Origin of the sequence: Rhizobium sp. NZLR10 (assembly GCF_019685125.1) — a bacterium.
In the GTDB taxonomy this organism is placed as follows: domain Bacteria; phylum Pseudomonadota; class Alphaproteobacteria; order Rhizobiales; family Rhizobiaceae; genus Rhizobium.
In genome coordinates this window covers 1-163,751 of the sequence record NZ_JABDWE010000019.1, presented here as the reverse complement: position 1 = coordinate 163,751, position 163,751 = coordinate 1, and the positions used below count along the sequence as shown (strand labels likewise).

At 59.7% G+C, this 163,751-nt stretch carries 144 protein-coding genes, 27 pseudogenes and 2 other annotated features; of the genes and pseudogenes, 78 read left to right on the top strand and 93 right to left on the bottom strand.

Translation table 11 applies throughout. From position 1 onward, the window contains the following. Positions 1 to 216: pseudogene (locus tag HJB82_RS25460) on the bottom strand (DUF6030 family protein); the annotation flags it as partial. Positions 217 to 322: 106 nt separating this feature from the next. Between HJB82_RS25460 and HJB82_RS31795 the strand changes: the two are divergent. From HJB82_RS31795 to HJB82_RS25440, 5 genes and pseudogenes are all read left to right on the top strand, one after another. After that, positions 323 to 464: pseudogene (locus HJB82_RS31795) on the top strand (methyltransferase domain-containing protein); the annotation flags it as partial. A gap of 266 nt (positions 465 to 730) precedes the next feature. Continuing rightward, a complete protein-coding gene (locus tag HJB82_RS25455; protein ID WP_221117517.1) occupies positions 731 to 1,156 on the top strand; it encodes a helix-turn-helix domain-containing protein in 426 nt (141 codons plus the stop codon). A gap of 233 nt (positions 1,157 to 1,389) precedes the next feature. Then, the gene (locus HJB82_RS25450) at positions 1,390 to 2,613 is read left to right on the top strand and encodes a YcaO-like family protein (RefSeq protein WP_207581443.1); all 1,224 of its coding nucleotides are present in this window, start codon (positions 1,390 to 1,392) and stop codon (positions 2,611 to 2,613) included. Beyond that, the gene (locus HJB82_RS25445; RefSeq protein WP_207581442.1) at positions 2,610 to 3,317 is read left to right on the top strand and encodes a TfuA-like protein; all 708 of its coding nucleotides are present in this window, start codon (positions 2,610 to 2,612) and stop codon (positions 3,315 to 3,317) included. The genes HJB82_RS25450 and HJB82_RS25445 overlap by 4 nt, the downstream gene beginning before the upstream one ends. A gap of 101 nt (positions 3,318 to 3,418) precedes the next feature. Beyond that, the gene (locus HJB82_RS25440; RefSeq protein ID WP_207581441.1) at positions 3,419 to 3,667 is read left to right on the top strand and encodes a hypothetical protein; all 249 of its coding nucleotides are present in this window, start codon (positions 3,419 to 3,421) and stop codon (positions 3,665 to 3,667) included. Positions 3,668 to 4,036: 369 nt separating this feature from the next. Here HJB82_RS25440 and HJB82_RS25435 read toward each other — a convergent pair whose 3' ends face one another. Continuing rightward, the gene (locus tag HJB82_RS25435; protein ID WP_007630845.1) at positions 4,037 to 4,243 is read right to left on the bottom strand and encodes a hypothetical protein; all 207 of its coding nucleotides are present in this window, start codon (positions 4,241 to 4,243) and stop codon (positions 4,037 to 4,039) included. A gap of 1,265 nt (positions 4,244 to 5,508) precedes the next feature. On the opposite strand from HJB82_RS25435, the gene HJB82_RS25430 reads away from it, so the two are divergent. Beyond that, positions 5,509 to 5,661, top strand: coding sequence for a hypothetical protein (locus HJB82_RS25430; protein WP_207581439.1), 153 nt, complete (start codon positions 5,509 to 5,511; stop codon positions 5,659 to 5,661). A 232-nt stretch (positions 5,662 to 5,893) separates the two neighbouring features. Continuing rightward, complete coding sequence (locus HJB82_RS25425; RefSeq protein WP_207581438.1) at positions 5,894 to 6,943, top strand: glycosyltransferase family A protein; 1,050 nt, start codon at positions 5,894 to 5,896, stop codon at positions 6,941 to 6,943. On the opposite strand, the gene HJB82_RS25420 is transcribed toward HJB82_RS25425, so the two are convergent. Further along, entirely contained in the window at positions 6,932 to 9,982 is a 3,051-nt protein-coding gene (locus HJB82_RS25420; protein ID WP_221141852.1) for a trifunctional glycosyltransferase/class I SAM-dependent methyltransferase/polysaccharide deacetylase, read from the bottom strand. The genes HJB82_RS25425 and HJB82_RS25420 overlap by 12 nt on opposite strands. 115 nt (positions 9,983 to 10,097) lie before the next feature. On the opposite strand from HJB82_RS25420, the gene HJB82_RS25415 reads away from it, so the two are divergent. From HJB82_RS25415 to HJB82_RS25400, 4 genes are read left to right on the top strand one after another with little or no spacing between them, the layout of a single operon-like run. After that, a complete protein-coding gene (locus HJB82_RS25415) occupies positions 10,098 to 10,946 on the top strand; it encodes an ABC transporter permease (RefSeq protein ID WP_221141851.1) in 849 nt (282 codons plus the stop codon). Next, positions 10,943 to 12,244 carry an ABC transporter ATP-binding protein gene (locus tag HJB82_RS25410; RefSeq protein ID WP_207581435.1) on the top strand — a complete coding sequence of 434 codons (1,302 nt, stop codon included), beginning with the start codon at positions 10,943 to 10,945 and terminating at the stop codon, positions 12,242 to 12,244. The genes HJB82_RS25415 and HJB82_RS25410 overlap by 4 nt, the downstream gene beginning before the upstream one ends. After that, on the top strand, positions 12,244 to 13,428 hold the full coding sequence (locus HJB82_RS25405) for a glycosyltransferase family 2 protein (protein ID WP_221141850.1): 1,185 nt from the start codon (positions 12,244 to 12,246) through the stop codon (positions 13,426 to 13,428). The genes HJB82_RS25410 and HJB82_RS25405 overlap by 1 nt, the downstream gene beginning before the upstream one ends. Beyond that, a complete protein-coding gene (locus tag HJB82_RS25400) occupies positions 13,421 to 14,788 on the top strand; it encodes a glycosyltransferase (protein WP_221141849.1) in 1,368 nt (455 codons plus the stop codon). Before HJB82_RS25405 ends, HJB82_RS25400 begins: the two co-directional genes overlap by 8 nt. Before the next feature lie 99 nt (positions 14,789 to 14,887). Here HJB82_RS25400 and HJB82_RS31790 read toward each other — a convergent pair. The 3 genes and pseudogenes from HJB82_RS31790 to ampC all read right to left on the bottom strand — a co-directional run. Further along, a pseudogene (locus tag HJB82_RS31790) lies at positions 14,888 to 15,165 on the bottom strand (glycosyl transferase); the annotation flags it as partial. Positions 15,166 to 15,196: 31 nt separating this feature from the next. Continuing rightward, complete coding sequence (locus HJB82_RS25390) at positions 15,197 to 16,153, bottom strand: NAD-dependent epimerase/dehydratase family protein (RefSeq protein WP_207581431.1); 957 nt, start codon at positions 16,151 to 16,153, stop codon at positions 15,197 to 15,199. A gap of 337 nt (positions 16,154 to 16,490) precedes the next feature. Continuing rightward, a complete protein-coding gene (gene ampC / locus HJB82_RS25385; protein WP_221141847.1) occupies positions 16,491 to 17,645 on the bottom strand; it encodes a class C beta-lactamase in 1,155 nt (384 codons plus the stop codon). Between the two features lie 190 nt (positions 17,646 to 17,835). On the opposite strand from ampC, the gene HJB82_RS25380 reads away from it, so the two are divergent. Further along, positions 17,836 to 18,714 (top strand): LysR family transcriptional regulator, encoded by an 879-nt coding sequence (locus tag HJB82_RS25380; protein ID WP_207581429.1) that lies wholly within the window; start codon positions 17,836 to 17,838, stop codon positions 18,712 to 18,714. A gap of 59 nt (positions 18,715 to 18,773) precedes the next feature. On the opposite strand, the gene HJB82_RS25375 is transcribed toward HJB82_RS25380, so the two are convergent. Together HJB82_RS25375 and HJB82_RS25370 are read right to left on the bottom strand one after the other, a co-directional pair. Next, complete coding sequence (locus HJB82_RS25375) at positions 18,774 to 19,763, bottom strand: substrate-binding domain-containing protein (protein WP_221117507.1); 990 nt, start codon at positions 19,761 to 19,763, stop codon at positions 18,774 to 18,776. Positions 19,764 to 19,811: 48 nt separating this feature from the next. Further along, positions 19,812 to 20,792, bottom strand: coding sequence for an NAD(P)-dependent oxidoreductase (locus HJB82_RS25370; RefSeq protein ID WP_221117506.1), 981 nt, complete (start codon positions 20,790 to 20,792; stop codon positions 19,812 to 19,814). Positions 20,793 to 20,872: 80 nt separating this feature from the next. Here HJB82_RS25370 and HJB82_RS25365 point away from each other — a divergent pair. The 8 genes and pseudogenes from HJB82_RS25365 to HJB82_RS25330 all read left to right on the top strand — a co-directional run bounded on the left by HJB82_RS25365 (position 20,873) and on the right by HJB82_RS25330 (position 27,647). Further along, a pseudogene (locus HJB82_RS25365) lies at positions 20,873 to 21,792 on the top strand (ATP-binding cassette domain-containing protein). Between the two features lie 68 nt (positions 21,793 to 21,860). Further along, positions 21,861 to 22,859: an ABC transporter permease gene (locus tag HJB82_RS25360; protein ID WP_207581426.1), complete on the top strand. Its 999-nt coding sequence runs from the start codon at positions 21,861 to 21,863 to the stop codon at positions 22,857 to 22,859. A gap of 341 nt (positions 22,860 to 23,200) precedes the next feature. Then, positions 23,201 to 23,392 carry a periplasmic nitrate reductase, NapE protein gene (napE, locus tag HJB82_RS25355; RefSeq protein ID WP_207581425.1) on the top strand — a complete coding sequence of 64 codons (192 nt, stop codon included), beginning with the start codon at positions 23,201 to 23,203 and terminating at the stop codon, positions 23,390 to 23,392. Positions 23,393 to 23,400: 8 nt separating this feature from the next. Next, positions 23,401 to 23,715 (top strand): 4Fe-4S dicluster domain-containing protein, encoded by a 315-nt coding sequence (locus HJB82_RS25350; protein WP_221141845.1) that lies wholly within the window; start codon positions 23,401 to 23,403, stop codon positions 23,713 to 23,715. Then, positions 23,708 to 23,965, top strand: coding sequence for a chaperone NapD (locus tag HJB82_RS25345; protein ID WP_221117503.1), 258 nt, complete (start codon positions 23,708 to 23,710; stop codon positions 23,963 to 23,965). Before HJB82_RS25350 ends, HJB82_RS25345 begins: the two co-directional genes overlap by 8 nt. Next, the gene (gene napA / locus HJB82_RS25340) at positions 23,966 to 26,473 is read left to right on the top strand and encodes a periplasmic nitrate reductase subunit alpha (protein WP_221117502.1); all 2,508 of its coding nucleotides are present in this window, start codon (positions 23,966 to 23,968) and stop codon (positions 26,471 to 26,473) included. Continuing rightward, positions 26,440 to 26,943 carry a nitrate reductase cytochrome c-type subunit gene (locus tag HJB82_RS25335; protein WP_221117501.1) on the top strand — a complete coding sequence of 168 codons (504 nt, stop codon included), beginning with the start codon at positions 26,440 to 26,442 and terminating at the stop codon, positions 26,941 to 26,943. Before napA ends, HJB82_RS25335 begins: the two co-directional genes overlap by 34 nt. 8 nt (positions 26,944 to 26,951) lie before the next feature. Further along, the gene (locus tag HJB82_RS25330; RefSeq protein ID WP_311044414.1) at positions 26,952 to 27,647 is read left to right on the top strand and encodes a NapC/NirT family cytochrome c; all 696 of its coding nucleotides are present in this window, start codon (positions 26,952 to 26,954) and stop codon (positions 27,645 to 27,647) included. A gap of 42 nt (positions 27,648 to 27,689) precedes the next feature. On the opposite strand, the gene HJB82_RS25325 is transcribed toward HJB82_RS25330, so the two are convergent. Together HJB82_RS25325 and HJB82_RS25320 are read right to left on the bottom strand one after the other, a co-directional pair. Beyond that, a complete protein-coding gene (locus tag HJB82_RS25325; protein ID WP_221117500.1) occupies positions 27,690 to 28,013 on the bottom strand; it encodes a hypothetical protein in 324 nt (107 codons plus the stop codon). A gap of 312 nt (positions 28,014 to 28,325) precedes the next feature. Continuing rightward, a complete protein-coding gene (locus HJB82_RS25320) occupies positions 28,326 to 30,308 on the bottom strand; it encodes an acyltransferase family protein (protein WP_221141843.1) in 1,983 nt (660 codons plus the stop codon). Positions 30,309 to 30,718: 410 nt separating this feature from the next. Here HJB82_RS25320 and HJB82_RS25315 point away from each other — a divergent pair, with 410 nt between their 5' ends. After that, positions 30,719 to 31,657, top strand: a complete 939-nt coding sequence (locus HJB82_RS25315; protein ID WP_221117498.1) for a sialate O-acetylesterase — start codon at positions 30,719 to 30,721, stop codon at positions 31,655 to 31,657. 243 nt (positions 31,658 to 31,900) lie between these two features. On the opposite strand, the gene HJB82_RS25310 is transcribed toward HJB82_RS25315, so the two are convergent. Beyond that, positions 31,901 to 33,274 carry a DUF882 domain-containing protein gene (locus HJB82_RS25310; RefSeq protein WP_221141841.1) on the bottom strand — a complete coding sequence of 458 codons (1,374 nt, stop codon included), beginning with the start codon at positions 33,272 to 33,274 and terminating at the stop codon, positions 31,901 to 31,903. A 123-nt stretch (positions 33,275 to 33,397) separates the two neighbouring features. Between HJB82_RS25310 and HJB82_RS31785 the strand changes: the two are divergent. Then, positions 33,398 to 33,669: pseudogene (locus HJB82_RS31785) on the top strand (hypothetical protein); the annotation flags it as partial. A gap of 125 nt (positions 33,670 to 33,794) precedes the next feature. Here the strand turns inward: HJB82_RS31785 and HJB82_RS25305 are convergent. Next, positions 33,795 to 35,591, bottom strand: a complete 1,797-nt coding sequence (locus tag HJB82_RS25305) for an adenylate/guanylate cyclase domain-containing protein (protein WP_221141839.1) — start codon at positions 35,589 to 35,591, stop codon at positions 33,795 to 33,797. A 167-nt stretch (positions 35,592 to 35,758) separates the two neighbouring features. Here HJB82_RS25305 and HJB82_RS25300 point away from each other — a divergent pair, with 167 nt between their 5' ends. After that, entirely contained in the window at positions 35,759 to 37,186 is a 1,428-nt protein-coding gene (locus HJB82_RS25300; protein ID WP_221131302.1) for an ISNCY family transposase, read from the top strand. A gap of 218 nt (positions 37,187 to 37,404) precedes the next feature. Here HJB82_RS25300 and rsgA read toward each other — a convergent pair. Together rsgA and HJB82_RS25290 are read right to left on the bottom strand one after the other, a co-directional pair. Further along, positions 37,405 to 38,187 (bottom strand): annotated as a pseudogene (rsgA, locus tag HJB82_RS25295) (ribosome small subunit-dependent GTPase A); the annotation flags it as partial. A 206-nt stretch (positions 38,188 to 38,393) separates the two neighbouring features. Beyond that, positions 38,394 to 39,260 carry an AraC family transcriptional regulator gene (locus tag HJB82_RS25290; RefSeq protein WP_221141837.1) on the bottom strand — a complete coding sequence of 289 codons (867 nt, stop codon included), beginning with the start codon at positions 39,258 to 39,260 and terminating at the stop codon, positions 38,394 to 38,396. A 191-nt stretch (positions 39,261 to 39,451) separates the two neighbouring features. Here HJB82_RS25290 and HJB82_RS25285 point away from each other — a divergent pair, with 191 nt between their 5' ends. The 5 genes from HJB82_RS25285 (at position 39,452) to hpaR (ending at position 45,358) form a co-directional block, all read left to right on the top strand. Continuing rightward, positions 39,452 to 40,621: a substrate-binding domain-containing protein gene (locus tag HJB82_RS25285; RefSeq protein WP_207584421.1), complete on the top strand. Its 1,170-nt coding sequence runs from the start codon at positions 39,452 to 39,454 to the stop codon at positions 40,619 to 40,621. A gap of 29 nt (positions 40,622 to 40,650) precedes the next feature. Next, positions 40,651 to 42,213, top strand: coding sequence for a sugar ABC transporter ATP-binding protein (locus HJB82_RS25280; RefSeq protein WP_259669685.1), 1,563 nt, complete (start codon positions 40,651 to 40,653; stop codon positions 42,211 to 42,213). Then, positions 42,210 to 43,214 carry an ABC transporter permease gene (locus tag HJB82_RS25275; RefSeq protein ID WP_207584423.1) on the top strand — a complete coding sequence of 335 codons (1,005 nt, stop codon included), beginning with the start codon at positions 42,210 to 42,212 and terminating at the stop codon, positions 43,212 to 43,214. Before HJB82_RS25280 ends, HJB82_RS25275 begins: the two co-directional genes overlap by 4 nt. A gap of 31 nt (positions 43,215 to 43,245) precedes the next feature. Then, positions 43,246 to 44,673 carry an arabinose isomerase gene (locus HJB82_RS25270; RefSeq protein WP_207584424.1) on the top strand — a complete coding sequence of 476 codons (1,428 nt, stop codon included), beginning with the start codon at positions 43,246 to 43,248 and terminating at the stop codon, positions 44,671 to 44,673. A gap of 175 nt (positions 44,674 to 44,848) precedes the next feature. Then, positions 44,849 to 45,358 carry a homoprotocatechuate degradation operon regulator HpaR gene (gene hpaR, locus HJB82_RS25265; RefSeq protein WP_207584425.1) on the top strand — a complete coding sequence of 170 codons (510 nt, stop codon included), beginning with the start codon at positions 44,849 to 44,851 and terminating at the stop codon, positions 45,356 to 45,358. 116 nt (positions 45,359 to 45,474) lie between these two features. On the opposite strand, the pseudogene HJB82_RS32080 reads toward hpaR, so the two are convergent. The 15 genes and pseudogenes from HJB82_RS32080 to HJB82_RS25190 all read right to left on the bottom strand — a co-directional run. Next, positions 45,475 to 45,639 (bottom strand): annotated as a pseudogene (locus tag HJB82_RS32080) (IS5/IS1182 family transposase); the annotation flags it as partial. Further along, positions 45,623 to 45,955 (bottom strand): annotated as a pseudogene (locus tag HJB82_RS25255) (SDR family NAD(P)-dependent oxidoreductase); the annotation flags it as partial. The pseudogenes HJB82_RS25255 and HJB82_RS32080, both read right to left, overlap by 17 nt. Positions 45,956 to 46,082: 127 nt before the next feature. Continuing rightward, positions 46,083 to 46,889, bottom strand: coding sequence for a 4-hydroxy-2-oxoheptanedioate aldolase (gene hpaI / locus HJB82_RS25250; protein ID WP_221131299.1), 807 nt, complete (start codon positions 46,887 to 46,889; stop codon positions 46,083 to 46,085). Positions 46,890 to 46,900: 11 nt separating this feature from the next. Then, complete coding sequence (gene hpaH / locus HJB82_RS25245; RefSeq protein ID WP_207584427.1) at positions 46,901 to 47,704, bottom strand: 2-oxo-hept-4-ene-1,7-dioate hydratase; 804 nt, start codon at positions 47,702 to 47,704, stop codon at positions 46,901 to 46,903. Position 47,705: 1 nt separating this feature from the next. Beyond that, complete coding sequence (locus HJB82_RS25240) at positions 47,706 to 48,575, bottom strand: fumarylacetoacetate hydrolase family protein (protein ID WP_207584428.1); 870 nt, start codon at positions 48,573 to 48,575, stop codon at positions 47,706 to 47,708. 27 nt (positions 48,576 to 48,602) lie between these two features. After that, entirely contained in the window at positions 48,603 to 50,057 is a 1,455-nt protein-coding gene (gene gabD, locus HJB82_RS25235; RefSeq protein WP_221117644.1) for an NADP-dependent succinate-semialdehyde dehydrogenase, read from the bottom strand. Between the two features lie 70 nt (positions 50,058 to 50,127). After that, positions 50,128 to 51,108 (bottom strand): 3,4-dihydroxyphenylacetate 2,3-dioxygenase, encoded by a 981-nt coding sequence (gene hpaD / locus HJB82_RS25230; RefSeq protein WP_207584430.1) that lies wholly within the window; start codon positions 51,106 to 51,108, stop codon positions 50,128 to 50,130. 34 nt (positions 51,109 to 51,142) lie between these two features. Further along, positions 51,143 to 52,660 carry a 5-carboxymethyl-2-hydroxymuconate semialdehyde dehydrogenase gene (hpaE, locus tag HJB82_RS25225; protein WP_221131298.1) on the bottom strand — a complete coding sequence of 506 codons (1,518 nt, stop codon included), beginning with the start codon at positions 52,658 to 52,660 and terminating at the stop codon, positions 51,143 to 51,145. Between the two features lie 44 nt (positions 52,661 to 52,704). Next, the gene (locus HJB82_RS25220) at positions 52,705 to 53,091 is read right to left on the bottom strand and encodes a 5-carboxymethyl-2-hydroxymuconate Delta-isomerase (RefSeq protein WP_221131297.1); all 387 of its coding nucleotides are present in this window, start codon (positions 53,089 to 53,091) and stop codon (positions 52,705 to 52,707) included. Between the two features lie 53 nt (positions 53,092 to 53,144). Further along, positions 53,145 to 54,164: a homoserine kinase gene (locus tag HJB82_RS25215; RefSeq protein WP_207584433.1), complete on the bottom strand. Its 1,020-nt coding sequence runs from the start codon at positions 54,162 to 54,164 to the stop codon at positions 53,145 to 53,147. A gap of 7 nt (positions 54,165 to 54,171) precedes the next feature. After that, positions 54,172 to 55,455 carry an aspartate aminotransferase family protein gene (locus tag HJB82_RS25210; protein ID WP_221131296.1) on the bottom strand — a complete coding sequence of 428 codons (1,284 nt, stop codon included), beginning with the start codon at positions 55,453 to 55,455 and terminating at the stop codon, positions 54,172 to 54,174. Positions 55,456 to 55,457: 2 nt separating this feature from the next. Continuing rightward, entirely contained in the window at positions 55,458 to 56,813 is a 1,356-nt protein-coding gene (locus tag HJB82_RS25205) for an aspartate aminotransferase family protein (protein WP_221131295.1), read from the bottom strand. Between the two features lie 16 nt (positions 56,814 to 56,829). Further along, positions 56,830 to 57,480 (bottom strand): HAD family hydrolase, encoded by a 651-nt coding sequence (locus HJB82_RS25200; RefSeq protein WP_221131294.1) that lies wholly within the window; start codon positions 57,478 to 57,480, stop codon positions 56,830 to 56,832. After that, a complete protein-coding gene (locus tag HJB82_RS25195; protein WP_221131293.1) occupies positions 57,477 to 58,730 on the bottom strand; it encodes a Tm-1-like ATP-binding domain-containing protein in 1,254 nt (417 codons plus the stop codon). Before HJB82_RS25195 ends, HJB82_RS25200 begins: the two co-directional genes overlap by 4 nt. Then, positions 58,727 to 59,515 (bottom strand): IclR family transcriptional regulator, encoded by a 789-nt coding sequence (locus HJB82_RS25190; protein ID WP_221117653.1) that lies wholly within the window; start codon positions 59,513 to 59,515, stop codon positions 58,727 to 58,729. The genes HJB82_RS25195 and HJB82_RS25190 overlap by 4 nt, the downstream gene beginning before the upstream one ends. Positions 59,516 to 59,834: 319 nt before the next feature. On the opposite strand from HJB82_RS25190, the gene HJB82_RS25185 reads away from it, so the two are divergent. The 3 genes from HJB82_RS25185 (at position 59,835) to HJB82_RS25175 (ending at position 63,403) form a co-directional block, all read left to right on the top strand. After that, complete coding sequence (locus HJB82_RS25185; RefSeq protein WP_221117654.1) at positions 59,835 to 61,286, top strand: APC family permease; 1,452 nt, start codon at positions 59,835 to 59,837, stop codon at positions 61,284 to 61,286. 105 nt (positions 61,287 to 61,391) lie between these two features. Further along, on the top strand, positions 61,392 to 62,870 hold the full coding sequence (locus HJB82_RS25180; protein WP_221141835.1) for an aldehyde dehydrogenase: 1,479 nt from the start codon (positions 61,392 to 61,394) through the stop codon (positions 62,868 to 62,870). A gap of 38 nt (positions 62,871 to 62,908) precedes the next feature. Further along, positions 62,909 to 63,403: a cytochrome P450 gene (locus tag HJB82_RS25175; RefSeq protein ID WP_221131291.1), complete on the top strand. Its 495-nt coding sequence runs from the start codon at positions 62,909 to 62,911 to the stop codon at positions 63,401 to 63,403. A 191-nt stretch (positions 63,404 to 63,594) separates the two neighbouring features. Here HJB82_RS25175 and HJB82_RS25170 read toward each other — a convergent pair whose 3' ends face one another. Continuing rightward, a complete protein-coding gene (locus HJB82_RS25170; protein WP_207584442.1) occupies positions 63,595 to 64,107 on the bottom strand; it encodes a flavin reductase in 513 nt (170 codons plus the stop codon). A 10-nt stretch (positions 64,108 to 64,117) separates the two neighbouring features. Continuing rightward, complete coding sequence (locus tag HJB82_RS25165; RefSeq protein WP_207584443.1) at positions 64,118 to 65,680, bottom strand: 4-hydroxyphenylacetate 3-hydroxylase N-terminal domain-containing protein; 1,563 nt, start codon at positions 65,678 to 65,680, stop codon at positions 64,118 to 64,120. A 95-nt stretch (positions 65,681 to 65,775) separates the two neighbouring features. Here HJB82_RS25165 and HJB82_RS25160 point away from each other — a divergent pair, with 95 nt between their 5' ends. Then, positions 65,776 to 66,663, top strand: coding sequence for a helix-turn-helix domain-containing protein (locus HJB82_RS25160; protein WP_207584444.1), 888 nt, complete (start codon positions 65,776 to 65,778; stop codon positions 66,661 to 66,663). 175 nt (positions 66,664 to 66,838) lie between these two features. On the opposite strand, the gene HJB82_RS25155 is transcribed toward HJB82_RS25160, so the two are convergent. The 3 genes from HJB82_RS25155 to HJB82_RS25145 form a co-directional block, all read right to left on the bottom strand. Continuing rightward, positions 66,839 to 67,237 carry an NmrA family NAD(P)-binding protein gene (locus tag HJB82_RS25155; RefSeq protein ID WP_221166554.1) on the bottom strand — a complete coding sequence of 133 codons (399 nt, stop codon included), beginning with the start codon at positions 67,235 to 67,237 and terminating at the stop codon, positions 66,839 to 66,841. Continuing rightward, the gene (locus HJB82_RS25150) at positions 67,234 to 67,437 is read right to left on the bottom strand and encodes an NmrA family NAD(P)-binding protein (protein WP_207584446.1); all 204 of its coding nucleotides are present in this window, start codon (positions 67,435 to 67,437) and stop codon (positions 67,234 to 67,236) included. The genes HJB82_RS25155 and HJB82_RS25150 overlap by 4 nt, the downstream gene beginning before the upstream one ends. 107 nt (positions 67,438 to 67,544) lie before the next feature. Beyond that, a complete protein-coding gene (locus HJB82_RS25145; RefSeq protein ID WP_259674005.1) occupies positions 67,545 to 67,847 on the bottom strand; it encodes a hypothetical protein in 303 nt (100 codons plus the stop codon). Between HJB82_RS25145 and HJB82_RS25140 the strand changes: the two genes are divergently transcribed. Beyond that, positions 67,846 to 68,529 carry an IS6 family transposase gene (locus HJB82_RS25140; RefSeq protein WP_221141833.1) on the top strand — a complete coding sequence of 228 codons (684 nt, stop codon included), beginning with the start codon at positions 67,846 to 67,848 and terminating at the stop codon, positions 68,527 to 68,529. The genes HJB82_RS25145 and HJB82_RS25140 overlap by 2 nt on opposite strands. 62 nt (positions 68,530 to 68,591) lie before the next feature. Here the strand turns inward: HJB82_RS25140 and HJB82_RS25135 are convergent, their stop codons facing one another. Both HJB82_RS25135 and HJB82_RS25130 read right to left on the bottom strand, forming a co-directional pair. Next, on the bottom strand, positions 68,592 to 69,014 hold the full coding sequence (locus HJB82_RS25135; protein ID WP_221117901.1) for an ISAs1 family transposase: 423 nt from the start codon (positions 69,012 to 69,014) through the stop codon (positions 68,592 to 68,594). Then, the gene (locus tag HJB82_RS25130; protein WP_221141832.1) at positions 69,001 to 69,519 is read right to left on the bottom strand and encodes an ISAs1 family transposase; all 519 of its coding nucleotides are present in this window, start codon (positions 69,517 to 69,519) and stop codon (positions 69,001 to 69,003) included. The genes HJB82_RS25135 and HJB82_RS25130 overlap by 14 nt, the downstream gene beginning before the upstream one ends. Before the next feature lie 201 nt (positions 69,520 to 69,720). Between HJB82_RS25130 and HJB82_RS25125 the strand changes: the two genes are divergently transcribed. Then, positions 69,721 to 70,545 carry a MipA/OmpV family protein gene (locus HJB82_RS25125; RefSeq protein ID WP_221117898.1) on the top strand — a complete coding sequence of 275 codons (825 nt, stop codon included), beginning with the start codon at positions 69,721 to 69,723 and terminating at the stop codon, positions 70,543 to 70,545. On the opposite strand, the gene HJB82_RS25120 is transcribed toward HJB82_RS25125, so the two are convergent. The 11 genes from HJB82_RS25120 to HJB82_RS25070 all read right to left on the bottom strand — a co-directional run bounded on the left by HJB82_RS25120 (position 70,486) and on the right by HJB82_RS25070 (position 80,701). Continuing rightward, positions 70,486 to 71,823 (bottom strand): cyclopropane-fatty-acyl-phospholipid synthase family protein, encoded by a 1,338-nt coding sequence (locus HJB82_RS25120; protein WP_221117897.1) that lies wholly within the window; start codon positions 71,821 to 71,823, stop codon positions 70,486 to 70,488. The genes HJB82_RS25125 and HJB82_RS25120 overlap by 60 nt on opposite strands. Continuing rightward, entirely contained in the window at positions 71,823 to 72,251 is a 429-nt protein-coding gene (locus HJB82_RS25115) for an EamA family transporter (protein ID WP_221117896.1), read from the bottom strand. The genes HJB82_RS25120 and HJB82_RS25115 overlap by 1 nt, the downstream gene beginning before the upstream one ends. Next, positions 72,251 to 73,396, bottom strand: a complete 1,146-nt coding sequence (locus HJB82_RS25110; protein WP_221117895.1) for a GNAT family N-acetyltransferase — start codon at positions 73,394 to 73,396, stop codon at positions 72,251 to 72,253. Before HJB82_RS25110 ends, HJB82_RS25115 begins: the two co-directional genes overlap by 1 nt. After that, entirely contained in the window at positions 73,377 to 74,189 is an 813-nt protein-coding gene (locus tag HJB82_RS25105) for a carboxylesterase (RefSeq protein WP_221117894.1), read from the bottom strand. Before HJB82_RS25105 ends, HJB82_RS25110 begins: the two co-directional genes overlap by 20 nt. Continuing rightward, entirely contained in the window at positions 74,179 to 75,051 is an 873-nt protein-coding gene (locus tag HJB82_RS25100) for a fatty acid desaturase (protein WP_221117893.1), read from the bottom strand. The genes HJB82_RS25105 and HJB82_RS25100 overlap by 11 nt, the downstream gene beginning before the upstream one ends. Beyond that, a complete protein-coding gene (locus tag HJB82_RS25095) occupies positions 75,048 to 75,401 on the bottom strand; it encodes an EamA family transporter (protein ID WP_221117892.1) in 354 nt (117 codons plus the stop codon). The genes HJB82_RS25100 and HJB82_RS25095 overlap by 4 nt, the downstream gene beginning before the upstream one ends. Beyond that, positions 75,398 to 76,351: an arginase gene (locus HJB82_RS25090; RefSeq protein ID WP_221117891.1), complete on the bottom strand. Its 954-nt coding sequence runs from the start codon at positions 76,349 to 76,351 to the stop codon at positions 75,398 to 75,400. The genes HJB82_RS25095 and HJB82_RS25090 overlap by 4 nt, the downstream gene beginning before the upstream one ends. Before the next feature lie 4 nt (positions 76,352 to 76,355). Next, positions 76,356 to 77,777, bottom strand: a complete 1,422-nt coding sequence (locus HJB82_RS25085; protein WP_221117900.1) for an aspartate aminotransferase family protein — start codon at positions 77,775 to 77,777, stop codon at positions 76,356 to 76,358. Between the two features lie 20 nt (positions 77,778 to 77,797). Then, the gene (locus HJB82_RS25080; RefSeq protein ID WP_221117890.1) at positions 77,798 to 78,481 is read right to left on the bottom strand and encodes an MtnX-like HAD-IB family phosphatase; all 684 of its coding nucleotides are present in this window, start codon (positions 78,479 to 78,481) and stop codon (positions 77,798 to 77,800) included. Positions 78,482 to 78,671: 190 nt separating this feature from the next. Further along, positions 78,672 to 80,048: a HAMP domain-containing sensor histidine kinase gene (locus tag HJB82_RS25075; protein WP_221117889.1), complete on the bottom strand. Its 1,377-nt coding sequence runs from the start codon at positions 80,046 to 80,048 to the stop codon at positions 78,672 to 78,674. Further along, positions 80,045 to 80,701, bottom strand: coding sequence for a response regulator transcription factor (locus HJB82_RS25070; RefSeq protein WP_221132993.1), 657 nt, complete (start codon positions 80,699 to 80,701; stop codon positions 80,045 to 80,047). Before HJB82_RS25070 ends, HJB82_RS25075 begins: the two co-directional genes overlap by 4 nt. Before the next feature lie 536 nt (positions 80,702 to 81,237). Here HJB82_RS25070 and HJB82_RS25065 point away from each other — a divergent pair. From HJB82_RS25065 to HJB82_RS25050, 4 genes are all read left to right on the top strand, one after another. Continuing rightward, a complete protein-coding gene (locus tag HJB82_RS25065; protein ID WP_221132994.1) occupies positions 81,238 to 81,990 on the top strand; it encodes a COG4280 domain-containing protein in 753 nt (250 codons plus the stop codon). Then, positions 81,987 to 82,208, top strand: a complete 222-nt coding sequence (locus HJB82_RS25060) for a hypothetical protein (RefSeq protein WP_221132995.1) — start codon at positions 81,987 to 81,989, stop codon at positions 82,206 to 82,208. Before HJB82_RS25065 ends, HJB82_RS25060 begins: the two co-directional genes overlap by 4 nt. Before the next feature lie 137 nt (positions 82,209 to 82,345). Further along, positions 82,346 to 83,014 carry a response regulator gene (locus HJB82_RS25055; RefSeq protein WP_221132996.1) on the top strand — a complete coding sequence of 223 codons (669 nt, stop codon included), beginning with the start codon at positions 82,346 to 82,348 and terminating at the stop codon, positions 83,012 to 83,014. Then, complete coding sequence (locus tag HJB82_RS25050) at positions 83,004 to 84,425, top strand: sensor histidine kinase (RefSeq protein ID WP_221141829.1); 1,422 nt, start codon at positions 83,004 to 83,006, stop codon at positions 84,423 to 84,425. Before HJB82_RS25055 ends, HJB82_RS25050 begins: the two co-directional genes overlap by 11 nt. Before the next feature lie 75 nt (positions 84,426 to 84,500). On the opposite strand, the gene HJB82_RS25045 is transcribed toward HJB82_RS25050, so the two are convergent. The 5 genes and pseudogenes from HJB82_RS25045 to HJB82_RS31780 form a co-directional block, all read right to left on the bottom strand. Next, the gene (locus tag HJB82_RS25045; protein ID WP_207584464.1) at positions 84,501 to 85,382 is read right to left on the bottom strand and encodes an ABC transporter permease; all 882 of its coding nucleotides are present in this window, start codon (positions 85,380 to 85,382) and stop codon (positions 84,501 to 84,503) included. 10 nt (positions 85,383 to 85,392) lie between these two features. Then, entirely contained in the window at positions 85,393 to 86,211 is an 819-nt protein-coding gene (locus HJB82_RS25040; protein WP_207584465.1) for an ABC transporter ATP-binding protein, read from the bottom strand. Positions 86,212 to 86,305: 94 nt separating this feature from the next. Then, entirely contained in the window at positions 86,306 to 87,319 is a 1,014-nt protein-coding gene (locus HJB82_RS25035) for an ABC transporter substrate-binding protein (RefSeq protein ID WP_207584466.1), read from the bottom strand. Between the two features lie 293 nt (positions 87,320 to 87,612). Beyond that, positions 87,613 to 88,122, bottom strand: a complete 510-nt coding sequence (locus HJB82_RS25030) for a cell wall metabolism sensor histidine kinase WalK (protein WP_259669690.1) — start codon at positions 88,120 to 88,122, stop codon at positions 87,613 to 87,615. Then, positions 88,111 to 88,278: pseudogene (locus tag HJB82_RS31780) on the bottom strand (histidine kinase dimerization/phospho-acceptor domain-containing protein); the annotation flags it as partial. The gene HJB82_RS25030 and the pseudogene HJB82_RS31780, both read right to left, overlap by 12 nt. A gap of 69 nt (positions 88,279 to 88,347) precedes the next feature. Between HJB82_RS31780 and HJB82_RS25025 the strand changes: the two are divergent. The 15 genes and pseudogenes from HJB82_RS25025 to HJB82_RS31760 all read left to right on the top strand — a co-directional run. After that, positions 88,348 to 88,953: a hypothetical protein gene (locus HJB82_RS25025; protein ID WP_246762811.1), complete on the top strand. Its 606-nt coding sequence runs from the start codon at positions 88,348 to 88,350 to the stop codon at positions 88,951 to 88,953. A gap of 4 nt (positions 88,954 to 88,957) precedes the next feature. Beyond that, complete coding sequence (locus HJB82_RS25020; RefSeq protein ID WP_207584467.1) at positions 88,958 to 89,620, top strand: ABC transporter ATP-binding protein; 663 nt, start codon at positions 88,958 to 88,960, stop codon at positions 89,618 to 89,620. Continuing rightward, positions 89,613 to 90,296 (top strand): ABC transporter ATP-binding protein, encoded by a 684-nt coding sequence (locus HJB82_RS25015; RefSeq protein ID WP_221141828.1) that lies wholly within the window; start codon positions 89,613 to 89,615, stop codon positions 90,294 to 90,296. Before HJB82_RS25020 ends, HJB82_RS25015 begins: the two co-directional genes overlap by 8 nt. Further along, a complete protein-coding gene (locus tag HJB82_RS25010) occupies positions 90,278 to 92,932 on the top strand; it encodes an FtsX-like permease family protein (protein WP_221141827.1) in 2,655 nt (884 codons plus the stop codon). The genes HJB82_RS25015 and HJB82_RS25010 overlap by 19 nt, the downstream gene beginning before the upstream one ends. 83 nt (positions 92,933 to 93,015) lie before the next feature. Continuing rightward, positions 93,016 to 93,255: a DUF1344 domain-containing protein gene (locus HJB82_RS25005; RefSeq protein ID WP_259674004.1), complete on the top strand. Its 240-nt coding sequence runs from the start codon at positions 93,016 to 93,018 to the stop codon at positions 93,253 to 93,255. 242 nt (positions 93,256 to 93,497) lie between these two features. After that, positions 93,498 to 93,887, top strand: a complete 390-nt coding sequence (locus HJB82_RS25000) for a hypothetical protein (protein WP_221141825.1) — start codon at positions 93,498 to 93,500, stop codon at positions 93,885 to 93,887. A 96-nt stretch (positions 93,888 to 93,983) separates the two neighbouring features. Continuing rightward, on the top strand, positions 93,984 to 94,829 hold the full coding sequence (locus HJB82_RS24995; RefSeq protein WP_221141824.1) for a hypothetical protein: 846 nt from the start codon (positions 93,984 to 93,986) through the stop codon (positions 94,827 to 94,829). Positions 94,830 to 95,005: 176 nt separating this feature from the next. Then, on the top strand, positions 95,006 to 95,557 hold the full coding sequence (locus HJB82_RS24990; protein ID WP_207584473.1) for a phosphatase PAP2 family protein: 552 nt from the start codon (positions 95,006 to 95,008) through the stop codon (positions 95,555 to 95,557). 10 nt (positions 95,558 to 95,567) lie between these two features. Beyond that, entirely contained in the window at positions 95,568 to 97,370 is a 1,803-nt protein-coding gene (locus tag HJB82_RS24985; protein WP_221141823.1) for a bifunctional DedA family/phosphatase PAP2 family protein, read from the top strand. Positions 97,371 to 98,058: 688 nt separating this feature from the next. Beyond that, positions 98,059 to 98,634 carry a dihydrofolate reductase family protein gene (locus HJB82_RS24980; RefSeq protein ID WP_221141821.1) on the top strand — a complete coding sequence of 192 codons (576 nt, stop codon included), beginning with the start codon at positions 98,059 to 98,061 and terminating at the stop codon, positions 98,632 to 98,634. 1,042 nt (positions 98,635 to 99,676) lie between these two features. Further along, positions 99,677 to 99,823, top strand: a complete 147-nt coding sequence (locus HJB82_RS24975) for a DUF1127 domain-containing protein (RefSeq protein ID WP_080753481.1) — start codon at positions 99,677 to 99,679, stop codon at positions 99,821 to 99,823. A gap of 847 nt (positions 99,824 to 100,670) precedes the next feature. Continuing rightward, a pseudogene (locus HJB82_RS31765) lies at positions 100,671 to 100,898 on the top strand (ISL3 family transposase); the annotation flags it as partial. 240 nt (positions 100,899 to 101,138) lie between these two features. Further along, positions 101,139 to 101,435 carry a co-chaperone GroES gene (gene groES / locus HJB82_RS24970; protein ID WP_207584475.1) on the top strand — a complete coding sequence of 99 codons (297 nt, stop codon included), beginning with the start codon at positions 101,139 to 101,141 and terminating at the stop codon, positions 101,433 to 101,435. A 65-nt stretch (positions 101,436 to 101,500) separates the two neighbouring features. After that, the gene (gene groL / locus HJB82_RS24965) at positions 101,501 to 103,144 is read left to right on the top strand and encodes a chaperonin GroEL (RefSeq protein WP_207584476.1); all 1,644 of its coding nucleotides are present in this window, start codon (positions 101,501 to 101,503) and stop codon (positions 103,142 to 103,144) included. Between the two features lie 322 nt (positions 103,145 to 103,466). After that, positions 103,467 to 104,132 (top strand): annotated as a pseudogene (locus HJB82_RS31760) (LysR substrate-binding domain-containing protein); the annotation flags it as partial. Here HJB82_RS31760 and HJB82_RS24950 read toward each other — a convergent pair. The 3 genes from HJB82_RS24950 to HJB82_RS24940 all read right to left on the bottom strand — a co-directional run bounded on the left by HJB82_RS24950 (position 104,110) and on the right by HJB82_RS24940 (position 105,751). Beyond that, a complete protein-coding gene (locus tag HJB82_RS24950; protein WP_207584479.1) occupies positions 104,110 to 104,718 on the bottom strand; it encodes a J domain-containing protein in 609 nt (202 codons plus the stop codon). The pseudogene HJB82_RS31760 and the gene HJB82_RS24950 overlap by 23 nt on opposite strands. Positions 104,719 to 104,886: 168 nt before the next feature. Next, positions 104,887 to 105,477, bottom strand: coding sequence for an SOS response-associated peptidase family protein (locus HJB82_RS24945; protein WP_221141817.1), 591 nt, complete (start codon positions 105,475 to 105,477; stop codon positions 104,887 to 104,889). Next, positions 105,467 to 105,751 (bottom strand): hypothetical protein, encoded by a 285-nt coding sequence (locus HJB82_RS24940; RefSeq protein ID WP_246762817.1) that lies wholly within the window; start codon positions 105,749 to 105,751, stop codon positions 105,467 to 105,469. The genes HJB82_RS24945 and HJB82_RS24940 overlap by 11 nt, the downstream gene beginning before the upstream one ends. Positions 105,752 to 105,794: 43 nt before the next feature. Here HJB82_RS24940 and HJB82_RS24935 point away from each other — a divergent pair, with 43 nt between their 5' ends. Continuing rightward, positions 105,795 to 106,289 carry an SOS response-associated peptidase family protein gene (locus HJB82_RS24935; RefSeq protein ID WP_221133012.1) on the top strand — a complete coding sequence of 165 codons (495 nt, stop codon included), beginning with the start codon at positions 105,795 to 105,797 and terminating at the stop codon, positions 106,287 to 106,289. On the opposite strand, the gene dinB is transcribed toward HJB82_RS24935, so the two are convergent. Continuing rightward, positions 106,286 to 107,374, bottom strand: a complete 1,089-nt coding sequence (dinB, locus tag HJB82_RS24930) for a DNA polymerase IV (protein WP_221141815.1) — start codon at positions 107,372 to 107,374, stop codon at positions 106,286 to 106,288. The two genes, HJB82_RS24935 and dinB, sit on opposite strands and share 4 nt — an antisense overlap. A gap of 228 nt (positions 107,375 to 107,602) precedes the next feature. Here dinB and HJB82_RS24925 point away from each other — a divergent pair, with 228 nt between their 5' ends. Continuing rightward, a complete protein-coding gene (locus HJB82_RS24925) occupies positions 107,603 to 107,830 on the top strand; it encodes a hypothetical protein (RefSeq protein WP_221141813.1) in 228 nt (75 codons plus the stop codon). 565 nt (positions 107,831 to 108,395) lie between these two features. Here HJB82_RS24925 and HJB82_RS24920 read toward each other — a convergent pair. The 3 pseudogenes from HJB82_RS24920 to HJB82_RS24910 form a co-directional block, all read right to left on the bottom strand. Then, a pseudogene (locus tag HJB82_RS24920) lies at positions 108,396 to 108,698 on the bottom strand (integrase core domain-containing protein); the annotation flags it as partial. A 4-nt stretch (positions 108,699 to 108,702) separates the two neighbouring features. Then, positions 108,703 to 109,527: pseudogene (locus tag HJB82_RS24915) on the bottom strand (IS30 family transposase); the annotation flags it as partial. Beyond that, a pseudogene (locus HJB82_RS24910) lies at positions 109,504 to 110,459 on the bottom strand (IS3 family transposase); the annotation flags it as partial. The pseudogenes HJB82_RS24910 and HJB82_RS24915, both read right to left, overlap by 24 nt. Further along, positions 110,062 to 110,178, bottom strand: a sequence feature (AL1L pseudoknot). It overlaps the preceding pseudogene by 117 nt. Before the next feature lie 317 nt (positions 110,460 to 110,776). Between HJB82_RS24910 and HJB82_RS24905 the strand changes: the two are divergent. Then, a pseudogene (locus HJB82_RS24905) lies at positions 110,777 to 111,025 on the top strand (methyltransferase); the annotation flags it as partial. A gap of 586 nt (positions 111,026 to 111,611) precedes the next feature. Here HJB82_RS24905 and HJB82_RS24900 read toward each other — a convergent pair. Continuing rightward, positions 111,612 to 112,363 (bottom strand): annotated as a pseudogene (locus HJB82_RS24900) (IS6 family transposase). A 463-nt stretch (positions 112,364 to 112,826) separates the two neighbouring features. Between HJB82_RS24900 and zwf the strand changes: the two are divergent. The 4 genes and pseudogenes from zwf to HJB82_RS24880 all read left to right on the top strand — a co-directional run. Next, the gene (gene zwf, locus HJB82_RS24895; protein ID WP_221141811.1) at positions 112,827 to 114,293 is read left to right on the top strand and encodes a glucose-6-phosphate dehydrogenase; all 1,467 of its coding nucleotides are present in this window, start codon (positions 112,827 to 112,829) and stop codon (positions 114,291 to 114,293) included. Between the two features lie 37 nt (positions 114,294 to 114,330). Then, positions 114,331 to 114,552: a hypothetical protein gene (locus tag HJB82_RS24890; RefSeq protein WP_221141856.1), complete on the top strand. Its 222-nt coding sequence runs from the start codon at positions 114,331 to 114,333 to the stop codon at positions 114,550 to 114,552. Further along, positions 114,512 to 115,225 (top strand): annotated as a pseudogene (locus HJB82_RS24885) (ISL3 family transposase); the annotation flags it as partial. The gene HJB82_RS24890 and the pseudogene HJB82_RS24885, both read left to right, overlap by 41 nt. Positions 115,226 to 115,241: 16 nt before the next feature. After that, positions 115,242 to 115,627, top strand: a pseudogene (locus HJB82_RS24880) (IS6 family transposase); the annotation flags it as partial. A 382-nt stretch (positions 115,628 to 116,009) separates the two neighbouring features. Here HJB82_RS24880 and HJB82_RS24875 read toward each other — a convergent pair. Beyond that, positions 116,010 to 116,609: a peptidoglycan-binding protein gene (locus HJB82_RS24875; protein ID WP_221141809.1), complete on the bottom strand. Its 600-nt coding sequence runs from the start codon at positions 116,607 to 116,609 to the stop codon at positions 116,010 to 116,012. Between the two features lie 156 nt (positions 116,610 to 116,765). On the opposite strand from HJB82_RS24875, the gene HJB82_RS24870 reads away from it, so the two are divergent. Genes HJB82_RS24870 through HJB82_RS24855 form a run of 4 tightly spaced genes read left to right on the top strand, consistent with a single transcriptional unit; the run spans position 116,766 to position 117,898 of the window. Continuing rightward, positions 116,766 to 116,999, top strand: a complete 234-nt coding sequence (locus tag HJB82_RS24870) for a hypothetical protein (RefSeq protein WP_207584490.1) — start codon at positions 116,766 to 116,768, stop codon at positions 116,997 to 116,999. Further along, on the top strand, positions 116,999 to 117,181 hold the full coding sequence (locus HJB82_RS24865; RefSeq protein ID WP_207585203.1) for a hypothetical protein: 183 nt from the start codon (positions 116,999 to 117,001) through the stop codon (positions 117,179 to 117,181). Before HJB82_RS24870 ends, HJB82_RS24865 begins: the two co-directional genes overlap by 1 nt. 37 nt (positions 117,182 to 117,218) lie before the next feature. Then, positions 117,219 to 117,473 (top strand): type II toxin-antitoxin system Phd/YefM family antitoxin, encoded by a 255-nt coding sequence (locus tag HJB82_RS24860; RefSeq protein ID WP_207584491.1) that lies wholly within the window; start codon positions 117,219 to 117,221, stop codon positions 117,471 to 117,473. Beyond that, positions 117,473 to 117,898, top strand: a complete 426-nt coding sequence (locus HJB82_RS24855; protein ID WP_207584492.1) for a type II toxin-antitoxin system VapC family toxin — start codon at positions 117,473 to 117,475, stop codon at positions 117,896 to 117,898. Before HJB82_RS24860 ends, HJB82_RS24855 begins: the two co-directional genes overlap by 1 nt. A 109-nt stretch (positions 117,899 to 118,007) precedes the next feature. Here the strand turns inward: HJB82_RS24855 and HJB82_RS24850 are convergent. From HJB82_RS24850 to HJB82_RS24835, 4 genes and pseudogenes are all read right to left on the bottom strand, one after another. Further along, positions 118,008 to 118,217: pseudogene (locus HJB82_RS24850) on the bottom strand (cysteine hydrolase family protein); the annotation flags it as partial. Between the two features lie 25 nt (positions 118,218 to 118,242). After that, positions 118,243 to 119,097 (bottom strand): transglutaminase family protein, encoded by an 855-nt coding sequence (locus tag HJB82_RS24845; RefSeq protein WP_221133013.1) that lies wholly within the window; start codon positions 119,095 to 119,097, stop codon positions 118,243 to 118,245. 16 nt (positions 119,098 to 119,113) lie between these two features. Next, positions 119,114 to 119,557: a response regulator gene (locus HJB82_RS24840; protein ID WP_311044413.1), complete on the bottom strand. Its 444-nt coding sequence runs from the start codon at positions 119,555 to 119,557 to the stop codon at positions 119,114 to 119,116. 273 nt (positions 119,558 to 119,830) lie between these two features. Further along, on the bottom strand, positions 119,831 to 120,448 hold the full coding sequence (locus HJB82_RS24835) for a TetR/AcrR family transcriptional regulator (protein ID WP_221141807.1): 618 nt from the start codon (positions 120,446 to 120,448) through the stop codon (positions 119,831 to 119,833). An 89-nt stretch (positions 120,449 to 120,537) separates the two neighbouring features. Between HJB82_RS24835 and HJB82_RS24830 the strand changes: the two genes are divergently transcribed. The 3 genes and pseudogenes from HJB82_RS24830 to HJB82_RS24820 form a co-directional block, all read left to right on the top strand. Beyond that, on the top strand, positions 120,538 to 121,311 hold the full coding sequence (locus tag HJB82_RS24830) for an SDR family oxidoreductase (RefSeq protein ID WP_207584495.1): 774 nt from the start codon (positions 120,538 to 120,540) through the stop codon (positions 121,309 to 121,311). Positions 121,312 to 122,531: 1,220 nt separating this feature from the next. Continuing rightward, positions 122,532 to 122,820: pseudogene (locus HJB82_RS24825) on the top strand (hypothetical protein); the annotation flags it as partial. Continuing rightward, positions 122,807 to 123,388: pseudogene (locus HJB82_RS24820) on the top strand (zinc-binding dehydrogenase); the annotation flags it as partial. The pseudogenes HJB82_RS24825 and HJB82_RS24820, both read left to right, overlap by 14 nt. A 96-nt stretch (positions 123,389 to 123,484) precedes the next feature. Here HJB82_RS24820 and HJB82_RS24815 read toward each other — a convergent pair. Together HJB82_RS24815 and HJB82_RS24810 are read right to left on the bottom strand one after the other, a co-directional pair. After that, positions 123,485 to 123,630, bottom strand: a pseudogene (locus HJB82_RS24815) (IS630 family transposase); the annotation flags it as partial. Positions 123,631 to 124,140: 510 nt separating this feature from the next. Next, positions 124,141 to 124,536 (bottom strand): annotated as a pseudogene (locus HJB82_RS24810) (DUF4010 domain-containing protein); the annotation flags it as partial. Between HJB82_RS24810 and HJB82_RS24805 the strand changes: the two are divergent. Further along, positions 124,534 to 126,087, top strand: a pseudogene (locus HJB82_RS24805) (heavy metal translocating P-type ATPase); the annotation flags it as partial. The pseudogenes HJB82_RS24810 and HJB82_RS24805 sit on opposite strands and share 3 nt — an antisense overlap. Here HJB82_RS24805 and HJB82_RS24800 read toward each other — a convergent pair. Further along, positions 126,084 to 126,908 (bottom strand): universal stress protein, encoded by an 825-nt coding sequence (locus tag HJB82_RS24800; protein WP_221141803.1) that lies wholly within the window; start codon positions 126,906 to 126,908, stop codon positions 126,084 to 126,086. The pseudogene HJB82_RS24805 and the gene HJB82_RS24800 overlap by 4 nt on opposite strands. 111 nt (positions 126,909 to 127,019) lie before the next feature. Here HJB82_RS24800 and HJB82_RS24795 point away from each other — a divergent pair, with 111 nt between their 5' ends. After that, on the top strand, positions 127,020 to 127,478 hold the full coding sequence (locus HJB82_RS24795; RefSeq protein WP_221117176.1) for a pyridoxamine 5'-phosphate oxidase family protein: 459 nt from the start codon (positions 127,020 to 127,022) through the stop codon (positions 127,476 to 127,478). A 395-nt stretch (positions 127,479 to 127,873) separates the two neighbouring features. Continuing rightward, positions 127,874 to 128,068, top strand: a pseudogene (locus tag HJB82_RS24790) (IS66 family transposase); the annotation flags it as partial. A 62-nt stretch (positions 128,069 to 128,130) separates the two neighbouring features. Here HJB82_RS24790 and HJB82_RS24785 read toward each other — a convergent pair. The 6 genes from HJB82_RS24785 to HJB82_RS24760 all read right to left on the bottom strand — a co-directional run bounded on the left by HJB82_RS24785 (position 128,131) and on the right by HJB82_RS24760 (position 133,078). Continuing rightward, positions 128,131 to 129,447, bottom strand: a complete 1,317-nt coding sequence (locus tag HJB82_RS24785; RefSeq protein ID WP_221141801.1) for an ATP-binding protein — start codon at positions 129,445 to 129,447, stop codon at positions 128,131 to 128,133. After that, complete coding sequence (locus tag HJB82_RS24780; protein ID WP_221117177.1) at positions 129,444 to 130,031, bottom strand: response regulator transcription factor; 588 nt, start codon at positions 130,029 to 130,031, stop codon at positions 129,444 to 129,446. The genes HJB82_RS24785 and HJB82_RS24780 overlap by 4 nt, the downstream gene beginning before the upstream one ends. Then, a complete protein-coding gene (locus tag HJB82_RS24775; RefSeq protein ID WP_221117178.1) occupies positions 130,028 to 130,594 on the bottom strand; it encodes a cytochrome b/b6 domain-containing protein in 567 nt (188 codons plus the stop codon). The genes HJB82_RS24780 and HJB82_RS24775 overlap by 4 nt, the downstream gene beginning before the upstream one ends. Positions 130,595 to 130,597: 3 nt before the next feature. After that, positions 130,598 to 130,864, bottom strand: coding sequence for a PepSY domain-containing protein (locus HJB82_RS24770; protein ID WP_207585185.1), 267 nt, complete (start codon positions 130,862 to 130,864; stop codon positions 130,598 to 130,600). Between the two features lie 349 nt (positions 130,865 to 131,213). Further along, on the bottom strand, positions 131,214 to 131,522 hold the full coding sequence (locus HJB82_RS24765; protein ID WP_221133017.1) for a hypothetical protein: 309 nt from the start codon (positions 131,520 to 131,522) through the stop codon (positions 131,214 to 131,216). A gap of 324 nt (positions 131,523 to 131,846) precedes the next feature. Further along, a protein-coding gene (locus tag HJB82_RS24760; protein ID WP_259674002.1) for an IS3 family transposase occupies positions 131,847 to 133,078 on the bottom strand; the annotation gives its coding sequence in 2 pieces (ribosomal slippage) (positions 131,847 to 132,787 and positions 132,787 to 133,078; 1,233 coding nt in all). After that, positions 132,678 to 132,794, bottom strand: a sequence feature (AL1L pseudoknot). It overlaps the preceding gene by 117 nt. A 148-nt stretch (positions 133,079 to 133,226) precedes the next feature. Here HJB82_RS24760 and HJB82_RS32075 point away from each other — a divergent pair. The 3 genes and pseudogenes from HJB82_RS32075 to HJB82_RS32070 all read left to right on the top strand — a co-directional run. Continuing rightward, positions 133,227 to 133,643 (top strand): Ref family recombination enhancement nuclease, encoded by a 417-nt coding sequence (locus HJB82_RS32075; protein WP_409201854.1) that lies wholly within the window; start codon positions 133,227 to 133,229, stop codon positions 133,641 to 133,643. Between the two features lie 417 nt (positions 133,644 to 134,060). Continuing rightward, positions 134,061 to 137,087: a glycoside hydrolase family 38 C-terminal domain-containing protein gene (locus tag HJB82_RS24750; protein ID WP_221133018.1), complete on the top strand. Its 3,027-nt coding sequence runs from the start codon at positions 134,061 to 134,063 to the stop codon at positions 137,085 to 137,087. A 51-nt stretch (positions 137,088 to 137,138) separates the two neighbouring features. Continuing rightward, a pseudogene (locus HJB82_RS32070) lies at positions 137,139 to 137,280 on the top strand (hydrolase); the annotation flags it as partial. 6 nt (positions 137,281 to 137,286) lie between these two features. Here the strand turns inward: HJB82_RS32070 and HJB82_RS24745 are convergent. Further along, a complete protein-coding gene (locus tag HJB82_RS24745; RefSeq protein ID WP_207584509.1) occupies positions 137,287 to 137,925 on the bottom strand; it encodes a TetR/AcrR family transcriptional regulator in 639 nt (212 codons plus the stop codon). 148 nt (positions 137,926 to 138,073) lie between these two features. Between HJB82_RS24745 and HJB82_RS24740 the strand changes: the two genes are divergently transcribed. Beyond that, positions 138,074 to 140,536 carry a beta-glucosidase gene (locus HJB82_RS24740; protein WP_221141797.1) on the top strand — a complete coding sequence of 821 codons (2,463 nt, stop codon included), beginning with the start codon at positions 138,074 to 138,076 and terminating at the stop codon, positions 140,534 to 140,536. Positions 140,537 to 140,631: 95 nt separating this feature from the next. Here HJB82_RS24740 and HJB82_RS24735 read toward each other — a convergent pair whose 3' ends face one another. The 9 genes from HJB82_RS24735 to HJB82_RS24695 all read right to left on the bottom strand — a co-directional run bounded on the left by HJB82_RS24735 (position 140,632) and on the right by HJB82_RS24695 (position 150,253). Beyond that, positions 140,632 to 141,168, bottom strand: a complete 537-nt coding sequence (locus tag HJB82_RS24735) for an OmpA family protein (RefSeq protein ID WP_207584511.1) — start codon at positions 141,166 to 141,168, stop codon at positions 140,632 to 140,634. Between the two features lie 14 nt (positions 141,169 to 141,182). Then, positions 141,183 to 141,857, bottom strand: a complete 675-nt coding sequence (locus HJB82_RS24730) for a L,D-transpeptidase (protein ID WP_207585187.1) — start codon at positions 141,855 to 141,857, stop codon at positions 141,183 to 141,185. A gap of 221 nt (positions 141,858 to 142,078) precedes the next feature. Further along, positions 142,079 to 143,080 carry an ABC transporter ATP-binding protein gene (locus HJB82_RS24725; protein WP_207584512.1) on the bottom strand — a complete coding sequence of 334 codons (1,002 nt, stop codon included), beginning with the start codon at positions 143,078 to 143,080 and terminating at the stop codon, positions 142,079 to 142,081. Further along, entirely contained in the window at positions 143,077 to 144,054 is a 978-nt protein-coding gene (locus HJB82_RS24720; RefSeq protein WP_207584513.1) for an ABC transporter ATP-binding protein, read from the bottom strand. Before HJB82_RS24720 ends, HJB82_RS24725 begins: the two co-directional genes overlap by 4 nt. Continuing rightward, positions 144,051 to 144,965 (bottom strand): ABC transporter permease, encoded by a 915-nt coding sequence (locus HJB82_RS24715; RefSeq protein WP_221141795.1) that lies wholly within the window; start codon positions 144,963 to 144,965, stop codon positions 144,051 to 144,053. The genes HJB82_RS24720 and HJB82_RS24715 overlap by 4 nt, the downstream gene beginning before the upstream one ends. A 4-nt stretch (positions 144,966 to 144,969) precedes the next feature. Further along, on the bottom strand, positions 144,970 to 145,944 hold the full coding sequence (locus HJB82_RS24710) for an ABC transporter permease (protein WP_065282810.1): 975 nt from the start codon (positions 145,942 to 145,944) through the stop codon (positions 144,970 to 144,972). Between the two features lie 124 nt (positions 145,945 to 146,068). Then, positions 146,069 to 147,679, bottom strand: coding sequence for a gamma-glutamyltransferase (gene ggt / locus HJB82_RS24705; protein ID WP_221141793.1), 1,611 nt, complete (start codon positions 147,677 to 147,679; stop codon positions 146,069 to 146,071). Beyond that, on the bottom strand, positions 147,676 to 148,530 hold the full coding sequence (locus HJB82_RS24700; RefSeq protein WP_221117186.1) for an alpha/beta hydrolase: 855 nt from the start codon (positions 148,528 to 148,530) through the stop codon (positions 147,676 to 147,678). Before HJB82_RS24700 ends, ggt begins: the two co-directional genes overlap by 4 nt. 148 nt (positions 148,531 to 148,678) lie before the next feature. Next, entirely contained in the window at positions 148,679 to 150,253 is a 1,575-nt protein-coding gene (locus tag HJB82_RS24695; protein ID WP_221117187.1) for an ABC transporter substrate-binding protein, read from the bottom strand. A 193-nt stretch (positions 150,254 to 150,446) separates the two neighbouring features. Here HJB82_RS24695 and HJB82_RS24690 point away from each other — a divergent pair, with 193 nt between their 5' ends. Beyond that, a complete protein-coding gene (locus HJB82_RS24690; RefSeq protein WP_221117188.1) occupies positions 150,447 to 151,211 on the top strand; it encodes an IclR family transcriptional regulator in 765 nt (254 codons plus the stop codon). A 47-nt stretch (positions 151,212 to 151,258) separates the two neighbouring features. Here the strand turns inward: HJB82_RS24690 and HJB82_RS24685 are convergent, their stop codons facing one another. The 9 genes and pseudogenes from HJB82_RS24685 to HJB82_RS31755 all read right to left on the bottom strand — a co-directional run. After that, positions 151,259 to 152,194: a dihydrodipicolinate synthase family protein gene (locus HJB82_RS24685; RefSeq protein ID WP_221117189.1), complete on the bottom strand. Its 936-nt coding sequence runs from the start codon at positions 152,192 to 152,194 to the stop codon at positions 151,259 to 151,261. A gap of 24 nt (positions 152,195 to 152,218) precedes the next feature. Next, positions 152,219 to 153,172: an ABC transporter ATP-binding protein gene (locus HJB82_RS24680; protein WP_221141791.1), complete on the bottom strand. Its 954-nt coding sequence runs from the start codon at positions 153,170 to 153,172 to the stop codon at positions 152,219 to 152,221. After that, entirely contained in the window at positions 153,173 to 154,189 is a 1,017-nt protein-coding gene (locus tag HJB82_RS24675) for an ABC transporter ATP-binding protein (protein ID WP_221141789.1), read from the bottom strand. It lies immediately after the preceding gene. 8 nt (positions 154,190 to 154,197) lie between these two features. Then, the gene (locus HJB82_RS24670) at positions 154,198 to 155,115 is read right to left on the bottom strand and encodes a dihydrodipicolinate synthase family protein (RefSeq protein ID WP_221141786.1); all 918 of its coding nucleotides are present in this window, start codon (positions 155,113 to 155,115) and stop codon (positions 154,198 to 154,200) included. Between the two features lie 18 nt (positions 155,116 to 155,133). After that, complete coding sequence (locus HJB82_RS24665) at positions 155,134 to 156,012, bottom strand: ABC transporter permease (protein ID WP_207584522.1); 879 nt, start codon at positions 156,010 to 156,012, stop codon at positions 155,134 to 155,136. A gap of 2 nt (positions 156,013 to 156,014) precedes the next feature. After that, positions 156,015 to 156,974: an ABC transporter permease gene (locus tag HJB82_RS24660; RefSeq protein ID WP_207584523.1), complete on the bottom strand. Its 960-nt coding sequence runs from the start codon at positions 156,972 to 156,974 to the stop codon at positions 156,015 to 156,017. Positions 156,975 to 157,039: 65 nt separating this feature from the next. After that, positions 157,040 to 158,638, bottom strand: a complete 1,599-nt coding sequence (locus HJB82_RS24655) for an ABC transporter substrate-binding protein (protein WP_221141785.1) — start codon at positions 158,636 to 158,638, stop codon at positions 157,040 to 157,042. Further along, positions 158,622 to 159,365, bottom strand: a complete 744-nt coding sequence (locus tag HJB82_RS24650) for a FadR/GntR family transcriptional regulator (RefSeq protein WP_207584525.1) — start codon at positions 159,363 to 159,365, stop codon at positions 158,622 to 158,624. Before HJB82_RS24650 ends, HJB82_RS24655 begins: the two co-directional genes overlap by 17 nt. A gap of 452 nt (positions 159,366 to 159,817) precedes the next feature. Beyond that, positions 159,818 to 159,907: pseudogene (locus tag HJB82_RS31755) on the bottom strand (phosphopantetheinyl transferase); the annotation flags it as partial. A 65-nt stretch (positions 159,908 to 159,972) separates the two neighbouring features. On the opposite strand from HJB82_RS31755, the gene HJB82_RS24645 reads away from it, so the two are divergent. The 3 genes from HJB82_RS24645 (at position 159,973) to HJB82_RS24635 (ending at position 163,627) form a co-directional block, all read left to right on the top strand. Continuing rightward, positions 159,973 to 160,733 (top strand): IS5 family transposase gene (locus HJB82_RS24645; protein ID WP_221141783.1). Its coding sequence is split into 2 segments (ribosomal slippage): positions 159,973 to 160,300 and positions 160,300 to 160,733, totalling 762 coding nucleotides; the frame shifts between segments, so codons are not numbered across the junction. Between the two features lie 589 nt (positions 160,734 to 161,322). Further along, the gene (locus tag HJB82_RS24640; RefSeq protein WP_221141781.1) at positions 161,323 to 163,200 is read left to right on the top strand and encodes a methyl-accepting chemotaxis protein; all 1,878 of its coding nucleotides are present in this window, start codon (positions 161,323 to 161,325) and stop codon (positions 163,198 to 163,200) included. Positions 163,201 to 163,390: 190 nt separating this feature from the next. After that, positions 163,391 to 163,627, top strand: coding sequence for a hypothetical protein (locus tag HJB82_RS24635; RefSeq protein ID WP_221141779.1), 237 nt, complete (start codon positions 163,391 to 163,393; stop codon positions 163,625 to 163,627). The last annotated feature ends 124 nt before the right edge of the window (positions 163,628 to 163,751 follow it).

Sequence of the window (163,751 nt, the reverse complement as noted above, 5' to 3'; positions counted from 1 at the left end):
GGGCAGGGGTTTGGGGGGAGGCGGCTTAACGTCAGCAGGAAAGAGATCGAAGCCAAAGTAATGGCCCACCGTCTTCAAGTGTTTCATATCGTTGGAAAGAAGCACCGTTCCCATGACCAGCGAGAGGGAAATCGTCAGCAGCAACCAGAAGACCACGGGAATCGTCCGTTTTCCCACCGGCAGTTTCGCATTTGCGGGCGATGAATTCTCAGGCAAGCTTGTCTTCTCCGGTGCGAGAAGGGTTTCGATCGGGCTGTCTAAATCCAGCAGTATACATTTATCCGTTAAATATCTTTGGCTTCGTGTCGGCAATTGGACGCCTTTGGGATGTGGTACTGGCGGGCAGCCGCTGCTCCCGCGGACAAGGGTTATTATGTCGTCGGCGTCGATCTTCCGGCGATGGTATTGCCAAGGCCAATATCAACTATCCCAACCTCCCGCGGAATATCGGCTCGGCCTATGACGCTCGTCGCTCAAAAGCCTCTTTAGAGACGGCGTCGAAGTGGCGCCGATTTCGAACAGCATTCGTCAATTTCGAGGGGTGCGGCAGAGCGAGAGAGCGCTTTATGCAGCCTCTCCAGGGCATCCGCTGCAATAATCCACAGGTTGTTTTTTTACTGTGTGCAGTGCTGAAAAAAAGTCCTTACCAAATATTTACTTTTAGTTGCATTTTTGCTTAAACTCTCCATTATACAGCTGGGCGTGCTGATGAGGTGGGAGACTTATTCACATGAAGGCTAAATCCCCGAATTCGATCGACGTCTATGTTGGCAACCGCGTGAGGATCCGGCGAAAGACGCTCGGGATGACCCAGCATGGTCTGGCCGAACTTCTGGGCATTACCTTCCAGCAGATCCAGAAATACGAAAAAGGCACGAACCGAATAGGCGCCAGCCGTCTTCAGCGCATATCCGAGATTCTTCGCGTGCCCATCGGCTTTTTCTTCGAGAACGGCGGTTCTGGACCGATCGAAGGCGAGACTAGCGAATTGAACAAGTTTTTGTCCTCGAAGGAGGGGCTGGCGCTCAACAAGGCATTCATCGCCATCGAGGATCCGAATATCAGGCAAAAACTGGTGGCATTGGCCAAAAGTCTGGCGGTCGCGGGATTCTCTGAGATCGACGGTGAGTTGCATGATCCGGTTGTAAACGGCTAAGGACGGATCGTGCTTCATCTGCAGGCATTCGGCGATCTGCGGTTGATCGAGACGAGTGGCGACTTGGTTCGCTACCGGATCAAAGGGCTGTTGACGACAGCCTGTATTTTTGCCAGCCATTATAGGCATACCTGGCGAGGCAGGCGCCGTCGTTCGTCGGCGCAGGTGCCTTCGGCTACGTCGATGGCTGAGGCGGTGTCCTGACACACCGCGCCCACTATTCCGACAGGATCATGTCGCCGGGGGAAACTCTTTCCCGCGTCGAACCTCTTTTGGCCAGATTCGGCATTACCAGGGTTGCACGACATACCGGATTGGACGACATCGGAATCCCTGTCTGGTGCGCATATACCCCGAATTCGCGGTCGATCGTGATTGCGCAGGGAAAGGGCCTGACCGATCTGGACGCCAAGGTATCCACTGTCATGGAAGCCCTCGAACGGGCGGTCGCCGGCGAGCCGTTCGTCAAGCTCGTTCACGGTTCCTCTTCTCGCTTGCAGGCGATGGGCTGCGAGGTCGACAGGTTGAGCTGCCTGACCGCCGTCCATAAACCCGATCTCGGGCCGGACGACGAGACGGAATGGGTTGCCGGCGTCAATATCCTCAGCGGCGGCGAGATCCACATTCCCTTCGAAGCGGTGGTGCTCGACCGGACGCGTAATGCGCGATACTGGATGTCGTCGGATGGCTTGGCTTCGGGAAACAATGCCGAGGAGGCAATCTTTCATGGCGTACTGGAGCGTATCGAGCGCGACGCCCATGTGTTGTGGCAGGTCGGCGGGGAAGCCGATCTTTATGCCCGCTGCGTCGATCCCCGCGGTTTTGGGGATGGCGCCCTCAACGGGCTGATCGACAAAATCGAAGCATCGGGATTGGCGCTCAGGCTGTTCGATATTACCAGCGACATCGCAATCCCCTGCTTCACCGCCATGCTGGGCCCCGGGGAGCTTGTTCCGGCCCCCAGGCATCTTCACGTCAGGAGTGATCTTCGCGGTGGCAGGGATCTTCGCCGTAAGAGGGACATTCGCCTTGTCGAGGTAACCGGCGGCACCGGGGCGCATCCGTTCCCGGTGCGCGCGGCCATTCGCGCGGTGACGGAAGCCGTGCAATCCCGGCTGACCCATATTAGCGGCGCCAGGGACGATATTTCGCCTGCAACTTTCTCGAGATCCCTCCCGCCGCTGATGCGGCGAGCCTTCGATGCGGTTGCCGCACCGCCTGCCACCCTCCATCGTGACGGTGCGGCAGGCCAGCAACAGGATCTGACGCATCTGCTGCAACATGTGCTTGACGCGCTGCGCAGCAGAGGGATTGCTTCGGTCATCACAGTGCGCCTCAGCGACGACACGCTTCCCTTCAGCGTCGTCAAAGTCGTTATCCCTGAACTCGAAAATCCAGAGGGGGAACGCGCCCGGCGATTTGGGACTAGGGCACTGGCCAAGGCGATAGGGCTTTGAAGATCATTTTCGCAGGTCCCAGTCTTCCCGATGCGGCGTTGCTTGCCGGCGAGGCGATCCGCGTCCTGTCGCCTGCCATGCAAGGCGATGTCCTGGCTCAGGTGGAGCAGGGCGCCAATGTCATCGGCTTGATCGACGGCTGCTTCGAATATGCCGCACCGGTTTGGCACAAGGAAATTCTCCATGCTCTCTCGCTTGGCGTGGCCGTCCTTGGGGCAGCAAGCATGGGCGCCTTGCGGGCCGCGGAATGTCATCCGTTTGGGATGATCGGGATTGGCCGCATTTTCGAGGACTATCGCTCCGGCCGGCTGGTCGACGATGCCGCCGTCGCACTCATCCACGCGCCGAGCGCACTGAGCAGCAAGCCACTGACGATCCCGCTTGTCAATGTCAGCGCCACGCTCGATGCGATGGAGGATCGCGGGCTGTTGGCAGCCGGGTTGCGCCAAAAGCTCGAAGATGCCGCAAGCGCGATCTTTTTCAAGAAGCGGACCTGGCGGGCGATCGTCGAGCAATGTGCTGACATGGCCGAGCCCGGCCGTCCGCAACTGCTGGCGGCCCTTGCTTCGAATTCCGTCGATCAAAAACGTATCGACGCGCTGGAATTGCTGAAGGCCGTGCAGGACGCCCGCGACATTCGCTCGAATGCCGATCTGCCTTGGACACTGCATGAGACCTCATTCCGGACTCGACCTGCACCGTGAATCGAAGGCGGCAATGTCACCGGGGGTTGTGTCACGCTTTTTTCACGGGCTGGATCACGTCAGCGCGCGTATCATTCCTTCAATTGAAGGGAGAAATGCACATGGGCGTGACATTGGCTGCCAAGAGAGACGCAGACCGCGCGGCGGAAGACGGTCCCGACGAACTCATCGCGCTGGCGCGAATGATCGCCTATGCACGGCAGGTCGCTCAGGATGTCAAACTGCAGCTCGCGACGAACTGCCTCGATCTGGCGCTCGAGGCCGTGAAGCAGGAGGTGGGGGAGGGGTTGACCAAGGAATTGGCCGAATTGAGTTCGCCGGTCCCGCAAGTAAGCGTGAGATGTCATTAACGCGTCGATCACGCGACTTCACACCTTCGAACCCACGCATAACCGCGAAAATCAACATCGATTTTCGCGGTTATGCGTATGTGAGCACTCGTCGATCGAAGCAGAGCCCTTCGATCCCGTCGCGGGGGAAATAGCGGATTGAAGCCGAACCCGCGCGTTGGCAATCGACCAATTGCGGCTAAGAGAAAGCCCGGCTAGTTGCAGGTCGCTGATGGTCGGCGCGTTAGGATTTGCCGGTTCCCGTCACATGGGTAGTTTCAAGCGAACGACAAACGATCTTCTTGACGTTGCTTCCGGGTAGGGAAGCGGCGCGAATTCGCGTTTACATGTCTACTGCGCGACCGGCCGATCGAGGGCCGGTCCCTGATCTCAATGGGTCAGATTGCGCTTCTGGGCCAGCAGTAAAATGTAATCGTCGGCAATGTCTGCGATGGCCATCGCGACTTCCGCCGGATCGCACCCCTCGACCCTCGTATTTGCAATGAACTGATAAACCGCCTTCTCGATCTGCTTCCGGCAGATCATCACGCGTTCATCGTAACCAAATTCCGGAATATGCGATGCCATATCACTCATCAGGTCGGCTCCCTCACTACTTACAGTGACCATGACACAAATTACAAGTTGAGCAAGCAAATGCTTTATGAAGGGTTAATTCCCTCTCGAGGTGCGGCCATTTCGACACAGGTTTGGCATACCATCAGACCTTCCGGCGTGTTGAAACGAGACGGGTCTAGGGATGCCGGGCGTGTCGTGTCGAAAGGATCCCGCACGAGGCCGACGCATCGGCCTGGCACCGGTATCTCAATCAGCTGTGCCGGAATCCCTGCACCGGATTGCGAAATCAACGGATCGGTTGTTGCCGGCTTGAGCGGCGCAATTGTTCCGTGTCGTGCTGTGTAACCGCCTGATTCTGCGATATATTGAACCATCGTACATCTCCGCTGCCTTCATCCGGCGGTCCTAAACTGCACCGGCACCTCTCGGGCGCGTCATCATCTCCATGACCGTCAGGGCCGTCAATTGTGATCCTGCCGTCGGTATGCCCGGCAGGTTGTCGGGCGGCTGCGGGGGAACGGTTTCGGTCGATTTTCTGCTCTCTGGGAAACCGAAACCGAGGCCGACGGATAAAACAAACTGCGACTGGTCATCGTAGTTATCAAGTAAATTTTTATCAAAAGGTTAAATAATAAGTTTCAGACAGAGGTTGTATTTAAGCATCAATCAAAAGGCGAATAAAATTCTAAAATGCAATAATCGCATGGCATATCTATTAATAGTCTCAATAATTTTATTAGTTTCTATCATGCGCCTATGTCGACCATGTTACATGATCGGATTGAGGAAGTTACGTTCATGCGTAAATAATTCGGTTACCGACAGAAAGTATAGCTTCTGATGCGGGTTGACGAGCGACGCACCTGCCATCCTCATTCGAAAATGTGAGGTTGTCTCATTGAGCGTATCTCTTCCGCGCGACATCACTGTCCGATGCAATATTTTGCGATGCCGACATAGAGGCAACAGCAATCGCTTGCGACAATCTTCCGCAAGCAAAGTTGAGGACCCGTCGGGGTGGGTGACGGGTCCTCCGGTAGGAAACGCTTGCACAGTGCGTAGGTATGATTGCAGTTAAATTCGATCTTGTCCAAGATTATTATTGGGGTTATTATAATTTATGTAAATTATTACTTTAGCTATGGTTCTCCGGCGTAGTATCCTTCAAGGGTCGCCGAATGGAGAGCTCACTCCGACGAGCATTTTCAACCATCTATAATTTTTAGGACCAGGCGGCGACTGTGTCTTAGCTGCGCGCGGTCGGGCGGCCGCAGCCGGCGAGAATGCCGATCAAGCAATTGAGCATACCGTTCGATCCACCGCAGATGCGAGGCCTGAGCGATGCGAAACGGAGTACCGTTGTCGCCAAGCTGGCAAACCTTCTGATGGCCGCGGCCGGCGTCGCGGCGAAGGAGGCGAGCAATGACGAGCAATAATCTCCTTCCCGCCACGGTGCTGAAGCGCAAGGCGGGATGGATACAGATCAGCTTCCTCATAGGTAGATGGTGACCGTCTTTTTGGCGGCGCGCGTCGCTTTTGCACCGGCAATCTGTCGACTACGAACAGCTGCTGGCTAGAAATATCTTGTCGAATAACCATTACTCCATCTATTGAAACTCAAACGTCCATCTTGGTGTAACTTCTTTGCGATCGTGTGGAGTTGAGAGCTTGAAGAAATCGGCAAGAAGTGAAGCAACTGTTGCTGTTGTAATCCCGGCCTACAACGCGGAACGAACTCTGGCTGAAACAATCAACAGCGTTCGCAATCAAACGCATCATGCGCTCGATATCGTCGTGGTGGACGACGGTTCCAAGGACGATACCCTGGCCATTGCGCAAGAAATCGTTAAAATTGATCCGCGCGTGCGAGTATTGAAGCAAAGAAATTCAGGCGTCGCTGCTGCTCGAAATGCGGGTTGGCGCTCTACCCCTGCCGACCTAGTGGCATTCCTAGATGCTGATGACCTTTGGTCACCTGATAAAATTGAGCGACAATTGGTGGCATTGGAGACAGGCGGCCCACAAGTCGGGCTAGTCTACACTTGGTATGCGATGATCGACCATAAGAATTACGTCATTTACCGGAGCAATGAGATTTCCGTCGAGGGAGATGTGCTCGACGAAGTACTTGCCAAAAACTTCATTGGAAATGGAAGCTCGCCACTCGTACGGCGGAATGTCCTCGAGGCGACCGGAGGATTTGACTCCTCACTCCAACAGCGCGAGGCGCAGGGATGTGAAGATTATTTCTTCTACTGCCTGGCCGCTGAACTCTCGCATTTTGTAGTGGTGCCGGATCATCTTGTCGGCTATCGCCAAACCCCCGACAACATGTCAGCCAATCTGACGCGAATGCTTCGGTCCTGGATTCTGGTCGCGGATGAAATGCTAACGAGACACCCGGAAAAGGGTTTTGCAATCCGGGCCGGCCTACGCCGCTGTGGCCGGTGGCTCGCCCAGAGGGCTGTTGAACAAGGCCAATATCGCGCGCTCATCGGACTTGTGGCTACCATGTCGCGACATAACAAGCCAATTGCCGCCGAGATGCTTGTGGTTGACGCGAGATCAAAGGCAATGACGAGCCTCAAAAAAAAGGCCCGATCATGGCTGAAGCAGGAACCTAATTTCTCTCCAAATCCCAATCATCGCTTTGCTCTAGGAACAAAGTACGATGCGGGTTGGACGGTGGACCCCCCCATTCTTGTCTCAGCCAAATAGCAGATTTGCGAACTCTGACTGGGTGATCCCGCGAAAAACCTCCTGTCTTTTCAATGCGAGCTTATCGGCATCCGCCCGCACCGTGCCGCCGACGCAGCTTAACCCGATCCGGTAACCACATTGTTCGGCTATGTCCCGGATAGCGGGGTCGAAGTCGCCGTACGGATAAGCGACCGCCAGCACTTCTCGACCTAGGCGTTTTTCAAGCATAGCTTTGGAGCCAGCAAGCTCTCGCAATAGGCTCTCCGGTGCCAGGGCAGGTAAACGCACGTGCCGGACACCGTGGGCGCCCAGCGTCACGTCGCTGTTCGCGACTGCCGCAAGTTCCTCCCAAGTTAGCAGTGGAGCCGGCGATCCATAGGCCGAATCCCATATTGCGGAGCCGCCGACCCTATCGGTTGGGACAAAGAGTGAGGATGGGAAGCCGTATCGATGTAGCAGTGGGAGGGCATGCGTCATGAAATCGCGCGTAGCGTCGTCGAAGGTCAGGACTAATGTCTTTTCTGGCGGTTTGGCACCTTCATCGAAACAAGCAAGCAGCCGGTCCAAAGTCATCCCGCGCCATCCGGCGTCGCGCAGGAAGGCCAGTTGAGTTTCGAAGGCCTCCGGAGATTGGCGGTATCGAGCAAGCTGTTCCACACCGTCGTCCGAAATCTGATGATACATCAAGATCGGGACATCGTTCCAGTCGGCGGCCGCTTCCACAACTTGCCCCCCTCTCCAGCGTACTTGGCTAGCGACCTGAAGAGGCAAAGGCTGCGCCGTGTTTACTTCCACGCGTGTCGGCTCAAGGAAACCCCCGTGCTCCACCTTCTCGAACCTTTGGATTCTATAGAGCGGACTCTTGGCTTCGACCGAGAGAGTTAAATCCGGATGCTGGTCAAACATCTCACCTATGCCGACCGCACCGAATTCATGCGGCCACCCAAATCCTGTCTCATGCGGCATATCAATCAGGAGGTTGGCGTGGGCAGTAACGAACCAACCACCAGTGCGAAGACTGCCCGCAATCTTATCGACTATCTGCTGGAGTTTTTCTCTGTTCTCGAAATAGTACAGAACTTCACTGCAGACAATGAGATCGTAAGGCCCTTCTAGCTCGTCGCTCAAAAGATCCAACTGCCGATAGGTTACCGCGGAATCATGGTCCTGAAGCGAGGCCGCTCGAGCGACTGCCGACGCCGAAATGTCGGTCGCCAGCAGGTTGTCGACGCGGGAGGCCAACATCCGTGTAAAGGTTCCTTCCGCGCAGGCCAGCTCAAGGCCGTTTGAAAAGCGCCGATCGTCCAACAACGAGAGTGTTTGAAGATATTTCACAGTCTCATAGTTGTTTCGGTAGTCCCAAGGGTCGACCTGGGAAAACAGCTCCTCCCAGTACGCCTCCGTATCGTATCTCGGCACCTCATCGCCCGCTGGGCCGGTTTTTTTCGACGGCGTCTCCTTGGACATCTGCGTTGAGGCTGCAACCGCCCGCTGGGTTTCCTCTTCAACGATTCGATCGAATTCAGCGCGCCCGGTATGCGCCATGCCTGATATCGAGTCGACACGTGTTGGTGTCGGCTCCTTCTTGCTCCACCAACCCGTTACTGTCTTGGCTTCGGCCCAATTTGATATTTTCGCCATGAGCTTCAGCACCTGTTGAGCTACTCCGCTGTAGCTTGGCGCTGCCATGCTGGCGGAGGCGGCGCGCCCGTCATCCTGATCAGGAAGATTGACGAAGCCATCTTCTGCCAACAAAACCGCTGTTGGGTGCTTCAGATCGTCGAACTCCGGGCCGAACATCGTCCGAAGTCGACTTCGTATAGCATCCGCTTCGATTGCTCCGAAGACAACAAACTCCAGTTGCCCCAGCAGCGTCGAAGCTCGCCAGATGCAACAGCGCAACCGCTCAATGCCGGGCAAGATAAGGTCGACGATAGGTCGATCCAAATCAATTGGCTGTATCCTTGTTGTTCCGATCGTGGCGGGCACGTTGGTCGGCAGCTGGTCAGCGACCTTTCGCTCCAGTGAACGAATCAACAGGGACCCAAAAGCTTCTTGGGGACCATGCCGGTTAAGCCAAGCCTCTAGGTCCGGAAGCTTGCCCTGGATCTTCGACCAAAGTCCGGGCCAAATCGGCTCGTCGGGGAAGGCGCCGACCACAATCCCGTCTATCATTATTGCGCTGAGCGCGTAGGCGTCGGCGTCAGGTGGGATAGGCTCTGCCACCCGCTCAAGCAGTTCACCAGGATTGTCGCCCTGACCTATTGAGGCGCCGACAAGCCAGATCGCGAGATACCAGCACGCCGTTCCCAACGCAGCTTTTGTTATTCCCTGGGCGAGCGCCGGCACCGGATAGGCGATGCGCGGATCGGAATGGTGGCCGCGCCGGATCACCTTAAGACCAAAATCGAGATGCTTAACCCTGTTTGACGACAGCGAACCGGCCTCTACGCTAACGTCAGCCATCAGGCCTTCGACCGGCGCAAATTCGGCGCCCACTCGAGCGAGGCGCTGCCACAGGTCCCAGTCCTCGCACATTGTCATCTCTGGATCGAAGCCGCCGAGTTCTGCAAGTCGGGACCGGCGAAGCAAGGCGGCGTGGATCGCGAAGGGGCAATAGCGCGCTGCGTCGGCAAACGGATTGTCCATTTTTACTGCCGGGTGAGACTGCCACCAGGGAGCACCATTTTTCAGACGGCGCCAACCGCAATGCAGAATGTCGGCCTGCGGCGACGTTCGTGTGTGATTCAGCATGGTTTCGAGATGGAAGGGTGCCAGCGCGTCGTCTGAGTCGAGAAAGACGACCCAGTCGCCTTTCGCCTGTGCCAGTCCCGCATTGCGAGCAGCTGAAACGCCGCGCTGCTCCTGCCGCAGCACACGGAAGCGCGTATCCCGAGCCGCGAAACGGTCCGCGATCTCAGCGGTCTGATCGGTTGAACCATCATCAATGATGAAGCATTCCCAGTCGGCATGACTTTGCGCTATCAGGCTTTCCAAAGTCGAAGAAATCGTTGTTTCCGCTCCATGCGCCGGTGTAATGATGGAAACCATCGGCATAATTGTTGCTTCCTACGATAACGATCACGCTAGTGTACCGGGTCAGTTCGCGAGTATGATGATCTTTACTACTTTGAGGCAAGGTGTATTTAACCGGTGGCAGAAGTGAGCCGAAATGCCTGAACATCTCAAGGATGATGCGCTTGATCGCGCGAAGCGACGGGACCAATGCTGGCGTCGTGATCAGTGGAAGCCCTTGATCCACGTCTGTCTGCAATGGAACGATTTGCTGTTAGAACTTCTGGCACGCGATCTGAAGATGAGATATCAACGGTCCGCAATTGGCCTCGGCTGGTCTTTGATGCGGCCATTGAGCCAGCTGCTGGTTTTTTCGCTGATCTTTCGTAAGGTCCTGCCCCTAGATATTCCCCATTACACCACTTTCGTCTTTTCCGGCGTGTTGGCCTGGGGTTGGCTCAGCACTGCGGTGCCCGCAGCGACGACTTCCATAACCGGCAGCAGCGAACTGGTGCGCCGGCCGGGCTTTCCGATCGGGATACTTCCTGTTGTCGCAGTCATCACACAGGCAGTTCACCTTCTGCTCGCTCTGCCACTCCTATTCATCATCTCGTTTATCGAGACCGGGGCCCCGACTTTGAGCGTCGTCGCACTTCCACTCGTCTTCCTTGCGCAGGCGCTGTTCATGATGGGCCTGTCCTATCTTGTTGCGGTTGCGCATGTCCACTTCCGGGATACTCAACATTTGGTAGGCGTAGTTTTGATGCTGGGTTTCTACCTGACACCCGTGTTCTACAGCCCACTCAAGGCGAGTGAGCCGATGGCGTTAATTCACACCTGGAACCCGATGGCCTGGATTCTCGAGGGGTACCGCGCCATTTTCGTCGAACACGCGTGGCCTCCCGTTGATATCTATTGGAAGACTGCGCTGATTTCTTTGCCGATGCTATTTGCTGGCATTTGGCTGGTCGAGCGTGGCAGCGCACGCCTAGTGGACGACCTATGAGACAAGGCGCCATCACCGTCCACGATGTCGGCAAGCGCTACCGTGCGCAAGGGGGTGCACGCTCTACCACCCTGAAGGGTTACCTTTTGTCCGGACGGTCCGTGGTACAGTCGACAAGCTTTTGGGGCCTGCGCCACATCAGCTTCGCGGTTGCGCCAGGGCAAGCTGTCGGCGTGGTCGGGCTAAACGGGGCCGGGAAGTCCACTTTGCTGCGTCTGATCGGCGGTGTTGGTCGTCCGGACGAAGGGCAGATCAAGGTGATGGGTCGAATTGGCGCCTTGCTCGACATCGGGGCGGGCCTGACCGACGATTTGACGGGGCGCGAGAACATCTTCCTGCTGGGTGTTATCGCGGGAATGCGGCGGACCGAGGTTGCCGAGCGGTTTGACGAGATTGTAGCCTTCGCCGAGCTGGAGGCGGCCGTTGAGAATCCGGTTCGCAGTTATAGCACCGGGATGCGTATGCGCCTGGCATTCGCCGTGGCAGTTCATGTGCGCCCGGACATCTTGCTTATCGATGAGGCCCTCGCCGTAGGCGACCAAGCCTTCCAGCAGAAGTGCATTGCAAGAGTGAAGGAGATACTGAAGGACGGCGCCACTATCTTTTTCGTGTCACACGACGTCTCGCAGGTAAGAGAAATCTGCGATCACGTGCTGTTCCTGAGAGGCGGACGCGTCGTGGGCTACGGACCAATCGACGAAATGCTCCCGCTTTATACCTCGGCTGTCGAGGCGAAGGTCGCCAGCGTTCCGCACGAACCGTTCGCCGTTACAAAACTGCCCGTCGAACTTGTGCCGCAGGTCAGCCGGTTCGGCAATGGCGAACTCCAGATCACAGCCGTAGTGTTGCTGAACGAGCAAAGCACGCCGACAAGTACCATCGTTGCGGGCGACCGGCTGTCGATTTCACTGACCTATGTTGGCGCCACCAGAGATCGCAACGCCGTTATCGTCATCGGCATCTACGCGGCGGACGATACGTGCTGCTTCGAGACCGACAGCAAGTTGGCCGAATTCGCCCCTGTCGTAGACACGGACACGGTGCGCATCGAAACATCACTCAATCGTATCGACCTGGCGCCCGGCGACTATCGCGTTACGGTGGGCCTTTTTTCGGCAGACTGGCAGCAGGTTTACGATTATCACGCCGAAGTCTATCCTCTCGCCGTGACCGGCCCCGGCCCAAGAAAGGGTATGCTGAATCCTCCGACACAGTGGGAGCAGGTGCAGTCGCGCCCCACCGCGACCTCGCCGGACCACGGCTCATTGGGTCAGCGCAGCTTGGATCGGAACTCCTGATGCGCCTTGCGGTTCGAGACATCGACATTCTTGACCTTCCGCCAGATTTTGAACCGACCGATGACTATCAGGGTGCACTTGTGCTGATCCGGGTCGCCGGTCGTCCGTGCGGCCAAGCTGTGATCGCCTTCGACACCGATGGCTGCAAGACGCCAATTAAAGACCGGATTCTGTCTGCGGCCAGTTCGTCGGTGTTCGAGGCTTGGCTGAGGCATCGGCTGGCCCTCCCTGACCCGTCGCCGACTCCACGTCAGCTGCCGAAAGCTTCCGTGGTGATCTGCACGCGCGATCGTACCGAAGATCTGGAGCGCTGCCTCACCGGGCTTTTGGCTATGCCCGATAAGGCCGATATTCTCGTCGTCGACAATGCCCCATCGAACGAGGCCACGCGCGATTTAGTCGGGCGCTTCGACACTGTGAGATATCTGCGCGAACCGCGTCCTGGTCTTGACGTCGCGCGCAATACTGCCCTTCGCAACACAGAAGCAGACGTCGTCGCCTTCATCGACGACGATGCGGTCCCCGACCCGCTATGGCTTAGAACCTTGCTTCGCAATTTCGAGGACCCCCTCGTGCTGGCCGTAACCGGCCTTACCATGGCGGCAGAGCTGGAAACGGACTCGCAGATCGCCTTTCAGCATTTTGGCGGTTTTTGCCGTGGTTTCAGGCGTCAGGTCTATGATGCCTATAACCTGGACCCATTCATGGGATGGCATGCGGGTGCCGGTGTCAACATGGCGTTGCGCCGAACGATCGTTGATGCGGTGGGGTGGTTCGACGAGGCTCTTGACGCTGGAACGCTCAGTCTGGCTGGTGGTGACACAGACATGTTCCGGCGTGTGCTCGAAGCCGGATATCGGATCATCTACGATCCCGAGGCTCTGAACTGGCACCGCCATCGTCGCTCAAGCAAGGAACTGCAGCAGCAGATGTATGGCTACGAGGTTGCATCGTTCGCCATCTTGACGAAGGCCCTCCTGTTCGAGGGAAACCCGCGTGCGCTCCCTCGCATGGTTCGTTCGTATCTCAGGCTTCTTCGGCGGTTGTTTCAACCTCGACGGGGACACCAATTCAGCCTGCCTTACAACGACGCCTTAACGCAGGTCAGAGGTGCTGTGAACGGCCCGGTCCGTTATCTGAGGGCGCGGGCGCGAGCAGGGGAGGCAGGGCATAAGCGTGGTTGACATCAGCGTTATCATACCAACGCATAATCGTGCTGCCATGCTGAGATCGCTTTTAAGCAAGCTCGACGCTCAGCGAGATGGGACCCCAGCCTTCGAAGTCCTGGTTGTGGCGGACGGGTGTGAGGACGACACGTCGACAATGCTCTCGTCGCTTCGTACCCGCGTTCCGCTTCGTACCCTGACGTTGCCGGGCGTCGGTCCGGCACTCGCCCGCAATGCGGGGTCGCAGGTCGCGAGCGGCCGTTTATTGATCTTCCTTGATGACGACATTCAGCCCGGGGAAAACTTCGTTCGGGCGCACGTCGTTGAACATCAGCGTCACCCTGGGGGCGTAGTGATAGGCCCCTACCCGCCACTTCCGCACATTGCAAAGGATCGCTTCCGCCTCAGCGCGCGCGCATGGTGGACGAGGCACTTCGAGCGCGTGTCCCGCCCTGGACATCAGTTCGCCTTTACCGATGTGCTGACAGGAAACCTTTCGCTGGATGCAGACCTATTTCACGCAATGGGCGGGCTCGATCCTCAATTCGCCCGTGCACGAGAAGACTTCGAATTTGGTCTGCGTCTGATCAAAAAAGGGGTTCCAATTCGTTTTGCTCCTGACGCATTGGGCTATCATCTCGAACATCAAACGACGACACTCACCGGAAAGATGGTGCGCAGGCATCAAGAGGGACGCTCCGATGCCTTGATGGCTCGTAAGCACCCCGACATACAGCGGCTGCTGGCGATTCATCGGTTCGCCGGACGAAAAGGGCGGAAGAGGCGCCTGCAAAGGACTATCGCTACCCGCGCCGGTTCTGTCCTTGACCCCCTCGTCAAGGCTGGCCCCGGCGTCCTCCAAATGTTGGAAAAGGCTGGCCTTCGCAGGCTCTATGAGAAGGTAGAGCGACAGTGCAGTGGATATCATTATCTTCGCGGCGCCGCGGAAGTGTTGGGTGAGGATTGGCGGCTTCCGACGGATCCGACAGCTTCCACTGACGAAATCGACGTGCTCGAGATCAATCTGGACCAGGGCCTTGAGGCAGCCGAAGCTATGTTGGCGGAACGCCGACCCCTCGCTGCTCGTATCGTGAATGGGACGGTACATGTCGGCGATATGTGTCACCGGATCGGCACCGAACCGTGGGACGCACGGCATTTCCGTCCGTGGCTGAACCGCCAGGCGATACATAGATATCTTCCTGTGGCGCTTGCCGAATGGCAGGGTCAGCCGATCAACGTCCCCCCGAATTTGTCTGACTTCACATTGAACACTCTCAATAACCCCAGTTTCCACGCGCATATGATCGAACAGCACCTCCAGTGGATGCAGGCGAAACTGCGTTCAGCACTCTATGACAATACGAGTAAATCGTAGCGGCCGACGCTGCTGCAGCCGACCGCCAGGTTCAGACGCCCCACCGCGCCCATGCCGATGTGCCCGCCGCGGGGGCAGTTCCGGCTGTCGCGGAGAAAGTACATGACGCGCATGCTCGATGGTCTCAGGTCGCACGACACGCTCGGCCAGGGCCGCGGCCGTCTCGGGCCTTTCGATATAGGCTTGTCCTACGGGAAGACCATCCGACAGAAAGACCACCAACCCATCAAAGATCAGGGGCGAAACGGCATCGAGGCGAGAGGTGGCGAGATCGAGATAATGAATCGGTAGGGGAAACTTATATCCTTCAGATCGGACGGAATTGGTTCTCGCACCGTCACCATCTCAATCAAACCGTGAATATACGCCACCTGCACTCAGTACGCGAGTCTCGAAAGCTGATATGGTTTATTCTGCAGCCTGCGCCTTCATTTGGTCCCTGAACCAGTCGAGCGTCATCGCCACGCCCTGTTCATAGGTGATTTTGCACGACCACTCGGGCATGACATAATGCGCGTTGGTCAGGTCCGGCCGTCTGTTCGTGGGGTCCTGCGGCGGTGACGGCTCGAAGACGATCGGCACGCCGCCGACCAGCTTGGAAATATATTGCGCGACTTCGAGAACCGAGATCTCGCGATCATTGCCGACGTTCAAAGGTCCCTTATAGTCGGTTTCATTGATCCAGAAATAGCGTGCGAAACCATCGACGACGTCATCGACATAGCCCCAGCTGCGCGACTGCTTGCCGTCGCCGAATACAGTAATCGGCCGGCCCGCCAGCGCCTGGGTGATGAAGTTGGAGACGGCGCGGCCGTCATCGGGCCGGGTGCGGGGACCGTATGTGTTGAAGGGACGCACGACCTTGAGGTCGAGCCCCTGGGTACGCTGCATTTCAAACAGCAGCGATTCCGTGCAGCGCTTGCTCTCGTCGTAGGACGAGCGTGGTCCGGTGCAGTCCACCTGGCCCTTGTAGGTCTCCGGCTGCGGCGACACCAGCGGGTCGCCATAAACTTCGGACGTCGAGGTGAAGCCGAAACGCCCGCCCTTCTTCAAGAGCTCCAGCAGCCGAAATGCCCCGAGAAGATTGGCGGAAATCGTCCTCTTCGGTTCCTTCATATACCATGGCGGCGATGCCGGGGAGGCCAGATGGTAGATTTCATCGAATTTTTCAGAACTGCGCAGCGTCTCGACGTCCGACTTCACGAAGTGAAAACGGGGATCCCTGATGTGGGCGATATTGTCGAAAAGTCCGGTCCAGAGGTTGTCAACAACAACCAGCTTCTGGACGTCGGATCTAAGTAAAAGCCGGTCGCACAAATGCGATCCGATAAATCCAGCTCCGCCAGATATCAATACGCTTTTCATTGCATTGCGCCTCGTGACTTTGAGAATGTGGTTTGTTTATTAGCATCACCTTTAAGGCGTGGCAATTCATTAGAAGTATTCTAGAAAATACTCCCTTATTAATCTTAATTATTCATATGTCTTACTTAAAGTAGTGTCGCCGGATTCGGCATCGGAACGACTGCGGGCGCGGCGCGTCGTCGATCGCACCAGTTTGTATCACGAGGGCGTCGGTCCGGCATCGGGCTAAAGTCTGACCCGGTTTTCGGAAGCAACGAAGCAGAATTCAAGTGATGCCGTTTGCCGTTGACGCCCCCCGGTCCGGCGTGCACTCACGCCGGCCAGGCCTGTTTTCCGATCAGTCGGCCGAGAGCGCGGTCAATATCTGATAGGCTGCAGCGACACGATCCTCGTTGGGGTAGTTCTTATTGGCCAGGATGACGATGCCGAGCCGCTGTCTGGGGATGAAGGCGAGATAGGCGCCGAAGCCATTGGTCGAGCCGGTCTTGTTGATCCACACATCGTCGCGCGGTTGCATCGCTGGCCGCAGTTCCGAAACCGGCATGGTCTTCAGCATCGCGGGCGAATTGCCCTCCAACAAGTCGTTCAAACTTATGGGATAGGCATATTGCTCCCAGATGAGATCCTGGGTCATCACTCCTGCTTTGAAATATCCGATGTGGGTGTTGGTGATCGCCTGCTGCAGTTTTTCGTCGAGCTTGACCATGCCCATATTGGCGCCGACAAAGCGGATCACGTCGCCTGCGGTCGATTTGACGCCATAGGCTTCGGATGAGAGAACGGCCGGCGTCATCCGGGCCGGCTCGCCGCTGCGCTTATAGCCTTGAGCATAGTCGGCCAGCCGCGCTTTCGGCACATCGATATAGGTGCTTTTCAATCCGAGCGCGGCAAACAGCTTGCCCTCCATCAACGCCGTAAAATCGCCGTGCATGGCTTTCGCCACGATATAGCCGAGCATGCCGATGCTGGGATTGGCATAACTTCTCTCAGTCCCAGCCGCATAGGAGGGCTGCCAGGCTTCGAGATATCCGAGCAGCTGTTTTTCGGTTTTGATCTCATCGGGAAGCTGCAGGGGAAATCCGCCCGCCGTGTGGGTGCCGAGATTCATCAGGGCGATATCGCCGAACGGCTTTCCCTTCATCGCCGGCAGAAATTTGCCGACCTTGTCCGACAGCGAGAGTTGTCCGCTTGCTTCGGCGTAGGATGCCAGCGTCACCGTGAAGGTCTTGCTGATCGATCCGAGTTCGAACAGCGTGGTCGGCGCCACCGGCCTGCCGGTGTCCTTGGATTCGACGCCATAGGTGAAGATGTGGTCCCGGCCGTCGGCAGTGATGGCGACGGCAACGCCGGGGATGGCGTATTTTTCCATAATCGGCGTGATCGCGGCATCCGTGATCGCCTTCAACTTGGTCTCGTCGGCGGCAAAAACACTTGTGGCAGCGCAGGCCGAGAGCAAGACGGCCGATAAAATTCTTATCCCAACGCTTTTCATAACCATCATCCTCCAAATCGAAATGGCAACCAAAACAAGCGCAAAAGCGCATGGGGAGGACGTTTACTCGCGCTATTTTCCAATCACAAATGATGATATCTCGCAGCAGCCACAAGAAAATCTAATGCATGTCGCCCGGAAGTGGGCGGCGGTTCCGGGAGAACGACATGCATCAAAACAAAGGGCTCAAATGGTTCGGCAATTCCTCCCCTTGAACGGCCTGCGCGCCTTTGAAGCCTCTGCACGGCATCTGAGCTTCACCCGCGCCGCGATCGAGCTCTGCGTCACCCAGGCGGCCGTCAGCCAGCAGGTCAAAGGGCTCGAGACCCGATTGGGCGTGGCGCTGTTCCAGCGTCTTCCCCGCGGCTTGAAAATCACTGCGGAAGGCGAGGCGCTGCTGCCGACGGTGACGGCCTCCTTCGACCAGATGGCGACGACGCTGGACAGGATCGAAGCCGGGCAGGTGCGCGAATTGCTGTTTCTCGGCGTTGTCGGGACATTTGCGGTCGGCTGGCTGCTGCCGAGGCTCTCGGATTTCCAGCGCCGGCATCCCTTTATCGATCTCCGCATGTCCACCAACAATAACCGCGTCGATCCGGCCGCCGAAGGGCTGGATTTCGCCATCCGCTTCGGCAGCGGTTCATGGCACGGAACGCAGGCGCAACGCCTGTTCGAAGCGCCGCTCTCGCCTCTCTGCATCCCCAAACTGGCGGAACATCTGCAATCGCCTGAGGATCTTGCCGGGGCGGTGCTGCTGCGCAGTTACCGGACGGATGAATGGAGCACCTGGTTTCAGGCCGCCGGCGTTCCCCCCACAGCGCAGGTCCATGCCGGCATCGTCTTCGATTCCTCCGTCGGCATGATGGAGGCGGCCCTTCAGGGGCTCGGAGTCGCGCTCGCGCCGCCATCGATGTTCACAAGGCACCTCTCCTCAGGCGCGATCGTCCAGCCCTTCGCCACCGCCATATCGCTCGGCAGCTATTGGCTGACGCGCCTGCAATCGCGGCCGGTCACGGCGGCCATGCAGGCATTCTCGGATTGGATCGGTGCGCAGCTGAGCGCTGCATAAACATCGGAGCGCCCACGGACGTGGGCGCTCCGAGCCGCATCAATTTTGGAATGCCAAGATCACTTTTGAATGCAAGTGTCGACGGTGTCCTTGGTGCATTCGTCAAGGCCGGTAAACACCGGATCCTCGACCTTCTTACCGGATATCATGTTCATCATCACGGTTGGCGCCTTGTAGCCCATTTCGAACGGCCGCTGGCCGACGAGCGCGGTGACCAGGCCTTCCTTGGCGATCGCCACCTCGTCGCCGATCGTGTCGGCGGCGCCGATGACGAATTCGTTCTTGCCGATCTTGTCGGCCAGCGGCTTGAACAGGTCGCGGTAGGGCTGCGGTGCGCCAAACAGCGGCCAGCCGCCCATGATGCCGAAGGCATCGAGGTCGGTATTGGCGGCGAGAATGTCGGTCATCGCCTGAACGCCCTTGGCGCCATCGTCATTGGTGAAGACCGGGCAGCCGGCAACTTCCGTCCAGCCGCCTTCGCCCTTCAAGGCCGCGAGACCCTTCTTTCCGCTCAGCGTATCGCGCATGCCCTGGGCGCGGCGCAGGATGTTGTCGGCGCCGGGATTGCCTTCGATCGTGCAGATCTTGCCGCCCTTCGGCTTGGCCTTCTTGATGTATTCGCCGATCTTGGCGCCCATCAGATAGTTGTCGGTGCCGAGATAGGTCTTGCGGAGAGCGGCGTCATCTGCCGAAAGATCGGCATCGAGCGTCATCACGGGAACGCTCGGATTGGCCGTCTTCAGCGTCTGGGCGATCAGCTTGGCGTTCGACGGCGAGATGGCGATGGCGGCGGTATCGGCTTTGCCAAGCATATCCTGGACGATCTGCGCTTCGCCGGCTTCATCGGAGGTCGATGCCGGGCCGGTGTAGAAGCATTCATATTCGGCGGATGCGTTTTCCTTGTTCCACTTCTGGCAACCCTGGTTGATCGCCTCGAAGAACGGGTTGTCGAGGCCTTTGACGACGATAACCAGCTGCTTCTTGGCGGCCAGGGCCTGTCCGGCCGTCAGCGCCAGGACTGCAGCTGTAAGCAATAATGCCTTCCTCATAGCTTCCTCCCATTGAAAAAGACGGACGCTTCTGCACCCGCCGCGTCATCAACCTGGATACCAGACGACCCGAGGCTCCTCCTTCGATCGCTGGTATTCCCAAGCCGAATTGATAAGCTTTTCCAGATCGTAGACGGGGTTCCAGTCCAGCAGATATCTGGCCTTGCTATTGTCCATCCAGTTCGAGTGAAACTGGCTTTCGATATTGACCGAGCCGAGCCCGCGCGTGCGGGCGAGATAAGCGGCAACCTCGCCATAATCGACGGGCCGATCCATCGAGATGTTGAAAAGCTGCCCCTTGGCGCGCGGATTGTCGATTGCCGCGAGGATCGCCGAGACGAGATCGTCGACATGGACGAAATTGCGTTTCAGCGGCCGGCCATCGGCGTCGCGCAGCAGCGGCACCGTGCCATCGCGGAAATAACGCTCGGCATCGGCTGCCGGCACCAGCGTCTTCCAGTCCGGCCCGCCGAAGACATCCTCGCCGAAGGACAGCGTGAACTTGAAATCGTCCTTCTCCATGATCCACGGCGCGCGCAGACAGCAGGTGTTGATGCCGTATTGGATGGCGAATTGCTCGAGCATTACCTCTTCCAGCACCTTGGACAGCGCGTAACAGCCGGGATAGGCGCGATGCGGCGTCTTTTCGGTCACCGGCCCGTCATGGCGATAGAAGAAATGCCCGATGCCGGCATCGCCGCCGATGAGGATGAACTGCTTTGCCGTGGGGCTGGCGCGGAACGCCTCGAGCAGCCAGAACAGGCCCTTGACGGTGATATCCATCACATCGGCGGGGATTTCCTTGCAGGTGGCGAGATGCACGACATGGGTGACGCCGTCCATCGCCGCTGCAACGACATCGCTATCGGCGATCGAGCCCTTGATCACACTGACCCGGCCGGTTTCACCAAGCACACGATTATGGCAAAGCGCGCGAATGCGTGCGTTGGAAAATTGTGGCTCGTCAAGCAGCCCAGTAATAAAGCGCCGCCCGACCTTGCCCGTAGCCCCGGTGACAAGGATCAGCATACTTCTCTCCCCCAGTAACAGCTAATATCTATGCGTTTCCGGCGTCAATCTGTATTTATCGTACAAAATAGATTTTTGTGATGAGGGGACGTTTTAGCGGACTATTGATTGACGATTCCTGGCGCTTTTGCATTAATGAGCGCAATCGCTTTTCCGGGAGGAGATCGGCTGAGCGAGATCGTAGGCGTCTGACTGGCAACCGGGTATCGGCAACCGGCGGCGAAGGCAGGCCTGCAGTTAAGGGGAGGGTAGTCGGCTGGTCGCGGTTCTCGAGCTCACCAATATTTCAAAACATTTCGGCGCCATCCAGGCGGTCAACGACGTGTCGTTCGCGCTCGAAGCCGGCCAGGTCGTCGGCCTGATGGGCGATAACGGCGCCGGCAAGAGCACGCTGGTCAAGATGATCGCCGGCAACTTTCGGCCGAGCGAGGGCATCATGCGTCTCGAGGGCCGGGAGATCGTCATGCATCGCCCGATCGAGGCGCGCCAGCACGGCATCGAGATCGTGCACCAGGATCTGGCGCTCTGCAACAATCTGACGGCGGCGGCAAACGTCTTCCTCGGGCGCGAGCTGCGCCGCGGCGTCGGTCCGTTTCGCATCCTCGATTACGGGACGATGTATCGGCGCGCCGGCGAGATCTTCAGGGAGTTGAAATCGGAAACCCGCCCGCGCGATCTCGTCAAGCAGATGTCGGGCGGCCAGCGGCAGGCGGTGGCGATCGGGCGCACCATGCTGTCGGAGGCAAAGATCGTGCTGATGGACGAGCCGACCGCCGCCATCTCGGTCCGACAGGTGGCCGAGGTCCTCAATCTGATCCGCGAGCTGCGCGACCGCGGCATTGCGGTCGTGCTGATCAGCCACCGCATGCCCGATGTTTTCACCGTGGCCGACCGGGTGATCGTCATGCGCCGCGGCCGGAAAGTCGCCGACAAGGCAATCGAGGCAAGTTCGCCTGAAGAAGTCACGGGTCTGATCACCGGCGCCATCGAACAGGTTTGAGCCGCGCCGCTTATCCCGCGGGAGAAATACCGCTGACGGGAATGCCCCATCTGGAGTGAGAGGTCGAAATGGCAGTAACATTGGACCAGACGATTGCACAGAAGCAGCGCAGCCGGCTTGCGGAGTTTGTCGGCGGCCAGACATTCTGGGTGCTGATCGCCGTGCTTCTCGCCTGCCTCTTCCTGTCCTTCGCCACCGATTCCTTTGCGACGACGAAGAACCTCTACAACATCACCCGCAACGTCACCTTCGTCGCCATCATCGCGCTCGGCATGACGCTGGTGATCATCACCGGCGGCATCGATCTGTCGGTGGGCTCGGTGCTCTGCCTCTGCAGCATGGTGCTGGCGGTCACCATGAACGCCGGTTATTCCATCGAGGTCGGCATAACGGCCGCGATCGTTACGGCGCTGGCGATCGGCGCCTTCAACGGCGTGCTGATCGCCTATCTCAATTTCCCGCCCTTCGTGGTGACGCTCGGCATGCTGTCGATTGCGCGGAGCTTGGCGATGGTCGCCTCGAACAACACGGTCGTCTTTCAGTTCGGCCCCGATCATGACAAGCTGCTGGCGCTTGGCGGCGGCGCCTGGTTTTTCGGGATCGCCAATCCGGTTCTCTATATGGTCATCCTGGCGCTCATCACTGGTTTCGTGCTGCGCTGGACGCGCTTCGGCCGCTATATTTTCGCGATCGGCGGCAATGAACATGCCGCCACGCTGACCGGCGTTCCCGTCCGCCGCATCAAGGTCGCCGTCTACATGATCTCGGCGCTGTCGGCCGGCATTGCCGGCATCGTCCAGACCGGCTGGCTCGGCGCCGTCACCACAAATATCGGCGCCGGCATGGAACTGCAGGTCATCGCCGCCGCCGTCATCGGCGGCGCCAACCTCGCCGGCGGCATCGGCACCGCCTTCGGCGCCCTGGTTGGCGCGGCCCTGATCGAAGTGATCCGCAACAGCCTCGGCCTGCTCGGCATCAATGCGTTCTGGCAGGGGACGTTTATTGGCGGGGCGATCGTGCTGGCGGTGCTGTTTGATCGGATACGGAATCTGCGGCAGAGCGAGTAGGGTTGGGCTGGACAAGGAGTCCGCGGCGCACCGAAGGGTGCGGGTGGTCCAAACTTGCTGAGATATGGATCCCTCTGCATGAGCCTCATGGGTCTCCCGTGAAGACGCCGATATACCCACCTTTGGGGAGAATAATAACGATCGGTCGGTCAATCCCGGCGGTCAGGTCGTCATGCTCGCGTTCTCTGTCCATCGAAGCCCCAGTTCCCGACTTGCCACATATTGGCAACCCGCTCCGTTGGTTACCGTAACATACGTGCCCAAAGGCACGGTGTATGCAACTCTCAGCACGGCAGTGCCAGCATCAAAATGCCGGCGATGACATGCGGAGAGGAAGTGAGATGTTGCAGCCGGTCCAAGGCGGCTCTGCGGGCGCGCAGCCTCCGAACAGAAGGAAGATCGAGCTTGTGACGTTCTTCGCACTTGCCTTCGGCATCTGGCCGGTGATCGCCGTCGGCGTCGTCGGTAGCTACGGGTTCGCCGTCTGGATGTGGCAGATCGTCTTTGGACCTCCCGGGCCTCCAGGTCATTGAGGCGCTCCATGCAGACAAAAGCGCTTTCGCGCCGACAACTGTTCCTTGGCTGTCCCGACTCGGCATCCGAAGCGGACGCGTCAACATCAGTGCCTCATACGGCCATGGTGACGGAAGCCTGCCTGTCCAAGCTGGGCGTCGCCTGCCGGTCGTGCGACGAAAACTGTCCCGACAACGCAATTCGATTCCGGCCGCGGATCGGCGGGCCGTTCTTTCCCGAAATCGACGAAAAACTCTGCACCGGATGCGACGCCTGCCTTGCGGTCTGTCCGGTCGGCGCAATCGCGACCCGCACAAATGAACTGGAGGGTCGCAATGCCTGAAACTCCATCGCTCTATCACATATCGAGCGCGGTCGTCGCGACGCTGCCTACCGCGACGCTTAGCGTTCTCAGCCAGCTTGCGATGATGAAAAACGTTGAAGTCCACGGCGATGGCGGCGGCAAGATTGTCATCGTCATCGAAGGGACAAGCACAGGCATGATGGGCGAATGCCTGTCGCGCATATCGCTGTTCGATGGGGTCATCTCCGCGAATATGGTTTTCGAACATGTCGAAACGGAGGGGGCGTAGATGACCGGTGAACTGACCCGTCGTGACATCCTGAAGGCGCACGCAGCAGCGATAGCCGCGGCGACCGCGGGCATTGCGCTTCCCGCCGCCGCGCAGCAGGTGCCTGGAGGCATCGACGCGCTTGAGATAAAGTGGTCGAAAGCGCCCTGCAGGTTTTGTGGGACCGGCTGTGGCGTCATGGTTGGGGTCAAGCAGGGCCAGGTCGTCGCCACCCACGGCGACATGCAGGCAGAAGTGAACCGGGGCCTGAACTGCATCAAGGGCTACTTTCTTTCGAAGATCATGTACGGCCAGGACCGGTTGAAGACGCCGCTGCTTCGCAAGCAGAACGGCGTCTACGCCAAGGAAGGCGAGTTCGAGCCGGTGAGCTGGGATGAGGCCTTCGACGTGATGGCCGCGCAGTGCAAACGCGTACTGAAGGAAAAGGGGCCGACCGCCATCGGCATGTTCGGCTCCGGCCAGTGGACGATCTTCGAGGGATACGCCGCGACGAAACTGATGCGCGCCGGCTTCCGGTCGAACAATCTCGATCCAAACGCCCGCCATTGCATGGCGTCTGCCGCCGTCGCCTTCATGCGAACCTTCGGCATGGACGAGCCGATGGGATGCTACGACGATTTCGAGAATGCCGACGCCTTCGTGCTTTGGGGTTCCAACATGGCGGAGATGCATCCGATCTTGTGGACGCGTGTCGCCGATCGTCGCCTCGGCCAACCGCATGTCCGGGTCGCGGTGTTGTCCACCTTCACCCATCGCAGCATGGATCTGGCCGACATACCCATCGTCTTCAAGCCCGGCACGGACCTGGTGATCCTGAACTACATTGCCAACCACATCATTCAAACCGGGCGGGTCAACGAGGCATTCGTCCAGAAGCATACCAAATTTGCCCGCGCCGCGACCGATATCGGCTACGGCCTGCGCCCCGATGATCCGATCGAGGTCAAGGCCGCAAACTCGGCCGATCCGGGCAAGACCGAGCCGATGAATTTCGAGGCTTTCAAGGACTTCGTCTCGGACTACACGCTGAAGAAGACGGCTGCGATGACCGGCGTCGATCCGGAGTTTCTCGAGCAGTTGGCCGAGCTTTATGCCGATCCCACCCGGAAAGTCATGTCGCTCTGGACCATGGGTTTCAACCAGCACGTCAGAGGCGTCTGGGCCAACCAAATGGTTTATAACCTCCATCTTTTGACGGGCAAGATCTCCGAGCCGGGCAATAGTCCGTTCTCGCTGACCGGTCAGCCTTCCGCTTGCGGTACGGCGCGTGAGGTCGGAACTTTCGCCCATCGCCTGCCTGCCGACATGGTCGTAACCAATCCCGAGCATCGCAAACACGCTGAGGAGATCTGGCGGGTCCCTCACGGCCTCATTCCCGAGAAACCGGGTTACCACGCCGTACAGCAGGACCGGATGCTGAAGGATGGCAAGCTGAATTTCTACTGGGTGCAGGTCAACAACAACGTCCAGGCCGCGCCGAATACCAGCAACGAGACTTACAACGGCTATCGCAACCCTGAAAACTTCATCGTCGTCTCGGACGCCTATCCGACGATTACCGCGATGAGTGCCGACCTCATTTTGCCCGCCGCCATGTGGGTGGAAAAGGAAGGCGCTTACGGCAACGCCGAACGCCGGACGCATGTGTGGCACCAGCTTGTGCAGGCTTCCGGCGAGGCTCGCTCCGATCTCTGGCAGATGATGGAGTTCTCGAAGCGCTTCACCACCGATGAGGTTTGGCCGGCGGAGCTGCTGGACACCAATCCGGCCTATCGCGGCAAGACGCTTTTCGACGTGTTGTTTCGCAACGGCGAGGTTGACCGGTACCCTGTCGAGGAAATCAGCGCCGACTACGACAATAACGAGGCAAAGGCCTTCGGCTTCTATGTCCAAAAGGGGCTTTTCGAAGAGTACGCTTCATTCGGGCGGGGACATGGCCACGATCTGGCGCCCTACGACGTCTATCACGAGGTTCGAGGACTGCGCTGGCCCGTCGTCAACGGGCAGGAAACCAGATGGCGATACCGCGAAGGATACGATCCCTATGTGAAACCCGGCGAGGGGTTGAATTTCTACGGCCAGGCGGACGGCAAGGCCGTCATCCTGGCGGCGCCCTACGAGCCTCCCGCAGAATCGCCCGACGACGAGTTCGATGTCTGGCTGGTGACGGGACGGGTGCTCGAACATTGGCATTCAGGTTCGATGACGATGCGGGTTCCCGAGCTCTACAAGGCGTTTCCCGGCGCGCGCTGTTTCATGAATGCCGACGACGCGCGAAAACGCGGCATCAACCAGGGGGCCGAGGTCCGTATCGTCTCGCGGCGTGGTGAAATCCGCACCCGGATCGACACCCGCGGCAGGAACCGGATGCCATCCGGCGTCATCTTCGTCCCGTGGTTCGACGCCAGCCAATTGATCAACAAGGTCACGCTCGACGCCACCGATCCCATCTCGAAACAGACGGATTTCAAGAAATGCGCGGTCAAGATTCTCCCCGTCGTCGGTTGAGACGACCCGAATGGACAGCCATTGCAGCGGGTTTGCTGGTGTTCGTCACGACGGCATCAATCGCCCAGGTCGTCACCCAGAATGTCCCCCAGCTTCAGGGGCCGTCTGATGCAATGCAGTCCGAGCCCGCCGCCGTCCTCCCGAGATGGGTGGTCGATGACCGCCGCCAGATGCGCGCCTATCCCGACCAGCCCCCTGTCATCCCGCATTCGATCGAAGGCTATGAGCTTTCGGTCAACGCGAACCGCTGCCTCTCCTGTCACAAGCGGGAGTTCACTCAGGACTCCGGCGCTCCGATGATCAGCGTGACCCACTACATGACGCGGGACGGCCAGATGATCGCGGACGTCGCGCCCCGGCGCTATTTCTGCACGGCTTGCCACGTTCCACAGGCTGATATCAAACCACTGGTGCCAAGCACGTTCAAAGATATGAGCGAACTTGGTTTCAAGCCCGCGGGAAGCGAGTGACGACGATGATCGCTAGGGCGAAGCGCATCATTTTGTGGGCATGGTCAGTATTGACGACGCCAGCCGCGACGATCGGATTGGGCGTGCTGACGCTCGGCGGCTTTATTGGCGGCGTCATGTTCTGGGGTGCATTCAACACCGCCCTGGAACTGACGAACACCGAGAATTTCTGCGTGTCGTGCCACGAGATGCGCGACAATCCGTATGAGGAGCTGACCCGGACAATCCATTTTTCCAACCGCTCGGGCGTGCGCGCCAGTTGTCCGGATTGCCATGTTCCTCATGACTGGACGGACAAGATTGCTCGCAAGATGCAGGCTTCGAAGGAAGTGTGGGGCAAAATCTTCGGCACCATCGACACCCGGCCGGAGTTTCTTGAGCACCGTCTCGGCCTGGCGCAGAACGAGTGGGCCCGGATGAAGGCCAATGACAGCCTCGAATGCCGCAATTGCCATTCGGCAGTCGCAATGGACCTGCAGAAACAGACGCCGAGAGCCGCGGCGATCCACACGCAATATCTGATCCCCGGGAAGGCGACCTGCATCGACTGCCATAAGGGCATTGCGCACGAGTTGCCCAACATGCAGGGAATTGATCCCGGCTGGAAGATGCCAAAGGAGCTTGAAGGGACGCAGACGTCGATCGGCAACCCGATCGACGACCTCAGGCGCGCCATGGCCGAAATCCATACGCAGCAGTTCTGAATGAGGCGTCTGAAGGTGGCGCTGGACGCGCTGACCATGCCCTCAGGGATGCGCATCCTCATAGCCATCCAACTCAGGGCATCCCCTGATGTTGCCGAAGCCGATCACCCGCCGGTCGCCCGATTGATCCAGACCTCTGAGCACGATGACATTGTCATCCTGCTGTACAATCTCGCTGCGATAGATGCCGGCCCGGAGCGCCAGGTTTTTTGCCTGGCTTACGTTGCATTGTCCGGGCCGTGGAGTGATGTGCCAGTATCTCGTGCCTTGGCCATCCGACTGCCATCCGCCGGAGGCGGCGAATCCCGATACGCTGGATAGCAGGATGGCACACGACACTATCGAGCTGCCTAGAACCAGTTTCATGTATCCTCCGTCAGCCGTCGGCGTCTCAGGGCTCGTGCTACTCGACTTGTCCCGGTTGCAATGGATAGCCGGGTTTCCCTTGTTGTCACCACAGTAGATGGTGCGCGCTAACATGGTGCTAACGCGGCTCCAGCGGCAACGAGATGATGTTGCCCCGTACGCTGCCAGGCGGAGAAAACGGAAATGCTCTGGCAGCGGTGGCGCAGGTGGATCAAGCCGTTCGATAATATGGTTGCGCTGGAACTTTTGCGATGCGTGATGACGAAAGTCCGGACCTGAACCCCAGGTTCACCGTCCCCGGCGTCTGGCCGCTTAATTTGATGGAGAAGCGGAAGGCGTGGGACCAGCGTTCGGCTGAGAACTTGCCGTTCGTTCGGATTGCCCGGCGTGCGGCGGTACCAGGAAATCGAGGAGACCGTCGCTCCGTAGATCGGCGGTTTTCTTTTCCAGAATGTCACCAATCAAGGTCGTCAGAAATTCTGCTGTCATATGGTTCCAGTCTGTGATGAACGGAACACCCCTGCTGCTGGTGAGGCATTTCTCCTTGTCGTAATCGCAGTGAAGCTTGACGATATCGACATAGGTGAACGCAAGATCAGATGGGAAAAACGGCAGTTGCGCTAAAGGCTGGTTGGCCGGCGGATAGCTCGCCGATCGCAGGCATATAGAGGCATCGGATTTTCTCTGAAACATCAGCCCCAGGCACGAGTGCAATTCGTCGAGCTGAAAATAATTTCCGAAAACGAAAATGCGCGCGTCATCCGAGTGGCTTTTCATCCAGGAAAGAAGTTCGAACCGGAAGGGGTTGACGGAGTACTCAAAAGGCCGAAGGCTCGTGAGGAAGATCGCTTTCGTTCGGCTGAGCAATGATTTGTCGTTGATATATCTCTCAAAGGGAATGCAGTATTTATCGTAAATGCTGGCGCGAGAGGGGGCCTTCACACTATCGTTCTTGATCTCCACCATGCAGTTCAAGTAGCTGAGCGCCACGATTTGATATCGGTCGGTGTCGATGTAATTTTTCAGCGCGATTGACCAGTTTCTGGCGTGCGAGTCCCCAATGATGAAGATAATGGGTTTCCCATCTTGAATGTTGTCGTTCAAGCCTAGAAAAGTGCTTTCGAGCTGCGCCTCGTTCGCCTGCGCGAGAGGTGGATAGACTTCATCCAATCTGTGAGGAAAACCGGCCATAGTGATTGCTGAAAGGACAGCAGCCGTGATGGTGGCAACGGATGAGCTGAGGGTGATCCAGAGAGCGCGGCTTCTCCTGGTGTGGCGAAGGGGCTTTTCGATGACGACAAAGCTGGCGACCGCGACCAGGACCGTCGCAGCGATGGCGAGAAACTTGTCGCTGTTGTCGAAATTCAGGCTTGTCGACCGCCAGAAGGCGAAGACCGGATAATGCCACAAATACAAGGAGTAGGATACCAATCCGGTGAGCGCCGCAGGCCGAGAAGCCAACAGGCGACCGATTGCGTTCTCACGGCTGGCGAATGCGAGCACCAGGCAGGTCCCGATGACGGGGATCATAGTGAGCAGGCCAGGATGAACCGTGTTCTTTTTAAACAGGATCAGTGAACCAAGAACGAGGACAAGCCCGGCCGCCGCAAGGAACGGCTGGGGGCGAGGCCGTCCACGCCGCACCTCGTAATAAGCGAGAAGCGTTCCGGCCAGCAGCTCCCAGGCCCGGGTGAGCGGCGAGTAGAAGGCCTGTTGCTGATCATACCGTACGGTTATCACGCACCAGATAAAGCTGAGGGCTGCCACGACCAACACGCATGGCAGAAACCTTGATTTCAAGTGCCGGCGTACGATCAGCAGCAGGAGCGGAAACCCGATGTAAAATTGCTCTTCGACGCTCAACGACCAAGTGTGCAGAAAAGGCTTGAGAAGGGCATTCGGCTCCCCATACTGAGCCGCGGTGAAATAGAAATAGATATTCGATCCAAAGAGCAGCGAAGACCCTAGGGAGTTCGCGTAGTCTATGAGTTCAGCTGGCAATAAAAGATAATAGGCTACGGGTATTGTCGCGAAAATGACTGTGAACAACGCAGGCAGAATTCTTCGCGCGCGCCGGGCGTAGAATCTAAGGAAATCAATACGCCCCGTTGCTTCGATTTCCGTCAACAAGATTTGGGAAATCAGAAAGCCGCTGATCACAAAAAATACGTCGACGCCAATGTATCCGCCCTGAAGCAGCGTGTGGCCGGCAACCGTGAACTCGGCGTGATAGAGAATAACGCCTATCACCGAGATGGCCCTCAAGCCATCGATCTCTGGTCTATAAGCCTTCAATGCGCCTGCCTTCGATATCGAGAGCGTAACGTTGTCGCGCGCAAGAGCGGCGCTTTTGGGCTCCCTAACACAGAGATCCTGCGCCCGTCGATCCAAATGATCCGGTCAGCGAAAAGGAGGAGCCCGTGCTCCGCTCCCACGTCGTCCTCGCCGGCCGAATCTGGGATATCCTTCCGTGGACGAGCAACGGGATTACGAGCAGGCACGATCTCTCACCCAACCGGATGATTGTAATCACCGGTCCGGTCTATAGTTGAGACCAGCGACAGGGCTCGATCTTCACGACGAACTCTTTCTAAAGATCATGCCCGAGCAAGCCGATGTGGCTGGTGTAAAGGAACCTTCGTGGCTGCAGCAGCCTCGATTGGTCCAATAGGCCATGTCATCGGGTGATGATTAAAGGTGACGCCATGCGTAAAACGCTAGCAGTCGGCGGGGCCGTCTTGATTGCCATGTACTTTCTCGGCGGCATGAGCGCGAGACATGAGATCTTTCCTTGGCCACAACTTTCCGCGCTGAGAAAAATGGTTGGCGGCGAGAAGGCAGCGGCCCCAAGCCGATATAGTTTCGACGACAAGGAACGACTCATCGGGGATGAATCGAAATCGCCTGTGACCTGCCCGACTCAAACTGCTCGAACGGCTGTCTTACTCATTCTTGGCCAATCGAACGCGGCCAACGACGGAGGACAACGGCACCGGTCAAATTATGGCGCTCGCGTTGTCAACGCCTTTGACAAACGGTGCTTCATCGCGGCGTCGCCACTTCTTGGATCGACCGATACCAAGGGAGAGTACTGGACGCTGCTTGGCAATTATTTGATTGCATCGGGACAGTATGACAGCGTCATCCTCGCGCCTCTCGCATATTCCGGATCTGAGGTCGCGCGCTGGGCGACCGGCGGTGACCTCAATCCTGTGCTGGTCGATACAATGAAACAGCTTCAGGATTCCGGTTATCGGATAACGGGCGTCCTCTGGGTCCAGGGAGAGAAGGACCTCGTTATCGGCACCACCGCGGAGGCCTATCGGGATCATTTCATGTCGATGGTTGACACATTGCGTCAGCACGGCGTCGAAGCACCGGTTTACATTTCGATCGCATCGAAATGCCTCGAACCGAGCAACGGCGGCTTCAAGGAGCATATTCCAGACAATGCGATCGTACGGGCGCAACTGGCCCTGTCAAAAAGCGGCCACGGTATCCGAGAAGGCGTAAATTCTGACGCATTACTCGATGGGGATGACCGCTACGACGATTGCCATATCGGGGGCACAGGCGCGGAGAAAGTGTCGCGAGCCTGGCTGAGCCTTCTGCGCGGCGATAGCCGGCTGGAAACCTCGGGATAGTCATCGCTGAACCGGTTTTCGCACCTTCGCACGCTTCGGCCTCGGCTCCCGTCCGGTATTCGGCCCCTTATCACTTGTCATTGATTTCACCTCGCTCCCTGGCGGGGTGGACGGTGACGAAGATGACGTCGTCCAGCGCGCCATCTATCCGCCACCAGACACGCTATGACTGAAAAGGAAGCAGAGGATTGGCTTGCGGATCTCGGCCGCGATTGCCGTCGGATCAAGCCTTGATGATCGAGGTCAACCCTCCGGGGGAGACGCAAACCGGCTGGCCTCGAACGGGCCTTTGGCGGCGACCGGGATGACATCCTCATCGGATGTCGTGACACCAGCCTCACGATGAACCGTGCGGGGGGAAATGCGCGGCGCGCTCAATCCCATCGCCTCGCCGGGAGCATGCAGCGCCCATTGCATCAGCGCCGCTTGGGACGTCGATCCAAGGAAATTTGGCTCTTCCCAGGAAGCGGTCATGGGCAGGGAGGCGATCATATCAGCGCCCTGCCTGGGGGTCGCCTGCGCAGCAACGAGGGGATGAAAGCGGGCGTGGGCCGGCAAACCAGGCGTCTGTCTCTCCGGAAGGGCATCAATCGGGCCGATCGACGCAGTCACCAGCCTGTCGTCCGCGCCCGCGTCGTGCGCAAGGGCGGGCGGGCGCATCGCCGGTATCGGAATCGGCAAGGATGAAGCATCCCCAGCGGAGCCTTTGTCATCCCGCCCGGCCGCGCCGGTCTGCTGCGCCAGCGCATTCAATGCTCGACTTTTCGGCGTCGGCAGAAGCGCCGTCACGAATTTGCCGTCTGTGGTATCGCCGCCAGGCGCGGTCGGCGCTCCCGCGTCTTCATCTTCTCCAGCGGTGCTGGCAATCTGGATCGAGGTGGGACCGCGCTTCCTGTGGTTCGCAACCGCCTGATTGTATCCCGGCAGCGGCCGGCCATCGGCCGGAAGATGCATCGTCTGTCCATTCGGGAATATTCGCGCGAGTTCCTGCCGGGACATGCGGGGCCAGGCCCTGACGTTGCCGACGTCGAGATGCACGAAGGGCGATCCCGAGGTCGGATAATATCCGACACCGCCGACCTGCATCTGCATGGCAAGCGCCCGCAGCGTCGCAAGCTTCACGCCGGGCACGTAGAAATCCATCGCCTTACCAAGCATGTGCTGGCTCTTCTTGGCGACGCCGTTGCTGCGCGAACGGTTGCGCAACATGTTGTTGGTGGTGGGAGAGCGATAGGCGGAGACGATGTGGATATAGTCCTTGCCGCCGCTGCGCTTATACACCTCCCAGACCAGGTCGAGGAGCCGGGGATCCATCCGGGTCGGCTCGTTCCTTCGCCAGTCGCGCAGAAACCGATTGATCTGGGCAAGGCCCTTTGGATCGAACTTTCCATCCCGCTTATAGGTAATCGTCGCCTTCTCGCCGGTATGGGTAAAGAACAGCTTCAGGGCGCGATCTTCCGCCGAGGCAAATGATGCAGAACCGACAAGTGCCGGCAGCGCAAACAGAGCCGGCAGAATGGTCTGCGCTGCGAAGCGCTCCGCACGCGACAGGAGTGTGGCAATTCCGCCCAAGGCTCGGCCCGACAAAGCTTGCAGTGGATACTTCAACACGAACAATTCCGTCCTACACCCAACACTCGATGACGGGCGGGATCTACCTGTCCGTCACGGCCAGTAAAGCCAGCTTATGGTCAACAAATTCCTAACAAGCGAGTGCGGAGCTTGGCGAATTGAGGATGCAAGATCCAGCGCGAGGGCGACGTCGTCCATCTCGTGGCGCAGCAGCTCTTCGACCTGTCGGGCGACTTGTCAGGCTTGGCGGACCGCAACATGGATTTCAAGCCGCCGACGGCAGGGGAGACGAGTTCGCGCACGGCTCGCCGGGTAGTCTGGACTCTCACGACCGGGCGAAGCCGCCGCAACCGCAGGACATCTTCGTACCGGATCTCCACATAGACACGCTCAAGGTGAAGGCGATGACCTTCCACAGCAGGAACGCCTTCGGCCCATGACGCATTCCCGCGCCAAGAAGTCCAAGTCCACTAGCTTTTTCCCCGAAAAATCCGGCATTCCTAAGAAACGCAGATCGCCGAGAAGTTTGCCAACGAGGCTGACTTCGGGAGCGAGCGTCGACAGGCTATTGCGGCGGAAGGCCGGCCCGCGCAAGGTCTGCCGCGGCTTGATCGAGAATGGAAGGATCTCGGAAATTCCACGTCTGCCGCCACGACTGGATCGTCGCAGTCGGAGCCGACTTGAGCATCTTCTCGACGGCAGCTCGGGCGTCTGCCTCGCGTCCCAGCCGCATATAGGCGATGGCTAGTTGCAATGGTGCGTCGGCGAATTCCGTGGTCTTCAGCACCTCGACTGCGTCTTCGTTTTTGCCAAGTACGATATAGATAAAACCTCGCACATAATTAAAAAACCAAGATAGCCCGGGGTCCCGCGCGGCTGCAGCGTCGGTCAGCTCCAGCGCCTTTTCGGGTTGACCGGCTTGTAGAAAGATACTTCCTGCATCCGTAAGGGTGAATGCATTATAGGGTGCCGCCGCGATGGCCTTGTTCATTGCCGCAACAGCGCCATCATGGTCTCGTTTGAGGGTTAGGAGCCAAGCATTGAGCCAGTATGCCAATCTCGCCACTTGCGGGCTTGGGTTCTTGTCTGCGAGGACCTGATTGACCAGTCGCTCCGCTTCCCGAAGATCTTCCTGCGGGTCAGAACTGTAGAGTAGCGCAGCGTTCAACCAATGGGACCACCCCCACTCCACAGTCAGAAGGGGGGAGCCGGGGAATACCTGCAGCCCCTGTCGCGAGATCTCACCGGATCGCTCGAGACCTTCCTTGGTGTAAAGGTTCAATTGGCTTTCCGCGCGCAAGTAGTAGTCGTATTCAGCCAGGTTAGTGCTATCCTTACCCCAGGCCTGACTATAGTCCGCTTTGCGAATGGCTCCGAATTCGCCCGTCATCGCCCCCACGATCTTGCCGGTCAACTCATCCTGAAGCGCCCATGGGTCGGTTCCGGCCTTGTCGAAGCGGTCCGCCCAGACATTGTCCCCCGTTTTGCTGTTGATGAGCTGTGCAACGATGCGCACTCTATCGCCTTCCTTGCGCACGCTGCCCTCGACGACATAGCCGACGCCCAGCTCCTTGCCGATCTGACGGATGTCGCCTTGCTTGTCCTCGTATGCAAACGACGATGTTCGCGAGACGACCGCAATGTCAGAAAATCGCGAGAGGATTGCGATGACGTCGTTCGCCAGCCCTTCTCCCATGTACCCCAGGCTCTTGTCCGCACTTAGATCCTTGAAGGGTAGTACGGCGACTGATGGCATCGCACCGGAACCTGCAGGAGAGGTCAGCGTCAGCGGATACTGTAACGCCATCCATGCGGCCACTACGGCCGCGATTGTTGCAGGGACTCCAATGGCCCACCATCGTCTGCCGATCCGGCGCTTGTGCCGAATGCGTCGGCGTGGCGCGGCGTCGATGCGCACTTGGTAGACATCGACAAGCTCTTCAATGTTCTTGACCTTCTGCCGCCCAGCGGAGTCGAAGGTAAACGCGAGCTTATTCTCGACCTCCTTCGCCACCTTGCCAGAAACGCAGATCCCGCCCGGCGGCGCGAGTTGCTCCAGCCTCGCCGCGACGTTCACGCCTTCACCATAGCGGTCGTCACCGTCGACGATCACTTCGCCGATGTTGATACCGATGCGGATGTTGAACCTGTCCTCCTCGGCTACAGAGGCGTTGCGCTCTGTCATTCCGCGCTGCAGAGACACCGCGCATTCGACGGCGTCGACCACGCTGCCGAACTCCGCGAGGAGGCCGTCGCCCATGAGCTTGAAGATGCGCCCATGATGCCGCGCAATCTCGGGTTCAAATAGCTCGGTGCGTCGCGCTCGAAGACGGTCAAATGTGCCGGCTTCGTCTTGTTCCATAAGTGCGGAGTATCCGACCACGTCGTGTAGCGGCTATTTAGTAATGCGACAGTTGGGCCAGTTAGAGATGCGACAATCTTGCCTCTTGGTGCACTGGTTAATGCCAACGTTGGGAGCAAGGATGACGATCTTCAGCCTGGTCGAGACCAGGAGCGGTCGGAGTCGTCATGTCCTTTATGATCACCATGTCGCAGAAAGAATTGCATCGCCTCGAAGTTGTCCAGAAGATCCGCGATCGGCGCCTTAGCGTTGTCCAGGCCGCCGAACTGCTGGGCCTTAGCCGAAGTCAGATGCACAGGCTGCTGCAGGCGTATGACCATGCCGGTGCGGCCGGCCTGGTTTCGAAGAAGCGATCGAGACCAAGCAATCGGCGCCATAGCGAGGAGTTTCGCAATGCGGCGCTGGATCTCATCCGCGAACGCTATCTGGATTTCGGTCCGACGCTGGCTCGCGAGAAGCTGATCGAACTGCATCATATTTCGGTCGCCAAGGAGACGCTGCGGCAATGGATGACAGAGGCCGGCATCTGGATCTCGCGGCGTGAGCGCAAGAAGCGGGTTTTCCAGCCGCGCGGCCGGCGCGATTGTTTCGGGGAGCTGGTTCAGATCGATGGATCGCATCACTGGTGGTTTGAGAACCGCGGTCCTAAATGCGCCCTGCTCGTCTACATCGATGATGCTACCGGCAAGCTGCTGCATCTGCGGTTCGCCGGATCAGAGAACACGTTCGACTATCTGCATGCGACGAAGGCGTATCTGCAGCAATGGGGTAAACCACTGGCGTTCTACAGCGACAAGCACAGCGTCTTTCGCTCGACTAATGCATCGGAGAAAGACCGGACGAGCGGGCTAACGCAGTTTGGACGTGCGCTCTATGAGCTGAACATCGACATCATCTGCGCCAACACTCCGCAAGCCAAAGGCCGCGTGGAACGCGCCAACCAGACGCTGCAGGATCGGCTGGTGAAGGAGTTGCGGCTTCGCAGTATCGACACGATCGAGGCTGCCAACGCCTATGCATCAGAATTCATTGCGGATTTCAATTCCCGCTTCGGCAAATCGCCGCGCAATCCGAAGGACATGCACCGGCCGCTTGCCGATCATGAGAACCTTGACGGCGCCATGTGTAGGAAAGAAGCTCGCACGCTGTCGCAATCCCTGACACTGCGCTATGACAAAGTCCTCTTCGTTCTCGAACCCAGTGCCGTCTCCAGGCCCTTGGCAGGCAAGAAGGTCGTGGTTTGCGACTATCCGGATGGACGCCTCGAGATCATGCATGAGAGTTACGTCCTACCTTATAGAACCTTTGACACCTTGCGCTCGGTTCATCGGTCAGTTGTTGTCGAGAACAAGCGTCTGGATGACGTGCTCTCGGTCATCATAGAACAGCAGGCAGGGCGGGACCAGCAGCGCAGCAAAAGCGGCCCTCGTCGCACTGGACAGACAGATCATATGTTTGGCATTCGCGACGGCAGCACGAGCAACGGATATCAGAAACGCGGGCGCAAGCCGGGTAAAAGGAAGGATTTCATGAGCGATCCGGACGTGATTGCTAAGCGACAGAAAGCTCTGGCTCGTATGGAAGCTGCAGAATGAATGGTGGCGAGCATATCTCAAAGCTAAAGCCGAAGGCATCTCATCCGCCCCCGCTCCTCCCTAGCAACCCGGCCCAGCCGGTCGGATCGGGGGCTGATCCGAGGAACAAGTGTCGCGTTTCTAATTGGCTGGAACCGTCGCGGCTCTAACCAGCTTTGACAGACCGACGTCCAAAGATCGTGGTGGTTGGTTCGTATCGTTTGAAGCCGTGCAGACCTTCAATATTTCTTTTTGCGAACGATCTTGTTGCCGCGTGGTCCGCTGAGGACTGGTGTTCTATCGCCGTTTTCAGCCACAAGGCTTCGCCACCGTTCGAGGCGGTGGTCGGCCAAAGTGCCGCTTTTGACAGCGCCCTGAACTGCGCAGCCCGGTTCATGCGCATGGGTACAATCGCGAAATCGGCAAAGCAGTGCCAGTTCCGTTATGTCGGCAAAAAGCGTATCGATCCCGTCGGTCACATCACTGAGGTAAAGTGTTCTTATTCCTGGATTATCTATGACCCAGCCGCCGCCTGGAATAGCATGCAGCGATCGCGCCGTTGTGGTGTGACGGCCTTGGGCGTCATATTCGCGAATAGTCCCGGTTTTCTGCACTGAGTCAGATGCAGGTCCGGTCAGCGTGTTCACCAGCGTCGATTTTCCAACGCCGGAAGATCCCACCAGGGCAATCGTTTGGCCAACGCCGCACCAGGAACTCAAAAAAGAGCTTGCAACGGCAGGTAGGTCACGCTGCAAAGCCTCGGCTTTGGCCTGAAATAGGCTAACGTCGTCCACAGTGTCAGCCTTCGTCAACACGATCACCGCTTTGCTTCCTGCCTGGTTGGCCATGATCAGGTAACGTTCTAGCCGGTCAGTATTGAAGTCGGCGTTGCACGACGTCACGATCAACAGTGTATCGACGTTGGCAGCAACAAGTTGTTGGCCACGTCCGACTTCCGGGCGTCGCCGAAACACGGTTTTTCGCTCGAGCCTAGTGACAAGCATGTCGGACCGGGGATCGGAAAAACACCGAATACAAAATCACGTCTCTCGAATAGTGGCTGCCCTTGAAATCGACCATGACCGAGAACTCAACCCGCCGGTGCATCTTCACCCCGGGTCTATGCCATCATAAATCAGGTTGCAAATGACCGGAAAAATTTGCGACGAAACCCTTTGCTGTCCGGCTGAAGAAGATAACGGCATCGGAAACCCAAAGCGTGGCAAGCTTACCGGTGGCTCGTCGCCCTGAAATCCGTCGGACTTGCGCCCATCAGTTGACGAAACTGAGTCGAAAAGTGAAACGCCGAATGAAAACCGAGAATACCGGCGATCTCCTTGATCGATTTGTCGGTGTTTACTAAAAAATCTCCAGCCCGCTGAATGCGCACGGTCATTTGATATTGCTTGGCCGACATGCCGGTCTGCTCCCGGAACAGGCGCCGGAAGTAGGGATAGCTGACGCCTAGCTCCTCGGCGAGTTGCTCGACAGAAAGCGCATGGCCGCAACGCTCCATCAAGGTCATACGCGCGCGATCGACAAGCCTGCCTGATGCGTTGCTGCTGAGGTCGGTGGGCCGGCATAAGAGAGCAAGCAGTTGGAGGCCTAAGGTCGAAATCAGCGGCTGATTGCGCAAGGTATCGTCCTGCGCCAGCGCGTGGATCGAGGCGAAAACATCGGAAACTTCCGCGCTGCTCTGATGAACTGGCCGCTCCGGTTGCAGCAGGCCTGCATCGCAGGCAAAGTCGAAAGCACTTCCCCGACATTCGATCCAGTGCTCGACCCACCCAGTGCGACGATCGGGGGCAAACCGGTGCCATACCCCTGGAAAGAGCAGGAAAATCGAGCCTCCGGCGATCGTGACCTGTCGACGTTCATGCCCAAATTCCAACCGTCCGCTTCCGGCGCTAATGTGCACCACCTGGTAGGCGTTCAGGATACGGCCGCGCGACCAACTGAAATGATGATCGTCCGGATGACGGCTCGGTGGGTAGTCGGAATGGGGCGCGATTTCTGTATAGCCGGTAGAAACGGCCGTGCATCCCCAGGCGGCGCAAAGACGATTGTCTGGCATGTAAACGAAATAGTTCTGCATGTTCCTTGCTGCGCCTGAGGATCATATTTTGTATGCAAAAGATCATTTTTGCGGAATATGCTGTCGTGTCAACGAGAATGCTTGGTGTTAACGTCAATAGGTAAGGTCAGTTTTCGGATGACCTGAACATCTGCGCTGAGATCATCAGCGCTGCCGTTGCCAGGGAGGGCAGGGGCCGGGAGGAGAGAGACATGAAACATCAAGCCAGACTGCTGGTGGTGGCCGCTTGCCTTGCGGCTTCTGCTGCCTATGCCGAGGATTTCCACGGGTTCGATCCGCTAAAATTCGGCGGCAACATGCTGTCGGCCGATAATCTGAAGGCGATGGCGGCAGATGCCGCCAAAATCACCCCGCCGAAAAACGGCAAGACCTACAGCATCGGTTTTGCCAATCTGCAGCGCGATATTTCCTTCGGCGTACTTGTCGAAAAAGGCATTCAGCAGAATGCGGATGCCGCAGGCGTCGAACTCCTGATCGCGGATAACCGTCTCGACGGGCCGACGGCGCTGGCCAATGCCAAATCGTTTGCCGAGCGCAAGGTTGACTACGTCATCGAATTCCAGACCGATGCCAATTTCGGCCAGACCGTAATGGACGTCTTCAAAGCGGACGGCACGAAGGTGACGGCAATCGACATTCCGATGCCGGGCGCGAGCTTCTTTGGCGTCAACAATCCGAAGTCCGGGTTTATGGGCGGGTCCTATCTGGCAACGGCGGCGCAGAAGAAATTTGGCGTCGATGCCGTCAAGACCGGCTATCTGGTCATCGGCGCCCTGCCGCAATCGGGCGTCATCCCGCGCATGCGCACGGAAGGCCAGCGGGCCGGTTTCCTGGCGCTGACCAAGGACTTCCCGGCCGATCACATCATCGAAATCGATACCAAGAACACGCTGCAGGAATCCTTTGCGCAGATGAACAACGTCATCGGCCGCATTCCGCCGGGCGTGCCAATTCTGCTCATCGCCATCAATGACCAAGCGACGATGGGGATGCTGCAGGCCGTGCGGGCTGCGGGCCGCGCCGATCAGGCGATTGCGGTCGGCAACGGGGCAGACGAGGCCGAGGCGCTTGCCACCGATCCGAACCTGGTTGCCGCTACCGGTTCGTTCCCCGGCAGCTACGGAAACTACCTGATCCCGATCGCGCTCTCGGCCCTTGCCGGAAAACCCGTCCCGGAGGCGACGTTCGTCACCCACCAGATGGTCACCAAGTCCAATATCTGCCAGTTCTACAAGGAATTTCAATGCGTCGGCGAGGCTGATGCGTACGTGTTTCCGGAAACGGAATTCGCAAGTTACCTCGCAGACCTGAAGAAGCAGGACTGGCTGAAAGGCTACGAGGCAATTCTCCCTCAGCAGTAAGAGGGATGCCGTCAAGGGAGCGTCACGTGATGGACGAGAGAACTGAAGGGAGCCGCAATCAGCGGCTCCAGATCGCCAATGTCACGAAAGCGTTTGCTGGCGTGACGGTTTTGAAGAACGTGTCCCTTGCGGCCCATGCGGGCGAAATCGTTGCACTTCTCGGTGCCAATGGGGCCGGCAAGTCGACGCTTATGAAAATTTTGTCAGGCGTCTACACGCTGGACAGCGGACAAATCCGAATCGACGACAAAATCACGACGATCGCCACCCCACAGGATGCGATTGCGGCCGGCATCCGGCTGATGCCGCAGGAGCTTTCGGTGCATCCGGACCTGTCTGTCGCTGAAAACATCGCGCTTGGCTCCATGCCGAAGCGGAGGTTTGCGGGCATTCCCATGATCGACCGGCCGGCAATGGACGGACAGGCGGAGACGCTGCTCAAGCGATTGCGGCTCGATCATGTCGCGACCGGCCGGCGCATGGGCTCGCTGCCTTTGTCCGAACAGCGAATTGTCGAAATCGCCCGCGCGCTTTCCGGCAAGGCGCAGATCCTTATCATGGACGAGCCGACGGCATCGCTGGGCGAGGCTGACGCCAACAATCTATTCGAGGTGATCGAGGCGCTGAAAGCCCAGGGTGTCACCATCATCTATATTTCGCATTATCTGGACGAGGTCTTCCGGCTCAGCGACCGTATCGTCGTGTTGCGCGACGGCGAGGTTCGTGGCGCGTTCAAGACGGCGGAGACCTGTCGCGACGAGGTGCTGACGGCAATGCTCGGCAGCGATCTCGGCGACCTCTATCCGGCCAAATCAGCAGCGCGTTCGGATGCCAAGATCGTCCTGTCCGTCGAGAGCCTGTCTCTTCCCGGGTGGCTTAACGGCGTGTCGCTTTCCGTGCGGCGCGGTGAGGTATTTGGTGTTTTCGGCCTGATCGGTTCCGGCGCCGAAAAGATCGGCCCTGCCATCTACGGCGCCGAGTCTGCCGCGCGTGCCAAAGCCGTCCGGCTGAACGATATCGACATCGGCCTGTCCGGGCCGCGAAAGAGCGTACGCGCGGGTATCGGCTTTGTCGCCGCCGAGCGCAAGCGTCAGGGGCTGATCGGCAATCTGTCGGTGCGCACCAACACCACGCTGCCCTATCTCAGCCTTTTCACGCAATCCGGCGTCGTCGATCAGAAGCGCGAAGACGCGAGTACCAGCGACTGGATCAAAACCTTGCGGGTCAAGACATCTGGCCCGGATCAGGAGATCCGCCTTTTGTCCGGCGGCAACCAGCAGAAGATCTGCCTGGCCCGCTGGTTGCTCGGAAGCCCCAGTTTCCTGATCCTCGAAGAGCCGACACGTGGCGTCGATCTTGGCGCCCGGCGCGAGATTTACGCGGAAATCCGCCGCCTGGCGGAAGCGGGACTTGCGATCCTGATCGTCTCCTCCGACGCGGAAGAGGTGGCGGGGCTCGCCGATCGCAGCCTCGTTCTGGAGGATGGAAAGGTCGTGGCCGAGCTTGGACAGGATGCGACCGCGACGGACCTGATGCGCGCAGCCGAGCTTCGGCCTGCCGTCCGCGATACGAATGAACCGGAGAAATCATGAGCAAGTCGTCCTCCATTCCCGCAGCGCCAGGTGTTTCGAAGAAGCAGCCAAGTTCGCTGACCGACTTTCTCGGCCGCCCGGCCGCCGGCATCGTGCTCCTCCTGGTGTTCTACATCCTGCTTCTGGCCGCGTTCTCGCTTCTCTCGCCCTATTTCCTGACGCTGAGCAACCTGTCCAACATCGGCACCAACATGGCCTTCATCGGCTTGATGGCTGCCGCCGGTACGCCGCTGATCATCGGCGGCGGACTCGACCTGTCGGTTGCCGCCGTTGCCGGTCTTGCCGGCGTCATCGTGGCGCTGATGCATGCCAACGGCATCAATATCTGGGCTGGCTGCCTCACGGCGCTTGTTATTGGCTGCGCGGTTGGCGTACTAAACGGATTTATCGTCACTCGGCTGAAGCTCAATCCCCTCATCGCCACGCTCGGGACGATGAGCATATTTTCCGGTCTCTCCATGGTCATGACCGGCGGCCTGTCGAAGCCCCTCTTCATTCCAGCCTTCAACTGGCTCGGATCCGGCCGCCTGTTCGGCATCCCGTTTCCGATCATCCTGATGCTGCTCGTGTTCGTCGCGCTGTGGCTAATCCTGTCGAAGACACCGTTCGGACGCTTCGTCTATGCGACCGGCGGCAATCCAGAGGCTAGCAGCTTGCTCGGCGTGCCCGTCGAGCGGACCCAGATGGTGCTCTATATCGTCTCCGGACTTTCAGGCGCTGCGGCCGGCATCATCCTTGCCGCAATGCTTGGCGCTGCAGCACCGAATGCCGCCGGACAGCATCTGCTGACCATCATTGCTGCCATCATCCTTGGAGGCACCAGCCTGTTTGGCGGACGCGGCAGCGTCTGGGGCACGCTGATCGCAGTCCTCATTCTCGGCACACTCAATAACGGTCTGACGCTGATGAACGTGTCCTCCTTCTGGCAGGATGTGACCCGCGGCGTCGTTCTCTTGATGGCTGTCGGCCTCGATCAGTTGCGCGTGCGCCTGCAAAGCTGACGCCATTCCATATTGCATCGGAGAAATACAAATGTCTGAACGCCCATTGAAGGCCGGCCTATTCGGCATCGGCCTGGAGGCCTACTGGCCGCAATTCAAAGGTCTTGAAACGCGTTTGCGCGGCTATGTCGATACCGTCGAGGAAAAGCTTGCGCGCCCCGGCGTCGAGGTCGTCAACCTTGGGCTGATCGATACGCCCGAAAAAGCGCTGGAAGCCGGCCATCAGTTTCGTCAGGCCGATGTCGACATAATCTTTCTCTACATCACCACCTATGCCCTCTCGTCGACCGTTCTGCCGGTGGTCCGTCGTGCAAAGGTTCCGGTGATCATTCTCAATCTGCAACCGACCGCAGCCATTGACTATGCCAGCTTCAACGCGCTCGGCGATCGCACCGCGATGACCGGCGACTGGCTGGCGCATTGCTCGGCCTGCCCCGTCCCGGAAATTGCCAATGTCTTCCACCGGGCGGGCATTAGCTTTCATCAGGTGACCGGCGTTCTCACCGGCGATCCGATCGTCGAGGAGGAGATCAACGACTGGATCGAGGCTGCGCGCGTCGCCCATGTAATGGCGCATAATCGGCTCGGCGTCATGGGCCGCTACTACAATGGCATGCTCGATATCTATTCGGATCTGACCGCGCAAGCGGCAGCCTTCGGAACACATATCGAAGTGCTGGAAATCGACGAGCTGGCGCGGCTCCGCAATGACGTAAGCGAGGCGGATGTCTTCGCCTGTCTGGCGACGATCAAAGCCGAATTCGATGTGCAGCCCGACTGCGACCCCAAGGAGCTGGCGCGTGCGGCAAAAACCGCAGTGGCGCTGCGAAGACTGGTGATCAAGAAATCGCTCGGGTCGCTGGCCTATTATTACGAATCTCAGCCCGGCAACGAATACGAGGACATTATCACCTCGGTCATCGTCGGCTGTTCGATGCTGACGGCCAATGGCGTGCCGGTTGCCGGTGAGTACGAGATCAAGAACGCTCAGGCCATGAAGATCATGGATAGCTTCGGTGTCGGCGGCTCGTTCACGGAATACTATGCCATGGATTTCGCCGCAGACGTCGTGCTGATGGGGCATGACGGGCCCGGGCATACCGGAATTGCCGAGGGGCGCACCAAGATCCGCCCGCTGCAGGTTTTCCACGGCAAGGTCGGCTTCGGCGTCAGCGTCGAGATGTCTGTCAAGCATGGACCGGTGACGCTGCTTTCGGTCGTCGAGAGCGCCGGCAAGATCAAGCTGCTCTGCGCAGAGGGCGCCTCAGTCGCAGGCCCGATCCTCGAAATCGGCAATACCAACAGCCGGTATCAGTTTCCGCTGGGAGCGCGGCGCTTTGTCGAAGCGTGGAATGCGCAAGGACCGGCCCATCACTGCGCCGTCGGCGTCGGGCATATTGCCGGGCGCATCGAAAAGCTGGGAAAGCTGTTGGGTCTTGAGTTCGTAGCGGTATGTTAGCGTGACGGTGAGATGAGCGAGGCCTCACGGCCGCCTTCAATGCAGGCCCTGCGGCAACAAATTCGTCCCAGGTTGGTGAAGCCCGTCATTCGGGTGGTTGAAAAGACGTTAGGACTTGTGTTTGGTCGTTACCATGTTAATGGAATCAGCATGTTGATGCGAGCGGATCGCCAAAATGCAGCAAAAAACAGCTGGTAGCCACACTCAACTTCCGTCTGAACCCTCGTCCGACGAGACGACTCAGCCGCAGCGCGCCCGCCGCTCTCTGGCAATTTCACTTTTGCGTGCTCGCGAAGGGGTGATGAGCCATTTTCGGCCGATCCTGGCAGCGCATGATGTGACAGAACAGCAGTGGCGCGTCATTCGTGTTCTGTACGAGGCGGACAAGTTGGATGCGAGCGAGGTGGCAGATAAGGCCTCAATTCTCGCCCCGAGCCTGACGCGGATGATCAGGTCGCTTGAGGAGCGCGGTTTCATTACCAAACATAGGGATGACGACGACGGCCGACGGGTGCTGTTACAGATTACTTCGGCAGGACAGGCTATCGTCGAAGAAGTTATGCCGGAAAGCTTGAAGGTGTATGCTGACATCGATAGGCGATTTGGAGCCGAGCGAATGGAGAGACTTCTCGACATGCTGGAAGAGCTCACCGCTTTAAGGCTCGAAGAAGCGCCTGATACCTGAACTAATTAATATGTTAAATAAAATTGACGATCCGTATGAACTGTAGCAGTCTCCAATTATGCTAACGCTGTTTGGGAGGCAGAGTTGGATCTATTGCAGAATCGCAGCCTCGTCGATCGGGCACAATTGCTGTCGAAAGCCTTGTCTGCCAGCAACCCGCCAAATTCGATGCCGTCAATGAGGGGCGCGACACCAACTGTGTCGTGTCGGTTGCCGGGCAGGAGTTCGAAGCGAACCAGATTTCCTAGGGCGTCTGTCAGAGCCAGTATTTTGGTGGTCAATCACGGCGAGATCCCAGGTCTCATCCATCATGCTGACCGTCGGCCTGACCCCGTGGCCACCGGCATTGGCAATCAGGATATCGAGCCCGCCGAAAGTCTCGTTGACCTTCTCGACGGCAGCCTTCATCGCCGCACCATCGGCCGCGTCGGCGGCAACGACGGTCGCGCCGATTTCATCGGCGACGGCCCGAAGCGGCTCGGGACGTCGCCCGACGAGCGTGACATTGCCGCCTTCCTGCCGGATGCGGCGGGCAACCGCCGCGCCGATGCCCGTGCCGCCGCCGGTGATTATGGCTGTTTTGTTCTTGAAACGCATGCTGCCTCCTCTTGACCTTCGCAATCATGATCGAAGCATGCCGAGGCGTAGCGTCTATTTGTGCAGTTGGTTTTGACTGAGCGTGCAAAATGATGCAGGCCGTGCAAAACAATACAGGCGGAAAGTGTCAGTAGACCTTCGCATCGGTTGCGGGTCTAGAAGGTTCCGCTTTCTTGAAGTCGTCGAGGAGCCTGGTCGTCGCATTGGTGAGCAGCGTGACATCGTTGCCGATGGCGACGAAGGTGGCGCCGAGCTCGAGATAGCGCTTGGCCAGAGAGAGATCGCCGATGAGAATACCGGCGGCTTTGCCGTGCGACTGGATCCTGGCAAGTGCCTTTTCAACCTCCGCCTGCACCGCGCGCGCGCCCGGCTTGCCGAGATGCCCCATATCGGCGGCAAGATCGGCCGGGCCGATGAAGACGCCGTCGACGCCGTCGGTCGAAGCGATCGCATCGAGTGCGGCAAGCCCTGCACGGCTCTCCACCTGCAGCAGCAGGCAGATCTCGTCATTGGCGGTTTGCAGGTAGTCGGGAATGCGGTTGAAAGCCGACGCCCGGGCAAGGGCGGCGCCGACGCCGCGCACACCCTGCGGCGGATAACGCATGGCGCGGACCATGGCCTCCGCCATCTCCTTGCTGTCGACCATCGGAATGAGCAGCGTCTGCGCGCCGATATCGAGCATCTGCTTGATGATCCAGGTCTCGCCGACCGGCGGGCGGATCACCGCATGGCTCGCCGCGCCTTTCATAGCCTGCAACTGCGAGACCAGAAGCGGTACGTCGTTCGGCGCATGTTCGGCGTCGAGCAGCAGCCAGTCATAACCGGCGCCGGCTGAGATTTCGACCGTGTAGGGGTTGGCGAGCGCCTGCCAGAGGCCGATCTGGGCGCGGCCTTCCTTCAGAGCCTGCTTGAAGAGGTTTTTGGGCGCGGGCATGGTGCTGATCCTTAGGCAAAGAAGAGGCTGACGGAGCCATAGGGGCCGAAGTCTGCGACGATGGTATCGCCGTGCCGCGCCTCGATCGGACGAATGAAGGAACCCGCCAGCACGATCTGGCCGGCGTCGATGCCGTCACCATATTGCGCCAGGCGATTGGCAAGCCAGGCGACGCCGCGGGAGGGCTGATTGAGAACGCCGGCCCCGAGCCCCGTCTCTTCGACCTCGGCATTGCGGCTGACGATCGCGCCCATCCAGCGCATGTCGATCTGGTCGGGCTTTACGGCGCGGCCACCGGTGACGATGCCGGCATTGGCGGCGTTGTCGGAAATGGTGTCGACGATGGTGCGCGCCTTTTTTGTCCCAGGATCGGCGCGCAGGATGCGGGTGTCGAGGATTTCGAGCGCAGGCGTCACGTAATCGGTGGCGTTCAGCACATCGAAGATCGAGATCCCAGGCCCCTTCAGCGGCGCCTTCATGACGAAGGCGATTTCGGCTTCGATGCGCGGCTGGATGAAGCGGTCGGCGGGCACTGTCGCGCCGTCCTCGAATAGCATGTCGTCGAAGAGCACGCCGGAGTCCGGCGTGTCGATGTTCAATGCATACTGCATCGCCTTCGAGGTCAGTCCGATCTTCCAGCCGATCGGCTTGCGGCCGGCGGCGATCTTCTTCTTCACCCAGGCGGCTTGTACGCCGTAGGCATCGTCCATCGTCATGTGCGGATACTTCAGCGACAGAAGCTCCGTCTGGACGCGCGTCCGTTCTGCTATATCGAGCCGCTCGGCGGCCTGCCTGATCTCGTCTGACGTCAGCATCTCACACCTCGTCGGCGATCGTGTTCGTGAGGACGCCCATGTCGTTCGCCTCGACTTCGACGACGTCGCCGGGCTTTAGCCAGATCGGCGGATCGAAGCGGGCGCCGGCGCCCGTCGGCGTGCCGGTGACGATCACGTCGCCGGGAACCAGGGTGGTGAAGGTCGAGACGTAGTTGATGATTCTGGCAAAGGAAAAGATCATCCGACTGGTGCGGTCGCTTTGGCGCACTTCGCCGTTGACCCGCGTCTCAAGCTTGATATTGGCGAGTTGGCTCTCATCCGTGAACGGGATCAGCCACGGACCGATCGAGCCGGTCCGATCGAAGTTCTTGCCCTGGGTGACGTTGAATTTCGCATGCCGCACCCAGTCTCGGATCGTGCCCTCGTTGCAAAGCGACAGGGCGGCGATGTGGGAAAATGCATCCGCTTCGGCAATCCGCCGGCCGCCTTTGCCGATGACGATAACGATCTCGCCTTCATAGTCGAGCTGCGGGCTTTCCGGCGGCCGGATCAGCGGCTGGCCGTGGCCGGTAAACGACCGGGGAAAACGGATGAACAGGGAGGGATTGGAGGGGGCCGCCTGGCCGTCCTTATATTCCTCGTTGCGGTCGGGGAAGTTGACCCCGACGCAGATGATCTTTTCCGGCGACGGAATGGGGATCTCGAAGCGGATCTCATCCAACGTATAATCCGGCTTCAATGTCTTGCCTTCGTTGGCGAGCTGAGCGAGGCGGCCTGCCTCGATGACCTCGCGCAGGCTCGGCCAGGTCGCGCCGTGGCGGGCCGACAGGTCGACGACACCGCCGTCGATGGCAAGCCCGTAGCCATGACGGCCGTTTCTGGAGAAGGACAGGAATCTTGGATGGGTCATGCTTTTCTCTCGGGCCTTGCTTTGGCCTCAGGCGATGCCGCCGAGGCAGACATATTTGATTTCGGTGAATTCCTCGATGCCGTATTTCGAGCCTTCGCGGCCGAGGCCGGAGAGCTTGACGCCGCCGAAGGGGGCTTCGGCCGTCGAGATCAGCCCGGTATTGACGCCGACCATGCCGTATTCCAGCGCCTCGGCGACCCGGAAGACGCGGGCGAGATCCTTGGCATAGAAATAGGAGGCGAGACCGAACTCGGTGTCGTTGGCCTGGGCGATCACGTCGGCTTCGTCCTTGAAGCGGAAGAGCGGTGCCAGCGGACCGAAGGTTTCCTCGCGGGCAACCGCCATCTCCCTGGTGACATCGGCGAGGATGGTCGCTTCGTAAAAAGTGCCCCCGAGCGCGTGTTTCTTGCCGCCCTGAACGATGCGGGCGCCCTTGTCGACGGCATCGGCCACGTGCTCCTCGACCTTATCAAGCGCTGCCTTGTCGATCAGCGGCCCGAGGATCACGCCCTCGTCGTAGCCGTTGCCGGTCTTGAGCTTGGATACGGCGGCAGCGAGTTTCTCGGCAAAGGCGTCGTAGACCTTTTCCTGCACATAGATGCGGTTGGCGCAGACACAGGTCTGACCATTGTTGCGAAACTTCGCGATCAGGGCGCCCTCTACCGCCGCATCGAGATCGGCATCGTCGAAGACGATGAACGGCGCATTGCCGCCGAGCTCCAGGCCGAGCTTCTTGATGGTCGGCGCGCTCTGCTTGTAAAGCTCGGCGCCGACCTCGGTCGAGCCGGTGAAGGTCAGCTTGCGCACGACGGGATTGGCGGTCATTTCGCCGCCGATCTCCCGTGCGGAGCCGGTGATCACACTGAAGAGGCCCTTGGGAAGTCCGGCGCGTTCGGCAAGGATGGCGATGGCGATCGCCGAAAACGGCGTCTGGCTGGCCGGCTTCAGCACCATGGCGCAGCCAGCGGCCAGGGCGGGCCCGGCCTTGCGGGTGATCATGGCGTTCGGAAAGTTCCACGGCGTAACCGCGGCCACCACGCCGATCGGCTGCTTCATCACCATGATGCGCTTGTCGGGCTGATGGCCGGGGATCAGGTCGCCGTAAATCCGGCGGCCTTCCTCGGCGAACCATTCGATGAAGCTCGCGCCATAGACGATCTCACCGGTGGCCTCCGCCAGCGGCTTGCCTTGCTCCAGCGTCAGGATGCGGCCGAGATCGTCCTTGTTCTCGATCATCAGCTCATACCATTTGCGCAGGATGCCGCAGCGCTCCTTGGCGGTCCTGGCAGCCCAGCCCTTCTGCGCGATCCGCGCGGCCTCGATCGCGGCCCGGGTCTCGGCGGCCCCGAGCTTCGGGACGTAGCCGATGGTCTCGCCCGTGGCCGGATTGGTGACCGCGATACCCGTCTCCCGGTCAGCCTCAATCCAGTGATCGCCGACGAGGGCTGCCTGGCAGAACAGACTGATATCTTTGAGCTGCATGGTGACGGTCCTTTATCGATGGAGTTGATGCGAAGCCGACGCGCGGCGTCGCATCATGGGCTGATGCCGATCATGGGGCAACGATCGGCTGCGCTTTGAGATCGGCTTCCCGTATCGGCGTCCCGGCAAACAGGCTGCCATGCTCGAACCAGGATTTCGGCGCCGTGGCGCCCCAGAGCGTCTGGCGCTGCGGATCTTTCAGATCCCACTTGATCGGCTCGAGGTCGGGATCGACCGTTTGATAATCCGAGCAGTAGATCTCGATGCGGTGGCCGTCCGGATCGAGGATATAGAGGAAGAAGGCGTTGGAGATGCCATGGCGGCCGGGGCCGCGCTCGATGTTGGACACCCAGCCGGTCGTCGCCATCAGGTCGAGCAGGTCGATGATGTTGAGTGGTGTCGGCACCCAGAAGGCGGTGTGGTGCAGCCGCGGACCCTTGCCATTGGTAAAAGCAATGTCGTGCACGCCGCCTTTGCGATGCGTCCAGGCGGCCCAGAGCCGGCCGGTTTCCTCGTCGGCGGTGTATTCGGTGACGCGGAAACCGATCTCGTTGTAGAAGGCCACCGATTCATCGACATTGGGCGAGAAGCAGTTGAAGTGGTCGATCCTGAGCGGCTTGACGCCCTTGTAGAGCGCATATTTCTGGTGGATCGGCGGCAGGCGGTCCATCTTCGAATAGAATTCGAGCGGAATGCCGAGCGGATCGCGGGTGCGGAAGGTGCGCGCCTGGTAGGGCCGCTCGACCCATTCCACCGGCAGGCCCTTGCCCTTGAAGAAGTGCGCAGCCTTGTCGAGATCCTCGTCGCCAAAGACCTTGAAGCCGAGGTCGCGGGCCTCCGATATCTCCGACTTCCTCAGGACGATACAGTGGTGGCCGCGCTCTTCCATGGCGCGCAGATAAATGGTGTCGGCCGTCTCGTCGGTCACCTGAAGGCCGAGCGTATCGACATAGAAGGCGCGCGATTTGGCAAGATCCTTGACGCCGTATTCGACATGGCTGAGGCGCACGATGTTGAAGGGCGGGTAGAGATTGGGTTGCGGCAAGGGCATGGGGGTTCCTCCTCTTTATACCTGCTGCTGTCGTTCAGCCGCCGAGCTTCTGGATGGCGTGCGGCTTGGTGGCAAAGGCGACGTTCTTGGTTTCCATGTAAAAGTCGAAAGACCAATCGCCGCCGTCGCGGCCGATGCCCGAGTTCTTCACTCCACCGAAGGGGGTGGGCAGGTGGCGGACGTTTTCCGAGTTCACCCAGATCATGCCGGCCTCGAGATGATCGGTGAAACGGAAGGCGCGGGTGACGTCCGATGTCCAGAGATAGCCGGTCAGGCCGTACTGGACGTCGTTGGCAAGGGCGAGCGCCTCGGCTTCGTCCTTGAACGGAATGGCGGTCAGCACCGGCCCGAAGATCTCTTCTTGGGCTATGCGCATTCCGTTGTCGGCGCCGATAAACAGGGTCGGCGAGACATAGCAGCCGCCGCCCGGACCGTCATATTTGGCACCGCCGGCCGCGACCGTTGCGCCTTCCGACTTGCCGATCGCGATATATTCCAGCACCTTCTTCTCGTGTACCGGATGGATCAGCGGTCCGATGACCGTCTCGGGATCGAGGGGATGGCCGACGTTGATGCGGCTCGCCTTTTCGGCGACGAGCGCAGTGAACCTGTCATAGACGCTGTCCTCGACCAACAGGCGCGAGGACGAGGTGCAGCGCTCGCCGTTCAGCGAGTAGATCATGAAGACGGCGGCATCGGCGGCGCGCTCCAGATCGGCATCAGCGAAGACGACGACCGGGTTCTTGCCGCCAAGCTCGAAATGCACCCGCTTCAGCGTGTCGGCGCCCTGCTTCATGATCATCGAGCCGGTGCGGCTCTCGCCGACGAAGCCGATCGCCTTGATTAGCGGATGTTCGGTCAGCGCCTTGCCGGCATCCTCGCCGAAGCCGTTGACGAGGTTCCAGACCCCCTTCGGCAGGCCGGCCTCTTCGGCGATTTCGACGAGCAGGCGTGCCGTCAGCGGCGAGAACTCGGCCGGCTTGTGGACGATGGTGCAGCCGGCGGCGAGTGCCGGCGCAATCTTCCAGGTCGACAGCATGAACGGCGTGTTCCAGGGCGTGATGATGCCGACGGGGCCGATCGGATTGCGGGTCGTGATGTTGACCTGGCCGTCGGCGCGAATCGATTTGCCGTCGCGGGCTTCAGGGGCGCGATCGGCGAAGAAACGGAAGTTCTCCGCACCGCGCAGCGCCGCCTTGGCCATGAACTTCAGCGACTGCCCCGTGTCCATGCATTCGACAAAAGCGATCTCTTCGGCCCGCGCGACGATCGCGTCGGCGATCCTGTGCAGCAGCTTCTTGCGGGCATCGCCCGGCATGGCGGCCCACTCGGCAAAGGCTGATTTGGCGGCCCTGGCGGCCCGGTCGATGTCGGCGGCCTTGCCGCGCGCGACGGTGGCGAGCGGCTGCAGATCGACCGGCGAAATCGTCTCGAAGGTCGAGCCGTCATCGGCCGTCACATCCTCGCCGCCGATCCGGTTCAGGACACCGCGTTCCTTCAGCCGCGCAAGATAGGTTTCGGCCTTTGCGATGTTTTCCTGCAGTTTGGACATCGTCTATTTCCTCGATGTTGTCTCATCCCGCGACGCGGGCGTTGTCACTTGCCGCGAAGCCGCGGATGGATGGCGTTCTTCTTCCAGCTCAGCTCCGCATCGATCTCGCGGATCTCCAGCGACAGCGCGAAATGCGGCGTCTCGAAGAGCGGGCCGAGAACGTCCGCCGCCGCCGCAAAGATCGCTTCGCCCGTGCCCTTCTTCTCCTCAGCCGTGCGGCCCTTGCCGATGCGGAAGTTCAGGTCGACGAAAGCGTTTTCCGGGAGCTGGTCGGCAATCGCATAATGATCGGCGCGAAGGGCGCGGACGCGCACCGCGCCGAGTTCGAAGAGGCCCGTCTCCAGCACGGTCTTCAGCAGCGCCTCGCAGAGCGCGCCGATATCAGCGCGATCGTCGAGATTGGCCGAATATTCGATGGTGAGATGTGGCATCGATCCTCCCCGATCTCTATTTACTTAACATGTTAATAAATTGACCGTGGATGTCAAGCTCCGGTATCGAGCTTTCTTGCGAGTTCCAGACTTTCGGCGACATAACGCGACAGGCGCTCGGCGGCGTTCGGGATTTCGGGCCGCTCGGCAAGCCAGCCGATATAGGTGAGGCTCCTCAACACCATGAACAACGGCAGGCATTCCAGCGCCGCATCGGAAAGACCGCGCCGGCTGCGATAGCCTGTGATCAAGGCATTCTCGATGGCGGGGTAGGCTGGCTCTTGGCGGTTCTTCAGCAGTGCCGTGGCGAGATCGAACAAGAGGAAGCCATATCCCGCATCGTCGAAGTCGATAAAGGCGACACGATCTTCATCTCCCGTCAGGAAGATGTTTTCGCGTACAAGATCGGCATGGATCAGGCCGTAGTCGAGGCCGTGTCGCTGCGCATTGGCGAGGCGGTGCCGCAAGTCGTCGCGCAACGCCGAGAGCGCCGAGGCCTCGTCGCGTGAAAGTCCCGGGCAATCCCAGAAGCGGCCCCAGAGGGGTTTTTCTCCGAGCAGGCCTTCGGCGTCCCATGCCGGACGGCGGAAATCTGCCGGCAGAGCCCACGCGTCGGCCAGATCATGCATGGTCGCCATGGCATGGCCGATGCAGAAGAAGATATCTGCCTGCGTTTCAGCCGGTTGCGACAGCGGCGTACCGCTCTGCCCAAGGGCCGCGCCGTCGACCCAGCTGACGACGTCGGCATATTGCTCGGGAAACCGGCAGCTCTCCGGAAGGCAAATGAGGTTTTGCCCGTTTCCGGTCGGCACGGGGCACGGCACATCGAGGCCGCCGAACCGCAGCGCTGCCATAAGGTCCAGTTCCGAGCGCAGGCTCGTCTCGTCATGATAGCCCGGCCGATGCAGCCGCAGGGCGGCAGATCGGCCATCGGCAAGCGTGATACGGAAGACGGCGTTTTCCCGGTATTTCAGCAGAACCGGGTCGTCCGCCAAGGCCGACCAGTGGCCGAGCGCTTCCAGCGCCCGTTCCTGCAGGGCATCCCGGATGGTTTGCGGCAGTTGATCGCCCATCCCTGCCTCACAAGCTGCCAAGGACGTCGTCGAAGACCGACAGCATCAGGTCGGCATGATCCCTGGAGAACGGCATCGGCGGGCGGATCTTGGTGGCGCATTGATGGATGCCGATCTTGCCCATCAGCACGCCACGCTCGCGCATCGCATTGACGATCCGGGTCGCCTGCGTGACGGCCGGTTCCCTGGTCGTCTGGTCCAGCACGAATTCCATGCCCATGAACAGGCCGCTGCCGCGCACGTCGCCGATGATCGCATGTTTTTCCGCAAGCCGCTTGAAGGCGCCGCGTGTATATTCGCCGACATGGCGGGCGTTCTCGACGAGCTTCTCATCCTCGATCACATCGAGGACCGCCATGGCGGCGGCGCAGGAGACCGGATTGCCGCCGAACGTATTGAAATAGCGGAACGCCTTGCGGAAAGCGTTCAGCGTATCGGCATTGGCGACGACGCCGCCGACGGGATGACCATTGGCCATCGGCTTGCCGAGCGTCACGATGTCGGGAACGATGCCGGCGCGCTGATGGCCCCACATATGCGAGCCGGTGCGGCCGAAACCCGGCTGCACCTCGTCGGTGATGACAAGGCCGCCGGCCTTGCGCACGGCAGCCACCGTCTTGACGAGGAAGCCCGGCGGCAGATCCGGAAAACCTTCATTGGCAAAGAACGGATCGATGATCAGCGCCGAAAACCCGTGCGGGCCGTCCTGAAGCGAGGCGATCGCCTTCTCGACCTCGGCAGCGAAGGCCGCGGCAAAGGCATCGCCGCCTTCGCCGCCGAGCGGACGGTAGCTATCGGGCGCCGGCACGTGCCTGACATGACCGCCGAAGCCGCCGACCGGCGGCATGCGGGTCGACAGCTGCGACACGGCAGCTGTGTTGCCGTGATAGGTATGGTCGGTGGCGATCACGCCGGTCTTGCCGGTGACGGCCTGCGCCATGCGCAGCGCGATGTCGTTCGCCTCGCTGCCGGTGCAGGTGAGGATCGCGGCGTCAAGGCTCCTATCGAAGGTCGCGGTCAGGCGTTCGACATAGTCGAGAATGCCTTCATGCAGATAGCGCGTATGGGTATTGAGCGTCGAGGCCTGTCGTGTGATCGCCTCGACCACGCGCGGATGGCAATGGCCGACATGCGGCACGTTGTTGTAGCAGTCGAGAAATTTGCGGCCGTCGGCATCCCAAAGCCAGACGCCCTCGCCACGGACAAGGTGGACCGGCTCCTCGTAGAAGAGCGACATGTTCCGGCCGAGAAGGCGCTCGCGACGGGCGATGAGGGCAGCATTGTTGGACATGATCAGGCTCCCGCGGCGGTGAGACCGGCGTCAAGCGCCGTCAATATCGTCTGCACGTCCCCGGCCGTGATGACGAGCGGCGGCGACATGATGACATTGGCTCCCGAGGTGCGGACGAGGGCGCCGGCATCATAGGCAGCATCCTGCACCTTTTGCAGGACATCCTTCGACGCCGCGCTCTTCTTGCCTCGATCGCTGACGAGTTCGAGCGCGCACATCAGGCCCTTGCCGCGCACGTCGCCGATCAGCTCGTGCTTCTCCTGCAGTTTTTTCAGGCCGGCCAGCAGTTCGTCGCCGCGGGCGGCGGCATTGGCGGCGACATCCAGCCGCTTGGTCTCCTTCAGCGTCGCAAGTGCGGCGGCGGCGCCGACCGGATGGCCGGAATAGGTATAGCCGTGGCCGATCGTGCCGACCCCGTTCTTGTTGCTTTCGAAAACTTCGGCGACGTTGTCGGCGATCATGACGGCGCCGAAGGGGAAGTAGCCGTTGGTGATCGCCTTGGCGGTGGACATGAGATCGGGTTTGACGCCCCAAAGGCGCGATCCCGTCCAGGCGCCGGCACGACCGAAGGCGGTGATGACTTCGTCGGCGATCAGCAGAATGCCGTGGCGGTCACAGATCTCGCGCATCAGCGGCAGGAATGTCTCATGCGGGACGATGACGCCGCCGGCGCCGAGCACCGGTTCGACGATCAGGGCGGCGATGGTGTCCGCCCCCTGGAAGGCGATCTCGTCTTCGAACAGCCGGCCGATGGCCGCCGCGATCTCTGCGGCGTCGCTCATACCGAACGGATTGCGATAGGCAAAGGGTGCGGGCAGGTGAAAGACGCCCGGCAGCAGCGGCTCGTAGTTGCGGCGGAAATTCTGGTTGCCGTTGACGGATGCCCCGCCGAAATGGGTGCCGTGATATCCCTTCTTCAGCGCAACGAATTTGGTGCGCTCGGGCTGGCCGTTGATCTTGTGATATTGCCGCGCGAGCCGGAGGCAGGTTTCGACCGAATCCGAGCCGCCCGACGTGAAGAAGGAGCGGTTGAGCCCGTCTTCCCGGAACCATTCGGCAAGCTCGTAGGACAGTTCGATCAGCGGCGAATTCGTCGTGCCGCGGAACGTCGAATAGTAGGGCAGCTCGTCGAGCTGGTCGCGGATCGCCTTCTTCACCGGTTCGCAGGAATAGCCGAGATTGACGTTCCAGAGGCCGCCGACCGCATCCAGCACCTTCTTGCCCTGGATATCGACGATCTCCACGCCCTCGCCGGCGCTGATGATGCGCGGCGGATGCGCTTGCATTTCGGCCGGGTGGGCCATCGGGTGCCACATGTGACGGGCATTGTTTTCGGCTATGAAATTGGTTTCACGCATCTCTATTCCCTTCGGTTCAGAGCCCCAGCATCGCAAGTGCGCGGGCATAGCTTTCGGCAGGCCGGGTGACGTCGAAATGCACATGCGGCAATCCGACGGCTTCAGCGCCTTCGATGTTCTTCTTCTGGTCGTCCACGAAAACGCAGGCTTCGCGCGGCAGGCCGAGCTCGGAAAGCACCTGTTCGTAAGCGCGCGGATCGGGTTTCAGGATCTTGGTGTAGGTGGCATCGACGATGACGTCGAAGAGTTCGATCAGCGGGAAGCGCTTGCGGAACTCGACGCCGTAGAAAAGATCGAGCTCGTTCGACAGGATCGCAAGCTTCAGCCCTGCGTCCTTGACGCGCAGGATGGCGTCGCGGGCTTCCGGACGCAGCACGAGTTCGGGCTCGGCGCCACGGGCCCGGCGCACGAAAGTCCGCATATCCGTCCAGGTTTCGCCGAGCAGGGCGCCGACTTCACTGGTGCGACTCAGCCAGTAATCGCGCTCGGTGATCTCGCGGTTCTGCATCGCCACCCACAGCGGATCGGTTGTGGTGTCGAAAGGCCCGAGCCAGCCGAGCGAGCCTTTCGCAAGCCCGAGCGTGCGTTCTGTGATGTCATGCGTCTCGAACAGGGTGCGGGTGACCACGCCGCCGAAGTCGAGGATGAGGGCGCGGTTTGCAGTCATGGCCGTCCTTTCGGGATCACGCCTTCGGCGACCCAATTGTCGAAAATGGCGAGCGCGGCGGCCGAGAAGGACGGCGCATTGATATGGGCATCGACCTCGTGAAGGGCGACGGAGGCTGGGAGGGCCCGGCGCATCTCGTCGAGGAAGGCGGTCAGCCCTTCCGGATCATGCAGCGGCTCGTCGGCTTTGTCCCATTCCTGCAGCCCTTCGGTCGGCAGCAGGAAGGCGACCTTCGCATCGGCGCGCTCGAGCTTTCGCCCGATCAGCCGGGCGACTTCCCGCCGTCCCTCGGGCGATGTCGTCACCGATCCGATCAGCCGGTTGTGAGCGTGATACGGACGGTCAGTAAAGATGTCGGGCAGGGGCTGCCAGGCCTGCAGATCGACCATATCGATGGCTCCCGGAGCGACGATCTGAGGGATGCCGGCGCGGCCGGCATTTTCAAGCCTGTCCGGTCCCGAGGTGACCACCGTGCCGTAATGATGGTTGCTGACCTCCTGGATGCAGAAATCGAAGACGGCGGCAAAGCCGCGCTGGGAGGCAATGGCTTCGAAGGCGCGCCCGCCCATGCCGGTGGAATGGAACACGGCGACGTCGTAGCCGCGCTTTTCCAACTCGGGCCTCAGATGCTTCATGTATTTCAGGCAGGAGGAGCCGAGCGAAGTCATGCCGATGAGCGGGCGTTCGCAGTCGGGCTTGCTTCCGTGCTTGGCGGCCCCGACAACGGCGCCGCAGGCCTGTGACAGGACTGAGCGGCAGATACCGTTGAGGCCGTAGAGGCCGCCGGCCCAGAGGATCATCATCAGATCGGGCGCGATGCGCTCGGGCGGGATCAGATGGGAGTAGGCGATGGTCGAAACCACGAATTTCGGCACGCCGAGCGGCAGGACGGCTGCGACGTCAAGCGCCAGATCCGTGCCCATGGAGCCGCCGAGCACGATGATGCCGTCCACCAATCCTTGATCGTAGAGCTTACGGACAAGTGCAGTCGCCCCCTTCGCCATGGCGGCCATGGCACTGTTTTCGTTACCGCTTTCGGTGATCGCCGCAATCGAGGTCGCGGCGGCTTGCGCGATGTCATGTTTGGAATAATCGGGTAGGTAGGGCGGGTCGCCGAGAACACTGACATCGACCATGACCGGTCGGCCGCCGGCTTCTTCTATGACGGACGCCATGAATTGCAGTTCGTCGCATTTGGTGTCACCGGTTCCGATGACGAGTATTCTTGGCGAAGGAGCCACAGGGCTCATCGATCCGTCCTCCTGATTTTTACACTGGTTCCCATGGGCCTTTCCGATCCGTAGTATTTTTCTGAAATCGCATCGGCGGCCGTGATGGCCTGAGCCCCGAATTCGTCGATCGCCGCCTTTGTGATGCGGGCCAGCGGGGCGGCGATGGCGACGCAGCCGACCGGATGACCGCCGGGTGCGCGGATCGGCGCAGCCGTGCTGACGACACCGGCTTCGAGACCTTGATGGCTGATGGAAAAGCCTCGCGCAGCCGTCTCCTGGAGCAGATCGCGCACCCGTGCGGGATCGACGACGGTGTGGTCTGTGAACTTTTCGAGTGGCTTTTCAAGCGCTTCGTCGATCTCCGTCGGCGGGCAGAAGGCGAGGAAGGCCAGGCCGGATGCGGTGGCGTGAAAGGGCAGGGGGATGCCGACTTCGACGATGACGCGGTGAGCCCGCGGCGAATCCTCCACGTGGATGGTCGAAAGCTGGCCACCGGAGAACTCGGAGAAATGCACCGTTTCCATCGATGTTTCGGCGAGCGCCTTGATGAAGGGAATGGCAACGCGCAGGAACGGATAGCGGGCCTCGCGAATGCGTGCGAGACGAACCGGCGCCGATCCGATCCGATAGCGGCGGGTATCGGGATCCTGCTCGACGAAACCGTGTTTTTCCAATTCCACCAGAAAGCGGCGGGTCGTCGCCTTGTCGAGCGCGCACAGGCGGGCGATGTCCGTCAGACCCGCCTCCTTATCCAGTCGCGACAGCGTATCCAGCAATGAAAGCGCCTTTCCGATCGTGCTCATCGTTCCTCCTCTTGGGTCGGGTCATGCCCAGGTTTCCCCGCGTCGGCTCGGCGCCATCGGTCAAATCAGGCCGCAGACCCTGCGCCGCGGCACGATGGCGGCGACCCAAGATACTTAACATGCGAAATAACTTGACAGACGCAGGGATTGTTTGCAAGTCTATATTTGAAGCTGCGGTTCAAATAATGAACCATAAGCGCTGACGGCGGTAAAATCAACAAAAGCATAAGCGCCCGTTTGTCAGTCCGGTTCTGGTGGAGGTCGCCTGCGCGCAATCGCAGGGATTATCGGATGTTCTTAACAAGGGGAACGAAGGCAGATGAATACGCAAAACTCGCAAGGCACGGCTGAGAACCAGCTGCGCAAGAACAGCCTCGGCGTCGGTGCCGTGACCTTCCTGGTGGTTTCGGCCGCAGCCCCTCTGACGGCGGTTGCCGGCGGCGTGCCGCTGTCGATGATGCTTGGCAATGGACCGGGCATTCCGCTCACTTTTCTGCTGGTCACGCTGATCCTGCTGCTCTTTGCCGTCGGCTACGTCGCCATGGCCCGGCACATCCGCAATGCCGGCGCATTCTATGCCTACACGGCCCAAGGTCTGGGCGGCATGATGGGAGGAGCAGCGGCGTTGATCGCCATCCTGGCCTATAATGCGATGCAGATCGGCGTCTTCGGCCTGTTCGGCGCAGCAACCTCGGGCCTCTTCGCCGGCCTCGGCCTGCAATTGCCCTGGTGGGTCTGGACCTTTATCGGTATCGCGATCGTGGCCGTCTTCGGCTATCGCCGTGTCGATCTCTCGGCCAAAGTTCTGACCGTTCTCGTCATTCTCGAATATCTGGTCGTCCTGGTCATCGATGCGGCGATCTTCTTGAAGGGCGGCGACAGCGGCCTTTCGGCCACCCCCTTCACGCCAGCTGCGTTCATGAGCGGCACGCCGGCAATCGGCATCCTTTTCTGCTTTGCCGCCTTCATCGGCTTCGAAGCCACCACTATCTACAGCGAGGAAGCCCGCGAGCCGCACAAGACCGTGCCGCGTGCGACCTATATTTCCGTGCTGATCATCGGCCTCTTCTACATGCTGACCTCCTGGCTGATGGTGGCCGGCAGCGGCGCCGACAAGCTTGTTCCCGAACTGCAGGGCCTTGCCGATCCGACGACGTTCCTGTTCGGCCTCGCCGAGCGCTATGTCGGCCACTGGATTGTCGTGGTCATGAACATCCTGTTTGTCACCAGCCTGTTTGCCGGCGTGCTTGCCTTCCACAACGGCGTTGCCCGCTACATGTATGTCGCCGGCCGCGAAGGCTTGCTGCCGAAGTCTGTCGGCGTCACCCATCCGGTATTCCAGAGCCCGCATGTCGGCTCAGTGATCCAGACAGTCATTGCGGCTGTCGTCGTCGCTCTCTTTGCCTTCACCGGGCAGGATCCGGTGCTGGCGCTGTTTTCCTGGCTCACCAATGTCGGCACGCTGGCAATCATCCTGCTGATGGCGTTTACCGCATTTGCGATCGTTGCCTTCTTCGGCCGCAATCCAGGTCTCGAAAACAATATGCTGGTGACCAAGGTGCTCCCGGTTGTGACAGGCGTAATCCTGATGGCGCTGGTGGTCTATATCACCATCTATTTCGGCAGCATTGCCGGAGCGAGCGGCGTTCTGGCCGTCTTCCTTCCGGGTCTCGTGCTGATCGCAGCGATCATCGGCTTCATGGCTGCCGCGCGGTTGAGATCGGCGGATTCAGTGAGCTTCGGACGTCTCGGCGCGGGCCAGGAAGCCTGATGAAACTGGTTAGATTGGCGGGCGGGGCGCATCGCCCGCCGATCTAACGCGCGCAAAATCGCTGCACAGTTTTGCGCGACATGCTTTAATTTTGCGAGGATTGAGATGCAGGACAAGATCAATCAACTCCGGATGCTCGACATTGCACCTCGGTCGCTGTTCATCGGCGGCGCATGGCGACCGCCTGTCAGCGGTGCTGCGATGGATGTCATCTCGCCGATCGACGGAACCCGGTTGACGACGATCGCCGATGCCGGCGCCGACGATGTCGATCTCGCCGTCAAGGCAGCGCGGCGTGCCTTCGAAAAGGGCAGTTGGTCGAAGGCAGCACCTGCTGAGCGCAAGAAAGTGCTGCTGAAGATTGCCGAATTGATCGAGAAGAGCGCGCTCGAACTCGCCGTGCTCGGCGTGCGCGACAACGGCACGGAAATCTCCATGGCGCTGAAGGCCGAGCCGGGCAGTGCCGCCGGCACCTTCCGCTACTATGCCGAGGCGATCGACAAGGTCTATGGCGAGATCGCTCCGACGGTCGACAATATTCTCGGTCTCGTTCACCGCGTGCCGGTGGGCGTCGTCGCCGCCATCGTGCCGTGGAATTTCCCGATGATGATCGGCGCCTGGAAAATTGCACCGGCACTAGTGGCCGGCAATTCCGTGGTCCTGAAGCCGGCCGAGGGCGCGTCGCTGACGCTGTTGCGGCTCGCCGAACTTTGCGCAGAGGCGGGATTGCCGGATGGCGTGCTCAACGTCGTCACCGGGCGCGGCGCCGTCAGCGGCGAAGCACTCGGGCTGCACATGGATATCGATGTGCTGGCCTTTACCGGTTCAGGCCCGGTCGGGCGCCGGCTGCTGGAATATTCGGCGCACTCCAACCTGAAGCGCGTTTATCTCGAACTCGGGGGCAAATCTCCGAACATAGTCTTTGCCGATGCGCCGGATCTCGATCAGGCGGCCACGGTGTCGGCCTACGGCATCTTCCGCAATTCCGGCCAGGTCTGCGTCGCGGGCTCCCGCCTGCTTGTGGAAAAATCGATCCACGAGGAATTTTCGGAAAAGGTCGCCGGCATTGCCGCCTCCATGAGGGTCGGAGACCCGCTGCAGCTTTCCACCGAAGCGGGCGCTATCTCAAGCGAGATCCAGTTGCAGAAAGACCTCGGCCATGTCGCCCAGGCCGTGTCGGAGGGCGCTCTGCTGCGCACCGGCGGCGCCCGCATCCTGGAGGAGACGGGCGGCTATTACATGCGGCCGGCGGTCTTCGACGTGACGCCATCGATGGCGCTTGCCCGTGAGGAGGTCTTCGGGCCGATCCTGTCGGTCATTCCGTTCGAGACGGAGGCGCAAGCCCTGCAGATCGCCAACGCCACGGAATACGGCCTGGCCTCCGCCGTCTGGACGTCGAACCTGTCGCGCGCCCACCGGATGGTGCGCGGAATCCGCGCCGGCGTCGTGCATGTCAATACCTATGGCGGGTCAGACAACAGCGTTCCGCTCGGCGGCGTCAAGCAATCGGGCAATGGTCATGACAAATCGTTGCATGCGCTGGACAAATATGTCGATCTGAAAACCGCGTGGATCCAGCTCTAAAACAGGAATTTCGGCCAGCAGTCAGCACCGAAATCACCGTGACGCCCGTGATGCAGAAGCTCATCGAAGAGCCGGACGATTCCGCCTTGTCGCTTATGCTGCATGACCGCATGCCCGAGGACCAGACTCGCACCATAGAATTCGTGCTGCCGACACTCAAAATCGTGCAGCTCGGCGGCATGCAGGAGCCTGGCCACGGAGCGGGTTCGATCATGGCAGGCCCTTTGCAGAACCCGGATCAGTTCGCGGAAGTGAAGGGCGATCTCGATGCGCTTCTTCCGCGCTCCGTCGACGAAGCCTTGCGCTGGATCACGCCGATCGCTACGCAGACGCGACAGACGACACAGGCCGTCGAAATCGGTGGCGTGACGATCCCGCCAATCAACCGGTCGCCGCCGTGCTCGCCTCGGCCTCGTATTGCGAGAGCGGTTCACGGATCCGGGACGCTTCGACATTCACCGTACGAGGGAAGTCACGCGGCCTTCGGCTTCGGCCATCACTTTTGTGCAGGGCGCTGGTTTGCCCGGCAGTAGATCACTTCGGCGTCCCCCTATCTGATCGACAAACCGCCGGAGATCGCGCTCCGTGATGACGGCCCGGTGCAGATTCGCGGCTGGGAATTCAGCGCTCCCTCGACATCGAACGTCACGCTGCGATAGGTGGTACAGCGCAGGAGTTTTTTCAGGCGCTGTACCACTTTGACGCCAGGCATCGGCCCGATGCACTAGCCACCGAAACTGCCCACCTGCGTCGGCACGTTGATATAGTTGCGGTCGAAGTAAAGCAGTGCATTGCCATCCGCCCGCGAGCGAATGCCAATGACCTGGCCGATGAAGATATGGTGCGTGCCGACCAGGCGCGCCTCGGCGAGCCGGCAGTCGAAGGAGACCATGGCGCCGGCCAGTGCCTGGGTTCCCGATGGCATATCGACCCATTCCGCCGCGGCATACCGGGCCGCCATATCCGCCTGGCGGCCGGCGAAATAGCCGGCCAGCTCCTGGTGATCATCTGCGAGTACGTTGACGCAAAAGCGGTGGTTTTCGAGAAAGACGCCGCATTGGGCTGAGCGACCGTTCATGCAAACGAGCAGTGTCGGCGGTTCGTCGGTGACGCTGCACATGGCGGTGGCGGTGAACCCGCCGCGCCCGGCGGGTCCGTTGGTGGTGATGACGTTGACCGGGGCGCAGACCCTGGCCATCGCATTGCGGAACTCGGTTTTCGAGACTTGCTCCTCCATGGTCGTCGCCTCATTCGGCCGCGTTACGCACGGGAGACGCTGCATCGAGCGGCGGCAGCCAGGTGTCGCTGGTCCAGCCATTTTCGTCGTAGTCGCTCATGCATTGGTCGACGAGCGCTTCCATCTCCTTCAGCCGTCCGCCGCGCTCGGCGCCCTTCAGCACCTGCAGCCGAACTTCCTCAGGCGCGCCGGCATAGTTAAGTTCGTAGAGCGCGTGACGCCCACCGAATTCGGTGCCGGTCGCATCCCAAAGCAGTTTCATGATCTTGATGCGCTCGATATGGCCCATGTCGTTGGAACCGCGCACATATTGGGCGAGATAGCGGTCGATCTCGGGATTGCCGAAATCCTTGGTGGAGGAGGGGAGATAGATCAGCCCCGAGGCTACGACCTTGCGCACCGTCTCGATGACGCGCGGATAGGCCTCCGACATGAAGGTGCGGTAGGAAAGCGCCGCTTCCATGTTGGGCAGCACGGCGCCGTTCGCCCATGGTTGCGGATTGTGGGCCATGGCGTTGGAAAAGGACCAGAACATGTGGCGCAGCGCAATGACCTCGCCGAGCGCCGCCTGATTGCCGCGGAAGGCATCACCGCCGGTGGCCCGCAGTGCCTTTGCAAGCAGCCCCGCCATAAAGTCAAGCTTGACGGCAAAGCGCGTGCAGCCTTGGAAGCAATAGCCGTGCATGAAGCCGGAGGCCGGATGGAAGGACAGGATCTTGGCCGCATCGCGCAGGACCAGCACGTCCTCCCAGGGGACGAAGACGTTGTCGAGCACCAGGATTGCATCGTTCTCGTCAAAGCGGGAGGACAAGGGATAGTCGAAGGGCTGGCCGATCGTGTTGGCGGTCTGCTCGTAGGAGACGCGGCAGAACATCTTGATCCCGGGCGCATTCATCGGAACGATGAACATGACCGAGAGCGAGGGGTCTTCCGTCACCGTCGCCGAGCTTTGGGCGAGAAAGTTGTAATGCGTCAGCGCCGAGGACGTGGCGACCACCTTGGCGCCGGACACGTAGATGCCGGCATCGGTTTCCTTGGTGATGTGGACGAAGACATCCTTGACGGCATCGGCCTGCTTGTGCCGGTCGATCGGCGGATTGACGATCGCGTGGTTCATGAACAGCGCTGCTTCCTGCGCGCGTTTGTGCCAGGCGAGTGCATTGTCCTTGAACGGCCCATACCAGTCGGCATTGGCACCGAGCGTGTTCATCAGCGCCGCCTTGTAATCGGCGGTGCGGCCCATCCAGCCATAGGACATGCGAGCCCAATCGGCGATGGCGCCCTGCTGGGCGACGAGCTCAGCTGAAGATTTCGCCACCCGGAAATATTTGTGGGTATAGCCGCCATTGCCGGTATCGGTCGGCGATGTCAGCCGGTCTTTGGTCTTTTCGTTATGCAGCGCATCATACATCCGCGCGATCGAACGCGCGGAATTACGCATCGACGGATGGCTGGTGACGTCGGCGATGCGCTCGCCGTTGATATAGACCTCGCGACCGTCGCGCAGGCTGGCGAGATATTCGGCGCCGGTAAACGGACGGGTCTTGTCGCCGCGGTGGTCTTCAGCTCGCATCTCAGGTTCCTCCCTTGGAATATTGTCAGAAGCTAAAACGGGAGCCGCGGATAGACCATGGACAAAGAAGGGAATTCGCTGGTACTTTTTCCGGCATGGCGACACGAAGCGACGTTCCGATTTTTTTCGTCTATGGCGAGCCGAGCCGCTCGCTCGATGTGGGATTCCTGCATGTCGAAACAGTGATGGAGCGAAAAACCCTGCATTTCGGACATGTTTCGCCGCACAAACATCCGCTGATGGGGCAGATCACTTACTGGTTTCAAGGTGGCGGAGCCTATCGGATCGAAGAGGAGACTTGGAATTTTTCCGCTCCCGCCGTGAGCTTCGTGCCGAGCAACGTGGTGCATGGTTTCGATGTCGACGAACAGTCCGACGCGATTGTCGTGTCGATCTCGGACGACATGCTGAAGGCGATCGTGCCGCAGGTCGCGCTCAATCTCGACGTGCCGACCTTCCTGGCCGGCCAGCCGTCGGACCCGGTATGGTCGAAGCTCGGCACACTCCTCGACATGATTGCCGAAGATTATCGTGATCGCGGTACGGAAGACGAGAAGGTGCTGTGTGGTCTGATCGGCGTCGTGCTGTCACTGATGGGCCGCATCGGCGGTCGCGTGGCGTTGCCGTCCACCTCGACGACGGTCTCACTCGGTCTTGCGCTACGCCGTGTCATCGACCTTCACTACAAGGAGGATTGGCCTGTCAGGGCCTACGTGAATGAGCTTGCGACCACGCCACATCTGCTCGACAAGGCGGCCCGCGAAGTCTTCGGATTGTCCGTCAAGGAGTTGCTGCTGGAGCGGCGGCTGCTGGAGGCGAAGCGTCTTCTGATGTTCACCGTCCGATCGGTGGAAGACATTGGGCGCGAAATCGGTGTCGAGGATCCGGCCTATTTCACTCGCTTCTTCCGCAAGCGTACCGGCGAGGCGCCCGCTGCCTGGCGCAGGCGCCATCTGCAGGAGACGGCCTCGTCGACGACCTGAACATGAAGCGCGAACTATTGCCGCGTTACCGGCTCAGGTCGTTCGGTTGATTTCCATCCGGAACTGAGCCGGTTCAGTTTCGGGGTGGAATTCTTTGCCCGATCGACCGTTGCCCCTGATCTTCCTTCTCATAACTTGACCAATGAGCGCCGCCACATCGTTGCGGTTCATGATATCAGGCGCACACAGCTCGAAAAGTTCCATAGGCCAGGCGATCTTCGGTGAGCGCGATGGCGGCAACCTCCGCGACGTCCCGGTAATCCACGCGGCTGAAACGGGTCTCGGCTGACCACGGCTCAGCCAGGCAACTGGTCTCGACGATCCGTTCCCATGAAGGGGCGCGTAGTTCTGAAACTACACGCATGGGAAGTATCGTGTAATCGAGATCCGAGTTGATCAGTTCGTTCTCGACCGGCGTCTTAGCCGCATGGTTGGGCAGGCTAAGGATCGGGTGGATCACCGACGAGAACACGAACTTGCGCACGCCAGCGCGCTGAGCCGCCGCGATCATGTTTAGTCCAAATTGGACTTCATTCGGCTCGAACACAGGGCCGATGTAGAAGACACCGCTCACGCCTTGCAAAGCCGCATCAAGGCTTTTTGGGTTAGAGAGATCCCTGCGGCCACCTCATGAGCGCCGCGATCTTTTGCGGTTTGAACCTGCTCCGGTTTGCGAACCAGGCCGCGAACCAGTGCACCGCGATCGACGAGCGCGGGGATCACGAGCCCCGCCAGGTCGCCGGCCGCTCCGACTGCCAGAATAGTCACACTCATCACCTCCCCGACGTGCGCGTGCTGCCTTCTATCCGAATGCGATATCGACCCGAAAGGCATGTGCACTCGGCATTGCCGCGATTGATCGCGACAATCCGCATCATGTATCAGGAGCGGCTGTTCATGCGCTCGAACATGGCTTCACCCAATTTGCGCGTCTGAACAGAAACCCCGACAAGAACCTCGTCATTGCCAGCCTCCAGTTGGGCCAGCGCTTCGGTTGCGAACGCTTCGGGAGTGACCATCATATTGTTAGCCGTCCCCTCGCTGCGCTTGTCGCCGCCAAGACCGGTATCGACGATCGGTGGGGCGACTGGTTCTGTCGCAAATTTCTCAGCACATTTGCCGCCAGGTTGGTGATGCCATAGATCTGGGTTGAAGATGAGCAGGCAGGTTGAGTTCCAGATCATGGTCGATTTCAAAGGCAGCCATTACCCGAAAGAGGTTATTCTATACGCGGTATTTTTCTACGTCCGATATGCAGTCTCCTATCGTGATCTGGAAGAGATCTTGGCCGAGCGCGGCGTTACCGTTGACCACGCGACGCTGAACAGATGGGTGGTGAAGTATTCGCCGCTTCTCGCCTGCCGGGCTCGTCGCCGGAAATCCGCAACCAGCAGCTCCTGGCGGATGGACGAGACCTATATTCAGGTCAAAGGCAAGTGGACCTATTTCTATCGGGCTGTCGATAAATTCGGCAGAACCCTTGATTTCATGCTGTCTGAGCATCGCGATGAGGCTGCGGCCAGCGCTTTCTTCGCCCGCACGATCAAGAACAATGGCTGGCCTGAAAAGGTCGTCATCGATAAGAGCGGTGCCAACCTGGCAGGATTGCAAAACATCAACTGGCTACTGCTGTTGCAGGGATGGTTCTGGCTGATCGAGATCCTGCAGGTCAAATACCTCAACAACATGATTGAGCAGGACCACCGGTTCATCAAGAAGCTGACCGGCCCGATGAAAGGCTTCAAATCCTTTCAGTCTGCGTCAGCGACACTGGATGGTATCGAAGTGGCGCACATGATCCGCAAGGGCCAATTTTCACCCAGTGGCCAATCGCCATTTCAGCAATTCGCTTCACTCGCTGCGTAGGTGTGTCCAGCGTCAGCTGGTTCTGCGACCTTGCTAAAAATTTGCGACAGAACCCAAAATCTCTAACGTGCAGATACAAGGGGGCCGATCAGGCTGGCGACGAGCACCAGCGAGGTAATGTAGAAGCGAGTCTCGCGCTCGCTCTTGTTGCCGGTTTCGCGGATGCTCTCAACCATGACGACGCTGTTCAGGGCGGGCCACCGATGATCCTTTTGAAGCCACTCGACGTCGTGGATGACGGTGATGTCCCTCGTTTCGATGCGTCCGTGATCGCAATCGACCGTGCGATGGCGGCTGACGGTCGTGTCTTGGAAAGACTTGGATTTTTGTTCTGTGGCAAAGAGTTCGACATCATCGCGCAGGGTACCCTGATTGCCTTTGAGGGCGAAAATGTAGTCGGCCTTCTGGTCCACGACCTTCTGGGCGATGGCCCGTTGGCAGCCCATGGCGTCGATGGTCACGACGGCGCCCTCAATGGCCAGCATGTCCAGCAGCTTGGGGATGGCGACGATCTCGTTGGGCCTTGTCCGCCACCTTGACCTGACCCATCACCAGACGCTGGAGGGCGGCAAAGGCCGACACCATGTGGATGGCGTCCTTGTCTACCCCCTTCGAGCGGCGAACGGTCTTGCCATCGATGGCGACGACGCCTTCCGGAACGCCAATCAGAGAGGCGACCCAAGCCACGAAACAGCGTTGAAAATGCTCGGCATCCAGGGTGGTGAGGATATCGCCCAGATGATCATGGGCCGGCGTGCCCTCGCGAAACGGGCGGAACCGGCGCAACAGTGCGAGCTTCTTGTCGCCGAAGCGGGCGATATCGGTGATGGTTTCCGCCCCGGCGATCACCGCCAACAGACACAGCAGCAACACTTCCGCGAGCGGGTATTTCACCTTCGCGATTTGCCGGCCATCATGCAGGTCATCGAAATAGCTCAGAAAAACAACCGTCTCGGCGACGGCATCGAGATCGCAAGCCACATCGTCCATCGACTTCATCCTCCCACCAATTAGAGGATGCCGACAGATTCAGCTTTTCAGCCCATTGTCACCTGTTAATTCACCCGATTGCCCTGTCTGCATGCCCCAAGGCAGTTGGCTAGAATAGGAAATTGTTTTAAAAGACTGCAACGGCGCCGCCTGCGAAAGTGGGATCGTTCGCTGACGTTCGAGGTGCGGAGCAGGGCGTATATGGTCTCATCGGATACGGCATTATTCCGCGCGGCGGCGCTATCGTTGCCGCTGATATTCCTGGGCTCTCATTCGGCCTTGAGCCAGAATGCAAAATCCTCCGATAATCAGTGGATCATAACGCTTGGCGGATCCGTGGAATACGGTCCCTCCTATGAAGGATCGAAGCATCTTTCCTTCAGCGGCATGCCGTCTTTCGATTTTCGCCGACTTGGCGAGGCGCCTGAATACAGCGCGCCGGATGATAATATCGACTACGGGCTCTTCGATATCGGCGGCGTCGAAATCGGCCCCGTCGTCGGCCTGAGAGGTGGACGATCGGCATTCGACGAATCCGAACTGCAGGGTTTGCATTCGGTCCAGTGGAATCTGGACGCCGGCGTCTTTGCGCAGTACTGGCCGATAGAGGATCGCCTGCGTGTTCGGGCGGAAACACGTCAAGCGTTGTGGGGCGGCGACGGTGCGCTTGCAGATCTTTATCTCGATTGGTTCCAGCCCGTCGGCGATCGCTGGCTGCTGTCTGCCGGTCCGCGCCTGTCTCTGGCAAACCGCACCTATATACGCAACAATTTCGCGGTTTCCGCAGAGGAAGCCGCCAACAGTGGTCGCGTCGAGGCGTTTGACGCGAATGGCGGTCTCAAATCCATCGGATTCACGGTGGCCGCCACCTATACGCTCTCATCGGCCTGGAGCGTGCAGGCCTACGACAAATATAGCCGCCTGGTAGGCGATGCGGCCGACAGCCCGATAACCTCAAGACTTGGCTCAGCCGATCAGAACGTCATCGGTATCACGCTCAATCGCTCCTTCCAGATAGGCTTTTGAGCTTTGCGCTGCCGCTTTCTCATGCTGGCCGATATAGTCCCGCGTCACGGGAATGACGTCGTTGCGCTTGCTTAACTGGATCTGAAAAACCACCAGATCCTCGTAGCGGAATGCGGCTTCGGCGCATGCAAGGTAGAATTCCCACATGCGGCAGAAGCGTTCGTCGTAAAGTGCGGCAGCCTCTTGCCAGCGCGCCAGGAAGCGCTTTCGCCAATGTGCCAGCGTCCAGGCATAGTGCAGGCGCAGGACCTCGATATCGGTAACCTGAAGACCGGCTTTTTCAATTTCGGGAAGGATCTCCGACAGCGCGGGAATGTAGCCGCCGGGGAATATATATCTGTCGAGCCAAGGCGTGGTGAACCCGGGTGTCGCAGAGCAGCCGATCGTGTGCAAAACCATAATGCCGTCATCTTCCAGCAGATCCGCACATGTGTCGAAAAAGGCGCGATAGGATGCCAGGCCGACATGCTCGAACATGCCGACCGACACGATCCGGTCGAACCGTCCGCTCAAGCTGCGATAGTCCTGAAGGGCAAACCGGATATCCGCCTCCATCCGCTCGTGTTCGGCAAGCCGCTTCTGGGCGTAGTCATGCTGCTCTTCCGACAGGGTGATGCCGAGCACATGCCCGCGCGGCACATGCCTTGCCATATGCAGGGCCAGCCCACCCCAGCCGCAACCAATATCGAGCACGCTCTTGCCGGGCTCAAGCCGCAATTTCGCGGCGAGATGCCGCTTCTTGGCGCGCTGCGCCGCATCGAGCGACTGGTCGGGGCTGTCGAAATAGGCGCAGGAATATTGCCGGTCCCGATCGAGGAAGAGTTCGTAGAGCCGGCCATCCAGATCGTAGTGGTGGGCGACATTGGCCTTGGAGCGGGCCGGCAGATTGCGATGGCGGAAGATGCGTAGCCAGGTGCGCGCATGATCGATCAGCCGGGCGATGAGCGGATGCTTGGCGTTCTGGGCCTCACGCAGCATCATCGCCAGGAAGTCGAAAAGTGAACCATGTTCGACGAGAAAGCGGCGGTCCATGTAGAGTTCGCCGAGCCGCATATCGGCATCGATCAGGAAGGCCCATTGCGCAGCGAGATCGGCAAAGCGCACATGCACCCGCTCACCGGATGCGTCACCAAAGGAGAGCAGGCGGCCATTGGACATGGTAACGTCGAGGGAGCCGTGCGTGACGATGAGCGAAAGCGCCCGCGCCATGATCCAGTTGGTGAAAGCCGCGGCCGCAGCACCGATCCTATGGAGGATGAAGCCTTGTGCTTGCGCCATCACCGATCCTCGCCAGGATGCGCGCGGCGCAGGGCGTGCACGCTGCCAGGCTCATCGACCGCGTGCGTCGCCTCCGATGCGCCGGCGATCAGCCAGACGCCGGCAAGGATCAGGCCGCTGCCGACGATCTGGAGTGCGACGATCGGCTCGCCGAATATCAACCAGCCGCTTGCAATGATTAGGACATAGCTGATACCCGAGAGCGGGAAGGCCCGGCTGAGGTCGAGTTCGGCGAGCACCGTCATCCAGACGAAGAAGCAGACGACCTCGACGACGAGGGCTGCCAGGATCCAGTGCGAGGCAAGCGCGTCGTGCAGCAAGGTCCCCCCCTCGGCACGGTTCAACTGCATCGCGCCGAGCTTCATGAAAATCTGAAACAGCGTGTTGAGGACAGGCACGGCGAGCCATGTCAGGCGCATCGACGTCATCACTTGGCCTGCTCCGCGGAAAAAAGCGGAGAGACCAGCCGCAGCAATGTCTGCAGCACAGGATTTCGGTGGCGGAAAAACATGGTGTTGGCCGCCAGCTGGCTGCCAAGCCGCACCTTGTTTTCATAATATGCCTGGCCGCTCTGGTAACGGCTGAGACCACTATCGAGGCAGTAACGCAGATTGGTGAACCAGCTCAGGAAATAGAGATTGTACGGCCGTCCCTGTTCGCCATCCATGCAGAAGAACTTGTCGATCGCGACGCGATCATCATGAACGATGAGATTGGCAGCCAGCAGCTCGTCCTCGACAAGATAGAGGACGCAGAACGAACGGCCGCGCATATGGGTCAGTATCCCCTCGAAATAAGCGGGCGTCAGCTCTTCGAACTGCCATTCGCTGCGATTGCGCGTATCGTGGTAGAGCGCCATGATCCGCGGCAGCACGTCACCCACATCCGTTCTGAATTCGACCCTGACGGCGTCGAAGGACTTGATCTTGCGCCGCATGTCCTTGCGCGTGCCCGCAGACAGCCGGGCCATGTATTCGTCGATCGTCCGAAAATCGATATCGAGCCAGGCGGATGGCAGGCCGCAGATTGGGGCATAGCGCCGCTCCGAAAGCACGGCGCCGAATTCCAGGGCGACCGGCGCGGGAACATCCTTGATCCCCATCAGCGCGCAGCCTTCCCGAGCCGCAAGCCTTTCGAAGGCGTCGAGCAGTTCGCCGAACAGCGCCTCACGACGGTCCTCCGGCACCTCGGCATGAAAGCCTATGACGCCGTTTTCGGTGCACGGCGAGCCAAGGCAGGCAAGCCGCAGCACCAGGAAGCCTGAAACGTGTTGTCGCACGCGGCGGATCAGCCGGCGCGCTAAACCCTCTTCTAGTGTCGTGTCCAGCGGATAGGGGCACAGAAACACCGGCATGGCGGCGCTGATCCTTCCGTTCTCGGCGATCGTAATGTAGCGCCAATCGAATTCGCCGATGCCGGCGTCTTCGATCGCAAGCAGGCAATCATAATCTTCGACCTGGCCGCGGTAACAGGCATTCCACGCTTCGCGGCCGATGGCGCGGATCGTGTCGTAGACCTGTGCGACCGGCTCGCCGTCTTCTGCGGGAAATTGTCTATAAGCGAGTTTCAGCATGGCCTGCCTCAAAAAAATTGGCCGTGAATTCCGCGACCTGTCGATGCTGGTCGAGATGGATCATGTGGTAGCTGTCCTTGATCCACTTGAGTTCATGCGGCCCGCCGATGTGATCGGATATATAAAGCGCATGCCGGGGGTTGCTGAGATCGTCCTCTTCGGCGTGGAGGATCAGCGTTGGCGTCTGAATCTCAGGCAGGGTTCCGCGAAGCGCCTTGCCCAATCGATACATCTCGACGATGCCGCGGCCGGGAAATTTGTCGAGCATGCCTTCGCCCGCCATGTCCTCGACCAGGCGGCGCCTGCGATCATCCTTGATGCCGAGCGACTGATTTTCTCTGAAATTGAGCCGGTCGAGAAAGGGCACCCGCGACAGCCAGCCGATATGCGGCGACAGCATCGTATAATGTCGCGGAACATCCCAGCCGTCGTAGTGGAAGCAGGGCGAGTAGATAGCGACAGCCTTGATCAGGTCCGGCCGGTGCTTGGCGGCCAGCAATGACAGCTTGCCGCCGACGCAGATGCCGGCGGCAAAAACCGCTTGCGTGCGCTCTGCCAGGAATTCGGATCCGCGCACAACGCTTGCCAACCAGTCTTCCCACCGCGTGCGGCGCAGCGTCCTGATGTCTTCGCCATGACCGGCCAGCAACGGCGCGTAAACGCTGTAGCCGCGCCGGTTGAGTCGGCGCGCCACGAGCTTCATTTCGGCCGGGGCGCCAGTCAAGCCGTGGATCAGCAGCACACCTTTGCCGTTCGTTCCCGGCAGGAAGAAGCTCAACTGCTCAGACCTCATGCCGAAGCTCCATCTCGCGGTTTTCCGGAGCCATGAAGCCCAGGGCATGGCAGGTGCTGATCACATGCGTGCCTGCCTTTTCCTGGTCTTCCCTGATCTGTTCGTGCAGTGCCGCAAGCCTCGTCCAGTGGGTGCGCGGCCGGTAATGATGTTCGGCATGATAGCCATTGCCGAACCAAAGCCAGTTGTAGAACGACTTGTGGCTGCTCACGCCCCACGCAATCGGTTCGTCCGGATCGCCATGCAGGTGCTCGTAATAGCCGTTGAGCGACGACAGGCAGTTGCCGGCGTAGTAAAACGGCACGAAGAACAGCACGGCTTTCCAATCGTAGATCAGCGCTATCGCCGCAAGGCCGAGGAAGGCAAGCAGTTCGAAACGGCCCCACGCGGCGTCGAAAGGACGGTTCTTGGCGATGGCCTTGTGAATATCGCCGAGACTGTCACGGAAGAAGCTTTTCAGCGTGTAGGACCAGACATTCTCCGGCTCGCCGTTGCGGCCATAGCGATAGATCGACAGGAGATCGATCGTACCGCCGTTCTCATCTGGCCGGTCGCTGTTGCCGGAATGATGGCGCATGTGCACCCAGTGGTAATAGGTCTGAGAAAAACCGATCGCCACCGATTCCAGCAGGCTGAAGCCGTAATTCATCCAGCGTGGCTTGAAATAGGGCGTGTGGATGAAATTGTGCGAGATGCTGTTGATGTTCCAGGATATCGATACGGCATAAAGGCAACCCAGGATCGCGGAGACCCAGAGCGGCCGGCTTTCAAAGCCGACGATCAGGTAGACGTCAAAGACAAGATGCGCAAAGGCCGCAAGCACGGGGGCGACATCCCATCTGGTATGAGCAAAGATTTTCATAGTCCGGTTGCTCCCACGCAGGCCACGCCGGCGGTAATGAGAAACACGCCCGCCGCGTGGCGAAGGTTGATATTTTCCTTGAAGACGGCGGCACCGGCGACGACGGTTCCGACATAGCTGAGCGCCATCAGAGGAAAGGCGATGGTCAGCGGCACGCGGGTGAGCACGGCCGTCCAGGCAAGCAATTCGATCGCCCAGAAGGCGATGCCGAGCCAGGTCAGAGGCTTGGCCAGGGTTGCCAGAATGGCGCTGTCGCTGGCCGCCTGCTTGAAGCAGACCTCGCGGGCGGTTTCGGCGACCACGCAGAACAGGATCAGGCCGAACATCGGCAAGGTGAGGCCGCCGGTCATTCCATCGATTCCGCCAGGACTTCCAGCAACGCGTGATTTGCGGCGCTGTTGATGTTGCGCACGGCATCCGCCGCCTGCCGCAGCCGCGGCTGATCGATGAAGATTTCCGCCTGCTTCAGCAGCCGGGTCTTGAGGCCGCCCGCGTAACTCGGCACCGAATAATCGCCGATGACGTCGGCGCCGACGACGCGATGGCGGCTGCCGATCTCGCTGATCAGTGCCATCAGATAGGGCAGGCGCATGCGACCCTGATCCCAGTTGGTCACGGCGTCATCGGCGGCAAGCACGTCCTTGTCGATCGTGAAATAGACCGCCTCGGTGCCGATGCGGCTGAGGATCAGGTCGATGAAATTCTCTTCGCCGATCTCGGAGATGGAATTCCAGTACAGGGCGCGCCCGTCCTGCCGGTAGCTGGCGCCGCTGCCATATTCGGCAGAGACGCGGCTTGGCGGATGCTCGTAAGGGAAAAGCTCCAGCTTGCCTTCCCTCAGCCACCGCAGATTGGCTCCCTTGCGTTCGGGGTTGCGCAGATCGCTGCTGCAGACGCCGACGGTGACGACCTTGTCTATCCTCGGGTTCGACAGGGCGCTGTTGATCCACGAGCCGCAATGCATGCCGCCCTCGAAATTCACCCAGTCCGGGTGATTGTCGAAATGAACGAGAGTGGTCGAAACCGGCCGCCGTTCGAGGGCCATATCGAGAAGCAGAGCGGTCACATGATGGAAATCGCCCGAGCCCATGAAGGCAAGCTGCGGTCCCCGGCCTCGAGAGGGCAGCGCCCGGGAGATATCCCGGCCGAGTTCGGACAGCATCTTCTGCCTGCCCCATAATCTGATTGCGCTGCCGCCCCGCTTGTCGGCATGGTGGCACGCGCCTGCAAGCGTGCAGGCGCGCACGAAGTCCGGCTGCAACTCCAAAGCATCGTCGAGATGAAGGAGGAGAAGCTGCACCGTGCTACCTCCGGGCCGCGCGGGTGAAGACGTGGTCGAGCAGCGTCAGCGCCAGATCGATCTCTTCGCGTGAGATCAGCAGGTTCGGCGCCAGGGTGATGACGTTTTTGTGGTAGCCGCCGACATCGAGAACGAGGCCATAGACCTTGTCGCCGACCTGGAGGTCGCCCTTCATGCCTTCGTCGCAAAGCCAGTCCATCGTCGCCTTGTCGGGCGTGAAACCGTCTTCCTTGCAGATCTCGCATCTCAGAGCCAATCCGAGGCCGTCGACGTCGCCGACGATCGCATGACGCTTTTGAAGCTGCTTCAGGCCATCGAGGAAATAGGCGCCCTTGGCCATGATCGCGGCGCCAAAATCCTCCTCCTCCAGCATCTTCATGGTTTCGAGCGCAACGGCCGTGCCCATCGGGTTGCTGGCGAAGGTGGAATGGGTGGAGCCGGGCGGGAAGACCGTCGGATTGATCATTTCCTCCCTGGCCCAGACGCCCGACAGCGGGTTGAGCCCATTGGTGATCGCCTTGCCGAAGACGAGAACGTCGGGCTGAACGCCGAAATGTTCGATCGACCAGAGCTTGCCGGTCCGGTAGACGCCCATCTGGATCTCGTCGACGACAAGCAAGATGCCGTGCTGATCCAGGACCTTCTTGAGTTCGGTGAAGAAGTTCATCGGCGGGATGACGTAGCCGCCGGTGCCCTGGATCGGTTCGATATAGAAGGCCGCATATTCGGCGCTGCCGACCTTGGGATCCCAGACGCCGTTATACTCGCTTTCAAAGAGGCGCGCGAACTTGCGCACGCAATGCTCTCCGTATTCTTCCTTCGACATGCCCTTCGGGCCGCGGAAGTGATAGGGAAACTCGATGAATTGCGCTCGTTCACCGAAATGGCCGAAGCGGCGGCGATACCGGTAGCTGGAGGTGATGGCCGAGGCGCCGAGGGTGCGGCCGTGATAGCCGCCTTCGAAGGCGAACATCAGGCTTTTGCCGCCTGTATAATTGCGCACCAGCTTCAGCGAATCTTCGACCGCCTGCGAGCCTCCGACATTGAAATGAACGCGCCCCTTGCGGCCGAACTTGCGCTCGGCATCTTGCGCGATCATCGTCGCAAGCTCGACCTTCTCGCGATGCAGATATTGCGAGGCGACCTGTGGCAGCCGGTCGAGCTGCCGATGGACGGCGGCATTCAGCCTCTCGTTGCGATAGCCGAAATTGACGGCCGAATACCACATCTGCAGATCGAGGAATGGCGTCCCCTTTGCGTCATAAAGGTAGGAGCCTTCGCATTCCTCGAAGAATTTCGGCTCCGCCGCGTAATGGACCGTATCGCCATGCGAGCAATAGGCTTCTTCCATCAGCCGCAGCTCGGCCTCCGACCGTCCGGACAGCGGGGACTTTTCGGTGAAGGTTTCGACATTCACAATGTTCATCATATGCCTCTTCGTCTGGTTCATGCGATTTGGGATTGGGGGACCGCGCGGCCTTGGCGCGCGATGCCCGGAAGGACTGCTTTCAGCTTGGAACGCAGATCGGTGAAGTCGGCAAAGCCGATAAAGGGGATGCCACGGTCGGTGCAGTAATCGGCAAGCCTGTCCTTGGCGAAGACGAGATCGGCCATGCCGGCAACGCAGAAATCGCTTCGTCCGTCGCCGATATAGATGTGTGGTTCGATGCCCCAGATGACATGGCATTTGCAGACACCCGAACCCGACGAACAACCGGCCGCCGTGAGCGCGGGCGACAGGGCGTAGGCCTCGCGGCCGTCGACGAGGCGCCAGGTAAGGCGGTTGGCAATGATGGCAAGATCGGCAATGCCGTTACGCAGCAGGACGTGACGGATGAAATGGTCGACGCCGTCGGAAACGACGCTCACCGGCAGGCCGGCCAGGCGGCAATCGTCGAGGAAAGACTTGAAGCCGGGGTCGATCGCGACCGTATCGAGCAGTGCGCCGAGGTCGCCGCGGCTTGCGCGGATGAGGGCAATCTGCCGGCGCATGCAATCGGCCGATCCGATCAGGCCGTCCTTCCATTGCTTTTCGATCTCTTCCCATTCGGGATCGGCAAAGTTCGACAGTACGATGTCCGTCACGTCCTGAATGGAAATCGTGCCGTCAAAATCGGAGAAGACCTGCATCAAATGCCCTTTCGAACTCTCTGCGGCGGTGTTTACCGGGCGTCGATGAGGCAGGACTGAAGGGAAAATGATGCGAAAATGAAATATGCGGGACGCCGCGTCCTGAAATGCCTGCGATTCTCGCCGCGCTTTGAGAGCGTGGTCAGTTTCTACAGGGCTTCGATCGGGAACGGGAGATATCGGTCCGGGTTCAGGTCTTCGGCAGTCGCAGCTCCACCCGTAAGCCCTGTCCCCAGACAGGTGTCGAAAGTTTCACCGATGCCGCAAGACGATCCGCGGTATCGGCGACTATGGCAAGCCCGAGGCCGGCGCCCTCGGCGCTGAGGGTGTCCAGACGATAGAAGCGCTTGAAGACGGCCTCACGTTCATCGGGCGGAATTCCCTGTCCGCTGTCACTGATTGAAATCAGCCAGAAGTCAGCCTCCGGGGCGAGAACCACCTCGATCCGACCGCTGGGTGGGGTGTACTTTATCGCGTTGTCCAGGAGGTTGCCGACCATCATCTGCAGCAGCGATGCGTCCGTCCTCACCTCAGCCGATTCAGGACCGACCAAAGAGACATCGAGCTTGCGGCTGGTGATAAAGTTGCCGACTTCCGCGAGCGTCGATGCCATCAGATGGTAGAGACGAACAGGCATCGGATTTAAGGGATGATGGCTTACCCTCGCAAGGCGCAGCAATTGCTCAATCAGATGGGTTGCCCGGTTGTTGCTGGTGACCAGATCGGCAATGATCGCCTTGCGCTCGTGTTCGTCGTCGGTGCCATCTAACATCTGCAAGAGTAGTTTGATGCTTGCTTGCGGCGTACGCAGTTGATGGGCGGCGAGATCCGAAAAGCGCCTTTCCAGCGTCAGCGAGCGCCCGAGCTTGCCGAGAAGCTGATTGATTGAACGGCCGAGCGGCAAGAGATCTCTAGGCAGATCGCCGACCGGTATTTCTGAAAGGTCGTCGGGGGAACGGGTTCGAATCTGGTGGACCAGTCCATGGATGGTGCGCAGGCCGCTATTGATGCCGAGCCAGATCAAGAAGCCGATCACCGGTACCAAGACGAGCAATGGAAAGAAGAGGTTCAACAAGATGTTGGATACCAGTGTCTGGCGTAGCGAGATCTTCTCGCCGACTTCCATGACGATTCCGGAATCTGGGATCGGCAGCGAATAGACGCGCCAGTCCTCGTTGCGATAGCTCAGGTTCGTGAAACCCGCCTGCTGGTGTGGCACGTCGGACTGAAAGGCAGTGCTGCTGAAGAACATGATCTTGCCGTCTACCCAGGCGCGGAACATGTGCGCGTCGGCGTAGTCGTCAGCATCCTCATTTAAGGCGAGCTGATTGTCCATGCTGAAATCGATATCGTCGACCTGTTGCGGCGTGCGGTCGAGCGAATGTTGCAGCCGGTTATGCAACAATCGCCACAAGACGTTTGCATCGTTGATGAGCTGCGCATCATAGATGTTGTTGATCTCGCGTGTGCCACTGTTGAAGGCGAAAGCGCCGATCACCATAATCGTCACCACCACGACAGGTGCGATCCTGAAGAAAATCTTGCGTGTGAGGGTTGACTGGCTCATCGCTCGATCATGTAACCGATGCCACGGATCGATTTGATGAAATCGGTTCCGAGCTTCTTGCGCAGATTGTAGATCGTCACCTCGATGGCATTGCTTTCGACGGTGCTGTTGGCATCGTAGAGAGCGTATTCGATATCGTTCTTGGTCACATAGCGACCACTTCGCTCCATCAAGAGCTTGAGCAGGTGAAATTCCTTGGCCGTGGTGTGAACCTGCAGACTGCCCTTGCGCGCCACCATCGCCGCCGGATCCACCTCGATATCACCGCACCGCAAGATGCTTTCGGCCCGGCCTTCGCGGCGACGGATGAGGGCGCGCAGGCGTGCAAGCAATTCGTCAAGGTCAAAGGGTTTGATCAGATAGTCGTCGGCGCCCTCGTCGAGCCCTTCCACCTTCTGCCTGACGGCATCGAGAGCTGTCAGGAGCAGGACCGGGACCGTGTTACCCTTCCGCCTTATGCCTTTGAGGACGCCGATGCCGCCTAGTACCGGAAGGTTGATGTCGAGGATGACGGCTGCAAAATGCGAGTGCTCTGCCGCTTCAAGACCTGACTGGCCGTCGCGCATCCAGTCGACTCCATAGGCATGTTTCTCCAGCGCCCTCTTCAGCGATGAGCCGAGAATGCTGTCGTCTTCAACAAGCAGAATACGCACGTTCCCTCCGCTTCTCGTGTCGGCAAATGCTGCCGATGTGAATGGCGATTTAAAGCATTGTTGTGGCAGGTGGTGACGGAAACGATCGCGCCTAGATCACAATCTCAAGCCAGCAGCAGACTCGACCTTATGCTCAGACGATGCATAGAAAGGCCCCAAGGTGCGGCGCCAAGGCGTATTGCCTATAAGTTTCGTATCAAGAACAATCTATAAATACGCATATGGAACGCGACGTTCTCCATAACAGGCGGCGCCGCAGAAGTTTGTGGACTCTCACCGGCGACGAAGCGCGATATAAATGGCAGCGTCGCCAATGTTGTTGCATCCGGAGGAATGTGGCGTGTTATCTATTTGAATTAATTGGCAGAGTCTTGTGGCCAGCTGCAAAACGACTTTATCGGCCGGCAGGAAGATGGCTGTCCGCCATTGACCCGCGAGGTCATCGACAGCGCATTTGCCGGACGCTGCTGGCGCCTGCAGGTTCCTCGTGCCACATCGATTTCCGAACTCTCCCGGACTAAACATGGACACTGATCATGACAACAATAACAAGTATCATCTCCACGGTGACAGCAGCCTTTCTAGGCTCCTTCGTCGAGGTCGTCGAAGCGTTCACCATTATCCTTGCGGTCGGCGTGACCCAGAGTTGGCGGCCGGCCTTCATCGGCATGGGCCTGGCGCTTGTCGTTCTCGCCGTTTTGGTGCTGGTCTTCGGGCCACTGCTCGGCCTCATCCCGATCGACATTATGCAATTCGTCATCGGCACGCTGCTGATTCTGTTCGGCCTGCGCTGGCTGAGAAAAGCCATTTTGCGAGCTTCTGGTTTCATCGCCCTGCATGACGAGGAAATGGCATTTGCCGAGGAGACGGACAGCCTTCGTCGGCAGGCGGACAACCGCAGGGCAGACTTTCTGGCCGGCGTTGTATCATTCAAGGCCGTCCTGCTCGAAGGGGTGGAGGTGGTGTTCATTGTGATCGCCACCGGCGCACGTCCCGGCATGCTCGGCTATGCGAGCCTGGGGGCGTTGGCGGCCTGCCTTCTCGTTCTCCTTATCGGCCTTTTCGTCCACAAGCCGCTCTCGACCGTTCCGGAAAACAAGCTCAAACTAGTGGTTGGCCTAATGCTCAGCGCGTTTGGTATTTTCTGGGTGGGTGAAGGCATCGGCACGGATTGGCCAGGCGCCGATCTCTCGCTGCTGCCGATCTTCGGCGTATTGGCGCTTTTCTCGTTGGTGGCCGTCAAAGTGCTTCGCCGGTACCACAACGCGCATATGGAACCTGCCCAATGAACATTCTCAAAATCGCAATCAACGAACTCGTCGGCATGTTCATAGACGACGGCGCACTGGCCCTTTTGGCGCTAGTCCTGATCATCGCCGTCGGCTTTTCGGTGAAATGGGGGTTGCTCGGCGGCTCAATCGGTGCCGGCATACTGATCATCGGATGCCTGCTGATCCTGGCCGAGAGCGTCGCGCGGGCTGCGAGGCGGAAATTCATGCAGAAGTGATGGCCCTATGGAATTTGGAAGGACTCTACCAACTCAGTTCTCCGACAAGTCTCATCGACTGTGCCGTCTTTTCTATGCTAGGAGCAGACATCACTAACGTCGCGACATTCCCGGATGATTTGTAGTAGTGTCCTCCTATGAAAATCCTGCTCGTCGAAGACAATCATGAGTTGGCGGCGTGGCTTGGCAAGGCCCTCAAGCAGGCGAACTATGCGGTCGATATCGCACATGATGGCGAAGACGCGGGGCATCTCCTGAAGGTAGCGGAGTATGCCGTCGTCATTCTCGATCTGTCGCTTCCGAAAATTGACGGAATGACGCTGCTCAAGGGGCTCCGACAAGCCGGCAACAAGGTCCCCGTTATCATCCTCACCGCCAATGCCAGCCTCGACGGCAGGGTCGCCGGACTGGATGGCGGCGCGGACGATTATCTTGCCAAGCCTTTTGAAATAGCGGAGCTGGAGGCCCGCATCCGCGCGCTTGTCCGGCGCGGCCATGACCGGGCAGCGCCCCAGATAGCCATCGGAGACCTAATTTTCGACGGCGGCACGCGCCAGTTCACTCTGGCGGGCGAGACGCTGGTTCTAACGCCGCGAGAACATGCGGTACTCGAACTCCTTGTCCTGAAGGTCGGCACGACGGTCGCAAAGGCAACATTGTTGGAAAGCGTCTTCGGCTTCGACGACACGGCGGACGCAAGCGCGATCGAAATCTACGTCCATCGCGTGCGAAAGAAACTCGAGGGCAGCTCCGCCCAGATTGCAACGCTCCGTGGCCTTGGTTACATGTTGCGCCATGCTGGGTGAAAACGTCAAAAGTCTCGGAAAAGGCGCTTGGCAAACCACCCGGCTGCTCGGCGCAAGTCTGCGCATCCAGCTGTTGACATGGGTGTTTCTGACCCTCATCGGCGCGATCTGCATTAATCTCTACCTCAGCTTCCTCACAGCCAATGCGACGGCTAGCCTTATCTTCGACCAGACATTGATGGCCTCGGCGCGCGTCATTGCCGAAGATGTCACCGTCGACGAAATCGGAGCAGCACAGATCGATATACCGCCGGCGGCGCTTGAAATGTTCGATACCGGTTATCAGGACCGCGTTTTCTACCGGGTGAACACGGCCTGGGGCAATCTCGTCGCCGGATTTCCAGACCTCCCGGAATCGACTGGGCCGGGGATCGGCGAAGAAGCAGTCTTTCACGACAGCCCGGTGCGCCTGCTGACGCTTTACCACCCTCTGGTCGGGTTGAAGCAAGATGGCGATATCTCGGTAACCGTCGCGGCGACCCGCAACGGGTGGACGGCGATGAGGGACCGGCTCTGGTTCTCTGACTTTAGCAAACAGCTGGTCCTCGTACTGCTTGCTGGAACTGTCACGATTGTCGGTCTGCAGCGCGGCCTGGCGCCGGTTCTGCGCCTGCGCGACGCCGTTCGCGACCGGGGGCGCGAGCGGCTTGATCCGCTGTCGCCTGACATTGTGCAGACGGAACTGCGCCCCCTTGTCGCGACGCTCAACGACCATATGGAGCGCGTGCAAAACCAGATCGCGGCACAGAGGCGGTTTGTCGCAAACGCAGCACACCAATTGCGCACGCCCCTCGCGCTCATTGCGACGCAGGCAAGCGTGGCGGCGCGCGAGATCGACCCGGCGCGGCGCGACGAGGCTTTGCAGTCCCTGCGAACCAGCACGCGCCAGATGACACGACTGGCAAGCCAGCTGCTGACGCTCTCGCGTGCCGAGCCAGGAAGCCGTCGGCCTCGTAGCGACAGGATCGATTTTGCAGCACCCGTCCGCCAGGTCCTGGAATATCATGCAGAGGAAGCATTGGGGCGTGGTCTGGACCTCGGCCTCGAGGCCGACGAGCAGCCGATCGTCGTGGAGGGCGATGGCACGATGCTGCGCGAGATGGTCGTCAACCTCGTGGATAACGCTCTGCGCTATACCCCGCCTGGCGGGACCGTGACAGTGAGGACCACGCGAGAGGGTGACCAGGCCGTTCTGCAGATCGAGGACAGCGGCCCCGGCATTCCCGAGCCGGAAAGGGACCATGTGTTCGAGCGGTTTTATAGGGTTATCGGAACACAGGCTGAAGGAAGCGGGCTGGGATTGGCGATCGTGCGCGAAGTGGTGAACGGCGCCGGCGGAAATGTCTCGCTCAGCGACGCAACGACCGGAGGGCTGCTGCTGACGGTCCGGATTCCGGCTGTCAGATCCTGATCGAACAGATCCTGCCAATATAAAAACACCGGCGCCGGGGGGCGTCGGTGTTCCCTTGTGCTGTCCTTGGGGCGATTATTGAATATCGAGGCTCTGCTGCGGGCGCCACTTCGCCAAGCGGTTTTCGATCTGCGTCATGATGAATTCAGCGATCAGCGTTACGATCATCACAAGGACGATGGCGGCATACATGCCTGCTGCGTCGAAGGTACCTTTGGCGATTGAAATCAGCTGGCCGATGCCGAAGCGAGCGCCGACGAATTCGCCGACGATAGCGCCGATGATGGCAAAGCCGAAGGAGACGTGAAGGCTCGCAAAAATCCAGCTCATGGCCGAAGGAACGATCACGGCCCGCGTGACGTGCCAATCAGAAGCACCAAGGATCCTCGCATTGGCGATCATGTTGCGGTCGGCTTCACGAACTCCCTGGAACGCATTGGCGAACACGACGAAGAATACCATGATGAAGGCAAGCGCCACTTTGGATGGCAGGCCAAGGCCGAGGATCATGATGAAGATCGGTGCCAGAACCACTCGCGGGATGGAATTGATCGCCTTGATATAGACCGACAGAACATCCGACAGAAAACGGTTGCGACCGAGGCTTACACCGACGATGACACCGGTAATGGAGCCGCAGAAGAATCCGATCAGAGCCTCTTCCATCGTCACCCAAAGGTTATACCAGAGTGAACCTTCACTGGTGCCGTTGACCGCCCAATCATAGAGACGGAAGATAATGTCGCTCGGGCTGGAGTAGAAAAACGGATCGATCCAAAGCAGGTTGGATGACAGCTGCCAGAGTGCCACAACCGCGACGAAGATCCCGATCTGCAGCGACAGAACCTGCTGCTTACGTCTCTTGATCGCGCCAAGCGCGGCGGCTTCGATTTCGGAATCCGATGTGCCGGGGCGAAAGACGACGGCCGGCACGTTGTCTGCGGTAATGTTTGCCATGCTTGTCTCCTTATGCAGCTTCGCTGGAACGGCGATAGCTGGCCTCGACCTCCTGGCGGAGATCCTCCCAGATCGCCTTGCAATAGTCGATGAAGCGGGGCTCGTAGCGAATTTCCGACACGACACGCGGGCGCGGAAGATCGATCGTGTAGACGGACTTGACCGTGGCTGGGCCGGCTGTCAGCACATAAACCTTGTCGGCAAGCGCGACGGCTTCCTCCAGATCATGGGTCACGAAAACGACCGAAGCCTTTCGTTCCGCCCACAGTCTCAGCAATTCCTCGTGCATCACGGTGCGGGTCTGCACGTCGAGCGCCGAGAAGGGTTCATCCATCAACAGGATTTCCGGCTCGTTGATGAAGGTTTGCGCCAGCGCGACACGCTTACGCATTCCACCCGAGAGCTGATGCGGATAGTGATGCACAAACTTTGAAAGGCCGACGCGCTGAAGCCAGCGCTTGGCGCTATCTTCTGCTTCCTTCCTGCTCTTGCCGCGAAATAGGGGGCCGGCCATAACGTTGTCGATGACATTCCTCCAGGGAAAGAGCGCGTCCGTCTGGAAGACGAAGCCAACGCGCGGATCGATACCATCGACCGGTCCGCCCATCAGCCTGACCTCGCCGGAACTGGGCCGCGCAAGCCCCGTTACCAGGTTAAGCGTGGTAGATTTGCCGCAGCCAGTCGGGCCAACGACAGCGACGAATTCGCCTTCTTCCACGGACATGGTGAAATCGCGCAACGCTGTCAGCGACTTGCCTGTCGGAGAGACAAAGCGCCTGCTGACATTGAGAAGCTCGATTGCCGGCTTCCGAATGTGGATGTCTGACATTGGTTTTTCCTGACGCGCGCCGGTAAGGCTCGCCTGCGAAGCCGAGGACATGCCCGCCCCCGGCGAATGTGCCGGAGGCGGTTCTGAAAGCCGCCTACATGACCTTCTTGACGAATTCCGTGGTGTAGGTCTTCGAAAGATCGATCTGCTTTCCCTGCATATTCTTCGAGAAGGAAGAAAGAACAGAGAGAACGGTCTTCGGACCATCTTCCGGCATCACGCCATCGGCGGTAAACATCGCCTTACCTTCGTCGAGCGCTTTGACGTAACCTTCCTTGTCGCCGACATAATAGTCCTTCGGCATCTTGTCGGCGATCTCGGCGCCGGAATGCGTATTGATGAAGCGCAGTGTCTTCACGAAGGCATTGGCAAGCTTCTGGGTATCGTCCTTGTGGGCATCGACCCAGGAAGTTTCCATGTAGAGCGAGGCTGCGGGGTAGGTACCGCCAAGCGCCTGGCGTGCACCATCCATCGTGCGCATGTCGACGAGGACGGTTGCTTCCTTGGTCTTCAGAAGACGGGAGATCGTCGGCTCGGTCGTCATGCCCACCTGGATTGCATCCTGCTGCATGGCGGCGATAAAGGTCGCGCCAGCACCGACCGGAACGGAGGTGACGTCGCCGGACTTCAGGCCGGCCTTGTTGGCCATGTACTGGGTCAAAAAATTAGTCGAGGAACCAAGACCGGTGACCCCGGCGCTATGACCCTTGAAGTCCGCGACGGACTTGATTTCCGGATGCTTGGCCGAGACGAGTTCGACTTCGCCCGGAGCCTGGCTGAACTGGACGACCGATTCGACGAACTTGCCCTTCGCCTGCAGGTCGACGCAATGGTCATAGAAGCCGACAACGCCCTGGACCGCGCCGGCCAGAAGCTGGTTCTCCGCATCAACGCCGGCCGGTTCGTTCAGAAGCTCGACATCGAGGCCTTCATCCTTGAAGTAACCGAGGCCTTCAGCCAGTTTTGCGGGTAGATAGATCTGCTTTTCGTAGCCGCCGACCATCAGCGTGATCTTGCCGGCTGCATGCGCAGAATTTGCTGCAAGCATCGACGCGAGCATGACGACAGACAGTGCAGCTGAACTGAATAACGTGCGTGTAGAACGCATGGGGTCTCCTCCTGAGTTTTCGTATCGCACCTACGTCGCCACGATGGCTACGCGCTCCTCTGCGATAAGGGCGAAGATAGCTGGCCCAAGCTTTCAACCAGCTTTCAGGCGGATCAAGGATGAGAAAAAGGTTCCGACCGAGGCGCAGCGCGTATCCGCTGCTGCTCAATTGGGACGCTCGCGCCATCCGGTGTCGACGACCCTCAACGAAACCTAGATCCGTTGCATTTTCTCACTCAATCATCGTAATCAATCCGTTCGCATTCTACCGCATCATACTTGTCAGGCGGGAACTAACGCGACGCCTTCATTGGGACCAGCCGTACAACGAGGCACGCGATGAGGCCGGGCCGGTCCTGGCGCATGGAGAGCGCGACCCGCGCCCCTTGTCTTTCGGCTGCCGCCTTGGCGATCGCCAGCCCCAAGCCGCTCCCCTCGCTATCGTGAGGGTTGGCACGGAAGAACCGCTCGAAGACGCGTGTCATGTCGTCCTCGGCGATGCCGGGTCCTGTGTCGCGGATCTCGATCCGTGCTTCTTCTCCGGTGACCTCCACCGCGACATCGACGGTTCCACCCGACGGTGTGTACCGCACGGCGTTCTCGACCAAATTGTCGAGGATGATTTCGAAATCCGCAAGCGCGCCGATCGTGACGGCCTCATCCCGGCGGGTAATGCCAAGATCGATCGACCGGCTGCCAGCGAGCGGGGTCAGGCGTGCGATCGTGTCGACAGCAAGCTGGGCGAGGTCGACCGGCCGCGGGCTCGGCGCAGGTTCGCGGGCATCGTAATGGGCGAGGCGCAAGAGCTTGTTTACAAGGCTTGTGGACCTGCCGATGCCGGCCTCCAGCTCGGACAACCCCTGGGCAAATCGGCCATCGCGGTCGTCGTGCCGAAGGTTGTCGAGCTGAATCTGGAGCGCCGAGAGAGGCGTGCGCAATTCATGGGCCGCATCCGAAACGAACCGGCGCTGTCGCTCGGCTTGGGGGCGAGCAGCCGCCTAAGACCCTCCTAATTCTACGAGCGTCATATGCCCTTGCTGGTTTGCAAAGGAGTCTCAGTCATGACCGTTCGTTGTTGGATCGCCGCCGCATTCGCCACGCTGCTGATGGTGGCATCTGGCGCACTTCTTCCAGCCGCGGCGCAGGAAAAACTCGTTGCGCCTGAAACGAACCCGCCGGGCGACATTCCCGACAACCAAGTCTTTGTGGTTTACACCGCGCCGGATGGGTTCAGCTTGAAAGTGCCAGAGGGATGGTCGCGGAAACTGAGCGGCGCCAGCGTTCGGTTCTTCGACAAATACGATGAAATCGACGCTGCGCTGGGGACGGCGAATGCGGCTCCGACGGTTGCCTCGGTCCGGGCTGGCGAAGTCCCAGAGCTCGAGAAAACCGGGCACGCCGTCAAGGTCACCGCGGTCAAGGCCGTGAAGCTCGTGGCCGGACCGGCTGTTCGCATCAGCTACCAGTCGAATTCCGCGGCAAACCCGGTCACGAACAAGCAGATCCGCCTGGAGCACGAGCGTTTCATTCTGTTCAAAGGCGGCAAGACGATCACCCTCGATCTGGCTGCGCCGGCCGGCGCGGATAACGTCGACCAGTGGCAGCTGATCTCCAATTCGCTGCAATGGAAGTGAACGCATGACCGTGCTGGAGACAACCGAGCTCTACCGTTTCTTTCACACCGGTGACGACGAGGTCGTGGCGCTGCGCGGGGTCACCATGACACTTGAGCGTGGGGAATTCACGGTATTGCGAGGCCCGTCGGGTAGCGGCAAGTCGACACTGCTTGCCTGTCTTTCCGGCATCGACGAGCCGGATGGCGGCACAGTGTCGATCCTCGGCGAGCGCATGACCCGGCGCCCGGAACCCGATCGGGCTCGCCTGAGAGCCCGCCATTTCGGCATGCTCATGCAGTCCGCCAATCTGTTCGAGCATTTGACGGTGCGGGCCAACGTTCGTCTCCAGATGCAGATATCCGGCTCCGACCGGCCTGGCGAAATCGATGGCCTGCTCGGCAATCTCGGCCTCGACGGTCTCGCCGACATGTTGCCCGCCCATCTTTCGGGCGGCGAAGCGGCGCGAGCCGGACTTGCCGTCGCTCTCGCGGCAAAGCCGTCGATCCTGCTCTGCGACGAGCCGACCGCCGAGGTGGATGCAGCAACGGAACAGCGTGTCATCGATCGCCTCATCGACATTTGCCGCGCTGGTACAGCCGTTCTCGTCGTCACCCATAGCAGCGCGCTCGCCGCCCGCGCCGATCGCATTATCAATATCCGGGACGGACGCATCGCACATGATTAAGCCATTGGTCATTGCTGCCGATTTGTGGCGCAGCTTTCAGCGCGAGCGGGGGGTTGTCTCGGCCGTCCAGGGCTGCTCCTTCAGAATTGACGCAGGTGAGACTGTCGCAATCATCGGGCCTTCTGGCTGTGGCAAGACGACACTCTTGAACCTGATCGCCGGGCTGGATCGCCCAAGCTCCGGCCGAATCGAGTGGCCCGGGCTCGGTCCGCCCGACACGTTGCGCCCGGAGCGGATCGGCGTCGTCTTCCAGTCGGCAAACCTGATGCCCGCGCTGACTGCTTCCGAGAACGTCGAGTTACCGATCCTTCTTAGCAACGGCGCCGAAGCTGAGGCGCGGGCCCTGGCTGCGCTTACCGCTTTTGGGGTCGAAGCCCTGTCGGCAAAGCTGCCGGAACAGCTCTCCGGCGGCCAAGCCGAGCGGATCGCCGTAGCCCGGGCCGTAGCGACCAGTCCGCAACTGATCGTCGCCGACGAGCCGACGGGACAACTCGATCAGGCGGGCGGCGCCATGCTGGTCGACAGGCTCCTCGCCTGGGGTCGGCAGTCGGGGAGCGCGATCGTCATTGCTACGCATGACGAGCGTGTGGCTGCAAAGATGAACCGCATCTGGCGGATGCGACACGGCAAATTCGAGAGCATGGGCGCGAGGTCCGAATGTACCAGCACTGGTTGATCGGACTTATCCGAACCCGTTCAGGTCGCCTTGTCGGCACTGTCGGTGGCGTGGCGCTGACCGTTACCTTCGTCACGTGTCTGGGCGCCTTCTTGCAGTCCAGCGCGGCCGAGATGACCGCGCGATCGATCGCCCAGGTTCCCGTCGACTGGCAGGTCCAGCTACAGCCTGGGGCAGATGGTGGCGCGGTCGAGGCCAGAATCCGCTCTGCCGCGCCGGTTGCCGCTTTGCAGCTGGTCGGCTATGCCGACGTGCCCGGCTTCGAGGCGAACACTGGGGGCACCGTCCAGACCACCGGCGGCGGCACTGTACTCGGCATGGAAGCGAGCTATGTTGGCCAGTTTCCGGCCCAGATCCGGCGCTTGCTCGGATCGGTCGACGGTGTCCTGGTGGCGCAGCAAACTGCGGCCAACCTGCATATCTCGTTGGGCGATGAAGTCATCATCCACCGCCACCAAGCGCCTGATATCAGCGTGACGATCGCCGGCATCGTCGATTTGCCGAACGCCGATGCGATGTTTCAGGCGATCGGTGTCCCGCCTGGCGCCGCACCACAAGCCCCGCCCGACAACGTTTTGCTGTTGCCGATGTCTCAATGGGAGCAAGTGTTCCAGCAGCAAGGCGCCGGCCGGCAGGATACCGTTCGGAGCGAGTTCCACATCAGGCTCGATCATCACGACCTTCCATCCGATCCGCTTGCCGCGAGCACATCGGCGACCGAGCGCGGCCACAATTTCGAGGCCCGCGTCGCCGGTGCGGCGCTGCTTGCAAACAACTTGGCGGCTCGCTTGGAAGCAGTGCGCGAGGATGCCCTCTATGCCCGGCTGGTCTTCCTGTTCCTTGGCGCCCCAGGGGTCATCCTCGCTGTCCTACTCACACTTGCCGTGGCAAGCGCCGGACGGGACAGGCGCCGCCGCGACCAGGCGCTGCTACGGCTGCGCGGAGCGACGGATGACACTGTTCTTCGCCTTGCCGCGGTGGAGGCGGCCGTCGCGGGCATCGGCGGCGCGGTACTTGGTATTTTCCTCGGAGCTCTCGCCGGATACCTCATCCTCGGGGTGGCGCTCTTGCGCAGCGAAGCCGTTGTCCTGCTCGGCACGGTGGCCGGGGCCGGAGTGGCGCTTTCTCTCGCGGCGATCCTGATTCCCACTCGGCGCGAGGCGCGCGGCTCGACCGTTGCCGCCGCCCGCCGGTCAATCGGCAAGCACCCGACGCCGCTCTGGAGCCGCGGCTATGTCGACTTAGTATTGCTCGTGCTGGCCACCGCGTTCTACTGGCGGTCGGCGGCGAACGGATACCAAGTCGTCCTTGCGCCGGAGGGCGTGGCAGCGACAGCGGTCGACTACACGGCTTTCCTGCCTCCCGTCCTCCTATGGAGCGGCCTGGCGCTGCTTGCCGTGCGGTTGGTCGGGGCCGGGCTGCAGCACGGCCGGGCGGTCATCGCAAGAGGCCTGCGACCTGTCGCCGGTTCTCTCGCGGACGTCATCGCCGCAACCTTCGGACGGCAAGGCCCGCGGCTGACCGCTGGCGTGGGCCTTGCAGCGCTTGCCTTCGCCTTCGCGGCATCGACCGCGATCTTCAACGCGACCTACGAGGCTCAGGCCCGGGTCGACGCCGAGCTCACCAACGGCGCCGACGTCACCGTCACGGGCAAGCTGGCCGAGCCCGCCTCCCAGGCGCTCGACCGTCTTTCCAAGCTGCCGGGGGTGCTGGCCGCCCAGCCGATGCAACACCGATACGCTTACGTTGGAACGGACCTCCAGGATCTCTACGGGATCGATCCGGCGCGCATCGGCTCGGCTACGGCGATGTCAGACGCCTATTTCGCCACTGGCGACGCCCGGGCGACGCTCGCCGATCTCGCACGAACGTCCGATGGCGTGCTTGTATCGCAGGAGACCGTGAACGATTATCAGCTCAGTCGCGGCGACAGCATTAATCTTCGTCTGCAAAACGCGGCTGATCACCAATACCACATCGTGCCTTTTCACATCGTGGGTGTGGTGCGCGAATTCCCCACCGCGCCCAGGGATTCGTTTCTGGTCGCCAACGCAGCTTACATTGCGCAACAGACCGGTTCCGCGGGAAGCGAGATTGTCCTGATTCGATCGAACGGCGATCCGGCCCGAGTTGCCAGAACTGTCCGAAGCTCAATCGCGGATCTGCCAGCGCTCAAGGTGAGCCAGATTGGTGATGCCGTCGCATTGATCGGATCGAGTCTCACAGCTATCGACCTCGCCGGTTTGACGCGGCTTGAGCTGATCTTCGCGCTGGTCATGCTTGCCGCCTCGGGCGGATTGGTCCTTGGGTTAGGGTTGGCCGACCGGGAACGCTCCTTCGCCATCCTCGTCGCGCTTGGTGCCAAGCCGCGGCAGCTTGGCGCCTTTGTTTGGAGCGAGGCTGCATTGGTGGTCGGCGGCGGCATGCTTCTCGGCCTCCTGGCCGGTGTCCTCATCGCCTATGTGCTCGTCAAGTTGCTGACCGGGGTATTCGACCCGCCACCCGAGACGCTTTCGTTGCCTTGGGGTTATCTCGCTGTCCTCGTCATCACCGCGACCAGTGCCGCTCTGCTGGCCACGACGAGCGAGGCGATGCGCAGCCGGGCACACGTCACCGAGAAGTTGAGAGGCGAATAAGCATCGGCCGCGCCGGCGCTGCCTTGCGACAAATTCTACAGATTGGGGGCTGAAACCATGAAAGGAGAGAAATGAAACCACAAATGCTTATGGCCGCAATACTGGCGCTGGCACCGACGGGCATGGCACTCGCCGCCCAGACGTCCGGCACGATCACCGCGATCAGCAAGAAGGCCGATACGATCACGTTGTCGGACGGCAAGAAATATACCCTGCCCGAAGGGATCGAGGATACCAACCTCCGTATTGGTGAGAAGGTTCAGCTGACCTATGCGATCAGGGGCGGCAAGTCGGTCGTCTCTCGCCTGACCCCGGAGAAGTGAGGCTTGCGGCGGCCGGCGACAAGCCGGCCGCCGCTTTCGCGCGATTGCGACCGATTGACTAGGTGTCAGGACCCACACCGGCATCGGCTCTAATTCTCCGCTAATAGTCTCTGCGTAGTCATTGCCGGACAATGCAAACGCCAATGGTTAGACGGCGAGCGCGCCGGTGGCAGCGAGGCGCAGGCCGATCAACCCGAAGGCGATGCAGGCGTGACGCGTTCCAGAATTCAGGGGATTTTTGAATGAGACAGATTTTTCTCGCCATCGCGCTCATTATTGCTCCGGTGGCGGCTTTCACGGGTTTTGAACTCTATGCCAACAATGCGCCCGCCAAAACGACAGACCTCGGTGATCTCTCAACGTTCAAGACCATCGTTGCCGACGTTCAGGCCCTCGCGGCAAAGGGTGATCTCACATCGGCTGCAAAGCGGATCACGGACTACGAGACCGCATGGGATCAGGCCGAGAGCGCACTCCGTCCGCTGAATCCGAACGACTGGAATAGCATCGACGCTGCCTCCGATGCTGCGCTCAAGGCGCTACGCCAATCGGCCCCGTCGGCTGACAACGTCAACAAGACGCTCGCCATCCTTATGGCGGTCCTCAATCATCCGGCCCAGCCATCTCAGTAGGCCGACGCGGACCGTGTCATTCCGTCCCCTTCGGGCCGGGCTGCCTCGCTCAACCTCATCCGCGAGACGTTCACCGCCCATTCAAGGATACTCGCCATGCCCGCTACGACAGAAACCGCCAAAGCTGTTGTCTACAATCGCGTTCCTCGTGTGACGGCCGACTTCTGGCTCATCAAACTGATGGCCGTCACCATGGGCGAAACGGCGGCCGATTATCTCAACATGCAAATGGGCTTGGGACTGACGGCGACATCGCTGCTCATGTCGGCAATTCTCGCCGGCGCACTGGTTTGGCAATTTGCCCAGAAGAAGTATGTTCCTGCCGCCTATTGGCTTTCGGTGGTGCTGATCAGCATCGTTGGCACGTTGATTACCGACAACCTGGTCGACAACTTCAATGTACCGCTGCTGGATACGACCATCGCATTCTCGATCGCCTTGGCGCTGACTTTCCTACTCTGGTTCCAGACAGAGCGTACGCTTTCGATCCACTCCATATTCACCAATCGACGCGAGGCCTTCTATTGGCTCGCTATCCTGTTCACCTTTGCGCTCGGCACTGCGGCGGGCGATCTGGTCGCCGAGAAGTTCGCGCTTGGATATTTGGCGACCGGCATCCTGTTCGGGATGATCATCTTGTCGCTCAGCATCGGCTATTTCTTCCTGGGTCTCAACCCGATACTCGGCTTCTGGCTGGTCTACATCCTGACCAGGCCCCTGGGAGCTTCGTTCGGCGATCTGATGTCTCAGCCCGCGCAATATGGCGGCCTCGGCCTCGGCACGATCATAACGAGTGCAATCTTTCTCGCCGCGATCGTCACGATCGTCGCCTTCATGAGCCTGCGGCACGGAGGTGACGAATTGGTCGTCGTCGGTCAAGATGGGGAGCTGCTGGCGGTGGGTGAGGGCAAAAAGCTGATTGCCGCCAACGACGGACTCTGAAGCGGTCGACAGCGCACTTTGGGACATCACCGGCCCGCGGCGACATTCCTTGCTGGCGCCGCTTTCGTGGCTGTCACAATCCGAGCGCAGGTGGAGATCCAACCAATATCCAAGCGTCAGTTGACTAGCCGAGATTGATGTCTTCGGGGCTGCAAGGGTTGAACTGGAGTGTGACAATGTATGGACTCGACGTAGCTGTAACTCGTGCCATTAATGGATTGGCGGGACATAGCGCTGCGATCGACTACTTGATGGTCTGGATCTCCGGTATCGGCGTCCCGGTCATGGTGATGGCGGTAGCCCTGCAATGGTGGCGCGGGTCTGACAGGCCGCATATACGGCATGTCATCGTGGCGGCAGGCTTCTCGTTCTTGCTGGGACTCGGCCTCAACCAACTCATTCTTCTCTTTATCCACCGGGCTCGTCCCTATGACAGCGGAGTAACAAACCTGCTGATCGAACGGAGCGCCGACTTTTCGTTTCCCTCCGATCATGCAACGGCGACCTTTGCGATTGCGGCCGCTTTTCTCCTTCACGGCGCCCGACGCTCCGGATTTGCCTTCCTTGCGGCGGCGTGCTTTGTCACCTTCTCCCGCATTTACATCGGGACCCACTACGCCAGCGACGTCTTCGGCGGAGCACTGACCGGTGTCATCGCAGCACTCATGGTCCTTGCAATATATCGCGAAGGCACCAAAGCTGACCGCCTGATCACTCGAATCTTTTAGGTTACCGGCAATGCTCGCGGGGTTTCTCTCATCGGTGATCCATTGGCTGAGCGCGCATTCCCATATTGCCTACATTGCAGTGTTCCTGCTTGCACTCTCCGAGTCGATCCCAATCATGGGCGTCGTTGTCCCCGGCACGGCGGTCATAATTGCCTTAAGTGCGCTAGTGCCGAATGGCGTTCTCCTCCTCTGGCCCTTGATGGCCGCAGCGACTTTTGGCGCGATCGTCGGAGACGGCTTATCATTCTGGCTCGGCCACCGATACCATCGCGAGATTCTCTGCCTCTGGCCGCTAAAGCGATACCCGGAGCTGATCGAGCGTAGCGAAGCCTTCTTCAAGCGGCACGGTGACAAGAGCGTGTTTATCGCCCGTTTTGCGCCTGGTGTTCGAGCATTCATCCCGCTTCTCGCGGGCATGCTCGGGATGCCCGTCAGGCGGTTCTATGCGGTCAACATCACTTCGGCCCTGGTGTGGGCACCGTCACACATTCTACCGGGCGTTCTCGTCGGTGTAACGTTCGGTGCTCTGGGCTCGGCAGCAAGGCCGTTGGCAATCCTTTTAGTCATTCTGCTCGCAACGGGTTGGGTGACGTGGCGTCTTGGGCGGTGGGTATTAAGGCGAGGTTTTCCCCTTCTGGAGGTTCTCGTCACAGAGGCACGAAGGTGGTCTGAGACCCGCAACACGTGGCTCAGCCGCCGTGTCGGCGACATGCTCGATCCGGCGCGCCCGGAAGCGTGGGTTCTCGCCATCATGCTTGGCTTACTCGGCGGGGCCGCCTGGTTGTTCCTCGGCATTCTCGAAGATGTGGTCAATGGTGATCCGCTGGTTCTCGCAGACCACGCCATTTATAACGCATTGCAGGAGGTTCGCACGCCGCTAGGCGATGCGATCATGGTTGCCATCACGGAGATTGGTGACACCAAAGTTGTGGTGGTCGTCACCACAGTCATATTCCTATGGCTTGCTTGGAAGCGGGCTTGGCGCACGGCTGCCTTCTGGCTGGCTGCTGTCGGTGGCGCGTCGGCTCTCAATACGGTCATCAAGGTGGCACTTCACAGGGCAAGACCGGATGAGCTGTTGTATTCCGGTTGGAGCGCGTTTTCTTTTCCGAGCGGCCATAGCACGACGAACATGGCGCTCTATGGCTTTCTTGCATTTCTGATCGCCGGCGAGCTTCGCCCAGCACTGCGCGTCTTGATCGGCACGGGAGCCGCAGTTCTTATCTTTATGATCGCGTGCTCGCGTCTATACCTCGGTGCACATTGGTTCTCCGATGTGGCCGGCGGAGCGGCGGTTGGATCCGCATGGTTTATTCTGCTCGCCATCTTTTATCTGCGGCGTCCGGTCGAACGAATAGGATCTTCAGCGCTGCTCGTGACCGCGTCCGCAGCCATTATCCTTGCAGGCGCCGGCAACATCTATCACAGCCACTCCACTGATATTGCGCGGTACGCGGCCAAAAACGCGATACATGCGCTCGCCGTTGCTGATTGGTGGACGACTGGTTGGCAGACCCTTCCGGACCGTCGGGTCGATCTCACCGGCGAAGTGGAAGAGCCGCTCACATTCCAGTGGGCGGGGAGCCTGCAGGGTTTGCAGGATCTTTTGCAGCAGGACGGTTGGAGGCCATCCCTCGGTTGGACGCCAGTCACTGTACTTAAATGGCTCACCGCGTCTACAGATACCACCGTTGTTCCGGTGGTGCCTCATTTTGCCAGCGGCCGTCTACCGGATATAGCCTTCGTTCGGTCCTCAACCGCGCTGGCCCCGTCGACCGGCGGCTCGTTCTCCGTCTTTGGGAAACCGATATGAAGCTCGAGGATAGAGAGCAGACCCCGCTTTGGGTGGGGTCGATAACGGAGGAGCGGATCTACCGACTACTATCGCTAGTTACAATGGTCTCGACACAGCCTGATTTCACCGGACCACGGGAAGCGCTGGCGCGATCACTTCGGGAAGGACATCTCGTGTCGCGCGATGAAGTGGAGGCCAAGGGAGGATGGGACGGGCGTGTTCTGCTGGCTCGCCAGAAGGCATCTCATCCGCCCCCGCTCCTCCCTAGCAACCCGGCCCAGCCGGTCGGATCGGGGGCTGATCCGAGGAACAAGTGTCGCGTTTCTAATTGGCTGGAACCGTCGCGGCTCTAACCAGCTTTGACAACACTGGGATAGCGGGTCAACGGGTCTGGCACGGCGATAGCTTTCGAGGCCAGCGTCCGGCTTGTTGCAATGGCGTTCACGGTTTAGGCCAGGAACATCGCATAATGGATCGACCGGAACACACAAGCCGAAGTGGGGAGGGGCGGAGAGCAGTCTTTAGGAGCGGCTTCATTCACCTTGCGTGGCTGCCGGAATCTGCTGCGGATAGATGCCGTGCATCACAGAGGAGTTCGGACGCTTCAAGAGGCCGCGACGAGTTATTTTTTGTCCCCGATGTAGATTTGACCGACTCTCATTCGTCATGAAGGCGTAACCGCAACCGATCGGTCACGGAGATGCAAATGACCAAGGTCGCTTTCAATATCAGCATGTCGCTCGACGGCTTCATTACCGCAGGAAACCAGACCAGGGAGGAACCACTCGGCAAGAACGGCGAATTTCTTCACGAATGGTTCTTCAACAGCGGTGCAGAGGGCGATGCATATGTGCAGCGCCTCACCAGCAATGTTGGCAGCGTGATCTGCGGGCGCAAATGCTATGACGACTCGATCCCATACTGGGATGAGAACGGGCCGACGGGGCCGTTAAAGCTGCCGCTTTTCGTCGTCACTCACCGGCCGTTACTCGCCTCGCACAGCACTGGAATCTATCACGCGGTTGGGACAATTCCCGACGCGGTGAAGCGGGCGAAGTCGGCGGCCAGAGGCAAGGATGTGAGCCTCATGGGCGGAGCCGACGTCTTTCGCCAAGCACTGGCCGGCGGGCTTGTCGACGAGATCGAGTTGCATATCGTGCCGGTGCTCTTTGGTGCTGGGAGTCGCCTGTTCGACACGCTGCCCAACCAGATCAAGCTTGAGCCCACCAGCATGCTCGACACGCCACTCGCTCGGCATATCGCCTATCGCATTGTGAAGTAAGCGAACGCAACCAGCCCTGTCTGACCAGGGTCCAGTCCCACAAATACCGTTTATGCCCCGCGCCGCCTCAAAAGACGTGGTCGACGGTTCGATTCCCTTCAAGGCGACCGGTGGGTAAACGGACAGCAAGCGGAATAATTTGCGCCGCGAATGGGACGCTGACAGTTCGAATCCCACAACACAGAGTTTCGCTAAGTCATTTCCCTCGAGATCCCATGCGGCTTACCGCTAAAACTCCGCATCAGGTGTCGAAAGACGACGCGAAGTTCCGCCGGTACATGCCGCTTCGTCGGGTAGTCGGCCTGTAAGATGAGGTCGCGCGTTCTAACCTCTCGGCCACAGAGCTATTTTTGGCTGCAACGCGCTCGGTGGCTCAAGGCTTATAGAGCAAGATGGACGAACGCGTTCACAGCGTGCTTTTCAACTGGTATCCGGCCCGGTCTGACGAGTCGCGATCAGAACGATGCAGGTTAATAATTCGCGATGCGTCCTTGGAGCTTATCCCGTGTTTCTTCGCGAAGTAATCGACATCGTAAGGATCGGAGATTTTCCTGCGTGTCTCCCGTTCGGTCAGAGGATCTCGCCGCATTTTGGTCTCCTTGGGGCAATTTGGAATTTGCCATCCGACGATGGCTGCGCCGGACCAGTTTGGCGATAGTGAAGATCGTTTCTAACCCCTTTGGCGAGCTTTCTGCTCGGAGTGTTGCAGGGAAGACTCAAGCTGTTCAGGTCTAAGCCAAAGCAGCGCCTGCGAACGTCCCTTTGAGGCATCAATTGTGCGACCCTACCCATGGCGCGGACGCTGGAGCAGGCCTGCATGTAGCTGAGCCTCTGCGATCAAGCGCCTCGCGGCCTTCGATCGGTTCAGGGCTCGATCTGCATAGCGTTCAAGCAGAACCCCTCAAACTTTGCGCCAGACGCATGGGTGGCGTGAGTTATCGTCACTGTTTTAAACCGATTGAAAGGACTATATTCCAATCATCGAAACGACGCCGGGACCAAGGGTTGCTGACGTCAAAAGCTCTCCGGAAAGGGGATTATTATGAACGTAGCACGCTCTTTCAACAACTGGCGCAAGTTCCGTCAGACCGTTACTGAACTTGGCCGCATGTCCAGTCGCGAACTGCAAGACCTTGGCATTGACCGCGCGGATATTCGCAGCGTTGCCCGCGCATCGGTTGCTCGCTAACAGGGGTACTTGCCCACTTTTGATTGCTTCTACGCCCGCTGATGATGCGGGCGTTTTCGTTTCAAGATAGTGAGAGCTTATCTCATTCAACTTCACGCTTTTGCGAGATATGGAGCTATGGCTCCCGCGCATACCTGCACTGCAGCATTGAGACTGTTAAATCCGCGACGATAGCATATCTTAATCCTCATCGAAGCAATGCACCTCCTCCCGCAGAGCTTCGTGTTTCAGACGGCCCACTCCTCCTCCCAAGGGACGTCTATTGGAACAGCGGCACTCCTCCTCCCAGTCGTTGTTCGGTTCTTTTTGAAAGCCTGCCGCACCTCCTCCCGCGGCAGGCTTTTTCGTTTTGGGACGGGCGTTCGTCGGTGTCGCTTGGCAGTTTGAGGGGTAATTGGGGACGAGAGCACCGAACCCCACTTGAAAACCCCTCAGCGGCTCGTATTAGGCTGACTGTGCAGCAGCTCCGGCCCCTGGTGCGGTGATCCGTGTCAGGGAACCTTGCCAAACATCGCGAACGTTTCGTGCTGCCACGGACCATTCAGATGCCGCCACGGATCAAGGCCGACAATCTCGATAGGATGCGGTCGAAATTCTCTCACGAGCGACACGTGCAAAGTATCCGCTACCAACCTCGTGACCTTGTTCTGGATCGTGATGTGGGGCTGCCACTTCTGCATGTCCTGGCCACCCAACCAGGGGATGAACTCACCCCGCAGCTTGGCGTGGATGCCCTGAAGGTCCGGGCTCGCAATCGTGAAGGCAACGCCAGTGCCGAGATGACGAAGGCACTGACGTCGGCTGTGATTGGGCTATATTTGGCTGAAGCCTATTCGCCAGGCAGGTGTTCGATACGGTCCATGCCCTGAGCAAAGAAGGTTTGTCATGCTCCGAGATAGCACGTCGCACCGGATATGGCCGACGCAGCATCGCGAAATGGCTGACTTTCGAATCCCCACCCGATCGACGCAGGGCTGCACTGCAGCCCACATTCCCTTTATACTTCGAAGCGTTTCTTACCCAGTGTTGGAAAGATGGCAATCGCTGCGGTCGGTATCTGTTTCACGATATCAGGCATACATACGCGCCGATGCATGAGAGCATATACATCTCACGTCGATTTCGACCCTTCTTGCAGACTTGGCCCTAGCGATCTAGGTGCGCTACCGCGTACGGTCTTCGACCGCGCTGCAACTCAATGGGCTCGACAAATACCGGCATGACACGAATCCTCGCTGGCACTCTCAACGCAAGACTGCTAAGGTGAGGTATCGGGATTGGCCATTCGGCCGCGACCCCGTTGAGGAACCCCAAAATGATTAATACCATTTTCCGGCCGCTGCACGACCGCGTCGTCGTGCGCCGTATCGAGGCTGAAGCCAAGACCAAGGGCGGGATCATCATTCCCGACACCGCCAAAGAGAAGCCGCAGGAAGGCGAAATCGTCGCCGTCGGCACCGGCGCACGCGACGAGAGCGGCAAGATCGTTCCCCTCGATGTCAAGGCGGGCGATCGCATCCTGTTCGGCAAGTGGTCCGGCACCGAGATTAAGTTCAACGGCGAAGACCTGCTGATCATGAAGGAAGCAGACGTCATGGGCGTCATCGCCTGATCTTCGGCCGCTTCCTTATTTCCTTTTGACGAAGACCATGGGGCAAATGGCCCGGGAGTTATTCCATGTCTGCGAAACAGATCAAATTCGGCCGTGATGCACGCGAGAAGCTGCTGCGGGGCGTCGATATTCTTGCCGATGCAGTGAAGGTCACGCTCGGTCCGAAGGGCCGCAACGTCGTGATCGACAAGTCCTTCGGCGCACCGCGCATTACCAAGGACGGCGTCGCTGTCGCCAAGGAAATCGAACTGGACGACAAGTTCGAAAACATGGGCGCCCAGATGGTCCGCGAAGTCGCTTCGAAGACCAATGACGTCGCTGGCGACGGTACCACCACAGCTACCGTTCTCGCCCAGGCGATCGTTCGCGAAGGCGGCAAGGCCGTTGCAGCCGGCATGAACCCGATGGACCTGAAGCGCGGCATCGATCTCGCCGTTACCGCGGTCGTGAAGGACCTGCTGGCCAAGGCCAAGAAGATCAACACATCGGAAGAGATTGCCCAGGTCGGCACCATCTCGGCCAATGGCGAGAAGGAAATAGGCCAGTATATCGCCGACGCGATGCAGAAGGTTGGCAATGAGGGTGTGATTACCGTCGAAGAAGCCAAGACCGCCGAAACCGAGCTCGAAGTCGTCGAAGGCATGCAGTTCGATCGTGGTTATCTTAGCCCCTATTTTGTCACCAATGCCGAAAAGATGGTGGCTGAACTGGAAGATGCCTATGTGCTGCTGCACGAAAAGAAGCTCTCCAATCTGCAGGCCATGCTTCCTATCCTGGAAGCAGTCGTCCAGAGTGGCAAGCCGCTGCTCATCATTTCCGAGGACGTCGAAGGCGAAGCTCTCGCGACGCTCGTCGTCAACAAGCTGCGCGGCGGCCTCAAGATCGCTGCCGTCAAGGCTCCTGGCTTCGGCGACCGCCGCAAGGCCATGCTGGAGGATCTGGCGATCCTGACCGGCGGCACTGTCATCTCCGAAGACCTCGGCATCAAGCTCGAAAACGTCACGCTCGAGATGCTCGGCCGTGCCAAAAAGGTCTCTATCACCAAGGAGAATACTACCATCGTTGATGGTGCGGGCACCAAGGCGGATATTGACGGTCGCATCGGCCAGATCAAGGCTCAGATCGAGGAAACCACCTCCGACTACGACCGCGAGAAGCTGCAGGAACGCCTTGCCAAGCTCGCTGGCGGCGTTGCCGTCATCCGCGTTGGCGGCTCGACGGAAGTCGAAGTCAAGGAAAAGAAGGATCGCATCGACGACGCGCTCAACGCCACACGCGCGGCTGTTGAAGAAGGCATCGTTCCAGGCGGTGGCACAGCTCTGCTGCGCGCTTCCATCGTCCTCGATATCAAGGGCGAGAATGACGACCAGAACGCCGGTATAGCGATCATCCGCAAGGCACTTCAGTCGCTGGTTCGCCAGATTGCCGAAAACGCCGGTGACGAAGGTTCGATCGTGGTCGGCAAGATCCTGGAAAGCAATACCGACAACTTCGGTTACAACGCTCAGACGTCTGAATATGGCGACATGATCGCCATGGGCATTGTCGATCCGGTAAAGGTTGTGCGCACCGCCCTGCAGAACGCGGCTTCGGTTGCCGGCCTGCTGGTGACCACAGAAGCCATGATTGCCGATCTACCGAAGAAGGATGCTACCGGCGGCGGCATGCCTGACATGGGCGGCATGGGCGGCATGGGCGGCATGATGTAACGGGTCCGCTCCGGAGCTCCCGGAATTACTCCGCAGCTTGGGCTTTTATCAAAGCCCAAGCTGCGCCAATAAAAAGCAAGACGTTATAATATCCATGGACCGCGTCCGCGGCCGAGCGGCAGATGGCAATTGCCACAGGATGCTGAGTTACCAGTCGCGGGTCCAGGTCACCGTTTGTGATCCTGTGGTAAGACCCGCGAAGCGGCTCACAGTGCCGGCGCCCGATACCTATCGCGCCAATGGTAGTAACCGGCTGCGCGCCCCGCGGTCCAAAATCGTCCTGCTCAACGCGGCTGACAGTGTTCGCGGTAACTTTTGCTAGATCGCCTGGTCGGTCGCCGGCAAGACGGCGCGAAAGATTGCGATCGGTACCGTCTATCCCGCCACGATCGGCATGCTGCCGTCCTTCCTCTCAGGCATTGCCCGCAAATATCCCGATATCCGCCAGCATATCGAAAGCGGTACCACCGATGACAGCATCCGCCATATCGAGGCAGGCCGCAGCAATCTCGGCTTCATCCGGCAGGTGGAGCGGCTCCTTACGCTTCTTTCTCGTTATCTCCAGGCCATTGTCCGCCAAGAGCGAGACCGCCATCGAGGATGGAGAAGATCATCTCCTTCTCCCGCCAAAACCCCTCCTACAGCGAGCGTTATTTTGCGGAAAAATTCAAGGAGCACGATCTGAGCGGCAATGTCGCCTACCCCTGCGGCGACACCTTCTCGCTGTATCGCTTCTCTCCGCCGGGCTTGGCATCGGTTTCGTCCCGGAATGGACGCAGGATCTGCCAAACCGCGGGTTCGAGCTGAAGAGGGTGAGGGGTGTGGTTCAAGATCGGGGCTCGGTGTCGCCTGGAACAGAAAAGACCCAACCGCCTCGCGTGTCGACCCCATCGATATTGCACGCTCGCTCGTGCGGCCGGGCCGTTTATGGAGGTCGAGCCGCTGCTCGCCAGCGCTCTTTTTGTTCAGCAAAAGCCGTTCAATTTGAGGATCTTATAGGCGTCGATTGCAGCCCGAAGCTCGTCCTCCGAATTCCGATCTCCGCTGTTAGCGTCAGGATGGTGCATCTTTAGCTTCTGCTTGTAGCGGCTTCTGATTTGCTCGGGGCTTGCCTCCGGCAGAAGGCCGAGTGTTTCGAACGCTTTGGCTTCCAGCACTTTCAGCTTGCGCCGTTGAAGATCCGCTCTTGCCCCCTGACGTTCTGCAGCGTTTCTGCGGGCATTCATCGCCTTTGCAGAACCAGATCGGACCGTGAAGGGGAGCGCTGCCTCCGCAGGCTGACGGATCCTGCTTCCCCAGGTCGGACGGGCGCCGCTTGCCGCTTCTCTCTGATAGCGAGCGACGACAGGATCGGACAGATTGCTCGCAAAATTGTAGCCTCTGCCGTAGTCCTTCATATGCTCGGCACAGAAGAGCAGATACAATCCCTCTCCATCCCGTCCGACGGGAGCGCGGTGAATGCCGCCCTTTTGGCACCCGTCCCATTGGCATTTCGGACCATCCGGCTTCCGGTTCGAATCTGTCTTTTTGCGGAGGGGTCGCAAGCCAACGAATATTTTGGAATCTGAATTCATCGCGCCTTATATGACTGCTTCCGTGACGCTAACAAGGCAAGGCGAGTGCAGGACACAGCTTCAGTAGTTCGCCTCTACAGGTCAGGTAGGGCGAGGGTTCGAGCAAACGCACTGCCGGGGGACGGCGAATCTCACTTCCATACGTCACGTGTAATCAGCGATCATCGGTCAACCGACCTGCTCCACCGATAGCGTTCCCGCTAAAAGCGGCCGGATCAATGACTTTGCAGAAACAGTTGGATCGAGCCAGTCGGCCCACGCGTTGCGCTCGAGGATGACAATCTGCCGGTCGTGGTACGGCGCGATGTCCGGCCCCGGCTCCATCGTCAGCATAGTGACGGCCTGGCCGATCTCCGGCGTTTCGCGCCAGATGCCGGCGATGCAGAAAATCGGCTCGTCCTTCTTGGTAAACAGCCACTTGTCCTTGCGCTTCTTTTTGGCATCCTTTGGATCCGTGAACTCGTAAAAGCCGTCGGCAACGATCAGGCAGCGATTGGAGGTGAACTCCCGTCCCTCCGAACGGAAATTATAGACCGGCCGCTTGTTCGGCCCCGGCCAGCTCCAGCGCCGCTGCACGAGCTCGGCCTCGTCGCGGACACCATCGATCGTCCTGACGATGGGGCCGGCATCGGTTATCTTGATGTCTTCGCACGCTTCGAGGTTCGGCGCGCCTTCACCGAAACGGATCTTGATCTTGAGGTGGGCGAAATCCTCGACAACCGAGGCGACATCCACCATCAGCCGATAATCATTGCACATTGCTCTTCCCTTCGAATGTGGGTGCCATCACCTCACGACCGAGGCGCTGCAGGTGCAATATGTGCTCGGATTGTATGCGCTCCAGCAGAACGAGGAGGTCTTCAGCTTGTCTTGTCGGCAGGGGGAGACCAGCCAGTCTTTTGATCAGCGCAGTTTGGCGCGCGACGATGGCGGCGCCATCGCGAACATGCCGCATGACCATCTGAAGTTCGGTCTCATTTGGGCGCATCCATTGAGAGTAGCAGCTTTCGGCTATCCGCACACGATTATCCATCGACCTTGTCTAATGTACGCGTTCCTGATATGTTCCAATCACTATGAACGCGACCGTTTTCCAGTCCGACGCCCCACTCGACAAGCGCCGCGTCATCATAAGACGCCATGACGGCGATGTGGAGATGGTGGAACTGCCGTGGGGACTGCGCCCGCGCGACGGCGGCCCCCGCGCCGTCAACGTCGTCCGATCGGAAGGACGGACGTTCCCGACCCACCGCTGCCTGGTGCCGGCCTCGGAGTTTCGCCATAAGAGCTTCAGCTTCTCGCTCACCAATGGCGACTGGTTCTATTTCGCGGGGATCTGGCGGCCGGCAACCGAGGACTGGCCGGAGGCCTACGCCATCCTGACGATTGAAGCGAACCCTGATATCGCGCCGTTCCACGACCGGCAGATGGCGGTGCTGACACGGCACCAACGCATGGCCTGGCTCGACGAACTTGTGCCCGAAGAGGAAATCCTACGGCCGCTAGCGGCGGGGACGTTCCGGCTCAAGCGCCACGCGGGCGCTTCTGCCCAGCCGATGCTGGCTGTCTAAAGCGCCAACCGCAACTGCGGCTGCCTTCCGGAATTCCGCCGCTCCAGCGACGACAGTGAGACGCCGAGCAGGCGAATGCCCTTTCGGGGCGGAAAGATCGGCACCAGCAAAAGGCTGACGATGTCCTCCAACTCGGTGATCGCCGCCAGAGGTGCGGGAACCGTCTTGCTGCGGGTGATCTGGTTGAAGTCGGCATACTTGACCTTGAGCGTCACCGTCTTGGCGCCGATCGCATTGGCCTCGCAATAAGCCCACACCTTTTCGATCAGCGGCTGAAGCCCTTCACGGGCCGGCTCAACGGTATGGAGGTCTTCTGAGAAGGTGTCCTCGGCGCCGACGGATTTGCGCACCCGGTTCGGCTTGACCTGGCGCTCGTCGATGCCGCGGGCAATGCCGTAAAAATATGGCCCCGACGTCCCGAAATGCTCGACCAGGAATTCGAGGGTCTGCTGCTTGAGATCGGCGCCGGTGTCGATCCCGAGCCGGTGCATCTTCTTAGTCGTCGCGGGGCCGACGCCATGGAATTTCTTGACGGGCAGGGCCACGACGAAGGCCGGCCCGTTCTTCGGCGTAATCACAGCCTGGCCATTGGGCTTGTTCAGATCGCTCGCCATCTTGGCGAGGAACTTATTGTAGGAAATCCCGGCCGAGGCATTGAGGCCGGTGACATGCTTGATCTTGGCGCGGACCTCCAGCGCGATCTCGGTGGCAATCTCCATGCCCTTGAGATTGTCGGTAACATCGAGGTAGGCCTCGTCGAGCGAAAGCGGCTCGATCAGAGGCGTGTATTCGGTGAAGATTTCGCGGATCTGCTGCGACACCGCCCTGTAGACATCGAAGCGCGGCGGCACGAAGATCAGATCCGGGCATTTTCTCTTGGCGGTCACCGATGGCATCGCGGAGTGGACACCATAGACACGCGCCTCGTAGCTCGCCGCCGCCACCACGCCGCGAGCGGCCGAGCCGCCGACGGCAATCGGTTTGCCCCGCAATGCCGGGTTATCACGCTGCTCGACCGACGCATAAAACGCGTCCATGTCGACATGGACGATTTTTCGGACGGGAGTCGAACTCATGTCGTTCATGGCGGCTTCAGCGATGGCGATGGGATCGGCATATGACTTGCGCCGAAACAAATCGAGAACATAGCAGGCTTGAGCGCGATATCAACCGTTTCAATGGGCGCCTCGGCCCCTGCCGCCGAAGCCTGTCCATCACGCCGTTCTCCGTCACTGCGTCTTAACCATCCTGCTTTCACAGCGCGCAGGAATCGTGCGATGTTTGCCGCATCTGTCAGGCAGACAGGAGGCGCCGTGGATACCGATGCTCATAACCGCTTTGTCCTGGACTTCATGGCTATGCGCGCCATGAACGTGACCGACAGCGTCCCGGTCGACACTATCGTGGACTATGGGATCGATAAGGGGCTCAGCTTGGGCGAGGTGGAGGCCGCGCTGATTCACGCGAGCGTCCAGGAGCACCTGTCACAAGCTGGGTACGCGCAGATCGGGCCTGCGAATGACAACTCGCCTTCCAGCTGATTTCAGCCCTGCATTCCTTGCGGCAAGCAACTCCCGCGAAACACGAGGCAAGCCTGGGCAGGGTTGACAAGGGCGAGCGCAAGCACTGACCTCAAGACTGCCATTGGCCCGACGCGCCGCTTGGAAATACGGCGGTCATAAGGTGCCGGAGAAAGGTCCGACCAAGAGCTTCTAGCAATCGCTATTTGTGATCAAGGACGTTGGTAGAAAAGAAATGCGATAACGGAATCCGCCTGCAAAGCGGGTTCCAAACCCAACAATGAAGAGTATCGGAGAAATCATCATAGCGGCGCCGTGAGGCGGATTTCAGGAATTCTCAGCGGCCGTCAGGCGGGATGAAGAGATCGGATGGGGTACTCCCGAAGTCACCATTCAAGTAAACGTCAACGGCCAGCGCTTCACAAGGCGGCTTGATATCGCAGATATAGAAGACCAGCGAGGTATCGAACTAAAGACCGGATATCAAACCGCCACCCAAGCCAACTTGTGGGAGGTAGCGCGTGATAAAGCACTTGTGGACACAGGCTGAACCGCGCCGGGTTTGCCGGAGGCTGTTTGGTTTAAGTTATGCGGCCATGGCTGGTTCGTCCAGCATGGCGTAATACTGCTCCTCGGCTTCGGCTGGCGGAATGTTGCCGATGGGCTCCAGAAGTCGTCGATGGTTGAACCAGTCGACCCATTCCAGGGTCGCGAATTCCACCGCTTCGAACCTGCGCCACGGTCCGCGCCGATGGATGACCTCGGCCTTGTAGAGGCCATTGATCGTTTCGGCGAGGGCGTTGTCGTAAGAGTCGCCGACGCTTCCGACGGAAGGCTCGATGCCTGCCTCGGCCAGTCGCTCCGAATACTTGATCGACACGTATTGGGCAGATTCAATCGGTCGCCGCAACACCCTTGACCATATCTGATTTGAGCAACCCGTCGAGAGCCTCTGCAGGTGTGCGCCAGCCCAGCGTTTTGCGGGGCCTGCTATTGAGAGCATGCGCTACAGCGTTGATCTCATCGGCGCTATGCTGGCTGAGATCCGTGCCCTTTGGAAAGTATTGTCGCAGCAGGCCGTTGGTATTTTCGTTGCTCCCGCGCTGCCACGGGCTTTGAGGGTCACAGAAATAGATATCGAGGCCAGTGTCGATCCGAAGCTGTGCGTGTTGAGCCATCTCGGCACCCTGGTCCCAAGTCAGGGATTGGCGTAGGTGCGCCGGTAGCTCCATGATGGTTTCGGCGATAGCATCACGGACGGCTTCGGCGCCATGCCCAGCAAGAGCAGGACCGTTCTTGATGGATTTGTCGATCCCATGACGTTCCATGCGTGGCAGGTGTAGGAGCATTGTAAACCGCGTCGTGCGCTCTACGAGCGTTCCGATCGCGGAGCTGCTGAGACCGAGAATGAGATCGCCCTCCCAGTGGCCAGGGACCGCCCTATCGCCAATCTCTGCGGGGCGATCGCTGATCATCAATGCATCACCAAGGAAGGATTTGCCACGGTTACGAGCACGTTCGCGGGGTAAGCGCAGCGCCCGTCCAGAGCGCAAGCAGGCCGAAAGTTCTCGTTTCAGTGCGCCGCGGCCCTGGATGTAAAGCGCCTGATAGATGGCTTCATGACTGATACGCATGGTTGGGTCCTCGGGAAAGTCCAGTCTCAGACGCCGCGCGATCTGTTCCGGGCTCCAGGCTTTGGACCAACGTCGACTTTGCCGATGAACGCCCCTGTCCGAGTGGTGAAGCAGGCCGCCGCCATGAACGGGACGCCGCTCATGAAGGGCCTGTTCCAAAGCATCGAGGACGAACCCTGCATGGGCCGTCCGACTCACCCGCCAGCCGACAATCCGGCGCGCGAAGGCGTCGATGACGAAGGCCACGTAGACGAAGCCTTGCCAGGTGGCGACGTAGGTGAAATCCGAAACCCAGAGCCTGTTCGGCGCAGGAGCCTTGAATTGGCGCTTCACCCGATCAAGGGGGCTCGGAGCCGTCTTGTCCGGGATCGTCGTGCGGATCGGCTTGCCCCGGATAATACCCTGAAGTCCCATCGATCGCATGAGCCGGGCGACGGTGCCGCGGGCTATATCGAAGCCCTCCCGCTTCAATTGCCGCCAGACCTTGCGCACGCCGTAGACGCGGAAGTTTGCCTCGAACACACGGCGTATCTCGATCTTCAATGCAATGTCGCTGCGGGCGCGGACCGACAGCCGGTCCACGTCCAGGCGTTTGGCAACGTTCTCGTAGTAGGTTGATGGGACAATCGGCAGCAGTCTGCAGATCGGCTCGACCCCGAATACCGAGCGGTGTTCGTCGATGAAGGAGATCATCGCTTCAATGGGCGGTCGAGCTCCGCCATCGCGAAATAAGCGGACGCTTTGCGCAGTATCTCGTTGGCCTGCCGAAGCTCGCGGTTCTCCCGCTCCAGCGCCTTCATCTTCTCGGCGACTTCGCTTGGAAGTCCGGGCCGGGAACCATCGTCCACTTCCGCCTTCTTCACCCATTCATTGAGCGTCTGCGCCGTGCAGCCGATCTTGGCGGCGATCGAGGAAACCGCTGCCCATCGCGAGGAATATTCGACTTGGTGATCCAAAACCATCCGCACTGCTCGGGCGCGGACTTCAGGTGAAAACTTGTTTGTTGTCTTGCTCATATCGGCTCCACTTTCTCAGAAGTTGGAGCCTCCGGCAAACCCGGCGCGGTTCAGCGTGTGGGGACACCGCTGCGGTTTTTTTGAGTGTTCGCATCATCTCGCTGGACCGTCCGCTGATCTCCGACGAAGGGTCGCCCTAATGTCGGGTTACCTCCTCGACGATCCGACCCCAGTAGCGACCGGCTTCCCGGTCGCAAACGGCGAAGTCGAAGGCCTCGTCCGCTCCGCCGCTCTTAGCCTCGACCCGCGGCATCCGGATCAACGCCGTAAGCCCGAGAATGGCCGAGGAGTTCGGACGCTTGAAGAGGCCGCGACCTATGTACGACCAATCCAAACCATCCGAGTTGATCCGGTTTGCACGCATTGATGCGGGTGCCACCGTCATCGACATTTATCCAGGCGGCGGCGACTGGACACGCCTGTTCTCCGACATCGTTGGACCCGAAGGTCGAGTCATCAGCTTCGTGCCGGCCGAAGTCGCGCACTTCAAGAACGATCCAGTCGGCCTCATCCAAACGCTCGCGCAAGAGCCAGGGCGGGAAAACGTCGAAGCCGTGTCAGCGGACCAAGGACACGGCGAGAAGACTTCAGTCTGTGTATTCTACGCCTCTGATCTGCGGATGCAGCTGTCGGGAAGGGCACTGATAGGAGCGGAGCTCGGTACGATGCTCGCCGTTACCGATATCGACGGTTCTCGTCCGTCTCGCAGCGCCACAGGCTTGGCAGCCCGCCAGAACTTCACCCTAGTCTTTTGGCTTCTGACATGAGGAAAGAATTTTGAACTCGATCGACTGCCCAATGAAACGACCGGATCACTCCCGTCCAATCTCTTACACACGGCAAAAGTGTTTCTTTCCGCAGGCACATATAAGCTTGGCGCAGAAAGCACTTCACCGGCGCTTGTAATCAGGTGCTGCGCAAGAGCCAATCGAGTGTCCGTATTTTTAATGCGCCAACATAGGTTTGCTCGTGCCACTCGCTGCAAGATGGCAAGGTGCCACTCTTGTTTTCCACTTTCGGAAACCTTCAGGCGTGGTCCTTTCAGATCATGATTTCGCCACCCGTTACCGCGATTACCGCGCCCGTCATGTAACTGCCCGGCGTTGTCACGTTGTTTCTCCACTGCCAAGAATGAGGTGTGTATCTGCGTAATCAGGCACCGGCGGCTGTCGCAGCTTTCCACTGCGCCATAGCGTCGATACGATGGATGTGGGTGGCCAGAGCGGAGCGTTTTTGGTGCGGCGCGACGAAGAGATTTCGGACTGCAGAAAAGATCGCGACGAAGCGTTGCAAACCGCCGACCGATCGAAATCCCTGCATCATCCGTTCTCGCTTTCGCAATGGCAGATGAGAACTCTCCGCCCGATTGTTCAGGCCCTTGTGTGATCGATGTTCGATACTGGGCATGACATTCCGTTTTGCGGCGCCGTAGGAGCGCAGTTTGTCGGTGATGATGCGCTTCGGCGTCAGACCTTGCTTCTTCAGCAGTCTGAGCAGCAGTCGCCTGGCAGCCTTGATATCGCGGCGGGTCTGGACGATTTCGTCGAGAACGTAACCGTCCTGGTTGACGGCACGCCACAGCCAATGCTTTCGACCGCCGATGGAAATCACCACCTCGTCCAGATGCCAGATATCTTTCTGCGACGGTTTCTTTCTGCGCAGTTGCTTTGCGTAGGCCGGGCCAAATTTGCGGCCCCATCGCCGGATCGTTTCATAAGAAACGACGATGCCGCGCTCCAGGAGCATTTCCTCGACCAGCTGCAGGCTCAAAGGGAACCGGAAATACAGCCACACCGCACGGCCGATGATCTGCGGTGGAAAGCGGTGGTTCTTGTAGCTGATCGTCGACGTGCTCATCTAGCCGGCTCTATCTGCCAACCGTTAAGCCAACGACAACGTGACAACGCCGGCGCGTGGGCTGATTGGCACGCTGATGCTCGTAAACAGCAAGGTTCGACGGTTTGGCCGGCTGGCGAAGGCGTCACCTTCGCATGGCACGCTGCCGTGACTGCAGAACTCAATCTTTGACAAACGGAATTCAAAGGCAACTGATATCGAAGCCCCCGAGCGTCAGCTTTGGATTTGCTGTCAATGACCGCCCTGCGCCTCTGAGGAGGGTCATCTTACTGAATGAGGTGTTCAAGACCTTGCTATCAAGAAAGTCGACAAGCGAGCGACCGAAGTAGCTAAGACGGGGCACTTCGGGACGCTACTGCCGCCCCTTGCTCCGCTAGGCAATCCATGCCTCTATTTAACCTTAGAGGGGTGAGCTTCAACGTCATGGCATCACGCACGAAGATAGCCGCTTCGCGGCAGCGCGGAGCTGGGGTCGACCTCCATCCCCAAGGGACAACGGAAGACTTGAGGATGAGTGTTTTGCGCAAGAATTCAACTCGGGTTGGCCCCGGCTATCCACAGGTCGTTGTGCTCGTCGGCGCAACGGGCGATCTCTCACGGCGCAAGCTACTGACCGGGCTGTTCCACCTCACCAATGCGGGCTTCATCCCAGGGTGCCGCATTATCGGCGTCTCGCTCGACGACATCGACGCCGATGCCTTCCGCACCATTGCCCGTGACTCGCTGGACAAGTTCTTGACTCGCAAGTTCTCGCAGTCCGAATGGGAAGCGTTTGCCGCATCACTCGACTACGTCCCGCTCGCTGCCGGCGCCAATGCTCTCAAGGAAGCGGTCGATAGGGCCGAGGAAGCACTGGGCGCCGAGACGCGGCGCGTGCATTATTTATCCGTGCCACCAAGTGCTGCCCTTCTGGCCGTGCAACTCCTCGCCCAAGCTGAGCTGACTGAACGCTCCCGTATCATTATGGAAAAGCCCTTCGGCACGGATCTTGCCAGTGCCGTTGCACTAAACAAGAAGCTGCACGAGGTGTTCGACGAGAAGCAGATCTTCCGCATCGACCATTTCCTCGGCAAGGAGCCGGCGCAAAACATCCTGGCCTTCCGATTTGCCAATGGCCTGTTCGAACCAATCTGGAACCGCAACTTCATCGACCATGTGCAGATCGACGTCCCGGAGACGCTCGGCCTTTCGACTCGCGCCGCCTTTTACGAGACCACCGGCGCCTATCGTGACATGGTGGTGACCCACCTCTTCCAGATCCTCGCCTTCATGGCGATGGAGCCGCCCACCGCCCTTGAGCCTGCGCCAATCTCGGAAGAAAAGAACAAGGTGTTCCGCTCCATGTTGCCGATTGAGCCGCGCGACGTGGTGCACGGTCAATACATTGGCTACCGCAATGAGCCTGGCGTCGATCCCGAAAGCGACACTGACACCTTCATCGCCCTAAAATGCGCCATCGACAACTGGCGCTGGGCCGGCGTTCCCTTCTACCTGCGTACAGGCAAGCGCATGGCCGAGGGGCAGCGCATTATTTCGATCGCATTCCGCGAGCCCCCGAAATCGATGTTCCCTGCGGGATCTGGCGTGGGGGCACAGGGCCCTGACCACCTCACCTTCGACCTCGCTGATGCCTCCAAGGTCTCGCTTTCCTTCTATGGCAAGCGCCCTGGCCCGGGCTTCCGGCTCGACAAGCTCTCGCTGCAATTCGCCATGAGCGAAACCGGCCTGATTGGCGAAGTTCTGGAGGCCTACGAGCGTCTGATCCTCGACGCCATGCGCGGTGACCACACGCTGTTCACTACGGCCGAGGGTATTGAGCGGCTCTGGGAGGTTTCCCAACCTCTCCTCGATAACCCGCCGCCCGTACGCCTCTACGACCAGGGCGGCTGGGGGCCGAAGTCGATCCACCAACTCATTGCCCCGCACGCCTGGCGCCTGCCGTTCGAGCGCGCCTGGAGGGATGCGGCAAAAGGGTGATTGACGGTCAATAGTTGGATCGATGCCGGCGACCGGAATGGCGCCGACCAATTTTGCGAAAAATCCCAATAAAAAAGGGTCTTCCTCAATTTGTGTGGCGGTTCACCGGCTGTTAGCGGCGATGCCGGTACGGGCTAGCCATGCGAACGAAATCAAAATGGTCGCCCGGTCCGGGTATCAAAGTGCAAGATGTTTTACCCAGCGAGGATGGCAATTGGATTTTGTCGGCCTGCGGGGTGCCGTCCGGGATTTGCCCTGATTGCGGATGCCAAAGCAGAAATAGACACGGATGGTCACACCGCAGTCTTCAAGACCTCCCAATCCAGGGCAAAGTCGTGGCGGTGAAGCTCCAGTTGAGCCGGTGGCGTTGCACATATCGGCTCTGCAAACGGCGGACTTTCACTGACCGCATCCCAGCGATTGCCGCCCCCTATGCCCGTCGGACAACCAGGGTCGCGGAGATAGTGGGCATGCTTGGCCATAATGCTGGCGGCCGCCCCGGCGAGCGATTGATGCAACGGCTCGGGATGCCCATCAGCGACGATACCATCCTTCGACATTTGAAGCGGTGTGCCGCGCATGCCAAAGACGACACCCCGGGTCGCGTGGTCGGCATAGATGACTGGGGCTGGCGGAAGTCGTGGCGCTACGGCACGATAATCGTCGATCTTGAACGGCGCACGGTTTTGGACGTTCTCGCCGACCGAAGCGTAACGAGCGTTGCAGGATGGTTGACGCAGCATCCCTCTATCGAGGTTGATAGCAGAGATCGATGCGGACTTTACGCGCAGGCTGCTCGAGAAGGGGCGCCGCAAGCGCATCAAGTGGCTGATCGCTTCCACCTGATGCAGAACCTGCGCCTGGCTATCGAGGAACAGATGAGTTTTTCCGGCCGTGCCCCCGGCAGAGCTTTGCTGCCCGATGAGGGCATCGGGGTTTCTCAAGGCGTTGTCACGTTGTCGTTGGCTTAACGGTTGGCAGATAGAGCCGGCTAGATGAGCACGTCGACGATCAGCTACAAGAACCACCGCTTTCCACCGCAGATCATCGGCCGCGCGGTGTGGCTGTATTTCCGGTTCCCTTTGAGCCTGCGGCTGGTCGAGGAAATGCTCCTGGAGCGCGGCATCGTCGTTTCTTATGAAACGATCCGGCGATGGGGCCGCAAATTTGGCCCGGCCTACGCAAAGCAACTGCGCAGAAAGAAACCGTCGCAGAAAGATATCTGGCATCTGGACGAGGTGGTGATTTCCATCGGCGGTCGAAAGCATTGGCTGTGGCGTGCCGTCGACCAGGACGGTTACGTTCTCGACGAAATCGTCCAGACCCGCCGCGATAACTGAACGCGTTGTAAGCTAGGTCGCCGACTTTATCGAAGGCGTGCCCGTTCGCTTTGAGGAAGGCCGGTCCTCCGCGGTCATGTCGCCTTGGGCGGATCCTGGAAATGAAGAGTATCGGAGAAATAAGCATAGCGCCGGCCAGCGGCCGGGATTCCGGGAATTCTCGACGCGCAATGAGCGGAAACCAGGGCAGCCGCAGGAGCTTCATCATAGTGGCCCGAAGGGGAAGCTGGACCGACTGCCCCGCTCCTTGCGCTCCGCTTTCGTGGGGCAGGTGGGAGTTTCGAGGGGTGAGGCGTCGCTCGTCCTTGAATAGGCCCGCATAGATCGTAGAGCATCGCGCCTCCCGCTGACCAAAATGACGCCGAGAGGCGAAGTCTCAGCGCGATGCTCGACGCCGTCCATTGGCGATGGGCGCCTTCCTCGATCTTCCCCACAAGAACACGAACACGCCGAAAAAAATGAGCATGACAATGAAGTAGCTCGACCCATCGCCTTTCTTGTCCGCTGTCGGGCTCGGCGCGGAGGCAGCGGGCGTCACCTGTGCCTCGCGTATCGGCAGTTTCGTTGGTTCGGACGACGATCTTTCCGACGTGGACGTCTGCACGGCAGGTGCGGGGACGGCATCCTGCGTATTGGCTGCAGGAGGCGGTGTGGAGGTGGCGATAGACGGAAAGAGCGTCCATAACGAATCTTGGGTGATGACGCCAGTCGGGATGAGATCATGAGCGCGTTGAAATCCCTTCAACGCGGAAATGGATTTTGTTCCCCAGATGCCGTCTGGCACCCCCGCGTCGAACCCTTGTCCCGCCAACGCCTTCTGAACGTCGCGAACCGGTCGGATATCCGCGAACGATTCCGCCGCCGACACTGCTAAGAGCATATATGCAAACAGCAGCGTCGCGTATCCTGCCTTCATCCCCATGCTGCCGTCGCCCTCGCCGAGATGCAAATATACACCACCAGGTTTACTATCCAAGATGCGAAACCTGCATCCGGGTCGAATTCCCGGCGCTTTCATATCTCGTTGAAGCAAAGCCCAAAAAAGTCTGGATCAACTCTCGCGATAAGATTCTGGAATCGTCGCAACCCGGCTATATTCGCATCTCCTGGTTGCTCGTTCGGAATGACATTCGTGACTATAGACATTGCGCCGATCTTTCGGCCCTATCTCGATGAAGCGATCGCACGCTTCTCTTATCTACATCCTGACGTGGACGTCGCGACCACCGAGCGGGGCGTCGCGCTGAGCACTTCCGATCCGGCTATAGTTGCTGAATTCCGGCATACGCTCTACCGCCAGAAGATTCATCGCGAGACCGACACGCTTCGCCGGGCGGTGATCGAAAGACTGCTGCGACGAATGTGATGCCGCTGAAGTTCCGCCCGACTGGCGGGCACGAGTTGATCTTCTGCGATGATGCCGGCGGCTTCTTCCGGTCGAGCGACGCTTTCCTCGAGCGCTTTACGCCTGCCGACTGTCAGTCGCGCAGCTTGCGATCGCTGCCCCGCGAGCCGCTGCATCTTGCAATTCCGATTTATGCGGATTAAATGTGGTTACGTAACCACGAAATGCTGGAGGCTGGCCATGACCATCACCACGCTGTCAGGCCGAGAACTCAATCAGGATCTTGGCCGCGCAAAGCGCGCCACCAAGTCTGGGCCTGTCATCATCACCGACAGGGGACGGCCTGCGCATGTTCTCCTGTCATTCGAGGAGTACAAGCTGCTTACAGGCAAAATGCGGACGCTCGGTGACATGCTGGCGGCGCCAGGTGCAGAAGACGTTGACTTGCCGCTCCCGCAGCGCACGGAACATGCCCAGCCGGTCGACCTATCCTGATGATGTTGCTCGATACCAATGTCGTGTCCGAACTGCGCAAGGTCGCGAGCGGCAAGGCTGATCCCAATGTCGTGGTCTGGAACGAAACCGTCGATCCGGCCCAGACCTTCATTTCATCTGTCGTCCTGCACGAACTGGAGATTGGCGTTCGGCTGGTGGAGCGTAATGATGCCGCCGCCGGGAAGGCGCTTCGGAACTGGCTGGAAAATACCGTTCTCACTGCGTTTTCCGGCCGAATCCTGCCTCTGGACGAGGCGGTGGCAGTTCAGGCGGCCCGATGGCATGTGCCCAACCCCAAACCGATCAATGACGCTTATATTGCAGCGACAGCCTTCACCCGCCGTATGACGCTGGTCACGCGCAACATCAAAGATTTCGAAGGCACGGGAGTTGCACTCGTGAATCCGTGGAATCTTCCGACATAGCATCCACAGCGATCGTTCGTGTGGCGCAATTAATTGTAGCCTGGTGGGAAACGACCGCCTGACAGCCGCCTGATGTCAGAGGTTCGCGCGTGGTTTCATGCATGAGCGAGCTTTCTAGAATGTCGTCGACACGGGCGGTCCAGCCGACGATAGCGCCCTGCGCGCGGATCATGGCGATGGCTGCAGCTTTGAATTCGGGGAAATAGCTTTCCGTCGCCTCCTCGGCGAGCAGGCATTCATAGCCGCGGTCGTTTGCTTCGCGCATCGTCGTCTGCACGCAGACTTCGGTGGTGACGCCGGCAAAGACGAACTGACTAAGTAGAGCAGGCGAACGTCATCTGCCGCTATTCTCGTGTCTCGACCACCTTGACCGACACGTCCAAATCCAGGAAATCGTCCGGCATTCCCGTATATCCGCCGGTAACAGGCATGATCTGTCCATTGTTGCGGGCAAACGCTACGGGAATAAGACATGCTTCTCCCACTCGTCGATGGGTGGGATCAAACGCAATCCAACCGGCTCCCGGAAGATAGACTTCCGCCCAGGCATGTGTCGATCCGCCGTCGTCGACAGATGCCCGCGGGTCGTAGATGTAACCGGAGACAGCACGCGCACCGAACCCTAAGCAACGAACAGCTTCAATGAAAAGCGCTGCGACGTCCCTGCATGAGCCACTGGCCTGCTCCAGTGTTTGTTGCGGCGACTGTGTGCCTTCCTCGTCTCGGATGCGATAGCTGACATCTGTCAGAATGCCGGCATTGATGTCTTTCAGGAGCGAAAGCGTGTCGGTCGGGCGGCTGCCCGCGAACGCTCGGGCCCAATCCGCCACACGACTACCAGGAGAGGTCGCGGCAGCAAACGCCCCGAGGTCGGTCTCGTCTTCGGTCGAGTAGGTGAAGGGATAGGCATGCGCCGAGATGTCTATATTGAAGACCGGCCACGGGTCGGCGGTCTGCTCGACAACGGCAGCACTGGAGATCGTCAGTTCGCAGGTCCGTTCAGAAAACGTCACCGTCGCGACCGTGTTGCCGAAAACGTCCTTCGACCAGTCGATCGACCCGTTCGCAGAACAGTCAATGCTGAAAGACAAGGTCCGAAGCTGTTGGTCGGTCCTGGGCGACAGGATCAGGCGGTGCGCAAGCAGCCCGACGGGCCGCAAGTAACGATAGGTCGTTCGATGCTTGATCTGAAGTTTCATGATGATTTCCCGGCCGTCAGACTATCTCAGACATAGGCCAGGGAAACGGCGCTCGTAAAGTGTACGCGCTTTGCGGACTCCGTTGTGGCGACGAGACTTCTTCTCGATGTTCGGATTCAATAAGGAGCTTGAAGCATGTCATTAGGGGCTTGGTAGCGTACGGCTTCCTGACAAATCTAAAGCGGTGCGGTAGCAACGACTGTCGCAGATTTACGACCCCGGACGTCATAACAATCGCTAGCTTTGGCCATCTTGCATGAACGCGCACCGCGAGTTGGACACCATCTATTGGGCCTTTCATATTAACGGATGTGAACACGAGACTGATGTCGTCCCGCATTTCCAAGATCTCCAGCGCATCTGCGCCATTGGATGCCTCGGCTGTCTCATAGCCGGACCCTTTACACGCAACTACCGCTTCCGCGCGGATGCCCCGGTTCTCTTCTACAATTAGGATCACGTGTTTTTGAGCATGGCCGTTCAACAACTTGATTTACCCAGCAAAGAGTTTAGCGACAGAACTATCAAATCACCAATGCTGCGGCGCAGCAACAAGATATTGGCAGCGCTATCTGCCGAGCCATGCGCTGGATTGTCAAATTGGAATACAGCGGCTGAACGGCGGGGTCGCGGGTTCATGTCCATTCAAGGCGCCTTGGGCGAACCACCGATAAAGTTCTGCGACGCTTGCGATAAGCCCGTAACGGTTCACGTGTCTTCGGCCGAACTCTGGTTAGGTACTACGCTTCCCAGGCCAAGCCGTGAGTGCGACATCAATCAGCCGCTTCAGCAGCGCATTGCAGGCGCCATCGCAGGCCTGTGCGGCCATGCCCTGGATAATTGCACCGTAGAAGCGCGCGAGCGTATCGGTATCGGTTTGCGCCGGCAATTCGCTTTCCTCAACGGCGCGGTCAAAGCGGGCTTTCACGGTTTTGATCGACGCCTCGCGCAATGCTGCCGTCATCCGCGCGACGGATGCATTTTCTTCCGCATGCTGCAGCACGGCTGTCGATACCATGCAACCTCGCGGCTTGTCCGGTTGGGTGTCACCGTCAGCGATATCGTAAAGGTAACGGCTCAGGGCTTCATAAACTGGAAGATTAGATTGGAGGATTTCCGACCGTCGGCTGGTTTCACGGGCAATGCTGAAGTCGAGCGCCTGACGGTACAATTCCTCCTTTGATCCGAACATCGAATAAAGAGTCGGCGGATTGATCCCCATGGCCTTCGTGAGATCTGCGGTCGAGGTTCCTTCGTAGCCGCGTTCCCAGAACAGCCGTGCCGCGATGTCGAGCCCAACGTCGCGATCGAGCGCGGGCGGTCTGCCTCGTTTGCGGACGGGCTTTTCCATTAAAATAGTGGTCCCTATTAAATGCGTTGACAGAGGGTTTTCTGCTATTATTATAGGGGTCACTATTTAATTTAGCAACGGAGTGGTCCATGTCCCAAAGACTAGCAAACAAGATAGCCCTCATTACCGGAAGCTCGCGCGGTATCGGCCGGGCGGCCGCCCTTGCGTTTGCGAGGGAGGGTGCCGCGTTGATTGGTGTGCACTACACCGCCAACGCGGATGCCGCTAATGCCACGGTACGCGACATTGGGGCGCTTGGCGTCAAGGCTGTCGCTGTGAAAGCCGATCTCAGACACGGCAAGGACGCGGCCGATAACCTCTGGGCCCAGTTCAGCGAAGCCGCGCGTATAGAGACGGGCTCATCCGCTCTGGACATTCTGGTGAACAATGCGGGTATCGCGCCGGCGTTACCGTTGGAGCAGACGAGCGAAGCAGCTTTCGACGAGGTGATGACGATTAACTATAAGGCGCCGTTCTTCCTGATCCAGGCAGTGGCGGACCACATCCGCGACAACGGCCGCATCATTAATATCTCCACTGGGTTTACGCGGATCGCTGCGCCGACACATCCTGCCTATGCGGCCTCCAAGGGGGCGCTGGAGACATTGACACTGGCACTGGCACCTGAATTTGCAACTCGGGGGATTACGGTCAATGCGGTGCTTCCGGGTGTGACGGAGACGGATATGAATGCCGAGTGGCTGGCATCGCCGGACGCGCGCGCCGGCGCCGAAGCGCTCTCGGTCTTCTCACGTGTCGGCCGGGCGGAGGACGTCGCTGACGTTATCGCTTTCCTCGCATCGAACCATGCGCGCTGGACGACGGGCCAGATGATCGATGCGACGGGGGGTGCGCGGATCTGATCGATCCTAAGACTTTTCTGTGTTTGCAGCCATCCAAACCGCGGCACAGGATGCATCCTCGACGAGGTACCGGTTTAGGTCCGCTTCCCCGTTAGTCCATAAGGCAGAATCGCGCTCGCCAGGCGCGATCATGTTTTCATCCAATCGGCGGGGCGCCTGCCTAAGCTGGCAGGATCGTTCCTCGCATCCCGAACAGCCTCAACGCGCCGACATTAACTCGCCCACCAAGAACCTCTTTCGTTGGAGGTTGAATGTTCCGGTAAACGGCGGCGTAAACGGACCTGGCCGCGACAAGCCAACTCATCCTCAATGAGCAGCTGCCAACGTGTCCTCCCCCTGTCGGCGGTGATCGTGGACTGGACACATATCTTCAGTGTGTCGTTTCGATTAAAAGTCGCGTAATCAATTTGTTGAAAAAAAGATGTGCCGAGGATCGCTGTGTTTCGCGATTACCTCCGGCGCGCAGGCGAGCGTATATGGAACGCGCTTGCTTTGAATCTCGGGTGCGACTCAAGTTCCTCAGTAACATTTCGTACGAAGCATTCCTTCGAAATTCGGTGTGCTGCTGCAAGCTTTTACATCTCGAGCAAGATTCGCCTTCGCTATTGTTGCCTGCTCTCGACGAGGAGCATCTTTGTTGGCCGCGGGAAAGCTTGTGCAACTGGGCAGAAACGTTCCCGCACCGGCGAGGTAAACGGCTATGATCGTTCGACGCACGATGACTACCTCCATATTGCTTAAACGAGGCAAAAAGCAGTGTTGCCCGATCCACCTTGCGTTACGCCCCATTCAAAAAGTATATGTTTGAATTCAACTGATATGTCAGCAGTTCATTTCCCATCAAGGCGTTTGATCTGAACAGAAAAAGCTCGATCGCGCCGATCTAGCTGCGATCGGCATTGTCCTGACCGTCACGCCTATGACAGCAGCCAATGGTTCACGCGAGGGCGAATGCAATCCCACGGCGCGGGATCCGGGGAAAGCTAGACGAGAAACGCATCGAATGCCCTTACGTTCGGATTGTCGCGCCGACTTTTCGGCCACAGCGCCGTTATTTCCCGTCACCAGACTGCGCAACGCATTCAGTGAAAGCGTGTCGGCATGCTCGGGGGAGGGGAGCCGTTTCTTTGCCATCCCCGGACCGAATCATGATTTGCCCGGTCTTAGGAATCCCTGCGCCGACCAACAGGGTTCTACGCGCCGGGTTATGCACACTTTCTATGGGCGGTCGCCGAAATGCTGCCACCGATTTTGCCCCACGTACCCGGATGGAGCCGGCCTTCCGCGCCGGCATCGCATTGGCGCGTCTCGATGCGCGCATTGCCCGCTCGCCGGTTGGCGCCGGCTTCCTCAAACGATCCCAGTTTGCCGATGCCTGTGCCTCGTTGTGGATCGACGGCGAGCTTGTGCATCTCGAGGACCTCGTCCCCGACGACGCCACTCGCGATATCCGCACACCCACCCAAGCTGACCATCACCCGCTCGCGCCGGCGCATCGCCGGCCAAGCCAGTGGAAGTAGGTGATGTCATGGAGGGCGAGACCGTCTGCGAAGTCATTCAATCGCGCAGCCATTCTTTCAAGGCCGGCGAAGTCGTCCGGGCGATGACCGGATGGTGCACTCATGCAGTCGTCGATGCCACGAAGGTCAAGCATGTCGAGACGCATGGTGCGCCTGTGTCGACCGCGCTCGGCGTTCTCGGCATGCCTGGCTTCACTGCGTATGGGGGCATGAAGGTCATAGGCCAGCCGAAACCGAAGGAGACTGTCGTGGTCGCCGCTGCATCCGGCCCCGTCGGATCGCTTGTGGGTCAGATCGCGAAACTCGCAGGAGCCCGCGCCGTGGGCGTGGCCGGCGGCAAGGAGAAGTGCGACTACGTCAGGGACGAGCTGGGGTTCGACGCGGTAGTGGACCATCGTTCCCAAGCGTTCGCTTCGGAGCTTTCGAGCGCTTGCCCGGACGGGGTGGATGTCTATTTCGAGAATGTCGGCGGACATGTCTGGGAAGCCGTGTCCCCGTTGCTGAACTTATATGCGCGTGTCCCGGTATGTGGGCTCATCGCTCAATACAACGGCCCCGGCGTCGTCATCTCAACAATAAGGGAAATGCTGGCCGCGTAGGGATAAGCGAACGCGGCAATCGCCCTAGCTCGTCCAAACAAGGCTATGCCCCACTCGATCGAGCGCCTGGATCTGGTCTTCTCATCGACAGACAGCACGATGGCGTGGGCCGGTGGGTCGATATAGAGGCCGACGACGTCTCGCAGCTTTTCGACGAATTGCCGATCGTTGGAGAGCTTGAACTGGCGCCAGCGGTTTGCCGACGTTCCATCGCTCCAGATAGGCGCCACGCTCGCTCGACCGGACCGGCTCGGATTTCTCAGCGCACGAAGGCGGCAACCGCACGTGAAGTCCGAGGTGCATCTCGCCCTGCGCCGGCACCATAGGCCGGCCGGAAGGATCGGACCGCAGAGCCGCGAGGACAGAACCGGCGTCTTTCTCGGCTGTATCGCCACGCCGCTGCTGGTTGAGGAACACCTGCTCGAAGGCCACCCCGTCCGTTGGCTAGCCAAAGACGCTGGTTGCCAAAATTGATTAGAATATTGTTCCTCCAATATCGAACTCACGAGCCGCCGTCATCTGCTCAAGGGTTTGGTACCGCCAGGCGGCCAGGGTGCTATCCGAGCTTCCGGGTTCGCCTGGTGCCTTCGCGGCCACTGCATGCGCGGTTGAAGGAACCGCTGCAAGGACCGCGATTCCCATCGAGAAGACGGAACACTGTCTTGCAAGTGGCGAGGCTTTATTTTAGCCGCTGCCGGGTTTGTCTTTGCTCATGTCAAGAGTAGGCCCGCAACGCCGGCAACCATCGCGCCAACGGTTGCGACTGCCAGTCGACCGGCAAAACCGATACTGCCAGTGCTTGCCGCTAGAGCGAACTTGGCGAAAAGATTTGCGGAGGCCGCGGCCGCTATGGCCTGAGCGGCAGCATCTGCGGGCACACGGAGCGAGGAAAGTTTCGCCACGGAGAGCGTTATCGCGTCGAGATCCCCTAGGCCCGTGATGAACGCTACCGCGAACAGTGAGTGTGTTCCGAAAACCGTCAGTGCTACCCGCGTCACCACTGTCACAACGGCGAGAAGGAGCGCAAAGCGGAGCACCACGACCAATTCAAGCGGATTACTGGGCGAAAAATCTGGGGTGTCGTCAGAACGTCGATAGAAACCGGCGCGATTGTCGGTCTCATGTACTCCGGCGGCCAGTACTTGGAAGCCTACGCGCATCGTTGCGCCGACGAAGGAATGTCGGCGCTGCTGGCACAAGTCCCACGCACGGCGCTCCGACTGGGCGACCGCGGCGTCGACGAAATCCCGATCGAGACGATCGTCATCGGGGACGCCCTGCTGATACGAAAGGGAGACGTTGTCCCAGCCGATGGAGTCCTGCTCGGCGAGATCGCGACGATCGACCAGGCGGTGTTGACCGGAGAGCCATTTCCGGTCTGCGTTGCCAGGGGTGCCCATATATCGAGCGGCGCGACCAACGTTGGCGACGCAATCGAGATCCGCGTTCTAAGCCGCGCAGAAGATAGCGCCTACGCCGGAATAGTCAGGTTGGTGGAAGCGTCGAAGCGATCCAAGGCGAAGCTGATGCGACTTGCCGACCGGTTCTCGGTATGGTTCCTGTTTATCACGATCTTCGTCGCCGGCGTGTCGGCAGCGCTTTCCGGGGATCTGTCGCGGATCGTGGCCGTCCTTGTCGTCGCGACGCCTTGTCCGTTGATATTGGCCGTTCCCGTTGCCCTTGCCGCAGGGACTTCGAAAGCCGCCAGGGAGGGTGTTCTGGTGAAAGGAGCGGGCCCCCTTGAGGCTCTTGCCCAGGCATCCGTGGCCGTTTTCGACAAGACAGGAACTCTAACCGCAGGACAGCCCGAGGTCGGCTTGATAGAAGGCCACGAACATCCCGAAAGAATTTTGCGGCTGGCCGCCTCTCTGGACCAAGCTTCGGGCCATGTGGTCGGACGCGCGCTTGTCGACGAAGCACATAGACGCGGCTTGACTCTGAGCCGCCCTTCGGAGGTGACCGAGATTGCCGGATCGGGAATCACGGGGATTGTGGACGGGGTGCGCGTCAGCGTTGGAGGCGACACGTATCTCGAAGAGTCCCAACCGTCGGTCCCGTACCGTTCGAACAACGCGATGCGTGTAAAAGTCGTCTTCAATGGGCAACCGGCCGGGACAATCGCGCTCGAAGACCGGCTTCGCGCCGACGCTGTTGAACTCGTCAAACAACTCCGCGCATCGGGGATTTCCCGGCTTGTTCTCGCTTCCGGAGACGAGCTGTCGATAGCGACCGCCATAGCTCACTCCCTGGGACTGGACGATGTCAAGGCGAGGCTCGCGCCGTCGGACAAGGTCGCCGTTATCGAAAAGGAGCGCGTTAATGGGCGGGTGCTGATGGTAGGCGACGGTGTGAATGACGCGCCCGCGCTGGCAGCCGCCGACGTCGGGATCGCTGTGGGCGTCACGAACCTTGCGGCGGCCGCGGAGGCGGCGGACATCGTCCTCGTCAGGGACGACCTCACCAAGATCGTTGCGGCGATCGGCATCGCACGCCGGTCCCGCACGATCGCGCTCCAGAGCGTCTATGCCGGTATCGGTCTCTCGGTCGTCGCGATGGGTTTCGCGGGCGGGGGCTTCCTGCCACCGGTCGCCGGTGCGCTACTCCAAGAGGCAATCGACGTGGCGGTGATCCTGAACGCGCTTAGAGCCCTATCCTAATGAGCGAGAAGGACAGGTAGCTCGGACTTGCCCAGCAATTCCCGAGTGACGCCGCCGAGGATGAATTCTCGAAGCCGGGAATGGCCAAATCCTCCCGCGACCAGTATATCCGCCTTGCGTTCGAGCGCAGCCGTTTGAATGGCTGCAGCCGCACTCTCTCCCCCAGCTTGAACCGGCACATCCTCGACCTCGAACCCCGAGTGCCTCAGCGAGGCGATCAAAAGCGAGCGGTTCGCCTCGTCGATCTGCTTGTCGTCAGTAATCGAGATGACCTGCAATTTCATCGCGCGCTCCATGAAGAGATGAGCACAGGAGATAGCACGTGCCGCGGCCGCGCTGCCGTCCCAGGCGATGGCAACCGTGTCCACGCGAGCGCAGACGCTGGATGTTGGAAACAACAGGAGCGGGCGGCCGCTTCCGAAAAGAAGTGTCGCGGAAAGTTGGCGGGTCAGCTCGCAGGCCTCCACGATCGACAGGTCATGAACCATCGATATCTCGGCGAAAGAATTATAGACGTACGGCTCCCTGGTCTCGAAGCCGCGTATCCTGACCTCGATCCCGGTTTTGGAAACCGCATCGGCTATATAGCTTTGGATCGACGATCCGCTGTCCCGGCTGTAGGTCTCCGCCTGCGCCCTCCAACTGTCGACGTCGATTGTCGTCGGGAACGGCTGATGGATCGGCGGGACCCGTACCTGCGGGATGCTCGCTAAGAGATCCGCGCCGTGCTGACGGGCGAGATCGATCGCGTTGTCGACGATGGTGAACGAGCTGGCGTCGGGGCAGGTCGACAATGGAAGATGGAGGAGCTGCGGCTTCATGCGGGCCTCCTGAGGTTAAGGCTCGAGAGGACGTTTGCATTGCGCTTGATCAAGGCGGCTTCCGACGAAACTCCTATCATCTTGCCTTAAACATAAGGGGAGAGCATGGCCATGACGATGAAGCTCAGGGAGATCAATCCGGTCGAATGCTACGGCATCCTTGAAAATGCGCGCTTTGGTCATCTCGCGTGCTGCAAGGACGGCCAGCCCTATGTCGCGGCGATCTACTTCGCCTTTTCGGGCGGTGTCGCCTACAGTTTCACGATGCCGGGCAGGAAGCTCGATTGGATGCGGGCGAACGACAAGGTCTGCCTTCATGTCGAACAGCGTCCGGCGGGCGACGGGTGGACGAGCGTCATCATCGAAGGCCGGTTCGAAGAGTTCCCGGACAGCGGAGTGTGGCAAAGCGAAAGGATGCGGGCCTGGTCGCTTCTGCAGAAGCACATGGACTGGTGGGAGATCGGCTCCATGAAGCCCCAGGAGCTCCCCGTGCTCGAAGTGTCGCCGCATGTCTTTTACGGCATCGCCGTCACGAGCGTATCAGGAAGGAGAGCGTCCGACACCAACTGACGTCCTGGCGCGACTCGAGCGGTCGTCCGCAGAACGAAAAATGGAGCAGGGCGCGCGCTAAACGGCATGGTCTACGACCGAGCCGAACACGTCCCAATCGGCGGCAATTGCGACGAGATTGGCGCCGACTTCTTTGCCGATCAAAACGATGACCTGGAACCGATTGCTCGCACACGCGTGAACCGAAGCGGGAGTGTCGACGGGCCGGCCCCATCGTCTTGCCGGCACAGGTCATAGGATTAATCATCCATCCGGCCATCGCGATTACGACACCGGTCGGACCTAAGACCCGAAAAACTCACCTGTCGCCCACCGCTCGACGCGACGAACACAGACCTTCTGACCGAAATACGGATGCCAAGGGTAATGAACTTCCACTTCATCGCCGACTTGGGCGGAATGAACGGGGGACGGCTCTCAAACGGAAGGACGCTCTTTTTGTCGGGCATGGCGCAGGGGCTGAGAACTGGGCGATCATCGCCTCGCTTATCAAGATCTGCAAGCTCGCCGTCGATCTGCTGGCCTACCTGACCGCGACGCTTACCGCCAATAGCCACAAGCAGAGCAAGATCGACGAGTTAATGCCATAGATCACCCCATAATCTGGCAGAAACGCGCGGTATTGAGTGCAAATCGTGCAAAGCGCACCGCTTTATCGGAAGTCCAATTCGACGATATGTCCAGAATTCGATCGTGATGTCGAGAACGACGCTTGATGTATTTCTACTATGCGTCCGACAATCTTCAGCCCGATCCCAAGGCTGTCAGGGGGGCTGGACGCGCTTTTATGAAGCGGCGAGAGTTTGGGGGAGCGATCCTCGACTGCGATGGTGCCGTTGCCCACACAAACTATCACCACGGTGTGATCAGGGGTGTGCCTGACGGCGTTCTCGATCAAATTGCGAACCGCGTCTCTTAGAAGAGAAGGCGCACCCCTGAATATGGTGCTTTCGACCTGACTGAAGAACTCCAGCGAATGTTTGTTTTCGTAAACCCAGGGGGCTAGTTGCGCCACGACGGATGATGTTAGCTCCACGAGGTCGACCTCCTCGAACATGCCGTGATCAACGCTGTCGAGCCGAGCAAGGGCGGTAAGCTGAGCAACGAAGTTCACCAGGTCATCAAGGTCGGCTTCTGCCCTCCTGGCACGGGGATCATCGATATGACCGAGTTCCAACTTCAGCGCCGCAAGCGGTGTTCGGATTTCGTGGGCGATCCCGGATGTCAGGACCTTCTGCGACATCATCAACTCGCCAACGCGCTCGAAGGCGCGGTTGACTGCGGCTGCAAGATGCGCAACTTCCCGCGGCATTTGGTCGAAGTCCAAATGCGAACGTGAATCCATAGGGTCAATCCGGTCGGCTGCATCTGCGGCAGCTCGGACCGGCCGCAATGCTTGGCGGACAGACAACAAGGTTCCACCAAGTACGAGCACGAGGAGAATGCTCATCGGCACAATCAGGTGTTCAATCACCTCGTTCCAGAGGACGTCAGACATAATGTCAGAGGGATCACCGATTGTCGCGATGTCGACGAGGAAGCGCTGATTAGCAATTACGAACGCCCGCCCGCCGACCAGCGACAGAGGCTTTCCAGGTACCAAAGATCGCAGCCAGAAGTCCGGAGGGTTCACATCGGTTGGGAGGAAGCGATCCTCACAGGCGGCGTCGCACGATTGGAACACCAGCGCACCGTTTGCTGCACGAATTCGGGCAACATAACCGCTGTCTCCTTTATGGTAACGTTGCTGCACACTATCTGGAAGACGGTAGCGAATGCTGGATTCTTCCACTGTGATCCCGGCCGCAAGCCGCTCTGTTTCCTGCTCAACGAACAATCGAGATAGCTCACCAACATTCCAGTAGTAGTCCGAGAAGACGATGGCAAGTTGCAGAAGCATGGCGAAGAGCGCGAAGAACGCGATCCGGCGAGCGAGAATGCCCCCTAGCGTCGCGCGCGACTGGCTCAATCACGCACCTCACGCATCAGATAGCTCACGCCCCTGATCGTCTCGATTGATAAGTGGGTATTGTGCCTCTCTAGCCTCTTTCTGAGACGGGATACGGCCAGTTCGACAGCGTTACTGCTTCTCTCATCGCCAAATTCCGAGAATGTATGCTCAATCCTGGCTTTGGCGACAACTTTTCCACCATTGCGCATCAGCAATTCGAGCAATCCTGGCATGGATGTGACGGGCGACCGGCGGATAAGTGCGCGTATCCGCGCAGTGAGTTCGCCGTTGTGGAACGGCTTAGCCAGATAGTCGTCAGCGCCGGCATCAAGTCCGGCGATCCGTTCGTCGATCGCACCTCTTGCAGTTAAGGCAAGCACTGGCGTCTGGGTGCCCGCATCCCTGAGCGACTTCAGAACGTCGATCCCATCTTCATCAGGGAGACCGAGATCGAGCAGCAGCAGGTCGTACTCCCCTTCTCGAAGGGCCACGCGTCCCTCCTGTGCGGTCTCGAACGCGTCGATCTTCCAACCCTCATCGCGGATTGCCTCGGAAAGAAGCCCACGAAGCCGGGCGCTGTCCTCGATGAGCAGAATCCTCATGCCTTCTTTCGACCCGTAACCATCGACCAGACGAGATTTTCTCGATGCCTCCAGCTTTCCACGATAGCAGCGCCAGCGTGGACGAAGACGAGAACCATAATGCTGTTGGCGATGGTGCCGTGCAATTGTTCAAGCCATTTTTCGCCCCAGAAGGCGTCCCACGTCGTCATCCAGCCTGTCAGGGCAGTTGCCCCAAGAAGAGCGATAAGCAAGAGCATCATCACCGATGCCAGCGGATTGTGGCCGAGGTATCGCTTCTCTTTGCGCTGAATGATCCCGCTGATTTGATCCTTGACCTTGCGCGGTGTCGGAAAGAACTCGGTGAATCGCGCATGCTTCGTGCCAACAAGGCCCCAGACGAGACGAACGATGATCGCTCCCGCCACCACGTAACCAGTGATGCGATGCCAGTATTTCCCTTCCTCCAGGATGAAAAGGTTGAGTGTGCAAGCTGTGACAATGGTCCAATGGAAAATACGGACGATCGGGTCCCAGACCTTGACGCTCTTTTGTGCGGTGTCGGAGGGCGATACGCCCCCCTTCGTCGACGAGATCACCGTCATCGCTCAATCGCCCTTCTGCACGATGTCACCGGATACCGGATTGAAGTAGACCTCGGCTCGCTTGCCCTCCTTATCCTTGCCGTAGATTTCATAGCAGTTTCCCGTGACTTCGAAGGTCTTGACCTTGTAGCCGAGCGTATCGATCTTCGCCTTCATGGCGTTCTCCGACATCCACTTGGACTTCGGCTCTTTTGTACAACTCGGGCTGGCCAACGCCAGTGCCGGTACTGAAGCGACGATTGCGACTGCGGTCATCAGTTTCAACATAATCATGCGGTCCTTTGCTTACACCCAACCGGGCGACGAACCGAGCAATAGAATTCTCCAGCTGTCCGTTTGCTGTCAGACGGTACGAAAGGTGCTCTCGGCGACTCATTCAGGCGTCAATGTGCGAGCGCCACGGCGGTTACGGTCGACCGCGGCGCCTCCGTCAGTCTGTTCTCGGCGTTGGCTGCAACGCCGGCCGCAGCAGTCCCGCCCGGCCATCGAAGACGTCGGTCCCTCCGCGGCAAGAACGGGGTGACGGCTCCCGTCGGGAGCGACCTACATGCGGGTGGTTTCGATGAACCGGAGCATGCGTCACGATCCTCGGCCGATGGCGCAGACGGTGGCGTACATGTCAGTAGACGTCCTTCCCAGACAGGCCGATAAACTCGGTCGTCAGACCTTCGATGTGGGCTTCCTTGAGGAGACGGTCGGCGCTCATGATGTCGAGGCACATGGCTCCGTTGAACGACTGCCTCAACGGGCAGCAAAAGTGATCTCTCACCCACGACAAGCCTCGCGGCGTTGCCACCGTCACCTCCCAGCGATCCTCGTCCCGGCGCTCGAGAACCAGGTCGGTGGCGTTCCGCTCGACCGGGGCCAGCCCGGCGGTCGGCGTCGCGGCTGTTGTCTCCTTTTTATGGATGATGCCATCATCGCGCATGTCCGTGTCCTTCGGATGAAGCCATGGTTTAAGGTCCTATCCAAGCAGGCTATCGGAGGCGGCGCGCGCGGTCTTTGACGCGCATCAATCCTTGCGTTTGACGGACGCCGCCGTTTGGGAGGGCGATAGCGTTCCGAAGGCGATATTGCCAATGGAGAATAGCTTCAAGGCCATGGTACTCGAACAGGTAGGTCGTCCGCTTCGCCTTGTAGAGCGACCGGATCCTTCGCCGCCGCCCCTCGCTCATGCGAACCAAGTGCTAGACGATCTGCGGGCCGGCCGCATTGAACCGCGCCGGGTTTGCCGGAGACCGTTTGGTTTAAGTTATGCGGCCATGGCTGGTTCGTCCAGCATGGCGTAGTAGCGTTCCTCGGCCTCGACTGGGCGCATGTTTCCGATGGGCTCCAGAAGGCGGCGGTGGTTGAACCAGTCGACCCATTCGAGCGTGGCGAACTCCACCGCTTCGAAGTTGCGCCATGGTCCCCGGCGATGGATCACCTCGGCCTTGTAAAGGCCGTTGATCGTTTCGGCGAGAGCGTTGTCATAGGAATCGCCAACGCTGCCGACCGACGGCTCGATGCCTGCCTCCGCCAGCCGCTCGGAATACTTGATTGACACGTATTGCACGCCCCTGTCGGAGTGGTGGATGAGCCCGCCGCGATGGATGGGCCGCCGATCATGAAGTGCTTGGTCCAGAGCGTCGAGGACGAAACCTGCATGGGCAGTCCGGCTTGCCTGCCAACCGACGATGCGGCGGGCGAAGGCATCAATGACGAAGGCCACGTAAACGAAGCCCTGCCAGGTCGCGACATAGGTGAAATCGGAAAGCCAGAGCATGTTGGGTGCTGGAGCCTTGAAGTGGCGATTGACGCGGTCGAGCGGACATGGGGCAGACCTGTCCGACACGGTGGTTTTGACTGGCTTGCCGCGAATGATGCCTTGAAGACCCATCATTCTCATGAGCCTTGCGACGGTGCAGCGAGCGATATCGAAGCCTTCTCGCTGCAACTGTCGCCAGACTTTCCGCACGCCATAGACCTGGAAGTTCTCGTTGAACACCCGGCGTATCTCGACTTTCATGGCAATATCATTCCGTTCGCGGGCCGATAGGCGGTCCACGTCCGTGCGCTTGGCGATAACCTCATAATAGGTGGACGGGGCAATCGGCAGCAGTCTGCAGATCGGCTCGACCCCGAGCACCGAGCGGTGTTCGTCGATGAAGGAAATCATCGCTTCAGTGGGCGGTCGAGCTCCGCCTGGGCAAAATACGCCGAGGCTTTGCGTAAAATCTCATTCGCCTGACGAAGCTCGCGGTTCTCCCGCTCCAGAGCCTTCATCTTCTCCGCCACGTCACTCGGCAAACCTGCACGCTTGCCGCTGTCGACCTCGGCCTTCTTCACCCATTCATGGAGGGTATGCGCCGAGCAGCCGATCTTGGCCGCTATCGATGATACCGCCGCCCAGCGCGATGAGTGCTCGGCTTCATGTTCCGTCACCATCCGAACGGCGCGGGCGCGGACTTCAGGAGAGAATTTGTTCGTCGTCTTGCTTGTCATAGACCCTACTTCTCACGAGTTGGGGTCTCCGGCAAACCCGGCGCGGTTCACTGCAATGGAACGCGCAATGACGGCACCTTTAGGGAGAAGTCACCAAAGGCATCCCCCACCTAAGTCGAATTGAGCCTAAAATAATCCCCACCACGTGATGCATTATGCATGTTGGCGTGTTCTCGTCCAGATTGACGAGATGAGCTGTTTACCTTCAGGATCTAGGGGTGAATTCCTCCGATCGCCAGCACCTTTCCCGCGTCGCCGCCCTCGGCTGCACCGTGGTGCTTCCCGATACCGGCGAGCGGTGCTGCCCCCGGCTGAAATCCACCACCCACGTGACGGACAGGGGATGGGGCAACGGGCCCACCATTCTCAAGCGATTCCGCTGTGTTTCAATCACCATTCCGCCCAATCGCCGCTTCCGTATGGTCACGCCGTCCATAAGGGCACCAAGACGTTCGAGGCGATATATGGGACGGAGTTAGAGCTGTTGGCGCGGACGCGGGAACCACGGGCGCCACCCGGACATAGCCATTTCTGTTGCCGGTACACACCGCCGTACGGCTTATGACTGAGTCTATCTCCTGGTCAACGCCCCAGGCTTCAGCGCCATGTCCACGACCCGCGCACGGCATGCCCGTTTCGCGGTCGTCGCCAAATTTAACGGTTCAAGACGTACGGGCAATCATCCCTCTCGGTGCTTTGGCAGCCAGCAGAGTTCGTTCGCCTCCTTTTTGAACGGGTGGAAGCGACTTATCGAACATTGGGAAAGGAAGCTGGGATAAATGGAAATGAGATTGGGACATCGACAAGAATGGCGTCGAATGAATTTCCTTCGGGCTTGACGGGAAATCAAAGTTACTTAATCTAACGGGCTCGGAACTCTTGGAGGAGCGGGACCGAGCTTTCGCGGTCTCTGTCGCACCATCTTCATCGCCCTAAGCCATGATTCCGGATCGTTCGCCGTCGATTTTCAACAGGATAAGCCATGTCTCTGACTATCACCCAACGCCTCAATGGCCTCAAAGTCCGCATTGCCGAGCTGGCGCATTGGCGGGATCGACAAAGTGCGGCGATCGAGGGTTGGACATTTGAGGGCGAGTCGATCGGCCATCAGCAGGATTGGCCGCATCGTCGGGGCGTCGTACATTTTGCCGCGAGCGCTGAAGCCCCGGCGGGCTGGCCTCTCCAAGATATCCGCCTGCAGCTCGATCTCGGCGGCGAGAGCCTGATCACGCTGAGCTATCCCGATGGCCAGAGCGAGACATTCGGCCTCGATCCCTACCATCAGGAATTTCCGGTCAAGGGGCGCCGCTTCCAGATTGCGACGGAAAGCGTCGCCCGCTTTCCGTTCGGGGAGCCGAACCGGGCGCCGAGGCTGAACAAGGCCCGGTTCATCTGGCTCGACGGTCCGGCGCATCGTCTGCATCTTCTGTTGAAGCAGGTTACCGAAGCGATCGACGTGTTGGGCGAGCATGACGTCGTGCCGCATCTGATGGAGGCGGCCGAGCATGCGCTTCGCAACCTCGACTGGCCCTCGGATACGGCGGCTTATGTCTCCCGCACGTCGGACGCCGTGATGCAGCAGAAGATCTGGGAACTGCCGGAGCTTGAGGCAAATCCCGCAGGACTGACCGACGAGCAGAGCGCTTCGGCGGCCTCTGCCTTCGAGGCTTTGACGGCAAGATTGAAGGCGCTGCAGAAGCGGTTTCCCCCGAATGGCGAATTGCTGCTGACCGGCCATGCGCATATCGATCTCGCCTGGCTTTGGCCCTATCGCGAGACGCGGCGCAAAATGCGGCGCACCTTCAATACGGCGCTGTCGCTGATGGAGCGTTCCGACGATTTCCGTTTCAACCAATCGACCGCCCATTATTACGCGCAGATGGAAGAGGAAGACCCGGAGCTTCTGGAACGCATCAAGCAGAAGGTCGCGGAAGGAAAGTGGGAAACCGTCGGCGGCATGTGGGTGGAGCCCGACACCAACATGCCGACCGGCGAAAGCCTCGTCCGCCAGGTTCTCTACGGCCAGCGCTATTTCGAAAAGACCTTCGGCACGCGCCACACGGTCTGCTGGCTGCCGGATTGTTTCGGTTTCTCCGGCGCTCTGCCGCAGATACTGAGGCAAGGCGGCATCGACAGCTTCTTCACTATCAAGGTCAATTGGAGCGAGACCAATCATATTCCCTCCGATCTCTTCTGGTGGAAGGGCCTCGACGGCAGCCGGGTGCTGACCCACACCTTCGACAATCCGATGCAAGGTTATAACGGCTTCGTGCAGGCCGATTGCTACGTACCGACATGGAAGAATTTCCGCGGCAAGACGCAGCATGAGACCTCGCTTCTGGCTGTAGGTTACGGCGACGGCGGCGGCGGGGTGACGCCTGAAATGGTCGAGCGCGAAGTGCAGTTGCGTGATTTCCCGGCCATCCCGCAGGCGCGCTGGGGCACGGTCAAAAGCTTCTATGAGCAGGCGCACCGCACCGCGGGGGAAAAGAGCCTTCCGGTGTGGGACGGCGAAATATATCTCGAATTGCACCGCGCCACGCTGACGAGCCAAAGCGGCGTCAAGCGCAAGCATCGCCAGGCGGAGCGGGCGCTGATCACCGCTGAAACTCTGGCGTCGCTGGCGCATTTGCTGGGCGCCGACAGGCCCAAAAGCTTCGAAGCGGATTGGCGCGTGGTGCTGAAGAACGAGTTCCACGACATTCTGCCGGGCTCGAGCATCCATGAAGTCTATCAGGATGCGGAGCAGGAGCTCGATGGCGTCATCGACAATGCGAGGAACGAGCAGGCAAATGCATTGCAAGTGCTGTCGGCCAATCTGCCGAAGGGCGGGATTGCTGATGCGCTCGTCGTTGTCAATCCGTCGCTTGCGCCGCGGGCGCTCAGCGCCACGTTTGCCGACGGCACTGTCGTCTCTGCCGAGGATATCGTCGCCCCCTTATCCGTCGCGGTCTTCGACAAGCGCGCACTCCGGCCGGCGGGTGGGCTGAAGGCCGGTCCCGACCGCCTCGAAAACGACCATCTCGCCGTCATCATCGGCAAGGATGGCGCGGTTGCGAGCCTCATCCACAAGGCGACGGGCCGTCAAGCGGTCGACGGCTCGGCCAACCAGCTCTGGGTCTATCCGGCCGACAAGCCGCGCAATTGGGACGCCTGGGATATCGATGCGGATTATGCCGAAAAGGCCGTCCGCCTTGAGGCGCCGGAGAGCATCGCCCTCGTCGAAAGCGGCCCGCACCGCGCGGCGATCCGCGTCATCCACCGATACCGCAATTCAAGCGTCACCCAGACCTATGTGCTGACAGCCAACGCCAAACGGCTTGATATCGAAACGACGATCGACTGGCATGACCGCCGCACCCTGCTACGAACATTGAACCCGGTCGACGTCCGGGCTCGCAAGGCCACGTTCGAATGCGCCTTCGGCTTCGTCGAGCGGGCAACGCACACGAACACCTCGTGGGAGCAGGCAATGTTCGAGGCCGTCGCCCATCGTTTCGTCGATATCAGCGAACCCGGCTTCGGCGTCGCAGTGCTCAACAATGCCAAATACGGCCACAGCGCCCGTGGCAACGTGATCGGCATGAGCCTGGTGCGCGGGCCGATCTATCCTGATCCGCTGGCAGACGAAGGCGAACAGAGCTTTACCTATGCGCTGATGCCGCATGAAGGCGCTTGGCATGAAGGCGGCGTCCTCGACGAGGCGATCGATCTCAACCAGCCGCTCGTCGCGACCGAAGCCAAGGATCTCTCCGCCGGCAATTTCGCGCCACTCACCATCGCCGGCACCCCTGTCGCCTTCTCGGGCCTGAAGCCGGCCGAGGAGGGCGATGGCCTGATCCTGCGCCTCTACGAACCCGCCGGCCGGCGCGGCCGCCTCTCCCTTGCCCTGCCTTCCGGATGGTCGGCCTCGCAGCCGCTGAACATTCTCGAAGAGCCGATGGAGCGGAAAGGACCCGCCGACATCATGCCGTTCGAAATCAGGACCTGGAGACTGCAAAGGGCCTGACGTTGCTTTCTTGGGAGAGCCCGCACCGCCGCTCCGATGCGGCGGTGAGGACGAGGCCGGGCGACAGCGCGGCACATTGGCGGCACGTATAGATATTCAGGGTGCGAGATATACGGGTTTGCTGGTCGGGCAGAGGTATCGCGAAGCCGTAAGCGGCATCGTGAACTGGTTGGCCCGGCTTGATGGAAGATAAATCCAATCAGTCTTCCAAACCGAGGCTTGCCAACAGCCGGCCGACATAGGCTTCCAGGCCGCCGACCATGTCGAAGCGGGTGGGATCGCGCAGCCAGAGCATCTGAAGGCCGTCCATCACGGCGATCAGTTCGGCGGCCATCGCCTCGCCATCGATCTTGGCGTCGATCGTGCCATCTGAGATGGCTCGTTCGAAGGTCGAGGCGACATCGTTCTGCATCTGGGTGGCGCGAGCGAGAAACCATGGCTTGGCGGGGTGATCCTTCATCAGGCTCTCAGCATTCAGGATGGCGAAGGCCCTGACCACCTCGACCATTTCGGCGTTGCGGCGGAAGACTGCAATCATGCCCTTGAGCAGGCCGCTGAGATCGGAGCGGTAGTGCCCGATGAAATCCGCGCTTTCGAGATCGCGCCTGGCGAGGATGGCGAGCAGGAGATCGACCTTGGTCGGGAAGTGGTGCAGAAGACCGGGCAGCGACAGGCCGACATCCCGGGCGATGTCGGCGATGGCGGCATTCTGGTAGCCGTCTTCGGCAAAGCGCCGCATCGCCGCCGTCAGGATTTCCGCGCGGCGGGCTTCGCCCTTGGTGGATCGACGCTGCCGCTTTTCGTCCTGTCCGGTCTTCTGTTCTGATAATTCCGCCATCGTCTCTTGCCTGCCTCTTGGAGCGGCGATCGGCGCGCGCCTCAACTGATTTCTCCGGTGCTCTTCATCCATACATCAGGCTTGCCCGATTGACATCTTAAAAATACCGAGTAATCGGTAGGTTTAAGGATTTTCTTGGGAGGTTTGCATGATCGATTCCATTCTCGACCAGATGACGCTCGAGGAGCAGGTCTCTCTGCTATCCGGCGCCGATTTCTGGACGACCGTTCCTGTCGAGCGTCTCGGTGTACCGAAGATCAAGGTGACAGACGGGCCGAATGGCGCCCGCGGCGCCGGCTCACTGGTCGCCGGCGTCAAGGCGACCTGTTTTCCCGTCGGCGTCGCCCTCGGCGCCACCTGGAATCCTGATCTCGTCCGGCAGATGGGTGTGGCGCTGGCGCGTCAGGCAAAGAGCAAGGGTGCGGCGGTACTGCTGGCGCCCACGGTGAATATCCATCGCTCCAGCCTCAACGGACGCAATTTCGAATGTTATTCCGAAGATCCGATGCTGACCGCCGAACTCGCCGTCGCCTATATCGACGGCGTCCAGGGCGAGGGGATCGCGGCGACGATCAAGCACTTCGCCGGCAATGAATCCGAGATCGAGCGGCAGACCATGTCCTCCGATATCGACGAGCGGACGTTGCGCGAAATCTATCTGCCGCCCTTCGAACAGGCCGTCCGCCGCGCCGGCGTGATGGCCGTCATGTCTTCCTATAACCGCCTCAACGGCACCTATACGAGCGAGCATCACTGGCTGCTGACCAAGGTGCTGCGTGAGGAATGGGGATTTGACGGGATCGTCATGTCCGACTGGTTCGGATCGCATTCGACTGAAGAGACGATCAACGCCGGTCTCGATCTTGAAATGCCGGGTCCGGCGCGCGATCGCGGCGAGAAGCTGGTTGCCGCCGTGCGCGAGGGCAAGGTTGAGGCCGCCACTGTGCGGGCGGCGGCGCGGCGCATGTTGCGTCTGCTCGAGCGGGTCGGCGCCTTCGAGAAGAAGCCCGATCTCACCGAGCAGGCGATCGATTTGCCTGAAGACCGGGCACTGATCCGGCGCCTCGGCGCGGAAGGCGCGGTCCTCCTCAAGAACGACGGCATCCTGCCGCTTGCCAAGACCTCGCTCGACCGGATTGCCGTTATTGGCCCCAATGCCGCAAGCGCGCGTGTCATGGGCGGCGGCAGTGCGCAGATGGCGGCGCATTATACGGTTAGCCCGCTCGAAGGCATTCGGGCCGCGCTTTCCAATGCCAACAGCATCAGCCATGCGGTCGGCTGCCGCCACAACCGTCTGATCGACGTGTTCAAGGGAAAGATCACCGTCGAATATTTCAAGGGGCGTGGCTGTCAGGGCAATCCGCTGCATGTCGAGACCGTCGACAAGGGCGAGTTCTTCTGGTTCGAGCTGCCGTCGGGCGAACTCGACCCCGCAGATTTCTCGGCCCGGATGACGATGCAATTCGTGCCCGAGGAGAGCGGTGATCATGTCTTCGGCATGACCAATGCCGGCCTGGCGCGGCTCTTCGTCGATGCTGTGCTGACGGTCGACGGCCATGATGGCTGGACGCGCGGCGAGAACTATTTCGGCACAGCCAATGACGAGCAGCGCGGCACCCTGACGCTCGAAGCCGGCCGGGACTATGCGGTTACCGTCGAGTATGAGCCGTCTACCGCGAGCGGGGAGGGCATCAACCTCATCGCCGTCCGTTTCGGTCTGGAAAAGCCGCTCGGCGAGGCCGATATCGGGGCAGCCGTCGAGACGGCCCGCAATGCCGATGTTGCGCTTCTCTTCGTCGGCCGCGATGGCGAATGGGATACCGAGGGTCTGGACCTGCCCGACATGCGGCTTCCCGGCCGGCAGGAGGAACTGATCGAGCGGGTTGCGGCTGTCAACGCCAACACCGTGGTCGTGTTGCAGACCGGCGGCCCGGTGGAAATGCCCTGGCTCGGCAAGGTTCGCGCCGTGCTGCAGATCTGGTATCCGGGGCAGGAACTGGGCAATGCCGTCGCCGATATCCTGTTCGGCGATGCCGAGCCCGGCGGGCGCCTGCCGCAGACCTTCCCGAAGGCGCTGGCCGACAATTCCGCCATCACTGGCGATCCCATCGTCTATCCCGGCAAGGATGGGCATGTACGCTATGCCGAAGGCGTCTTCGTCGGCTACCGTCATCACGACATACGCGCCGTCGAGCCGCTCTTCCCCTTCGGCTTCGGCCTTGGCTATACGCGCTTTGACTGGGGTGCGCCGCGGCTTTCGGCCAGCGAAATGGGCGCCGAAGGCGTGACTGTCAGTGTCGATCTGACCAATATCGGCGACCGGGCGGGATCGGAACTGGTGCAGCTTTATGTGCGTTCACCGAAGACCAAAGTGGAGCGGCCGGACAAGGAACTGCGCGCCTTCGCAAAGCTATCGCTGCAGCCCGGTGAGACCGGCACGGTCACAATGAAGATCCTGCCGCGCGATCTCGCTTATTTCGACGTCGGGGCCGGTGCCTTTCGGGCCGAACCGGGCGACTATCAGCTGGTCGTGGCGGCGAATGCCGCGGATATCAAGTTCGTCGTCGAGCTGCCGTCCCCATCCAGCTACGTGCTGCCGCCGTCTCACTAACGGTGGCGGCAAAGCCCCTTTATAGTCGACCCGGGCCTTGTCGGTACCCTCAGCCGTCCGCCTTCGAAGAGACGGTCGCGTGGTTCGACCTGCGATCAGACCGCGTCGGGCTGGGTGCGGAGATTGGTGACGACGCGCCTGTTTTGCACCTTGCAGGAGCGATCCGTACAGTCGCGAACTTCGCGATCGTTGCCGTAGCCCCTGGCCCACATGCGCTTGGCGTCCACCCCCTTCGAGGTGAGATAGGCCATTGCCGCATCGGCGCGCTTCTGCGACAGCGTCTCCATCTTCGAAGCGGAACCGGAATCGTCGGCAAATCCCTGCAGCTTGAGCAGCCAGGTCGGGTTCCTATTGAGCCAATTGGCCTGATTATCCAGGGTTGCCATGGCGACGGAATCGAGCGCGGCGGAGTCCTGCTTGAAGTAGATCCGCCGGCCGACATTGAGGATAAAATCCTCTTCGCTGCCCGCCGCCACTTTTTCGAAACCGGGCGCGGGATCGTTGGTCTGGCCGGTCATCGGCGCTGCGGTGGGTTCTTCCAGGGAGGCGATTTCTGTGGTGGAGCAGGCCACAAGCCCCAGGAGCATGGCCGCAGCAAGAAGGCGTCTCGTGTATCCGGTCGTGATAGACATCAGGGTGATATTCCTTATTCGACCGGAGTTGTTTGGCTGACCTGAGTGGTGCTTTCAGCCTGGTCGGCGATATGCGGGAGAACCTGTACGGCCGTGCCGATGGGGCAGCGCTGGTAAAGATCGATGGCGTCCTCGTTGAACATGCGGATACAGCCGCTGGAGGCATCCTTGCCGATGCTCCAGGGCTCAAGCGTGCCATGGAAGCGATAGCCGGTGTCGACGCCGTCGCGATGCAGGTACATGGCGCGCGGGCCAAGCGGGTTCTTCGGGGAGCCTCCCGCCACGAATTCCGGCAGTTCTGGATGGCGCTTGCGCATCTCCGGCGGCGGCGTCCAGCGCGGCCAAAGCGATTTGGCATCGATCGTGGCGCGGCCGAACCATTTGAAGCCCTCGCGACCGACGCCGACGCCGTAGCGGATGGCGGTCTTGTTCTCCATAATCACGTAAAGAAAATGGTGCCTTGTATCGACGACGACGGTGCCGATCGGCTCGCTGCTGAAGTATTTGACGACCTGGCGGTGCCACTGTTTGTCGATCTTGGCGAAGTTGGTCCCTCGGAACGTCACGCCATTATCGACGATCGTGCCACCAAAATAGGAAGACGCCGCGGCGAGCGCCGGTTTCCCGACTGCACCGGCGCCAAGTAACGCCAAACCACCAAGCAAAATATCTCTGCGGGTCCCCACCATCGACAATATCCCCCTTAAAGCCACAGCAGTGAAAATCAGTAAAACAGATTTTTCATTTGCGACAACAGAAAATTCTTCCCTTCCCTCAGGGCCGGGGTCGAGTTGCCGGCCTTCTGGATAAATTTTGCTCAAATCGTTACTCATCCAAGATGACGCCACGCCTACAAACCCGCGAACCACTTGCACAAACAGATCGCTGTCAGCGGTCCTGTCGTTTGAGATCATTCATCATTGAGATGGCAAGCCGACAGATGCCCCGGTGCAATTTCCTTTTTCACCGGCACTTCCATATGACAGCGGTCCATCGCGAATGGGCATCTCGGATGGAAGTGACAGCCTTTCGGCGGGTTTATCGGGCTGGGGAGTTCGCCATCGACGGGCTTGAACTGTCGTTTGCCGGGTTCGATGCGCGGCACCTCGGCCAAGAGCGCTTTCGTGTAAGGATGATTGGGCCGCCTGAAAACTTCCTCGACGGGCGCCTCTTCGACGATGCGGCCGAGATACATGATCGCAACGCGGTCGGAAATATGTTCCACGACGCCGAGATCATGGCTGACGAACAAATAGGTCAGGTCGAGCTTGTCACGAAGTTCCATGAACAGGTTGATGACCTGGGCCTGGATGGAAACGTCGAGCGCCGCGACGCTTTCGTCACAGACGAGGAATTTCGGCTGCACGGCAAGCGCGCGCGCAATGTTGACGCGTTGCCGCTGGCCACCGGAAAACTGGTGCGGGTATCGCTTTTTCATGGCCGGGTTGAAACCGGCCAGCATCAAATATCTGTCGACATAGGCGTCGCGTTCCGTCGAGCGGGCAAGCCCATGTGTTCGAGGCGCCTCCCAGATAAGCTCCTCGACGGTCATTCGCGGATTGAGAGCCGCCATCGGGTTCTGGAAGATCATCTGGCTGGCGAGACCGAACTGATGCTGCTCGCCTTTCGACATGGCGCTTCGGTCCATCCCCTTCCAGAGAATGTGGCCCTGGCTCGGCGAGGTGATCCCTGCAATGGCGCGGCCAAGCGTCGACTTTCCGCAGCCGCTTTCGCCGACAAGGCCGACAACCTCTCCAGGCCGGATGCTGAGGCTGACATCATCAAGTGCGTGAACGACAGGCGCCGGTTTGGCCAGCTTGAGCTTGAGCGCGATCTTGGCGGCCAGGTCGGGCTTGGCTCCGAAGCGCTGCGACACGTTCCTCGCTTCGATCAGGGGCATGGCGGTCATCATGCTATCTCTTTCGTTACGGGGTGAATGCAGCGGAAGGAGCGATCACCTTCCGGCATGAGCGCCGGCATGACCAGACAGCCGTCGGTTGCCCGATCACAGCGCGTACGAAAACTGCATCCCTGTGGGAGGCGGTTGATCGCCGGCGTCATGCCGCGGATCTGGCGAAGCGGCTCTCCGCGTCTGTTTTGCGAAGGAACGGAAGCGATCAGGCCGGCAGTGTAGGGATGGTGGGGATCGGTCAGAACCTTGCCCACGGGTCCGGTCTCGACGAGGCGGCCGGCATACATGACAGCGATCTCATCGGCCAATCTTGAGACGATCGCCAGATCGTGGGTGATCCAGATCACCGCCGTATTTCCCCCTTCGGTGAGTTTCTGGAATTCGGAAATGATCTGGCTCTGGATCGTCACATCCAGCGCTGTTGTCGGTTCATCGGCAATGATAAGGTCCGGCTTGTGAAGAAGCGCGATGGCAATCGCCACGCGCTGGCGCATTCCGCCGGAAAACTGATGTGGGTAGGCGGCAAGCCTTTCTTCAGGGCTTGGTATTCCGACCAGCGCCAAAGCATCCCGCGCCCACTGCCTGGCGGCATCCTTTGAGACACGCTCATGTGCCTGGACGGCTTCCACCATCTGCGTCCCGACCGTCAGGACCGGATTGAGCGTCATCATCGGATCCTGGAATACCATGGCGATCCGCTTGCCGCGTAGCTGCCGCATCTCCTCGTCCGAATATTTCGCAATGTCGGCGCCGTCGAAGATGACCCTGCCGCCGGCAACCCGGCCGGGTTTATCGAGAAGCCGCATGATCGAGAAGCCGGTCACTGATTTTCCGGATCCGGATTCTCCCACAAGACCAAGGACCTTGCCGCGCTCCACCGTAAACGACACATCATTGACGGCGCAAAGGCTGGGGCGTCCCCTGCCGTCGCCGAATTCGGTGACGAGATTGCTCACTTGCAGCAACGGGGTCATGACATGTTCCTCGGGTTGAGGACATCGCGTAGCCGGTCGCCGACGAGATTGATCGCCGCAATCGTGACCAGAAGGGCAATGCCTGGGAAGAAACTGATCCAGTAGAGGCCTGTCAGAAGATACTGGTAGCCGGTCGAGATCAGCATGCCGAGCGAGGGTTCGGTCACGGATGCACCGAGACCGAGGAAGGACAAGGTTGCTTCGAGGCTGATCGCCCTGGCGATCTGCATGGTGGCTATGACGATGACCGGCGCAAGACAGTTCGGCAGCAGGTGCCTGAAGAGGATGCGCCATCCGGGCAGGCGCAGCATCCGGGCCGCCTCGATATATTCCTTTTCGCGCTCGACCAGAGCGGTGCCGCGGACCGTGCGGGCATAAGTCGCCCACTCGGCGATAATCAGTGCGATCACGACGTTGGACACACCCTTGCCGAGGATGGCGAGCATCATGAGCGCCATCAAGATGGTGGGAAAAGACAGCTGCAGGTCGACGAGCCGCATCATTGCGGTTTCCGTGCGCCCTCCCATGTAAGCGGCGAACAGCCCGGCAGAGGTTCCGATAATGGCAGCAGCGAAAGCCGACAGAACGCCCACCAGTAACGAGGTGCGCAGGCCATAGAGGATGCCGGACAGGATATCGCGGCCCTGGCTGTCGGTACCGAGGTGATAGACGAGCCCGGTCATGGATTCGGACCCCGGCGGCAGTCGCCCGTCCATGATGTCGAGCTGCATCAAATCATAGGGATTTTGCGGGGAAATCCATGGCGCGAGCAACGCCAGGCAACAGATGATCACCAGCGTGAGGAATGCGATCGCGGCTGCCGGAGAGCTGAAGAAATCCGCGATCCCTTTCGACAGACGACCGGGTTCGGGCGTTGGAGCGCTTGTGTCTTGCGTGTTTGGTTCGGCCATGGGGTCAAGCCTTTCCTTCCAGCCGGACCCGAGGATCCAGAAGGGTATAACAGATATCGATGATGAAATTGAGGACAACGAAGAGCAGCACCATCATCATCAGGTAGGCGACGATGACGGGGCGATCGAGAAGGTTGATGGAGTCGATGATGAGCTTGCCCATGCCCGGCCACGCAAAGATGCTTTCGGTGACGACCGAAAAGGCGATCAGTGAGCCGAACTCGAGACCGATGATGGTCACCACCGGTATCATCAGGTTCTTGAGAACGTGCACCGAAATGATCCGCCGCTCTCGCAATCCCTTGGCGCGGGCAAACTTCACATAGTCCTGGGGAAGAACCTCCTGTACACCGGCGCGGGTCAGCCGAAGAATGAGCGACGTCTTGAACAGAGCCAGGTTGAAGGCCGGCAATAAGAGATGCCGGATGCCGTCTCCGGTCAGAAACGACCATTGTGCACCAAGCAGTTCCCGCGTTGGGCCGCGGCCATTCGTCGGCAACCAGCCGAGCTCGACGGAAAACACCATGATCAGCATGAGGCCGACCCAGAAGGTCGGAAGTGAGAAGCCCAGAATCGAGCCGCTCATAATCAGCTTGGAGGAAATCCGATTGGGGTAGAGCCCTGCATACAGCCCAAGCGGCAAGCCGAAAAGCAGCGCGATGCCGAGAGCCGTGATCGCCAGTTCGAGCGTCGCCGGGAGACGTTCGAGGATCAGACCCAGCGCCGGCCGCCCATAAACGAAGCTGTTGCCGAAGTCCCCATGCAGAAGTCCTTGGAGAAACAGCAGATACTGTTTCCACAGCGGCTGATCCAGACCGTAATGGGCGATAACCAGTGCCCGCTCCGCCTGATTGGCGTCCGGGTTGATGAGGATGTCGACCGGGTTGCCGATCACATTGACGCCGATGAAGACAATGATCGTCATCGCGACAATGACGAACAGCGCCTGTATCAACCGCCTGATAATGGATGTGACCATTGAACTCTCCCTCCAGCGCGCGTCTTCCGAGAGCCGCGAAGGACGCTGTAACACTTTGATCGACGTCGTTGTTTTCACGCATGTCGTTGTCGCAAAACCGCTGCGCACTTTTGCGCGACACGCTTTAGCCGACGGAGATCGCCATCCCGTCGCGCTGCGGATCGGCCGCGCCTTTCGAGATGCCGCCGTCAATCTTGATCGCGTGGACTGCGGCGAACGCGTATGTCTGCGGCGACCGCGCCACCTGGTAGCCCTGCGCCCGCAGCCCGTCTTCGACAGAGTGTCGAATCCGATTGCAGATGTCGATCGTGTTTGACACCCCTACAATCCTTGGCGCCGAGACGGCTTCGAGCACGGACATGTCGAAATCAATCATGTTCATCAGGGATTGCGCAACGGCCGGCGCGATATAGCTGCCGCCTGGCGCTCCCATGACGATGCTGGGCTCGTCGCCCTTGAAGACGATCGTCGGTGCAGCCGAGCTGGGACGCCGCTTGCCGGGTGCGATCGACCCGGGCTTGCCGGGAAGCGGATTAAAGCGGCTCATCGTGCCATTATACATGAAGCCGAGGCCGTCGGTGATCGCGCCCGAGGGGCTGCCGAGGGTGTGGGTCATCGCGACTGCATTGCCGTCCTTATCGATCACCGAGATGTGGGTAGTGTCGCGCTGTGAGCCATCAGGACGCGAAACACTGGCGATCTCGCCCGCCTTGATCGCGCCGGCATGCGCCTTTGCATGCTCTTTCGACAGCAGCTTTTCATAGGGCACGTCGACATAGGCGGGATCGCCCATATGCGCGTCCTTGTCGATCGTCATCCGCTTCATCGCTTCGAACAGGATGCGGACATGTTCGGCGCTGCCATGCTGCAGCGAGCCGACATCGAACTGCTCCATGATATGCAGGAGTTCGAGCATCGAGAAGCCCGAGCCTGGCGGAGGTGAGGTAGCAATGCGGTTGTCGCGGTAGTCGCCCCAAACCGGCTCTACCTTCGATAATTCGTAACGCGCCAGATCCTCCCGATCGATCAAGCCGCCATGTGTCTTGAAATCGTCGGCGATCTGTTCGGCCAGTTCGCCGTGATAGAAAATGTCCGAGTCGCCGCTTCGCGCGATGCGTTCGAGGGTCTCGGCCATGTCCTTGTTGACGAGCAGGTCGCCGACATTCTTGAGCGTGCCGTCGTCGTGGAAATAGGTTTTCCGGCCCGTTGCAGAAAAGCGCAGCTTGTCGAGCGTGTTGGCAAAGCCGTCGTTCGACTGGTCCTTGGCCCAATACCAGTGCATGTGGTTTCGGATCATGAAACCGTTACGGGCAAGGTGGATGGCCGGCTTGATGAGATCGGCCCAATCGAAGGTGCCGTAGTCGCGCAGCGCGGTCTCATAGCCCTTGAGCGAGCCGGGGGTGCAGACGGCAAGGTAGCCGATATCGGAAATATTGCCTTCAAGCACGTAGCCGAAGCCGTCGCGGCTCTGGTGCTTGATCTTGTCGAGCCACATGTCCGGTGCAGCCTTCAACGGCGCGCGCGCATAAAATTCGAGGATCTCGTGCACGCCCTTTTTCGGCATGTAGACATGCATCGAGCCGAAGCCGCCGATGCCGGCCATCTGCGGGTCGACCACCCCTTGGACGAAAGCACAGGCGAGTGCTGCGTCGATGGCATTGCCGCCGCGTTCGAGAACTTCCGCCCCGGCTTCGACTGCCTCCGGCTGAGGCGCTACGATCGTTGCATTTCTCATTTCGCGAGCCGCTCCTCCAGCACCTTTGCCAGGAAGGCCTTGACGTGACCGAGAACCTTCATCCGGTCGTGAGAGACACCCGGAACACGATCGAATGTCACATCGACACCCGCTTTGCGGAATGAGTTCGCCAGGGCGGCAAGGCGCTCGGGCCGGGTGTTGCCGGCGTCGTTGGCGCCGTCCATATAATATTTGCCGCCCGGCTTGTGGGTGATTTCCCAGGTCTCCAGATCGGCATCGCCGACGATCATATGCACCGGCACCCTGGCGAGATCTTCGGGCCGGAAGGGCTTGCCGAAGCGCGCCTCCAGATCCCGAATGCCGACCCACCAGTCACGCGTCGGATCCAGAAGGGTGACGGAACCAGGTGCGCCGATGGATGCCGCCCAGAGTTTTTCCGGATGCAGGATGGTGAAACGGTGCACGAAATGCCCGCCGCCGGAGAAGCCGAACATGGCGAATTTGGACCAGTCCTGGCGGTATTTGTCGGCCATCTCCGCGACCATGGCGAGGACGACCTGGTCGTAACGGATGTCGCCTTCCTCAAGGAACTTGTAGCCGGAACGCGCACCATCGCCGAGAACGCCAACCGGGAAGATTGGGCAAAGGATGGCGCAGTCGTTGTAGAGCCCGAATTCGGCAAAACCGTCGCGGAAGTCGATGGCCGACGTGCGCCCGGTGCCGTGGACCGCGACCAGGAGGTCGAGCTCGCGGCCATCTGCCGCCGTCGGTGGCACATAAAGCACCATATGGAGGCGGGGATCGGCCTGAGAGGCGAAGATGGCCGTCTGGCCATAGTCATAGATGGCCTTCGCCCGGGCGACGGCTTCGCCCGTTCCAAGTTCCTGCATGAATGTCTCCTGGAAGATGAAGAAAGGGACGGCTCTGGTGCGGCCCCATGCTGCTGTTTTAAAACCGCGTCGCATCGAATGGATCGATGCGACGCACTTCAAATCTTAATTTGTCTCAAAACCGCTGCACGCTTTTGGACGACATGCATCAGTCCGCCGGCTTCACGTCGTAAGCGAGCGTATATTTGTCGCCGCGCGGAGTGTAGGACACGGTCTTCTTGGCACCCAGCACGACATTTTCGTAATGCATCGGTAGGAGCCAGAGGTTGTTGAAGGTCTCAATCGACAGCTCCTGGAGAAGGGGCGCGCGTGCAGCTTCATCGAGCGTCGAACTCGCCTTGGCCAGCACCTCGTCGATCTGCGGATCGGACACGCCGCCGCCATTATATCTGCCGGTCCCCTTTTTCTCGTCGCGCGTGGCGACCAGCGCAACAGTCGGATTGGTGGTTTCGCCGGTGTTGACACCCCAGGAGCCGAAATAGGTGCTGTAGGCGCCTTTCGAATAGGCTTCCGAATACATCGACCAGGGCAGGACCTCGACTTTCGATTTGATGCCGATGCGCGTGAACATCTGGCCGACCGCCTGCAGAACTTCGGCATCCTTGACGTAACGGCCAGAGGGACCATGCAGGGTCAGGCTGAAGCCATCCGGATAACCGGCCTCGGCCAGAAGCGCCTTGGCGGCGGCAGGATCATAGCCCACCTTCTCGACTTTTTCGGAATAGCCGGCATAGCCTTGGGCGACGAATTGGTCGGCCACCGTGCCGTTCTTCTGCATGACGCGGTCGACGATTGCCGGCCGGTTGATCGACATCAGCATTGCGCGACGCACCTGCTCATCCTTGAGCGGGTTCTTGTCGAGATCGGAGCCATCCGCAGCCTTCACGAAAGGTGAAACATCGCGGCTGACATCGAGGCCAAGATAAACGAAGCGGGAAGACAGGCCGTTGATGACTTGCAGATTATCGCTCGCTTCCACGCGTGCCATTCCATCGGCAGGAAGGGTTTCGACAATGTCGATCTCGTTGGAGAGAAGCGATGCCAGACGGGCGCCATCGTCGGGCAGGAAGCGGAGCGTGACGTTCGACCAGTGCGAGGGGCCAGCGAAATAGCTGTCATTGCGCTTCAAGGTCAGGTTGCTGCCTGGCGAATAGGAGACGAAGGAATATGCCCCGGTTCCGATTGCACACTTGCCGTTGTCGAAATCCTGGACTGGCGCCTCCTTGCAATCGGCGCTGATAATGCGAATTCGGCTGACGGAATTCAGCAGGATCGGATCCGGAACCTTCGTCTCGACGACGATGGTATAGAGATCCGTGGCCGTGACGTTCACAATATTGCGTGTGTAGGAAGCAAAGCTCTGGCTGGGCTTGTCGCGGGCACGCAGAAGCGAAGCGATGACGTCATCGGCGTTGAACTCGCTGCCGTCATGGAATTTCACGCCCTTTCGCAGCTTGAATTCCCAGTGGGTAGGGTCGACGACCTTCCATTCGGTGGCGAGTTCCGGCGCATTTGCCGACGTTCCGGTGAGGTTTATGAGGCTGTCCCAGATATGGCGCGAGGTCGCATTGTTGGGCGCCGAACTGTCTTCATGGGGGTCGAGCGTCGTCGGCGTCGTCGACATCCCGATCGTCAGCGGGGTTTCCTGTGCGACGACCATTGCAGGAATAGCAATCGTGCCGAACAGCCCGATAGCTGCTCGCGTCAATGTTTTTACGGCCATTTCTTCAATCCCGGTTTAGCGTTTTTAGGCCGACCTTGCTTGGTCGGTACGAGCAGGTTCCCGTCCACTCTCGACACAAATTGGTAAGGGCCCCTCAAGGGGGTTGTCAAACGGAAAACAAGCGCGTTACGATAGGTGTAACTTCAAACTATGCCATGCCTTCAACCTCTGTCGCGGAAAAAATTCTGGTCCCATGGACAAAAGACAACCGTCAAAAAGCGATATCGTGCAGTCTGTTGATGTCTGCATCGACGTCTTGCTAAATGTCGCCAAAAACCCGGATATCAGATTGACTGAGGTGGCGCAGAACCTCGGGGAAACCAAGCCGAGAATTTTGCGCATGTTACGCACACTGGAACGGCGCGGCCTGGTGCGGAAGAGCGATACAGGCACTTACCGGCTGGGGACGACTGCGATCATTCTCGGGACTGCCGCCTCGACACAGGTTGATCTGGTGCGAATAGCCAATCCTGTTCTTGAAGAAGTTGGCCAGAAGGCGAACGAAACGACCCAGCTCAGGATCATCGACAATGGCGAATCCCTGTGCATTGCAAAGTTCGAACCGATGCGCGACTTGCGGGTACAGGCGATGATCGGTCGAAGACGACCGCTCACCGCCGGCTCGTACAAGGTGCTTCTCGCCTATCTCCACCCCCAGGTGCAGTTGCAAATGATCCCCGAGACTTTGCCGCGGCTGACCAAGCGCACCATCACGGATCGCAGCAAGTTGGTTGCTGAATTGGATAAAATCCGCCGCCAGGGATTTTGTGTGAGTTACGGTGAAGTCAGCGAGCAACTCGTCTCCGTCTCAGTGCCGGTTCTGGCATTCGACGGATCCGTGATCGCCGCGGTGAATGTCGGCGCCCCCGCCTTTCGCACGCAAAAAAGCGACGTCGACCGCTTCATCGTTCTGCTGAAGGAGGCCTCCAGCAAGATATCGGCCCGGCTGGGATGGTAGAGCTTTTCGTTCTGCGCCATATCGGAAAGCCCCTTCTTTAAGCAAATTCAGGGGAAAAGATCGGGGAGTTCGGAGCGTGCGATGCGTCGCAACCTGACCGCTTCTGCCGAGTCTATCGATTGATAAGGAGAGCGTAAGCGGGTGCCCACCGGTCCCCAATTGCCGATGGCACACAAAAGCTTGTCGAGAGCGGCGTTCGAATAGCCGAAATCCTGGCGAAAGGGGACGATATGCGCGTCCATAAACATGCAGATGTGTCGTTCCAGTTCGAGTGCGGCGTCGAGATCGCTTCGCATCGAGAGTGTCCAGGTCTGAGCACCGCGGGGACTAAGGCAGGCCACATTGGAAAAGGAGCCTGCTGCGACGCCTTGCTTGATGCCGGTTGCGAGATGATGGCCGGGGACGAAGAGCGAAAGCCCGGACAGATGCCGGCGTGTTTCGGCATACCAGGAAGCGTCGCCGTCGGCGAGCTTGATGCCGGTCACCTCCGGCACTGCCGCGCAGACCATGCCCAACTCCTTTGGCGCCAGCACCCGTTTTGCATGCGGCGGATTGTAGAGGATGAGCGGAATTCCGTCGGCGACGACGGCCGCCCGTTTCAAAAAGTCGACTGCTTCGGCATCGCTGATCGGCCACCAGTCCGGCAATATGACCTGAATGGCGCGGGGATCGAGCCCGGCGGCGCGGCGGACGCGATTGAGCATGATCCGCGGGTCGGGCTGGCAGGCGCCGATCACGAATGGCATGGAGGAAGCCTTGCAGCGTTCGGCCAGCATCGCCTGGATGCTGTCGAATTCCTCCTCCGTCTGATTGTGGAATTCCCCCGCCGTGCCGTTCGAATAGATACCATCGACACCGGCATCGATGAGGATATCGATCTCTTCGCCGAGCTTGTCGAATTCGATACTGTCGTCGGCTGCGATCGGCAAAAGCAGGCTCGCCCAGTTTCCGCCGATGGCGGGATGTGGCGTCTTCAGGTTCATCTGTTTTCCCCGATGGATGACGGATCAGTCGAGGTCGTCGCGAATGCAGGCCTTGACGTGGCCGGGCGCGATTTCCCGCAATTGCGGGACGACGCCGGCGCAGGCATCGAGCGCGCTCGGACAGCGCGTGCGAAAAACGCATCCGCTCGGCGGATTGGCCGGGCTTGGAATATCGCCTTTCAGGATCTGTCTGTTCCGGCGGGCATCCGGATCGGGCGACGGAATCGCCGAGAGCAGCGCGCGCGTATAGGGATGCTGCGGCCTCGCATAGAGATCGGCGCTTGGCGCAATTTCCATGATACGGCCGAGATAGAGCACGATCACCCGGTCGCAGATATATTCGACGACGGCAAGATCATGCGAGATGAACAGCATGGTAAGGCCAAGCCGCTGCTGCAACTCGCGAAGCAGGTTGATCACCTGCGCCTGGATCGATACGTCGAGCGCCGAGACAGGCTCGTCGGCGACGATGAATTCGGGCGACAAGGTCAACGCACGGGCAATCCCGATGCGTTGGCGCTGGCCACCGGAAAACTCATGCGCATACCGATTGATCGCATCGGCGGGCAGATCGACCTGGGCCAAGGCCAACCGGGCCCGTTCCAGCCTATCGCGAGCGGTGCCGATCCCCTGGATCTTCAGGCCCTCCGTCAGGATTTCACCGATCGTCATGCGCGGCGACAGGCTGGCGAAAGGGTCCTGGAAAATATACTGCATGCGCGGCCGTTGCCGCCTGAGCGCAGAGGCGGAAAGTGCTGTGAGTTCATTGCCGTCGAAGCGCACGCTGCCTGACGAAGGTTCGACGAGCCGAAGGACGGAGCGCCCGATCGTGGTCTTTCCGCTGCCGGATTCGCCGACGAGCCCGACGACTTCCCCCTTGCCGATATCGAAGGAGATGCCCTCAAGAATGTTCAGCCGCGTACCGCGGGAAGTATAATGTTTCGAGAGGTCGCGGACGGATAGCAGCGGTGCGCTCATCTAGATCTCCTGCCATCTGATGCAGCGGCTGCGGTGCTGCGGATTGACCTGTTCAAGCACGGGAACCGCGGCGCTACAGGCATCGATCGCGAATTTGCAGCGCGGCGAAAAGGCACAGCCGCTCGGCATGTTCATCAGGCTCGGGACCATGCCGGGAATGGCGGCGAGCTTGTCGCCGGCCTGCTTCATCCGCGCCGCGTCACCCAGGCGCGGCATGGAGGCGAGAAGGCCCATCGTATAGGGATGCTTCGGATTGCGGAAAACCTCGCCGACCGGTCCCTCTTCGACGATCCGGCCGGCATACATCACCGCGACGCGATGGGCGATTTCGGCGACCACGCCAAGATTGTGGGTGACGAAGAGCATGGCCATGCCGCGCTCGCGCTGCAGCCTGAGAAGCAGATCGAGAATCTGCGCCTGGATCGTCACGTCGAGCGCCGTGGTCGGCTCGTCGGCGATCAGCAGCGCCGGATCGCAGGCGAGCGCCATGGCGATCGTGGCACGCTGGCGCATGCCGCCCGACAATTCGTGCGGATATTGGCCGGCACGGCGCCGGGCGTCCGGTATACCGACGCTTTCAAGCAAGGCGACGGCTGCGTCCATCGCCGCCTTGCGGCCCGCCCCGCGATGGATGCTGATCGGTTCGGCGATCTGGTCGCCGATGGTGAAAACGGGATTGAGGCTCGACATTGGCTCCTGGAACACCATGCCGATGTCGTCGCCCCTGATCCCGCGCATGCTCCTTTCATCAAGGGAAACAAGGTCCCGGACCGCGCCGGACCGCGTGGTCAGGCGGATGCTGCCTGCGGCGATCACACCGATGTTGCGGGTGAGCAGCCGCATGACCGACAGGCTGGTGACCGACTTGCCGGAGCCGGATTCGCCGACGAGCGCCAGCGTCTCGCCGGCGGCAACCGTCAGGTCGATATCGTTGACCGCGGTGATCTCGCCGCCGCGCATGCGGAAGATCGTTCGCAATCCCCTGATATCGAGTACCGGTCCGGCGGTCTGTTCCATCGGCTTGCTCAGTTCAGCAGGCCGGTTGCACGCAGGATCTCGTCGATCCGTGCCGTTTCCGCATCGTTGAGCGAGGCACGCGGTCGCGGCATGACGGCGCTGTCGATGATGCCGAGGCTCTGCATGGCGGCCTTGAAGGCGCCGATACCCGATGCACCTCCACTGACACGGCCCTGCGCGACCCAGACGATTTCGAAGAGCCGGCAGAGGCGCTCCTGCTCCTTCTTTGCTGCGACCCAATCGCCGCGCTGCGCGGCATCCCAAAGGCGCACATAACCGTGCGGATCGACATTGGCGATACCGGGAACAACGCCGTCGGCCCCCATCAATAGCGCTGTGTCGACGACGATCTCGGAACCGGTCATCAGGAAGACGTCCTTGTGTTCGGCAAGGTCGAGGAGCGCATAGCGGAAGTTGCCGTCGTCGCCGCTGGAATCCTTGAGGCCGATAATGGCGCCTTCCCTGGCAAGCGTGAAGACGGTCTGGCGCTGCAGCTTGACGTGAACGCAGACAGGAATGTCGTAGGCGATCAGCGGTACATCCACCGCGTCTCTCACATAACGGAAATGGTCGAGGATCTCGGACTGGCTGGTGACAGTGTAAAATGGTGCGGTTACCACCACTGCGTCGGCGCCGGCGGCCTTTGCGACCTTCGAATGAGCGATGACCCGATCCGTGGCCGGATCGATGACGCCGACGATCAGCGGCACGCGGCCATTCACCACCTTGGCGGAATGCTCAATGATTTCGCGGCGGGTCTTTTCGTCATGGAAGATCACTTCGCTCGTCGAGCCGAGCACGAATACGCCGTGGCAGCCGGCATCGATCAGATGTTCCAGCACGCGGGTATAGGAGGGGTAGTCGACGGTGAGATCCGGATTGAGCGGTGTTACGACGGGGGGGACGACACCCTTGAATTTGGTCATTTTCGCTTCTTTCGATTGTCAGTTCAGTTCGGCACGCGGGTCGAAGGCATCTCTGAGGCCATCGCCGATGAAATTGATTGCAAGCACGGCAAGGATCAGCGCGCCGCCGGGGAAGAGCCATTGCCACGGATATTGTTCGAGTACGGCCGTCGAGCGCGCCGCATTCAGCATGTTGCCCCAGCTGGCCGCCGGCGGCGCGATACCGAGGCCGAGGAAGGACAGGCCCGCCTCGAGCAGGATGGCATTGGCAATCTGCAGCGTTGCGTAGACCACGAGGATATCGATCGAGTTCGGCAGACCGTGGCGGAAGAGCAGATGCCCGATACCGGCGCCCATGCCGCGGGCGGCCATGACGAAGTCGCGCTCACGCAATTCCAGCAGCCGGGAGCGGATCATGCGGGCAAGCAGCGGCCAGGAGAGCAGCGAGATGACGAGCACGGTCGGCCAGATGCCGGTGCCGGCAATCGAGGCGAGCACAAGCAGGAAGATGACAGGCGGCAGGGTCATCACCAGATCGACAAAGCGCATCGAGACCGCGTCCGTCCAACGTCCCGCAAGCGCCGATATGGCTCCGAACAGAAAGCCGATGACCGCGGAAAGGGCGGTCGACGCGACGGCAACCAGCAGAGAAATCCTGCCGCCTTCGAGTACGCGCGCAAAGACATCGCGGCCGACGCCGTCGGTTCCGAACCAGTGGGTTGCCGTCGGGCCGCTGTTCATCGCCAGAAGATCGATATCGTTCGGCTGGAAAGCCCACCATAAAGGATAGGAGAGGATCAGCAGCAGCATCGGAATGGCAATGCAAACGCCGGCAACGGCCGCGCTGTTGAGCAGAAAACGGCTGGAGGCGCGGGCAAGTGGCCCCGGGCTGCGGCGTTGGGGGGAGCGTGCCAGCATGGTCAGCCCACCTTGATGCGCGGGTCGACAACCGCATAGGTGATGTCGGTCAGAAGATTGACGACGATAACGCAAGCGCCGATGACGAGCGTCGCTCCCATGATGACGGGGTAGTCGCGGGTCTGCACGGCATCGACGAGCAAAAGCCCCATGCCCGGCCAGTTGAAGACGCTCTCGATGAAGATGGCGCCGCCGATCGCAAGCCCGATGGTTGAGCCGATCAGGGTGACGATCGGAAGAAGCGCATTGCGCAACGCATGTTTAGCGATGACCCAGAACTCGAGAACGCCCTTGGCGCGGGCCGTGCGCACGTAATCCTGGTTCAGAACTTCGAGCAGCGAAGCGCGCATGTAACGCATGATCAATGCGGTTTGCGCGACGGACAGGAGGGCGGCCGGCAGGATCAGATGGTGAAGGAGATCACCGACCGAGAACTCCTCGCCGGGCGTCAGCATGCCACCCGACGGCATCCAGTGCAGGCGGACCGAGAAAATATAAAGGCCGATCAGTGCGCTGAGGAATGCCGGGCTCGAAATGCCGGCAAGCGCAACCACCGACAAGGAGAGATCGGCGAACGAATTGCGGCGGACGGCGCCGATCACCCCGCAGGCGATGCCGAGGACGATGGCGACGGCAAGTGCGGTGCCCATCAACAGCACCGTAGGTCCGATCCGCGACAGCACCAGGCTGAGTACTGGCTGGTCGAGGCGCTTGATCGAATAGCCAAGATTGCCGGTCAACGCCTGCTGCAGCCAACCCAGATACTGGACGGGCAAGGGCTGGTCGAGTCCGAGGTTTCTGCGCAGATCGGCAAGATCTGACGGCGACATCGGCAGGTTCGGATCGATATAGGCATCGATCGGATCGCCGGGTGTCAGGCGCAGCAGCAGGAAGATCAGCATGCTCAGGGCAACGAGCATGCCTACCCCTATGATCAGGCGTCTAAGACTGTATCGAAGCATCGTCAATCCGTATTGTCAGGCCGTCCTATCAGGGTGGCCGAAGCCACCCAGGCTTGCGGAAACGCCTATTCGGCGATCGACCATTTCTGCGGGGCGGCCTGGTAAGGGCCACCACCCGGCGCCGGCGTCCAGACAAAATCCTTCACCTTGGTCGAGACGATGCCGTAGCGGTTTGCCACCCAAAGCGTCGCCCAGGGCAGGTTCGTGTTCATCACCTTGCAGACGTCCTGATAGGCCGCATCCCGCTTGGCACTGTCGGGCTCGGCAAGGGCGCTGTCGAGTGCCTTGGTGAGGTCGGGCATGCGAACTCTGGCGACGTTCGGTCCGGCCGGAGGGATCTGCTTCTCGTTGATGCCGACATTGATGCTTCCGGCATCCGGCCCGTTCTGTAGCCCGGCGTAAACCATCTGGAACTGGGCAATATCCGGCGTCGCATTAAGCACCATGCTGTTATAGGTCGGCGCATCGACGGCGCGCGGAACGATGTTGATGCCGACCTGCGCAAGCATCGCCTGGACGGCGGCAAGCACGTTGGTGGCCAGCGGCGTGCTGTAATAGGTCAGAAGCGTGATCGGCTTGGCGCCGTTGATCTGGTCCCAGCCGGCGTCCTTCAGCAACTTCTTGGCCTTCTCGGGATCATAGGCATAGGTGTCGATGCCCTGGGGTATCAGCTGTTCGGCGACATAGGCGCAGTTGGCTGGCTTGGCCGCGCCGCCATAGAGGCTCTGAATGATGGCATCGCGATTGATCGCATACATCACCGCCTGGCGGACGCGAACATCCTTCCAGATCGGGGAATCGTGATTGAAGCCCAGATAGTTGACGACGAAAGAGTTGCCTTCGATGACCTTGAAGTCCTTGTTGTCCTTGAAGGTCGGCACGTCGTTGGAATCGACATAGGTGAACTGGATCTCGCCGGATCTCAGCGCCGCAATCGCTGCGGCGGGGCTGGCGAAATAGCGGTTGATGACGCGTTCCAGTGCCGGTTTGCCACCGCGATAATCGGTGTTTGCAGCAAGCTCGACATACTGATCCGAGACGTATTTGGTGAATTTGAACGGCCCGGTGCCGATCGGAGCGGTGGACCACCAAGTGTTCTTTGCCAGCTGGTCGGCCGGTATCGAAGCGAGCGCATGCTCGGGCAGCATCATCACCTTGGTCATCGTGTCGAGAAAACTGCTGCTGGGTGCGCTGAGTTTGATGACGACCGTGTGATCGTCCGGCGTCTCGACGGACGATATGCCCTTCAGCCGGGCAGCGAGCACCGAGCCGGTCTTCGCGTCCATCGCAAGGCCGATGGTGAATTTCGCATCCTTGGCGGTGAAGGGCTTGCCATCATGCCATTTGGCGTCCGCCAGCTTGAACATGTAGGTCGTCTGATCCGGGCTGACCTCGTAGGAGCTTGCCAGTGCGCCGACGACCTTCTGCAACTTCTCGTCATAGGTGATCAGCGGTTCGTAGTAGATGCTGAGCCAGGTGAAACCGGCGGTCGCCGCAAGCGGGTTGAAGTTGCCCTGAAAGCCGCCCGGGCCGACATCGAAGCCGCCGGACAGCGTGGCTGCCTGAGCCTCGGCTGCAGTGCCTGAAACGACAAGAGCCGGAACGGCAGCCGTCGACAGCAGGGCGCCAAGGGCGATAACGGATAATCTAGACAGTCTTTTCATGTGTTCCTCCCACGTTTGAACTTGTCTTGTTGTTGGCAATCACCCGGGCAATACCCTCGTAATGACGATCCAGGCGTCGGCGTGCCTCCTCCAGATCCTTTGCCTCGATCGCATCGACGATCGCGGCATGATCGCGCCACGTCGCCATCGGATCGAGATTTTCAAGGTTGACGAAATCCGACGCCTTGTAGAAGGCGAGCCAGAAGACGTCGATCAGCCGTACGAGCGTTTCATTGTCCTGGCAGCGAAACAGCAGCCGGTGGAACAGCTGGTCGTCTGCCGCAAAGGTTTCGCCGCGCTCGGCATGGGCGCGCATTCGACCGACGGTGGCGCGCAGTTCGGCGATGTCCTCCTCGCCGATTACATCGATCGTTTTGCCGATCAATCCCACTTCCAGCGTACGCCTGATTTCAAGCACCTCCTCGATCTGCCGCAGGGCGCCGCCGAGGCCGTAAGCGAGGTTGTCGAGAAGCGGTTCGAAGGAAAATGCCTTCACGAAGATGCCGACGCCGCGCCGCGTGTCCAGCACGCCGAGCGATTCCAAGGCCTTGATGCCTTCTCTCAGCGAATTGCGGCTGACGCCGAGCTGGGTGGCAAGCTCTCCTTCCGCCGGAAGCAGGGTTCCGGGCGCAAGGCCGTTGTCATCGATATAGGCGCGCAGACTTTCCTGAACGGAGACATGCAGCAGCGGCGCGCGCGTCAGCGGCTTCATCGATTTCAATGTCATGCCGGTCACTTTCTCGCATCGCCGATAAGATGCTTGTTGCATATATACTTGTAGGATATCTGTCAAATGGTTAGGCTGATGGGCCCATCTAGCAACGTCGTTGCAGCCACATCGCCCGCGAAAAACAGCGTCCCGGCGAGAGCCCTCCCCACTTCGATGTCGCGGCTATGCAGTTGAAACACAAGGTAGGGCGCCTGCTGAGCCTCGGTGACGCGTGCAACCTACTCGGGAGTGTGGAGGCAGTGGATTTCATCGGTAAAAGATGACTAAAATAATCACCTTATGTTGACAAGGCTTGTACCGCTCCATAGGTTCCGCCCGCATCCGTGAGGAAGGGACCAAGAATGGCGCGTGTTTTTTTGAATGTTTCTAATGTTGTATCGGGAATTTACAGGAAAAGCCTGTTTGCCACGACAGCTTTGGTCGTGATCGGCATTGCAGCATCGCCGGCGATCACATCCTGAAGCGACAGCGACCGTCACAAGCCCGTCGGTGTTGGCGAGGCTGAATTGCGGCGTATCACGATCCTCGAGCCTTAGGAAGTGTGGACTCTTGGGATTCCCAAGGCTTAGCAAATCAGATTCAAGACTGTCTTTTGGAGGCAGTCATGGGTGTTTTGGATCGTCTGATCCTTCGGGATGAGCAGTGGGAGCGGATATCGCGTCACATCATTGGTGACGAGCGCACGCGCGGTTCGTCCGGCCGCGACAACCGCATGTTTGTGGAAGCGGTGCTTTGGATTGTCCGTACCGGCTCACCCTGGCGTGACCTGCCGGAAGTATTCGGCGAGTGGAACAGTGTCTTCCGCCGTTTCAGCCGCTGGAGCCGGAAGGGCATCTGGTGGCGCATGTTCGCCGCGATGTCGGACGATCCGGACTTCGAATACCTGATCGTCGATTCCATCATCATCCGCGCCCATCAGCACGCTGCCGGCGCAAAAAAGGGGCTGAAGATCAGGCCCTTGGCCGTTCTCGCGGCGGCCTGAGCGCCAAGATCCACATGGCTGTGCGTGGTCTCGGCTGCCCGGTCCGCTTCACACTTACCGCAGGCCAGAAGGGCGACGCGCCGCAAGCCGAAGCCCTGATCGAGGGCCTATCCGCCGACATCGTCATGGCCGACACCGCTTACGACAGCGATCGCCTGCGCAATGCCATCGCCGATAAAGGCGCTGTGGCGGTGATCCCCAACAATCCTTCCCGTGCGCAAAAATACCCGCTGGACAAGCATCTCTATGCCCAGCGTCACCTCATCGAATGCTGCTTCTCAAGACTCAAGCAGTTCCGCAGGGTCGCTACGCGCTTCGAAAAAACCGCCGAAAACTACCTCGCAGTCGTCATTATCGCGGCTATCGTCCTATGGATCAGATAACTGTCCGCAATTCCTAGTCTGCCGTACTTGTCCGGAGACAATACGACATTGCCTAGCACTGTCCCGATAGACCCGCTCAACAGCCGCCGCAAGAGATAGCGGCCGGCAATGAACGAGGCTCGGTCTCCTTCAAATCGGTAGGTCGTCGCCCGATCCCGTTCGGCCTGTGAAAGCGACTGCTCCCAGCGGTTCCAGTCGTGTTCCTTCTTGGGATATCGCCAGAGCGCAATTTCGATGGCGGCGGGTTGATTTTCTGACTGTTGCATAGATCCAGTATGTCTGCTCAGGACCGCGCGGCAAGCACGCAGTCCGCCAATCGTTCATCAGCCGGCGCTGGCCCGATCGGCCGAGCGTTATTTTTCGGAGATTGAGATCCGATTTTCGCTCGTTATGGCTGCTTTATTGCTGGAGTTTCCAGTAACTTAGGGTCGTTGTGCGTTTAAATAATCGCGGAAGTTTCGGCCGGCGCAGAAGATTTCTGGAAACCGCACGGATCCGTTGTTTAGTTAATACTAAATTTTTGAATCTGGTGCGAGATTTTGCATTAACCGGCAAGCCGGTCGCACCAGTTATCTTCGAGGAGACCCGCATGAAGCGCCCCAGTATCAAGCAAGCCCTGATCGTGAAGCTGTCGATCATCAGCCTGTTCATGGTTGGCCTGTCCTATGTCTCGCTGAGCACGATTTCGACACTCCGTGCCAATACCGAGCAGATTGGGACGTTCTGGATGCAGCGGCTCGTGACCGCTCGCGAAATCAAGGACAACTTCCTCGAGCTGAAACTGGTCTACGCTCAATACCTTCTGGAGGATACAGCGGAGGAGCAGACCGTCGCACGGCAAAAAATCGATGCCGCCGGCGCCGCGGTCGAGAAGGTCGTCACCGAATACGAAAAGGGCGTCCGAACCGAGCGAGGGCGCGAACTGATCAATCAGCTCAAGCCTGAAGTGAGCAAATATCGCGAATTGGCAGAGCAAATGATCGCACTTGAGAACAGCGGGAAGGAGCCTGACGCAGTCCGTTTCTTCAAGGAAAATATGGAACCTCAATCCGAGCTGGTGGACAAGGCTGTGGGCGATCTGGTCGCTTTTATTCTCAACCAGGCTGAAGGGTTTGTGGCCGCCAGCGATGGTTCAGCGACGTCCGCTTTCGTGTTGACGTCCGCAATCGCAGCGCTGGCCGTACTGATCGCCATGGCTGGCATGGTGTTTGCGATATTCGGCATCGCCAATCCGATCCGAAGCATCGCCTCCGCCATGAGGCGTCTGTCGGACGGTGACCTTGATAGCGACATACCCGGTGCCGGCCGCGCCGACGAAGTTGGCGAAATGGCCGGTGCCGTCGAAGTCTTCCGCCAGAATGCTCTTAATGTCGTCAGGTTGGAAACGGAAGCGGCTGCATCCCGCAGCGAGAGCGAAGCAGTGCGCGCGGCAGCCCAGCAGCGCGCCGAACGCGAGGCGGAACAATTGCGCTTCGCAACGACAACATTGGGCGGAGGCCTCCGGCGGCTTGCAGCAGGCGACATATCTTTCCAGCTTTCGGAACAATTTGCATCCGAATACGAAAGCTTGCGCGAAGACTTCAACGCCTCGCTCCGGCAATTGGGGGCGACGATCGGAGCCGTGCTGCAGACGGTGCACAGCATAGACAACGGCACTGGTGAGATTGCCTCTGCCGCGCAGGACCTTTCCAAGCGTACCGAACAGCAAGCTGCCTCTCTCGAGGAGACGGCTGCAGCTTTGGACGAGATCACCTCGAATGTGTCGATGGCGTCCAAACGTACCGACGAGGCACGCAATGTGGCCCTGGAAGCCGATATCAGCGCGCAGCGGTCGGCAGCTGTCGTGTCGGAGGCGGAGCAGGCCATGCGACGCATCGAGGACAGTTCGGAGCAGATTTCGAACATCATTGGTGCAATCGATGAAATCGCCTTCCAGACCAACCTCCTGGCGCTGAACGCCGGCGTTGAGGCCGCCCGTGCGGGTGAGGCCGGCAAAGGTTTTGCAGTGGTCGCACAGGAAGTCCGTGAGCTTGCCCAGCGCGCCGCGCAAGCAGCCAAGGAAATCAAGGGCTTTATTCAAAAGTCGTCAACCGACGTGAAAAATGGCGTGAAACTGGTTCTCGAAACCGGTACGTCGCTCAAGTCGATCGGTGAATACGTCGTACAGATCAACCAACTCATGGATGCGATTGCCACATCGGCGCGCGAGCAGTCGACTGGCCTTGCCGAGATCAATACAGCCGTCAATCATATGGACCAGGCGACCCAGCAAAATGCCGCCATGGTCGAGCAGTCGACGGCTGCTGCCGCCTCTTTGTCCTCCGAGGCAGGCCGTCTGCGGGATCTGGTCAGTCAATTTCAATTGGACGGCGACAAAAACGCGGCGGGCGTGGAGCGCAGCAGCCGGGCCTTCGAAGGCAACATGCCAATCCGGTTGGTCACTCCGCGACGCGTGACGCAAAGATGAAGCGCGATGACGTCAGATTGTTCGCCTCAGAGGTGGAGCGACGTGCTGAGATGGTCAGGTCGGCCGTTTTCCGGACCCGTATTGGCCCGGCGAATGAGACAACGCCGATCTAAGCGTCATGAAGGTGTTGTCCGCGCGTGAGATGACCACCGCCTTGAAGGCATGAATCGGGATAATGTCAGGAGACCGAATGCCGGCGTCGCCGGTGGAATATCCTGCTCCGCAGAGTTTCGTTGCTGCGCTTGGGCAAGCATTCGATAGCGAGACTGGCAGGACGATAGTGGAGCCTTTCGGAATTGTCTGGGGCAACGCTGTCGCCCTCGATAAAGGATTGGATACCTACGACATTTCCGCGCCCCGACTGGGTATACACCTTACTTTCAAGCATTCGGGCGTGGTCTTCGACCATGAATTCCAGGATGACTGACCTGCCACTGAACTTTCATCCAGCTGCGATTAGAGCCTCGGGGGTTTTGAATACGCCAAGTGGCGCGGTGTGAGCAACCGGCGGAAACGCGAAGCTTTCATCTTGCGCAGCGTTGGAGCCGGTT

Bases quoted from the DNA above. Each gene is read 5' to 3' on its own strand.
- HJB82_RS24700 (WP_221117186.1), bottom strand. From the start codon at position 148,530: ATGCAGGAACTTGGAACGGGCGAAGCCGTCGCCCGGGCGAAGGCCATC.
- HJB82_RS25240 (WP_207584428.1), bottom strand. From the start codon at position 48,575: ATGACCCATCCAAGATTCCTGTCCTTCTCCAGAAACGGCCGTCATGGC.
- HJB82_RS25410 (WP_207581435.1), top strand. From the start codon at position 10,943: ATGAGACAAGGCGCCATCACCGTCCACGATGTCGGCAAGCGCTACCGT.
- ggt (WP_221141793.1), bottom strand. From the start codon at position 147,679: ATGAGAAATGCAACGATCGTAGCGCCTCAGCCGGAGGCAGTCGAAGCC.
- HJB82_RS25125 (WP_221117898.1), top strand. From the start codon at position 69,721: ATGGTCTCATCGGATACGGCATTATTCCGCGCGGCGGCGCTATCGTTG.
- HJB82_RS24745 (WP_207584509.1), bottom strand. From the start codon at position 137,925: ATGGCGGAATTATCAGAACAGAAGACCGGACAGGACGAAAAGCGGCAG.
- HJB82_RS25380 (WP_207581429.1), top strand. From the start codon at position 17,836: ATGGTTCGGCAATTCCTCCCCTTGAACGGCCTGCGCGCCTTTGAAGCC.
- hpaD (WP_207584430.1), bottom strand. From the start codon at position 51,108: ATGCCCTTGCCGCAACCCAATCTCTACCCGCCCTTCAACATCGTGCGC.
- HJB82_RS24750 (WP_221133018.1), top strand. From the start codon at position 134,061: ATGTCTCTGACTATCACCCAACGCCTCAATGGCCTCAAAGTCCGCATT.
- HJB82_RS25315 (WP_221117498.1), top strand. From the start codon at position 30,719: ATGCGTAAAACGCTAGCAGTCGGCGGGGCCGTCTTGATTGCCATGTAC.
- napE (WP_207581425.1), top strand. From the start codon at position 23,201: ATGTTGCAGCCGGTCCAAGGCGGCTCTGCGGGCGCGCAGCCTCCGAAC.
- HJB82_RS25275 (WP_207584423.1), top strand. From the start codon at position 42,210: ATGAGCAAGTCGTCCTCCATTCCCGCAGCGCCAGGTGTTTCGAAGAAG.
- HJB82_RS25135 (WP_221117901.1), bottom strand. From the start codon at position 69,014: ATGCTGGCCATTGAGGGCGCCGTCGTGACCATCGACGCCATGGGCTGC.
- HJB82_RS24855 (WP_207584492.1), top strand. From the start codon at position 117,473: ATGATGTTGCTCGATACCAATGTCGTGTCCGAACTGCGCAAGGTCGCG.
- HJB82_RS25405 (WP_221141850.1), top strand. From the start codon at position 12,244: ATGCGCCTTGCGGTTCGAGACATCGACATTCTTGACCTTCCGCCAGAT.
- HJB82_RS25020 (WP_207584467.1), top strand. From the start codon at position 88,958: ATGACCGTGCTGGAGACAACCGAGCTCTACCGTTTCTTTCACACCGGT.
- HJB82_RS25065 (WP_221132994.1), top strand. From the start codon at position 81,238: ATGACAACAATAACAAGTATCATCTCCACGGTGACAGCAGCCTTTCTA.
- HJB82_RS24715 (WP_221141795.1), bottom strand. From the start codon at position 144,965: ATGGCCGAACCAAACACGCAAGACACAAGCGCTCCAACGCCCGAACCC.
- HJB82_RS25390 (WP_207581431.1), bottom strand. From the start codon at position 16,153: ATGAAAAGCGTATTGATATCTGGCGGAGCTGGATTTATCGGATCGCAT.
- HJB82_RS24890 (WP_221141856.1), top strand. From the start codon at position 114,331: ATGGCGCCGACCAATTTTGCGAAAAATCCCAATAAAAAAGGGTCTTCC.
- HJB82_RS25420 (WP_221141852.1), bottom strand. From the start codon at position 9,982: ATGCCGATGGTTTCCATCATTACACCGGCGCATGGAGCGGAAACAACG.
- HJB82_RS24665 (WP_207584522.1), bottom strand. From the start codon at position 156,012: ATGCTGGCACGCTCCCCCCAACGCCGCAGCCCGGGGCCACTTGCCCGC.
- HJB82_RS25220 (WP_221131297.1), bottom strand. From the start codon at position 53,091: ATGCCACATCTCACCATCGAATATTCGGCCAATCTCGACGATCGCGCT.
- HJB82_RS25195 (WP_221131293.1), bottom strand. From the start codon at position 58,730: ATGAGCCCTGTGGCTCCTTCGCCAAGAATACTCGTCATCGGAACCGGT.
- hpaH (WP_207584427.1), bottom strand. From the start codon at position 47,704: ATGCTGACGTCAGACGAGATCAGGCAGGCCGCCGAGCGGCTCGATATA.
- HJB82_RS24860 (WP_207584491.1), top strand. From the start codon at position 117,219: ATGACCATCACCACGCTGTCAGGCCGAGAACTCAATCAGGATCTTGGC.
- HJB82_RS24640 (WP_221141781.1), top strand. From the start codon at position 161,323: ATGAAGCGCCCCAGTATCAAGCAAGCCCTGATCGTGAAGCTGTCGATC.
- HJB82_RS25025 (WP_246762811.1), top strand. From the start codon at position 88,348: ATGCCCTTGCTGGTTTGCAAAGGAGTCTCAGTCATGACCGTTCGTTGT.
- HJB82_RS25075 (WP_221117889.1), bottom strand. From the start codon at position 80,048: ATGAGCCAGTCAACCCTCACACGCAAGATTTTCTTCAGGATCGCACCT.
- HJB82_RS25215 (WP_207584433.1), bottom strand. From the start codon at position 54,164: ATGGGCGATCAACTGCCGCAAACCATCCGGGATGCCCTGCAGGAACGG.
- HJB82_RS25115 (WP_221117896.1), bottom strand. From the start codon at position 72,251: ATGACGTCGATGCGCCTGACATGGCTCGCCGTGCCTGTCCTCAACACG.
- HJB82_RS25100 (WP_221117893.1), bottom strand. From the start codon at position 75,051: ATGAAAATCTTTGCTCATACCAGATGGGATGTCGCCCCCGTGCTTGCG.
- hpaR (WP_207584425.1), top strand. From the start codon at position 44,849: ATGCAGCAAAAAACAGCTGGTAGCCACACTCAACTTCCGTCTGAACCC.
- HJB82_RS24995 (WP_221141824.1), top strand. From the start codon at position 93,984: ATGCCCGCTACGACAGAAACCGCCAAAGCTGTTGTCTACAATCGCGTT.
- HJB82_RS25325 (WP_221117500.1), bottom strand. From the start codon at position 28,013: ATGAAACTGGTTCTAGGCAGCTCGATAGTGTCGTGTGCCATCCTGCTA.
- hpaE (WP_221131298.1), bottom strand. From the start codon at position 52,660: ATGTCCAAACTGCAGGAAAACATCGCAAAGGCCGAAACCTATCTTGCG.
- HJB82_RS24710 (WP_065282810.1), bottom strand. From the start codon at position 145,944: ATGGTCACATCCATTATCAGGCGGTTGATACAGGCGCTGTTCGTCATT.
- HJB82_RS25200 (WP_221131294.1), bottom strand. From the start codon at position 57,480: ATGACTGCAAACCGCGCCCTCATCCTCGACTTCGGCGGCGTGGTCACC.
- HJB82_RS25120 (WP_221117897.1), bottom strand. From the start codon at position 71,823: ATGGCGCAAGCACAAGGCTTCATCCTCCATAGGATCGGTGCTGCGGCC.
- HJB82_RS25050 (WP_221141829.1), top strand. From the start codon at position 83,004: ATGCTGGGTGAAAACGTCAAAAGTCTCGGAAAAGGCGCTTGGCAAACC.
- HJB82_RS25145 (WP_259674005.1), bottom strand. From the start codon at position 67,847: ATGATCTGGAACTCAACCTGCCTGCTCATCTTCAACCCAGATCTATGG.
- HJB82_RS25185 (WP_221117654.1), top strand. From the start codon at position 59,835: ATGAATACGCAAAACTCGCAAGGCACGGCTGAGAACCAGCTGCGCAAG.
- HJB82_RS24765 (WP_221133017.1), bottom strand. From the start codon at position 131,522: ATGCGCGATGATGGCATCATCCATAAAAAGGAGACAACAGCCGCGACG.
- HJB82_RS25190 (WP_221117653.1), bottom strand. From the start codon at position 59,515: ATGAGCACGATCGGAAAGGCGCTTTCATTGCTGGATACGCTGTCGCGA.
- HJB82_RS25455 (WP_221117517.1), top strand. From the start codon at position 731: ATGAAGGCTAAATCCCCGAATTCGATCGACGTCTATGTTGGCAACCGC.
- HJB82_RS25415 (WP_221141851.1), top strand. From the start codon at position 10,098: ATGCCTGAACATCTCAAGGATGATGCGCTTGATCGCGCGAAGCGACGG.
- gabD (WP_221117644.1), bottom strand. From the start codon at position 50,057: ATGCAGCTCAAAGATATCAGTCTGTTCTGCCAGGCAGCCCTCGTCGGC.
- HJB82_RS25000 (WP_221141825.1), top strand. From the start codon at position 93,498: ATGAGACAGATTTTTCTCGCCATCGCGCTCATTATTGCTCCGGTGGCG.
- HJB82_RS25035 (WP_207584466.1), bottom strand. From the start codon at position 87,319: ATGCGTTCTACACGCACGTTATTCAGTTCAGCTGCACTGTCTGTCGTC.
- HJB82_RS24780 (WP_221117177.1), bottom strand. From the start codon at position 130,031: ATGAGGATTCTGCTCATCGAGGACAGCGCCCGGCTTCGTGGGCTTCTT.
- HJB82_RS25435 (WP_007630845.1), bottom strand. From the start codon at position 4,243: ATGAGTGATATGGCATCGCATATTCCGGAATTTGGTTACGATGAACGC.
- HJB82_RS25180 (WP_221141835.1), top strand. From the start codon at position 61,392: ATGCAGGACAAGATCAATCAACTCCGGATGCTCGACATTGCACCTCGG.
- HJB82_RS24695 (WP_221117187.1), bottom strand. From the start codon at position 150,253: ATGGCCGTAAAAACATTGACGCGAGCAGCTATCGGGCTGTTCGGCACG.
- HJB82_RS24975 (WP_080753481.1), top strand. From the start codon at position 99,677: ATGAACGTAGCACGCTCTTTCAACAACTGGCGCAAGTTCCGTCAGACC.
- HJB82_RS24740 (WP_221141797.1), top strand. From the start codon at position 138,074: ATGATCGATTCCATTCTCGACCAGATGACGCTCGAGGAGCAGGTCTCT.
- HJB82_RS25140 (WP_221141833.1), top strand. From the start codon at position 67,846: ATGGTCGATTTCAAAGGCAGCCATTACCCGAAAGAGGTTATTCTATAC.
- HJB82_RS25285 (WP_207584421.1), top strand. From the start codon at position 39,452: ATGAAACATCAAGCCAGACTGCTGGTGGTGGCCGCTTGCCTTGCGGCT.
- HJB82_RS25440 (WP_207581441.1), top strand. From the start codon at position 3,419: ATGGGCGTGACATTGGCTGCCAAGAGAGACGCAGACCGCGCGGCGGAA.
- HJB82_RS25305 (WP_221141839.1), bottom strand. From the start codon at position 35,591: ATGGAACAAGACGAAGCCGGCACATTTGACCGTCTTCGAGCGCGACGC.
- HJB82_RS24670 (WP_221141786.1), bottom strand. From the start codon at position 155,115: ATGACCAAATTCAAGGGTGTCGTCCCCCCCGTCGTAACACCGCTCAAT.
- HJB82_RS24775 (WP_221117178.1), bottom strand. From the start codon at position 130,594: ATGACGGTGATCTCGTCGACGAAGGGGGGCGTATCGCCCTCCGACACC.
- HJB82_RS24935 (WP_221133012.1), top strand. From the start codon at position 105,795: ATGAACGCGACCGTTTTCCAGTCCGACGCCCCACTCGACAAGCGCCGC.
- HJB82_RS24675 (WP_221141789.1), bottom strand. From the start codon at position 154,189: ATGGAACAGACCGCCGGACCGGTACTCGATATCAGGGGATTGCGAACG.
- HJB82_RS24735 (WP_207584511.1), bottom strand. From the start codon at position 141,168: ATGTCTATCACGACCGGATACACGAGACGCCTTCTTGCTGCGGCCATG.
- HJB82_RS24660 (WP_207584523.1), bottom strand. From the start codon at position 156,974: ATGCTTCGATACAGTCTTAGACGCCTGATCATAGGGGTAGGCATGCTC.
- HJB82_RS25160 (WP_207584444.1), top strand. From the start codon at position 65,776: ATGGCGACACGAAGCGACGTTCCGATTTTTTTCGTCTATGGCGAGCCG.
- HJB82_RS25375 (WP_221117507.1), bottom strand. From the start codon at position 19,763: ATGAGGAAGGCATTATTGCTTACAGCTGCAGTCCTGGCGCTGACGGCC.
- HJB82_RS24800 (WP_221141803.1), bottom strand. From the start codon at position 126,908: ATGAAGCCGCAGCTCCTCCATCTTCCATTGTCGACCTGCCCCGACGCC.
- HJB82_RS24720 (WP_207584513.1), bottom strand. From the start codon at position 144,054: ATGACCCCGTTGCTGCAAGTGAGCAATCTCGTCACCGAATTCGGCGAC.
- HJB82_RS24985 (WP_221141823.1), top strand. From the start codon at position 95,568: ATGCTCGCGGGGTTTCTCTCATCGGTGATCCATTGGCTGAGCGCGCAT.
- HJB82_RS25280 (WP_259669685.1), top strand. From the start codon at position 40,651: ATGGACGAGAGAACTGAAGGGAGCCGCAATCAGCGGCTCCAGATCGCC.
- HJB82_RS25005 (WP_259674004.1), top strand. From the start codon at position 93,016: ATGCTTATGGCCGCAATACTGGCGCTGGCACCGACGGGCATGGCACTC.
- groES (WP_207584475.1), top strand. From the start codon at position 101,139: ATGATTAATACCATTTTCCGGCCGCTGCACGACCGCGTCGTCGTGCGC.
- HJB82_RS25370 (WP_221117506.1), bottom strand. From the start codon at position 20,792: ATGCTGATCCTTGTCACCGGGGCTACGGGCAAGGTCGGGCGGCGCTTT.
- HJB82_RS24830 (WP_207584495.1), top strand. From the start codon at position 120,538: ATGTCCCAAAGACTAGCAAACAAGATAGCCCTCATTACCGGAAGCTCG.
- HJB82_RS25095 (WP_221117892.1), bottom strand. From the start codon at position 75,401: ATGACCGGCGGCCTCACCTTGCCGATGTTCGGCCTGATCCTGTTCTGC.
- HJB82_RS24650 (WP_207584525.1), bottom strand. From the start codon at position 159,365: ATGACATTGAAATCGATGAAGCCGCTGACGCGCGCGCCGCTGCTGCAT.
- HJB82_RS24680 (WP_221141791.1), bottom strand. From the start codon at position 153,172: ATGAGCGCACCGCTGCTATCCGTCCGCGACCTCTCGAAACATTATACT.
- HJB82_RS25055 (WP_221132996.1), top strand. From the start codon at position 82,346: ATGAAAATCCTGCTCGTCGAAGACAATCATGAGTTGGCGGCGTGGCTT.
- HJB82_RS24685 (WP_221117189.1), bottom strand. From the start codon at position 152,194: ATGAACCTGAAGACGCCACATCCCGCCATCGGCGGAAACTGGGCGAGC.
- HJB82_RS25360 (WP_207581426.1), top strand. From the start codon at position 21,861: ATGGCAGTAACATTGGACCAGACGATTGCACAGAAGCAGCGCAGCCGG.
- HJB82_RS24795 (WP_221117176.1), top strand. From the start codon at position 127,020: ATGACGATGAAGCTCAGGGAGATCAATCCGGTCGAATGCTACGGCATC.
- HJB82_RS25350 (WP_221141845.1), top strand. From the start codon at position 23,401: ATGCAGACAAAAGCGCTTTCGCGCCGACAACTGTTCCTTGGCTGTCCC.
- HJB82_RS25040 (WP_207584465.1), bottom strand. From the start codon at position 86,211: ATGTCAGACATCCACATTCGGAAGCCGGCAATCGAGCTTCTCAATGTC.
- HJB82_RS24950 (WP_207584479.1), bottom strand. From the start codon at position 104,718: ATGAATTCAGATTCCAAAATATTCGTTGGCTTGCGACCCCTCCGCAAA.
- hpaI (WP_221131299.1), bottom strand. From the start codon at position 46,889: ATGCCCGCGCCCAAAAACCTCTTCAAGCAGGCTCTGAAGGAAGGCCGC.
- HJB82_RS24835 (WP_221141807.1), bottom strand. From the start codon at position 120,448: ATGGAAAAGCCCGTCCGCAAACGAGGCAGACCGCCCGCGCTCGATCGC.
- HJB82_RS24655 (WP_221141785.1), bottom strand. From the start codon at position 158,638: ATGAAAAGACTGTCTAGATTATCCGTTATCGCCCTTGGCGCCCTGCTG.
- HJB82_RS24725 (WP_207584512.1), bottom strand. From the start codon at position 143,080: ATGATGACCGCCATGCCCCTGATCGAAGCGAGGAACGTGTCGCAGCGC.
- HJB82_RS25290 (WP_221141837.1), bottom strand. From the start codon at position 39,260: ATGCAGAACTATTTCGTTTACATGCCAGACAATCGTCTTTGCGCCGCC.
- HJB82_RS25105 (WP_221117894.1), bottom strand. From the start codon at position 74,189: ATGAGGTCTGAGCAGTTGAGCTTCTTCCTGCCGGGAACGAACGGCAAA.
- groL (WP_207584476.1), top strand. From the start codon at position 101,501: ATGTCTGCGAAACAGATCAAATTCGGCCGTGATGCACGCGAGAAGCTG.
- HJB82_RS25150 (WP_207584446.1), bottom strand. From the start codon at position 67,437: ATGAGTGTGACTATTCTGGCAGTCGGAGCGGCCGGCGACCTGGCGGGG.
- HJB82_RS25205 (WP_221131295.1), bottom strand. From the start codon at position 56,813: ATGCGTGAAACCAATTTCATAGCCGAAAACAATGCCCGTCACATGTGG.
- HJB82_RS25450 (WP_207581443.1), top strand. From the start codon at position 1,390: ATGTCGCCGGGGGAAACTCTTTCCCGCGTCGAACCTCTTTTGGCCAGA.
- ampC (WP_221141847.1), bottom strand. From the start codon at position 17,645: ATGAAAAGCGTTGGGATAAGAATTTTATCGGCCGTCTTGCTCTCGGCC.
- HJB82_RS25085 (WP_221117900.1), bottom strand. From the start codon at position 77,777: ATGAACATTGTGAATGTCGAAACCTTCACCGAAAAGTCCCCGCTGTCC.
- HJB82_RS24865 (WP_207585203.1), top strand. From the start codon at position 116,999: ATGCCGCTGAAGTTCCGCCCGACTGGCGGGCACGAGTTGATCTTCTGC.
- HJB82_RS24940 (WP_246762817.1), bottom strand. From the start codon at position 105,751: ATGGATAATCGTGTGCGGATAGCCGAAAGCTGCTACTCTCAATGGATG.
- HJB82_RS24730 (WP_207585187.1), bottom strand. From the start codon at position 141,857: ATGGTGGGGACCCGCAGAGATATTTTGCTTGGTGGTTTGGCGTTACTT.
- HJB82_RS25060 (WP_221132995.1), top strand. From the start codon at position 81,987: ATGAACATTCTCAAAATCGCAATCAACGAACTCGTCGGCATGTTCATA.
- HJB82_RS25130 (WP_221141832.1), bottom strand. From the start codon at position 69,519: ATGGACGATGTGGCTTGCGATCTCGATGCCGTCGCCGAGACGGTTGTT.
- HJB82_RS25045 (WP_207584464.1), bottom strand. From the start codon at position 85,382: ATGGCAAACATTACCGCAGACAACGTGCCGGCCGTCGTCTTTCGCCCC.
- dinB (WP_221141815.1), bottom strand. From the start codon at position 107,374: ATGAACGACATGAGTTCGACTCCCGTCCGAAAAATCGTCCATGTCGAC.
- HJB82_RS25430 (WP_207581439.1), top strand. From the start codon at position 5,509: ATGCCGATCAAGCAATTGAGCATACCGTTCGATCCACCGCAGATGCGA.
- HJB82_RS25015 (WP_221141828.1), top strand. From the start codon at position 89,613: ATGATTAAGCCATTGGTCATTGCTGCCGATTTGTGGCGCAGCTTTCAG.
- HJB82_RS25300 (WP_221131302.1), top strand. From the start codon at position 35,759: ATGTCCTTTATGATCACCATGTCGCAGAAAGAATTGCATCGCCTCGAA.
- HJB82_RS25270 (WP_207584424.1), top strand. From the start codon at position 43,246: ATGTCTGAACGCCCATTGAAGGCCGGCCTATTCGGCATCGGCCTGGAG.
- zwf (WP_221141811.1), top strand. From the start codon at position 112,827: ATGAGTGTTTTGCGCAAGAATTCAACTCGGGTTGGCCCCGGCTATCCA.
- HJB82_RS25170 (WP_207584442.1), bottom strand. From the start codon at position 64,107: ATGGAGGAGCAAGTCTCGAAAACCGAGTTCCGCAATGCGATGGCCAGG.
- HJB82_RS25010 (WP_221141827.1), top strand. From the start codon at position 90,278: ATGTACCAGCACTGGTTGATCGGACTTATCCGAACCCGTTCAGGTCGC.
- napA (WP_221117502.1), top strand. From the start codon at position 23,966: ATGACCGGTGAACTGACCCGTCGTGACATCCTGAAGGCGCACGCAGCA.
- HJB82_RS25335 (WP_221117501.1), top strand. From the start codon at position 26,440: ATGCGCGGTCAAGATTCTCCCCGTCGTCGGTTGAGACGACCCGAATGG.
- HJB82_RS25345 (WP_221117503.1), top strand. From the start codon at position 23,708: ATGCCTGAAACTCCATCGCTCTATCACATATCGAGCGCGGTCGTCGCG.
- HJB82_RS32075 (WP_409201854.1), top strand. From the start codon at position 133,227: ATGCATTATGCATGTTGGCGTGTTCTCGTCCAGATTGACGAGATGAGC.
- HJB82_RS24980 (WP_221141821.1), top strand. From the start codon at position 98,059: ATGACCAAGGTCGCTTTCAATATCAGCATGTCGCTCGACGGCTTCATT.
- HJB82_RS24990 (WP_207584473.1), top strand. From the start codon at position 95,006: ATGTATGGACTCGACGTAGCTGTAACTCGTGCCATTAATGGATTGGCG.
- HJB82_RS25165 (WP_207584443.1), bottom strand. From the start codon at position 65,680: ATGCGAGCTGAAGACCACCGCGGCGACAAGACCCGTCCGTTTACCGGC.
- HJB82_RS24690 (WP_221117188.1), top strand. From the start codon at position 150,447: ATGGACAAAAGACAACCGTCAAAAAGCGATATCGTGCAGTCTGTTGAT.
- HJB82_RS24945 (WP_221141817.1), bottom strand. From the start codon at position 105,477: ATGTGCAATGATTATCGGCTGATGGTGGATGTCGCCTCGGTTGTCGAG.
- HJB82_RS25210 (WP_221131296.1), bottom strand. From the start codon at position 55,455: ATGTCCAACAATGCTGCCCTCATCGCCCGTCGCGAGCGCCTTCTCGGC.
- HJB82_RS24635 (WP_221141779.1), top strand. From the start codon at position 163,391: ATGCCGGCGTCGCCGGTGGAATATCCTGCTCCGCAGAGTTTCGTTGCT.
- HJB82_RS25110 (WP_221117895.1), bottom strand. From the start codon at position 73,396: ATGCTGAAACTCGCTTATAGACAATTTCCCGCAGAAGACGGCGAGCCG.
- HJB82_RS24845 (WP_221133013.1), bottom strand. From the start codon at position 119,097: ATGAAACTTCAGATCAAGCATCGAACGACCTATCGTTACTTGCGGCCC.
- HJB82_RS25080 (WP_221117890.1), bottom strand. From the start codon at position 78,481: ATGCAGGTCTTCTCCGATTTTGACGGCACGATTTCCATTCAGGACGTG.